A 229,158-nucleotide genomic window follows, 5' to 3' on the forward strand; every position below is an offset into this window, starting at 1 on the left:
AGCCGGTCAAGAATGATCGCCACGATGACGATGCAAAGACCCGCTTCAAAGCCCATGGCGATGTTGACCGTATTCAGCGCGCGAACCACCGGCACGCCGAGGCCGTTCGCGCCGACAAGTGCGGAGATCACCACCATGGAAAGCGATAGCATGATGGTCTGTGTCAGTCCCGCCATGATCTGCGGCATGGCAAAGGGCAGTTCTACCTTGCGCAGCACCTGGGAGGGCGTGGCGCCGAAGGCGACGGCGGCTTCCACCAGCGCCGGCGGCGTGGAAATGATGCCAAGTCGAGTGAGACGGATGGGAGCGGGGACGGAGAAGATCACTGTTGCGATCAGGCCCGGTACCATGCCGAGACCGAAGAGCACCAGTGCCGGGATCAGATAGACGAAGGTCGGGATCGTCTGCATCAAATCCAGAACGGGACGCATGAAGCTGTAGACCCATTTGCGCCGTGCCGCGAGAATGCCGAGCGGGACGCCGATCAGCATACAGACGGAGCTTGCCGCGATCACGAGCGCCAGCGTTTCGGTGGTCGCTTTCCAATATCCGAGATTGATGATGAGAAGCAGGCCAAGGGCTGTGAAGAGCGGCATTCCGATGGAGCGTCGCATCCAGGCGGAGAGCGCGGTCAAAAGCGCCACGATGATAAGAGGGTGGGGCGCCTGTAGCAGGTAGAGGATAGCGTCGATAACGCTTCCGAAAATAAAGGCTAACCAATCAAAAAAGAAAGAAAGATTTGTGGTCAGCCAGTCGACTGCCTCTTTGGCGTAACGACCGACCGGTAAACGATTTTGGGGTGCACTGAGCCATTCCACGGTAAGATTATGCCTTTCGTGAACGGGTTCATCTGTTCGGCTTCCGACGCTTGAAAGGTCGGAAGCCGGGCGTAGCAGGCGGGTAACCGGCCTTTACAGGCCGATATTCTTCTTGGCTGCAGCCAGCGCGTCGCCGCTGCCGTCCTTGGTCTTGACGCCCGCGAGCCATGGCTCGATGGCGCTCGGGTTCGCCTTCAGCCATGCGGTGGCTGCGGCTTCGCCTTCCATGCCGTCATTCAAGATTTTGCCCATGATCTCGTTTTCCATGGGAAGCGAGAATTGCAGGTTCTTGATGAAGGTGCCGACATTCGGGCATTCGTCCAGATAGCCTTTGCGCACGTTCGTGTAGATTGTTGCGCCGCCAAGGTTCGGACCGAAGACGTCGTCGCCGCCTGTCAGATAGGTCAGCTTGAAATTGGAGTTCATCGGGTGGGGTTCCCAACCGAGAAACACGATGGGCTCGCCAGCCTTATCGGCACGCGCCACCTGCGCCAGCATGCCCTGTTCGGAGGATTCCACCACCTGGAAGTCCTTCAGGCCGAAGGTGTCCTTTTCGACCATGCCGAGAATCAGGCGGTTGCCGTCATTGCCAGGCTCGATGCCGTAAATCTTGCCGCCAAGCTGGTCGCTGTGGGCTGCAATATCCTTAAAGTCCTTGATGCCGAGTTCGGCACCTTTGGCATTGGTGGCAAGCGTATATTTTGCACCCGTCAGGTTTTCGCGCACCGTCTCGACCGACTTGTCTTCGCGGTAAGGTTTGATATCGCCTTCCATCGTCGGCATCCAGTTGCCGAGGAAGACGTCGATGTCCTTGTTTTTCAACGACGTATAGGTCACCGGAACGGAGAGGATTTTCACGTCGGTGTCGTAGCCGAGGCTTTTCAGAATGACGGACGCTGTGGCGGTCGTCGCGGTGATATCGGTCCAGCCGACATCGGAGAAGCGGACGGTTCCGCAGCTTGCCGGTTCGGCAGCCTGGGCGCTGGTGGAAAAGACCGCGATTGCAGAAATTGCCGCGGCAAGAGCCAGACAGCGACGTTGATGTGCAAGCATTGCTTACTCCCTTTTTTTGTTCCTTTATCATTATCAATATCCGCCAATCACAATCAACTCATGCGCATTTGCGTGAGCGGCGGTGTTGTTTGCGACATTGTACACTATCAGCCGCGACGAACAGAACTCCTATTCGAATCGGGTTTTGACCCTAAAGCTGTGACTTTCGTTCGGACACCCTTCCTTCTGCGGGTCCTGCGGGGCAAAAGAGCCTGAAACCTGATTCTTTTGTTGTCGTTTGTCTTTTCGGGATAACCGGTTTTCCACTTATCCCTGACAGACTTTAGAGGGCATGATGGCCAAGCTCTATTTCAATTACTCCGCAATGAATGCCGGAAAATCCACCATGCTCCTGCAGGCGTCCTACAATTATCAGGAGCGCGGAATGCGTACCCTGATCTTCACCGCCGCCTTCGACAACCGGGCCGGTGTGGGAAAGGTGGCCTCGCGCATCGGCCTGTCGTCGGATGCGATGATCTTTGAAGACAGCACGGATATTTTTGCCGAGGTGGCGCGCCTGCATGGCGAGGAGCCGGTCGCCTGCGTCTTCATCGACGAGGCGAATTTTCTCTCCGAACACCATGTCTGGCAGCTCGCCATGATTGCCGACAGGCTGAACATTCCGGTGATGACCTATGGTCTGCGGACGGATTTTCAGGGCAAGCTTTTTCCCGCTTCCAAGGAGCTTCTTGCGATTGCCGACGAACTTCGGGAAATCCGCACCATCTGCCATTGCGGCCGCAAGGCAACGATGGTGGCGCGCTTCGATGAAAGCGGCAAGGTGGTGAAGGAGGGCGCGCAGATCGATGTGGGGGGCAATGAGAAATACGTGTCCTTCTGCCGGCGCCACTGGGTGGAGGCCGTTCAAGACACCTGAGCCGCGCGTTCTGCTCCGTTTGATTTTGGTCAAAGAAGGATGGTGCGTGGGGGAGTAGGACCTGGCGTGGAAAGACCGCATCCGGCGGTTCCACTTCAGGAGTAAGCGCAATGCAAAGTCACGTTCTTCGTCTTCTTACAGCCGCCGCCATTGCCGGCTTCTTCACCTTTCCGGCCGCTGCCGCCGAAATCGAGATCAAGATGCTGAACAAGGGCGCAGATGGGCAGGCGATGGTGTTCGAGCCCGCAGCCGTGAAAGCAAATGTGGGCGACGTCATCACCTTCGTTCCGGTCGATAAGGGTCACGATGCCGCTTCGATCAAGGAACTGGTGCCGGAGGGTGTGGCGGAAGCCAAGGGCAAGATGAACGAGACGCTGAAGGTGACGGTCGACAGGCAAGGCGCTTACGTCTTCAAATGCACCCCGCATTTCGGCATGGGCATGGTGGCGCTTGTGGTCGTTGGCGATCAGCCTGCAAACCTTGATGCGGTGAAGGCCGGCAAGATGCCGAAGAAGGCGCGTGAGAGACTGGATGCGGAACTGGCAAAGCTCAATCTGTAAGCGTCCCTTCCTGCAAGCTCTTGCATTGAGATGAGGCCGTTCGTGGATATATGAAACGAGCGGCCTTATGCGTGTCGCGATCTTTCGGATTTCCTCCCCGCGTCGGCTCTTGTTTTGTCGCATGTCGTTATCGCAAAACCGCTGCACAGTTTTGCGCGACATGCTTTAGTGCCCACTCGATTCGGGAGAGAGAGAACCTGCCATGGCGAAGACGCCGCCCCTTGAGAGCGAGATTGAAAAGGCCAAGGCGGCAATCAGCGACACGCGCGCTGCCGAGGTAAGCCTGCTCCAACAGTTCTCGACACTTCTTGGCGCAGATGACGCGGATGAGAAGGCGCAGGTCAGTCATGAGCGCGAGCGCCAAGCGCTCGATTCCCTCCTTGCACGCTATGATGAGGTTGAGAAGACTCTCGCCAATCTCACGCTCTACCTTTCCGGCGAGATCGAAAAATGTTTCGAGCGTTTTGACGCCGCCAGCGAACGGACGCGCTACGAGAATTTCGTCGCCTTCTTCTCGCGCAACAGGGCGACGAAGCTTCAGGCCGAACGGGTGAAGACGTTTGCGATCGCCGGGACCGTGAAGCGGCTGCTGTTTCTTTCGGATGATGTTGCCGTGCTTCTGACGAACGAGAAAGCTGCCGCTTCGGAGCTTTACGAGAGATGCGAAGCGCCGTTGCTTGCGATGATGGAAAAGCGCCGCCAGTCGGCAGCCGAGATCGAGGCTGGGCGTCAGCGGCTGAAGGAGATCAACGCGTCGCTCGCAACGGTGCAATGGAAGCTTGGCAGTGTGACGGATGACAAGCGCCGCGCTTCACTGGAAGCCGAACGGGAAAGCCTGTCGCTTGAACTGGAAGAGCAGGAAAAATCCTATCATGTTTTGAGAACCCGCCACCAGCGTCTGGAAGACCAGATCCAGCTGCAGGAATCGCTGTCGCAAAGCGCGACCCAGCGGCTCTCGGCACATGCCATGCTCTACAACATGCTGTCGCTCGCGATGGAGCGCGCCATCCAACTCTACGGCGCCGTGACCATGACGCTTGACGGGCTGATGCGGGACATTGAAAAAGACGCGTCGCCACATCCCCATCTTCTCGATCTTCTCAGGATCCACGCGCACAACGCCATCACGCTCGATCATATCGACAAGCGCAAGGCCCCTGTCAGCGAGGCCTTTGTCCGTCGCTACAGAATAGAACGATCCCGTATCGTGGCGATTGAGGGTGCTGCGCGGTAAAAAGATACCTTTGCTGCGTTGTATCCATCGCGCGCGCACCTATCTGAGAACGAAGCTGTACTCGCAGAGGAGTGGGCCGTTGACTGACAATCGAGAGAGGTGAGTATGCTTGATTCCGTTTCGGCGTTCTTCAGACGTGTTTTCAGCGCGCTTGGACGAGGCCTGTCGGTTCTTGGCGCCGCGCTGATCTGGCCGTTCCGCGCGCGGCAAGGATCTGCCGGCCCGCTGGCATGGATGGTACAGGCACCGCTTGCTGTTGGCCTCGTGCTCATCTTCGGTCTCTATGGCTACTTCATCTGGCAAACGCAGGTCTGGACGAACTTCAACCCGGATTACGTCAACGACTACAAGCTTTCGACCCGCACGGTCGGAGCAGGGCAGGAACTGCCTGCCACGCCTGCGACAGTGCCTCAGGCGCAAACAGAGGCGCCGCCCGCGACTGAGGGAGCCGCAACCGCGCCGGCCGCAGTTGCCGCAGCTCAGGCTGCCCGCAGTTGCCAGCCATCCGCCACCGTCGATGTTGCAGCAGGGCTTATCGACTTCAATGTCGATCAGAATGCCTGGATTTCCTCCATGCTGCTCTACAAGCTCGGCCTCTTCGGCGTCGATTGGGACAGTACGCCGTTTCTGGACAACAAGGCCTCCTTCCAGCGCGGCGTGAACCAGGCCGTTCGCCGTACCGCGGTGGAGCTTGTCGATACGCTCGGTCGTGTGCGCGGCACGTCCGGCATCAACAACGACCTGCAGAATGCCCGTGGCAATCTGCAATATGACGAGTATTCCTGGTATTTCGGTCTGAGCCCCTTTGGCCCGAAGACGCCGACGCCAAGCTACTACCGTTCGGCCGCAGACAGCCTGCGCAAGTTCAACACCAGTCTTGCTCAATGCGCCTCTGTCTTCGATACGCGTGCGGACAACCTCATCCAGTTCATCGATCGCATCGCCAACGATATTGGCGGTACCTCCGCAATCCTTCGCGAGCGTTCCGAAAATTATAATGGCGGCTGGTTCGATACGCGTGCCGACGATCGCTTCTGGTTCGCGTATGGTCAGCTTTACGGCTATTACGGCATTCTCTCAGCCGCTGGTGCGGACTTCCAGCAGGTCATTCGCGAGCGCAATGTGACCAGCTTGTGGAACGATACATTGGCGCAGACGCGGGCAGCCCTTCGCATTCAGCCCTTCATCATCTCCAATGGGGATGAAAGCGGGTGGATCATGCCATCGCATCTGGCGACCATGGGCTTCTATGTGCTGCGCGTGCGCTCCAACCTTGTGGAGTTGCGTTCCGTGCTGGACCGCTAAGCGCAGGAGCTTAGCCAGCGCTCCGACTGGATAGCGGAGCGCTTGAGCCGGCTGGCCCTAAAATTACTGAGTGGTTGTGCGGCTGGCACGCTCCGTCAAGCGGAGACGTAAAGCGTCAGGAGCGAGCCGCGACATCGCGCGGTGCTTCGATCATGATCAGCTGATCACTTTCAGACGGATCGCCTTGGCGACGAGCTGGGTCCGGTTGACGCAATCCAGCTTTTTGATCGCATTGTTCAAATAGGCGTTGATCGTGTGGTCGGACAGCGAAAGGATCTGTCCGATCTCGGAGGATGTCTTTCCGTGAGATGTCCAACGGATCACTTCGATCTCGCGCTTCGTCAGCGTTTTCGGCGCCACCAGTTCCGCCTTGCGAATACGATCGTAAACGTCGAAGGCATGGATGGCGACAATGCCAAGCTCATTGAGCACATTTTGACTGGGCTTTGGCGAATCTCCTTCGAAACGCAGAACGTATCGACGGCCGTTAAGACAGTTGATGGGCGTGATCACGCCACTGACGAGCCCGTATTGCACCATCAAATTCTTCAACTCCGCGCTATAGGGCGGCACGGGAATGTCGTCTTCGAAGCACCAATATTGCGGCATCGATGAGTTGGCAATTTTTGCCAGGATAGGGCAATCCGGCAGTTTGCGATGCTGATCGACGCTACGAATGAAGTTAACCGGGACAGTCGTTTCAAGCACCACGGGAGCCAGAAGGTCGTCGCCCTGGGTCGGCACCTTCATCAGCGTGGTGTGGGTGAAGCCGAATGTTTTGGTAAGACGGGAGACGGTCTGTAGCCACTCAGGACGACTTTGGGAGGCCACTATCTCCTGACTGAATACAGACTGCCGTTCCAGTGTTGTCATGGTGATTACATTCGATAAGGTTTATATGTTAACATCAAGAAATATACGAACGGCAACAAATTTCCACCCCTAATTTCCAATAGTCCCAACTTTGGTTAGTACGGCGTTTTTCTAATCGTTTGAATATCTTGATTATTGGAGCGATTGAGCTCACGACTTTCAAAGTCGCGGGGTTTGCTCCGCGACGGGGCCTCTCGCCTTGTGCCTGTCAAAGCGTGCCGCATGTCGCGCAAAACTGCTGCATACTTTTGCGCGAGATGCTTTGGATTGACGAGATCAAAGATCGAGATCGGCCTTGCCGGGCTTCGGTTTGTTCATCAGCTTTTCCAGGAAACCCAACATCACGGCAGAGATGACGAAGGCGAGGTGGATGATGGTGAACCACATCAGCTTGCTGTCGGAATACTGGTTGGCGTTCAAGAAGATCTGCAACAAATGGATCGAGGAGATGGCGACGATTGAGGAGGCGACCTTGATCTTGAGACTGCCGGCGTCCAGCTTTCCGAGGAACGACACCTCATCGTCGGCTTCATCAAAGCGGCTGACGAAGTTCTCATAGCCGGAGATCATCACCATCACGATCAGGCTCGCCACCAGCGCCGCGTCAATCAAGGCCAGCATGGCGAGAATCATGTCCGCATCCGTGTAGACGAAGACGTTCTGGGCGATCTTCAGAAACTTCAGTGCGAAGGAAAAAGCGTAGACGGCCAGTGCTGCCACGAGTCCGAAATAGAAGACGACGAGGATCCAGCGGCTCGAGAGAATGATTCGTTCGATAATGAGTTCAAGTGATTTCATGTCAGCGGGGCGCCCTTGGCTCGCGTTGAGATAATGTGCGTATTCGTAAAGCGGTGATTTAAGCGGAAAAGACCGATCTTCAAGACCATAGCATGCTGCACATTCTGTTTATCACGGGATGTTTTACGGTGGACCGAACATGAGGCCGCCGCACGTTCGGCGTCACAATTTTGCAACAATATGGTTCTCGCTAAATGATGACTGTTATAATCATATTTATTATGTTGACTCACATTATCATGTTTTCTAATTCTCCCCCAGCGGCTCAGCCGTCACATTTCAGCACATATCCGTCGAGCGAGCCTTGAGGCTGTAGCGCGCACCGTCGCGCTTGCCTCCTGCTGTTCGACATCAGGGGGTCATCATGCTTATCCGCGGTTCTCAATCCGCTTTGTTCGTCTGCACGGCGCTCGCGCTTGTGCTCAATAGCGTTGGCGCAGAGGCGCAGACCGTGTCTCCGCAGGACGGACAAGAGCCCACTGTGCTGAAACGGATTACCATCAAGGGCGCGCGCGTTGCGTCGGGTAACCCGGCGGCGAACGCAGCGTCCGATACGCCGCTCGCGAGCGTGACGACGGCGGACGAGATCCGCAAAAAGGACATCAGCAATCTGCGCGATCTCGGCAATACGACGGAGCCTGGGGTGGATTTCACCGAGAGCAAGCCAGGCAAGGTAGGCGGGCTTTTCATCCGCGGTCTCGGTGGTCCACGCATCGTCACGCTGCTGGACGGAATCCCGGTTTCCTCCTTCGGCAACCTCGTGCGTGCGGGTGCGTCATCGCCAACGACGGGATTGAGTGACGGCGCAAACACGTTCGACTTTGCAGCGCTCTCGACTGTCGATGTTGTCCGCGGCGCGGATTCGAGCCGCATCGGTCCAGGTGCCATGGGCGGCGCGCTGGTGCTAAGAACGCTTGAACCGGAAGACCTGATAGACCCAGAAAAGGGCTGGGGCGGCGTGGCGAAGCTTGGTTATGACAGCTCCGACAAGAGTCTCGGTGGATCGCTGGCGGTTGCGAAAAAGATCGAGAACACTTCGGTGTTGTTCCAAGGCGCTTACAAGAAGGGTCATGAGCGCGACAACCTCGGCAAGCAAGACATTGACGGCTTCCAGCGGACCGCGCCAAACCCTGCCGATTTCGATCAGAAGAATGTCATGGCCAAGGTCCGTCAGGATCTTGCTGGTGGGCATCGCATTGGCGTGACTGCAGAGCGCTATGATCTCGATACCGATTTCGACCTGAGAACAATGCAGAGCCCCACAGTCGTCATATCCGGCGGGCGTCCTGCTACGACCTATCTGCCCGGTCAGGGCTGGGGTGAGGAAAACACCCACCGCGACCGCGTATCTTTCGATTATAGCTACGAGGCGGAGAGCGAAGACTCCGTTATCGACGCGGCCAATGCAACGATCTTCTGGCAAAAGCTGACCAAAGAAGCTGGATCGGATGGCCTGCGCACCAGCGATTCCGCTCGGTACATGAGACACAACAGGGTGGAGGAAAACTCCTATGGTCTGACGGGCAACGCCATCTCGCTTTTCGATGCCGGCTCTCTCGACCACGAAATTCGCTTTGGCGGCACGCTGCAGTTTTTCCAGACCGAACAATATCTGGCCGGTCTGCCCGCAAGCGCTGCCGTCAACAAGCCAGATATGCCGGATGTGGATGGCAAGAAGCTTGGCATCTATCTTGATGATCGGATCGGTTTTGGCGATAGCGGTTTTGCTTTGACCCCGGGCGTACGCTTCGATTGGTATGATTACGATCCGCAAACGACGGCGGGTTACAACGGCGCATTGACACCGAAAAGCGGTACGCGCCTCTCGCCGAAAGTGTTGGCGACATATCAAGTCACGCCTGAAACCGAGCTTTTCGCGCAATGGTCGATGACATATCGGCCACCAACGATCGATGAGTATTACATCTACTTCCCCAATATCGGCTACGAGGTTCGCGGCAATCCGGACCTGAAACCAGAGACCGGGCAAGGGTTCGAAGTCGGTGCGAATTATGAGAGCGGCGATCTTTCTGGAAAAGTCACCGTATTCCATAACCGCTACTCGAACTTCATCGAGGACTACACCGTCTCACAGGCGCCGCTCGTCATGTCATGGCGCAATGTCGATAAGGCGCAGATTTCCGGTATCGAGCTAAAAACCCGCAAGGAGTTTGCAAACGGGCTTTTCCTCAACGGCTCTATTGCCTACGCCTATGGAAGAAACAGCACTGATAAATCCTATCTACGATCCGTTGCGCCGTTCAAGGCGGTGGCAGGCGTCGGCTATGATCAGGATATTTGGGGCGTCGAATTGTCCGGCATCTTCTCAGCACCAATGCCCAACGATAACAATCCCAACACGTTTGATGCGCCGGGCTACGGCATCGCCAACCTGACGGGCTGGTGGGAGCCGGAACAGTTGAACGGCCTTCGTATCCAGGCTGGCATCTACAATATTTTCGACAAGAAATATTGGAACGCCGTTGCCGTCCGCGAGGTCAACCCGACGTCACAATCCAGCGGCAATCAGCCGGTCGATTTCTACACAGAGGCGGGAAGGTCGTTTAAGGTCTCTCTGACCAAAACGTTCTGATCAGGGTCTTCTAGATCGATATGGTGGCGCGGAAGCGCCACCGTTTCAACTGAACTACGCCGCGGTTTTTACCGGCAATACAAATACCCACCCTTGCGCTCCAGCACATCCAGATGCAGATGGTCCTGATGGGTAGCGTCGCTTCCAGGCGACAGGACGGTGCGGAAGAACAGGCAGGCGGCGGTGGTGATGGTGCGTTGGAAGGCGCCTTCCATGGTGCCGTCTTCGGTGCGCGGTTTCATCACCAGGGGTTCGCCCTTGTCGAAGGTCATGGTCGCAATGTCGACGGCGTTGCCCTTGGCATGTTCCGACATCTTGCCTGTCGCCGCGCTGTTGCGGTTGCGGCAGATATAGGTGGAGGCGTTGCCAAAGGCCGTGACCTGACGGTCGGGCATGGCGATCTTGGCGGAGGGGATGACCACGTCCTTTGTCCAGCGGGAAAGCGCAAGGGCTGCCTCGCATCGCATCGTTCCCTTCGGCTCGAGCTTGATGCCCGGCAGAACCGCGAAGACCTCCAGCGGTGAAGCGATGCCGCAGCCGTCTTCTTCGCCCTTGATCGGCTCGATCTCCTTAAACTCGGCGCCGAGCTCTTTCAGTTGCGACAGGCAGGCCTTCAGCTCTTCCGGGTTCTCTTGCATCACCGGTTCGGGCGCGGGCTCATCGGCTTTCTTCTCTTCGCTGGGCTTTTCCTCGGTCGGCTTTGCATCGCCGGGCTTGCCTTGATCGGCTTTGTCGGCCTCCGGCTTTCCATCCTCGGACTTCTTCTCCTGCGGCTTGTTGCTTTCGACCGGGGGCGCGTCTTGAGGGGCTGGCGTCTGAGGTTTTTCCTGCGGCTTAGGCACCGTGTTCTCGGCTGGTGGCGAGACCTGCTCGGGAGCCTTCTCGTTCTTTTCCGGCGAGGTCGCCTGTTGCGGCGTTTCCTGCTGTGGCTTTGCTTCCGGAACGGGTACCTGTTTTGGCGGTTCGGATGCGGCAATCAGTAAGGATGCTGCTGCCAAAATGAAGAAACGATGAAGCATGTCGGTCTGTCGCCCCCTGTCGCGCAGATGGTTGCGCGAAAGCCAGAACGCGCCAATGGGCGATCCGGTTCAGGAACGGCCCGCAAATCCGCTTGCCAAGCGGGTTTATTGCCGCTAACAATTTCGCCCATGAACACAACATCGAAGAACATTGCGATCTGGTGGTGGGGCAGCTGAGGCGGCCTTGACCAGTCATGTTCACACGACACGTCCAAGCCGCCCGAAATTTCAGGCGGCTTTTTTGTTATTCTGCCGCCGGTCATCATCGGGTCTAAAAAACGGGAACTGCAGGTAAAATGGTTACAATCACTCAGGATGACGGTTCGGAAATTTACGAGACCAAGGGCGGCATCAAGGTCTCGCGCAAGCGTCGCGAAGCCGATTATGCCAGCGCGATCGACAGCTATGTCGATGGTCTCGACTCCCGTCGCGGCGCGGTCTTCTCGTCCAATTATGAATATCCTGGCCGTTATACGCGCTGGGATACCGCCATCATCGATCCGCCGCTCGGCATTTCCTCCTTCGGCCGCAAGATGTGGATCGAAGCCTATAATGGCCGCGGCGAGGTCCTGCTTTCCTTCATTGCGGAGAAGCTGAAAGCAACGCCGGATCTGACGCTCGGTGCATTGACCGCCCGCCGCCTCGATCTGACGGTCAACGAGCCGGACCGCGTCTTTACCGAGGAAGAGCGCTCCAAAATCCCGACCGTTTTCACGCCGCTTCGTGCCATTGTCGATCTGTTCTATTCCAGCGCGGACTCGGCCATCGGGCTTTTTGGTGCCTTCGGATACGATCTCGCTTTCCAGTTCGACGCCATCAAGTTGTCGCTGCAACGCCCGGAAGACCAGCGGGACATGGTCCTCTTCCTGCCGGATGAAATACTGGTGGTGGATCACTATTCCGCCAAGGCCTGGATCGACCGTTACGATTTCGAGAAGGATGGTTTGACCACGCAAGGCAAGTCGGAAGAGACCACGCCCGAGCCGTTCAAGACCACCGATACGATCCCCCCGCGCGGCGATCATCATCCTGGTGAATATTCCGAGCTGGTGATCAAGGCGAAAGAGAGCTTCCGTCGTGGTGACCTCTTCGAAGTGGTGCCAGGTCAAAAGTTCATGGAACGCTGCGACAGCAATCCATCGGCCATTTCCCGTCGTCTGAAGGCAATCAACCCGTCGCCTTACTCCTTCTTCATCAATCTTGGCCATCAGGAATATCTGGTCGGCGCGTCGCCGGAAATGTTCGTACGCGTCTCCGGCCGTCGTATCGAGACCTGCCCGATTTCCGGTACCATCAAGCGCGGCGACGATCCGATTGCCGATAGCGAGCAGATCCTCAAGCTGTTGAACTCCAAGAAGGACGAGTCCGAACTCACCATGTGCTCGGATGTGGACCGCAACGATAAGAGCCGTGTGTGCGAGCCGGGCTCCGTCAAGGTCATCGGCCGCCGTCAGATCGAGATGTATTCGCGTCTCATCCATACGGTTGACCACATTGAAGGCCGTCTGCGCGACGACATGGATGCGTTCGATGGCTTCCTGTCCCACGCCTGGGCTGTAACCGTCACCGGCGCGCCAAAGCTCTGGGCCATGCGCTTCATTGAAAACCATGAAAAGAGCCCGCGCGCATGGTATGGTGGCGCCATCGGCATGGTCGGCTTCAATGGCGACATGAATACGGGACTGACGCTGCGTACCATCCGCATCAAGGATGGTATCGCGGAAGTGCGGGCAGGCGCGACGCTGCTCAACGATTCCATTCCACAAGAAGAAGAAGCGGAAACCGAACTGAAGGCATCGGCCATGATTGCAGCCATTCGCGATGCAAAAGCGCAGAACTCCAATGCCGGCAAGCGTGATGCCGCGAAGGTTGGAACGGGCGTGAAGATCCTGCTGGTGGATCACGAAGACAGTTTCGTCCACACGCTGGCGAATTATTTCCGCCAGACGGGTGCAACAGTTTCTACCGTGCGTACCCCTGTGCCGGCAGAAATATTCGATCGTTTCCAGCCGGATCTCGTGGTTCTTTCTCCCGGACCCGGCAACCCCGGCGATTTCGATTGCAAGGCGACGATCAAGGCCGCACGTGCGCGCGAGTTGCCGATCTTCGGCGTCTGCCTTGGGCTTCAGGCGCTCGCCGAAGCCTATGGCGGTGAGCTTCGCCAACTGGCGATCCCGATGCATGGCAAGCCCTCGCGCATCCGCGTTCTGGAACCAGGCCTGGTGTTCTCCGGTCTCGGCAAGGAAGTCACCGTCGGTCGCTACCACTCGATCTTTGCCGATCCCGCCACGCTTCACCGCGATTTCATGATCACGGCCGAAAGCGAAGACGGCACGATCATGGGCATCGAGCACGTCAAGGAGCCGGTGGCCGCAGTGCAGTTTCACCCGGAATCGATCATGACGCTTGGCGGCGATGCCGGCATGCGGATGATCGAGAATGTGGTGACGCATCTGGTGCGCAAGGCAAAGACCAAAGCGGCTTGATCATTCGACATCTTTTGGCGGCGCCTTCGGTGCCGCCATTTCTCCTGATCGCGTGAGCGCTGGTGAAATTCCTAAAATATACTTTTATTGTTCTGGCTCTCGCCGTTACGAGCATCGCCCTTGGCGTCGCCGTGCCAAGGCAGCCGACCCTCTCTGACATCTCTTCGCCTGCGGACACACAGCATCGCATCTTAGTGCTCAGCAATCCCATTCACACCGACATTGCAGTGCCTGTTGATGCGGAACTGCTGGCACGCTTTGCCTTCCTGCGGGACGCTAACCTAGGGATCGATCACCCCGGCCTTCGCTACATCGTCTTCGGTTGGGGCGGTCGGGCATTCTACACCCAGACACCCACATGGGCCGATCTGCGGCCGATGCCGGTGTTTAAGAGCTTCACCATTGACGACTCGGTCATGCATGTGGCGCTTGCCGGCGAAATCCCGCTGTTCGATCCAGCCGTCATGCCGGTTGATCTGTCCACGCAGGGATATGCGAGATTGGTCGCTTTTATTACCGGAAGCTTTTCTCGATCGGCGGGTAGGGAAGTTCCGCTCATCGGCCAGTCCTACGGCAGGGACGACGCGTTCTTTGAAGCCGAAGGTTCGTTCAATGTGCTAGTGGGCTGTAACATCTGGACGGCTGCGGCACTTCGGCAGGCGGGTCTCAGCACGGGTTGGTGGACGCCTTTGCCTTGGCTTCTGACGGCATCGCTGCGCTTGCATAATGATGCCGGCGTTTTTTCAGAGACGCCGCTTTCGTCCGGCAGATAATGATGAGGGCATGACGAGAAATGCTGGTCTCACCCCGAATTGACACAGCCCCACCGCTCGGATGACATAGGGCAACAACACGTCAGTTTGAAGAAAGCCAAACCCATGCTCGACTTTCACCAATTGCTGCTCGTCTATATTGCCTACATCATCGCGACTGCGAGCCCGGGTCCAAGCAACATGACGATCATGGGGGTTGCCATGAGCCAGGGCAGGGCACCGGCTGTCATGCTGGCTCTTGGGGTCATGACCGGCTCTCTCACCTGGGCTGCGATTGCAGCCACCGGCCTTTCTGCGGTGCTGGCTTCTTTCGCCAATGCGCTGTTCGTCATCAAGATCGCCGGCGGGATTTATCTGCTGTATTTGGCGTACAAGTCCGCACGCTCCGCTTTCGCTAATGCGCCTCAGGCCGGGATCGGTGCCGCTGGTGGTGGTAGGGCGGATTATGGAAAGCTCTATCGCCGTGGCCTTCTGTTGCATCTCACCAATCCCAAGGCGGTTCTGGGATGGCTGGCCGTCATGTCGCTTGGCCTGAAACCCGGTGCTGGCCCTGCAACGCTCGCCGCCATCGTGGGTGGCTGTGCATTGCTCGGTCTGGTGATCTTCTGCGGCTATGCCTTGCTGTTCTCCACCGCACCCGCCATCCGTATTTACCAGAAGGCGAAGCGCTCTATCGAGGCGACGCTCGCCCTTTTCTTCGGCTTTGCGGGTATCAAACTTCTGATGAGCAGGGTTTAGCAGAATCGATGGACGAAACGCAGTTGCAGAGCATTTCGAGCTGGTCTGACGAAGGAGCCTTGTGATGGATGGAGCACGGCAACATTTGAAGATTAACGATGCCATGAGGACCGATATCTCAAATTCGGTCTTGTGCTGGCTGGCAACCGTCGATGCGGACGGGGCGCCCAATGTTACGCCAAAGGAAATCTTTTCGTCTTACGGGGATGACCGGATTATCGTTGCAGATATCGCTTCCAGCAATACGGTTCGAAATATCCGCTCCCATCCGTCGGTGTGCGTCAGCTTCATCGATGTCTTTCGCCAGCGCGGTTTCAAGGTGAATGGTCAGGCCTTCATCATCGGCTCCGATGATCCCGATTACTCTGTCGTCGGTGCCCAGGTGCTGAAAATGGCCGGTGAGGATTTTCCCATTCGCAACCTGATCTCGATCGGAATAGAGAAAGTGTCTCGCATCTTGGCTCCCAGTTATCGGCTTTTCCCAGACCGAACCGAGGAAGAGCGGATGGCAAGTGCTTATCAGACTTACGGGGTTTCGCCGAACTGATCCTGTCCAAGCGACGCGGTTTCGGCAGAAGGTCCGCTGGAATATTCAGTTTCTCAGAAGGTGAATTCGAGATGTCGAGCAAGATTGATACACTATCTTTCACCCGCGTCTGCCCCATCCTGCGTATCTTCGACGAAGCCAAGGCGCGTGAGTTCTATAGCGACTTCCTCGGCTTCTCGGTGGATTGGGAGCATCGCTTCGGCGAGAATTTTCCGCTCTACATGCAAATCTCGCGTGCAGGTCTTGTCCTTCATCTGAGCGGACATCACGGCGATGCGACGCCGGGCTCGAATGTCTTTGTCGAAACCGTCGGTGTGGAGGCCTACCAGCGCGAGCTTGCGGCGAAGGATTACATCTACATGAAGCCCGGCATCGAGCCGCTGCCCTGGGGACTGCAGATGGAGGTGACCGATCCTTTCGCCAACCGCATCCGCTTCTGCGAGCGGCAAGAGGCGAAAAGCGCTTGACCCTGCGGTCAGATTAAATCATAGAACGCGCCAACAGCGAACCGCCTGCACGAACCCTCGTGCGGGCGGTTCGTGCGTTTTAAGGGTCATTTCTGCAATTCGTTTGCATCTGCACGGGGTTTCGTCATGAATGCTGAAGGTAACGCTCTCGTCCGAAAGCTGGCTTTCTGGGGCATTCCGTTTTCGTTTCTCGTCCTCGGACTGAAACTTTCGGCATGGTGGGTGACCGGCTCGGTCGCGCTTTTGTCCGACGGTCTGGAGTCGACCGTCAATGTGGTTGCGGCCTTCATTGCCTACTTCGTCATCCGTTATGCGCAAAAGCCTGCCGATGACGATCACCAGTTCGGCCATCACAAGGCAGAATATATATCTGCCGTGGTCGAGGGCGTTTTGATCGTCGTGGCCGCTCTGTTGATCGTCAAGGAGGCCTGGGGTGGGTTGTTCGAGCCTCGCCTGCCGGAAGCGCCGGTGCTGGGTTTGGCGATCAATGCCTTTGCCGGCGGGCTGAATGCCGTTTGGGCAACGGTCCTCATCCGTGTCGGGCGCAAGCACGCTTCGCCTGCGCTGACGGCTGACGGCCATCACATCATGTCGGATGTCGTGACCTCGATAGGCGTTCTGATCGGCCTCGTGCTGGCGATTGTCACCGGCTATGCGATCCTCGATCCGCTGCTCGCCATTCTGGTTGCCATCAATATTCTCATCCAGGGCTCGAAGGTCATTCTCCATTCGCTGAGCGGACTGATGGACAAGGCGGTGGAGCCAGAGGAGGATGAGGCGATCAAGAAGGCGATTGCGGAGAATTCCGCTGGCGTCCTCAACGTGCATGACTTGAAGACGCGCCGTGCAGGCTCCGCCGCCTTCATCGATTTTCACGTCGTCGTTCCCGCCAGCATGTCGGTGGGTGCGGCACATGAGATTTGCGACCGCCTTGAAGATGCCATAAGGGGCGTGATACCCGGCGCCACGCTTGCAATTCACGTCGAGCCTGAAAGCGAACAGGCCCATGGCGTCCGCGTCAATGTTTTAGAACCAGGAGTGTGAACCATGTCAGTGACGGATGTTTCCGGCCTGTCCCAGCTGGGCGCGCAGGTCGCGGCCCCTGAAAATCCCGAAAGTGCTGTTCTGGAGCGTGTGCCGAATGGCAATGCCGGAACCGATTATGTCGTGCGCTTCACCGCGCCGGAATTTACCTCGCTCTGCCCGATGACGGGACAGCCGGATTTTGCCCATATCGTCATCGATTACATTCCGGGTGATTTCCTGGTGGAATCGAAGTCGCTGAAGCTCTTTCTGCATTCCTTCCGCAATCACGGCGCATTCCACGAGGATTGCTCGATCTACATCGCCAAGCGCCTTGTCGATCTGCTATCGCCCAAGTGGCTGCGGATTGGCGCCTACTGGTATCCGCGCGGCGGTATTCCAATCGATGTTTTCTGGCAGACCGGGCCAGCGCCCGAAGGCGTCTGGCTGCCGGATCAAGGTGTCGCGACCTATCGAGGTCGCGGCTGACAGCCTATCCAGGAATCTCCGTTGGTCGCCTGCAAATGGCAATGTCTGCGCTTCCGCTGCTCACACCAACGGAAGTTCCTGATCAAACTGATCGAGGCTCAGACGAAGGAGCTATCGTCGCCTGAGTCGTAGTCCATGTCATTGCTGCTGTCGTCATAGCTCGGGTCATTGTCATCAGGCGTGTAGTCGGCCTGCTGCACGTCGTTGCCGTTGTTATCGGCGTTGGCCTGCTGCTGGTCGTCGCCATAGTAGTTGTTGATGACCGTTTTCTCGACCGGCGCATTGCCAAGTGCATTGCCGCCGGAGAAGGGCGAACCCCAACCGGATGACGCCATGTGGTTGGAGAAGATGCCGCTTAGCGAATTGGCAAGCAGCATGCCGCCTGCGACACCCGCGGCGGTTCCAAGCGCACCTTGAAGGAAACTGCCACCACCGCCACCGGAACGTCCGAAGCCGGATGTCTGCTGGCTCCACGGCCCACTCGGCTGCTGTGGCTCGGGGCTTCTGCCCCAGGGTCCAGATGTCTGGCCGGACATATCGTTACGATAGATCGACTGCGGCTGTGGGGGCTGCGGGGTTGGGGCAGGCGCGGGCGCCTGCGGCGGGTTGGTGCCGAAAATGGAGCTGAGGAACCCGCCCTGGGTTCCGCGCTGTTGATCGCCCGCACCGGTTTCCAGCTGGTGGATGCGTTCTTCAAGCTGCTTGATGTGGGCGGCGGCCGCTTCCAATCCCTTCTCCTGCACGATGACGGCCTGTGCGAGGTAATAGGGTGCATGCGGCTGATCCCGGACCGACTGGTCGATCAGCGCTTCGGCTTCCGGGTCACGGGGGGTGGACGATGCGGTCCTGATCCTATCGAACAGGCCCTTGAGCAATTGGGTTTCTTCTGGTGACATCTCTTGCCTCCTTGGCATGCCGAGAAACGCATACCAAGGAAGTAGAGTTCAAATCGGATTTTTCAAAGCCCCGATTTCTTACATTTCTGTAATCCGATACCTCATCCGCCAAAGGCGAGCGAGAGACCAGCCAGCGCTGTCAGGCCACCGGCGATGCGGGCTGCGATGGGACCGAAGCGCGATACGCCTAGACCAAGGGCCACACCGGCGAGATGCAGAAGTGCCGTGGCGATCATAAAGCCGATGCCGAACTGCAGCGCGCCAGCCGTCCCAAGTTCCCCGCCATGGGCGTGCCCGTGGAAGAGTGCGAAAACGCCGACAATGCCGGCCGCGGCAACGGTCGGCAGCTTGGCAGCGATGGCGACCAGAAGGCCAAGGCCGATGACGGACGCAAGGATCGCAGGCTCGACGAAGGGCAGCTCGATGCCGTAGACGGCTATGAAGAAGCCTATCGCCATCGTGCCCACAAAGGCTGCCGGGACGGCCCACAATGCGTTTTTGCGGCCATCGGTCGTGGCGATCTGCGATGCCCAAAGGCCAACGGCCACCATGGCAAGGATATGGTCTGCACCAAACAGCGGGTGTGAAACGCCGGCCATGAAGGAGCCGTGCTCTTCCGGATTGAGATGGGCGAAAGCGGGCAGGGTGGTGGCGCCAAGGCCGGCTGCGGCAAGCATAAGTCTTTTAAACATCGTTCCCTCTTCGAATGTCTGGTCGGGTGCCTGCCGTTCTTGGGATAACGGCCACACCTTATCGCGGCCAACGATATGTCGATTCAGAAGAGCCTGTCCATGCGGCATTTGCCGGTAGTCCATGGATTGAGCGCTTTTATTAAGCAGTTCCGCGCCTTGTCTTTTTCGCTCATTGTTTTACGACACAAATCACACTATGTCCGATAGGCAATGAATTATGTTGGAGACCGTCCGTATGAACGAAGAAGAAGACGACAAGAGCAAGGAACTGCCGATCGGTAAAGAAACGGAAGCGAATCTTTTCAAGTCGCGTTCGATCTTCATTTATGGCGGTATTACCCAGGAACTGGCGCAGAAGGTCTGCACGCAGCTCGTCGCCCTTGCTGCTGCAAGCGATGACGACATTCGCGTCTACGTCAATTCGCCAGGCGGCCACGTCGAGTCCGGCGACAGCATCCACGACATGATCAAGTTCATCAAGCCGAAGGTCTATATCATCGGCACGGGCTGGGTCGCATCCGCCGGCGCGCTGATCTTCGTGTCGGTGCCGAAGGAACGTCGTCTTTGCCTGCCCAACACCCGCTTCCTGCTTCACCAACCCTCCGGTGGCACGCGCGGCATGGCATCCGATATCGAAATCCAGGCTCGCGAAATCATCAAGATGAACCAGCGCCTGATCAAGATCTTCTCCAAGGCCACCGGCCAGACGGAAGAAAAGATCGCCAAGGACATCGACCGCGACTACTGGCTCGGCGCAGACGATGCCGTGTCCTACGGTCTGGTCGGCAAGATCGTCGAGCACCAGTCGGAAGTCTGACAGTCTGTCCGATAATCGCCGTTGGTGGACTGCAAATGGCAATTTCTGCGCTTCCGGTGCTCACGTACCTTAAGTGCGCTGCGCTCCAGTTCTCGAAATCACCATTTTCGTCTCACCATCGACAATTCTTGAACAGACTGTGAGACGTTTCGATCTGAATTCAAAGCCCGTGCCGGTGAAAGCTGGGGCGGGCTTTTTGCTTTGGGTCTGAACCTCGGCCATCTCCCACCGCAACCTCACGCAATACGAGGTCTGCAAGGCAAGCGAAAGAGCAGGTCCGCACGCGGAATGGCTGTAATGGCCTTGCACGACTCTGTGTTTTTTGGTCAGCCTCTACTCGATCCATCATCAGAGTAGACCATGTTCAAAGATTTCTCCCTCCAGGCCCTGTTCATGGGCTGCCTCACGGCTTTCGTCGGCTTTGCCAGTTCCTTTGCCGTTGTGCTGCAAGGGTTGAAGGCGGTTGGCGCAACGGATTTCGAGGCGGCGTCCGGCTTGATGGCGCTGTCGGTTTCGATGGGGCTTTGCGCCATCGTGCTGTCGGTGACGACGAGACTGCCGGTCAGTATCGCATGGTCCACGCCCGGAGCAGCACTGCTGGCGACAACGGGCGTGATCGAGGGCGGGTTTCCGGCTGCTGTGGGCGCCTTCATCATCTGCGCCGCCTTCATCATCATTGCCGGGCTGTTCCGCCCGCTTGGGCGCGCGGTGGCCTCCATTCCGGCGCCGCTTGCCAATGCCATGCTTTCGGGCGTCATCATCGGGCTCTGCTTTGCGCCGATCAAGGCGATTGGTTTCAATCCGGCGCTCGGCCTGCCGATCATTCTGGCCTGGATCGTGGTTGGGGCCTTCAGGCGGCTGTTTGCCGTGCCTGCCGCACTCGCAGCTTTCGTGCTGGTGATGATCTTCGGTGTAGACATCCCGGCCGGCGCCTTCGATGCGCTGGCGCAATCTTTGACCCCGCCGATGGAATGGGTGACACCGAGTTTCAGCCTGCATGCGGTGGTTTCCATCGCATTGCCGCTCTTCATCGTCACCATGGCATCGCAGAATATTCCCGGCATCGCGGTGCTGAAGGTCAATCATTACGATCCGCAGCCCGGGCCACTCTTTGCAACGACCGGCTTCTTTTCGCTTCTTTCCGCACCCTTCGGCGGCCATGCGGTCAACCTCGCCGCCATCACCGCTGCCATGTGCGCTGGCGAGGACGCCCATCCCGATCCTAAGCGCCGCTACTGGGCCGCGATCATTGGCGGCGTCGGCTATATCATCTTCGGCCTGCTGGCCGGTGTCGTGACCGCCTTCGTTGCGCTGGCACCGCCCATTCTCATTCAAGCGGTGGCGGGTCTGGCGCTGGTCGGCGCCTTTTCAGGTTCGGCGGTTGCGGCCTTCAAGGAGCCGGAGACACGGGAAGCTGCGGCGATCATGTTTCTCGTCACGGCATCCGGGCTTTCCTTCGGTGGAATTTCCGGCGCATTCTGGGGTTTGCTCGGGGGAGGGCTGATGCTAGCGCTGCAGCGAGCGGTCATCGCCGTGCGAGCACGCTCGCTAAAATGACAAGTCACGGCAGAAGATTACTTGTCAGATCAAAAACCGCTGTTTATAGAAAAACCATGACCAGTTGCATCAGGACCTTTTCCGGCATGAGCGCGCAGATTTCTGCGAAGGCTTCGCCGTGTGGTGCACTCTCGCTTCTTAGCCTCGACCTTACACGCGGTTGCCGGGTCCAGTGAGGAGCGCCCGGCGGCCGAAAGCCCGCTGGTGCCAATGCTCCTCATCTCGAAATCTCATTTCATTCTGGATTTAGGCCCGACAACGGGTGAAGCATCCGCCAGCGGCTTTTCAAGCGCCTGGATGCTCAAGGAGCAAGACAATGGACGCGAAGACAAACAGCATTTCCAAGGGTATGCCGGAAGCAGGCGTAAAATATCGCCCCTATCCCGCCATCAACATTCCCGACCGCACATGGCCCGGCAAGACCATCGACAAGGCCCCGATCTGGTGTTCGGTGGACTTGCGTGACGGCAACCAGTCGCTGGTCAATCCGATGGGTCATGATCGCAAGGCCCGCATGTTCAAGCTGCTGTTGGACATGGGTTTCAAGGAAATCGAAATCGGTTTTCCATCCGCCTCGCAGACGGATTTCGACTTTGCCCGCTGGTGCGTGGAAGAAGGGAATGTGCCGGATGACGTATCGCTGCAGGTGCTGGTGCAGTGCCGCCCGGAACTGATCACCCGCACCTTCGAGGCGCTGGAAGGTGCCAAGAACCCCATCATCCATTTCTACAACTCCACCAGCGAATTGCAGCGCCGCGTGGTCTTCGGCAAGGACGTCCACGGCATCAAGCAGATTGCCGTCGACGCGGCGAAGATGATCACCGACATGGCGGCAAAGGCTGGCGGCGGTTATCGCTTCGAATATTCGCCGGAAAGCTTTACCGGCACGGAGCTGGAAGTGGCGCTGGACATCTGCAACGCCGTCATCGACGTGGTGAAGCCGACCGCCGACAACAAGCTGATCCTCAATCTGCCCTCCACCGTGGAAATGGCGACGCCCAACATCTATGCCGACCAGATCGAATGGATGTGCCGCAATATCGACAACCGCGAAAACGTCATCATCTCGCTGCACCCGCATAATGACCGCGGCACGGGCATTGCCGCCACCGAACTCGGCCTGATGGCCGGTGCCGACCGCGTCGAAGGCACGCTGTTTGGCAATGGCGAGCGTACCGGCAATGTGGATGTGGTGACGCTGGCACTGAACATGTACACACAGGGCGTGGACCCGGAACTGGATTGCACCGATATCGAGCGCATCAAGGCCGTCTACGAATATTCCAACGAAATGACGATCCCCGAGCGTCACCCCTATGTCGGCGAACTGGTCTATACCGCCTTTTCCGGCTCGCATCAGGATGCGATCAACAAGGGCTTGAAGGCGATCAAGGTCGCCAACCACCCGGTCTGGGAAGTGCCCTATCTGCCGATCGATCCTAAGGATGTCGGCCGATCCTACGAGGCGATCATCCGCATCAACTCGCAGTCCGGCAAGGGTGGCATCGCCTATATCCTGCAAGAAGATTACGGCCTGAACCTGCCACGCAATCTGCAGGTGGAGTTTCGCGAGGACATTCAGCGCATCACCGACGAGGAAGGCGTGGAACTGCCCGCCAAGCGGATCTATGAGCGCTTCATGGAGCGCTACGTGACGCAGTCCAATGCGCGTCTGAAATTCGTTGATCACCACACCTATCCGGCCGGCGACTTCAAGGGCGTGCGCGTCGTTGCTGCCGAGATCATGGACAAGGGCGAAGTGAAGCGGATCGAAGGCAAGGGTACCGGTCCGATCGACGGCTTCATCAATGCGCTGTCGACCTATCTCGGCATCGATCTGTCGGTGAATGACTATTCCGAACACTCGCTGCAGCACGGCTCCAACGCATCGGCCATCGCCTATGTCGAGATGGAGCATCCGGGCGGCAAGCTCTTCGGTGCGGGTATCAACACCAACATCGTTGCGGCTTCGCTGGAAGCGATCGTGTCTGCGGCCAACCGCGTGCTGGAAGAGCGGGCGAAGTAAGCGGAGAGTATCTGGTCAGCCCGAGTTTCGGGCTGACGTCCTCTTCGTTGCGCAGACGCGCAACGGCGGGATCCCTGTGACAAGCACAGGGATGAGGGGAGAATTGGGAGCGCTCAGAGAGATCATAAACCGTGCAGGTAGTGGGAGATGTCCTGCCAATCAGGATTCTCCGCCTCTATGAGGTTCAGCTTCCATTGACGCGGCCATTTCTTGATCGTTTTTTCACGCGTAATTGCCGTCGTCAGCAGATCGTACTCTTCAAACCAGACCAGGGTTTTGACGTTGTACCTGGATGTGAAACCCTGCGTTAGCTCGTTTTGATGTTCAAAAAGCCTGTTGGGCAAGTCCTTCGTCACACCGGTGTAAAGTGTACCGTTCCGCTTAGAGGCAAGGATGTAGACATAACCCTTCATGGTCTCATCGTGCCTAGAGAGAGATGACGATGCAAGATGCTTGCGTCCGGAGGCAGTTTAACCGAGGCCAGAAGGTATTTGAGTGGCAGGACGGATTACATACCCTCCCTCATCCCTGTGCTCGTCACAGGGATCCAGCGTGATCAAGTCTTTGATCACAATAAGACTCTTCTCTAAAACAGCGGTTACTCCTCCGGCGCCTGTTCCACCGGGTTGCTGAAGCCAAGCGGGCGGCCGTTGTGGTAGAAGACTCGGATGTCTTCGAGCTCTATCCCGGTTACTTTCTCGTTGAGGCTGAAGCGTTCACAGGTTACTTCCCATGTTCCCGGGCCGCCGGAAATGTTGAAGAGATTGTAGCCGGCGCGGGGTTTTTCACCGCCCGGTCCCTGGCTTGCCGAGGCGATGCCGACGACAGGGATGTGGTCCTGGCCGCGATGGGTGTTCAGCCAGTAGACGGTGTTGAGGTGGGTGTGGCCGTGAAGCACGAGTTCGGCGCCGCCGGTGCCGAGTGCTGCGGCAAATCGGCGAATGCCGATCATGCGTTTGTGGGTGGCGGCAGCGCCGCGCACGGGTGGGTGGTGGATCATCACCACGCGGAACAGGCCTTGTTCACCGGCCTTTTTCAGCAGATCCGCGGTCGCACGCGCCTGGCGGCGGCCGAAATATCCTGTAGCGGAGAAGGGCGGGGTGGCGATCGAGGTGGAGCAGCCGATCAGTGCGACCGGGCCGCGCACACGCATATAGGGGAATATCTTGCGGTCTTCGTTCCAGTCTTGCGCATCGCCATCGCCTCGAACGTAGGGATACCATGCCGCCATCGCCTTGTCGTGTGCGCCCGGCACATAGGCGTCGTGGTTGCCGGGCACGACGGACACCTTCAGCGGGTCGCCAACTTCCTCCAGCCAGTCGGCGGCGGCACGGATTTCGATGCCGGTTGCCAGATTGACGAGGTCGCCGGTGATCGCAATGTGATCCGGCGCCTTGGTTTCCATATCGTCCACCAAGCGTTCCAGCGTGTCGGTGAAAAGATGCTTGCGGCGGTTGAGCCGCCAGTTCACAAAGCCGGTGATGCGCTTGGACGCCAATTCGCGAAAGGTGAGCTTGGGCAATGGGCCGAGGTGAACGTCGGAAATATGGGCGAGCTTGAACATGGGGTCAGACATATCGTATCCGTGTTGAGGCGTCCAATGCGAAGCCTCGGCATTTCAAGGGGATAAGTGCTTCAATCGGGCAGAAACCCATCAGGTGACGGAGAGTTGAACGTTGGTTGAGAACCGCAAGCTCGGTGAAGGGTTCCGGCAACTCTTTCGGAATATTGCCAAAAGGATTGTTCACCGGTTCTTTTTCCTGCGGCGCGGCATGACGCTTGGGGTGCGGGCGGCGTGTTTCGATGATGAGGGCCACCTCTTTCTCGTGCGCCACACCTATGTCTCTGGCTGGCATATGCCGGGTGGCGGCGTTGAGCGACAGGAAACCGGATTGCAGGCGCTGCACAAGGAAATCCGCGAAGAGGGCAATCTCGTTGCGACGTCTGTGCCCCAACTCGTCCACGTCTATTTCAACAACCGCACGAGCGATCGCGACCATGTGCTGTTCTATCGCCTTAGCGTTAGACAGACCGCGGTGAAAGTGCCGGATCGCGAGATTGCCGAGAGCGGGTTTTTCCCGCTCGATGCTCTGCCCGACGGGACGACACCTGCGACGCGGCGTCGTCTCGCGGACCTCACGGGTGACGCTTTGCCGGACGATTACTGGTAGCCTCCCGCCAACCTTGCGCGATCATGGGCCTTTTCGAGTTCCAATTCCGGTCCGACCGGGACGATGCCCGTCGGGTTGATCGTCTTGTGGCTGAGGTAATAATGCTCCTTGATGTGGCGCATATCGACCGTCGCCGGCACGCCGGGCGTCTGGTAGAGATCGCGCAGATAGCCGGTGAGATTCTGGTAGTCGTGAATGCGGCGGATGTTGCATTTGAAGTGGCCGACATAGACCGGATCGAAACGGACCAGCGTGGTGAACAGCCGCCAGTCGGCCTCCGTCTGCTCAGCCCCTAGAAGAAAGCGCTGGTTTGCGAGGCGTTCTTCGAGGATGTTGAGTGTTTCGAACACCTTGATGGCACTTTCCTGATAGGCGTCCTGCGTGGTGGCAAAGCCCGCCTTGTAGACGCCGTTGTTGACGGTGTCGTAAATCAGGTCGTTGAGCTGGTCGATTTCACTGCGCCGCTGTTCCGGATAGAAGTCGAGTTCAGATCCGGTCAACGCATCGAAGGCGCTGTTGAACATGCGGATGATCTCCGCCGACTCATTGGAAACGATGGTGTTCTGCTGCTTGTCCCAAAGAACGGGCACGGTGACGCGGCCGGAATAGTGTGGATCGGCCTTGGTGTAGACCTGCCAGAGAAACGACGAACCGAAGAGATGATCCTCCGTCGCGCCCGGCGTGCGCTCCCCCTCAGGCTTGAACTCCCAGCCGTTTTCCAGCATCAGCGGATCGACGACGGAGACCGGAATATAGTCGTCGAGCTTCTTCAGCTTGCGGAAGATGAGGGTGCGGTGCGCCCAGGGGCAAGCGAGCGAGACGTAGAGGTGATAGCGATCCTTTTCCGCCTTGAAGCCGACCTTGCCGGGGGGGCCGGGCTCGCCATCGGCGGTGATCCAGTTGCGGAACTGCGAAGCGCTGCGCTTAAAATGGCCCTTGGTTTCCTTGGTGTCGTACCACACATCCTGCCAAACGCCTTCAACCAGCCTGCCCATCTGCATTCTCCCTTGTTTCTTCTCTCACCCTAAGTCGCGCAGCGGGCAAAGCGAACCCTCGCATCGATGAACAATGCGTTCTTCCTTCGTGAATGCAACCGAAGGGCCATTTGTTCTGGACCGTCTGATAATTTCCTGATATCTGCGATTTTCATAATCTTGAGGAAATTCTCCCCTATGACCGAACCACGGACGCTCCGACGACGCTGACGCTCTTCTTGCCCTGTCAGGCAATGTCAGGTGCACCGTCACATATCGTCATGTCCGTATTCAACGTTCCGGTCTTTCCATGTCCAAGCACGAACTGGTCTATCTTACCGAGGACGCGTCTCACGACGCCGTTATCGAACTCATCAATGCAGAAGCTTTCGGCCCAGGCCGGCACACACGCGCTGCCGCGCGGATCCGCGAGCAGGGGCCTCATGACCGCTCGCTCTCCTTTATCTGCGCCGATGATGGCGAGACCATCGCGTCGGTGCGGATGACGCCGGTTCGCGCAGGTGAGGTGAATGGCCATATGCTTGGGCCCCTGGCGGTTCGGCCCTCGCACAAGAACAGGGGCATCGGGCGTGAACTTATACGCATTGCGATTGCAGCTGCCAAGCGCAAGGGCTCCGACGCGGTAATCCTGATTGGCGATCCACCCTATTACATGCCGCTCGGCTTCGAGAAGGTCGCCTATGGCGCGCTCGATTTTCCAGGACCTGTCGACATGAACCGGGTGCTCGTCGTGCCCTTGGCGGATGATGTTCATGCTCGACTGAAAGGCACGATTGGCTGGCGGAATGACGAAGCCAAAGCGGTGGATGCGCAGGACGAGGTTGTGTTTAATCTGCCTCTTCGTGCCATGGGGTGACGCAACCGCAGCTATAACGCCTTGACAGTCTCTACCAGCGGACCGTAGCACTTTGCCCCAAGGTAACGACTCTGGTCGCAAGGGGGCGATGATGACGTCAATTACGATGAACGATGCGCTGGATCGCGCAGGAGCCGGTGCCTATCAGCGCCGGTTAATGGGTATCTTCGGACTGGTATGGGCCGCGGATGCCATGCAGGTTCTGGCGGTGGGCTTCACCGCCGCCTCGATTGCCGCGACATTCGGGCTTACCGTCCCGCAGGCACTGCAGACGGGGACCGCATTCTTCCTCGGCATGCTGCTTGGCGCCATCGGCTTTGGTCGGATGGCGGATCGTTATGGTCGCCGTCGGGTCTTGATCGTTACCGTAGCCTGCGATGCCGTCTTCGGCATTCTCTCTATATTTGCACCGGATTTCACCATTCTTCTGGTTCTGCGCTTCCTCACGGGTGCAGCTGTCGGCGGTACGCTGCCGGTGGATTATGCGATGATGGCGGAATTTCTGCCGGCAAAAAACCGCGGCCGCTGGCTTGTTCTGCTGGAAGGCTTCTGGGCCGTCGGAACGCTCGTGGTGGCAATCGCCGCATGGATTGCGAGCCTTTACCAACTCCAGGATGCGTGGCGCTACATCTTTGCCGTCACCGCGTTCCCTGCGCTGATCGGCATCGGCCTGCGTTTCCTCGTGCCGGAATCGCCGCTTTATCTGTTGAAGAGCGGTCGTTCGGAAGAAGCGAAAGTCGTGGTCAATGCCATGCTGAAGACCAATGGTCGCGCGCAACTGGATGCAGGCACCGGCATCGCCCAGTCCAAGGCTGTGAAGGGGCAGGGCCTGTTTTCGCCGGCTCTTCGTCAGCGCAGCATCATGATCCTTGCCATCTGGTTCCTGGTCTCGGTCTCTTATTATGGCGTTTTCACCTGGATGCCAGCTCGACTTGCGGGTGAAGGCTTCGGCTTCGTCCGCGGTTACGGCTTCCTGGTCCTCGTCGCACTCGCCCAGATCCCCGGCTATGCGCTTGCTGCCTACGGCGTGGAAAAATGGGGCCGCAAGCCAACGCTGATCGGCTTCTGCCTGCTTTCCGCGCTCGGCTGCCTGCTCTTCACACTCGCGACGACCGGTACGATCATCGCCGCATCTCTGCTCCTGATGAGCTTTGCGCTGCTCGGCACATGGGGTGCGCTCTATGCCTATACGCCGGAGCTCTACCCGACCGAATCACGCGCCACGGGCATGGGGGCAGCCGGCGCCATGGCCCGCCTCGGCGGGTTGCTGGCACCCTCGGTGCTTGGCTACGCCGTCGCTCAAGGGTTTGGGTTTGCAGTTGGCATATTCGCAGGTCTCCTGGTGCTGGCGGCAATCGCTGCAACGATGATCAATGCCGAGACGCGGCAGGTCAGCCTGTCTTAAAACTCGCGAGCCTATCATCCAGCCTGAGTGGGTATGCCTGCTCAGGCGTCAGACCAGCGACTTCTTCAAATAGGTCATGGCGTAATCCGGGCCGAACTCTGCGATCTGGCCGAAGATTTCGTAGCCGCATTTTTGGTAGAGCGTCAGCGCGTCAGCACTCATCGTGTCAATATAGGCGCCGGTGCAGCCGCGTTTGCGGGCTTCATCTTCCGCCATTTGAAGAAGTTTGGGGCCAAGACCTTGTCCGCGCAGGTCTTCGGGAATGAAGAGAAGGGCGATGTAAAGCCAGCCGCGGGCGGTGTGGCCGGAGAGGCCGCCGATGACTTTGCCGTCGTCGTTTTTCAGCGCGATGACCAACTCTTTCCAATCGGCAGGGCCGAAGCGATGGAGATTGTAGTCTTTCAGGCCGGCGAGAATGGCGGCCGTGGCGCTCTCATCCGCGCCATCGCTGAGTTCGATCTTGTCGTGCATCTTATCTGCCTTCGCGCCACCACAGAGCAGAGAAGGCCAGCAGCAGGGCGGCGAGGCCGGCGAAGCCTGCAAAGAGTGGCAGGGTGTTGACGCCCTTCAGCACGGTCTCATCCGTCATCCGGATCAGCATGCGGTCATTGTCTGCAACGCGGACCTCGCCGCGCACGGGGAGAATATCCGGCAGGACCACACGATTGGCATCGTCTACCACGCGATGGACGCTGCCTCTTGTCGCATCCGCCAGAGGCTTCAGCGTATCCGTGGTGGAGATCATCGCCTTGAATTCCGGCGCATCGACTGCGCCGACATGAACCAGCGTGGTGAAGTCACCATTGGAGACCTCGTAGAGACCCGTCTCGTTCATGCGGCGCTCGATCTTGTAGAGACCGGGGTCCGTTTGGGTGAAGTTCATGGTTTCGGTCTTGCCGGAGGGAAATTTGACCGTGGCGTCGCCCGGATTGTCGCCGATGGTCTGGCGGATGATCTCGAGCATGCGGCCATTGGCGCGCGCCGTCAGGGCCTCTTCCTCAAGTTCCGGCTCCTTCATCAGCCAGTGGGCGATGCGGCGATAGAGCGCCACATGCGGGCCGCCACCTTCAAAGCCGCGCGCCCAGAGCCAGCCCTGATCGGACAGCAGCATGGCGACGCGGCCTTCGCCCTGGCGGTTCAGCACCAGCAATGGGTCCTGGCCGGCGCCGAGCATGACTGTCTGGCCCTGGGGTTGTTCCACGCCGACAGTGCGGAACCAGCGACCCCAATGGGGTGGCTCGTCGCCAGAGCCTTCCAAGCCGCGTGTGACCGGGTGCTTCTTACCGGCTTCGGAAAGGCGCGGGAAGAAGGCGCCCTGATTGACCTGGCCGGTCGGCTGGGCAGGCAGCACCGATTCCAGCGGTGTCATCGCAATCGAATCCTGGCCCGCATGTTCAGGGCCTGCGGCAATCAGGAGCGCGCCGCCCTTTTCCACATATTGGGCGATGTAGTCATAATAAAGGATCGGCAGCACGCCGCGATGCTGGTAGCGGTCGAAGATGATCAGATCGAAATCGTTGATCTTCTCAACGAAGAGTTCACGCGTCGGGAAAGCGATCAGCGACAATTCGTTGATCGGCGTTCCATCCTGCTTTTCCGGTGGACGCAGAATGGTGAAGTGAACGAGGTCTACGGAGGTGTCCGACTTCAACAGGTTGCGCCAGGCGCGCTCACCGGCATGCGGCTCACCGGAGACGAGCAGCACACGCAGGTTCTGGCGAATACCCTCGATGACATGGACGGCGCGGTTGTTGGCGGTGGTGACTTCGCCCGGCAGCTCGGCGACAGAGAATTCCATCACATTGTTGCCGCCGCGCGGAACCTTGAAGGTGAAGGGAATGGGGCGTCCCGGCACGGCTTGCAGATTGCCGATTTCCTGACCGTTCATCTTGATGGTCACATTCGCCGTGCCGCTCTGGGTGCGGCCCTCGTCGAAGACGCGCAATGTGAGCTGCTGCTCCTCATTGACGATGCCGAAACGCGGAGCGCGAACGACCTCGATGCGGCGATCGAATTCGTCGGCGCGGCCGGTGATCAGGCCATGGATAGGCGCCTTGAAGCCAAGCGTCTGTTCGACATCCGGCGTAGCGTTAGGGATGTCGTGGATCTGACCGTCGCTGAGGAAGATCGCGCCGCCGACGCGGGAAGGCGAGACGTCCGAAACGGAGGCCGAGAGCGCCGAGAAAAGGTTCGTTGCGGGCGAGTCGCTGTTCTCGTCGTTGCGAACTTCAACGATGCGTGGCTCGATGCGGGGGAAGCGGGCAAGGCGCTCCCGAAGGTTTGCCAGCGCCTGATCGGTCTGCGCGGTGCGCTGCTGCACGTCCTGGCTCTGCGACCGGTCGACGATGACCGGCACGATGGTGGAGAGCGGTTCGCGCTCCTCATTGGTCAGCAGCGGATTGGCGATGGCGAGTAGAAGGGCTGCAAGCGCAAGTCCGCGCAGCCATGCGCCGCGCACGCCACGCAGCAGACCGGCGACAGCCAGAACGAGAGCGGCTGCGGCCAGAATGGCGATGACGGTCCAGGGAAGGAAGGGGGCGAATGAGAGCGTCATGCGTTACTGCCCCAGTCTCTGGAGAATATCGGGCACATGCACCTGATCGGCCTTATAGTTTCCGGTCAGCATATACATCATGATGTTGACGCCGGCGCGGTAGGCATATTCGCGCTGCATCTCGTCTGGCGGCACGGTTGGCAGCACCGGCGCGCCGTTGTCATCCACCGCCCAGGCACCGGCGAAATCGTTGCCGGTGATGATGATCGGCGACACGCCATCGCCCGAAGACGAAATGCCGGAGGTGGTTTTAGCCGCATCCTGGCGCGACTCGACCCACAGCGGGCTGCCGGTGTAGCGGCCTGGGAAATTCTTCAGCAGATAGAAGGAGCGTGTAACGACATGGTCCTGCGGCACGGGTTCCAGCGGCGGAATATCGACATTGGCGAGGATTTCCTGGAGCCGCTGGCCGTTGGCGCTGGTACCACTGTTCAACGACGAAAACTGGTCGCGCGTATCGAAGAGCACCGTGCCACCGGCGCGCATATAGGCATCGATGCGGGAAATGGCCGCCGTCGACGGCATGGGTGCTGTGGCGGAAATCGGCCAGTAGATGATCGGATAAAAGGAGAGCTCGTCCTTGGCGATATCGAGCCCGATCGGCGCACCCGGTTCCAGGGTCGTGCGCCACGTCATGAACTCGGTCAGCCCTTGCAATCCCTGTTGGGAAACCCGATCGACATCATCCTCGCCGGTTTTCACATAGGCAAGATGGGTAGTGTCGAGACGGTTGAGGATTTCTTCATCACCCGGCTTGGCGTCATTGGCATGAACCGGATTGGGCGTCAGCAGGGCGAAGGCGGAGAATGCTGCAATGAGGATCGCGGCTGCAGATGAGCGTGCGCGCGGCATCCTGGAAAATGCACCATTCATGAAAAGGATGATCAGGCTATCGGCAAAGAGCATGAGAAGAGCCGCGATGAAGAGAGCAGGGCGCAGCGACGTTGCCGCTTCGCCGACAAGACCTTCGGTAGCGACGGGCGTGCCGGCTAGTGACGTGTCGATCGGGCGAAGCGTCGCTCCAGGTGGCAGCAGGTTCAAGGCAACGAAGCCGGTTTCCGTGCCGTAGAGGCCGGGCGGATTGTCGAAACTAGCGCGCGGCGCTTGACCGGGGCGCGCTTCAAGCGGCCGGGCGGCGCCAATATCGGGTGAGAGCGATCCGGTAGCGGTCAACACGCGATAAGGCGGCAAGGCAGCGGCCGGCGCATTCGCAGACGCCGAAGAGCCGCCGACCTGCGACTGCTGAACGATCCGGCGCAGCATCTCGACGAAGTGGCCGGAGATGGGCAGGTCCGACCAGCTTGCTTCGGCGCTGACATGGAAGAGCACAATGCGGCCGGCATCGACCGTGCGCGTGGTCACCAGCGGCGTGCCATCGGCAAGGCTTGCCCAGGTGCGCTCCGCAAGATCGGGCGTCGGTTCGGCGAGAACCTGGCGATTGATGTGGACGCCTTCGGCGCGCGGCATGCCGGCAAAGGGACCAAAATTGGGGAAGTCCGCCAGCGGCTGCGGCTCGGCCCAGGACAAAGCGCCGCCGAGCGCGCGTTCGCCCTGGCGCAAGGTCACCGGCACCAGCGGATCGTCAGCCGGTGCGGCGGCAAGGCGTGGACCGGCGAAGCGGATCAGCGTGCCGCCACGCGAGAGCCAGCGTTCCAGCGGCGCATAGGTTTCCTGCGGCAAGCGGCCGATATCGGCCATGACGATGACGGAAGGGTTGGTCTGCAACAATTCGGGAATGGCGACGGCCAGATCGGGCTGCTGCTGCGGCACCAGATCCACATAGGGCTGCAGGGCGCGGCTGATATAATAGAGCGGCTGAAGGAGCGGCTGGAAATCATTGCCGGTCTCACCGGCGAGAAGCGCCACGCGACGGCGGCGGAAACCGTCATCCAGAAGATGGACCGCACCAGCGGTGGACAGCCGGTCGATAGAGAGACGGGCGAAAACATTGCGCAGCTCGAACGGCGCATTGATCTTCGCGGTGGTTTCAGCAGCACCGGGCGCAAAGCTTGCGCCGTCGCTGGCGAGAATACGTCCCTGAGAATCCTGCGCATTGATCGTGTAGTTGGCTGCCCCACTTGTGCTGAGGCGAGAGAGGGACACCGTCATGGTGTCGGCGCCGTTTTCCGCGCCGGTAATCGCGGCAACCTGCTGACCATCGCCTTCGATCACGCGGAACTCGGAGGCCTGCAGGCTGGCAAGGCTGCTTAGTGCCGCTCGGTCTTCCGGCGTGGCGACACCATCGGTGATATAGGCAAGCGTACCGGGCGCGGTGCCGTTCATCGCCTCGATGATGGACTCGGCCGCGCGAACACGGTCCGGCACTAGCGGTTGTGGCTTGGCGGCAGCGAGCTTTTCCAATGCGGCTGCCGTCGTGCCGGGCTCGGCATCATGCTCGCGGTCCGCGGTGAAGGTGATAGACACGGGGCGCTCGGCGCGCTCCGCATCGCCGATCAAGGCTTCTGCGGTTCTGACGCGGCGCTCCCAATCCGGGGCGGCAGCCCAGCTATTGTCGACGATCAGCACCAGCGGGCCGCTTCCCGCCAGCGTGTTGTTGCGCGGATTGATGACCGGATCGGCAAGCGCAAGGATGACGGCAGCGGCAAGCAGCATGCGCAACAGTGTCAGCCACCAGGGGCTTTTCGATGGTGTTTCCTCGCGCTTCAGAACCGTTGCGAGAATACGCAGGGGCGGAAAGACTTCCGCCTTCGGGCGCGGTGGCGTGAGGCGCAGCAACCACCAGATGGCGGGCAAAGCGAGCAGGCCGAAAAGAATATAGGGGCTGGTGAAGACGAAAGGGAGCGCGCTCATGGGCGGTCTCCGTTTCGCCCGCCAGCCGGTGAGCCGGAGAGATACATGTGCATGGCGACCAGCGCTTCGGATGCCAGATGGTCGGTGCGGTGGAAAATGAAGTTCCAGCCAAGCCGGCGCAGCGACGAGGAAAGCGCCTCGCGACGGGCGAAATAGGCGCGGGTGTAATCCTCGCGGATCGTTTCCGCCCGGCCGGACGTCAGCTTCTCACCCGTTTCGGGATCTGAAAATTCCGTGCGCCCGCTATAGGGAAACACCTCTTCCGCCGGATCGGCAATCTCCACCACGTGACCGCCAAGACCACGGCGTGCCAGCGGCGAGAGCCGCTCCATGATCGTGGTCGCATCATCGAGAAAATCGCCGATCAGGACGATGTCGCTGGCGCCACGGATCATGCTGGTATCGGGAAGGCCGGTGGTTGCGGGTGCGTGCATGATGGCATTGGCCAGCCGTTCTGCGGCGTTACGGGCGGAGACCGGTTCCATGATGCCGGGGCAGCCGATGCGCTCACCGGAACGGGCGAGGATCTCCGCCAGTGCCAGCAGCAGGACGAGCGCGCGGCTTTCCTTGGAGACGGTTCCCAGCGTCGATTTATACATCATGGAGGGCGACAGATCCGCCCAGAGCCAGATCGTGTGAGCGGCTTCCCATTCGCGATCGCGCACATAGGTATGATCGTCGCGGGCGGAGCGACGCCAATCGATGCGCGACAGGCTTTCACCATCGGCATAGGGGCGGAACTGCCAGAAGTTTTCGCCGATCCCGCGCTTGCGGCGGCCGTGCCAGCCGGCGGTCACGGTGTTGGCGATGCGCCGGGCTTCGACCATGCAATCCGGTACCAGAGCGGCGCGCTGGCGCGCACGGGCCAGCACGTCGCTGCCCGATGTCTGCTCTACGATCTGGCCGATGGATGCCACATGCGCTCCTGTCTGTTTCTAAAGACCGTCGTCTTCTTCGGTGACGGCTTAGTTCTTGGCGTGCTCTACGAGGCCGGCAATCACGTCACGTACCGACATTCCCTCGGCGCGTGCGGCAAAGGTCAGGGCCATGCGGTGTTCCAGTACGGGTTCTGCCAGCGCATAGATATCGTCGAGCGAGGGCGCCAAACGGCCTTCGTAGAGCGCGCGGGCGCGGGCCGTCAGCATCAGAGATTGTCCGGCACGCGGGCCTGGACCCCATGCGACATTCTTGTCGGTCAGCTTGTTGCCCTGGCCTGGGCGGGCAGAGCGGACGAGCGAGAGGATCGCATCCACCACCTTGTCGCTCACAGGCATCTGGCGGATCAGGGTCTGGATTTCGATCAGCCGCTCGGACTCGATCATGCGGCGTGCTTCGGCCGATGCCGTTCCGGTGGTGTCGAGAAGGATCTGGCGTTCGGCGGCAAGTTCCGGATAATCGACATCCACCTGCAGCAGGAAGCGGTCGAGCTGCGCTTCGGGAAGCGGATAGGTGCCTTCCTGTTCCAAGGGGTTCTGGGTTGCGAGCACATGGAAGGGCTTGGGCAGATCGTAACGCTGGCCGGCCACCGTGATGTGATACTCCTGCATGGACTGCAGCAGCGCCGATTGGGTGCGCGGGCTGGCACGGTTGATCTCGTCGGCCATCAGCAACTGGCCGAAGATCGGTCCCTTGATGAAGCGGAAGGAGCGACGGCCGCTCTCATCCTGATCCATGACTTCGGAGCCGAGAATATCGGAGGGCATCAGGTCGGGGGTGAACTGAATGCGGTTAGCATCAAGCCCCAGCACCGTGCCGAGCGTGGTGACGAGCTTGGTCTTTGCCAGACCCGGCACGCCGACGAGCAGCGCGTGGCCGCCGGAGAGAATGGCGAGAAGCGTGTTCTGCACCACTTTTTCCTGACCGAAAATGACCTTGGAAACTTCGCCGCGAATGGCGGCAATATCGGCCAGCGCCTTTTCCGCAGCGGCGACGATCGCCTTTTCGTCGAGGGTTTCGGTGGTGTTCATAACGCCCATATGGCTCTCCTCAAAACCCCGCCGCAGCGGTTCCTAGAATCGATTCTTTGTTGCCGTTTGTCTCTTCGGGATAACCGGTTTCCACTTATCCCTGACAAACTCTGACGTTCAACCTTCCTATTGGAATACAGGAGGGATTTGGCGCTGCCTATAGCTTATTGCCACGCAAACCGCTGACAAGCATCCTTTAAGTGACTATCTCGTTACCCATGTTCCTTTATTGCATAATTGGCAAAGCAGGGCTCGAATATGGCAGATGACAGGATTAATGCGGCAACGGATGCGGCAGGGCTTGCGGCATTGATTTCGCGTGCCAGCGAGCAGATGGGCGATAAGCCCCGGGGACCGGCCCCCGTGGAGAAATGGAACCCGCCTTTCTGTGGTGATCTCGACATGGAAATCCGCGCCGATGGGACATGGTTCTATATGGGGACGCCGATCGGCAGAGCCCCGCTTGTGCGTTTGTTTTCAACGGTTTTGCGCAAGGATGAGGATGGCAAGACCTACCTCGTCACGCCGGTGGAAAAGGTCGGCATCCGGGTCGTCGATGCGCCTTTCATTGCCGTCGAAATGAGTGTCGGCGAGAGGGACGGCGCCCCGCTTTTGACCTTCCGAACAAATGTTGGTGATGTGGTCGAAGCCGGGCTTGAGCATCCCCTTCGTTTCACCACGGACGGCGAGAATAATGAGCTGAAGCCCTATATCCTCGTGCGTGGGCGCCTCGAGGCTTTGGTGTCGCGTGCGGTGATGTATGATCTGGTGGAGCTTGGGGAGGCGATCGATATCGACGGTCGGGCGATGTTCTCCGTGCGCTCCGGCGGAGAGGTGTTTCCGATCATGCCTGCGGACGAGCTGGAAGCGCTTGCCCGATGAGAGCTGAACTGATGGCATTTTCCGCTGCCGACTTCCGGCGGCGGGTCCTGGAGGATGGCGAGGGTGTTGCCGAGCGGGAGGATCGCGACGCGCGGGATATCGGCGACCATATTCTCAATCCGAGTGTGCGACTTTCCGGCGATGGTATCCGGCTGAAGGATGCGGCGGTGCTGGTTCCGGTCATCGATGACGGCGACGAGGCGCGGGTGATCTTTACCCAGCGGACCAAGACGTTGCGCAATCATTCCGGCCAGATTTCCTTTCCCGGTGGCGGCATCGATGCGCAGGATCGCTCGCCGGAAGAGGCGGCATTGCGCGAGACTGAAGAAGAAATCGGCATGTCGCGCCGTTTCATCGAGACGGTCGGGCGCATGCCTGATTACATTTCCGGCACGGGGTTTCGCATCAAGCCGGTTCTGGCTGTGGTCAGGCCTGGATTTACACTGACGCCGAACCCTGCGGAGGTGGATGAGGTGTTCGAGGTGCCATTGTCGTTCCTGATGAACCCTGCCAACCACAGTCGTGGCAGCCGGATGTTTCAGGGGAGAGAGCGGTTTTTCTACGAAATGCCCTATGGCGAACGCTACATTTGGGGCATTACGGCGGGCATCGTGCGCAGCATTTACGAGAGGTTTTATTCATGAGCGGCATTGCCGGGCAGAGCTGGTTTTCCAAACCCGGCCTTCAGCGGATTTTTTCGCTTCTGAACGCCGATGGCGGCGAGGCGCGCGTGGTGGGTGGGGCTGTGCGCAACGCGCTGATGGGACTGCCGGTCGGCGATATCGACATGGCGACGACGCTGCCGCCGCAGGACGTGGTGGAACGGGCGAAAGACGCCGGTATCAAGGCGGTGCCGACGGGTATCGACCATGGCACGGTGACGCTGGTCGTGGATGGCGAGGGTTATGAGGTAACGACGCTTCGTCGCGATGTCACGACCGACGGACGTCACGCGGAAGTGGCTTTCGGTACAGACTGGAAAGAGGACGCCGAACGCCGCGACCTGACCATCAATGCGCTTTATGCCGATGCCTCCGGCGAGGTCATCGACCTGATCGGTGGACTTGCCGATATCGAAACCAAGACCGTTCGCTTCATCGGCGATGCGGCAACACGAATTGCCGAAGATCATCTGCGCATCCTGCGCTTCTTCCGCTTCTTTGCCTATTATGGCTCTGGTCGCCCGGATGCGGATGGCCTGCGGGCGAGCGCGCGCGCCAAGGACAAGCTTTCGACGCTGTCGGCCGAACGGGTCTGGAGCGAAATGAAGAAGCTGCTTGGCGCCGACGACCCATCGAGGGCACTGCTCTGGATGCGGCAAGCCGGCGTTTTGGCGCAAATCCTCCCCGAGACGGAGAAGTGGGGCATCGACTCGATCCACGGTCTGGTCGCAACCGAGCAGGCACTGGGCTGGAAGCCCGACCCAATACTACGGCTTGCCTCCATCATCCCGCCCGATGCAGAGCGGGTCGCGGCTCTTTCCAGCCGGTTGCGCATGTCCAAGAACGAAGCGGCGCGTCTCGATCAATGGGCGAAAGCCCCGGCGATCGATCCGTCTCTCGCGGAGACCGCACTCGATCGTCTCCTTTATCGACAAGGCGTCGAGGGCGTGAAGACGCGGCTAAAACTTGCTCTTTCCTCTGCAAGAGCGGACGTAGCTGCGGGGGAGGCCTCGATGCAGAAAATTGCCAAGCTTTCCACCTTGCTTACGCGCGCCGAAAAGTTCAACAGGCCTTCTTTCCCACTCAGCGGTGCGGATGTGTTGGCGGCCGGTCTTCCTCCCGGTCCGCAGGTGGGCGAGGTTCTGGGTGAACTCGAAGCGGCGTGGGTGGATGGCAACTTCGCAGCGGACCGTGAGACGTTGCTTGCACGCCTGGGGACGAAACTGCAGCAGCGCTCATAACGTCACCCCGGACAACGTCCGGGGTGCTGCGTAATTGGGCGCGTCGAAGCTCAGGCTTCGACCTGGTTTTGATCGCGAATACGGGCCTTGATGTTTTCGACCATGTTTTCGCGGATGATGGTTTCGCCATGGGCCTGGCGCATGTGCTCGACGCTGCGGCGTATGACCTCGGCGTCTTCATCGGCGCGGGTGTGCCATTCGCAACCGGGCACCAATGTTCCACATTCGAAAAGTCTCATAACAGCCTCCCTATATGGATTGTCGGCCAGGGTCACTGTTGCAACCGGCCTGACGTTCAAACGGTCGCGACAGGGTTATGTTCCTGGCGTTGTGCGTCCGATTGATCCCATGCTCAATCGGCTCAAGCGATCTGTCGTTCAGAGACCGCCAGCGTTTCCTCGATGGGGCGAGGTTTTCCAAGGAGGTAGCCTTGACCGATATCGCATCCGAGGTCCTGAAGCCGCCGGAGCTGTGATGCGTCCTCGATGCCCTCTGCGGTGATTTTAACCCCGAGCCCGATCCCAAGCGCAATGATTGCCCGAACGATTTTTTCCTGCCGGTCGCATTCTTCGAATGATGCCACAAAACTTCTGTCGATCTTGATTTTATTGAACTGATAGTTTGATAGCTGCGAAAGACTGGAATAGCCCGTCCCAAAGTCATCCAGAGCGATTTTGATGCCGGATTTGACAAGATCGTCAAGAACGTGGCGCGCCGTTTCGGCGTCGTTGATGAGAGCACTCTCAGTGACCTCAAGTTCCAGGCGATGCACAGGAAGGCCGACCTCGTCAAGCACCTTGAGAATACGCAGTCCAAGCAGTCTGTCGCTGAGCTGGACCGGAGAGATATTGAAGGACAGAACGGTGTGAGGGGGCCATGATAACGCATCCTGGCAGGCAATGCGGAATAACTGGTCGGTCAGCTCCACAATCAGTCCAGCGTTTTCCGCCAAAGGGATGAATTCGCACGGGGAGACGAATTTGCCAGGCTCTCTTTCCCAACGGGCAAGTGCCTCGTAGCCAACAACCTCTTGTGTCTTCAGATCAACCAGTGGCTGATAGTATGGGCGGATTTTCCCCAGCTTCATGGCAAGCTTCAGGTCCGCTTCCATCTGAATTTTCTTGATCAACTCTTCCTGCATTTCCGGCGCGAAGGCCTTGACGATGTTGCGGCCGATTTTCTTGGCCGCATACATCGCGCAATCGGAGTATTGGATGGCTTCTGCCGGGAAAGCGCTGTCTTCCGGGATACGAGCAAATCCAATGCTCGCACCAATCTCAACAGTCGCGCCATTGATGGCTATGGGTTTACTGATCGCAACAACCATGCGTTTTCCCAGGGCAGACAGATCCTGATTGCCCTTTCTCTCGACCACCACCACAAATTCATCGCCACCCAGCCGATAGACATTGTCTTCTGGGAACATCGAACAGAGCCGTTTTGCCACGACCTTCAGCACCTGGTCTCCATGCTCGTGGCCGAGAAGATCATTCACCTTTTTGAACCCGTCCAGGTCGAGACTGAAGATCGCACTTCGTTGCCTGTGAGATAGGGTTAGAAGCTTTAAGAGGGCGATCTCCAGCAACCTCCTGTTCGGCAGCTCCGTCAGCGGATCATGGCAGGCAATCCAGTCTACGTTTTTCTCAGCCGTTACGCGCAGTTGGATTTCCCTGGACATGTCCTTGATGCGAAGCACCGAGTAAATCAGACCGAGCCCGCCAGCTATATTGAGCGCAGTGAATATCTCGTCAAGATTGTAGTCCTCATAAGCGCGGAACAACGCGTCAAGAACTTCGTGGCCGTTGAAAAACATAGCAGCGCCATAGATGGTCGCAAATGCGAGAAGCCAGACGATCGCTTCCCATTCGGCACGGTTTGGATGCATGGACGGCATGACGTTTCTGCCTCGCGCTGAGAAATGGCATCATGCCGGTCGTATGGGAATGCATCTTCCCAATGTTTATGTATATTGCCGAATATGCGTTGCGGACGTGTTAAGGCATTCTGCCTGGGCACGTGCGGTGACGCGTCAAGCTGCCAGCGCATCACTCGATGCAAACATGGCGTGGAGATCGAGAAAACATATCATGCCCGATATGTGGGTAATGATGCCTGCGCACCAGGACCTATCGAAGGAGCTGGCGACGGACGGTGTCGGCTGCAATTGATCGGAGGTAACAGACAGCATGTCGGTCACCTGATCGACCACCAATCCTAAAGGCATGCCGCTCACCTCTACCACGACGATGGCGCTCCTTTCCGTTGTCTCGCCTGAGCGCATACCGAGTTTGCGCGACAGATCGATCGTCGGGATGACCGTGCCCCGGAGATTGATGATCCCGAGAACTTCCGGCGAGGCATGCGGTAGCGGTGTCGAGGAAGCCCATCCACGGATCTCGCGAACAGAGGTCGTTTCGATGCAGAAGGTCTGCTCCCCAAGCTGGAAGGCGATGATATCGAGTGTCGTCAGACCGTTCATGTTTTGCCTAAGGTTGGACATCAGAACTCCTCCCAACTTTCAGTCTTGATCGCGGCATTGCCTTGGAAAGCATTTGATATCTTTGCCACCATCTGCCGGGGCTGGGACGCCACGGGACGCGATGCGCCTGATACAGGCACTGGCATAGAACGGCGCGCGGGTGCGTTTGAGCCGATCTTGAACTGAGACAACAGCTGGAAGAGCGCTTCTGCCTCTTTTGCAAGGCTGTGGGCCGCAGCTGAAGTTTCTTCGACCATGGCAGCATTTTGCTGCGTACCCTGATCAATCGTGTTGACGGCGGTGTTGATTTCTTTCAGCCCTGTCGCCTGTTCCCTTGAGGCCTCGACAATAGCGACGACATTCGCATCGACGTGGACGACCTGCCCGACGATCTCCTCCAAGACCTTTCCTGTCTCGCCAACAAGAGCCACGCCGCTCTTGACGTGTCCATTCGAGGCGCTGATTAGACCTTTGATTTCCTTGGCGGCCTTCGCCGAGCGCTGCGCAAGTTCGCGAACTTCCTGCGCGACGACGGCAAAACCCTTGCCTGCGTCTCCGGCGCGTGCCGCTTCAACGCCGGCATTCAATGCCAGAAGGTTGGTTTGAAAGGCAATTTCATCGATGACGCCAATAATATTGGCAATTTCGGACGCAGAGGATTCAATCTTGCCCATTGCATCGACGGCCTGGCGAACCACAAGACCGGAACGCTCTGCATTGTCCTTCGTCTTGCGGACAAGCTGCCCTGCTTCCTGCGCGCGCTGGCTGGAATCCGAACCGGTCGTGGTTATTTCCTCAAGAGCCGCCGCCGTTTCTTCGACGGACGCGGCCTGCTGTTCCGTCCGGCGGGACAAATCGTCAGAGGCAGATCGGATTTCCTGGGACGCGGCCGCTATGGCGCTTGCGTTCTCCGACACCGCTTCCATTGCTGAGCAGAGCTTCGTGGCCGCAATGTTGAAATCCGTGCGGAGTTTCTCAAGCGCCGGCAGGAACGGTGTTGAAAGCTGCTGTGTCAGATCGCCTTCCGCGACGCTCTGTAGCGCCGCCGCAAGCAAGTCCACGTTGTCTACGCGAGCCGTGACATCGGTCGCGAACTTGACTACTTTGAAGACGTTACCGTTCATGTCCAAGATCGGATTATAGGACGCTTGGATATGAACCTTTCTGCCACCCTTGCCGATGCGCAGAAACTCGTCTGCGACAAATTCTCCTGCCGATAAGCGCGCCCAGAAATTCTGGTAGTCGTTGCTGCCGACATAGGCCTTGTCGCAGAACATGGAGTGGTGTTTGCCCTTAATCTCGGCCAGCTGATAGCCGAGCACCGTCAGGAAGTTCTGATTGGCTGTCAGAATTTCGCCTGTCGGTGTAAACTCGATCACGGCCTGCGAGCGGGAAAGAGCATCGAGCTTGCCTGCATCCTCGGCAGACTTCAATTTCTGCTCGGTGATGTCGGTTGCGAATTTGACCACCTTGTAGAATTTGCCGCCGCGCGACACCGGATTGTAGGATGCCTCGATCCAGACTTCCTTTCCGCCTTTGGCGATCCGTTTGTATTGGCGGCGATCGAACCTGCCGGCGGCGAGTTCGCTCCAGAATTGTCTGTAATCTGCGCTGGCGGCTTCAGCCGGATCGACGAAGATGCGGTGGTGTTGGCCAACGATTTCGCTCAGCTCATAGCCGAGCGCTTTACAAAAATTCTCATTCGCCGTCAGGATTTTGCCGGTCATATCGAATTCGATAATCGCTTGCGATTTACTCATTGCAGCCAAAACGGCTTTGGCGTCGTTCGAGAAACTCAAAGACATCATTCTCAAGACACTCCCTATCTGCCGGAGGCTCGGGTGCCTGATCCCTATCGATCTCGGTCAGTTTGGCCACGGCTGTTAAACGCAATACAGGCAGGGCGACCAATTGTTTTGAGAGCTACTTTCGTCCTGTCGCCCCCAGTTTTAGGGGTCAATTGTTGCCAAAGGCTTAATGCCAATATCCGCAATTGAGCTTTTGCTCATAAATTATGCGGTTTGCCCAATAAGTGGCTCATAGAGCGCCGTGCGCAGTATTGGATGCGCAAAGGAAACTCTATCTTCTTTGATCTACGCATGGTGCTTTCCGGAAATCGACTTCGGTGTTCGGGCCGCTGCTGTCGCTTGACGCAGAGACATAAAATAAGCGGCGCAGAATTGGCGGGGCGAAAACGCCGTCCGATCAAACAGGACTTAAGTCAGGGCGAGCGAGCCTGACAGATCGCGACCGGCCCTAATGGATCAGACCGCGGCGGATGGCTTCGGCAATTGCGTGAACACGATTGTCTGCGCCAAGCTTGCGGATAGCCGTCTTGATATAGCTGTTCACCGTATCGGGCGTATAGCCGCTCGATTTCGCGATATCATCCGTCGTCTTGCCAAGGCTGGCATATCGTAGACAGACGATTTCGCCCTCGCTCAGTTTCAGGGTCTGAGCCGAGAACTTTTCCATGATCGGACGCGTGATCACGCGGTGCGTCACTTCCGCCTGCTCCTTGAGGAAGCTGATTTCATCCTGATCGAACGGCGTCGCTCTCGAGAAGGTTATTGCGCCGAAGACAACGTCGCCCCGCCGTATCGGAAACAACGTCCGGTTCAGAACGCCGAAGGTGCGTGCAAGATAGATCAGCCGCTGCGGTGGAGCTGCCTGCTCGTAAACCTTCTCGTCGATGATGACATCTGTTGCCGTTACGGAGGCTTGAACGAATGGGTCGGCTTTCAGAAGATCGTCGCCGTAATAGGCATCAAGAAATGCCGGCGGCACGTCCGTGTCGATCGAGAACCCGCTACCGAAGCGATATCCGTCCAAATCGAGTCCCGCTACAGCAAAGAAGTCAAACGGCACGGCCTTGCGCAGTCTCTCCATGAAAGGATGTTGTGCCACATGACGCCGGGTCGGCACCGACCTCAGATCAACGGCCTCGTTTAACAACTCCTGCGGGGCAAGCGCGCGTGAATATGGCAAATCGCAACTCCTAGAAACAGAAATCCAGTTTCTGGGGTGCGGATGTTAATTTTCTATGAAATTTTAAGCTGAAACTATGAGGGGTGTTATCCTGACGCGCCGCACCTGCGAGCGAGGCGCGCCAGAAATATCGGTCATCTTCAACCCTGCTCGGGCAAAGCCCAGCAAGCAAAGACTGAGGACGTTGCAACGGCAGGGCCAGTCTTCTCATTCACCTTGTCGTCATTGGCGGCGTTTTCATTGGCCAGCTTGCGCTTCACCTGCTCGACATAGAACGACAGCGGCAGTTCGCGATCTCCCGTCTCGCGCATTTCCGTGGCCAGCCGGTCGATCAGTTCTGATGTGGGGATGATGCGCGGCTGTTTGCCGTCAACGTTAGAAATGGGCATGCTGTTCGAAGTAATCATGACGATAGCTCCTCCAGTCCATCTAGCCCTCAAAGACTATCACCGCCCGATTTTTGCGATAGGGTCAATTTTTCAAAAAACCGCCACTTCACGCGAAGGACGATCAAAATTTTCGTGATTGCTTGATTTTTTTTAAGGCCAGCGCACGACAGGCGGGAGAGACGACAGGATCGACTCGACATTGCCCCCGGTCTTCAGGCCGAAAATCGTGCCGCGATCGTGGAGAAGATTGAATTCCACGTAGCGACCACGGCGAATCAGCTGTTCGTCACGGTCTTCTTCGGTCCATGGCTGATTGAAATTGCCGCGTACGATCTTGGGGTAGGCAAGGTTGAACGCGCGGCCGACATCCTGAACGAAGGCGAAATTGGCATTCCAGCCGCCCTTGTCTTCATCCGGGTGCAGCCAGTCGAAGAAGATGCCGCCGATGCCGCGCGGCTCGTTGCGATGCTTGAGGAAGAAATATTCATCGCACCATTGCTTGTAGCGCGGATAGTCGGCGACCGCGTGTCGGTTGCAGGTGATCTCGAAGACGCGGTGAAAGAGCTGCGTATCCTGATCGTCCTGGGTGCGGCGACGGTTGAGGACCGGCGTCAGATCGGCGCCGCCACCGAACCAGTGGCTGGTCGTCACCACCATGCGTGTGTTCATGTGCACGGCTGGCACATTGGGATTGACCGGATGGGCGATCAGCGAAATGCCGGACGCCCAGAAGCTTGGGTCCTCGTCGGCGCCCGGCATCTGCTTGCGGAATTCCTCCGAGAATTCGCCATGAACGGTAGAGGTGTGGACGCCGACTTTCTCGAACACCCGGCCTTCCATCATCGACATGATGCCGCCGCCGCCTTGGCCTTCATCGCGCAGCCATTTCTTCTGAACGAAGCGTCCCGGCGGCTGATCGGAGAGCGGACCCTGAAGCTCATCCTCGATGGTCTCGAAGGAGGCGACGATCGTGTCTCGCAGGCTCTCGAACCAGGCTTTGGCGATCGCCTTCTTGTCCTCGATGTCGTCCGGCAGGCCCTTTGGCAAAACGGGGCGTTCCATATCCGGTCTCCTTCATGCGATTCGATTTTGTTCTGTCGATTTAGAGCATTTCCATCAGAAGTGTGTAGCGGTTTTGCGCACGGAAATGACGTCCCAACAAAAGGTGATCGCCATGGGTTGCGGATGCGATTTCGACTCGCCAAGCGGGCAGTCGCGCACTATCTTTTGAGGATCAGAGGTATTGGCATGACGAAATTTACCGGACCGCCACCGCTTGAAGGCTTGAAACGCAGGATCGCCGCGCACCGCCGCGACCGCGATGGCGGCGTACCCAAAAACCAGAAAAGCGGCATGTTCGTGCGCCAGACATTCTGCATGACGCGGGCCGAAGCCCGTGCCAAGGCGAAAGAATGGTTCGAGGAATATCCAAAGGCTGCTTACTGGACGGAAGTGGAAAGCTGGCGGCAGCTGGAAGGCGACCAGATCGAGTTCACCATGCGGCGTTTGCCCTCGGCGGACTGAGGGGCGGTCGCTGTTTTGCCGGGACTGTCCACACTCAGTGCCGTCATCCTCGGGCTTGACCCGAGGATTTACACCCTCATGAGATCGTTGGATAAAGATGGATCCTCGGGTCAAGCCCGAGGATGAAGGCGATGGGTGGCGCGGATGGCAGAGTCCGCCAAAAACCTTGCCGCCAAGCCCTTACGCCCGCGTCTCGGCGGTGCGAAGGCGGCTCTCGCCCAGAATGCCGCTTTCATCCAGAATGGGATGCGCGACCGAGACGATATGGGCGTTGATGCGTTTCAGGTCTCGCAGCATGTCGAGATGCAGCGAGCTGGTCTGCAGGCTCTCCATCAAGCCGTCGCGCAGGCGTTCCAGATGACGGCCTGAGGAGCGCTTTTCGAGGCGGCGGATATCGATCTTGATTTCCATCAGCCGCCGGGCAAGCGACAGGTCGCCGGTCACGAAGATGCTTTGGGCGGCGCGCAGGTTCTCGATGGTCATGTCGAAGAGCGTTTTCAATTCGTCATAGCCTTCATCGGAGAACTTGAAGCCGTTCAGGATCTTCTTGCGGATCTGCTCGCACAGGCCTTTCTCGATGATATCGCCCATATGTTCGAGATTGATGGCGTAGTCGATGACCGTGATCGAACGGCGGGCATCATTTTCGTCCAGTCCCTTGCGGCCAAGCTGCGAGAGGTAGATCTTCACCTCCTGCTGTAGCTGGTCCACCTTCTTTTCCAGCATTGCGATTTCGGCAAGCGGTGCCAGGTCGTTGTGCTTGAAGGCGTTTTCGGCGCGGATCAGCATGCGCTCGATCGTATCGCCGATGACCAGAACTTCGCGCGTGGCATTGGCCAGCGCGACGACCGGCGTATCGAGCGCATCCTTATCGAGAAAGCGCGGGCCATCATCGCTCTGCACATCGCTTGGCACGACCTTAGCCATGAAATCGGAGACGAAGCCTGAGAGCGGCCATGCAACGATCGTCAGCAGAATGTTGAAGATCAGATGGGCATCCACCGGCAGCATGCTTTCAGACAGCGGCAGTTGTTGCAGCGCGATCGCGCCATAGGAGGCAAGCGGCATGGCGATGGCGCAGCCGATGGCACGGATAACGAGATTGCCGAGCGTGATGCGCCGCGCGGCGGCAGGGCCGCTCATCGTGGCAATGACCGGCGGGATCGCCCCGCCGAGATTGGCGCCAAGAACGAGAACGATGATGAGCCCCGTGGACAGAATGCCGGCCGAAGCCAGCGACAGGATCAGCACGACCATCGCAAGGCTGGAAGAGGAGAAGAAGGCCATGGCTGCCGACAGAAGCAGTGCAACCGGCCAGGCATCGTCGAGCAGGCCGATGAAGGCGCCGAGTGCGGGTGATGCGCGCATCGGCTCGGTGGCGTTGCTTAAGAGATGCAGCGAAAGCAGCATCAGCCCGACACCGACGAGGGCCGTGCCGCCACCCTGACGGGCATTGGAGTTGCCCTTGCGCAGCACGATGCCGGACAGAATGAGGAGAGGCGACAGCCATGCCACACCGGTTGCGAAAATCCAGGCGGTGACGGCGGTGCCGACATTGGCGCCGAGGAGAACGATCTGCGCCATGCGCGGGCGGATCAGATCACGCTCGGCAAAGGAGGCGACGGTGAGTGCTGTGGCGGTCGAACTCTGGAGCGCGATGGTCGCGAAGAAGCCGGAGACGAAGGAGCGGGGCCCGTTGCGGGTGCTGGTGGCAAGGATGGTTCTAAGCTTCAGCCCGAAGGCTCGCGTGACGCCATCCTTGACCTGCGTCAGACCGAACAGCAGCAGCGCGACCGCTCCGAGCAAATTGACGATAACGATGGTGGATTCCATGAGCGGCCACTCCTTTCCGTCTATTCGGTCATGATCGAAGAATAGCCTTGCACGAGGTCTTCGTCGCCGAGCGCGTGCGGCGGGCAGGAAGAAATCGAGCGGGAAATCTTTCGTTGGCTAACCAACATAGGGACGAAAAGTTCAGTGGTACAGAGGTTTCTGAAACAATCTTTTCAGAATTTCCTGAAATTTATGGCCAAAATGTTTGACGAAGAACTTCGCCGGTGATCATTGCCGCCGACATGGCGACGTTGATCGAACGCTGGCCTTCCACCATCGGGATCAGAACCCGCTCATCCGCCTTGTCATGCACGTGGTCAGGCACCCCGGCGCTCTCCCGACCAAAGAGCAGGATATCGTCCTGTCGGTACTCCACCTTCGTATAGGGCAGGGCAGCCTTTGTGGACGCCAGGACCAGGCGCCGTCCGGTTGTGGCGCGCCACTCTTCGAACCGCTCCCAGTTGACATGGCGAACGAGTGCGGCCGAAGCGATATAATCCATGCCCGCGCGCTTCAGGTTGCGGTCGGAGATATCGAAGCCTGCGGGCTCGATGATGTCGACGCCGACGCCAAGACAGGCCGCAAGCCGCAGGATCGTGCCGGTATTGCCTGGAATATCCGGCTGATAAAGGGCGATCCTGATGTTGGACATGATGGCGTTCCTGTTTTCGACGAGGTGGAGGCGGTTAGCATGGAGGGCTCTCGATGGCCAGTCAAAGGGCTACCTTGATGTCACTCAAACACCACAACCTGGCGCGTGCACGACACAATCTTGGATGTGCAGCCGTTTACATCTGGTCAATGATTATATTTTGAGCTACAAGGCCTCATCTTCAACACCAGCCATAGGAGGTTCAGATGGATCAGCACAATCGATATCGCCTCCCGGGCTTTGTGGTGCCGTTTCAGGCCTAGGTGTGTCTTTGCGGGTCTCCCGCATTTTTCCGATTTAAAATTTCGTCATGTGGCTGTTACGGCCGCGTTCCATGTGTTTTCCCGTTCTGGCGGTGGCGCTTCATGTCCATTGCGCATGTTCTTTCGGGGTATTCTATTCGGAGCTTAGCCTCATGTTTGGCTGGTTTGAAAAACGACTCGATCCATTTCCTTCGTCCACGCCGTCGACACCGCCGAAGACGCTGATTGCCTTCATGTGGCACTACGTGAAACCGGCATGGCCATGGCTTCTTCTGCTTGGTCTGATGTCCATGGGCATCGCGATTGCCGAAGCCATGCTCTACAAGTTCCTTGGAAGCATCGTCGATTGGCTCTCCACCGCCAACCGCGAGACCTTCTTTGCGGATGAGGGCTGGCATCTTGTCGGGATGGGTGCGCTGGTTCTGATCGGCTTGCCATTGATGGGCTCGATCCACACCATGACCATGCATCAGACGCTGGCCGGCAATTTCGGCATGATCGCGCGCTGGCGGATGCACCGGTATCTGCTGCGCCACTCCATGACGTTCTTCGCCAACGAGTTTGCGGGGCGCGTATCGACAAAGGTCATGCAGACGGCGCTCGCCATCCGCGAAGTGGCATTGAAGATCATCGACGTTTTCGTCTACGCGATCAGCTTCGTCATTTCGATGCTGTTCATGGTGGCGGCCGCCGACTGGCGCCTGGTCATTCCCTTGCTCGCATGGCTCGGTATCTATCTGTGCATCCTGACCTATTTCGTGCCGAAGCTTGGCCGGTTGGCGCAGGAACAGGCGGATGCGCGTTCGATGATGACGGGCCGTATCGTGGATAGCTACACGAACATCTCCACCATCAAGCTGTTCTCGCATGCGGGGCGCGAGGAGGTTTATGCGCGGGAGGGCATGGACGTGTTCCTTGGAACCGTTCACCGCCAGATGCGCAAGATTTCCGGCTTCAACATGCTGATCGACATCAACAATGCGATCGTCATGTTCTCGACGGCGAGCCTTGGTCTTTACTTCTGGATGCAGGGCTCGGTGACCGCCGGTTCGGTCGCCATTGCCATCAGCCTTGCCATGCGCGTCAACGGCATGTCGCAGTGGATCATGTGGGAAGTGACCGCGCTGTTTGAAAACATCGGCACCGTCTATGACGGCATGTCGATGATGACCAAGCCGCACGATATCGTCGATGCTGCAAACGCACCAAGCTTAAGCGCACACAAGGGCGCAATCCTGTTCGACGACATCCGTTTCCACTACGGAAAGAACAAGGGTGTCATCGATGGGCTGACGCTGGATATCAAGGCGGGTGAAAAGGTCGGTCTCGTCGGGCGCTCCGGTGCCGGCAAGACGACGCTGATGAATCTTCTGTTGCGCTTCTACGATCTGGAGGGCGGCAGGATCACCATTGACGGGCAGGACATCTCGCACGTGTCGCAGGACAGCCTTCGCAGCCTGATCGGCGTGGTGACGCAGGATACCTCACTTTTGCACCGCTCCATTCGCGACAACATCGCCTATGGTCATCCGGGTGCAAGCGACGAGGAGATCATCGCTGCGGCCAAGCGTGCCAATGCCTGGGACTTCATCGAAACGCTGGTGGACATGCATGGCCGCCACGCGCTCGATGCGCAGGTTGGCGAGCGCGGCGTCAAGCTGTCCGGCGGTCAGCGTCAGCGTATCGCGATTGCGCGTGTGTTCTTGAAGAATGCGCCAATCCTCATTCTCGACGAGGCGACCTCGGCGCTGGACTCGGAAGTCGAGCAGGCCATCCAGGAAAACCTGTTTGCGCTGATGGAAGGCAAGACGGTGATTGCGATCGCGCATCGGCTTTCGACACTGACCGAGATGGATCGATTGATCATTCTCGACAAGGGCAAGATCGTCGAGGCCGGAACGCATTCCGAACTGGTGGCCCATGGCGGCATCTATGCCGATCTGTGGCAGCGCCAGTCCGGTGGCTTCATTGCCGACGAGGAGCCGGAGATGAAAGCAGCGGGCGAATAGGAAGTCTCTATAACCTGAGTCTGGCATAATCAGTATACCGAAGTATTGGGTCCCCGCATCATCATGTGGGGACCTTATTTTTTTGAAGTGTCTTCTCTTTTCTTGATATTTATCAATAACATTATCTTTAATAATCACTCGTAATAGTAGTTTGAATTGTTCGTTTTCGGATATCTATTCTACTATTGGGGGTGTCATGCGCTTGTTCAGAATGAAAATTAAACTTCTTTTGCCTGCACTCTTCACGCTGTTGATTGTCTTGGGAGCGATACAGGGCGGGCTGGCAATCTATTCCATGAGCATAATGAAAGAGGAGGGCACACAGCTGGCGAACCGGCTTGAGCGCACACTTCTTATTGGCGATATGGATCGAAGCTTCGGCGATGTGCGCCGGGAATATGCCGTTCTTCTCAGCGCCAAAACGCCGGACGATGTCCAAAAAGCATCCGTACCACTTCAGTCCGCGATCGCGGCGCGGCAGGCGGCCTTCGACGCTTATGGTTCGACAGTGGTCGTTCCCGAGATAAAGCACGTCTTCGAGGCGCTTTCAGCGGCTGTCGGCGATTACGAGAAGGCGGGCAGCGAGTTCGTCAGCCTCCTTGCTGCCTCCAAAGTGGATGAGGCGATGGCGCTCAGGACCGCGCGGATGAATCCTGCGGCGGATGCGTCGACCAAGGCCATCAATGCGCTGATTGCCGCGAACAAGGTTTTGACGGCTCAGTCCCATCAGCATCTGAAAGATGCCTCGGACTTTGCTCTGGAAGCCACGATGACGGCTCTCATTGCGGTGAGCATCATTGCGATTGGCGCGGCGCTTCTGTCGCTCTTCCGGATTGCGAGGCCGATCACCGACATTACCTGGGCGATGAATGCGCTTGCGGCGGGCGATACCGCAAGAGACATTCCCCATGGGCAGCGCAGCGACGAGATCGGTGAAATGGCTGCCGCCGTCTGCGTCTTCCGCGCCAATGCGCTGGAGCGTGAGCGACTTGAGCGGGAAGCGGAAGCCAATCGCAGTCTCAGCGAACAGGAGCGGGTGGCGCGCGAGAAGCAGAAGGCGAAGGAGGCTGCGGACGTGACGTTTGCGGTGGATGGTCTTGCCGATGGCCTGAAGCACCTTGCCGATGGCGACATGACCTTCCGGCTCGAGACGCCCTTCGTCAGCCAGTTGGATGGTGTGCGGCTGAATTTCAACGACTCGGTCGAAAAGCTGCAGGCAGCACTTCGCTCGGTGGGTGAAAATGCGAGAATGATCGATGCTGGCGCCAATGAGATCCGCTCGGCCACCGATGATCTCTCCAGACGCACCGAACAGCAGGCCGCATCGGTGGAGGAAACCGCTGCAGCGCTTGAGCAGGTGACGACGGCGGTGAAGGATTCCGCCGTCAAGGCGGGTGATGCCGGTGAACTGGTGGCGAAGACCAGGGCCGGTGCCGAACGATCCGGCGAGGTCGTGCGGAAAGCCGTGACCGCCATGACCGAAATCCAGAACTCTTCGAATGCGATCAGCAACATTATCGGCGTGATCGACGACATCGCTTTCCAGACCAATCTGCTGGCGCTCAACGCAGGCGTGGAGGCAGCCCGGGCCGGGGAAGCGGGCAAGGGCTTTGCCGTCGTTGCTCAGGAAGTGCGCGAGCTTGCCCAGCGTTCGGCAAGTGCGGCGAAGGAAATCAAGGTCTTGATCACAAGATCCGGCGAGCAGGTGCGTGACGGCGTGACGCTGGTTGGCGAAACAGGGCAGGCGCTTGAAGCGATCGTGGCGGAGGTTCAGGAGATCAACAGGAACGTGGCAGCCGTCGTTGCCTCTGCCCGCGAACAGTCCACCGGGCTTTCTGAAATCAACTCGGCCGTCAACCAGATGGACCAGGGCACGCAGCAGAATGCGTCCATGGTGGAGCAATCGAGCGCTGCGACCTATGGTCTTGCAACGCAAGCGGCTTCGCTGATGGCGCTTCTCTCCCAGTTCAAGCTGGAAGAGGGGGCTGTGGCCCGGCCCCTCTCCCAGCCGGTCCAGGCATCCAACCAGCCGGCACAACGATCGCCAGCCCGCGCGATGGGCCAGCGACTTGCTTCTGCCTTTGCAGGGCGGGGTTCTGCGGCGGTGGCGGTTGCTGAGGACAGCTGGACGGAATTCTGACCAGATTGCGGGCCGATCAATCCTAAGGGCGGGAACATCTCCCGCCTTTTTTCATTACAGATGGTCACTTCTGGCCCAACAACCGATCGATCTTGTGGGGCCGCATTACCGAAATATAATCTGCCCTGTTCTTTGCCCCTCTCAAGAATCCGCCTATACAATCAATATGATCATCACCCGTGTTTTCCACTATTTCGAAAACTGGATCGAGCCCTTCGCCCGCAAGGACGATCTGAGGCCCCCGGAAAGCACATTCGCTTTCATCTGGTTCTATCTCCGTCAGGCCAAGGCGCCGTTCTTTGCCATGCTGGTGCTCGGTGGATTGACGGCGGCGATCGAAGCGGCGCTCTTCTGGTTCGTCGGGCGGCTCGTCGATATTCTTTCGACCGTCAAGCCGGGCGATGGCTGGTCTGGCCTGCTGGCGAGCCACGGCTATGAACTGATCGGAATGCTGTTCCTGATCGCTGTGGTGCGCTTCGTCGTTACCATGCTGACGGCGCTCGTCGATCAGCAGATCATCACGCCGGGTTTCTACAACCTTGTGCGCTGGCAGTCCTATATGCATGTCGCGCGGCAATCGCTGAGCTTCTTCCAGAACGATTTCTCCGGTCGTATCGTCACCAAGGTCTGGTCGGGCGGGCAGGCGGCAGGGGACCTCGTTACGTCGCTGATGGAGAGCGTCTGGTTCGTCGGCATCTATTCGGTGTCAATGCTCTTCCTGATCGGCGGGCTGGACTGGCGGCTTGGACTGGTGGTGGTGCTTTGGGTCGGCATCTTCTCCATGCTGGCGCGCTATTTCGTGCCGCGCATTCGCTTCCATTCGCGCGAGACCGCGGAAGCCGCCTCCATGCTGAACGGGCGCATGGTAGATGCCTATAGCAACATCCAGACGCTGCGCCTCTTTGGCCGCGCTGATGCCAATGACCGCTATATGCGCCAGGGCTTCGATACCTTCCAGCGCACCACCATGACCTTTACCCGCTTCATCACGGGGGTCCGGGCGTCCATGGCGCTGCTATCGGGCATCATGATTACGTCGATGGCCGCCCTTTGCATCGATCTCTGGCTATCCGGCAAGATCAGCTCCGGTGCTGTGGCCTTCACGCTTGCCTTGGTGCTGCGGCTCAACTTCCTCCTCGGGCGGCTGATGACGCAGTTCAACGGCATCATGCGCAATTTCGGCACGGTGCAGAACGCCGCCGAACTGATCTCGCAGCCGATCGGCCTTGTCGATGCGGCGGACGCAAAGCCGCTCGAGGTGACGACGCCGAGCGTCCAGTTCGATGATGTCAGCTTCCACTATGGACGCGGCAAGGGTGTCATCGACCACCTCAACCTCACCATCGCGCCGGGCGAAAAGGTCGGTATCGTGGGGCGCTCGGGCGCCGGCAAGTCGACACTCGTCAATCTGCTTTTGCGCTTCTATGACGTGGAGCAGGGGCGCATCCTGATCGATGGGCAGGATATTGCCCATGTGACACAGGAGACGTTGCGCGCCCATATCGGCATGGTGACGCAGGATACCTCGCTTTTGCACCGCTCCATTCGCGACAACATCATGTTTGGCCGGACGGACGCGACCGATGAGGAGTTGCTGGAAGCCGCACGTCGGGCGCAGGCCGACGATTTCATCGCGCGGCTCGAAGACCAGCGAGGCCGCAAGGGCTTCGACGCCCATGTGGGCGAACGCGGCGTCAAGCTTTCCGGTGGTCAGCGTCAGCGCATCGCGATTGCCCGCGTCATGCTGAAGGACGCGCCGATCCTTATTCTGGACGAGGCGACGTCTGCGCTCGACTCCGAAGTGGAAGCGGCGATCCAGAGCAATCTCGACGCGTTGATGAAGGGCAAGACGGTGCTGGCAATCGCGCATCGTCTGTCAACGATCGCCGCGCTCGACAGGCTGGTGGTGATGGATGCCGGGCGGATCGTCGAGCAGGGTACCCATAGCGAACTGGTAGCGAGCGGCGGGCTTTACGCGGACCTCTGGGCGCGTCAGTCCGGTGGGTTTCTGGATGCTGAAGGAGAATAAGATCTTGAGCCCAGTCCCGGGCATCCGAGACGCGTCGGTTAGATGCGGCTCCGCTGCGTCATGACTTCCATTCTCATTTCAAGCTTTGCCACTATCGTATGAGCAAAAAAAGGGCGGTCGCTCGCAGAGCCCGCCCTGCTGCTCTGTTTTGCAGATATTAGAATTCTTCCCACTCTTTTGCTGCCGCATTGGACGCTGTGGCTCTGCCGCCGCCAAAGGCACTGGCGAGACGGTTGCCGAGTGCGCGGGCAGCGGAGGCGATGGGGGGATGTTCCGTTGCTGAGGCGGCGACCGGACGTGCTGCCTCGGAAACCTGAGTGTTCCCGATCCGAAACTGCGATATCAGCCGGGTCAGCTCATCTGCCTCGCTTGCGAGCGAGTGGCTCGCGGCGGTCTGTTCTTCCACCATTGCAGCATTCTTCTGCGTTGCCTGATCGATGTTATTGACCGCTTCGCTGACTTCTTTCAGGGCCGTCGACTGTTCGCGTGACGACAAGACGATCGCTGTCACGTTCCGGTCGATTTCCTGAACCTGATTGATGATCTGAAGCAGGGAATTGCCGGTCTCACCAACAAGTTCCACGCCCAATGTCACCTGGGTTCCTGATTTGGTAATCAGCGCCTTGATCTCTTTGGCGGCATTGGCAGAGCGCTGCGCCAGTTCGCGCACTTCCTGGGCAACGACGGCAAAGCCCTTGCCTGCTTCGCCAGCACGTGCGGCTTCCACACCTGCGTTCAACGCAAGAAGGTTCGTCTGGAAGGCGATTTCATCGATGACGCCGATGATGTTGGAAATTTCTCTAGATGAGGACTCGATGCCGGACATCGCGTCCACGGCACGCTGGACAACTGCTCCCGACGTCTCCGCACCGAGCCTTGTCTGCTCGACAAGCAAGCCTGCGTCTTCGGCGCGTTTGGTGGCATCCCGCAGTGTCGTGGAAATTTCCTCGAATGCTGCCGCAGTTTCCTCGACAGATGCCGCCTGCTGTTCCGTACGTTTGGCCAGATCGTCGGAGGCCGATCGAATTTCCGACGAACCGGCGCGGATCGCATTGGCGTTATCGCCAACCGAGCGCAGGGCGGCCTGGAGTTTCATCACTGCAGCGTTGAAATCATGGCGTAGCTGATCGAGGGAGCCTGCGAAGGCGGTATCGATCCTGTGGGTCATGTCACCTTCTGCGAGCTTGTTCAGGCCTTCGGCCAGCGCTTCGACGGCGGCACGCGTCTGACGCTCGCGCTCGGCAGCTTCTTCGGCGCGCTCGCGACGTTCTGCTTCGCTTATTGCGCGGTCACGTTCGGCCTCGGTCTCCAGGCGGGTCTTGGCGAGGGTCGCATCGCGCAGCACAGCCAGCGAACGGGCCATCTCGCCGATTTCATCCTTGTGAACTGATTGCGAGAGATCTACATCCGTTTTGCCGCGAGCGATTTCGCTGGTGGCTACGATAACTTTGTCCAGACGTTTGCGCATGCGCGTTGCCAGCAACCAGCCTACAACAACCATTAGCCCAGCGGCAGTCGCGATGATGATAATGGAGGTTATAGCAAGCGATGTGACCTCGGCAAAGACGACAGCTTTCGGAACGCTGACGACGGTAAACCATGTGGCGCCTTCAGCAAGTGGAACCGGGACCGCGACCGAGAGATAGGGCGTACCATCCTTGTCGGCGATCTCCAGCGGCTTTTCCGGATTGGCGATCAAAGCCTGCCAAGCCTGTGCATCGAGACCGGAATCCTTAAGCGCCTTGCCCAGCGTAGCCTTGTCTGGATGGCTGACTATATTGCCCTTCTGGCTCAGCAGTGCGACATAACCCTCTCCCAACGGCTTCAACTTAGCCATCTCGCTGGCCAGAGCGTCGAGCGCGCTATCGACGCCAACGACGCCAGCAAACTTGCCGTCAATCATCACCGGCGTCATGAAGGAGGTCATGTTGACCACCTTGTCACCGACCTTGTAGTCGTAAGGTTCGGTGAGCATGTCCTTGCCGTTCGACTTCGGCACCAGATAGTAGTCGCCATCGCCGGGCTTTTCGTAGTCGACCAGCGGCATGAGCGTGACCTTACCATCGACGCGCGCGACATAAGGAATGAAGCGACCCGTCGCGTCGTGACCCGGCTTGTTTACGTAATCTGCGTCCTTGCCGTCGAAGGCGTTGGGCTCCCAACCCGTGCTGAGGCCGAATGCAGTGTTGTCCGAAAGAAGACGTTCCATGAATGCCGTCATGCCATCGCGGTTCGGTGTGCCAGTCCGCTTCATTGCGTAAAGCGAGGACCGCATGTTCCAGGCGAGCGTCTTGATGCTGGCAAAATGGGTCTGCACTTTTTCGGCGCTGGAATGGGCATTGGCAACCATTTCCGAAACCGAACGCTCCTCGACCGTGCGATACGACATCCAAAGCAGAATGCTTGCCGTTGCTACGGTGGTTGCAACCCCGGTGGCGACAATAGCAAACATATTTCGGGCAATTGCAGTTTTTGGAACCAGCACAGAACTCTCCCAGGATGGGTAAACAATTTCTACATTCGTCTAAGCTGAACACATAGGCGCGAGACGATATTACGGAATATTTATTACTTATAATTTTTAAAAAAATAATTAATTGTATTGCGTATTGTTAAACGCAGGGTCGTCGTGCTTTGTTTTAGTGGGACGAGATGAGGAATTCACTTTCCTTGTTTGGGACGAAAAGTAAGACGGACATTGCCTGGATTTGTGCCGTTTTTCGAACGATCAGGCGGGGCAGCAAAAGTCAGCTGTGCCGATTCCCGAATAAGTAAATTTCGGGAAATACTTAGATTTCCTTCGATATACTTTGAATTTCGATGATTTTCGAATAGAGCGAGGTGTCAGTCGCTGTCGACTGTCTTGGCAGTAATCATGAAGTCGGCAATCAGCCCGTAATGGTTCGAGCCGAAATTGTCTGGCAGACGCTTGACGCTCATCAGCGTCGCTGGCTTGCGAGCGAAGATATGATCGATGGCGATGCCGAAGCGTCCGGCGCGGATCGGCCATGTTGCCGGTTCCCACGGCGCTTTCTGGAGGCGCGTTTGCGCCATGAACTCCCGCATATCGGGGACGATGCTGGCGGAGTTGAAATCACCACCGAGAATGAGTGGTCCCTCTATCTGGCCCAGTATGTCTGAAAGCTTGCTCAGTTCTTCGCTATGATATTTGTCGAAGTACGGTTTTGTCAGATGAACCTGCGCAAGCGTCAGCGTTATGCCCTCAAGGTCGATATGGGCAAGGCCTGCCCGTTCCTGGCTGACGTAGCTGAGGCTGCCGATCTTGCCATCGATGAGCGGTCTTTTCGACAGCATAAGAAGATCGCAGTCGCTGACAGCGATGCCGCAACCCAAACGATAGGGATAGATCTGGGAAAGCCGGGGGAGGACGCTTCGCAGGGCCGCTGCTTCCATGACGTAGACCACGTCCGCCTGCGAGGCGACGATGGCATCGGCAATTGATTCGGCGCTTCTGCGGTTTTCTCTCAGCACATTGAAGGACAACAGCCGGAACGGCTTGGCCGATGACGAATGAATCCCGTCTGTGGAGAAATCCTGTTGCATGATGACGCCATGCGCAGTGAGAACCAGCGACCAGGCCAGAAGGGCGACAAACAGCCGCGAGCGCAATGCCCAAAGGCAGATTGCCGAGGCAAACGACGCCAGAAGCGCTATATGAAGCTGGAAGCTGGTGACGAAAGCGAGCAGCCAGAAATCATAGATATATCTGAAGCTTATGGAAAAAAGCGCCGCAAGGATCGCAGTCGAGGCGATGCAGGTGAGCCGTGCTTTCACGCTTAAATTCCCGTCTTCTCGCGCTCCCGGATGTCGCTTAGCACGGCCCATGCCCGCACACAATGTTGCTGGATGGACAGCCGGCTGACAAAAACGGACGAAAAAGATGCGGCTCAAGGCGAAATTACGGCAGCTTTGTGTGCTTTCCTCTTGCCAAGGTCGGGCATATTTTGCGATCACACATATAAGCGCGATTTTATCTTCGCGCATGCATGACCAAGACGCTGGGGATGGAGTTTGTCTTGGATCAAATCGGAGCGGGAGGACTCATGCGATTTTCAACGAAATTAGCGCAGAGGATGGTGTAGCGGTGAGCGAGCACGTAAATGACCATGACGCGTCGGGTGAGCCCACCCGTCGCGATTTTCTTTACCTTGTGACGGGTATGGCCGGTGCCGTTGGCGCCGCCGCCGTTGCATGGCCTTTCATCGACCAGATGCGCCCTGATGCGTCCACGCTCGCACTCGCTTCCATCGAAGTTAATGTTGCCAGCGTCGAGCCTGGCATGTCGCTGACCGTCAAGTGGCGCGGCAAGCCGATCTTCATCCGCAACCGCACCGAGAAGGAAATTCAGGAGGCCAATGCCGTTCAACTGGCTCAGCTGAAGGATCCGGTTGCCCGCAACGCCAACCTTGCGCCCGATGCACAGGCCACCGACATTGACCGCTCGGCCGGTCAGGGCAAGGAAAACTGGATCGTCATGATCGGCTCCTGTACCCACCTCGGCTGCGTTCCGCTTGGTCAGGCGGGCGATTTCGGCGGATGGTTCTGTCCCTGCCATGGCTCGCACTACGATACGGCGGGCCGCATTCGCAAAGGTCCGGCGCCGGAAAACCTGCATATTCCGACCTTCGCATTCACATCCGATACCGTGATCAGAATCGGATAAGGGGACAGATGAAATGAGTGGTCATTCCAGTTACCAGCCATCGACCGGCATCGAGAGATGGGTCGATTCCCGCCTTCCGCTGCCGCGTATGATCTATGACAGCTTCGTGGCCTATCCGGTTCCGCGCAATCTGAACTACGCATACACCTTCGGTGCCATGCTCGCCGTCATGCTGATCGTGCAGATCCTGACGGGCGTGGTGCTTGCCATGCATTATGCTGCTGATACGACGGTCGCCTTCACCTCCGTCGAGAAGATCATGCGCGACGTGAACCATGGCTGGCTGTTGCGCTACATGCACGCCAATGGCGCGTCCTTCTTCTTCATCGCGGTCTATTTGCATATTGCCCGCGGTCTCTATTACGGTTCCTACAAGGCTCCACGTGAAATCCTCTGGATTCTCGGCTGCGTCATCTTTCTTCTGATGATGGCAACCGGCTTCATGGGTTACGTTCTGCCTTGGGGCCAGATGTCCTTCTGGGGTGCGACCGTTATCACCGGCTTCTTCACCGCCTTCCCGCTGGTGGGTGAGTGGATCCAGCAATTCCTGCTCGGTGGCTTCGCTGTCGATCAGCCGACGCTGAACCGCTTCTTTGCGCTGCACTACCTGCTGCCCTTCATGATTGCCGGCGTCGTCATCCTGCATATCTGGGCGCTGCACGTGACCGGCCAGACAAACCCCACGGGCGTCGAGGTCAAGAGCAAGACGGACACCGTTCCCTTCACGCCCTATGCGACGCTGAAGGATGCGCTTGGCGTGTCGATTTTCCTGATCGGCTATGCCTGGTTCGTCTTCTACATGCCGAACTTTCTGGGCCACCCCGACAACTACATCATGGCGGACGCGCTGAAGACGCCGGCCCACATCGTGCCGGAATGGTACTTCCTTCCCTTCTACGCCATGCTGCGCGCCATCACCTTCAATGTCGGCCCGATCGACTCCAAGCTCGGTGGCGTTCTGGTGATGTTCGGTGCGATCGTCGTGCTCTTCTTCCTGCCATGGCTTGATACATCCAAGGTTCGCTCTGCGGTCTATCGCCCCTGGTACAAGCTGTTCTTCTGGATCTTCGTCGCCAATGCCATCATGCTCGGCTGGCTCGGCTCGCGCCCCGCAGAAGGCCTTTATGTGACGATGTCGCAGTTGGGTACGCTCTACTACTTCGGCTTCTTCCTCCTCATCATGCCTCTTCTCGGCCTGTTCGAGACGCCAAGGCGAATCCCGAATTCGATCACCGAGGCCGTTCTTGAAAAGAACGCCAAGGCGACCACAGACGCGCCTGCCGGCGTGAAGATCTGAGTGCGGGAGAGAATGATGACAATGAAGAAGCTTGTAACGGGCATCGCGCTCATGGCCGCTCTCGGCGGGTTTACCGCCGCCGTGGCAGAAGAAGGCCATGACGATCTCGCGTCGAAGGCGACCCATGCGATTGCAGGCGGGCACTTCCCCATCCTGAAGCCGCATGAGGAGACGTGGTCCTTTGCCGGTCCCTTCGGCAAATATGACAAGGGTCAGTTGCAGCGCGGCCTGAAGATCTACAAGGAAGTCTGTTCCGCCTGCCACTCCATGAGCCTGGTTTCCTTCCGTACGCTTGAGGGCCTCGGTTACTCGGAAGATCAGGTCAAGGCTTTCGCTGCGGAATATGAAGTGCAGGACGGTCCGAATGCCGACGGTGAAATGTTCACCCGCAAGGCCGTGCCTTCCGACCACTTCCCGTCGCCATATCCGAACAAGGAAGCGGCGGCTGCCTCCAATGGCGGCGCTGCCCCTCCGGACATGTCGCTGCTTGCCAAGGCACGCGGTGTTGAACGCGGTTTCCCGCAGTTCATCATCGACATGATTCCGATCGTCGGCGGTTATCAGGAAGGTGGCCCGGATTACATCCACGCGCTACTGACGGGATATCAGGAGCCGCCGCCCGGCATCAAGAACCCGGATGGTACGGACTACAAGGTTCCGGAAGGCACGCACTTCAATCCGTATTTCGGCAGCGCTACATCGTTGAAAATGGCTCCGCCCATCAGCAACGATCAGGTGACCTACGATGATGGTACGCCCCAGACGCTGGAGCAATATTCCAGAGACATCTCGGCCTTCCTGATGTGGGCTGCCGAGCCCCATCTGGAACAGCGTAAGCGCACGGGCTTCATGGTGATGATATTCCTGTTCATCTTCACGGTGCTGATCTACCTCACGAAGAAGTCGGTTTATTCGCGAAAAGAGCACTGATAGCTTTCGCATGATCTGCGTAAGAGCCCCGCGGTCACCCGCGGGGCTTTTTTTGTGACGCGTGGGAGCGCTCGATGACGAGAATCCGAACCGGTGGATGTTTGTGTGGCTCGATCCGCTTTGAAACCAGGGCCGTGCCGCGCAATGCTCACACGTGCTCCTGCGAGATCTGCCAGCGGCACTCCGGTGCGACCAGCCTCACCTGGGTGGAGTTCAACGCGGACGATGTCTCTGGATCGGGTCCGGCGGTGCGCCATCGACCTATCGTTCCTCCGATTACTCCAGCCGTGCCTTTTGCGCCGCCTGCGGCAGCACGCTGGGCGCAATCGACGATGAGCCTGTCGTTGCGCTTGTCTGGGCAAGTTTTGACGATCGTGAGGATGAGGCGTTACGGCCTCACACCCATTCTTTCGAAGATGTCTGCCCGGTATGGGCCAAAATGCCGAGCATGACGACGGGCGAATAAGGGCCGTGCCTTTTTCGTTGGTTCGCCGACATCAACTTGATAAGGTACGGCAACTTTCCAATCTGCCACATCAACTGGACATATCATGACCGCTATTGCCTCGGAACTTGCTGACGCCATTCGCTCCATCAACGACTATCCGAAGCCCGGCATCATCTTTCGCGACATCACCACGCTTCTCGGCAATCCGCGTGCCTTCCGCCGCGCCGTGGATGAACTCGTCAATCCCTATGCGGGCACCAAGGTCGACAAGATCGCCGGCATCGAAGCGCGTGGCTTCATTCTGGGCGGCGCCATGGCGCACCAGCTTTCCACCGGCTTCGTGCCGATCCGCAAGAAGGGCAAGCTGCCGCACACAACGGTGCGTGTTGCCTATAGCCTCGAATATGGCGTCGACGAGATGGAAATGCATGTGGATGCGGTCCAGCCGGGCGAGAAAGTCATTCTGGTGGATGACCTAATTGCAACCGGCGGAACGGCCGAGGGTGCCGTGAAGCTATTGCGGCAGATGGGCGCCGAGATCGTCTCGGCATGCTTCGTCATCGACCTTCCCGATCTTGGCGGTCGCAAGAAGCTGGAAGAACTCGGCGTCGAGGTGCGGACGCTCGTGGAGTTCTCCGGGCACTGATCCTGAGGAGGCGACTGCTTAGGTTTTGGTATGGATTTTTTCAGGACGATCCAGGTCCAAGTAACACCTGAAGCTCGATTGCCTGCTTGAATCGAATCGGTTTCCAAGGCCCTGATTAGGCCAAGCCCTGCCTTCTCCGCCTGGGCGATGGCTTCGTCAGGACGGATTGGGTAGGATGGGCGTCCTGCCGGCGACGGACCATGCCGTAGAGACATAATCAGCAGCCCGCCTTCTTCCATCATGCGCGTCAGGACTTCCAAGGCGCGCTGGCGTTGTTCGATTTCGATATGGTGCCATACTCCGCACAGCGTGATGAGATTGAAGGGCGCGTAGGCGAGGGTTTTATTGAGAGCTGGCAAGCGGTCACTAAGCCATCTGATTCTCTCGGATGGATGCAGGCGCATGCCAGGCTCGCGCAGTTCACTGACAGGCTCCACCGCCAATACTTCGTGGCCTTGGCTCGCGAACCAGGCGGCATCGCGACCGGTTCCGGCACCGATATCAGCAATCCTGACAGGACGGATGGGCAGTAAATCCAAAACGGGCGCGTAGACCTCGCGGCAGTCCAAACTATCGAAGCGAGATATGAGTTCGGGGGTCGCTGCCTCTGCGTAGCCTTTCAGAACATCTGTCATCCGCCGGTGATCCTGCCTGCTGCGTTACCTTCACTCGAACTCCAGCACCTTGCTTTCAAACGTGACCACGAGCTCGCCATGCTGGTTGACGCCTTCGTTCAGCGTCGTGTTCAGCAGCAGGCCGGGCCGCGAGGCGAGGGGGCGGGTAGCGAGAAGGGTGGCGAAATAGGTTACGTCGTCGCCGGCATAGACCGGGTGCAACCATTTGAGGTTGGCGATGCCCGGGGAGGGACCGAGCTTCGGTGGTTCAATGCCTTCGCTCGTCAGCCGCTTCACTTCCCTCGTCCAGTAATTCAGGAAACACTTCATCCAAGATGCGCTTGTCTGCCAGCCGGAGGCACAAAGACCTTCGAAAACGGAGTTCTTTGCCCCTTCTTCACTCAGGTGGAATGGCTGCGGATCGAATTTTTCGGCATAGCGAATGATCGACTCGGCCGAGAAGTGGACCGTTCCGAGTTCGAGTTTGTGGCCCACGGGGTAAAGTTCGGTGAACTTCATGGCGTCGCCTCCGCCGATGTCGCCAGCATGGCATTCAATTCGACAATGCAGACCGTGTCGCCGTGCTGATTTTGCAGTTCATGACGGAGCTTGACGACGCCCCGGTCAGGCCTGGATTTCGACACGCGACGTTCGACAACCGTCGAGGAGCCCGTCAACGTGTCGCCCGCCAGAACCGGCTTCTTCCATTCGACAAAATCAACGCCAAGTCCGGCGTGGGCGCTCGATTGACCGATGTAGCTATCTACCGTCATGCGCATCAGCATGCCGCATGTGTGCCAACCGGAGGCGGCGAGGCCGCCCAGAATGCTGGCCTTGCCGGCTTCTTCCGAAAGATGCATGGGCTGCGGATCGAATTCCATTGCGAATTCAATGATCTCTTCCGCCGTCACCGTTTTTGGCCCAAGCGGAAAGCTGCGCCCGGGCGCAAAATCGTCGAAACTGTATTTCACGAGCTTACTCCTCCGTCCCGTGATGCTCAGAGCCGGTCTGGACACCCCGACAGGTCGATTTCGCGATGCATGTCGCGCACCTTTGCGTCAGGTTTCCAAACACGTTCCGACTGCAAGCTAACGCAAATGTTCCCTTTACGTAAAGGTCAGATCGGTTACGGGTTAATGAAAATCGATGATGGGTGAGAGGCGCTGAGGCGCCCCGCATGAGAAGCTGTAAATGATGCTTCCTCTCACGGGCAAGTGCGCTTCTGTCGAGCGCTACCCACACAAGCCTCGATTAAAGCGCGGGTGACGCAGAGGACGGCAGGAACTTTTGCGGCCGTCCGAGCGCCGCAGGTGTTTCGCCACCTGCGGCGAGACTCGATCAGGTGTTGAAGCGGAAGTGGATGACGTCGCCGTCCTGAACGACATACTCCTTGCCTTCATCGCGGCCCTTGCCAGCTTCCTTGGCGCCGACTTCGCCCTTATAGGCGACGTAGTCGTCATAGCCGATGGTGAAGGCGCGGATGAAGCCGCGCTCGAAATCGGTGTGGATGACGCCTGCGGCCTGCGGGGCCTTGGTGCCGCGAACGATGGTCCAGGCGCGGCATTCCTTCGGGCCTACGGTGAAGTAGGTGATGAGATCGAGGAGGTGGTAACCGGCGCGGATCAGCCGGTCGAGGCCAGCCTCTTCAAGGCCGAGTGCCGACAGGAATTCCTTGGATTCGTCTTCCGGCAGCTGTGCAACTTCGGATTCGATCGCTGCGGAAATGATGACGCATTCGGCACCTTGCGCCTTTGCCATTTCGGCAACGGCCTTGGTGTGTTCGTTGCCATCGACGGCATCGGCTTCCGCCACGTTGCAGACGTAGAGGACTGGATGCGAGGTCAGAAGGTTCAGGCCCTTGAGGACTTCGATCTCATCGGCTGCCAGCGTCTTCAGCAGAAGGCGGGCAGGCTTGCCTTCGTTGAGAAGCTTGATGACCGCTTCCATGACCGGCAATTGCGCGAGCGATTCCTTGTCCTTGGACGTGGCGCGCTTGCGGGTCTGTTCGACGCGGCGCTCCAGGCTTTCCAGATCGGCAAGCATCAGCTCGGTTTCGATCGTGTCGGCATCGCCGACCGGGTTGATGCGGCCTTCGACATGGGTAATGTCGTCATCTTCAAAGCAGCGCAGCACGTGAACGACGGCGTCCACTTCGCGGATGTTGGCCAGGAACTTGTTGCCGAGGCCTTCGCCCTTCGATGCGCCGCGCACGAGACCGGCGATATCGACGAATGAGATGCGGGTCGGGATGATTTCCTTCGAGCCGGCAATGTCGGCCAGAACGCGCATGCGGGCATCCGGCACGGCGACTTCACCGGTGTTCGGCTCGATGGTGCAGAAGGGATAGTTTGCCGCCTGTGCTGCTGCCGTTTTTGTCAGCGCGTTGAAGAGGGTAGACTTGCCGACATTCGGCAGGCCGACGATACCGCATTTGAAGCCCATGGCTTAAACCTGTCTTTGACTTTTGAATTTCCGATTGCGAGCCTTTTGCGGAAACGCCGGAGCAAGGTCAAGTCTTGTTGCAGCAAAGGGCGAGAAATCCGCCCTTTTGCGACTAGGCTTAAGGCTGTCCGAAGCCGAACCACGCGGATATCAGCGCCCAGCCACCATAGACGATGCCGATGGAGAAGAGCACCGAGACGACGGCCAGAACCAGTCCGCCGAGAAGCGCAAGGTCATCGCGTTGCGCCAGCGCCAGGGCGATGATCAGCACCGTGATGCCGGGGAGCGTATTGCCGAACGGGATCGGGAGTGCAATGATCACGGCCATCATAAAAATCACGATACCGATGAAGGCCGGTCCGGCAAAGCGTGCCAGCATGTGCCCGCGTGGTTTCAGCAGCGCTTCCAGCTTCTCCAGCCGGGGTGCTGCCTTGTCTGCCGTGAGTTCGATGATCGAGCGCGAGATGGAGAGACGACCCAGGACACCAGGCAGAACAAGCCTGCGTGCTCGAAACATCATCTGCAGCGACAGGATCGCCAATGCGGTGCCGAAGATCATGCCAGCCGGAATACCCGGCGTCGGAATGATCGCGGGAATGGCAAAGACCAGCAGCACGAAGGCGATCGCCTTGTCGCCCAGCCGGTCCAGCAGACAGTCGAGCGTGACACGTTCTGGGAGGTCGTGCGGCAGGCGCTTCAGCGCTGCCGCCATGCTTTGATGCGGCGCTTCCTTATCCATGGAGCGCCCAATTCGGGAAGATCACAATCAAATGGCCGATATTGGTCATGCGCAAAGAGATGGGGAGGTCGCGCCGTGTTTCAAGGCGCCATATCCCCAATCCTGCGTGGCCTGTCGTCTGATCAGGCTAAAGCCGGTGACGACTTTTGTTGTCAGTCCTTCTTGCCGAACATCCTCTTCAGCATCTCGGCCATGGGGCCAGTCTCCGGCAGCTTTTTCGGCTGGGCGTGGTTCCGCGCCTGATGGATGTGCGACTGCGCCGCCGGTTTTGCCGCTTGGATGGGCTTTTCGACTTCGGCCTTCGCGCCGGTCGCAAGCGCCAACTTATTCATAAGCTGGGAGTCTTCACCCTTCACCAGCATGGCGGCGTTGTCGGCGATGGCGTCGAGCAGCGGGTCGAGCCATGCCTTGTCGGCCTTGGCGAAATCGCCGAGCACATGACCATGCACGCGGTCCTTGTCTCCCGGGTGGCCGATGCCGAGGCGCAGGCGGCGATACTCCTTGCCGCAATGGGCGTCGAGTGATTTCAAACCGTTATGGCCACCATGTCCGCCACCGGTCTTGATGCGCGCGCGGCCGGCGGGCAGGTCCAGCTCATCGTGAATGGCGATGATGTCGCCAGGGGCCAGCTTGTAGAAGCGCATGGCTTCGCCGACCGATTCACCCGACAGGTTCATGAAGGTCAGCGGCTTCATCAGCAGGATCTTCTCACCGGCGATCTCACCTTCTGAGATTTCCGCCTTGAACTTTCTCGACCACGGCGTGAAGGAGGGCAGGCGTTGCAGGGCATCGACAGCCATGAAGCCAATGTTGTGACGGTTGCCCGCATATTGATTGCCGGGGTTGCCGAGGCCTGCAATGATGATCATGGACGAAATTCCGCTTCACTCAAAATCGATACACTTCACCAACGCGAAACGCCGCGGGTGTCAACTTTTTTGTGGGCGCGCTAACTGTTAGTCGCTGATGATCAGACCGTATTTTTCGTAAATGCGCCGCTGGGTACCATCGGCAATCAGATCGTCCAGCACCTTCTGCATCTTCTCGATCAGGCTGTCCGGCACACTTTTGTGGCAGGCCATACCAAGCCTCTGCCGGCTGAAGGTGATGACCTCCTCAAAGTCTTTCTGGGGGAGGTTCTTCAGCGCGCTTTCCGACATGGGCATCAGGTCGATGCGACCGGCGGCGAGCTTTGAGAGCGTATTGTTAAAATCGGCGCTGATGTCGATCCGTGGAAAATTCATCGAGCGGAGCAGGCCTTCGGTGTAGTCGTTGCGCTGTGTTCCGACGGTATATTCCTTGGCATCCTCGAGCGTCTTGATGTTCATGACGTGGCCCTGACGCGCAACCAGAACATTGCGATCCGTGTGGATGGGGGAAACCCATTTGAAGCGGGGCTCGCGCTCGGCGGTGCGGGCCGCGGCAAAGACGCAGTGCATGGGTGCGGTCTCGGCCAATTTGATGGCGCGCGCCCAAGGCATGACGGTCGCTTCATACTGCGTGCCGGTTCGTTCCAGAATGATCTTCAACTGATCCCAGTAGACGCCGCTTGGCTGTCCATCGGCGTCGCGCAGATTGTAAGGCGGATAATATTCCGTCGATAGAAACAGTTTTTCGGCACTGGCCGATGTCGCGGCCAGCAAGCAGGTCGACAGACCAATCGATAAGAGAATTGCTCGTAACACTGCTACCCCTCCCACAGCGTTTATTGCGCGGCTTTCAGCCTTTTTCCATCCTCCAGCGGAACCTGATAGGTTTCGATCAGAGACTGTATCGCGCGCGGTCTGGAAAACAAATAGCCCTGCCCGCAATCCACGCCGATCTCTTGCAGCATCGTCTTCTGCTCTTCCGTCTCGATCCCTTCGGCAATGACGAGGCAGTTCATCTTGTGGGAGATCGCGCTGATGCCTTCCACCAGCATCCGGCTTTTCTTGCTGATGTCGGGCGCATCCTTGCTGATGGAGCGCGTAAAGGACTGGTCGATCTTGACGATATCGACGGGGAAGCGGTTGAGGTAGCTCAGCGACGAATAGCCTGTGCCGAAATCGTCGAGCGCAATGCGGCATCCAAGCAGGCTGATGGCATTCAAGACGGCGCGCACCTGCGGGTCGTCATGCATCATCACGGCTTCGGTGATCTCCACCACAAGGCGCTGCGGAACGATGCCGTGGTGGTGCAGCAGGCCAGCGATGCGCGTCGGTAGACCGGCCTCAAACTGCTGGGCGGAGAAGTTGACGGCGACATAGGCCTTTTCGAGGCCGGGAACGGTTGAGATTTCCGCGAGGTTGCGGATGGAATGCTCGAGTACGCGGTTACCGAGGCGCTTGATGCTGCCATTTTCTTCCGCCACGCCGATGATCGGGCCGGGCGGCAGAATGCCCTTGCGCGGATGGTTCAAACGCATCAGGGCTTCGAAGCCGCAGGTCACGCCGGTCTGCAAGTTGAGAATGGGCTGGAAGTGTGCCTCAAGCCAGTCTTCCTCGATGGCCTGCTCGATTTCCTGCTCGATCTCTGCCCGCTGGCGCGCTTCGTTCATGATCGTGGCGTCGAAGATCTGGGCGCCATTCTTTCCGGCCCGCTTCTTGGTATACATGGCAAGATCGGAGTGTTGCAGCAGTTCCGAGGCGCTGCGGGCATGTTCCGGATAGATGGCAAGACCGATGCTGGCGCTGAGACGAATGCTTTGACCATGGAAAATGAAGGGGTCGTTGAACATCGCGCCGATCTTCTCGCAGATTTTCAGCGATCGCTCTTCCGCGTCCGACCCCGCAAGCAATAGGGCAAACTCATCGCCACCAAGCCGCGACGCGGAGTCGAGCGGATTGAGAACGCCTTTCAGGCGACCAACGAATTGTTTCAGAACCGCATCGCCTGCGGCATGGCCGAAATTGTCGTTGATGCCCTTGAAGCGATCGAGATCGATGAACAGGCAGGCAAGTTTCGTCTGAGCCGCATCGGCATGCAGTATCTTCTGGTCCAGCATGGCTTCGAAACCCTGGCGGTTCAAAAGCCCGGTCAGGTGGTCGGAAATGGCCTGGAGGCCGTTGCGCTGTTCCGACTGACGAAGCTCGGTGACGTCCGTCATCACGCTCAGTACATCTGCGCTGGTCTCCTCGATGCCGGTTTGCAGCGTCTTCTCGGCAATCAGCACATCCATCGAACGCCCATCGGCGCAGATGAAGCGGACGGTGAGCTCAGCCGCGTAGGATTCATCGGTATGGTCGGATGGGCGGTTTTGATGGCGCTGGCGGAAACTTTCGCGATCGTCCGGATGGAGGAAGGCTTCAAAGGCGCAGCCAAGGGAATCCTCGCGACTATAGCCGGTTGCCTTCACCCAATAATCGCTCACCGCTGCGACGCGATTTTCGGGATCGAGTGAAAACAGCATGGCCGGGGTGCGGTTGTAGATTTCCGTCGTGCGCCGATGGGCACGCTTGAGCTCGTGCTCTTCCCGTTCGAGCTGCGTCTGCATTTCGTTGAAGCTGAGAGCCAGCCGTCCCATTTCGTCGCGCGAGCGCCAGTCGACATGGTGGCGCGAGCCCAGCCTGCGAGTTGCCTCGATGGCGGCCGTCAGCCGCAGAAGCGGGCGCATGATCATCATCCGGTTGCCGACGATGGCGGCGCCAAACACCGTCAAGATCGCCAGAATGAAGATCGACAGGAAGGAAAGCTCGATGCCGTTCAGCGATGAGAAGACGCCGACATCACGGAAGATGATCTTGATCGTCCCGACCTTGGTTTCGCCGTCGAGGTTCTTGTAGTAGATGTCACGGCTAAGCGACGACATGTCGTCGCTTCTGGGGGCGCTTGATGTCTGAGTGACGTCGAGCTGGCCGAAACTGTCCTTGACCCGGACCATGTAGATCGCAGGATCGTTAATGAGCGTGCCGGTAATCTGGTTGATGCTTTCGTCATCCAGATCCCAAAGGGGGCGGCCGAGAGCCTGCGCGTTGGCGACGATGAGAATTTCGAGCCGGTCGGCCTGGCTGGAGATCGCGGCATTGTAGGACAGGCTGAGCAAAATCGTAAAAAGCGGCGCGACGATAGCCAGCAACGCGCCGGATATGATCACCAGAAATCGCCTTTCTACCGAATGGGTCATCTGCCCTCTCTTGATCCTCAAAAACTCCCGTCCATGCGGTAAAGGCCCAAGCGCCGTGAGGGCGTTTTCGATTGCTCGAGAGCCTTTTCCAGCTGCGGTTGTAGAACCAAAGCTTTGAGGTATCGTTTCGCAGAATGCTTAATCATTCTTGAATTGAGTGATGGCATTCGAAGCGCGTCAGATGGCGCGGGCAGCGTCGTCGTGCGGATGAACCAACATGCAAAAAGGCCCCGCATCTTTCGATACGGGGCCTCTTCAAGAAAAACCAAACAGGTCTTATTCGGACTTGTCTTCGCCTTCTGCTTCTTCAGCAGCAGGTGCTTCGTCTTCAACAACGTCGACAACCGGCGGAACGATCGTTGCAACGGTGAAGTCGCGATCGGTGATCGTCGGAACCACGCTCTTCGGCAGCTTGATCTGCGAGATGTGAACGCTGTCGCCGACCTTCAGACCTTCGAGGTCGACGGTGATGGCGTCAGGGATCTGGTCCGCAGGAACGTTGGCTTCGATGGTGTGGCGAACGATGTTCAGAACGCCGCCGGTCTTGATCTCGGACTTCTCTTCATTGATGAAGTGAACCGGGATTTCGACGGTTACGTTCGAGTTGGCCGAAACGCGCAGGAAGTCCACGTGCATCGTGAAGTCACGAACCGGGTCAAGCTGGTAGTCCTTCGGCAGAACCTTGTACTTCTGGCCGTTGACGTCGATCGTTGCGATCGTCGTCATGAAGCCGCCGCCGTGGATGCGCTTGGTGATTTCGTTGGTCGAAATCGCGATAGAAATCGGGGCCTGCTTGTCACCATAGATGACAGCGGGAATCAAACCGTTGCGGCGAAGTTCACGAGAGGACCCCTTACCAACTCGTTCGCGCGCCTCGGCCTTGAGCTCATAAGTTTCTTTGCTCATGGCATTTCCTTTTCGAGGTTATATGGAGAGTTCAAACCGGCTTGGCCGGACGAGAACTGGGGCGGCGCTTGCGCCAACCCGACCGCGTTGCCTCCAAGGGTGTCTACACGGATGCGCGCGCTATAGTATAAAGCGGCCTTGAACGCAAGACCGCGGGGGTTTTACGATGGGATCACACCTGGTCCACGCATCGCGACCTCATGTGGGGTCGCATGCGACTATTTTACCGTTGAAAGATCGCCACAACCGGCGCACGATAACAGAAGCTTTGGGAGGAGCCTATGTCGAACGATGCCGCACATGCCAATCATGTCTATGAGAGCGCCAACCGTTCATCGGCTGCCGCAAGTTCTCCGATCGTCGCATCCTGGCGACGCTGCATGACGATGCATCATCTGGCGCCGGAGGAAAATCGCAAGCCGATCTTCCTGTCCGAGGCGGAATTTCGCAGGGCGCGCGACGAGGCATCTGCTCTTCTGGCCGAAAGCACCGATGAAATCGACCGCATCTTTTCCACTGTTGGCAGGGCAGGGTGTTGCCTGCTGCTGACCGATGCCAAGGGCGTTGCCCTGGAACGACGCGGTGCTGCGGGCGATGATGACGATTTTCGAAAGGCGGGGCTCTGGTCCGGCGCGCTGTGGAGCGAGGCGAGTGTAGGCACCAATGGCATCGGCACCGCACTTGCCGACGAGCGGCCGGCGGTGGTCTATCGCGACCAGCATTTCTTCAGCTCCAACATCAATCTCTCCTGCACCACAGCGCCGATCCGCGACCACCGGGGGCAGGTGACGGGCGCGCTCGACATTTCCACCTGCCGGGACGACATCAACGAACTGACCTTTTCCATGGTGACGCAGACCGTGCGCGATGCCGCACAGCGCATCGAGGGCAATCTGTTCCGCCGCGCATTCCCAGGCGCCCGCATCCTGATCGTGCCGCCTGGCCAATCGACGATGCTGTCGCTGCTGGCCGTCGATCAGGACGATATCATCCTGGGGGCGACCCGCGCTGCACGGCTGGCGCTGCGGCTCGATGATGCGCGGATAGCGCAAGGGATCCCCGCATCGGACGCACTCAAAGAAGAGCGGCATGACAAAGGCAGCGACTTGATGGAAGCCGAGCGCGCTGCTTTAAGACGGGTCCTGGCGCGCACCAATGGCAACGTGACGCAGGCGTCCGAATTGCTGGGGATCAGCCGCGCGACGCTCCACCGCAAGATGAAGAAGCTCTCCGTGCATTGAAACGGAGGCGCAAGCCTTGATTGGCCTGGCCGTTGTCGCAGATGTGAAACACTGTGCACTGCGGAACGGCCTGCCGCCCCTTTGATTTGCCCGATTGTAGGCACAACCTCTCTCCACGCGATCAACCAATGATCGTTGTTCATCAGGGAGGATGAAAACATGAACATCCAGGTTCAGCACAAAGCGGGAGAAACCCCGTTCAAACTGAAATACGGCAACTATGTCGGCGGCCAATGGGTGGAGCCGAAGTCCGGCCGCTACATGGACAATATCTCCCCCGTTACCGGGCAGAAGATCTGTGAAGTGCCGCGATCCGATGCCAGCGATATCGAAGCAGCCCTCGATGCCGCGCATAAGGCGCGTGCAGCCTGGGGCCGCACCAGCGTCACCGAACGCTCCAATATTCTTCTCAAAATCGCTCAGCGTATCGAGGACAATCTCGATCTGATCGCCCGGGCAGAAACCTGGGATAATGGCAAGCCGCTTCGTGAAACCACCAATGCCGATATTCCGCTGACCATCGATCACTTCCGTTATTTCGCAGGCTGCATTCGCGCGCAGGAAGGGTCGATCGGCCAGATCGACAATGATACCGTCGCCTATCATTTCCATGAGCCGCTCGGTGTCGTCGGCCAGATCATTCCCTGGAATTTCCCGATCCTGATGGCTGCGTGGAAGCTTGCGCCGGCACTCGCCGCCGGCAACTGCGTGGTGCTGAAGCCGGCCGAGCAGACGCCCGCTTCCATCCTGCTTGTCATGGAATTGATCGAGGATCTTCTGCCGCCTGGCGTGCTCAACATCGTCAACGGGCTTGGCATGGAAGCCGGCAAGCCGCTGGCGCAGAGCAACCGCATCGCCAAGATCGCCTTTACCGGTTCGACCTCGGTCGGCAAGGAAATCATGCGCTATGCGGCGGATAACGTCACCAACATCACGCTGGAACTCGGCGGCAAGTCGCCGAACGTGTTCTTTGCCGATGTGATGAACGAGGATGATGCCTTCCTCGACAAGGCGCTCGAAGGCTTTGCCATGTTCGCGCTGAACCAGGGCGAAGTCTGCACATGCCCATCCCGCGCACTGGTGCATGAATCGATCTATGACCGCTTCATGGAAAAAGCCCTGAAGCGGGTCGAGGCGATCAGCCAGGACGATCCGCTGAATGCCTCCACCATGATCGGTGCACAGGCATCTCAGGAACAGTTCGACAAGATCATGAGCTACCTCGAGATCGGCAAGAAGGAAGGCGCGAAGGTGCTGACCGGCGGCGACAAGAAGTCGCTCTCCGGCAATCTGAAGGACGGCTTCTACATCCAGCCGACGGTGTTTGAAGGCAACAACAAGATGCGGGTCTTCCAGGAGGAGATCTTCGGCCCCGTCGTTTCCGTCACCACCTTCAAGACGGTGGAAGAGGCGATCGAAATCGCCAATGACACGGTCTATGGCCTGGGTGCAGGCGTCTGGAGCCGCGATACCAATCTGGCATATCGCGCAGGTCGTGGCATCGAAGCCGGTCGTGTATGGACCAACTGCTACCATGCCTATCCGGCAGGTGCTGCTTTCGGTGGTTACAAGCAGTCGGGTATTGGCCGCGAGACCCACAAGATGATGCTCGATCACTACCAGCAGACCAAAAACCTGCTGGTCTCTTACAGCCCGAACAAGCTGGGCTTCTTCTGATGTCGTGCGAACCCGGTGCCGGCGGTATTTCCGCCGGTGCCGACTCCGGCCATGGCTCGCATAAGGTCTTTTAAGTGCGCCGATGCCATTTGTATCAAGGCGATCTGAGTTGACGTAATAGTGTCATTAATCGGGCGCATATCCTCAACGATATTGTTGCGTGGATCGATATGCGCCCTTTCTTTTTTTATTTTTTTCATTCCGCTCGCGCCGCCCGTAGGTGCCAATCATGAGCGGTGTTGCCGGACAATTTCACGGCGCGGAACGTATCGGCGGGCTGGAAACGGAGCGTTCGCGCTGGCTTGCCATTGCTGTCTTCTCGGTGCTTGGCGTAACCCTGTTTCGCATCATCTGTCTTGCCTTCGACAGGACAGACCTCTTCGTCGATGAGGCGCAATACTGGCTTTGGAGCCGGGAGATGGCCTTCGGGGCCTATTCCAAACCGCCGCTGATTGGCTGGGTCATTCGCTTGACCACTTGGCTTATGGGCGGCGAGGGGACTTTCGACGTCCGTCTGGCGGCGCCCATCCTGCATGCGATGACCGCGGCTGCGATGTTCTATCTGGGGCGGATGATCTACGATGCACGGATCGGCGCGCTGGCGGCAATCATCTACATCACGCTGCCGGGTGTCTCGCTTTCCAGCCTGTTGATTTCCACCGATACGCCGATGCTGCTTTTCATCGTCGTCTCGCTGATCCTGTGGCGTAAACTTTCTGCCATAAGGACTGAAGGCGGGCCGCTGGCCTTGATGCTGGCGATCGGGCTTGGCTTTGCTGTCGGACTTGGATTTCTGTCGAAATACGCCATGGCCTTTCTGTTTCCCTTCGTGCCGCTGGCGGCCTATCTGGACAGGGATTGGCGGGTTCGGTGGTCGCATGCTCTGCTCGCGGGAGCGGTCGCCACACTCGTTGTCGCGCCCAATCTGTGGTGGAATTATGCGCATGACTTTGCCACTGCCCGTCACACGGTTTCGATCGCCCACTGGAATGCTGCCGGCCTGAATATCGGCTCGGCGCTGGGTTTCTTTGGGGCGCAGGCCGGTGTTGTCGGCCCCTTCGTTTTCATCGCCATGCTGATGGCCCTGCGTGACATGAGAACGCCGACAGTGCGGTCTCTGTGCGCACTCAGCATTCCACTTCTCCTATTGATGACAGCGCAGGCTCTGATCTCACGCGCTTTCGCCAACTGGGCCGTCGGCGCCTATGCGGCAGGCCTCCTGCTTGCAACGCCGTGGCTTGCGGCACGGCCGCATTGGCTGCGGGCGTCGCTCATTCTCAACACTGTCGTTGCCATCATCCTGCCGCTGCTGACCATCTTCGGTACGGAGTTGCGTCTTCCCAATGGTGATCTGGCGCTGAAGCGCTATCTCGGACGGTTCGCTCTGGTATCGACAGCGATTGCAGATGCGAGAAGGCTGGACGCTCACGTTCTCGTTGCGTCCGACCGGTCCTTCCTGGCGGAGATGTTCTATCAGTTGAGAGACGACCACCACATTGTGCCACGGGCATGGAACGAGGGTGCTGAGCCTCCCTCCAGTCATTATGCGCTGCTCTATCCGCTGCAGCCAGGCGAGACGGCGAACGCGCTTCTCCTATCGCGTGCCGACTCGCTTCCCGCCTGCATGAAGGATGAGCCGCCGCAGGCCGAGTGGGCGGCAACCGCCGGCTTCATGGAACGCGCCACGGTGGGTCTTTGGAAGATCCCAGCCTCCTGCCTTGAGGGGGCGAACCATGGACCATGACATCCTTCATATGCGGCTCACCATCTGGCTGACGATCGCAACGCTTTGCGCCGTCATCGTCTTTGCGGCTTTCCCCTTCCTGGACCTCAGAATTTCCTCCCTGTTCTTCAACGGGCAGGCTGGTGACTGGATGGGCCGCAGCCCGGACTTCATGTTCTGGAGAGATGTGCTGCGTCACGGCGGGGAGGCGTTTGCTGTCGTCACATTCCTCATCTTCCTGGGCAACATCCTGATCGGAACCACGCAACAGACCGGCTGGCGGGTCTGGGCGTTCATCTGGGGCAACACGCTGGCCTGCGCTGGGCTGCTGGTCAATGGTATCCTGAAGACATGGCTTGGCCGCGCCAGGCCTGACGGCGTGATCGAATTCGGCGGGGTCCAGACATTTACGCCGGCGTTTCAGCTGAGCAATCAGTGCTTCAAGAACTGTTCCTTTTCATCCGGCGAGGCGGCGCTGATTGCAAGCGTCGTCCTGCCGGTGTGCGTCTTGCTCTGGCCGCAGCTGTCACGCAGCGGCAAGGTCGTCTGCACGGTGATCGCTGCTTTCCTGGTCATCGCAACGGCCGCGATGCGCATGGCTGCGGGACGCCATTTCCTCAGCGACACAACGATGTCGATCCTTTTTGCCGCGCTGACGTCCCTTATCCTCTATCGTGTTCTCGCGATTGGGCAACATCGGCAAGTCTTCACAGTCCGCTCGGTGGTGGCGGACGTTTCAGTAATCATTTTGGATGCGCAAAACCGCGGACTTCGGTTGCTGACGACGGTGTTGCGGAACACTGTCAGGGCAGCTATTTATATGCAAACTTACGCAGCGAGAGAATGGACAAGGTTTTCACAGCATTTCTCGAGCATGGGCGCGAAGTAGCGGTGAGAGGTAGCCCTTACCATTACGTTGACTTGCGGTGCCACAACCGATCAATCTGCGGGATGATTTAAGGAGATTCGGGTGGGAAAATTACCGCGAGACGCTGATCTGATCTTTTTAGTAAAACATAACTTACTGTTCAAGCCTGTTGATTGGTTGCCCGCAATGTACGGCAATTTTATTAAGGCGCAAAAAAAGTATGGGCCGTCTTGCGTCCGCATTGGTCTTTCTGGGAAGGGGCACTCGCCAAATTATCGGATAGAACCTTTAAACGAACCGCCTAAGGCAACTCCAGAAGAATTCGAAAAAGCCCTTCTCTATGATGGCTCTCATCCACAGGTTGATAAGATGATCGCGAGAAACACCGCATTTAGTGGAAGAAGTCATAAACAGCCATCAACATTACAGGGAAGTCTTGATCAGGAAAATTGGAGCTCTGCTGTTAATACAGAGATCGAAATCAAGGACTTACTACAACAAGTAAGGAGAGCGCCGACGATATGAGGCGCGGTGCACACGAGATCGCCTCGTGGCTTCAAGGTCGAAGCGCACTGCTCGTCAATCAAACTTCATCTACACCTTTTGCGATGCGGCGTGCATGACCCATTGCTTGCTTGAGCGGCACGGCGCGTGTCGGATCTGATTTGTGAGCATCGTATGCCTCCACGACTTCATCCCGAAGCCAACGGTCCACTGCCGCGTCTTGCGCGGCGAGCGTTCTCAAACCATCGCGGATCACTTCGCTTTCGCTCGCATACTCACCAGACGCTACCTTGGCTTTGACCATTTCCGCCATGTCCAATGGTAGGGTAATGCTGAGGGACTGTGTTGTGCGCATGGTCATCACCTTCATATCGCCATCGGAGAATACACCAAGATAGGATTGAGTCCTACTCGTTTCCAACGGCGGATGTAGAAGGCGAAGGAGCAGCTAGATCAATCGAAGAGACCCGAAACCGACTGTTCCATCGCCGTGCGGTTGATCGCTTCGCCCAGCAGAGTGGCGGTGGTGATCACGCGGATGTTGTGCGCGGACTGGACGCCGGTGGTCGGCTGGATGCTGTCGGTGATGACGAGTTCGCGCAGCTTAGAGGATGCAACGCGGGCGACGGCGCCGCCGGAGAGAACGCCGTGGGTGATGTAGGCGGTGACGCTGGTTGCGCCGTTTTTCAGCAGCGCTTCGGCTGCGTTGCAGAGCGTACCACCGGAATCGACGATGTCGTCGATCAGAATGCAGTCTTTGCCGGAGACGTCACCAATGACGTTCATGACTTCCGACTCGCCTGGGCGATCGCGACGCTTGTCGACGATCGCGAGCAGACAGTCGAGACGCTTGGCAAGCGCGCGTGCGCGAACAACACCGCCGACGTCCGGCGAAACGACCATGACGTTGTTGGTGTCGTAGTGTTCCTTGACGTCGCGGGCCAGAATCGGTGCGGCGAAAAGGTTGTCCGTCGGGATATCGAAGAAGCCCTGGATCTGTCCGGCGTGAAGATCGAGCGTCAGGACGCGATCGGCGCCGGCTTCGGTAATGAGATTGGCAACGAGCTTTGCCGAGATCGGTGTTCTTGGACCGGCCTTGCGGTCCTGACGGGCGTAGCCGAAATAGGGGAGAACGGCGGTAATGCGCTTTGCCGAGGAGCGACGCATCGCGTCGATCATGATCAGCAGTTCCATCAGGTGGTCGTTGGCGGGAAAGGATGTGGACTGGACGAGGAAAACGTCCTCGCCGCGTACATTTTCACCGATTTCTACAAAGATTTCCTGGTCCGCAAACCGTTTTACTGTGGCATTTCCCAGGGGAACATTGAGATACTTGCAGATCGCTTCGGCCAGATGCCGGTTCGAATTGCCTGCGAAAACCTTCATGGGTGCCGCCTGTTTTCCATGCCATCGCTTGAGCCCGGGATTTTTAAAGTCTGTCCGCGGCCACTGCGTCGTTCAACGGGAAGGAATACCCGGCCCAGAAGGGCGCCGGACATGCCGTTTTGCCATGGGCGCCTTAATAGCGCTGTTGCCTGTGAATGCAATAGCCGGAACCGCGTTACCCATGATTTTCGTGAAAACTTTGTGACTCGGCTGTTTTCAATGTCGCTTCAATCGATTGGATCGGCGCAAGCGCTTTCGACCGACTGACTTATCCACGCCCGCTCTGCCGCCATACCTGGTAATCATCCAGCGTCTTGGCTGCGATCTTCTGCATCACGCCATCGGTGACGGCCGACCATGGGTCGCCTCCGCGCGAGGCCACTGATTCCTGCCCTTGGAGGCGATGAAGCCGCGCGCCATTGGCATCGAGAATATCCCAGACATAGACGATCGTAACCTTGCTGCCATCTTCGAAGGCGGACAGGTATCCCTTCAGGATGTTGTTGGCCGAGGTATCGGCGGAAGGCAGGATCGTCAGGCCCTTGGCGCGGGCTTCGGCGCCCAGTTGTCTGGAGAGCGGCGTGACGGCCTGTACCGGCGCGCCGATGATCGGCAGGAAGCGAATGCTGGCGCCACCCGACGGCGCAAGCGCTGCGGTCTGCTGCTGCGGTTGGGACGGTGGCTGCTGAGGCTGGCGGCTGACGGGCTGCCCATACTGACCGCCGCTCGTCATCGCCTGGGCTTGCGCCTGCAGCGTGTTCTGTGGCGCATAGGCCGGCACTTGCGAAGCGACGCCAGAGCCGGAGCGATCAGCGGCTGCCGCCATCTGGTCGAGATCTCCCTGATTGACGGGGGTCGATGGCGTCTGGTTGTGCCCGACATTGACTTGCGGGGTAAGCGCATCGCTGGTGTTGCATGCAGAAAGAGCCATCACGAGGCCGGGAACTGCAAGGACCGCACCGAGCCTCTTCATGCCTTGTATCTCTTCATCATTGGCTCCGTCCTCCCCAGGATTGCTGTGATTTAAGGGTGGTTTGGGTTCGGAGTCAAATCAGGCGGTCAGCATATCGAGGCTGTGACGGGACAGCGATTGTGGGGCGCCCTCGGTCGTTACATAGGTCTGACCCAGCGTCATGGCGATGCCGGCATCGCTATCCATGATGATCATATGCACGAAGAGTGTCATGTTCGGCAGGATTTCCTGGGTGTTGCCGGCGTAGAACATCTGATGCTCCATCCAGGAGGGAGAGAAGCGCGCGCCGAGCGAGTAGCCGCAGGCGTTGAGGCGATGGCGGGTCAAGCCGCGCTCATCCATGATCTTGGCGTGCACGTCGAACACATCGCCGAAGGTGTAGCCGGGACGAAGGACCTCTTCGATGGCGCGGATGTTTTCTGCACAGGCGTTGTAGAGTTCCTTGTGGCGAAACTCCGGTTCGCCGATGACGACGGTGCGCATCATAGCCGCGTGGTAATGGGCGCTCGCACCTGCCCATTCGAGCGTGATCTGGTCCTTGGCATCGAGCTTGCGGCGGCCGGCCTTGTAGCGGCACAAAAGCGCATCAGGGCCGGAGCCGATGATGAATTCGTTGGCGGGATAATCGCCGCCGCCGGAAAAGACCGCGCCCTGCATGGCGGCCAGAATGTCGGCTTCATCCGCGCCTGGCTTGATCAGGGCGATGGCCGCATCGAGCGCGTCATCGGCAAGCTCTCCGGCGCGTTTGGCATAGGCAATCTCGGCTGGGCTTTTTACCAGGCGAAGCGTGCTGACGAGGTAGGAGGCGTCGACGATCTGGCAGAAGCTTGCCAACTGGTTGTCCAGCAGGCGCGCCACGCGACCGGTCATGCCATGGGTGTCGAACTCGATGCCGACGCGGCAACCGAGCAGATCCATCTCGCTCATCAGGTTCTTGAGATCGAGCGTCGGATCGGCGTTGAGGCGATCCACCCAGATGACGATGTTCTCGATATTCGACGTATGACGGGCCTGACGCAGATCGGCGGAGCGCGTCAAAAGCGACACCGAGCCATCGGCCTTGACGATCAGCGTCTGAAAGAAGCAATAGCCGAAGGTGTCGTAGCCGGTCAGCCAGTACATGCTCTCCTGGGCGAAGAGCAGCACCGCATCCAGCTTTTCCTCTGCCATCTTCTCGATCAGGCGGGCACGACGGGCCTCGAATTCGGCGGGTTCGAAGTGTAGAGCCATCTTACGTCTCCAAAATTGCTATTGCTGAGATCTGCCGCCCGTAATCCGGCTCGGACAGATGCGTGGTCCTGCGGAAGGAAAAGAAACGCTTGTTATCCGGATAGGTGCAGAGATTGAGATTTTCGGCCCGGACGCCTGCTTTGGCGAGGCGATCCATGGTCAGTTGCTTGAGGTCGAAATAGGCATGGCCATCGTTCTTTGAGGGGGCGAAGTAGTGTTCGTAGTTGGGGTCGAGCCGCTTGAGGTCTTCGACACGCTCCGGGCCCACTTCGTAATTCTCCTGCGCGATGGAGGGGCCAAGTGCGGCAACGATGTTTTCGCGGCGTGCGCCAAGCGCGATCATGCTGTCGATGGTGTTTTCCAATACGCCATGAACCGCGCCCTTCCACCCCGCATGGGCCGCACCAACCACGCCAGCCTGGCTGTCGGCAAAAAGGATCGGCCCGCAATCGGCGCTCAATACGCCAATAATGACGCCGGGCGTCGCCGTCACCATGGCGTCGGCCTGGGGCCTGTTGCCATCATAGGCTTCATCGATCACGACCACGTTAGGGGAGTGGATCTGGTGGACGGTTGCAAGCCGCTCTACGGAAAGACCGAACCATTTGGCGACGCGGCTGCGATTTTCCAGCACCGACTGACGCTCGTCTTGCGAGCCGAGACCGACATTCAGACCGCGATAGATGCCCTTCGAAACGCCGCCTTCACGGGTGAAGAAACCATGGCGTATGCCGTTTTCAGATGCCGCCTCAAGCAATGTGCTCTGAACGGGAAGCGGCAGCGTGTCGTCCTGCATGGGGTGTTCAATCCTTTGCGGTGTCGCCGATTTTTCAGTGATGATTCTGAGCGAGTGTTTCCGATGGGCGCATCTCAAAAAGATGCCGTGCGGCAGATGTGCTCTGCTTCGAATTGACCCAATGTTGGCCCAAGCGGACGGCCTGTGTCAATCTCCTCTCAGGCGTCCGGCACGTTTCCACTCGTCAGCGGGCTCAATCCAGCGCGCGAAATGGCAGCAAATGAAGGGCAGGGCTGGAGACTGCAAGCACTTTGAAAAGCTCGCCCATCTTGCCTGCACCTTCGCCTGCGAGACGGTTGATGGCTTCGGCAATCGCGAGCGTCTGATCCGGCGTCGCGGTGGCCGCCAAAGCCTGTCCGCGTTCCTTGAGCCCGAGGCCATAGAGGAAATCGCCCTGGTGCAGGCAGCCGTTGACATGAACGCCATTTGCCGTTGCCGTCTTTACCAGGCTTTCGAAATCCACATGGCTGGTCAGATCGGCTTCGCCTGGATGGGCAAGCACGGGATCATATTCATGCATTCTAAGTGCCTGCATGGTGTCGCCATAGCCGGACACCATATGGCCGTAGTCGATGATCAGAGCCGTGCCGCTGTTGGCTTGCAGCCTCTCACAGAGTGCAGCCATGACGGCCTCGCGCGCAGGCGAATATTCGAAGATCGTGCCGAGCGCCTGGCGCTCCGGCTGTGGAGGAAGAAGGTCCGGATCGATGCCAGCGACACCTGCGGTGAAGATCAGTTCGTCATCCCCATCAAGGCTGACGACCCGTTCCCTGAAGCCCTGGGGCGTCTTGACGAACTGGCGGATGGGAATAGCATCGAAGAGTTCGTTGGCGGCAATCAGCAGGAAGCCCGCCGGCACGTCGTCGAAGCTCTCGTGCCAGCTGATCTTGCCCTCATGCGCGGCAAGCGTCTTCTGCTGCGTTTCGGTCAGAAGCGGGCTCGTTTCGATGAGATGCACGCTCATGGCGTCATAGAGCGGGGCGGCGATACGCTGGATGACCCGCAGCATATCTGCCATCATCGTGCCACGGCCAGGGCCGATCTCCACCAGCCGGACATTGGCGGGCAGGCCATGACGCTGCCAGGCATGGACCATGAAGACGCCGAGCATTTCACCGAAAAGCTGGCTGACTTCCGGTGCAGTGACGAAGTCGCCCGTCCGACCAAAAGGCTGGCGTGTCTTGTAATAGCCATGCTCGGGATCTGCCAGGCACAGCGAAAAGTAATCGGTGACGCTTAAGGGGCCGTTGAGCCGAATAAGAGACTTGATGCGACGGGCAAGGGGCGTTGGCATGTCACTTATCCGTTCTGGCGGGCACGGGCAGCAAAGCGTGCCCGCAGGATTGCCCAGACGCCGAGCGCGAACATGGGCGCGGAGAGAACCATTCCCATGGTCAGCCAGTTCCCTGCCAGATAGCCAATCTGCGCATCGGGTTCGCGGAAGAACTCCACGAAAATACGCGACAGCGCATATCCGGCAACGAAGGTGCCCGTCGCGGTGCCGGGTGTCTTCAGCGCCTTGAAGGCCCATATCAGTACGGAGAGAATGATCAGCAGCACGATGCCTTCCAGCCCGGCCTCGTAAAGCTGGCTTGGATGGCGGGCGAAAGGTCCGCCGGTCGGGAAGACGACGGCCCATGGAACATCCGTCAGACGGCCCCACAATTCGCCATTGATGAAGTTGGCAATGCGGCCAAAGAACAGGCCGACGGGTGCGACGGCCGCGATGATGTCGAACATGCTCCAGACGGGAATGGCGTTGCGACGGGCAAAGAGGATCATCGCGATCGTCGTACCCAGGAGGCCGCCATGGAAGGACATGCCGCCATTCCAGATTTCGAAGGCGCGGACGGGGTTCGCCATGACCGCAGGCAGATCATAAAAAAGCACGTAGCCGATACGCCCGCCCAGCACGATGCCGGCTGCCGCCCAGATGATGAAGTCATCCAGGTGGACCGGTGTCACGGGCGACTTGTCGCCCGGCCACAGTCGGTCCGTCATGCTCAGTTTACGTGCGTAGTACCAGCCCAGAAGAATGCCGACGACATAAGCGATGCCATACCAGTGAATCGAGATCGGGCCGATGGAAAAGGCGATCGGATCGATATTGGGAAACGGCATGATCGAAAGCGAGGCAAGCGGTGAAAACAAGTCGCGTATTCCATTCTCTTGTTGTTGTCGAAAACACCGGGTTTTCGCACGGCAGGCAGTATTGGCACGATCTTTCCCGCCGGGCGAAAATGGCGGGTGAAAAGGGAGCGGTCAAGGCGATTCTTTGGCGCTTTCACGACTGTCACAAGTAAGGTTACTGCCCGTCATAATCCCGTTTTTGCTTGCAACGCGCCGAGGGAGTGCCTACCTGAAATGCATGAGCCGGATAGAGCAATATGTTTCTCCGGATGAAGACGAGGACACCGCGCCATGAGCACAACCGGAACGAACCGCATTTTCGATGAATTCGCGAAGCTGATGACTGATGCCGCAGGGGCGGCGCAGGGTGTACGCAAGGAAGTGGAACAGGCGTTTCACGCGCAGGCCGATCGTTGGCTGAACAGCCTCGACGTGGTCAAGCGCGAGGAGTTCGATGCCGTGCGCGAAATGGCGATCAAGGCCCGCGATGAGAATGACGCTCTGCGTGCCAGGATCGAAGCGCTTGAGGCAAAGCTTTCCGGAAACGCTTCCTAAGCCAAATCCGATCTTCGATTTTGGACTTCTGTCAGACAGGCCGTGCCCTCAAAAAGGGCGCGGCCTTTTCAATTCGCGTGCTACCAACCGCCAACCTACGCGAGTGCGGATTCGTATCCAAAGAGCAAGCATTTTCATCAGCATTTTTTTTCACTCTGTGGACACATCCAAAAAGCGCAATCGGCAGAGTCGGTTATGACTCCCAACTGATCCGACGCGCCAAGAGATATCCACGGTTCTCCCCGGAAAATGGGACGACGGGGGGTGGCGCTCGGACTCGCTCGTTATAGACTGATTTTAAATGATGATTCGAAACGAACTCGGTAAGCTCCAGACAGGTTCACTGCGTTAATCTGGCGGCGTCGGGCAATCGTCCTAAACTGATGTACCGGCATTTGTATGTGCGTTTTTGTGCTTTCGTGTGCGAAACAGAACATTCATCTCCGGCTGAAAAGGTGCCGTATGAGCCTAATAGAATTCGAAGTTGAACGTCTCTCCAACCCGGTCGATATGATCGAGTTCGTGGCAGCCGCCAACGATTGGTCTTTCGAGCGCTCGGGCGAGGACGAAATTGCCATGACGGTGGAAGGCCGTTGGGCCGACTATCATATTTCGTTTTCCTGGATGGAACAGTTCGAAGCGCTGCATCTCGCCTGCGCCTTCGACATCCGGGTGCCCGACCATCGCGTCAATGAAGTGATCCGGCTTCTCTCGCATGTCAACGGCCAGACGCTCATGGGGCATTTTGACCTGTGGCGCCAGGAAGATGTCATCATCTTCCGCCAGTCGTTGCTTCTGGCAGGCGGTGCCGAGCCGACAAACCAGCAGGTCGAGGTTCTGCTGTCCAGTGCGCTTGAAGCCTGCGAGCAATATTACCAGGCTTTCCAGTTCGTCGTCTGGTCAGGAATGGATGCCAAGGCTGCGATGGATGCGGCCCTGTTCGAGACAGTGGGCGAGGCCTGATACGCGTGCTGTCCTTCGGTTCCAACCCTATCGTTCTCGTCGGCGCCGGCAATATGGGCGGCGCCATGCTTTCTGGCTGGCTGAAGAAGGGCGTTTCCGGCTCTTCGGTGATCGTCATCGATCCGCGTCCTTCCGACGCCATGTCCTCGACACTGAGCCAGGCTGGCGCTCGCCACTGCGAGAGCGCACCGGATAGCGTAACGGCCAGTATTCTGTTTCTGGCGGTCAAGCCACAATTGATGGATGCGGTTCTGCCGGGCCTGAAAGGTCTGGTCGGTGAAGAGACAGTCATCGTTTCGATCGCCGCGGGCAAGACACTGTCGTCCATCGAGAGCCATCTCGGTGAGGCGGCGACCGTGCGTGCCATGCCCAACACACCCGCCATGGTGGGGCGCGGCGTGACCGGTGCTTATGCCAATGAGCGCGTTTCGGCCGACCAGCGTCAGCTGGTGGAAGAGCTTCTGAAAGTCAGCGGCCCAGTGGAATGGGTTGCGACCGAAGGTGATATCGATGCCGTCACTGCCGTTTCCGGCAGTGGCCCCGCTTATGTTTTCTATCTCGTGGAATGCATGGCAGAGGCAGGTCGCAAAGCCGGTCTGCAGGCGGACCTTGCCATGCGTCTCGCGCGAGAAACCGTCGCGGGGGCTGGTGAGCTTCTTTACCAGTCCTCCGACGATGCATCCAAGCTGCGCCAGAATGTGACGTCTCCCGGCGGCACGACGGCAGCGGCACTTTCAGTGCTGATGGCCGAAGACGGCATGCAGCCCTTGTTCGACAAGGCGATTGCCGCAGCCAAGACGCGGGCAGAAGAACTGGCGAACTAAAGCATGTCGCGCAAAAGTGGTCACCGGTTTTGCGATAACGACATGCGACAAAACAAGGACTTAAAGCGTAAGGAGCGAATCTGAAAGATCGCGACACGCGTTAAAAGAGGGACGCGGATGAGCGCTGAGATCACCTATGCGGATTTCGAAAAGGTCGATATCCGTGTCGGCACCATTGTCGAAACGGAAGCCTTTCCCGAAGCGCGCAAGCCTGCCTTCAAGCTGAAGATCGATTTCGGTCCCGAGATCGGGATCAAGAAGTCGTCCGCCCAGATCACCGTTCACTACACGCTGGACAAGCTGATCGGTCGACAGGTGCTTGCCGTCGTCAACTTTCCGCCACGACAGATCGGGCCGTTTCGTTCGGAAGTTCTCACGCTCGGTTTTGCCGATGCCAATGGCGATATCGTGCTCGCTGCCGTCGAGCGCGATGTGCCGAACGGTGAGAAGATGTGCTGAGCGCGCAATGCCGCTAAGATCATTCTGACACGGTCAGGCGGGAATTTTCACGATCACCCGTAGCCCACCCAGCGGGCTGTCGTCCAGCGTCACATCGCCGCCATGGCTTCTGGCGATATCTCTCACGATCGAAAGACCAAGCCCGGTGCCGGATGCATTGAGGTTTCGCGCTTCATCGAGCCGGAAGAAGGGCTTGAAAACATCCTCTCGGGATTCCGGCGGAATGCCCGGGCCGTCATCATCGAAAACCAGGCTGACAGATCGGGGTGCGCGCCGCAGCTCGATGGACAGCGTGTTGGCGTAACGCTGGGCATTGGCGGACAGATTGCCGATCAGCCGCGAAAAGGCATTGGGGCGAACGGAAAGATGTGAGACGCCGTTGAGTTGAAACGTCATCGTCTTGCCGACCATGTGGAAATCACTCTGCAGTTTCTGCAGCAATGGCTCCACTTCCAGTGTGCCGACATCCTCTTCCGCATCATCGCGGGCAAAGGCGAGGTAGGCTTCCAGCATCGACTGCATGTCATCGACGTCCTTGTCGAGGCCTTCCAGATCCGGATTGTCGCTCGCAAGTGCGAGTTGAAGCTTGAAGCGGGTGAGGATGGTGCGCAGATCGTGGCTCACACCGTTCAGCATTGCGGTGCGCTGCTCCATCTGCCGCTCGATGCGTTCTCGCATGAGAATGAAGGCGAGGCCCGCGCGTCTGACTTCATCGGCACCCTTGGGCGAATAGGCGGTGATCTTCTGGCCGCGTCCGAAGCTTTCGGCGGCTTTGGCCAGCGCCAGGATCGGTCGGATCTGGCCGCGCAGGAAGAGGATGGAAATACCCAGCAGAACGAGCGATGCGCCGACCATCCACACAAGGAAAATATGGGTATTGGACGCATAGGTCTGGTTGCGGCGCGTGAAGATGCGCAGCGTCTTATCGTTCAACTGGATGCGGATTTCGACCAGCGATCCATTGCCATAGGTATCGATCCAGAAGGGCCTGCCGATCTGGGCTTTGATCTGATCGGCCAGGATGGAATCGAGGATGGAAAAGAAGGGTTGCGGCCGAGCAGGCGGCAGTTCCGTTTTCGGCTCGATATAGACGCTGAGATCCAGCTTTTCGCGAGCAATATTGATGACCCGCTGATAGTCGTCCTTTTCAGGATCCGTTTCGATCAGTTCGATGATGGCGGCAATATCGCGCGTAACCGCAGCAGACAGACGCTCCGTCACCAACTGCCAGTGTCTTTCCATGAAGACGGCCGCAACGACCGCCTGCAACAGAACCATGGGCAGAATGATGATCAGCAGCGAGCGTGTATAAAGCCCGGTGGGCAGCCAGTGCCGCAGCCACCGCACGAAGAAGCGCCACCCTCGTGCCGGGGCGCTGTTTCGGGCGAAACTCATGAAATCGAGGCTTGCCATAGATCACCTGTCCATCCGGCTCTTTTCCGGACGCGCCAGAAGGGTGTGGTTCAATCCACGCTCAGACGGTAGCCGATGCCGCGCACCGTCTGCAAATAGACCGGATTGGCCGGATCGTCCTCGATCTTGCGCCGCAGGCGGTTGATCTGCACGTCGATGGTGCGCTCCCCAACATCCGCGTCCGCATCCACGAGTTCATGTCTGGGAATGGTGTCGCCAGCGCGCAGCGCAAAGAGCATCATGATATCCAGTTCGCGGTCCGTCAGCCGGATCATCTCTGCACCGCGTCGAAGCTCCTTCTTGTGGAGGGAGAAGTTGAACGGCCCGAAGATGATCTGGTCGATTTTTGGCGTGTCCGGCGAGGTGTTGCGTCGCAGGATATTGTTGATGCGCAGCACGAGTTCGCGCGGATCGAAGGGCTTGGCGAGATAGTCGTCGGCGCCCGCCTCAAGTCCGGCAATCCGCGAATCCGCTTCGGAGCGTGCGGTCAGAAGAATGACCGGCACGGTCTTGTTTTCGTTAAGGGACTTCGTCAGCGACAGGCCGTTTTCGCCAGGCATCATCACGTCGAGGATAAGAAGATCGAACTGGATACCCTGCATCTTGCGGCGTGCTTCGGCGGCGTCTGCCGCAGCGGTAATGCGGTATCCCTTGTCGCTCAAGAAGCGCTGGAGAAGATCGCGGATACGCGCATCGTCATCGACGATGAGAAGATGGGGGGCGTCGTCATCCGCCGGCTGTTTTGGTGTGGCTGTGGCCATCGTCATTCTGCTCCCGTCGGTTCGGCGTCGCGCATTCTGGCGAGAAATTCAAGAACGCAGGTCCTTGCCTCCGTCGACATGCCCTCCAAGGCCCGCGCGATGCGGCGCGACTGCGGATCGCTCAAGGCAAGCGCCAGTTCGCGACCGGTCAATGTTGGGTAGAGCCTGCGCTGGCGACGGTCTTCGGGTCCCGCCATCTGGCGGATGTAGCCGTCGTCAATCAACTGCTTGAGGACCCGTGCGAGGCTCTGCTTGGTGATCTGCAGCGTATCGAGAAGATCGGCGACCGTCATTCCGGGGTTGCGGCAGACGAAATAGACCACACGATGGTGGGCGCGGCCATAGCCGAGCTTCTCCAGAATGGCGTCCGGATCGGAGACGAAGTCCCGGTAGGCGAAGAAGAAGGCCTCAATCGTGTCGAAGTCGATCTTTGCATCATCGACATGGGGCAGGGCCGGAGCCTGTTTGACGGCAGCCTTTTTCAGCGATTGGGCAGGCACTGTTCTTCCTTCACATTACCGAATGTGGACCATCATTATCACGAGATTGGCCCAAATGGTGTCCGACCCGGGCGTCACTCGATCATTTTCTGTTGCGTTCGATAATATGCCGCAGGTTGAACATCAATGCCGAAGCTCGGCCAAGGCATAGGCAATTGCATGCAAGCAAAAGAGCGCGGACGGGCCGCGCTCTTCGCTACTCATATACGGTGGTACTCTACGCGACTTTACTCGTACACGTACACCACGCGGCGCGTGCTTGGTTCAACCAGAACGCGGCGATCATTGACGCGGACGTAGCTGTACTCGTAGTCAGGAATGGCGACTAGTTCCGCGTTGGCAGGAACGGTCGTGCCGATGGCGACATCGCCCTCGACGCGCACGACGTTGCCCGGATGCTGATCGATATAGGTGATGACCTGCTCCGGCGGGTTCACCTCACCGACGCGACCGAGGTTCGGATCGCCTGGGTTCGGCTCTTCCTGCTGAACGCTGGCCGTCTTCTCGTAGGTCACGACCGGAACTTCGATGTCAGCGCGCCGCTCGTGCAGAATGACCGGCGAGCCTTCATACATGACATTCAGGTAATCGGCGTTGGCCCAGCCGCGAACGCCGTTGACTTCAATACGGCACCAGGCGCTGCCTTCGAGGCATCCGTCAAGAACCGCATTGCTGCCGCGCGTGGCAAGGCCCACTTCCGGGTAATCTTCGCCCGGGCCGGACCGCACGGAAATGTCAGATGCCGTGGTGGCAACCATGGCTGCATTGGCATAACCGGCGATCAAAGCGAAAGCGCCGCCAGCAATCATCAGTTTCAGCTTCTTGTCCATCTGTCTCTCTCCTTTGAAGACTGGGGCAAGAACGCAGCTTTTGCTTTTCCGTTCCCGGAATCGTGAACACTATGTTTGAAAAAGCACTATGCAGTCGGTTTTAAGATACTGATTTACTTACTCCTTTAACATTGTCGATAATGCTTTCGAAGCTTTGCTTTTTTTCACATTTCATTGTGCTGTCGCGCATGGGAGTCTATAGGGAGGGCGGTTTTTTGAAAGCAAGAGGTCATCATGGGAAAGTTGCAGGCAGGGATCATTCCGGTCACGCCATTCGAGCAGAACTGCACCATTCTCTTCGATGAAGACACGAAGGAAGGCGTCGTCGTCGATCCGGGCGGAGATGTGGATGTCATCGTTCAGACCGCTGCCGAAAACGGCATCACGCTGAAGGAGATCTGGCTGACCCATGGCCATCTGGATCACGCGGGTGGGGCCAAGGAGTTGAAGGAACGTCTGTCGCTGACGATCACTGGCCCGCATGAGGACGATCGTCCGCTGCTCGAGCGGATTGAAACCCAGGCGCAGAAATATGGGATGACCGGCTTACAGAACGTGCTTCCCGATCGCTGGCTGAAGGATGGGGATGTGGTGTCCTTCGGCGACCACAGTTTCGAAGTCTATCATTGCCCAGGCCATGCGCCGGGCCACGTCATCTACTACAATCGCGCGCAGAGCTTCGCCCATGTCGGCGACGTGCTGTTTAATGGTTCCGTCGGTCGTACGGACCTGCCCGGCGGAAACCACGAGCAGTTGCTCGCCTCCATCCGCGACAAGGTGCTGCCTCTTGGCGACGATGTAGGGTTCATCTGCGGCCATGGTCCGGGCGGGCGTTTCGGTGAAGAGCGGCGCTCGAACCCTTATTTGCAAAATCTCGGACCGATCGGGGCTGCGCCTGCGGCGCCAGGCGGGATTGAGAAAAGTAAAAACTGATAGAGGCGAGGGCACCGCTTCTCAATCAGATCCATAAAAAAACCCGGCATTCCTGCCGGGCTTCAACTAGAAGAGAAAGTCGTTATGGCTCAGCCAGCAATCTGAAGATTGACGGCCTTGGGGCCCTTGCCGCGACGATCCGGTTCCGTGTCGAAGCTCACTTTCTGGTTTTCTGAAAGACCGGACAGGCCGGAAGCCTGTACAGCAGAGATGTGAACAAAGATATCAGCGCCACCATTGTCTGGCTTGATGAAGCCGAAGCCCTTGTCGGTATTGAAGAATTTAACGGTGCCAGTCTCGGCCATGCATCAGGTCCTTTTCGCTCTGCCCGTGTTCAGCTCCAGGCAGCATTACAGTTTTGCCCGCTAGGGCGTACGGCAGGCAGTTCTTGATGTTTGAGAGATTGAACCATCGCCGTGGAAGTCTTGACGTTCTGATCAACGTTTTGTTGTTCCCACCGCTCGAAGTATTGTCTCCGATGCATCTATTTCTAGGTCTTCCCACGCTCGCAAATTGCCCGAACGGCGACAGAGTGATGTGTTTATTTAAAATTGGCAAGCAAAAGTTTTTAGGCGCCAACCGCGATCAATCGGGGGCGTTTTGACGCGTATAACGCGTGGCGCGGAATTTTTTCCCGTCAGGGCGTGGTTAAGAAAACAAAACCATCGTTAGCATTGGAATTTCCGGCAATTTTCGCTCACAGTGATGAAGACTTCATCAACATATGGCTGAGTTCAGGCCATTTCGCCAAGTTTTCGTTGGCGTCTTTTCGTAAGTTCCGGCACCAGTTCCACCAGCAAAATGGCGGCAAAGATGATGGCGCAGCCAACGTAACCCGCCGTCGGGATGATCTCTCCCAGAAACAGGGACGCAAAGAGGGCACCAAACAGAGCCTCGGAGGACAGGAAGATCGCCGCTTGTGGCGCGGTGGTATAGCGCTGGCCGATGACCTGGAGAACGAAGGCAAGACCGGACGAGACGAGCCCGACATAGAGGATCTCGCGGATCGATGCGGCAATCGCCTGGGTGTTGATCGGCTCGAAGAGAGCGCCGATGACCATGCTGAGAATGGCGCAGACGGAAAACTGGGCGCAGGAGAGGGCAAGCGGTCGATTGCTGGCCATAACGGCACGCCCGGCAAGTGTGATCTGCACAGCCCAGAAGAAGGCGCAGGTGATGCTGAGGAAATCCCCTGTCGTCAGACCGCTGAAGGCGCCTCCCGAGAGTAGGAAGATGCCGATCAGCATCATCGTGGCGCCTGGCCAGACGACCCAGTGCGGATAACGCCGATAGATCAGAACGGCGATGACCGGCACGAAGATGACGTAGAGCGCAGTCAGAAAACTGGAGTTGGTGACGGAGGTGGTCAGCAATCCCACCTGCTGTGTGGTTGCACCCATGAACAGTGCCAACCCGACCAGGCCGAAGGCGCGGTATTCCGCCTTGCTGGGTTTTGAGCCCATACGGCGCGTTTCCATGAGCGCGAAAGGCAGGACCGCAAGGGCCGCAACGGCGAAGCGCAAGCCGACGAACCAGAACGGACCGATGGAGTCCATGGCCGTGGACTGGGCGACGAAACCGCCGCCCCAGATCGCGGCAGCAAGAAGCAGTACGAGGTTTGCCTGAATGCGCGTCATTCTTCACCATCAAAGAAGCAACGGCCCGTTGCTTCATCGTCTTGTCGAAAAGGCGATCCGTTACCCCTGAGGCCCGACGAGCAGAGGTGCTCGGTAAAACCGGCGGGGTTGCATGAAGCAGCAGATCTTGACCCTGAAGATGGCGGAGATATCGCTACGTGTCGTAGCAGGTGCCTCGGACAGCCATTTCATCGGTGCTCTATCAGCAAGGGCGGAGTTCGGCAAGGCACGGGCAGGCGCGCTCAGTCACGGTTGCGGCGCAGACGGCTTTCGCGAATGCTGCTGAGCGTCAGGAGCACGCCGCCAACCGCCATGGTGCCGAAGCCGAGCACCACGAGGCCGGTGACGAAGATGCGATCCGATGCCTTTGAAATCGGTGCGCTGGCAATGGCGGATGTCGTCATGGGATCGACCGCTTCCGAAGCGTCGGAAGAGGTCGCAAGACCCGCTGCCATGGTGAGGATGACCATGATGGCCGCAAGCGCCATCCAAAGAGAGAACAGCATCTTTTGTATCTTCAGCCGATCTGCCAAATTCCGGTCATTCGTAAGCATCGCCGTGGTCCTTGTCTCTTCTGCCCGCGTGCCAAAAAGAGGCTTGGAAGTGGACCCCTTGGAGACCGAATTTCGTCAGTCCGGCGTATTTATTGTGGCGAAAAAAAGACACCAGTTAACGAGAGGTTAAGCCTGGTAAATCTGCCGATTTTTTTGGCGTCTGCCCGTTTGTGGCGTCATGACCGGGCTTGCGTCGACACGCTATCTTTCGGGCACGGCCGCGGTTTCATGTGGGCGGGGCCAATCGCCCATTCTGCAACAAAGTAAATACGACTCATCTTATCTTTTGATGGGTTTTGACCTTGAAAGACTTTCGGTCTTTCGACATACCACTTGCCGCAGAGGGCGGCGCTCCGCCTGCAACTTCTCTCGATGTCAACTTCAATAGGACCGATAAAAATGGCCTTCCTTGCCGACATTCTCTCCCGCGTAAAGCCATCCGCCACCATCGCCGTTTCGCAGAAAGCTCGCGAACTTCAGGCACAGGGTCGCGATGTGATTGGCCTTGGCGCCGGCGAGCCGGATTTCGATACGCCCGACAATATCAAGGAAGCAGCCATTGCCGCTATCAAAGCGGGCAAGACGAAATACACGCCTGTCTCCGGTATTCCGGAACTGCGCAAGGCGATTGCCGAGAAGTTCAAGCGCGAGAACGGTCTGGACTACAAGCCCGAGCAGACGATTGTCGGCACCGGTGGAAAGCAGATTCTTTTCAACGCCTTCATGGCAACCCTTAACCCGGGCGACGAAGTCGTTATTCCAGCACCTTACTGGGTGAGCTATCCGGAAATGGTGGCGATCTGCGGCGGCACGCCGGTTTTCGTCAACACCACGCTGGAAGACAACTTCAAACTGAAGCCGGAAGCGCTTGAAAAGGCGATCACGCCGAAGACCAAGTGGTTCATCTTCAACTCGCCATCCAACCCGTCGGGCGCGGCTTACAGCCACGACGAGCTGAAGGCGTTGACCGACGTTCTCGTCAAGCATCCGCATGTCTGGATCCTGACCGACGACATGTATGAGCACCTGACCTATGGCGACTTCAAGTTCGTGACGCCGGTGGAAGTGGAGCCTTCGCTCTATGACCGCACGCTGACGATGAACGGCGTTTCCAAGGCTTATGCCATGACTGGCTGGCGTATCGGCTATGCCGCCGGTCCGTTGCAGCTGATCAAGGCGATGGACATGATCCAGGGCCAGCAAACTTCGGGCGCCACGTCGATTGCCCAATGGGCAGCCGTCGAGGCTCTGAACGGTAACCAGGACTTCATCCCGGCCAACAAGAAAATCTTCGAAGGCCGTCGTGACCTCGTCGTCTCCATGCTGAACCAGGCCAAGGGCATCAATTGCCCGGTTCCGGAAGGCGCGTTCTACGTCTACCCGTCCTGCGCCGGTCTGATCGGCAAGACGGCGCCGTCCGGCAAGGTGATCGAGACCGACGAAGATTTCGTCACCGAGCTTCTGGAAACGGAAGGTGTCGCGGTCGTTCACGGCTCCGCCTTCGGTCTTGGTCCGAACTTCCGTATTTCCTACGCAACGTCGGAAAAGCTTCTGGAAGAGGCCTGCAACCGCATCCAGCGTTTCTGCGCCAATTGCCGCTAAGCCTTGATGGCATTGATGAACAGAAACCCGGCAGCGATGCCGGGTTTTTTATTGCTCGATGAGTTGGTCGATGTCGTCCCAGGCATAGACGATGTTGTCCGAGCGCCAGATCGGCCCGGGGTCGCGAAACTCTCCGATCTTGCGTGCATGGAGCGCTTCGTAAAATCTGCAGGCGGGCTCGTTGCCCTTGACGACGCTGAGGGCAATGGCACCGTAGCCCATCGCTTTGGCGTGAAGTGCCAGGTCCCTTAGAAGACGCTTGCCGATCCCCTGCCGTTGGAAGCTGGGCAGGATGTAGAGGTTCTTGATCTCTGCGCGGGATCCGAAGACCGGGTCCGAGGGTCGGCCGATCGCGCCGATGCCGACAACCTCGCCGCTCACCTCGGCCATCAGAACCAGTTGGTGCGGCTCTGCCTCGGACAGTTTCTTCGTCCAGTAGCGAAGCCGATGCTCCTCATTGAGCGCCGCAATGACGGAAGGGGAGGCCAACTCCCGCATCGTCTCACTCCAGACGTCGACATGGAGACGCGCGATGGTCTGCGCATTGCTCAACTGGGCCCTTCTGACGTCAAACAACCTACGTCCTCACAGCCCAAGAAACAGCAGCATGATGAAGGTGGCAAAGAGGATCAGATGCGTCATGCCTTCGATGGCATTGGTTTCCCCGTCATTGAGATTGATGGCAGCCACGATGAGGGTAATGAAGACCATGACCGTCTGGACCGGCGTCATCGCCATGATGAAGGGTTGGCCGGAATAGAGTGCGATAGCTTCCATGACCGGAACGGTGAGGATGACCGTTGAAAGCGAGGCGCCCATGGCAATGTTAACGACGGGCTGCATGCGGTTGCGCAAGGCGGCACGCATGGCGGTGAGGATTTCCGGTGCTGCCGAAATGGTGGCAACGACGACAGCCATCAGACCCTCCGGTGCGCCGCTTCCTTCCAGCCCATGGGTGAGGAAGGTGGCCATGAATTCCGCCAGAACGCCGATCAGCACCACGCCGACGAGAATGACGCCGATCGAATAGGCGGCCGAATTGTCCTCTTCACTCTCGGCATGTGCTTCACCTTCCGGGGCGGCCTTTTTACGATCTGCACGCGGGTAGCTGTAGCTGAAGAAATAGCTGTGCGGGCCAACCTGCATTTTCAGGAATAGGCCGTAGAGTGCGATCATCGCGACAATGGTGAAGGCGGAATAGAGGTGCCACTTTGCTTCTGGTACGAATTCCGGCACGATCATCGAAATGCCCATGGCCGTCAGGATCATCACGCCATAGGTGCGGCCCGAATCGTCATTGTAGGGCTGCTCGCCGTGACGAAGCCCGCCCAACAGTGCGGCCAGACCAAGGATGCCGTTGATGTCGATCATCACCGCCGAGTAGATCGTATCGCGCACCAGGGTAGGGGAACTCGACTCGCTCATGATGATAGCGAGGATCAGTACCTCGACCGCGACAGCGGACAGGGTAAGGATCATCGTGCCGTAGGGGTCTCCGACCTTTGCCGCGAGGATTTCGGCGTGATGGGCAACCCGCATGGACACCGCGACAATTACGGCAATCAGCGCCGCCGCAACGACGAAGGAGAGTGCCTTGCTTGCTTCCAGCACGCTATGTTCTGCCAGATAGGCGACAATCGCGACTGGAACGGCCAGCAACAGCATACGCTCCTGCTTCAAAGTGGTGGCGACGGACATCTTTCCTCCAGATCTCAGAGCCGTTCGGGCGAATACCGGCTCCGCTGCTGCAACTTTTCGGTCCTGCGCATTTTCACGCCCAACTGTGAGCAGGCGAAAATGCTTCGGGCCGATGATCTTTTCAGTGACAGGTCGAGAGGCGGGTTTGCACTCTTGGCCATTTGGTAGGATAGTGAGCGCGAGGACATGATAACGAAACCGCGATCTCAGTCCTGAAATGCCTGTTTGCGGTATTGGTTGTCAATCTTCTCCAAGCATAACAGGAGGACATGCGCATGACCAAGGTGTGTTATGAAATCGTCGAGCACGATGGCGGCTGGGCGTACCGAATGAACGGTGCCTACTCCGAAGCCTTCCCCACGCACTCCGACGCCGTCCAGGCCGCGAAGATCGCGGCTGCCGAACAGCAGGTTGGCGGTGAGGACGAGGAAATCAGCTATCAGGACGAACGTGGACGCTGGCACGAAGAGTTCAGTCAGGGCGGCGACAGGCCGGAAGCTGAGGTTGTCGATATCTATGCTCAACGACAGGCTGGCACCCCCGGTTGACTTCTCTCAGGGGTCTTAAAGCGTGTCGCGATCTTTCAGATTCGTTCCATAGGCTTCAAGTCCTTGTTTTGCCGCGTGTCGTTATCGCAAAACCGGTGACCACTTTTGCGAGGCCCATGCTTTAGCGCTTGGATGATGGCGCTTCGGGATCAGTCGCTTTTAGATGTGCTTTCAGCCCATCCACCAACGCAGTGAAGACCGCACGGCAGCGTGGCGAGGTTCGAAGATTTTCGTGCATGGCAACCCAGGTGTGGAGTGCCACTTCGAATTCCGGCAGGATGTGCTTTAGCCTCTCATCGCGTTTGGCCAGTCCGATCTGGCACATGCCGATACCCGCACCTGCGCGAACCAGCGCGAGTTGGGCCAGATTGCTATCGGCGCGCGTGGCGAAAGGAATTTGATCGGCGTCGGGGATCGCCGGATTTTCTTTCTTCATGTTCTGAAGGATGGCTCTAATAAAGGGCGTCTTGCGATCGAAGCCGACCAGCCGGTGCCCCTCCAGATCCTCCTTCTTTATCGGCGTTCCCATTTTTTGCAGGTAACTGCTTGTCGCGTGGAAGCCGACGCGAAAATTGCCGACATAGCGCATGACGATCGCATCCTGGACCGGCTCGGTCATGCGAATGGCGATGTCCGCCTCCCGCCGCAGCAGATCCTCGATGGTGTCGGAGAGCGAAAGCTCGATTTCGAGCTTTGGATAGGTGTCCTGCATCGCGGCGATGATGGGTGGCAGGACCTCCACCCCAATCACATCCGAGGCGCTGATGCGCACGGCACCTTCGATCTTGCCGACCTCGCCGGAGGCGGCACGCACAAGCGCCGCTGCGGTCGCAGACAGATTTTCCGCATAGGGCTTCAAGGCAATCGCCGCATCGGTGGGAACAAGGCCATGGGGCGAGCGGATGAAGAGCTGATAGCCGATCGCTTCCTCAAGAGCACCAATATGGCGGCCCACGGTTGGCTGTGTGATGCCGAGCTCTCTTGCCGCCGCTGACAGCGAGCCGTCACGCAGCACGCTGAGGAAGGTGCGGTAATAATCCCAACTGATTTCGCGATCGACTATCATAATTTTTGTATGGCCGGTAAACGTGTTTAGCTAATTCTGTATAGCAATCTTTTCGTCCATGCTCCAGTCCAGAACGATTGCTCAAAAGGATTGGAGTTCATCATGGCAGAGGAAAAAGAGCGCGAGCAGCAAACAGCATTGGTTCTTGGCGCCCGCGGTGGCATTGGCGGGCACATTACCGAAGCTCTGCTTGGACGAGGCTGGAAGGTACGGGCGCTCGTGAGGGATAAGGTGCCAAGCTCTCACCACCCGATGATCGAATGGTGCGTCGGTGACGTGATGATGGCGGAAGATGTAGTGCGGGCCGCGCAAGGCGTCTCGCTCATCGTTCATGCGGTCAACCCACCCGGTTATAGAAACTGGGAGACCCTTGTTCTCCCCATGCTCGATAGTGCCATCAATGCGGCGGAGACAGTCGGTGCGCGCATATTGCTGCCCGGCACCGTCTATAATTTCGGCCCCGATGCGTTTCCCTTGCTGAAGGAGGACAGCCCGCAGAGGCCGACGACGCGCAAGGGAAAGATCCGCGTGGAGATGGAAGACCGCTTGCGCGCGGCATCAACGCGCGGCGTGCCGGTGCTGATTGTTAGCGCCGGAGATTTCTTTGGACCGAAGGCGCGCAACAATTGGTTTAGCCAGGGTCTCATTCAGCCCGGAAAGCCTGTGCGCGCTATCTCCAATCCGGGAAGACCCGGGATCGGCCACCAATGGGCCTATCTTCCGGATGTGGCGGAAACAATGATGCGTCTGCTCGCGCGTGCCGATGAGCTACCACCCTTCGCCGTCTTTCACATGGAAGGCTTCTGGGATGCGAATGGGCGCCACTTGCCTGCCGCTATCGAGCGCGTCGTTGGGCACCACGTTAAGATGAAGCGCGTTCCATGGTGGTTGTTTCGCATCTGCGCACCCTTCGTCCCGCTGTTCAAGGAAGTCCTGGAGATGCGTTATCTCTGGCAACAGGAAGTGCGGATGAGCAACGAGAAGCTTGTGGCGTTTCTTGGCGACGAGCCGTGCACGCCGATCGATGCGGCCGTCTTTGCGACGCTCAAGGATTTGAATTGCCTTGAGCCATATCCTGCCGGCTCAGGGATGGACCTAGCCCGCAACGAAAGCCGCGCACCCGTTTGAGGTGCGCGGCGTTCAATCTATGATCAGGCAAGCGCCGGATAGTCGGTGTAGCCTTCAGCGCCGCCGCCGTAGAAGGTTTGCTGGTTCGGTTCGTTCAGCGGCGCATTATCCTTCAGGCGCTGAACGAGATCCGGATTGGCGATGAAGGCCTTGCCAAATGCGATGGCATCGGCCTTGCCGCTGTCTACGGCTTCGATGGCGGATGCACGGTCGTAGCCATTATTGGCGATCCACAGTCCCTTGCCGCCAGCTTCAACGTAAGCGGCTTTCAGGGCAGCGTAATCGAAAGGCTTGTCGCCCTGCTTGAAATCACGCGGGCCACCGGTTGCGCCTTCGATCACGTGGATGAAAGCAAGGCCTCGGGAGCCAAGCTCTTTCACGACGTAGTTGAAGAGTGGCTGCGGGTCGGTCTCGACAATGTCGTTGGCAGGCGTGACGGGAGACAGGCGAATGCCGGTGCGGCCCGCACCAATCTCCTTGGCAACGATGTCCACCACTTCCAGCAGGAAGCGTGCACGGTTCTCAATCGAGCCGCCATAGTTATCGGTGCGCTGGTTGGTGCCGGACTTCAGGAACTGGTCGATCAGGTAGCCATTGGCGGCATGGATCTCGACGCCGTCGAAACCTGCCTCGATGGCAGCGCGTGCGCCCTTGCGAAAATCTTCCAGGATGACCGGAATTTCAGCGGTGCCGAGTTCGCGCGGCTCGGATGTTTCGGCGAAGGACCCGGTGCCGTCATCGTTGATGATGTAGGTCTTGGACTTTGCCTTGATGGCAGACGGGGCGACGGGCTGGCCGCCATGCGGTTGCAGCGAGGTGTGCGAGATACGCCCGACATGCCAGATCTGCGCGACGATCTTGCCGCCCACTTTGTGAACGCCATCGGTGACCTTCTGCCAGCCTTCGATTGCTTCCTGCTTGTAGAGGCCCGGAACATCGGCATAGCCCTGGCCCTGCTGCGAGACGGGTGTGCCTTCGGTGATGATCAGGCCTGCGGTTGCCCGCTGCTCGTAATAGGTGGCGTTGAGGTTGTTCGGGATCGCACCCGGGGACCGATTGCGGGTAAGCGGCGCCATAACGACGCGGTTTGCCAGGGCGATATCGCCAGCCTGCGCGGGTTCGAACAGTTTGGTCATGGTGCTTTCTCTTCCTGTTGATAGGGAGCGCAGCGATTGCGCCAATACGTCAAAGGGTTTCGTTCAGATAGGCCAGAAACTTGGCGATGTTTTCTTCGTCACGTTCATAGAAATTCCACTGGCCAACCTTGCGCGAGCGGACGAGACCGGCCGCCTGCAAGGCTGCGAGATGGGACGAGACAGTGGACTGCGACAGACCACTGATTTCGAATTGATGTGCACATACGCCCATGCTGAAAGGGTGCGCCTGGTTGAAGTGGTTCTCAGGCTTTTTCAGCCAGTTGAGAAACTTCAGCCGCACCGGATGGGCGACGGCTTTCAATGCGTCTTCGGGGTTCATCTCATTCCTGCATATCTAAACATCATGATATTTATATCGAGAATTTTCGATATCAAGGAATGGTGGGAATTTATCTCAAAAAAAAGGCCGCTGGATTTCTCAGCGGCCGACAGTTTTGAAGGTAAAAACCTCCAGAGGGGAACAGCACCGGACAACTGGAAAGCGTCGGGTGCTGATCAAGATATGGAGGCGGAATACGCTGGAAACAAGGGCAATTTCCCTTAATAATGCATTCAAATCCAGAAAATTATTGCGGGTAAAAAAAGAGGGCCGCCGGATTGCTCCAGGGCCCTTGTAATTGTGAAGGTCAAAAAACCTCCAGAGGGGAACAGCTGATGCGGCGGAACTGGGAGGAAAAGCCGCCGTGTGCATCAGCTATGTGCGATATGATGCTTTTATGGGCAGGCTTCAACTCTTTTTTGTGCAAGACAGGCATGCGTGCTGTGCATTGCTTGCCTGTTTTGTCATATTTTCTTCGCAAGGCTGCCACTGCGCCGAGATGAAATTCGGCACTATGGTACCGCTCATCGCCTTGTATTGGTTCATCTTTCAGGCACTGAGTGACGCGTCAGAAGTTCCAGTTGCGGGCCTTTGCCACGATGAAGTCGCGGAAGGCTTTCAGCTTGGCGGCGTTCTTCATCTCGTCCGGGTAGCAGAAATAGGTATCGAAGGATGGAATATCGGCCGGAAGCGACAGCTGAATGAGACCTGGATCGCGTCCCACAATATAATCAGGAAGGCAGGCAATGCCGATTCCCAGCAGACAGGCGCGCTTGATCGAGGTCTGGCTGTTGATCTGCAGGTGGGCAAGCCGGGTGTTGTCGGATGAGCGCCCGGCATTTTCCAGCCAGTTCACGTCCAGCAGGTAGTTGGGTGCAGGCTCGCCAAACGAGATGATCTTGTGGTTGTCGAGATCCTCGATCGACTGCGGCTCTCCATATCGGTTGATATAGGAGGGCGCGGCATAGACGTGCATATGCACGGTGAAGAGCTTGCGCTGGATGAGATCCGACTGCTGTGGCTGGCGTAGGCGAATAGCGCAATCCGCATGGCGCATGTTCACGTCCAGCTCCTCATTGTCGAGGATGAGCTGGATCGCCATTTCCGGATAAAGCTGGAGAAACTCCTGCACCTTGTCCGTCAGCCAGCCCTGGCCGAGGCCGACGGTGGTGGTGACACGCAGTTTGCCGCTCGGCTTTTCGGTCGTCTCCGTAAGTTGCATCTTGACGGTTTCGAGCTTCAGCAGCACGTCATGCGCAGTTCGATAGAGCAACTCGCCCTGTTCGGTGAGGATCAGGCCGCGCGCGTGGCGGTGAAAGAGCTTGACGCCGACATCCTGCTCCAGCGCGCTGACCTGGCGGCTAATGGCGGACTGGGACAGATGCAGCTTGTCGGCTGCGTGGGTGAAGGATCCAGCTTCGGCAGCCGCATGAAATATGCGCAGTTTGTCCCAGTCCAATGGCATAGGCATGCGGTTTGGTGCCCTTCTTTATTCGGCTGCAACAGCCAGCGGCGCCTGTGCGGCGAGATAACGTTCGGCTTCAAGAGCCGCCATGCAGCCCATTCCGGCCGCGGTGATGGCCTGGCGATAGGTATCGTCGGTGACGTCGCCTGCGGCGAAAATGCCTTCGACATCCGTTGCCGTCGAATCCGGTGCCGTCCACATGTAGCCGTTTGGCTTCAGCTTCAGCTTGTCCTTGAACAGTTCGACCGCCGGTGCATGACCGATCGCCACAAAGACGCCGTGGATCGGCATTTCAGTGATCTCACCGCTCTTGGTGTTGCGCAGACGTGCACCAGTGACAGACGGTGGCATGGGTGGCTTGGCCGGCGTGCCGGTGATTTCGGCTACCTCGGTGTTCCACAGGATCTTCACATTCTCCTTGGCAAAGAGGCGCTCCTGCAAAATCTTTTCCGAGCGGAAGCTGTCGCGACGATGCACGACGGTGACTGACTTGGCGATATTGGCGAGATAAAGCGCTTCCTCCACGGCGGAGTTACCGCCGCCGACCACGATCACGTCCCTGTTGCGATAGAAGAAGCCATCGCAGGTGGCGCAGGCGGAAACGCCAAAGCCCTGAAAGTGCTGTTCGCTTTCGATGCCCAGCCACTTCGCCTTGGCGCCGGTGGAAATGATCAGCGTGTCGGCTGTCCAGACCGCGCCGGAGTCGGTCTTGACGGTGAAGGGGCGGACAGTCGTCTCGACCTCAGTGACCAGATCGTTGACGATCTCCGCACCGACGTGCTGCGCCTGCTTCAGCATCTGATCCATCAGGAACGGGCCCTGGATCGGGTCGGCATAGCCTGGGTAGTTTTCCACATCCGTGGTGATCATCAACTGGCCACCCTGTTCCATGCCGGCAATCAGCACAGGCTCCAGCATGGCGCGAGCAGCATAGATGGCGGCGGTATAACCGGCGGGGCCGGAGCCAATGATCAAAACCTTTGTATGGCGGGCGGACATGGGACGGTTCCTTTCAACAGGGTGCAGGCAGCCGGATTTGGAGGTTGCGCCAGGATAGATACCCTTCTTGCGCAGCATTTAAGGGTGTCCAGTGTCGATATTCAAGGGCAGCCTTGCATTACCAACAGGGCAGTTGCAACAGAACACGTAATTTTGTGTCCCGAGCACGACGGATTATTGCGAATCCCGCCGCGTGGAGTAGAAGGAAGCACACAACCGCTGACGAAGGAATGCATGCGTGGCCAGCGTCGAACTCGATGCCATCGATCTCAAAATCTTGCGTGAACTGCAGCGCGACGGCCGCATGACCAATGTCGAGCTCGCCGACCGCGTCGGCATTTCGGCACCGCCCTGCCTGCGCCGCGTGCGCAAGCTGGAAGAGGCCGGCATCATCGAAGGTTACCACGCGATGTTGAACGCCCCCAAGCTCGGCTTCGATCTCGTGGCCTTCTGCATGGTCGGCCTGAAGCGCCAGTCCGAAGCCAACCTCAAAGCCTTCGCCGCCGCCACCGACCGCTGGCCGCTGGTGCGCCAGGCCTGGATGGTTTCCGGCGACAGCGACTTCCTGCTTCACTGCGTGGCCGAAAACCTCACGCAGTTTCAGGATTTCGTCATCGAGGTGCTGACCGCCGACGAGCATGTGGAGACGGTGCGGACGATGTTGACCATCCGGCAGGTGAAACGGTTGGGATTGGTTGAGGTTTGAGGGGAGGCGGTCAGCCTTCCTTTTCCCAGTTGGAAACGCCATCGACATAAGTCTTGGTCAACTTCCGCTCATCGCGCCACTCGCGCCCGATATCGGTAATGAGAAAGCGCTTTTTCGCCCCAAGCATGTAGTTCTTGTAGGGACGCACGAAGTCCTCCATGGCCGGATTGATACCGTCATAGAACTGCTTTTCGGGATCGTAGCGATCATCCATGAGTGATGCCGCGGTTCTGGCAAAATCGGTTTTCAAGAAAGAGGGCGAGGTGGCGAATAGCGGGAATGGCTTGCCGACTTTGAAACGGATGCCGAGGATGGTCTTTCTGTCCCAGCGGCGATGGAAATGCCCGTATCTGAAATTCCAGTGCTTGTGGTAATGGTTCAAGGATAATTGGGCCACGTCTTTGTCAGAAAAGATGCGAAAGACTTCAGTTGGGTCGAGTTGCTCATCAAGCAGCCAATCATCCTCGAGGTGAAACAGGATTTCGGATTGCGCCTGCTGCCAGAGGTATTTCACCGCCTTGCAGAAGCCTGGTTGCTCTGGCGTATGGATGCGAGCGTTCGGGAAGAGGGAGCGAATGACCGCTATCGTCGCGGCCTCATCATCGGTATCACCAAAAATCGGATCGATATTAGCGTAGAAATTGGCGATTTCAAAACGATCGAACATCGAGGCCTTAAAGCTCTTCAGCGTTCTCTCAAGGAGCTCCGGCCTGCGGCCAGCGACAAGGCAGATATCGATTGGCGGCATTCGGCAAAGTCCTCAAAAAGGCTGCAGGCAATTGTTCAGGCGGTCTGAGGTTTAATGACTTCCGTATGTCGTTTCAACGACAGACTGGTCTCGAGGCATGCATGAGCCACTTCATGTCCGAAACAAAACCAACTCCTTTGCGATAGGTGGCAAGGAATATCCATTTTACCTCTGACCGCTATGTGTTAGGGGACGGAACCTTTGTTTCGGGACTGGACATGAAACAGCTTGATATCGTTGTGGTCAATTTGGCTCGCTCGCACCAGCGGCGCGATGCGATGACTGCTTTGTTGGATCCGCTGGGTCTGCCCTATAGCTTTTTCGAAGCGGTCGATGGGCGCTCAGGACCACATCCTCTTTTTGCCAGATTCGATCCGCGAATGGCTGAAATGCGCCGTGGCTACACTTTGACCGGTGGCGAACTGGGTTGCTACGCCAGCCACTATCTTCTTTGGGAACGCTGCATCTCAGAAGATAAGCCGCTGCTGATTTTTGAAGATGATGTGGCGCTCAATGAAAACTTCCTCACGGCGTATCAGGTGGCGGCTGATCGCATTGAGAAGTATGGCGTCATACGGTTTTCTCGACACAAGAGACCACCGTGGGCAGTCGTGGAGACGCCGGCGGAAGGGCTGGACATCGTCAGGTTGAAGATCGGTCCGCACGGCACATCATGCTACGCGGTTTCCCCGAGAGCTGCCAAAAAGTTGGTGGAGACGGCGAAGGTGTGGTTCGAGCCTGTGGACTGCCATCTCGACCGGTTCTGGTTGCACGGCGTCAACTGCTACAGTTTTTCTCCGTCGCCTGTGACCCATGCCGCAGAAACGGCAGCGGAATCGGAAATCTGGCAAGGTAAAGAACGTGAAAAGAAGTCGCGAAGATTCAGGCACCGGCGCGCGCTTTACCGGACAGCAGACAAGTTCGCCCGCTTTATATTCAATATTTGCTATGTCGGTCGCTGGCAACGCCACTCAAAATAGAGCAAGAATACCGCCTTTCGATCAAGTATGCAGTTGGGAAATATGGTGATTATTACTCGCATAGTAGGCGGACTCGGTAACCAGATGTTTCAGTATGCTGTCGGACGGGCGCTTTCCATTGAAAAGAATCAGACACTCAAACTCGATTTGACTGAGATGGATCGATATAAATTGCGGTCGTTCCAGCTTGATCAGTTTGGTATTCACTGTGACGTAGCAGACGAAAAAGAAATTCCTTTCCGCCTCCGCAAAAGCTTCTTCGGAAAAATCATTACCTCTTTCAAAAACGCGGGCCGTGTTGCTCAGGTGATCGAAAAGTCCATCTCTTTTGATCCCGCCATCCTGCAACTGCGTGGTTCAGTGCATCTATCCGGTTATTGGCAGAGCGAGAAATATTTTACAGTTCATGCGGACGCTATCAGGCAGGATTTTTCGCTAAAGCGACCTTTCAGCGGTGAAAGAGAAAGAAGCTTTAGTCAAATCCGAAACGCGGAAATCGCTGTGTCCGTCCACGTGCGTAGAGGAGATTATGTCACAAACCCCACTGCGAACTTAACCCATGGCACCTGCGAACCGGAATGGTATCGTGCGGCGATGGAGAGGATGGTTGAGCATACAGGCCCCGTCACATTCTTTGTTTTCTCCGATGACCCGCAGTGGGCGCGTAATAACCTTCCGAGTTTTGATCGAATGGTTTTCGTTGAACCGCAATCAGACGGTCGCGACGGGGAGGATATGCATCTTATGGCCAGGTGCCATTCCCATATTATTGCCAATAGTACCTTTAGCTGGTGGGGCGCCTGGCTCAATCCGCGCCAAGATAAACATGTGATCGCGCCCGCTCGATGGTTTCGTTCCGAAGCACACAACGCCAGCGACTTGGTTCCGGTGCAATGGGAGCGCGTATAAACCAGAGTTTCGCGCTAGCACGTCCAGCAAAAGTGCGTTGGCGATTTTGCGTCCGGTCTGCATCAAAACAAAAAGATTGAGCGTCTTAGACGATTCGATTTTAACAGGAAATGCTCTGGGCATCGGCATCAAGGGGATTTCTTCCCACCCCGCCGCAGCAATTTACTTTTGACGATCCAGTAGAAAACGACCACACGTCTCGTAAGTCCCTGAGCTCGCCTAAATCGGGTCTTGCGTTGGGGGCTATTCGAAGCGAGTGGGACGAAGTGGCTTTTTTCGATGCTAAACACCGGCTGGATTTTCGAGGTGTCGGATACTATGTCATCAACAATCTGCCTATAGCGGTCCACAATGTTCTTGTAATCAAAGCTCTTGGCATATGCGATGATCTCCTCTCGAGACTTGACTGCCTGAACGCGATTTTCAACAATTTTTTCGCGCAAATATTTAAGATCTTTAATCTTCTCTTCAGGAACTACGGTAATAAAAGATCTTGCGGTATCGAGGTTCGCCGACGATGCTTCGCTGACAACCACTCCTAAGCCTGATGAGAGTGCCTCCAAACATACCAAGGGATGGGCTTCTGCCTCACTTAGCAGTACCAAATTGCCGTAGTGCGTAAGCTCATTATAAACGTCTTCTCTCGTCCATTCCCCCAGATAACTTTCAGTTGTAGGGTTGAAACCGGCACGGTATGCCTTGGAGTAACTTCCTATACCGCCGACGAAATCGATATCGGCCCGAGCGCGCTGTGCCAAGCTCTGACGCTTCCTGACGCTGACCTGCGCCAGACATACGCTTTTGTGAGGCTTCGTCGGCGCGGGATCGTATTTGAAGAGACCCGTGTTGACGCCATTGGGAGTGATACGGATCCTCCTAGGATCAACGCCATCCCGAAGATACATTTGCGCAATTGAAGGAGACAGACAAAATAAATATAAATCCTCCTGAGAGACGGCGAAACTGTGCGTGCTGGCGATGTACTTGGGAAACAGGTGGGGGGTTTCCAGATACCCAAAATGAGACGTGAATGCCCTATTCTTGCAATTTATGCGAGTCATGATTCCAATATGATTGTCCGCGTGGCAATGTACAAAATGGGGATTATAACTATTCACTTTTTCGATAACTTCGTCTGCCGATTGTTGGTTGACGATCAGTACATCACATCCTTGCCTTTGAAGTTCGAGGCTATAGTCGTAAACCAGTGTCTCGACGGCTCCCCAACCTTGAGGTGGAACGCTGATCAGACCCGGAGCGATAAGTGCGATCTTCATTGAACTGTACCAAATGTGCGGTGAGTATTGCTATTCTACGTCTTTATGTGTCGCGAAATTTAGCGATTTTTGGCTGTAGCTATTGGGTATCCTCCCTGACAGATTGAGCAAGACAGACAGCAAAGCCTGATCCTGCCTGTGGTTCTGCCTGTTCGATCCAATCGGAGCAATTGCTTCTCTGATCGTCGCCAATCGTGCCCACTCAGGAACAATGCTTTTTGCCGTTGGGTGCTCCGAGTATACGGCTATGCATGCGCCATTGATGTTTCTTTTTCCTTTGGCCCATTCTATATCTTTGTTAAAATAGCTTAGGGTCGCCGGATGTGTCCATCTCGCCAAGTCTCCTGATGAGTCTTGAGAGAACAAGCCATATTTCAGAGCATGTGCTTGAAGTCTCCAGAGTTTGCCAAGGATCATATTTCCCGCGTCCATCCAGATGACGACGCCACCCTGTTCTTGAACAATGTCATTGATTATTATTGGCTTCCACGCGTACTCGCCAGCATTAACGCTCACGTCGAACCATGCGGGATATTTGCTGTAATTGAATCGTCTGATGTCCGATGGCAGGTCTATTTTTTGAAGTCTTTGGACGCTTTCGTCCGATAGACCAAGATCAATTATAACCATTTTATCTTTTTGATGATTTTTCTGTGCGCTCTTTAGAAATTGCTCTAAAGAACGGGCATGGGTTTCATCGGCTGCGGTTACCAAAGTTAGCTTTGGCCTTTTTAGGTGATACCTCAGTAAATCTAACAAGTGTCTCGATATCCTAATCATCATCTCCTCCCATATAAAATATATACCCTAGTTATTTTATGTTATTATTGTTATGAATAATATTACTCTGTCGCATTTTCTCTTTTGTTCCTCTGGGTTATTTACTTTAATATATCTGGTTCCCCATATTTAAATGTATTTAACGTAAAATTGCCGTCAAGAATTGCTTCGCGAACGATGTAGTTTAGCTGCGTGCCACAGCGCTTTCGCGCCGTTCCGGACCTGGCTATATCGCCTCTCGAAAGAGACTTCAGAAAACAATGTCTTACTCTTGGCGTACTTAGTGAGAGTGACGTTGTTGCATATTTTTGAAATCAGATTTATCACATTGTATTCACTCAGGACTTTTGTTCTCGCGGCGCGAATTGCGTCAACTGAGATTTCTGCTCGATCCGACTCCAAAGCCGTCTTGATGGATTTCAGTGATCCTTCCAGGTCTCTGGGGTTTATGGTGATGATTTGTTTGTCTGAAAAATACTCGCCGATGTTTGGGCAACCACAATATATAGGTAAGGTCATGGAAAGATATGTATCAGAAAGCTTTTCTGTCCAATAGTCAAAGTACGAGCTATTTTCGATGGCTATGTGATAGCGGTACTCAGGAATTACCTGCAGCTTATCACCGAAATTATTTCTGCCCCTGCCAAACAAATCGACCTCATCTCCAAAGTAATTTTTTATTTTCTCCGCAAACTCAATGCGTTGCCGATGCCCCGTAGTGTATGCTTTGTTGGACGTGATGATCGAAATGGACTTTTTTTTTGTCGGTTGAAATTGTTCAAAGTCAGAATAATCCCACATTTTTTTGAGTGGGACGCCCTGTTCATCCCATAATCCAATATGCCAGAGTGTTGGAACGTGGCCTACAATCAAGTTCTTGTGTCTGCTGCTTTGATCAACTCCATAAACCACGTCAAACTGAGATAGAAATCTCTCGTTATAGGTTTTAATGCTGGGTGGTTCGGATGCCAAAAAGATGCTAGTAGTTGCCTTGATCTTTCCGGATTGATCCTCTGGAATTTCGTTGAATGCGACAATGAGGTCGCAATCGTTCACATCGCCGGAAAGCTCAAATTCGATACCGTTCCAGTAGGGAGACCTGTCTGGAAAATATCGTAGCCAGAACTCAGGCGTACATGACGATATCAGGCCAACTTTGGGCATTTCCAGGTCCTTGTTATTTCGCCGTTGAATAGTGTTCAGACGTGGCAAAAGTCGAAGTTAGTGGCTGGCGAGAGCCTTCGCCTCATCGTTTTCATTTTCTCTTCGCTCATCGGCCTTAGTGTCTCGGTAAAGTTCGCCCAAATCGCGCTGGTCAAATGCCCAAACTCTTGCAGATAAGTTCATGGGTGTGAAGAACGAAGATACCTTTGCCGTTCCAGAGTTGTCGGTGATGATCTTTGAGTCGTTTCGCTATAGATCAGACTTGGTGGTGCACAGACCGGAAATGTCGGACTAAGTCGGCAGCATTCGTGTCATCGATTTGCATATGCATACTTTCAGTTGTTGTGCCACTTGACGTTTCAATTGCTTTACATCCGCCGGAAGAAATCTTCCTTTGCCGCCTTCGCAGCTATTTTTTTGATCAGAGGAGCTCTTGTAAGGTCGAGCGGACCGTCGACTCCGCGTAGGACGCGATCAATATTTTCGAATACATCAAAATATTTCGGCGGCGTTGCTAAATGAAACATATCGGAGTTCGTGACGCTCATTACATCAAGAATAACTTGATCGTTAACGCACAATCCAAGCTCCAGTAATTTCTTGTATGAAGACCGTGCCAAGCTGCAGTATTTAGAGACCAGTTCTGCTGGAACAAGCTGCATTCCTCCCGCGCAGGCGAACCTTCCTTCAACGACCCGCATTCTGAGCTCTTCAGGTTTGATGTCAGTTAATCTCTCGGTTTTCTTGGCGGACAAGACAATTTTTCTTCTGGCGCGCGGTGTCACCTGGGTGAGGGATGGAAGAAACGGTGCAGCGCCTCCGCGTCTTCCCAGCCCGTAATCCAGCCATAAATAGTGCGTGAAACTGCCACTTGTTCTTAAAAAGGCACGTTCGATAGCATCCCACTTCGCTAATCCTACGATGTTATACTCGGCATGATGATACTCTATTCTATCAACCTTTGCCTTTTTTGTTAACTCCGAGAAAGACGTAGAGGATAAAGTGCGCCGTGATTCCTGTAGATACTTATGAGCCTCAAGCTCACCGAAGCCAGCTATATCCTTGTGGTCAAATCCGTCGGAAATCGCTCCGAGCTCGTCGGTCAATATGTATTTCGGCGGCGACATTCTCTTAACATATTCTGTCGCGAACTTGATGTAGTCGTCTTTTGAACGAGGCGATATATCCCATTTGGCCCGGCCTAGATCGTAAAACGCCGTAACGATAAGTATCTTCAAGCCGCCCTCATTGAATACTTCGTTTAACTGGGTTGTTAAAACTCGCCATAAACGTGGTCAACATGCCTTTGATTCCGGCATTCAACCCAATGTGGGGCTCCCACCCCATTGCACGCAATTCTCCCGCACTCATCAACTTTCGCGGCGTGCCATCCGGTTTACTGAGATCGTGCTTGACCTCGCCCTTGAAGCCCACGATGTCGCAGATCAGTTGAGTGAGATCCAGGATGGAGATGTCTTCACCGCTACCAACGTTGATATGCGCATCTTCCGAGTAGTTCTTCATCAAAAAAACGAGCGCGTCCGCACAATCGTCCGAATGGAGAAACTCACGGCGTGGGGTGCCGGTGCCCCATATAACGATCTCTTTGTCGCCGCGTATTTTGGCCTCACAAGCTTTGCGAAGAAGAGCTGGCAGAACATGGCTGGAGTTCAGATCGAAGTTATCGCCCGGGCCATACAGATTTGTTGGCATCGCTGAGATGAAGTCACAGCCGTATTGCTTGCGATAGGCTTGCGTCAGCTTAATGCCGGCGATCTTGGCGATCGCGTACCATTCGTTTGTCGGTTCAAGCGAGCCGGTGAGGAGTGCTTCTTCCTTGATCGGTTGTTCCGCGAACTTCGGGTAGATGCAGGATGACCCAAGGAACAGCAGCTTTTCGACGCCAGCGCGGTAGGATGCGTCGATGATATTGCTTTCGATCATCAAGTTTTCGTAGAGGAATTCGGCCGGGCGTGTGTCGTTGGCGAGAATGCCGCCGACTTTTGCTGCCGCCAGAAAGACCGCTTGTGGACGGTTTTCCATTATCCATTCGCTCGTTTGCGCCTGGTTTGCGAGATCGACGGTATCGCGACCGACGGTCAGGATTTCGCAGCCTTCCTGTTCAAGCCGCCTGACGATGGCCGAGCCGACCATCCCGCGGTGGCCGGCCACCCAGACGCGTTTTCCTTGAAGGTTATAGATGCTCATGGCTATACGCCTTTTGCGATGGTGTCGGACTGCATGAGCCGCAAGTCCTCGACAACCATCTCTCTTGCCAGTTCCCGAACACTCGTCTCATGCTTCCAACCCAGCTTCTCATGTGCCTTCGTCGGGTCGCCGATCAGGAGATCGACTTCCGTTGGGCGGAAGTAGCGGGGGTCTACTTCCACCAGCACCTTGCCGGTTGCGGTGTCGATGCCCTTTTCGTTGACGCCTTCGCCTTCCCATTTCAGCGTGAAGCCGGCGTCGGCGAAGGCCCATTCCACGAAGGTGCGGACGGGGGTGGTTTCGCCGGTGGCGAGAACGTAGTCGTCTGGCTCGTCCTGCTGCATCATCATCCACATGCCGCGGACATATTCCTTCGCATGGCCCCAGTCGCGCTTGGCGTCGAGGTTGCCGAGGTAGAGCTTTTCCTGGCGGCCGAGCTTGATGGCGGCGGCGGCGCGGGTGATTTTGCGGGTGACGAAGGTCTCGCCGCGCAGCGGGCTTTCATGGTTGAATAGGATGCCGTTGGAGGCATGCAGGCCATAGGCCTCGCGGTAATTCACCACGATCCAGTAGGCGTAGAGCTTGGCTGCAGCGTATGGGCTGCGGGGATAGAAGGGCGTGGTTTCTCGCTGCGGCACTTCCTGTACGAGCCCGTAGAGCTCGGAGGTGGAGGCCTGGTAGAAGCGGGTCTTCTTTTCGAGACCGAGAATTCGGATCGCCTCCAGCAGGCGAAGCGTGCCTATGCCGTCGGCATTGGCGGTGTATTCCGGCGTTTCGAAGGAAACCTGAACGTGGCTCTGGGCGGCGAGATTGTAGATTTCGTCCGGCTGGGTTTCCTGAACGATGCGAATGAGGTTGGTTGCGTCCGTCATGTCGCCGTAATGCAGGATGAAGCGTGGGTTTTCCTCGTGCGGATCCTGATAGATGTTTTCAATGCGACCGGTGTTGAAGGACGAGGAACGGCGCTTGATGCCATGGACGATGTAGCCCTTGTCGAGCAGCAGTTGAGCCAAGTAAGCACCATCCTGGCCGGTGACGCCGGTAATGAGGGCTACTTTTGCTTTTTCGGACATCGGCTTGCTTTCATCTTTTCTTCGCGCTGGCGCGTCGAGCAGAAGCAGGCGCGCGTTCACGCTGCGATACCGCAAGTCGTCGGCAAAATAAACCGGGAAGTTGACGCCGATGTCTTGAGAGTATTGAGACCGGGCCTCGCTGGCGGCGCATCTTGTGCTGTGATCGTTGAAAAGCCTATAGAGTCGCTGAGCTGCGAAGGCCTTGTTGGGCTTCAAGAGTTGGAAGAGTGCGACATGAACCAGGCCATTCCCGTTTTCGTCATTAACCTTGCGCGCCGCGAGGACAGGCTGGAGCGCGTGTCGCATCATCTTCAAGAGCGTGGCGTGGCGTTTACCCGCGTCGATGCCTGCGATGCCACGAAGGTGGATGAAGCGGTTCTGGATGGCGTCATTACACCTGCGGGGCCACTCGGTGCGCTCGGCCTCGGCGATCGGTCCTGCACGGTGAGCCACACCTATGCATGGGAAGCCTTTTTGCAGACAGGCGCGCGGTTCGGTTTGATGCTTGAGGACGATGTGTTTCTCTCAGGCGATGTCTCCAATCTCTTGCGGTCTGACGACTGGATTCCCCCTCATGTCGATGTGATCAAGCTGGAGAAATTCGGCTCCGGTATCTCCAAGGTCCTCTTGGGGGATGCTGAGATCAAGGTCCCTGGCACGGAGCGCGCTCTGCACCGTATGTATTCACGGCATGTCGGGGGCGGGGCCTATATTCTGTCGCGCCGGGCCGCGCAGCTAGCGCTGTCCTATCGAGGACGGATGAGGGTTCCTGTCGATCATTTTCTTTTCAACGACACGGTGTCGCCGGTCTTCCGGCAGTTGAAGCCATTCATCGTCCAGCCGGCAATGGCGACGCAGCGGCACTATGAGTACAACTCCGATATTGCCAAGTTCGGGAAGGCCGCTCGCCCCACGGGCTGGCGGCTGAAACTGAGGAAGCTGCGTCGGGGTTGGAACGAGATCAGCCAGATTCACCGGCAGCTCGTGGTTTTCCTGACCAAGCGCGGCGCCATCAGAGAGATTTTCTGGAAAGATTCCGCGCCCTAACGGTCATTTGGTCTGCATAAGCTTCAGTTTCTGGCTACCTTTATTGTTCGCAAGGCCGCCAAGCACACTTTTGCCCTATAAGTCACGTGGACTATTATCGGACGCGGTTATATAGCGCTTAAGCGTTGGCCGGGTGCGGAGCGATAGTGGATGAGTGCCGAAAGAATTCTTCATATGCATTTCGGCAAGGAGGGCGGTGCCGAGCGCTTTTTCGTCAATCTGGCAACAGCGTTTGGCGATCGTGGGATCGAGCAGCGCTTTATCGTGCGTCCGGGTCGCATCTGGCGCGACGAGATTGCAGCCCTTGGTCCCACCATTGAAAGCGAATATCGCCGCATCTCGCCAAAGGCACTCTGGCTTCGCTGGCAGGTGAACAAAATCATGCGCGAATGGAAGCCGGATGTGGTCATGGCCTGGATGTCGCGCTCCTCGCGGCTTGTTCCAGCACATGGCAACAGCGTGCGGCTGACGCGGCTTGGCGATTATCCCCGTCATCTCAAGAATTTCCGTAACAACGATCTCATTGTCGCCAATGCGCCCGGCATTGCCGAGGCCTGCGTGCAATTGGGATGGACGAAGCCGGTCAAGGTCGTCTCCAATTTCGTTCGTGAAACCACCATCAAGCCGGTATCGCGTGCCAGCATGGGTACACCGGAGGATGCCTTCCTCGTTGTGGGTACCGGACGGTTCATCCGGCGCAAGGGGTTCGATGTTCTGATCAAGGCCGTGGCGCAGATTCCCGATGCCTGGCTGTGGCTGATCGGCGAAGGCGACAAGCGGGCCGAGATGGAGCAACTGGTGCAGGAACTGGGCATGGCAGACCGCACCCGCTTCACCGGCTGGGTCGAGGAGCCGATGGATTATGTTGCCGCGGGCTCGATCTTCGTTATGCCATCGCGCCATGAGCCGCTTGGCAATGTGGTGCTCGAAGCCTGGCAGGCGGATGTGCCGGTGGTCTCCACCCGTTCCGAAGGGCCTTCCTGGTTCATCCGGGATGGGGAAGATGCGCTCATGTGTGACATCGACGATGTGGATGGCACCCTTGCGGCGATCAATCGCATCCGCACAGATGATCAACTGGCGGCGAAATTGCGAGAGCAGGGCAGGGCGCGGCTTGACGCCGATTTCCGCAAGGATGCGGTGGTGGATGCCTATCTCGATCTGTTCAAGCAGATGAAACGGTAGGGCGTTTTGATGGTCTCCAACTCAAATGACATCCCGGCAAATGCCGATTTCTGCTGCTACGTCATCAATCTGGATGGCAGCACGGAGCGTTTCTCACAGGTGTCGGCGTCGCTTGAGAAAGCCGGCGTCGCATTCGAGCGTCTCTCGGCTTTCGATGGACGCAAGCTGTCCCTCGACACGGTCGCCGATTATGATGCCGCGGCTGCCAGACGCTATATGGGGCGCGAGTTGGTCGGTGGCGAAATCGGCTGTTATTACAGTCACTTGAATGCGGCGAAGGCGTTTCTTCGCACGGACCAATCCTACTGCCTAGTAATCGAAGATGACGCCGCACCGCATGAAGCTCTGCAGGCGATCGTGACGGAAACGATCGGTTTTCTCAATGCGCATGATCCCGACTGGCGGATCGTCAACATGGGCAATGAGAAGCTGAAGATCTTCCGTCCACTGAAGACCATGAGCTTCGGGAAAAATATATTTACTCTTTGCTCCGCCCACTATTTTCCGATGACGACAGGTGCCATCTTGTGGTCGAGGAAAGGTGCGCAGGAGTTCGTCGATGGACACCGTGTGATCTTCGCGCCGGTCGATAACTTCTTCCGCTACTGGATCACCCGCGTTGGCGGCGGCTATTCTTTCTTTCCAAGGCCCGTGTCCACCACCGATGCGGTCAGCGATATTGCGCATCCCGGAAAGATATCGAGAAGCCGTAATGCCCGCAGCTTCCTTTATGGTCTGCGCAAACAGCGGCGGCTTCTGGTGGACAAGCTGATCGCGACCAAGCGGAAGTATTTCTTGTGATCTCGCCCCGTTACAATCACCTTACAGTCCAAGCCCGAGAAAGTGCGTTACGATGAGCGTGAAGCGGATCTTTCATCTGCAGTTCGGCACGGATGGCGGCACCGAGCAATTCTTCCTGCGCCTCACCCGCGCTTTTCACGAGCGTGGCATAGAGCAGCAATTCGCCATCCGGCCGGGCGTAACGTGGCGTCACGAGCTTGACGATCGGGGGATGGTGCATGAGGGCTACTATCTTCGCCGCTGGCCCAACTGGTGGCTGCGCACACAGTTGCTGAAGCGCTCGATGAAGCGGTGGCCGGCCGATGTGGTGATGGGGTGGCGTGCGCCGACGGCGCGGCTGATGCCGGACGCCGGTCATGCCATACGCGTCGTGCGTCTTGGCGACTATCCTCATCACGTCCGCTATTTCGGCAACACCGATGCCATCGTCGGCAATGCACCGAATGTCATCGAACACTGCCGTACACTCGGCTGGCAGGGTAAGACGACGATTATATCCAATTTTCCGGGCGAGGTTGGCACTTCCCTCGTCAAGCGGTCGGATTTTTCGACGCCGGACGATGTTCCTCTGGTTTGCGGTCTTGGCCGCTTAGTGCCGACCAAGGGTTTCGATACCTTGCTGCGGGCGATCGCTGCGACGCCTCACCTGTGGCTCTGGCTGGTAGGCGATGGCCCCGATAGAGCCGATCTGGAGCGGTTGGTGCAAGAGCTTGGGATTGCCGATCGCGTCCGCTTCATCGGCTGGGTATCGGAGCCGGCGGCCTATATCAAGGCGGCGGATATGTTCTGCGTGCCGAGCCGACAGGAGCCGCTTGGCAACGTGCTACTCGAAGGCTGGAAGGCGGAAGTGGCTGTGGTGTCCACCAAAACCGAAGGGCCGTCCTGGGCAGCTGCGCATGATGAAAGCGCTCTCTTCACCGAGATCGACGATGTCGAGGGTATGGCGCAGGCGCTCTTGCGTCTGCAAGGGTCGCCCGAGCTTCGAGCGAAGCTGGTTCAAGGTGGGCGAGAGCAATTGGCCGCACGCTTTTCCGCAGAGCGGATCGTCGATCAATATCTCGAATTTTTCGAGGGGCTGAGACGAGGAACGTCGCTCGGTCCAAACGTTTAGAACGCGAAGGCTGTGGGAACGTCACTAAATAGAGCTGGTCCCCTATCCTAGGTAGGCAGTTTTTCTTAATGCTTAGACAGAAATACTATTCTGTCGCGAGCTACAGTATGAATTCAAAATTTAGCAAAGCCTTATTTCTTTACTACTCTATGGTCCTCCATTTCGTTAATGTAAGAATGAAGTTTAAAGGTAGACGTTCACATTACTCACGCGCGGAGCGCGAACCTTTTTTTAAAGTCGACGATGGTGAGCAATCGCTCATCTTCTGCAGAAGGATACGAGCGCCATTCTACAAGAATGGTATTGGGAGACGCCTGCAAATTTTGATGACGTCCTATAATCTCGACAAAATTCCCCAAGACGTTACCGGTGCGTTCATTGATTGCGGCGCGAATATTGGCGAACTGGGGTTGGTATCACGTGCGCGAGGCTGGCAATATCACGCCTTCGAGCCGGAGCAACTAGAGGCAGATTGCTGTGATATCAATGCGTTCCAAGGGCAGCCGAAATGCAATCGGTTGGCGCTTTGGTCAGAGGAAACCACTCTCACATTCTACTCGAAGCCCAACACGGCTGATTCATCAGTTTTTGAACAAACCGATATTGTGTCCAAAAAAGAAATCAAAACGACCACCATCGACAAGTACATTTCTGACGCAGCCATCACCGACATCGCGGTTCTGAAAATTGAGGCAGAGGGTGCGGAGCCTGAAGTTCTTCTCGGTGCTGAGGCAGCGCTCACTCGCGCAAAGTTCGTGACGGTCGATTGTGGTTTCGAACGTGGAATGGCACAGGAAAGCACGCTGGTGCCCGTTGCCAACTTTCTTTTAAAGAGAAATTACGAGTTAGTTGCCTGGGACCGGAACTGGTATCGCTTCCTTTTCATGAAAGTCTAAGACACCATTCAGAAATCCTCATTGGGGATTGCAAACGGCAACTTCTGTGCTTGTGGTGCTCACCTACATTCAAGACGCCGTGCTCCGGTTCCCGAAACCATCACTTTCGCCGGCAAACGGCAATTTTTGAACCACCTGCAAAGCATCTTCATTCGAAGGCGACGTCTTGGTAGCACTTTGACAAGGCGTCCACTTCCTGCCGCAAATCAAATTTGTTCGTCGCCAGGATTCTTGCTTCTGCGCTTGCTGCTCTCAGTAATTGCTCGTCGCTCAGGAACAGGTTCGCCGCATTAGTCATCGCATCGAGATTATCGCGGCCAATGACGGTGCCGGTTTCGCCTTCACGCACCAATTCCGGAAAGGCTCCGACATCCGTTGCGATCACAGGCACACCCGTCGACATGGCTTCCAGAGGGGTGAGGCCAAATCCCTCCCAGCGCTGGGGGGCGATGAAGAGGTCAAGCGCGCGGTACCATTCGTTGATGTTGGTATGCTCTCCGACGAAGAGAATGCGGTCGGCAAGACCTGCGGCGCGCACTCTTTCCTTCAAGCCATTCTCGAAATCCACATGCGGACCTGTCGCGCGTCCGGCAACGATGGCCGACCATTGCGGGTGGTCTGGCAGAACGCGGATCATCGTGTCAACGAAGAGATCCGTACCCTTCTGGTGCCGTATACGGCCGAAGCAGCCGGCATATTTGCGCTGAGGATCGAGGCCGCGTGCGACTTTTGCCTCAGGCTTATCGGCGGGCGGGGAGAAGCGATCGGTGTCGATGCCGTGCATGATGACCGTGCTCGGTACCTCCAGATAAGAAGCCGTCTGGCTATTGGTGGCAATCACGCCATCCATTCTGGAAATCAGAAACTTGGTCCAGCCAGTGTGCTTACGCTGCGAGGCGGAGGTGAAGACGATCTTCAGCTTCATGCGCAGAATATCGCGCATGATGATGGCCGGCAGCATTTCTATATTGCGGCGCGCGTGCCAGACGCGCGGTCTGCCTGCCGGACCGTTTTGCCAGAGCCGCCACAGATCGCGGAAACGCACATATGGCAGGCTTTCGGGCAGGCCGGGGCCGATGACGGCGATCTTCTGCCCGAGCCGGTTCTGCACCGGCACGAGCTGAATGATCGTGGATGTCACGCCCGAGAGCCTGCGCTTGAAGTTCGGCGCAAGGACGCGGACATCTCTCAGATCGACATGGGGCAAGTCTTGAAGTCTCGCAACAGGAGCGGGGGATTCAGTTCCAGTTGACGGACAGGATCTCGTAGCCGCGCGAGCCGCCAGGCGCATTCACTTCAATGCTGTCACCGACTTCCTTGCCGATCAGGGCGCGGGCAATGGGAGAGGAGATCGAAATGCGACCTTCCTTCACGTCGGCTTCCTGATCGCCAACGATCTGATAGGTCTTTTCTTCATCGGTGTCTTCATCGATGAGCTTGACGGTGGCGCCAAACTTGATCTTGGAACCGGACATCTTGGAGAGATCGATGATCTCGGCGCGCGCAGTCAGATCTTCGAGCTCGGAGATGCGGCCTTCATTGTGGCTCTGCGCTTCCTTGGCGGCGTGATACTCGGCATTTTCCGACAGGTCGCCATGGGCGCGCGCTTCGGCGATCGCCTCGATGATGCGCGGGCGCTCTTCCTGCTGACGCCAGCGAAGTTCTTCCTGCAACTTGACGTAACCACCCTGGGTCATCGGTACTTTTTCTACCATCTTTTTATTCCTTCACATTCGCACCGCGGTAGTCGCAGACACAAAAAGAAACAGGTTCCGGAGCAAAACTTCGGAACCATGTCAAAATCACAATTTGTCGGACTATATCAGAAGAGCATCCTGAAATGCCAGCAAATTAAAAGGCCCGTAAAAAACAAGCATTTTCAATGTGCTCCGCTTGTGATTTGACTTTCGTCATTGGAACATATAAAGAACATACTATGAAGAAGTCAATCAAAGAGCGGCTTGCAGTTCTCTCGGATGCAGCGAAGTATGACGCCTCCTGCGCGTCCAGCGGGACCTCGAAACGCAACTCGGCGCAAAGCGGCGGGCTGGGGTCGACGGAGGGTTCGGGCATCTGTCATGCCTATGCGCCGGATGGTCGTTGTATCTCGCTTTTAAAGATTCTTCTGACCAATTTCTGCATCTATGATTGTGCCTATTGCATCAACCGTTCGTCGAGCAATGTCGAACGCGCACGCTTTACCGTGGAAGAGGTCGTGTGGCTGACGCTGGAATTTTATCGGCGAAATTACATCGAGGGTCTGTTTCTTTCTTCCGGCATCATTCGCTCTTCCGACCACACGATGGAGGAACTGGTGCGCGTGGCAAAAGAATTGCGCGTCACCCATGGCTTCCGGGGTTATATCCACCTGAAGTCCATCCCTGAAGCATCGCCGCATCTGATTGAAGAAGCGGGGCTTTATGCCGATCGTCTCTCAATCAATATCGAACTCCCGACCGATAGCGGAATTGGCAAGTTCGCGCCGGAAAAGCAGCCCGGCAATATTCGTCGCTCCATGGCGGATATCCGTTTGAAGATCGAGGAGGCGGGCGAGCCGACCCTGAAGACGAAGCGGGTCAAGACCTTTGCGCCGGCGGGGCAGAGCACGCAGATGATTGTCGGTGCCGACGGCGCCGACGACGGCACGATTCTTTCGACCAGTGCGCGGCTTTACGGAAGCTATGGCCTGCGGCGTGTCTATTACTCCGCCTTCAGCCCCATTCCGGATTCGTCGAAGAACCTGCCGCTCATCAAGCCGCCCTTGATGCGCGAGCACAGGCTCTATCAAGCCGATTGGCTCTACCGGTTCTACGGCTTCGACATCGGCGAGATTACCTCGACGCAACAGAACGGAATGCTCGATCTCGATATCGATCCCAAGCTCGCCTGGGCGCTCGGCAACCGCCAGAAGTTTCCTGTCGATGTCAATTCGGGTGAGAGAGAGATGCTGCTGCGCGTGCCTGGGTTCGGCGTGAAGACGGTGAACTCCATCCTGTCTTCGCGCCGCTTTCGGAGACTGCGCTTGGAAGATCTGGCGCGCTTTGGCGTATCGCTGAAGAAGGTGAAGGCGTTTGTCGTCGCGGATGGCTGGACGCCGGGCAAGTTGACCGAGCGGCCCGACCTGCGCGCCATGTTTACACCGCCACCGGAACAGTTGTCGTTGCTGTGATGTATGCGGTCGAACTGGAGGGCAGGGGCAATTTTTGCGAATGGCGCGATGCCGCGCGTTCGCTTCTTGCGGCGAGTGTGGCACCGAGCGAGGTGGATTGGCGGCTGAAGAGCGACCGCGGCACGCGTCTTGATTTCGAGCAGCAGGCCTCTCTACCGGTGGCGAAGACGCCAGCGCAGATCACGGTTCCATCGGCCTTCCTGCCATTGGCGGAGGCGATCATCTGCCACAGCGATCCGGCGCGCTTTTCTTTGCTGTATCGTCTCCTGTGGCGGCTGCAGCAGGATCGGGCGCTATTGCAGATCAAGGCCGATCCCGATGTTCAAGCGGCCCGGCAAATGGAGAAATCCGTCCGTCGCGACAGCCACAAGATGACCGCCTTCGTCCGTTTCAAGGAAGTGCCGGGCGAGGGCGCGCAAGCACGGCGCTGCTTCATTGCGTGGTTTGAGCCGGATCATTTCATTGTCGAGCGAAAGGCGCCGTTCTTCCAGCGGCGCTTCAACGACATGGATTGGCTGATCGCGACTCCGAAAGGGTCTGCGCGGTGGAATGGTCAATTGCTTGAGACGTCGCGCGAACCAGCGGAGCGGCCGGATATTTCCGACGAGACGGATGAGTTATGGCGCACCTACTATGCCAATATCTTCAATCCGGCGCGGCTGAAGATCAAAGCCATGACGGCGGAAATGCCGAAGAAATACTGGAAGAACCTGCCAGAGGCTGATCTCATCCCGGAACTTGTCATCGGCGCGGAGGCGCGCGTGCTTGGCATGGCGGCCAAGGCTGCGACCGAGCCGCAGATGTTTCACCATCGCATCCAGGCGGCGGCCGCAGCCAAGCCGCAGGAAGTGCTGCCGGATGCAAACACGCTCGCTGGCGTGAAGCGTGAAGCTCAAAGCTGTCAGATGTGCCCGCTACATTGTGCCGCAACGCAAACCGTCTTCGGCGAGGGGCCTGAGAAGGCGCAGGTGATGGTCGTCGGTGAGCAGCCGGGAGATCATGAAGATCTTGCCGGGCGACCCTTTATCGGTCCGGCGGGTAGGGTGTTCGATCAGGTCCTGGGGGAAACGGGGATCGAGCGTCCATCGCTCTATGTGACGAACGCGGTCAAGCATTTCAAATATGAGGCGCGGGGCAAGAAACGCATTCACCAACGACCCAATGCCGGTGAGGTTGAGCGTTGCCGTTGGTGGTTGACGCGGGAGATCGATCTTGTTCAGCCCAAGCTGATCGTCGCGATGGGCGCAACGGCGGTTTACGCTTTGACGGGGACGAAAGAGACGCTTTCGAGCGTTCGCAGCCGGCCGATCCCCATGGAGAATTCACGCATCCTCTTTGCCACGGTCCATCCATCCTACCTGCTTAGAATTCCCGACCCGGCACGTCAGGCGCAGGAGAGGGCGCTCTTCGTCGAAGACTTGCGCGCCGTGCGGCGATTGTCCGAAGCGTGAGGTGAAGCGTCCCCGCGTCTGGTTCTTGCTGCCGCAGTAGAACAGTTCGCCCTTTTCGAAAATGCGCTGTTTCTAAACATTAAAAGCCGTTCATGAAGTAATTGTAATGCGACTACCTCCGTTTTTGGGAGTTTAATCAGCATCAACATCCAACGGTGGTTAGGATGTTGTATGTGGAAGTTATAAAAGGATTTGTATCATGTCTATTCGTAATAATCTTGCTGTTATTCTTGTTGCCGGTACTATGCTCGGCGGAATTGCTTACACTGCCGAAGCTGCATCGGCAACTGCAGCGCAGACGGAAACCAAGGGCGCTGTTGTTCCGAATAAGGCCATCGACAAGGATGTTGGACGTCTCTCCCAGGACGGCGCACAGGCCTTGGCCGACATTCAGGCAACACGCCTGGCAATCTTCAACGCGAAGCCGGATGAGGCCAAGACCTTCATCAACAAGGCGAAGGACGAGCTGCAGAAGGCCTCCAAGGACGAAGCAGTCTTCATGAAGGCTGAAGCGGATCTGACGAAGCCCACCAAGGCACCCGTCGCTGGTGATGCAAAGGCGGATGCGAAGCCCGCATCTGCAACACCCATCCAATGGCTGCCAGTCGACTCGCAGTTGACGCTCGGTGAAGACTTCAAGGCAACGCCTGAAAAGGTCGCGGCCATCACCGAAGCCAACAAGAGCCTGAAGACCTCCGATCGCCAGGGTGCGCTTGAAAAGCTTGCTGTCGCGGATGTCGATGTCGAGTTCATCACCGCCGCCCTACCGCTCAATCAGACAGTCACCGATGTTGGCAAGGCTGCCGACCTGATCAACCAGGGCAAGTTCTATGAAGCCAATGCGGTGCTGAAGGATGTGACGGATAACGCGATGCTCAACATCGTCGATATCTACGGTCAGCCTTACAAGGCAAAGGCAGAAAAGCCTGCCAATGCCGCAGCGGTTACGCCTTCGACAGACAAGACCGCTGCTCCAAAGGGCTAATTGCCCTTCCACATACTGCAATGAAAATGGCCTCCCCGGTTGGGGAGGCCTTTGTTTTGAACACTTTACCTTTCGAACGGAAACGGTGCCTTAGAAATAGCTCTGCAGCGGCTTCACTTCGAGATTGCCGGCCTTCAGCGCCTTGATGGCAAGGGCTGCGGCTTCGGCACCGGCCATGGTGGTGTAGTAGGGGACCTTCTGCATCAGCGTTGCGCGGCGCAGCGACTTGGAGTCGGAGATCGCCTTGTTGCTGTCGGTGGTGTTGATGACCAGCTGGACCTGACGGTTGCGGATGCCATCCTCAATGTGAGGGCGACCTTCCTGCACCTTGTTGATCTTCTCGGCTGCGATGCCTTGCTCCGCGAGGAAACGCTGCGTGCCGCCGGTTGCCAGAACCTTGAAGCCTGCTTCCACCAGAATGCGGATCGCTGGCAGAACGCCTTCTTTGTCCTGATCGCGGACCGAGACGAACACCGTGCCGGAGCGCGGCAGGTCGACACCAGCACCCAACTGCGACTTGGCGAATGCCAGCGCGAAATCGGTATCGAGACCGATGACTTCGCCGGTGGAACGCATTTCCGGTCCGAGCAGAATGTCTACGCCGGGGAAGCGGGCGAAGGGGAATACGGCTTCCTTGACGGCGATGTGCTTCAAGTTGCGTGGATCGGGCTTCTCGCCGTAAGCGGCGATCGCCGCATCGAGCTTTTCACCCGCCATGACGCGGGCTGCGATCTTGGCAATCGGCGCGCCGATGGTCTTGGCGACGAAGGGCACGGTACGCGACGCGCGCGGGTTGACTTCCAGAACGTAGATGGTGCCGTCCTTGATGGCGTATTGCACGTTCATCAGGCCGCCGACCTTCAGCGCCTTGGCAAGTGCTGCCGTCTGGCGTTCCAGCTCATCCAGCGTTTCGGGCGAGAGCGAGCGGGCAGGCAGCGAGCAGGCGGAGTCGCCCGAGTGAATGCCGGCTTCTTCGATATGCTCCATGATGCCGGAGACGAAGACGCTTTCGCCGTCGCACAGCGCATCCACGTCCACTTCGACAGCATTGGTCAGGTAGCTATCGAAAAGCAGCGGGTTCTTGCCGAGCAGCGTGTTGATCTGGCCGGTCTTGTCGTTCGGGTAGCGCTGCTTGATGTCTTCCGGCACGAGGCCCGGAACGGTATCGAGGAGATAGGTCTGCAGCTGGCCTTCCGAATGGATGATCTGCATGGCGCGGCCACCCAGAACGTAGGAGGGGCGAACGACCAATGGGAAGCCAATTTCGGAGGCGACGAGACGCGCCTGTTCGACCGAGTAGGCGATGCCGTTGTTCGGCTGCGCCAGATCGAGCTTCATCAGCAGCTTCTGGAAGCGGTCGCGGTCTTCGGCAAGGTCGATCATGTCCGGTGCGGTGCCGAGGATAGGAATGCCGTTCTTTTCCAGCGCTTCTGCTAGCTTCAGCGGCGTCTGACCACCGAACTGCACGATGACGCCGACCAGTTCGCCCTTTTCCTGTTCCGCGCGCATGATCTCGATCACGTCTTCAGCGGTCAGCGGCTCGAAATAGAGGCGGTCGGAGGTGTCGTAGTCGGTCGAAACCGTCTCCGGGTTGCAGTTGATCATGATCGCTTCGAAGCCCGCATCCTTCAGCGCGAAGGCGGCATGGCAGCAGCAATAGTCGAACTCGATGCCCTGGCCGATACGGTTCGGACCGCCGCCGAGAATCACGACCTTCTTGCGGTCGGAGACTTGTGCTTCGGAGCGCAGTGCGCCGACGAAAGGCATCTCATAGGTGGAGTACATGTAGGCGGTCGGAGAGGCGAACTCGGCAGCGCAGGTATCGATGCGCTTGAAGACGGGGCGCACATTCAGGCTGTTGCGCAGTTCGGCCACTTCCTTCGGGCGCTTGCCGGTCAGCGAGGCGAGGCGGGCGTCGGAGAAGCCCATGGCCTTCAGCATGCGCAGGTTTTCGGCGTCGGTCGGCAGGCCGTGTTCACGCACACGCGCTTCCATGTCGACGATCGCCTTGAACTGGGCGATGAACCATGGATCGATCTTGGAGTTCTCGTGCACTTCGGCTTCGGACATGCCCGTGCGCAGTGCCTGGGCAACCATGCGCAGGCGATCCGGCGTCGGCGTGCCAATGGCAGCACGGATGGCGTTCTTGGAGCCTTCGCCTTCTTCGTAACCCGGGATTTCGATCTCATCGAGACCGGTGAGGCCGGTTTCCATGCCGCGCAGCGCCTTCTGCAGCGATTCGGCAAAGGTACGGCCAATTGCCATCACTTCACCGACGGACTTCATGGCGGTGGTGAGGATCGGCGAAGCGCCGGGGAATTTTTCGAAGGCAAAGCGTGGGATTTTCGTCACGACATAGTCGATGGACGGTTCGAAGGAGGCAGGCGTCGCGCCTCCCGTGATGTCGTTGTCGAGTTCGTCCAGCGTGTAGCCGATGGCAAGCTTGGCCGCGACCTTGGCGATCGGGAAGCCGGTTGCCTTGGAGGCAAGCGCGGACGAGCGCGAGACGCGCGGGTTCATCTCGATGACGACGAGGCGACCATCCTTCGGGTTGACGGCGAACTGCACGTTCGAGCCGCCGGTTTCGACGCCGATCTCACGCAGAACCGCAATCGAGGCGTTGCGCATGATCTGGTATTCTTTGTCCGTCAGCGTCAGAGCCGGAGCAACGGTGATCGAGTCCCCGGTATGAACGCCCATCGGGTCGATGTTTTCGATGGAGCAGATGATGATGCAGTTGTCCGCCTTGTCGCGGACGACTTCCATTTCATATTCCTTCCAACCGAGAACCGATTCTTCGACCAGAACTTCCGTCGTTGGCGAGGCATCGAGACCGCCAGAGACGATATCGAAGAATTCCGAGCGGTTATAGGCAATGCCGCCGCCGGTGCCGCCAAGCGTAAAGGACGGGCGAATGATGGCTGGCAGGCCGACATGGTCGATCGCCTGGGCGGCAATTGCCATGGCATGCGCCATGTAGCGCTGCTTGCGGTCTGTCTCGCCGAGGTTCCACTGGTTTTCCAGCTCGTCCAGAGCCTTGTCGAGGTCGGCGCCGGAAAGCTTGCTCTTCACCTCTGCGCGGGCTGCCTCATGCTTCTTGCGGTCGGCGTCCTTGATCTCGGTGGCGTTTGCCAGCATCGAGCGTGGGGTTTCGAGGCCGATCTTCGCCATGGCTTCGCGGAAGAGGGCGCGGTCTTCGGCCTTGTCGATGGCTTCCGGCTTGGCGCCGATCATCTCGACATTGTAGCGGTCGAGGACGCCCATGCGCTTCAAGGAGAGCGCGGTGTTCAGCGCCGTCTGGCCGCCCATGGTGGGCAGCAGCGCATCGGGGCGTTCCTTGGCAATGATCTTGGCAACCACTTCCGGCGTGATCGGTTCGACGTAGGTCGCGTCCGCAAGGCCGGGGTCGGTCATGATGGTGGCGGGGTTGGAGTTGACCAGGATGACCCGGTAACCTTCTTCCTTCAGCGCCTTACAGGCCTGGGTGCCGGAATAGTCGAATTCGCATGCCTGACCGATGACGATCGGTCCCGCGCCAATGATGAGGATGGATTTGATATCTTGGCGCTTTGGCATGGCTCTCGTTCCGCTTTCGTGTTGCGCAAAAAACGGCCATGGTGAAACTTCACCGGCCGGGGCGCGCAATTCCAAATCTTTTCAGGCTAGAAGCGGCTTATAGGCAAATGTTTTGGCGAACGGAACCCCGAATCTTCGCTTTCCGACAGGAAAGTTCTCGCGCCGCAAAAGGATCATGCCGGGTGATCCTTCGCGCGTTGTCAAACGTAAGCTTCTTCAACCGCTTAAATCGTCGCCTCCAACCGGATGCAGGATAATCATGATCATCGTTCATTACCTGGAAAATTCCCGCGCGCACCGCATTCTCTGGCTGCTGGAGGAACTTGAGCTTCCCTATGAGGTGAAGACCTACAAACGCGGGTCGGACATGCGCGCGCCGAAGAGCCTCAAACAGGTCCATCCACTTGGCAAGTCTCCGGTGATCGAGGATCAGGGCACGGTCTATGCAGAGAGTGGCGCGATCATCGAATATCTGCTCGATACCTATGGAGAGGGCAGGTTCCGGCCGGAGCAAGGCACGGATGGCTATCGGCGCTATCTCTACTGGCTGCATTATGCCGAAGGATCGGCCATGCCGCTTCTATTGCTCAAGCTTCTCTTCTCGCGCCTGCCGAGCCAGATGCCGTTTTTCTTAAGACCCGTGGCGGGTATGATCTCCAAGGGGGTGGCGGCAAAGCTCATCGATCCGCAACTGATCGACCATGTGGCCTATTGGGAGGCCGAACTTTCCAGGGACGGCTATTTTGCCGCAGACACGTTGACCGGCGCGGATATTGCCATGAGCTTTCCGGTCGAGGCTGCCATCAGCCGCGCGGATGGCGTTGGCGAAACGAAAGCGATCAGGCGCTTTCTCGATACCATACGCGCACGGCCTGCTTACCAGCGCGCGCTTGAGAAAGGCGGAGCCTATATCTACGCGCGCAGCTGACACGAGTACTCCTCTTGCGGGAACGCTTTGCGGTAGTTAGCGTTTAGCGCAAGCATATTGAAGGGGAGATTGCCATGCAGTGGAGAGGACGCCGCCAGTCGGACAACATCGAAGATAGACGCGGCATGTCGACCGGCGGCATGGGCGGCGGCGGTGGCTTTCGCTTACCGACCGGCGGCCGCGGTGGCGGGATCGGTATCGGTGGTCTTGTCGTTATTTTGCTGATCAGCTGGGCACTTGGCATCAACCCGCTGACTTTGCTCTCCGGCGGTGACACATACTCCGATAGCGGCAGTCAGCAGCAACAGACCGGAACGCGCCCGCAAGGCCAATCCAGTGATGAGACGACGGCGTTCGTCCGCACCATTCTGGCGGAGACCGAAGATACCTGGGGCAAGATCTTCCAGGCCTCCGGCGAAACCTATCAGAAGCCGACGCTGGTTCTGTTCTCCGGCCAGGTTCGCTCGGCCTGCGGCAACGCGACGTCGGCATCCGGCCCGTTCTATTGCCCGGTGGATCGCAAGGTCTATCTGGACACCGACTTCTTCCGCGAGCTTTCGCAGCGTTTCGGCGCCTCTGGCGATTTTGCCCAGGCCTATGTGATTGCGCATGAGGTGGGCCATCACGTCCAAAACCTCACCGGCGTGCTTCCGGAATTCAACCAGCGTCGCCAGTCCATGAGTGAGAGCCAGGCCAACGCGCTGTCGGTGAAGGTGGAATTGCAGGCCGATTGCTATGCCGGCATCTGGGGCAAGTCCACGCAGCAAAAGGGCATCCTCGAAGCCGGCGATCTGGAAGAGGCACTGAACGCCGCCCACCAGATTGGCGACGATACGCTGCAGAAGAAAACGCAGGGCTATGTCGTTCCCGACAGCTTCAATCACGGCACTTCGGCGCAGCGCGTCGAATGGTTTCGCCGCGGGTTTGAGAGCGGGCGGGTTGAGGATTGCGATACATTCTCGGCTGATATTTAAGGGGCATCCCGAGTTCTCCTCGTCATCCTCGCCCTTGAGGCGAGGATCCATATCTTCCGGGGCAGTCAACGGCTTATGGATCCTCGGGTCGAGCCCGAGGATGACGGCAGTAGAGGTCTAGACCTCCCGCATTACGATGAACGCCGCGTTTCTTTTATGAGAAAACGCGGGCCCCGTTGAGGCGCCGCGGCGTCCCTTTGAGAAACCACAGCGCGTTGAACTTGGGGGAGCAACCAGATCGACGATTTAACTCGCCAGCCTCCGCGACGGAGCGTCCCTCTCTCCGCCGTCCATCTTCTCCCAAGTTCCACCGTTCCCGTAACGCCATGCAAGCTGGCCTTGATCGTCGATTGTGATGAGCGCGAGCCAGCCATTGTCAAACAGCGCGCTCACCTGCGGATGCCGACGCAGGATGTCGGTGATCGCCTCCTTCGGGGCCTCCACGGCGACTGTCAGCCGCAGCGGTTCGTGGACCAGTTCTTCACCATCATGCACCGACTGCCAGGGTAGCCCGGCGCGCAGGTTGCCGCCATTGCCTTCCACCACGCCGATGCCGCCGACGACATTGTGCAGCAGTTTGTTGCCCGCACCGAAGAGGGAGGGCGCAACCGCCGAGCCGAAATATTGCAGGCTGATCCAGCTTGCGACGACCACCGGTGCGGTCAGGATCAGTTCGAGGATTTTGAAGTCCTTGTCCTTTTGCCAGACATAGTCATGCAGGAAGGTCTGGCCCTCCAGCGATTTGCCTACCGTGCGTGACCGTGGAGCGGCGATGAAGGCGCGGCATCCGGCAAGGCCGAATTCCGGCCGGGTCTCCGACCAGTCGCGGTTGCGCGCATGCAGATTATCCGCTGTCGCCCGAGGGAGGTTGCGTGCACGCTCTGCTCTCGTCAGGCGGCCAGCATCCGCCAGCCATTTGCGCAGTTGCGCGAGATCTTTGGAGGCGATCTTGTAATCGAGATCATCTTCGAAGAGCGTGACGGCATCCGTCGTTGTGTCGTGCAGGCCGGCAAGGAAGATGGTGTCGTCCGGAATGGTGATGCCCTTTGCAGTGAGGGCCTCACGCACCGCCCGATCGTTGATGAGATCGGCCAGCAGCCGGGCATTGACGTCACCCGCATGGCCGCCGCAGGCGCCGCAATGCAGCGCGCTGGCGTAGGGGTTGTTAACGACATTGGCGCCGTGACCGCAGATCAGCACGAGGCGGCCGAAGCCCTCGGTCAGCGACATGGCTTTCAGCACCCTTTCCGCCATGGCTGCTTTCGTTTCCAGGTCGAGGTTTTGGACAAAGCGAGGCTTGGCCTTGTCGGGCTTCGCACCCTTGGTGAAACGCAATCCGTCCCGCAGAAGCTTGCCGGCATAGACCGGTCCCATCGCTTCGACGAAGGCGAAGGAGGAGACGGCGGTGAGTTTGAACCGGCCCCAGGCGCGGATGGCCCGCGCACCGAAGCGGGCCTTCTGGTCAGCCTTCTTATTGTCATCGACAGCACTGCAGGTGAAGACAGATGGCTTCAGCAGCACCGGCAGCCGATGTTCTGCGACGTCGGAGGCAAAGCCGTGATGGCTGGCGCCAAGGCCGAAGAAGCCGGCAAAGCCGATCGTGCGAATGGACGGGTCCATGCTTTCGAGCGACCGCCGGAAGACTTCGGAACGGACATCGATGCAGAAGGCTGCCTGCAGCATCGGCCGCTTGTCCACTGCCTGGGCGGTGGACGGCGTTGCGAGAGCGGCTGCGAGCTTCCTCTGTGCCGCGTTTTCGGAAGCAGACTGCAGAAGGCTGTCGATCCGAATGTCGCGATTGGCGACAACAGGCGCCACATGGTCGGTGTGGACCTTCCGCCACTCGGCCTCGATACCTGTCTTGTGCCGCAGGTATAGCGCTTCCTCGAACACCAGCCGGATTGCGAGAAGCTCAAGCGCTGTTGTGTCGACGCCGCCGTCGACTTCGGCCTTGAACTGGATGTGGCGGGCATATTGCGCCCAGCCACCAAGCGTCAGCAGCAGCTGGTGGAAATAGGTCCCGGGCTCTGCGCCAAGCCCAAGCGAAACGGCAGCCCGTTCGATGGCAGCATGCGGCGTTTCGGGGGTGTCCGACACATGGATGCCGAAGCCCTTGAGACCGAGGATTTCCGGGGTGAGGTCATGGGTGGCAAAGGCCCGCCAGGCGGCGTAGAGGCCGTTGCGTCTCGATGCCGCCCAAAGGGCCTGGCCCTGATCGAAGAAGCCCGCAGCGAACGTGCCGATCCGATCCGAGATCAGGCCCGGCCAATCCTGATCCGTCGCCTTTGCCGCAAGATCGGCAACGGTTGGCAGAGCCTGGATCGGTGACGCTTTCTTCGAGAGGGCAGCTTTGATCGCAGCCAGATCGATGCTCGGGTCTGCGGCGTTCGTGTTAATTGCTGCGAGGATGTCCTCGTCCGTCATTTCACCCGTGGCGATCTTCTCGGCAAAATGCCTCCGGGGCAAAGCAAGCCGTACGCCGCCGATGCGGGCAAGCAGTGCCGCGGTCTGATCAAAGGTCTCGTTTGCCTGGCCGAGGAAAGGGTTGACGGCAACGGTCGCCGTCAAGGGCCAGGCTGGTGGAATGGCCCGCACGGCCTGATCGGCAGCTTTTGCCAGAGCATCGCCGTGAAGCGTATCGACTGGGGTTATGGTGGTCATGAGACTTACTCCTTCACGGAAGCGGAGGTTGCGGAGGCGGGGAGTTTCCAGCCACCAAGCAGGCGATCGAAGAGGGCATTGACGTAAAGCCCGTTGGCGAGGTGGACGCGCAGACCCGCTGCTGCCGGATGGTAGGCCCAGAGGGGAAAGAGCGACTGGGCAACCGCGACGAGGCCGAAGGTAACGACGGCCAGCAGCATCAGCGTCCATTCCAGTGGGCCGGGCTGGGGCGGAGGTGGGAGCGTGCCATGCATCAGCCCGTCAGCGACCTTCTGCAGGGCGAAATAGGCAGTCGCTGCGAGGACGGCGTAAAGTGACGTCCGCCAGGTGAGCGCCCACGGAGCGGCATCCGCCAGACCCTGGGCGATCAGATAGGCCACGCCGAAGATCAGGATCGCGCCGAGTGCCAGTGCCTGCGGTGGTTTGTCGGCAAAGCCGAAGAGGAGGCCGATCACCGCATAGATGGCAAGAGCGAGCAGGAAGGCGCGACCGACGGCGTTGGCATTGGGGATGGTGATCGGGCCTGGGCGGCGGATCGAGGCAACGGTTTCAATGGCCGAGCCGGACGCCAGGAAGGAATGAGCCTTGTAGAGCGAATGCGCGACGATGTGCAGCAGGGCGATGGGGAAAAGTGCCAGGCCGCATTGCAGGATCATGAAGCCCATCTGCGCCACTGTCGACCAGGCGAGCGAGGTCTTGACCGCAGATTGGGTCAGCATCACCACACTGCCAAAGATCGCGGTGAAGCCGCCGACCATGACCAGAGCTGCAAGGACGATGGGAGCCTGTAGCATGACATCGGCGAAGCGGATGAGGAGGAAGCCGCCGGCATTGACGACGCCCGCATGGAGAAGTGCAGAAACCGGTGTTGGCGTCTCCATGACTTCCGTCAGCCATCCATGGGTGGGGAATTGTGCAGACTTCAACAGGGCAGCGACAGCCAGAAGTGCTGCGGCGGCGATCGTCAGCGGCAGGCCTTCTCCCTTTTGTGCTTCGAGAAGGATGGTGGCGATGTCACCGGTCCTGAAGGCGACGGCAAGCAGGACAACGGCGCCGATCAGGGCGATATCGCCAAGCCGCGAGACGAAGAACTTCTTACGCGCAGCGCGCCTTGCAGCAATCCGCTCCGGATAGAAGATCAGCAACTGGTGAAGCAGAAGACTTGCCGCACACCAGCCGATGACGAGTTGCAGCAACGTGCCGGATTGAACGAGCAGGAGAACCGCGGCAAGCGTTGCCGTCATCCAGCCGGTAAAGGGTCCTTGCCGGGCTTCTCCATCGAGAAAGGTCCCGGCATAGCGCAGCACGACCCAGCCGATGAAGGAGACGAGCAGAAGCATCACCAGGCTGACGAGGTCGAGCCTCGAGGCGAGCGCCACGTAGCTGTAGCCGATCATCGGGCTCGTGCCGGGTCCGTAGAGAGCGAGGACGAGGCTTGAGAGAAGAGCGACGAGAATGGACGCGAGGGCGGCAAGTTCTGCGAGGCGGATTGCCGCGCGCGGACGAAGACCCGGTGCCTTGAAGGCACTATACGAGGCATAGGCGAGAAGAAGCGGCGCGAGGAGCGGTAGAGCGTAGATCACGAGAGTTCTCCGGTCTGTGGGCTGCTTGGGGAGGATGAGCAGCGGCGTATGACAAACGGATTATCAGGAACCGAAGCCCTATAAAAATTCATTGTTTCTCTTGAAACGTTCTATAAAATAGAACGATGTCCGATCTTAATTATCACCATCTTCGCTATTTCCGTGCTGTGGCTCATGACGGCAATCTGACTCGCACGGCAGAACGGCTGAACCTGTCGCAGTCGGCATTATCCATTCAGATCAAGCAGTTGGAGGAGCGGCTCGGTCATGCGCTCTTCGAGCGGCGAGGGCGGCAGCTTTACCTGACCGAGGCCGGTCGCATTGCGCTTGACCGCGCCGACACGATCTTCGCCGCTGGTGAGGAGCTGATCGAGACTTTGAAAGAGACGGGACGAAGCCGCCGCGCCATCCGCATTGGCGCGCTCGCCACGCTGTCACGCAACTTCCAGATCGAGTTTCTGCGGCCGATCCTCGGGCGTTCGGATGTCGATATGATTCTGCGCTCGGGCAGTACGAGCGAGCTTTTGGGCGCGCTGGAAACGCTGAACCTCGATATCGTTCTCCTGAACCAGCCGCCGATGGCGGATTCCGTCACACCCTTCATTGCCCAACATATCTATCAGCAGCGGGTCAGCCTTGTCGGCAGGCCGTCCTTCGGCAAGCCGGGAGCGACGCTCGCGGATCTTTTGGCCGAACATCCGGTCATCCTGCCGACGCTCGAAAGCAGCGTGCGTACTCAGTTCGAGGCTCTGACCGCGCGGCTTGGCCTCAGTCCTCAGATCGCAGCCGAAGTCGATGACATGGCGATGATGCGTCTTCTGGCACGAGAGGGGGCAGGGCTTGCGGTTCTGCCGCCGATCGTCGTCAAAGGGGAGCTGGAGGCAGGCACACTAGTAGAGTTCGACGCGCTGCCGGGCATGGTCGAATCCTTCTACGCCGTGACGATCAAGCGCCGTTTCCCCAACCCGCTGTTAAAGCCGCTTCTGCAGGGTGAGAGTTAGGCAATCAGCAGCGCAGTGACAAACATGCCAAGCGCGAAAATCGTATGAGCAACGAGGTTGAGCGCGCGCACCTTGTTGGGGTTCGGCGTCTTGGAGGCAGCCCAGCCGATGCCGAGGCCGGGTTGGAGCAGGAACCAGCCGGCACCCACGGTAACGATGCCGATGATGAAGGGTAGCAGGAAGGTCGGGGCCATAAACCAGCCCGGTGGCACGATCAACGCAAGGATAATGCCGTAAAGAATGCCGACCGCATAATGGGCGATCCAGCCGATCGCGACCTCATTGGTGTGCGGTTCGGCCTTGGCAATACTGTCGTGGAAGACTTTGCCCCTGGGCAGGTGCCAGAACCAACGGCCGACCGGGCCCCAATTGGCGGCCGATTGGCCGAAGGCGCGGTGCAGGATGATCGCCCAGATATCCATGAAGAGCGTACCGCCAATCCCCATTGCCGTACCGCGCCAGAGAATCTCCCACATCCGTTATCCCTCCCGAATCGTGATGTGGAGAAGATGGCTCGCGCCTGAGGGTGAGGCAAGGGCAGGCAGGCGCGCCGTGGTCTGGCGTAAAAGAAAAAGGCCCGAAAACCGCTCGCGGTTCTCGGGCCTCGTTTGTCTGGTCTAGGCTGACGATCAGGCAGCCTGGCCGTAGCCTCTATGTCGGCTTTCGTTCTGTGAGAGTTTGAACTGAGCGAGCAGCGTTTTCAGGGCCGCAGCTTCCGACGCGAGGCCGTGGCTCGCGGCCGTCTGTTCTTCCACCATCGCGGCATTCTGCTGCGTTCCCTGGTCGATCGTGTTGATTGCGGTGTTGATCTCCTGCAGACCGGTCGACTGTTCGCGGGTAGCAAGCACGATGGCGTCGATGTGCTTGTTGATCTCCTGTACTTCCGCAACGATGGTTTCCAGCGCCTTGCCGGCATTGCCGACCAGCGTCACGCCGGATTCAACCTGCGTGGTAGACGTGCTGATCAAGGTCTTGATTTCCTTGGCGGCATTGGCAGAGCGCTGAGCGAGTTCGCGCACTTCCTGGGCAACGACAGCAAAGCCCTTGCCAGCTTCACCGGCACGGGCGGCTTCCACGCCCGCATTAAGGGCCAGCAGGTTGGTCTGGAAGGCAATCTCGTCGATGACGCCGATGATCTTGGAGATCTCGTTGGAGGAGTGCTCGATGCCCTCCATGGCCTTCACCGCATCGCCAACGACGACACCGGATTGTTCGGCGTTCTGACGCGCGCGCTCCACCAGGCGACCGACCTCTTCGGCCCGCTTGGCCGAATCCTTGACGGTGGTGGTGATTTCCTCAAGCGCTGCGGCGGTCTCTTCGACGGAGGCTGCCTGCTGCTCGGTGCGCTTGGAGAGATCGTCCGCCGAGTGACGGATTTCGCTCGCACCGGCATCGATGGCATTGGCATTGTGGCCGACATTGACGAGGGCCGCATTGAGCTTGGCGATGGAGGCGTTGAAGTCGGACCGCAGGCGATCGACGCGCGCGACGAAGGGCGTGTTGATGCGGTGGTTGAGGTTGCCATTGGAGAGATGGGTCAGGCCTTCGGCCAGCGCATCGACGGCGAACTGGATATCGGCGCTATCCTTGGCGGATTGGCGCTCGCGCTCGGCACGCTCCTGTTCCGTCATGGTGCGGTTGCGCTCGGCATCGCCCTCCAGACGCTGGCGCTCCAGCGCATTGGTACGGAAGACGGCAACGGCGCTGGCCATCGAGCCGATCTGGTCGGTGCGCTCCTGGCCGGGAATGGCGATGTTGAGGTTGCCGGCGGCAAGCTGCTCCATGGCGAACGTCATGCGCGTCACCGGCGTGATGACCACGCGGCTCAAAAGCAGAACCAGGCAGCCGATCATGCAGGCAACCGCGAGAGCCGTGGCGATGATCGCGGCAACACGGAAGGTCGAAACGGAGGCGAAAGCGGCCTTGCTGTCGACGACGAAGCCCAGGTGCCAGCTGACCGAGGGCAGACCCTGCACCGGAATGAAGCTGATGATCTTATCGGCACCGTTCAACTGCGTCTGGCTGAGCGCCGTGCTGATCTTCGGCGTGTCTGTCGGGAAGAGATCTGCAAGCGTCTTGGAGATCACGCCCGCATCCGGGTGGATCAGGATCGTCCCGTCATTATTGACGAGGAACGCGTAGCCATCCGGGCCGGCATCGATCTTCTTGATCATCTCGACAAGGCTCGTCAGCGTGAAGTCGCTTGCGGCGACGCCTGCGAGCTTGCCGTTGCGCTTCACCGGAATGGCGGCGCTGACGACCAGTTCGCTGGTGGAGGAATCGATATAGGGCTCTGTCAGGATCGGCGCGTTGACCGCAACAGCCGCCTGGTACCAGGGGCGCTTGCGTGGATCGTAACCTTCCGGCATCTTCTCGTTTGGCCAAGTGGTGAACACACCGGCCTCGTCGCCGAAATAGGTGGACTTGAATTCGCGCACCAGAACGTCGTTCTCGAGCGCCTTGTCGAGCGTGACCTGGTCGGCGCCCTTGCTCAGCGCCGAAGCAACCATCTCGGTCATGATGACGCGACCGTTCAGCCAGTTGGCAATGCTGAGTGCCGCTTCTTCACCGGTAGAGCTCACCTTGTCGGAGACAAAGCTGTTGGCGGCGCCGCGCTGGAGGCTATCGATATAGAGAGAGAAGCCGGCAAAGGCAGCGACGACAAGGCAGGATGCGGAAATGACGATCCGCGTCATCAAGTTCGATTTCGTGGACAAGATATGGTCCTCGGATGGCCCGGCATGAAGCCGGATTGACTGGAAACATGCCACTGGCAATTGCGGCGCGCGTCATGCACCCGAGAATTGATTTTCGTCAGTTAAGAAGCGTTAGAGTGAAAACTGTAAACATAAGCTTAAGCTGATGTTTTCCATGGGGCTTCGCGGATCGATCGACTTGATCTTCCGTAACGGCAACGGAAAGCTTGATTTTGAGGCAGTGCGCCTTTTTGTTGCGCAGTTCTGCCAAGTCTTTTATGCATGGCATCGACCGCTTCCAGCATACTCTGGAAGCGGTTTCAGTTTGAGGTGAGATCATGTCTTCGTCGGTAGCTGTCGGGAACGCGTCGCAGGGCGGCAGTTCATGGGCCGCGCATTTGCGCGCTACGCTTGCATTGGGTATTCCGCTCATCGGGGCGCAACTGGCGCAGCTCGGCATCCATACCACCGACATGATTATCGTCGGTCAGCTTGGTGCGGAAAAGCTTGCCGCCATGGTGCTGGCCGGTCAGTTCTTTTTCGTCGTTTTCATCTTCGGCTCCGGCTTTTCGGTCGCGGTCGTCCCCATGGTTGCCAATGCCTACGGGCAGGGGGATGCGATATCAGCCCGGCGCGCGCTTCGGATGGGCATGTGGGTCGCGATTGTCTATTGGCTGCTGGCGCTTGGCATTTTTCACAATGCGGAGCGCACTCTGGTGGCGCTTGGGCAAAATCCGAATGTGGCGAAGCTGACGGGCGATTATCTTGCCATTTCCAAGTTCGGCATGCTTCCGGGCCTGCTTTTCTATGTGATGCGCGGTTTGGTCAGCGCTATCGGGCGTGCGAGCATTGTTCTCTATGCGACGATCGCCATGCTGCTGATCAACGGCGTTCTGGCCTACGCCCTCGTTCTCGGCCATTTCGGCTTGCCCGCCATGGGCATGAATGGCGCTGCCGTGGTGGCCGTCATCGTCAATCTTTTCAGTCTCGTGTTCATCGTCGTCTATATTCAGACCCAGGAGGAAACACGCCAGTACGAGCTCTTCGTGCGCTTCTGGAAGCCGGACTGGAAGGCGCTTGGCGAAGTCTTGCGTCTCGGTCTTCCCATCAGCATTACCATTCTGGCGGAAGTTACGCTGTTTTCTGCCGCCTCCATTCTGATCGGCCAGATCGGCACGATCGAACTTGCGGCCCATGGTATTGCGCTGCAATTGGCATCGCTTGCCTTCATGATCCCGCTTGGGCTGTCGCAGGCCGCAACGGTGCGTGTTGGCGTTGCTCATGGCAGAGGCGATTACCCCAACCTGATCCGTGCGGCGATCACCGTCTATGCGGTTGCCTGCGTCATTGCGATTTGTGGCGGGATACTGTTCGCGGCGGTGCCTGAAAGGCTTGGCAGCCTGTTTCTCGATGAGCGGCTGCCAGAAGCGCCACAGGTGCTAGCCTATGCGTCAACGCTGATCATCATGGCAGGTCTGTTCCAGCTTGTGGACGGTATCCAGGCCGTCGCAGCCGGCCTGTTGCGCGGGTTGAAGGATGCACGCGTGCCAGCTCTTCTGGCTCTGATTTCCTATTGGCCGATCGGCTTTGGCCTTGCCTGGACCATGGCCTTTCCACTCGGCTTCGGGGGCGCGGGCGTCTGGTCCGGCTTTGTTGTGGGGCTGAGTGCTGCGGCGATCATGCTCACCACGCGCTTCTATCTGCTGGTGAAGCGGGAAATGAAAGCGGCAGGTAAAGCGTGAAACGAAAACGGCCCGCTTTGAGCGGGCCGAGCATTATCTGGAATAAAGCCGAGTCTTATCAGCGCTCTGCGAGGGCCGGTTCGCCCTTCTTCTCACGCAGCAGGTTGACGAAGCGGCGGAAGAGGTAGTGGCTGTCCTGCGGGCCGGGCGATGCTTCCGGGTGGTGCTGCACCGAGAAGACCGGCTTGCCAGTGATGCGCAGGCCGCAATTGGTGCCGTCGAACAGTGATGTATGAGTCTCTTCAACGCCTTCCGGCAGAGACTTCGCATCCACCGCAAAGCCGTGGTTCATGGACACGATTTCCACCTTGCCGGTGGTAAAGTCCTTGACCGGGTGGTTTGCGCCATGGTGGCCCTGATGCATCTTCTCGGTCTTGGCGCCAACGGCAAGGCCGAGCATCTGGTGGCCGAGGCAGATACCGAAGATCGGCAGGTCCGTCTTGATCAGGTTCTGGATGACCGGCACGGCATAGGTGCCGGTTGCAGCAGGGTCTCCCGGGCCGTTGGAGAGGAAGACGCCATCCGGCTTCAGCGCCATGATGTCTTCGGCAGAGGTCTGGGCCGGAACGACGGTGACCTTGCAATCCAGACCGGCGAAGAGACGCAGGATGTTGCGCTTCACGCCGAAGTCGACGCAGACGACATGGTACTTGGCATCCTGCTCACCGAGCGTGCCGTAACCTTCGCCCCAAACCCAAGGCGTTTCGCTCCAGACGGCGGACTGACCGGAGGTGGCTTCAATGGCGAGGTCGAGACCGACGAGACCGCTCCAGGCCTTTGCTTCAACCTTCAGCGCTTCGATGTCGAAAACGCCGTTCGGGTCATGGGCGATCACTGCGTTCGGAGCCCCGTTTTCGCGGATCCAGGCGGTGAGCGCGCGGGTGTCGATGCCGCACAGCCCGATGATGCCGCGGCTCTTCAGCCAGTCGTCGAGATGCTTGACGGCGCGGTAGTTGGACGGGTCGGTGATGTCGGCCTTGAAGATGACGCCAACCGCGCCGTGGCGTGCTGCCGGCGTCAGGTCTTCGATGTCTTCGTCATTGGTGCCGATATTGCCGATATGCGGGAAGGTGAAGGTAACGATCTGGCCAAGATAGGACGGGTCGGTCAGGATTTCTTCATAGCCCGTCAGCGCGGTATTGAAGCAGACTTCCGCCTGAACCTTGCCTGTCGCGCCGATGCCGGTTCCCTCGATCACGGTGCCATCTGCAAGAACGAGCATGGCGGTCGGTTTGCGTGTTGTCCAGGGAGCTGTCTCGGTCATCTCGTTTTCCGTTTCTGCCGGTCCGGCCCGCCTCTTGAAAGGCAGGACGAAAGCGGTCATGTTTTCTCGCGGAGCAAGGACGCGCGAAAGCCTTCGCGTCGTAACCTTCGTTAAATTCTCGTGCAGGTGCCGGAAAATAACGGAAGCGGTCCGTGCGGTCAACCGCGGGGCCGGCGAATTCGCAGGAATTAAAAGCAAGCGTCTTCAAAGACTTGAGCAAAGGGTTTGCCGATTGACGCCTGCTCGTTTATGTCACCCGCACAATTGTTAAGGAAAGTTTTGGGCTGGAAATATCTTCACGCCCGGCTTTCCAAGGAGAAACTGAGATGATCCGCGATACATTCGCAAGCGCCCTGAAAGAAGCCATGAAGGCCAAGGATGCCCTTCGCCTGTCGACGATCCGTCTGGTGCAGACGGCGATCAAGGATCGCGATATCGCCAATCGCGGCGTCGGCAAGGAGCCTGTTTCGGATGAGGAAATCCTGCAGATTCTCGCCAAGATGATCAAGCAGCGCGAAGAATCCTCTTCCATCTATGAGAAGGCAGGACGCGAAGAGCTTGCCAAGCAGGAGCGTGACGAAATCGCCATCATCAAGTCCTTCATGCCGGAAGAAATTCCAGAAGCGGAGGTTCGTGGAATCATCGAAGGTGTGATTGCCGAAACTGGCGCATCGGGCCTGCGGGACATGGGCAAGGTAATGGCTGTTCTGAAGGAGCGCTATCCGGGCCGTATCGATTTTGGCAAGGCATCGGGACAGATCAAGGATTTGCTGAAGTAAATCCAGCCACCGTTGTAAGACGATGAAAATAAGAAAGGCAGGGCCTATGTGGGAGCCCTGCCTTTCTTTTATCGGAAGGTGCGCCTGCGGACTGGCGACCTCTTATCGGGCGAGCGGTGGGGGGATTTCGCCCGGGCCTTCCGATGGTACTCATCACTCTCGACCTCATGTCGATGAATAGAGATTGCCACGCGTGCCGCTCCTCTTCAAATTACAAATAGGTAATTTGGGCGGTTGGTTTCTGCCGCAATTTCGCCCGAAGTTTCGATAGAGCCCCTGCTTTGCGTTCAATGACGGACACTGTGAATAACGTGTACGAGGACGCGTCAGGCTTGGTATTTGGCAGCCGACAGGCTTATATAGAAGATCGCCGGATGGCCGGCAGAGATTTCAGGTACAATGCGCTTTTCAGACTCCTTCCTCGAAGACATATGCGACCGGGTGAACATCTCCGATGTCATCGGCAAACGCGTGACGTGGGACAGGAAGAAGAGCAACGCTTCGAAGGGCGACTATTGGGCCTGCTGCCCCTTCCATGGCGAAAAGAGCCCGAGCTTCCACTGCGAGGATCGCAAGGGGCGTTACCATTGTTTCGGTTGCGGGGCTTCCGGTAATCATTTTCGGTTTCTGACAGACCTCGACGGTCTGACCTTTTCAGAAGCTGTGCAGCAGATTGCTGACATGGCGGGTGTTGCCCTGCCACAGCCGAGTGTGCAGGCTGAGCGGCGCGAGCGCGAGCGGACCTCGCTTGAGGGCGTCATGGAAATGGCGACTCTGTTTTTCCAGGATCAGTTGCAGACGTCGGCAGGGGCGAGAGCGCGTGCCTATCTGCGCGATCGTGGCTTGACCGGACGCACCATTGAGACCTTCCGCCTGGGCTATGCGCCGGAAAGCCGCAATGCGCTGAAAGAGCATCTTGCGGCCAAGGGGATCTCCAAGGAGCAGATGGAGGCCTGTGGCCTTGTCGTGCATGAGAACGTGCCGGTCTCCTATGACCGTTTTCGCGACCGCATCATGTTTCCGATCCTGTCGTCGCGCGAAAAGGTCATCGCCTTTGGCGGTCGTGCCATGGCGGCAGATGCGCTGGCGAAATATCTGAATTCGAACGAAACCGAACTCTTCCACAAGGGCAGCGTCCTTTACAATTTCGCCCGTGCGCGCCGCGCCACGCAATCCGCCGGCACGGTGATTGCGGTGGAAGGCTATATGGATGTGATCGCGCTTTATCAGGCGGGCGTCGAAAATGTCGTGGCGCCACTTGGTACGGCGCTGACCGAAAACCAGCTTGAGCTTTTATGGAAGATGGCGTCGCAGCCGGTACTCTGCTTCGATGGTGACGGCGCCGGTATTCGCGCCGCCAACCGTGCGGCGGATCTGGCGCTACCTTATATCAAGCCCGGACGCTCGGTCAGCTTCGCGCTGCTTCCCGACGGCAAGGACCCGGACGATCTCGTGCGCCACGAGGGCAGGGCGCCTTTCGACCGCGTGCTCTCCGAGGCAAAGCCGCTGGCTGCGATGATCTGGAGCCGTGAGACGAGCTCGACCGCTTTCGATACGCCGGAAAAACGCGCCGAGCTGGAAAACCGGCTCCGCCAGATCGTGTCGGTGATTGGTGACGAAAGCGTGCGCCGCTTCTACCAGCAGGATATGCGCGACCGGCTGAATGCGTTCTTCCAGCCGCAGTTTCAGCGCGGCGGCAACAACATGCCGAACCGCAACTTTGGTCGCGGTGCGCAGCCCAATGGCAGGAATGGACAACGAGGGCAGGGTGCAGCCTCTCCAGGCGGTGGCGGGCGGATTTCGGATCGGCTGAGCCAATCCGGTCTGGTCAAAGGCTATCTGACGGCGCCGGCGCTTCGCGAGAGCGTTTTGGCACTGACCATCGTCAATCATCCGCAGCTGCTGCTGGAGGAATATGACGAGATCGCCGCCATCGACTACGAGAACCGCGATCTTCAGCGGCTGTGGTCGCAGGTGCTGACCTATGCGGCGGAGAATGCGGCGGAGCTGTCTCGTACTGGCCTGATGGAGCGGTTGGAGGCACATGGTTTCGACGCGATGGTGAAGGCGATGAACCAGCAGGTGCGCAATGCACGGCTTTGGACCGCGACTGAGCAGGCAGCACCGGAGGATGCGCGCGAGTGTTACATTCAGGCGCTATCGCTGCACAAGCGTACCAAGGCTCTGCGCTGGCAGATGGTCGATCTCGAACGGGAAATTGCCGAGGCCATCGAGGCCGGAGATAGCGAACGCGTCACTTTGCTGATGCGGGCTCTTTCCGAGGTACAGCTTGAAATCGGCCGGATGGAAAACCAGGAGGCGATCATCGACGGCTTCGGTGTGATGTCGGGCAGGGTGAAGGGTCCCGCTTACGGGCATGGGTGAAGCGTGTTTCGATGGTGGAGATCGGTCGCTCAGGCGCTAGCGTCTTGGGTTGTTGCCCGTCCTTACCGCAAAATCGCGTGACGCATTCCTGCAGCGTGCATTCGTTGTTTCGACGCGCTCAGGCTTGCCTTTTGTAATTATTGCCCTAAATAGGGGATAAGTTGGTGAAGGCCCGCAAAATGTTGCCGCTATGACGGCTTTTTCGGTTTTTAACCCTAGGTCTGGCCGGAAAGGCTTGACGTAACGGGAAATAGCGGGAATCACCATTTCAGGAAAAGTAAGGTGGAATGGACCTTGGCGGATCGAAACTGCATGAGCATGTATTTCCGAATGCACTGTCTTAAGGTTCCTCCGGTAAGTGCCGCGTTTAATCGGCAGTTAAAGATCATTCCGTTAGGTGTTTGACGTGATTCGGGGCTGTCGCCGGAAACCTTTCCAAGGTGGACGGCGTTGGCCCAAGGCGGATGTGAGCGTCAGGGAAAGCGACGAGATAGATGGCAACCAAAGTCAAAGAAAACGAAGAAGCTGAAAACGAACGCGATGGCGCGACGGATGGGCCGCTTCTCGATCTTTCGGATGACGCGGTCAAGAAAATGATCAAGGCCGCCAAAAAGCGCGGCTATGTCACCATGGATGAACTCAACGAAGTTCTGCCATCCGATCAGGTCGATCCCGATCGCATCGAAGACATCATGGCGATGCTCAGCGAAATGGGCATCAACGTGGTCGAGGACGAAGACGCCGAGGAAGCTTCCCCCGAGGCTGACAGCGACGATTCCGACAGTGACGAGTCCGAAGGTGGCGAACTTGCGCCTTCGAGCGGCACGGCACTTGCGGCCGCCAAGAAGAAAGAGCCGACCGACCGCACCGACGACCCGGTGCGCATGTATCTGCGCGAAATGGGCTCGGTGGAGCTTCTGTCGCGCGAAGGCGAAATTGCGATCGCCAAGCGCATCGAGGCCGGCCGCGAGACGATGATCTCGGGCCTCTGCGAAAGCCCGCTGACCTTCCAGGCGCTGATCATCTGGCGCGACGAACTCAACGAAGGCACGACGCTGCTGCGCGAGATCATCGATCTCGAAACCACCTATTCCGGTCCCGAAGCCAAGGCTGCACCGCAGTTCCAGAGCCCCGAAAAGATCGAGGCCGACCGCAAGGCTGCCGAAGAAAAGGAAAAGACCCGCCGCGCCCGTAACCCGGGTGGCGATGACGACGTGACCAATGTCGGCGGCGAAGGCCTGCCACCGGAAGAGGAAGAAGAGGACGACGACGAGTCGAACCTGTCTCTTGCCGCCATGGAAGCGGAACTGCGTCCGCAGGTCATGGAAACGCTGGACACGATTGCCGATACCTACAAGAAGCTGCGCAAGCTTCAGGATCAGCAGGTCGAGGCGCGTCTTGCCTGCACGGGTACGCTGTCCACCGGCCAGGAGCGCCGCTACAAGGAACTGAAGGATCAGCTGATCACGGCGGTGAAGTCGCTGTCGCTGAACCAGAACCGTATCGACAGCCTTGTCGAGCAGCTCTACGACATTTCCAAGCGCCTGATGCAGAACGAAGGCCGCCTGTTGCGTCTTGCCGAATCCTACGGCGTGAAGCGCGACAGCTTCCTCGAGCAGTATCATGGTGCGGAGCTCGATCCGAACTGGATGAAGTCGATCGCCAACCTTGCAGCCAAGGGCTGGAAGGAATTCGCGCGCGAAGAGAACAACACGATCCGCGACATTCGTCAGGAAATTCAAAACCTGGCGCAGGAAACGGGTATCTCGATCGCTGAATTCCGTCGCATCGTTTCGATGGTGCAGAAGGGTGAGCGCGAGGCACGCATCGCCAAGAAGGAAATGGTGGAAGCCAACCTTCGTCTGGTGATCTCGATTGCCAAGAAGTACACGAACCGTGGCCTGCAGTTCCTCGATCTCATTCAGGAAGGCAATATCGGCCTGATGAAGGCGGTCGACAAGTTCGAATATCGTCGCGGCTACAAGTTCTCGACCTACGCCACATGGTGGATTCGTCAGGCGATCACCCGCTCGATTGCCGACCAGGCACGCACGATCCGTATTCCGGTGCACATGATCGAAACGATCAACAAGATCGTTCGGACATCTCGCCAGATGCTGCACGAAATCGGTCGCGAACCGACACCGGAAGAACTGGCTGAAAAGCTGGCGATGCCGCTCGAAAAGGTCCGCAAGGTTCTGAAGATCGCCAAGGAGCCGATCTCGCTTGAGACGCCCGTGGGTGACGAAGAAGATTCGCATCTCGGTGACTTCATCGAGGACAAGAACGCGCTTCTGCCGATCGACGCCGCCATCCAGGCGAACCTTCGCGAAACCACGACCCGCGTTCTCGCATCGCTAACGCCACGCGAAGAGCGTGTGCTGCGCATGCGCTTCGGTATCGGCATGAACACCGACCACACGCTGGAAGAAGTCGGCCAGCAGTTCTCGGTCACGCGCGAACGTATCCGCCAGATCGAGGCGAAGGCACTGCGCAAGCTGAAGCACCCGAGCCGCTCGCGCAAGCTGCGCTCGTTCCTCGACAGCTGATCGGCAGTCGCACAAGATTTAAAACCCGGTCAGACGATGGCCGGGTTTTTTGCTTTCATGCGGTCAAAGTTTTCACGCCGGGGCCGATTTTCGGTCGCTTGAGATGTCAACGCTTATGGAAACACCCCTGAAACAGAACATGCGGCGACCAAGAAACTGGATCATCCCAGCGTCTGTGCTGCTGCATGTTGTGCTCATCGGGGCACTGTATTTCTACGGCGACTATGAGGCTTCTATGCCCGTTGAGCCGGAGAGCGTGAGCGTGGAACTGGTGGACCCTCCGAAGGAGGAGCCGCCACCGCCATCAGAGGAGAAGAAGGCGGAAGAAGCGAAGAAGCCGGAACCACCGCCGCCGCCGCCGGATAATCAGCGCGCGGCCAGCCTTCCCAGCGTTGCCATTCGTCCCGACAAGACGCAGCTTGATGCGCGTGATGAGCCAGGGGAACAAACGGACCAAGGCGGGCAGGAACAGAGACAGCCGGGTCAAGGAGCGGTTCCAGAAGCGCAGAAAGACGAGATGGTTGCCAAGCAGGAGCCGCCGGCAACTCCGGTCGCACCTTCACCATCAACGCCAGTGTCTTCCGAAGCTTCTGCAATCCCTGCCAATGCCGCAAATGGTGAGATCGCGGCCTCTCAGAACCCGCCTGTTCAGGATCAGATTGCCACTGTGGTGCCTGTGCCAAGGCCAGATCCGAAAGAACTCAAGCCCTCGCAAGCGGATGCCCCGGCCTCCGGTGAGGGTAATCCAGAGCTGAAGCCCGCAAAAAAGATACTGGCAAGCGGTAAGCGCCCGAAACCGATGCTTAGACAAATCATGGGGAAGTTGCCTCCGCAAGAGCGCGTCGCGCAACTATGTATTGCGGAGACGATGGCTCAAATCAGAGTAAACAAGGGTAGTTTCATCGGATTGCAGCCGCATACGGGCAAAGACTATCCAATCGCTGGCAACCTCATGAACGCCAAGGGTGCGTTCAATGTCGGCAACAATACATGGTTCGCTGTCGACTACCGGTGCGAAGTGGACATCGACAAATACATTGTAACGGATTTCCGTTTTCACATCGGTGGCCAGTTTGCACCAGAAGACGTCAAGCGCCTCAAGCTTCCAGAGGGTTGATAGCGTGCAGAGTACTGGTCGGAAGATCGTCAGCGACCCCTGTGAATGGGACTTGAAGCGAGAATACCACCCTAAAAGTGCCCTATAGCACGGCCCGAAAATCGGCATCGATTTCCGGAAAAGTGCGATACGCAGATTTTAACAGTGGGGCGCGTCCTTCGTTCGTCCAATAGGACGCACGGCACTCTAGACGCCGCTCGGCGTTTTACGCGTCGACCTTTTTGCCAATGAGCTTGCCGATAGACGACAGCAAGGAATCCTCGTCATAGGGCTTGCGGATGATCGGCACATGCGCCAGTTCGCCCGGTACCATGATGCCGTCGGCGTAGCCGGTGGCGAACATGAAGGGGATTTCGCGTCTCAGCAACTCGTAGGCCACCGGGATTGAGGTATCGCTGCCGAGATTGATGTCGAGAATGGCTATGTCCGGCTTGGCCGTCTTCAGCTTTTCCAGCGCCATTGCGGAAGATGTCGCGGTTTCGATGTCGGTAATGCCATGCTGTTCCAGCATGTACTCCACGTCCATGGCGATCAGCATCTGATCTTCAACGAGAAATACGTTCAACTTTTCCTCCGGGGAATAGGATGCGAAATCGACTTTTCCGCCGATCTGCGTGTCGTTGGTCGTCTCCACGACACTGACCGAGGCATGGCGCGCGGGGATGAGAATTTGTGCTTCCAAGCCATGGGGCAGATAGTCGATGCGGCTTTTGCCACCGAGGTCATAGGGAACGCTGCGGCTGATGAGTGCCGTTCCGAAGCCGGTTTTTGCTGGCGGCGTTATTCTGGTGCGGGCCTTTTCCTGCCAATCGAGCACGACGTCACGCCGCTCGTTGAGGCGCCAAGAAACAGACAACTCCCCGCCGGCATGGGCAAGCGCGCCGTATTTGGCGGCATTGGTGGCCAGTTCATGCAGGACGAGTGCCATCACTGAAAAGGCGCGCGAATCCAGCACCACGGCCGGTCCATCTAGCGTAATCACGGTTTCCGGCGAGCGATGAGGAGAAAGCTCTGCCTCCAGCAGATCCTTCAACATGCCACCACCTTCGCCGCGCACCACCTGATCATGGGCGAAGGAGAGCGCCTGGATGCGTCCCTTGAGCGCCGTCACATATTCCTGCAGGGTGCGGCCTTCCTGGGTGGGGTTGCCCACCAGGGATTTGATAATGGCCAGCACGTTCTTGACGCGGTGGTTCAGCTCTTCGTTCAGCATGCGTTGGCGTACTTCTGCCTGCGCTCTCTCGTCCGCCATCAACTCGCTATGGCGGAATGCCACCTCCACCAGCGCAACGCGCGCCGCTTCCGCAATCTGCCGGTCTTCGTCCGTCCAGGGCTGGGCCTGTTTGTGAACGGTTTCCTTCCAGATGGCGAAGCTCTTGCGCGGTGTCAGACGGTCACCCATAGGGCCTGTCTGATAGGATTTTTCTGGATTGCCACCCCAGTTCAGCGTCTGGATCAACTCCTTGCGAAAGAACAGGAGATAATCGTTCTTCACCTGCGAGAGCGAAACGGCCATCAGGCCCGCCGTCACGCCGCTATACTCCTCGGCCTCGGGCAAGTGGTTGAAGAGCGCATGGGTTGCCCACACCTTGCCCTCTGCCACGGAGTGCAGAAGCCTGCCGATGTGCGGAATGGCGGTGTCCGGCGGCGTGCTGCCGACGCTATACCAATTGTCGTTCATCAACAGACCGACGCCATCGCAGGGCATCAGTGTTTTGAAGTCATGCAGGTTGTCCGCCAGCAGCTCTTCGATATTCGTCTGGTGGGTGGCAAGACGCAGGAATCGATCAAGTGCTGCGTGCGCGTCCTGCGCGGTCATCAGCTTTTTCTGCTGCTTGAGTGCCTGCAGGTGGAGGGAAAAAAACTCGCCGAACATTTCCGCCGCAATGCGCACCGGCATGGGCAGGATCCGCGGAGAATAATGGTGACAGGCAATCAGCCCCCACAGTTCCCCCTCGACAATGATGGAGATCGACATGGAGGCCGACACACCCATATTGCGAAGATATTCCAGGTGAATGGGCGAGACGCTGCGCAGATGGGCGTAGGAAAGATCCAGATGCTCTCCGGATGCGTCGAGACGCGGGATGACTGGGACCGTTTCACCCTCTGTGTTGGAAATGATGCGCAGCGTGTTCTTGAGATACAGCGCGCGCGCCTGCTGGGGAATGTCGCTTGCCGGAAAGTACTGGCCGAGGAAGCTCTCGAGCGCGGGCTGCTTTGCTTCCGATATGACCTTGCCGGCGCCATCCTGCTCGAAGCGGTAGATCATCACCCGGTCATAGCCGAGCATTGCCTTGATCAGACGGGATGTACGGGAAATCAGACTGTCGACATTGTCGGCTTCGCGAATGCGATCGATCATCAACTGGGCCGTGTGAAGAGGCTGCGCCTCATCGGTCGCCGTTTCCAGCTCGATGATCGTGACGGACTTATAGCGATGGATTGCAACATCATAGGCTCTGCCATTGCCCATGCGAACATTGGGCAGAAGGGCGGCGCGGTTGCTGTTTGCCGTCACCGTCAAGGCATTGCGCAGATCGTGCACGGCCGTATTGCCGAAGATCTCTTCGGTCTGGCGCCCGGTTAGGTCGCCTGCAATGCCAAGAAAGGCCTCGCAGTTCTCTGAATAGCGAAGGACGGTGCGCATTGCGTTATCGCACACGATCAAACATCCATGCGGCTGAATGCTGCCTGGAATGTGAATCGGTTCTCTATCGCAGTTTGTGAGATCGACCTTCTCGTCTAAAGGCATCATGGGTCAGTGTTCCAAGCGCAGTGTTATGCTGGACTGCAGGTGGGCCGCTCTTTGAAGGGAAGAGTTGGGCCAGTGGAAATCCCTTGTTATCTCTCTCCCTAAAGGAGAGGGTGCAAAGGTCCCAGAGCCGTTGTCTTGCATTTCGTCAAAAGTGCATATTCCAAGTTCTTCTGCGCTTGCAAGGCAATTCATAGATCGTCTCGTCCGTGGGGTGTGCGTCCAGTACGCACCGACTTTGCCCATAGTGAGCAATAACGGCCAGCTTTTACTTTGGTTCCAGCAATAGGAAAGAATAATTATGCCACAAAAGACGATTGAACTGAGCACTAGGGGACAGGGTCTTTACGAGTTTACCGATGAAGCTGCCGCGTTCGTCAGGAATGCCGGGATGGAGGAGGGGCTTTTGACGGTGTTCGTGCGGCACACCTCCTGCTCGCTGATCATTCAGGAGAATGCCGACCCGGATGTGCAGCGTGATCTCAAGACATTCTTCTCGCGCCTCGTGCCGCCGTCCAGCGATCCGACGATGCGCTGGGTCGTCCATACGATGGAAGGACCGGATGATATGCCGGCACACATCAAGGCGGCGCTGACGCAGGTCTCGATCGGCATTCCTGTGTCCGCGGGCCGGATGATGCTTGGCACGTGGCAGGGCATCTATCTTTTCGAGCATCGGGATCGTCCGCACCGGCGCAACGTGGTGCTGCATCTTTCCGTTTGAGAGTTTCTCTTGCCTGAACGATGGGTGAATGGCCGGTTCTGATCATGTTCAGCAGCCCTTGATTAGTGTCTGCTCAATCGGTCCGGCGCAAATGCCAGGCCACGGTTTTTAGAAACGGAGCAAGACCCATGATTGGCAACTTTGTAAAAGCAGGTTTGGCAGCCCTTATCGCACTTGGCGGTGTTTCCGCCACAGCCACCAGCGCCTCTGCCGACGGTTTCCGGTACGGCATGTATGTTCAGGATGGCTATCGCCATGGCGGCCACGGTGGTCCGGGTTGGGGCCGTCCGGATCGTGGTCGTGATCGCTGCTCGCCTTGGCTTGCAGAAGAGAAAGCAAGCCGCATGGGCATTCGTCGCGCTCGCGTTGTCGATGTTTCGCCGCGCCGCGTCGTTGTCGCCGGCTTCGATCGCTACGGCCGCGACCGCGTCGTGTTCGCCAATGTTCGTGGCTGCCCCGTCATCCGCCGCTAATTCCTGATCGCTAATCCGATCAGAACAATGCCCCCGTCATGAGAATGGCGGGGGCAATTTTGTTTTGGCCGATTTCAGCATCGAGCTTGGGGAAGGGCGCGCTTGGGAGGCGCGCCCTTTCTGATTTATTGCTCGATGGCGAATGTCACATTGACGTTGATGACATAGGTATTTTCGCCTGCGGCAATCGGCACGCTGTCTTCCTTTTGCATGGTGGCGCGCATCATCGGTGCGGGAACCGGCAGTGGCCGAGGGCTGTTCTCGCTGATCTCAAGAACGCGTCCGACCTTCACACCAGCGGCTTCGGCCAGCGTCTTTGCCTTGGCAACGGCGTTCTCCACCGCCTTCTTGCGTGCATCGGTGAAGACCGCTTCCGGATTGTCGTTAGTGAAGGCGATATCGCCACCCTGGTTGATGCCGAGCTTCACCGACGTATCGAGAATCGCGCCGAGCTTGGTCAGGTCCCGCACCCGCACTGTCAGCCCGTTCGTAACCTGATATCCGGTGATTTCCGGCGGAATATAGACACCATCCTTCGGTTCGAACTGCTTGTAGACGGGCTGCACCGAAAAATTGGAAGTCTGCAGATCGCGGTCGGCAATGCCGGCCTTCTTCAACGCTGCCAGAACTTCCGTCATCGCCTTGTTGTTTTCGCTCAAGGCCTCGGCGGCCGTCTGCGCCTGCTTCAGGACACTGAAGGAAAGAACGGCCATATCGGGAGCGGTAGAGGCGTTGCCTTCGCCCGAAACCGTAATCGTCGCTTCGCGCGGCTTGGCGTCTTGCGCAACGGCTGCGAATGGCGCGAGCGCGGCAAGCGTGACGGAGCCAATAGCGATCGAACGAGCCAGTCTGGATACCATGAAAAAGTCCTCTGTTGATGTCCCTCTACATCCTATGGCTTTAGATTATGAGACTATTACGGCATAGATTGTGTCCGCTGATTTTCAACGGCTTGTCGCACCGGAAAAATTGCGTTAGAGCGAGACCCACGCACCGGCTGGACCATTGCAGCCTTGCGCATCGACGCGTCTTGCATCGAAGGGCCTGTAGCTCAATGGTTAGAGCCGGCGGCTCATAACCGCTTGGTTGGGGGTTCGAGTCCCTCCGGGCCCACCATTTCTGTCTTCGGACGTTGTTTTTCCATCGTTTTTTCCTCGATTTGTCTCACCGGAATTCCGGTTCGATGAGAGTGGGACATTTTTGCGGGCCACATAGGTCTTCCGGCGTTCGAAACCGGCATCAATTATGCGCTTGGATTGAGCGGCTTTCGTGTAGTGCTGCGCCATCTTGGAATCAGACCAGCCGAAGATCGCCATCAACTGATGTTCGGTAGCGCCTGCCTCGGCGAGGATTGTTGCGGACGCCTTTCTCAGGCCGTGCGACGAGCATTCCGGCAAATCGGCGTCATTGCACCACTGGCGCATCTTGTTGCCGAACCCGTTCCCGCTGAACGCCTTGCCGTATTCGGTAACAAGGAAGGTCGGCTGATCATGCGTGATCGCGTCCAGCGCCTCGCGTAGCTCGTCTGTGACAGGCAGGCTGAGGGACTGTGCATATTTGCCTGAGCCCTTCTCCGGCATGAATTCGATACGGTCGCCGACCAGGTTCCGCCAGCCGAGCTTGACGAGATCGGAGCGCCTCACGCCCAGATTCAGCATCAGTTCCATTGCAAGCCGGGCTGTGGAGCCGAGCGGATAAGCAGCACGATAGCGCGCCAACTCCGCTTCGCTCCATGTGTGGAAGCCGGGAGACTTATGGATTTTGGTGACGCCGTTCGCGGGGTCGAAGGTCGCCAGTTCGGCGCTGATAGCCTAATTGAAAAGCGCCTTCAGATATTTCACCAGCTTGTCAGCCGCACCGGGCGTGCCGCTGCGCTTCATCTGGCTGGCTTCGATGTCGGATTTGCGAATCTTCTTTAACGGCAGTTCGCCCACATTGACGCAATAGCGATTGAGAACGCTCTTCTTGTCTTTCTGCGTGGCCGGAGACTGGCTTTGAAATGCCTTGGACCGATAATAGGTCTCGACTAGCCAGCGAACCGAGCCGGGCTCCAGTCTTGAAATCGGGACCGTCTTTTCACCACGATCGCCAGCGAGCACACGGTGATATTCCTCGGTAAATGCCTGGGTGACGCTGCCGGCCTCGTCCAGATAGGCGGACGTCATCCGGTACTTCGGCATACCTGGCAGGCGGAGATAAAACCGCTCGTTGCCGTGCCGATCGACATCCCGCGAGCAATATTTGAAGGGGACGCGCTGGCTACCCAACCGCGTAATCAAACGGGTTTTCGCCATCGTCTTCGTCTCCGCTCAAGCCCTGCTCTTTGATGTCGTACCAAGACGCCCGGATTTCCTCGGCATCCCAACGGCGCAACGCGCCGATCTTCACACCTTTCGGCATCAGGCCACGGCGAACCCAGTCTTCAAAGGTGCCCGTCGAGACGTCGAGAAGTTCCGCCGCACGGACGCGGCTAACCGCAACCTTGTAAATGGGCCGTGGGGCCAGCGCTTCAGCTTGCTGCTTCATGTGCCGCTCCTCACGCTTTGGAGGCGTTGTCAGCAAGTGCCAAAGCCTTCTGCTTGGGCTCGACCATATTCGCCGCAAGATACTCATCCACGGCGTTTTCCGGCAGAAACAGGCTACCGCCGATCCGGACATGACGGATCTCCTGCTTGGCGATCAGGTTCCGGATGCGAGCAACCGGCCATCCGGAACGATCTGCGAGTTGTTTGGGTGATAAAAGCTGAGAATGCATAACTGCCCAACTCCATAGAGATAATTCGACACAAGACAGAACGAATCATATAATCGCACTAACCGCAACAGTTTTATCGCATTCGAGATATTTTGATGCAAGACGGATTTATGGAGGCGATGGGGCAAAGGCTTGGGAAAATTCGAAAGGATTCCGGGTTGAAGCAAGTGCCCTTTGCCGAAGCGCTTGAGGTCTCGCAAAGCGCTTACAACACTTACGAGCGCGGAAATCGCGAGATGCCCGCGAAGCTTCTCCGCCTTTTGCATTTAAAATTCAATGTGAATCCCGCCTGGATGCTTACGGGAGAAGGAAGCCCCTACAATCGGGACAAGGTCGACTTGTATCACCAGGTGACGGGGGCGGTTAACGCTTTCATCGCGAGGGAAAACTGTCAGGTGGAACCGGATAAGCGCTTGAAGCTCATCCGGTTCCTGATCGACTACGCCGAACAGCACGGCGAATTCACAGAGGAAATCGCAGAAAAATATTTGAGGTCAGCGATATGAGTAAATCGAGCTTCGAAGAGCAGATAATGCAGGGCGCCTACGCCCTTTGTCGCCAGCGCGACCAACTGGCATCCGAAAAACGAAGGCTGGCAAGGCAGTTGCGCTATACTCAGCACTCGGTCCGACTCAAAAGCCTTTCAAAGCAATACGATTTCGGGATGGTCTTCTTCGCTGCAATGGGAGCCGTTTCGCTCATCTTGTTCGACGCAAACAGCGGCTCCGAAGCTTGGTTGACACCAGTGCTGAGCCTGTCGCTCATTCTGTTCGCGTGTGGCAATGCGCTGCGTGGCCGGAAGATGGTCAGCCGTATCAGAAGCTTTGATGACCGCTTCGGTAGCTGGCAGTTCTGAAGGCAATTATTCAACCCACTTTGATGGGTTGAATAATTTTAAAAAACGCATTATTTGAACCATTGAAAGGGGTCAATTAATGCGCTTAACGCTCCAAACCCATTTTGACGGTGAGTGGCATCACGCTGCGACATTGGAACTCAAGGACGACGCGGCCGGCTTCCAGGGCGCGTCGATCGTCGATTACGATCTCGACTATTTCGTCACCGTGGCATCGGCGGAGTTCTCTGCTGGAAAAACGGTTCGTGATCATCGCGCCTTATCCGTCCGCTATCCCGTCGATCTCGAAAATCGATATAGCCGCAGCTGGCCGCCCTTCCTCTTGGATCTTATGCCTCAGGGGCATGCACGGCGAAAGCTAGCCGAGCACCTCGGTCTTACAGAAGGCTCGCGCGCTTCTGATCTGCCACTGCTTCTCCGATCGGCGACAGGCGGCATCGGCAATATCCGCATCAAAGAAGCGGCGGACGCCGAAGCTGAACGGCTGTGCGGTGTCGAGCGCCAAGGTGTGACAGAGGCGGAAATCCTTGAGCGGTCGGATCGCTTTATGGAAGTCGCCGATCGCTTCGGAATGCTGGCCTCCGGCTCAAGCGGCTTGCAAGGCGAATGGCCGAAGGTCTCTATGACTCAGGCGAAGGATGGGCTCTACTATCCCGACAGCTTCGTGGCCGATGATGAGGCCATGCGCCACGTCATTGTCAAGCTGGTCCGCAGCAACGAGCCTGTGGATCGCCTTATCCTCGAAGGAGAAGCCCTCTATTCGCGGATCGCGCAAGAGATCGGTCTGAATGTCAGCGAACCTTCGACCTATGCCGAAGGCGTCCTTATCATTCCCCGTTTCGACCGGAAGAAGAGAGAAGGCGGCGGAACCGTCCGACTGGGGCAGGAAAGCCTGGTGTCCGCGATCGGCGTTGCCGATTTCGGCCATGTCGGCACGCATGAGGCCTATATCGACGTTCTACGCCGATATTCGGCCGATCCCTTCGCGGACATTGTGGAATACCTGAAGCGCGACATAGCCAACCTAGCCCTCGGCAATCCCGACAATCACGGCCGGAATTCCGCTCTCAGCAAGCACCAGGACGGCACGATCCGCCTGTCCCCGCTGTTTGATTTCGCTCCAATGCGGCTAGCCAAGGAGGGAATCGTTCGCTCCACCCGCTGGGCCATGATGCGTGACGGCGGTCGGGATCATCTTCCCGATTGGACGCGGATTTGCGCCGAACTGATGCCTGATCCTGCTGAGCACAGTGCGCTCGCAGCTACGCTTGCCATGTTTGCCGAACACCTGCGTCAGGCACCAATCATTGCGAAAGATTTGGGCGCGTCTCCGGACATTCTGGATCGTGCAATGGGGCGCTGTATCGCGATAGCGGACAGCGTTCTGGCCGCGTGTCAATGATGGCAAAGGACCGCTAAATGGCTCGATGGAAGAAGCCGGCGAAAGAGGAGATACTTGAAAACCGGCGAACACTTGCGGAGCGTGCGCGAAACGGAGACTTACGGCTACCTGAAGCGGTTGTCGAAATCCGCAAAGGGTTCGGCATGACGCAGGAAGAGTTTGCCAAGACCCTGTCGCTTACTAGGCGCCAAGTTGCGGAGATTGAAGCGGGTGCGGGAAATCCAACATTGGAGACGTTGGAGAAGATTGGGCGACTGTTCGGTTTTGGAGTGGGTTTTGTACCCAAAGGCGGTTGAAGTGATCACCCTTGCGAGCACGCCAGGCAGGCGGTCCCGGCACATCAGCAAAGGGAACCTAAAAATGCACACTGTAAACTAGGTCTTGGCATCCTGCAGCTCGCCGCCCAATCCCATTGCATCTGCAAGTCGAAGCTTCCGATACGCTTCAGAGGACAGCCAGCCGGTCACAACCTTCTGGAACGATTTATCATTCACAAACCGGGCAAAAATCTCCTCGTTTTGATCCATGCGCTCCACGAAAAGGGCTTCAAGCAAGTTCTTGAATACAAGCTCGAATTTGTCGGCTGGGTTCACCGCCGCGGCTTGCTTCAAAGCAGCATCTGAAACCGCAACCTCAACCAATTGATCGAAAAAGAACTGATCAGCTTGGTTGAAATCAGTGCCAAATCTTTCATTCACAACGTCGATAAGGCGAGACAGGGGAACAGCCTCTTCCCGCAGTATTCCACTGCCGACTTCGGATGGCCCCTCGAGCCGATTAGCCTGGCCATCGCTAAAGCTGATTGAGCCCTCACTAATCTTTTGAAGCCGATAATATTCCAGCCTCACTTCGTCATCGAATTGATAGGAGGGGCCCGCCCCCCGCTTTGGTAGTTTCGTTGCGAGGTGACGCAGGAACACATACAGTCTTTCCAGGTCCGTATCCTGATAAGGAATAATCTGGCTGAGGAAACCATAGAGGCTGCAGAAGGCCGACAGCTTTCCTCGCCATAGCTCAGCCTCCTCTGGCTTCTCATCTTGGAGCTCTTTGAAACGGGATGCTGGAGAATCGAGCGCGGCATTCATCAACTGGTGATCGTTCGGGCTCTGGCGCTGACGAGGCTCGAAATACACGGCGCTGAAGCGTTCAAGGTCGGCATTAACATAGATGCCAACGGCATCAAGTTCGCTCTTGATCTCGTACATTCGAGCAGGGTCGACGTCCTCACCAACTTCCGCGCCTTCATAATAGGTCTTGAAGGCCTGGCGAATTTCATCCCTCTCATTGACGAAATCAAGAACGAATGTGTCTTCCTTCAGCGGGTGAATGCGGTTGAGGCGGGACAGCGTTTGCACCGCCTGGATGCCGGCCAGTCGCCGGTCGACATACATCGTGTGCAACAAGGGTTGATCGAAGCCCGTCTGATACTTCTCGGCAACGAGCAGCACCTGATATTCCTGGGTGGCGAAGACTTCCGGCAGTTCCTTTTCACGGACGCCGAAATTCAATCTTTCCTCGGTGTAGTTAACATCCTTCAATTTGTCGTCCGTGACGACTCCGGAGAAGGCAACCAGCGACTTTATGGAGTAGCCCTTCTCCTTGATGTAGCGATCGAAGCTCTGCTTGTAGCGGACAGCTTCGAGGCGAGAGCCGGTGATAACCATCGCCTTGGCTCGGCCACCGATCTTGTGTTGAGTGGCCGCATGGAAGTGCTCGATCATAACCTCAGTCTTCTGACTGATATTGTGAGGATGCAGTTTCAGGAAGCGCGCCAGCGCACGGGCCGCCTTTTTCCGCTCGACGTTCGGATCATCCTCGCTTGCCTTTAGAAGCTGGAAATAGGTGGCGTAGGTCGTGTAATGTTTTAAAACGTCGAGAATGAAACCTTCCTCGATAGCCTGTCGCATCGTGTAGCGGTGCGCGGATTTATCGTTGCGTCCGAACACCTTGAATGTCTTGTGCTTTGGTGTAGCGGTAAAGGCGAAGAAGCTCAAATTTGCCTGTCGTCCGCGCTTCGCCATCGATCGATACAGCTCTTCGACATCCACTTCGTCGTTTTCAGCCATGTACTTCGCAGCTTCCTCGCGGAGACCTTGGCCGCCGAGTACCTCCTTTAAATCGGTCGCCGTTTCACCGCCCTGCGAACTGTGCGCCTCGTCGATGATCACGGCGCAGTGCCGAGACTTCAGCGTGCCGCCATCGGCTTCGCCGCGCTCTTCCGCTATCTTCGCGAGCTGGCGCGAGACGAATGGAAACTTCTGCAACGTTGTGATGATGATCGGCACAGCGCTTTCCAGCGCCTCGGCAAGCTGGCGCGAACTCTCGTCGATCTTCTGCACGACACCATGCTTGTGCTCGAACTGGTAGATCGTGTCTTGCAACTGCTTGTCCAGCACCACGCGGTCGGTGATCACAATGACGCTGTCAAAAACTCGGTTATTCTTGTCGTCATGCAGCGAAGCTAGCCGGTGCGTGAGCCAGCTAATGGTGTTGCTTTTGCCGCTGCCGGCTGAGTGCTCAATCAGATAATTATGTCCGACGCCTTCAAGTTGCGCCTGTTCCACCAACGAGCGTACCGCTTCAAGCTGGTGGTAGCGCGGAAAGATCATCGTCTCCTTCTTGACCTTTCGGCCCTGATCGTCTCGCTTTTCCTCCACTTGTAGATGGATGAACCGCGCTAGCAGATCGAGCAGGCTATCTCGCTGCAACACCTCTTCCCAGAGATATGCCGTGCGATAGCTGCGCCCCTTCGGATCGGGCGCATTACCCGCGCCACCATTGTTGCCCTTATTGAAAGGCAGGAAGTGTGTAGCTGATCCAGCAAGGCGGGTGGTCATGAACACGGTATCGGTGTCGGCAGCAAAGTGGACCAGCATACGCCGCTTGAATTCAAAGATAGGTTCGCGCGCGTCTCGATCATTCCGATATTGATGCAATGCTCGTTCTACAGTCTGCCCAGTCATGGCATTCTTCAACTCCACCGAGGCGATGGGAATACCATTCAGGCTAATGGCTACATCGATCGAGTTCGTTGAAACTTTTGAGTAGAAAAGCTGCCGGGTGAGGCCAACACGGTTTGCCGCGTAACGGGCTTCAAGCTCAGGGTTTAGGCCATGCGCGGCCTTGAAGAAGGCGACGCGGAGCGTCTTGCCGTAGCACTTGAAGCCGTGGCGCAGGGTGGCGAGCGAGCCTTCCCGATCCATCCACTTAGTCAAGTCGGTGAGGACCTGCGCGCCCGTCCTGTCCCCGTGCAACGCTTCCAGTGCCTTCCACTCCTTAGCCTGTGTGGCGCGGATGAAGTCGAGCACAGCCTCCGGAAACAGCGCCCGCTCGCGGTCGAACCCCACTGCCGGCTCTGACACATAACCATCGGCAAGCATCGTTGTCTCAATGACCGACTCAAAAGCAGCTTCCGAATGTCGGGCAATGTTCATGCCGCCGCGCCTCCGAGTTTCTGTCGTAGGAACCATATTGCCACAGGACTAAATGGCTGGTGCTCAGCCGCGTTCACGCGGTGGTCAATCTGATCTTGAACTTTTTGTCGAGCATCTCGGGTGGAATGCCACCACTGCAAAACCGAATCCAACGCCGCCTTGCGGTTGTTTTTTAAATGATGCAAGTTCAGGCCTAAAACATCGTTTAGTTGAACATTGAACTCCTCATCAGGACTTTGAATTGTTCCGTCGACAAGATAGCGCACCCTGGCTTCAATAGCGTGAGATTTTGTTGCGGGATTCCACTTCAGGTTGCGATTGCCCTTTTTGGTATCGCAATGTTGTTCCGCAGGAGATTTTTTCTCACCACCAAGGCATGCGCCGAGGAGATTTCCATAGGTTAGTTGGAGGTTCGGATATGCGTCTTGGCACTGCCAGTGCTCAATCTTCATCTTCAACGGATCATTATGCAATCGGCTCATACAATAGCTGCACAATCCTTTCTGTTCTGCGATGAGCGAGGCCCGAAGGTCATCTTTATACGCATAATTGTTGTAGTCGCTGTGTGCCTGTAACCGATGCTGCGTAAGACTATTCGGCTCGGTACCCTTAGTGATCATTCTCACGCGTCTCCCTCCAAGAAGTCGAGAAGGGTTTTCGCGCGCGTGATCTCCGGGTCGTCTTCTCCAATCTTGGCTGACAAAACTTTGATTGCCGCCCTTGCCTCGGTGGCCTTACCGTCAGCAATCAGTGTGGCGATACGGTTGATTTCTTTTTCCACTGTTGGATTTCGCGAATATGTATCCATCACCTCTTCGAGCACACGGCTCGAATCGACCCCGAAAGACCTGCTAGGAGAATAAATTCTCCCATCCGCAATTATCTGAATCTTCTCGTGGGGCACTTCCCCAATTACCTGTGGCGAGTGGGTAGTGGCAATGAACTGGCATCGCGGAAACGTTTTCTCAAGATTCCCAACAATCTTCCGCTGCCACTGCGGATGAAGATGAAGATCAATCTCATCAATGAGGACAACGGCCTCGGCGCTCGCCAGCGGGTCCTCAAGTCGCGGGTTGGCCTGCGCGAGGCGTTTAGCGATATCCAGAACAAGCGCCAATACGTTGCGCTCACCGTCCGACAGCTGGCGAACATCTAGGGTCGTACCTTTGATGTCGATTTCAACTCTCGACACGCTTTCGGTAGATGGTCGCAGGTTTGAATAGCCTGGCAGGAAGCGTTCGAGCGCAGCGTTGATCCCATCAATCAAATGTCGTGAGGCGGGCCGTTCAGAAGCAAGTTCGATTTGGGCACGCATCCAGTCAGCAAACTGCCGCAGACTGAGTGCGTTCGAATGTAGCGAGTTCACATAGGCAAGCTGGCTGGTCCCAGCGGCAGATTTCCGTTCGGCCTGTTCGTTCATGATCGATCGAGCCGTAGAGTAGTGGATCATCAACGGAGCGCTGCGCTCTTTGCTCACCCGAATCTTCAGGTCATCCTTTGACGGATAGAAGTACACGGGTTCGGCAGGTGACACGGTTTCCTGTAATTCGCGTAGCTGGTTACGCAGGCGGTCCCGTGGACGTGTGGTTTCCAAAATTTCACGGCGCAGGCGCTCAATGTTTTCTGGCGTCTCAGTGGCGACCTGTTCCCGCCATTCGCGTAGGCGTACAAAGGCGTCACCTTTGTCTCCGAAGTCGAGATATAGTGCTGCCTCACCAAGAGGCGCATCGCCATGAATGTCGTCGATGCCAAAACCAAAGGGCTTGAACGGCATTTTCTGAAGGTTTGACAAAAGATGTGAACCGCAAAAGCGGATCGCGTCCAATGCTGTACTCTTGCCAGCACCATTCACCCCAATGATCAGGTTGAAGCCCGGATTGAAATTTAACTCCGCCTCTTCGAAGGCTCGGACGTAATCGAGCGAAAGCCGTGTAATTTTCATGCTTCCTCCGAAAGGTCGATCTGGCCGGTAACGGCGGCAGTGATCAAAGCGCCGCGGCGTTCCTTTAATAGGTTAATGGAATGCTCGGCAGCAGCGCGTAAGCGGTCGATCCTGGCGGTTTCAGTAGCGATGTATCGAACGATATCGTATTGTTCTTCGAGAGGCGGGTATGGAAACCAAAGCGCCAAGAAGTTCTGCGAATAGAGCCTGAGAAATCCTTGCGAACCTGTGCCCAGACCGGTCGATTCCGAACGGAAAACGGCCTGCAACAGTGGGGTCTTGAACATCTCGACATAATAGTCTGTTGAAATTTCCGCAGACGGCCAAAATACAGCGTAGTCGGGACTCACGAGGCCATCTTGCGTCGTGATCGCGATCAGGCCCGTGGCAGCCCTCATGCGGTTTACGACCAATTGTCCAACCGACGTCTTTTTGTAGCCGATCAATTCCTCAGGGCGAGTCAGTTTCTCGGAGACGTCGTTGTGTGGCACCAACCCTTTTTCCATGCGCAATGACAACAGGACCTCAGAGCCGTCTGTGCTGCGCTCGTCGCGCTCTTCAAACAACCATTTGCTTCTCTTCAACTGCCAGTGCGCGGGAATGTCGCCGAGCCAATCGATGCCGGAGGGGCGCAAGCGTACGGCGGGGTTCAGTCCGCGCATGATCGCTTCGGCGACGATCACGCGTCGCTTCTCGGCGAGGAGATCGAGCACTCGCTGCTTGGCGAAAATAAGATTATCAATGTCGGATGTTTGTTTATCGAGGAAACGGACGATAACCTGTTGAACGGACTTAGGCGGAACGGGAAGCGCCATAGAGCCAATGGCGTTCTTTGGAACTCCATAACGAGTAATTCCGGTGGCAGCGAGTTCCAACTGAATCCGCAGCACCTTTGATTGCAGGCAGCGAAAAAGAAACTCGCCATCCAACTTCTCAGGGTCAGGTCGGATCATGGCTAGATGGTAGCCGCACACCAAGTCATCTGAGGTCTCAGTAACCAGAGCGGGAATAGCGATGTCTTCCCAGGATTCCGAGTCCTTTGTAATAACCACGTCATCAGCCAGCAGACGAAACTTGTTGATCTCAGCTTGAGTCGCCGTGCCCGCCATGAATTCTATGCCGAGGTGGATCGCCTCATTATTATAAACGTCCGTATAGTTGCAAAGACGAACGGGAAACTCTTCATCCGATGCAATTTTGTCAACGTTACTGACGGCGTACTCCGCAACGGAGCGGAGGGGCCGAACGGTCCAGTCGGGCGGCACCTCTCCTTGCCAACCGTCAATACTGTTCATTCAGTCACCTCCCGCAGTAGCCGAAGAATTTCATCTTCGGCCTTTTTTAGGTCTGCATCGATCTCAGCCAACTTGCGTGGCGGAGTGAATTTGTAGAAGTGGCGGTTAAAGTTGATTTCGTAGCCGACTTTATCTTTGCTGCGGTCCAACCATGCATCTGGCACATGCGGCAGCACCTCGCGCTTGAAATAGGCTTCGATATCCTCCTTCAGCGGCACGTTCTCGAAATCGCGCAGCTCTGCATCAGCCTCGAAGCCTACACCCTTCTTCACTGCGGCACCCTTCGCGTCCTTCGCGGTGAAGACCGTGCGAAAGAGCTTTTCCTCCGCCGCCTTCCAGCGCGAGCCGCGCTTCTTCAGGAGCTTCTCGACGCTGGCCCAGACCGCGTTCCAGTCGAACTGCGCTTCGCGGCCAAGCGACTGGTCGATGATTTGAATGTCGTCCAGTAGATGCGGCGCGGCATCAAGGAAACGCGCCTTATCCTCAACCGTCATCTGATAGCGTAGTTTCAGCGCCCGCTCGACCGTGACCCGAGTGTACCCGAAGTCTTGGTTGTTAAAGATCTTGGACTTTTCGTTCGCTTGGAAACGCCCGTAGAGACGCACAATGTCGGCGATCTGGTCGGGCTCATCTGCACGCTCGTCCCCGTCCCGCGCGGGTCCTTCGCCAATTTTGCGGCGCTTGTCGCCTTGGCTGCGACGCATCTGAATCCAAGTTTCACGCGCATCGACGAGTTGAATTTTGCCCTTGCGCTCCTTCGCCTTCCGGTTCGTCACGATCCAGATATAGGTGCCGATACCAGTGTTGTAAAACATCTGCTCTGGCAGAGCGACGATGGCTTCGAGCATGTCACGTTCGATGATCCAGCGACGGATTTCGCTTTCTCCGCCTCCCGCGCCGCCGGTAAAGAGGGGTGAGCCCGAAAATACGATGGCGGCACGTGAGCCGTATTTTTGCTTCTGCGGATCGACAACCTCAAACTTGGAAATCATATGCTGAAGGAAAAGCAGCGACCCATCATTGACCCGGGGAAGCCCCGCCCTCCAAGGGCTATCTTTCGAGGCTTTCTCATGACGCCTGATGATGTCTTTCTGCTGCTTCTTCCAGTCAACACCGAAAGGTGGATTAGCAATGAAGTAATCAAAAGTCTGGCCTGCAAACTTGTCGTCCAAAAAGCTGTCGCCGAATTGAACGTTTTCACCGCCCCCGTTGTGATCGACTTCCTTTATCAGCATATCTGAGGCTGCCGTAGCGAAGGCTCTTTTGTTGTAGTCCTGACCATAAACATAGAGTGTCGCGTCGGCATGATGATCGCGCATGTACTTCTGCGCTCCGGCAAGCATTCCGCCTGTGCCACAAGCTGGGTCAAGCATGCGCATTGCGATGCCTGGCTTGCTCAATAGATCATCCGCGTCTAGAAAGAGCAGATCAGTCATCAGCGTGATGACCTCACGTGGGGTGAAGTGATCACCGGCTGTTTCGTTCGCGAGCTCATTGAAACGACGGATCAGATTTTCGAAAACCAAGCCCATATCTTGGTTTGTGACTTTCAGTGGATGCAGATCGACATCACAAAATTCTTTAATGACCAAATAGAGAATATTGGCATCATGCATGCGCTCAATTTCGTTTTCAAATTCGAAGTATTCGAAGATCCGCTGAACGTTTCCAGAAAACCCCTTAATGTAGCTCACGAGGTGCTTGTTAAGATTGTCGGGGTCGCCCTTCAATCTCTGAAAGTCGAGCGCAGAGCGATTATGAAAACGGTGCCCTGCGGCCTTGTTCAATATCCGATCTAGAGCTTCATCCTGAAGCTTACCGTTTGCCCGGCGTTCATATTCTGCCAGCACTTTCTCTTTCGTATCGGCGAGTACGCAGTCGAAGCGACGCAACACCACGAGCGGCAACATCACGCGCTCGTACTGTGGCGGGCGATAGGGGCCACGCAGGAGGTCCGCGATTTGCCAGATTAAATTCGCGAGGTCGGAATGCGTTGCCATTCTAACGATGTCCTCGCGCTCGGGACTTGTAGGTATTCATATTGGTCATTCCACTTCTGGCGGACTTCTCAGCCCCGCGTTTTCCGGTGCGGTTGATATCGAGATCAGCCGCTCATACTCTTCCGAAGCTATGACGACGACCACCGGCCGCCCATATTTTTCAATCGCGACAGGTGCGGCCCGCGCGAGATCTATCAAGTTGCCAAAATGGTTCTTGGCGTCGCGTGCCGACATTCGTTGCATGAGTCGCCCCCCGAGATGGAGCTACTTTAGCCAGCTTTCTTTGGGCTGGACAAGCGAGGATTCGAGGAGAACCATGCCAAACGGTCGCGGCAGTAGACGGTTATTCTGCTTCGGAGCCCGATTTGTGCAGTCATCCAAGCCGATCTTGATTGCCCTGGCATGGTCGCGGTCAAGGATGCAGAAGCGCCAAACTTCTTGACTGAACTTTAAAGCAGCAAGAACCGCTCATTTGAGCCAAATTTCGTCGATCCGGCTTTTCGCTTCTGAGCTCAATTGCCCACTTTCTAACGTCTCGATCAAGCGGCCTGGAAAATGTGTCATGTACCACTGTTTCTTGCGGTCGCGATGCGCCGCGTAGCCCTCATCGGATAACATGCCCCAGTGCTCCCAGTAGTATTTTTCTCCCCCAACTCGGAGGGTAAAGTCAGGCAAGAAGAACGTTCCGTCTGCAGCGTAAAGGGGCTCCTCGTAGGTGAAAGGTACTCCAGCTTGGTGAAGCAGATTTGCGATGATAACCTCGGATTTCGAACGAACCATGTCGCCGCTCAACGCCTCATGAATCTTGCCGCTTTCATACCAATCACTTCTCGCCAATAGACGGTCATCAACTGTTCTAAAGTGCCCGAATAGCGAAGACGAAACCAGCAAGCTTTGCGCGTTTTCCTTCCTTCGCGCTTCGAGCAATGGAGAAAGATTGCCCTGTATATAGAGCTGACAATGCCCTTGCGCGCGCGTTAATGCTGTATAGAGCAACTCTGCTGAAAGCGGTCTACGCGAAGCCGGTAGTATCACGAATGTATGAGAAAACTCGCTTCCTTGCGATTTGTGTATCGAAATCGCGTATGCAAGTTCAAGGTTATTTTCGACGCTTTCTGAGGTGAACTTTCCCTTCGTAGAGGTAGGAATCTCGCGTCCATAATTAACGCAGACCTGATCTTTCCGCGCAAATTTCACCTGAAATCGCTTAAGTCGTTTTTTGCTGTAACCGGAAAAGACCTTCTTCAGATCGGCGCGATCAAAGTTGTGTGCCTCAACATACCCGATCTCCCCGTTAAACAGCTCAACTTGACGAGATTTTCCCAGAGCAAAATCGTAAGCCCAAATTCCCCGACGTGATGTCCTGTTCTGGATCTGAATCACCTTGTCGTTCAAGGTGATCCCATCAACAGCCCCCACTCTATTAATCAAGTCATTGGTGAGGATTGATTGCAGCTCGATGTTCAATGCGTCGACGCCGTGGAGCTCTCCGCGATGTGGCGTTAAAACCTGAAGTCTTTCTGGTTTATTTTGCATGACTTCATTTCGCCAAAGCTTGTATACTTGATCTTCGTCAGAATTCTCCGGAAGAACTGAGACGATATCAGCGACCAAACTCGCGACTAGTCCATCGGCTGAATTCCAATAAACCACGTCCAGGTCTTCATCGATCTTGCCGCCCTGATGCACTTTCTGAAGGAGTTGTTCAGCCGCGGGCGAAGTCTGTTCGCCGTAAACAGCAGAATCCACCAGGAATAACTCGGCGAGACCGAGTATACCCTGACCTTTTGCATCGAGCCGATTTTCCATCTGACGCATATTGGTTTGTAGTACCGCCAGGTTGGGTGCTCCGGCCTTGCGCAGCCATTCGATGATGTCGGAAAATACTCGTCCTCGACCGATGGGCGGGAGCTGATTATGGTCGCCTACGAGGATCAGTCGTTTTACATGCTGCCATTCGATAGACCGGAAAAAGGTAGCTGCGAGGGCCAGGTCGAGCATGGATGTCTCGTCGATAACAATCGTGCCTTCGAGATCAGCGCATTTTCCTCCCCATCGTTTGAATGTGAGGTTGTCGTTAAGCCATCCGTTTGATGCCAAGAATGAATGGATTGTTGAGACGTTGACGCCGCCAATGTTGAATCGCTCGAACACTGCGCGCACGCGATCAGTCGCCTTGCCGGTCGGTGTCATCACATTGATCGGTGCTCCGGTACCTTCTACCTGGCGAATGGCTTTAACGATGGCCCGGATAATGGTGGTCTTGCCGGTTCCTGCGCGGCCGGAAACGACTGATAGCGGCAACCTAAAGATTTGGGAGCATTGGCCGGCCTGAGCTTCCACTGCCAGCCGGTATTCGTCGCCGCCCTTTTTGGCCAATGAGGACTCATCGTCGGAAACGGCACGAAGCCAAAAACCCTCCGGAACCGGGCGTGGAAGCGTGATGGGCGGCCGATCAAAAAGCTCAGTCAACGTTTTGTCTACGGTCCTTTCGTCTTGGAAGACATGCTTCAAATAAAGATAAAGCCGATCTTCTTCCTTTCTCAGCACCAGCGCCTTTTCTAGAGGCTCCCGGTCAACGTCGAAATAGCGCAGACTGAAATTTTGCCGTTTCCATTCGGGCAACCGATCCATGCGCGCATTGATTTCTTTGAGGATGATGTCTGCCGGGCGAAAAGTTTGGTTCGGCTCGCGCTTCAATTGCTCAACACAGAGGGAGCGCAGTCTTCGAGGATCGTCATTGAGCATGTCGCAGAGGACCTCGCCGCCCAACTCCGGCGATGGGAAGACACCACGATCAATCGTGCTCCAAGGAATAACATCGTCAGGCCCATCGCCGATGAAAAATTCGCTCAACAAATACGGGTCTTCAACGATGGATGACAAGCTCTCCGGAATGCCATGCGCGGCGCGCTTCTGTCCGATGATGCTTTGCAATTGATCAAGGTAAAGGTCAATCCGAACTGCAATCGTTTTGAGAAAGGCCCGGACATCATCCTCAAGCAACTGCCAGGAGCGCGACACCCGCTTTAGAGCAAGGCCAGTGAGTTTCAGCTCGGGGCAGTCTTTTCCGGTTTCCAGGGCATTGAAAAATAGCTCATAGGCCTTCTTCTCCTCACCACGATCACAATACCACTTGCCGTTTTTGATAGAGCCGCCTGCCTCAAGGAGGTCCATCACGGTCAAAAGTCCCGGATACAGACCTCGACGCTTCCAGAGTTTGGCAATCTGCGCCTGCACCCATTTGGCGCGGGCATTCCAATCCTCATTAGTGTCGCCGATTTCATTCAGCCGCGCTATGACGTCTAGCATTTGCTCAAGCATGCCGATGGTTACATCGTCGGTAAGATGACGGGCCCCATATTTACAGCTGGCAGGATTTTCCGGCGTGACCAGAAGCCTGTCTAGAATTTCGGGCTGCTCACGGTAGGCGTGATAGGGAATGCGAAAACCCTCGTTTGGATAATGCGATGATACGTTTCGCGCCCATATCATGCCATCCGCATAATTCTGACGAACATAGTCAGAGGGATTGGAATAGAAGAGCGGCTTTCCGATCTGTTTCACGCGAGAAACGCCGACTATGACGTACTTCGGATCGTTTTCGTCGGTAAATGGGTTGGAATGGTTGGCGTAGTAAAAGATGAGGCTTTCATCCACCTCCAGCTCCGCAAAAAACTCGTCCACTCCCACTCGGCGCTTGTTATTGTCGAGGCGGCCATCGGTATATACCTCTTCACCATACATGGCTTCGTAAGGCCAAACGCAGACCGAAGATGGAGGAATATCCCATTCTTCGCGCTCAGCACCGCCGTAGAAAAAATCGGGCGGATTGGAATAGCCGCGAATGGCATCGGGCCCAAAGGCATTGATGCTATATATGCAGGGTGGTAAATCTTCGCTTTTTAACTTGCAGACGGCCTGCCCAGAACAGGCTTTTTCCCGTTCCAAATCACGCTCCCGATGGATCAAATCCCCGGGAAAGGATTTCATGCCCACGCAATAGGTGTTGTGTTCCGGTTCTGAACAGATCCGGCCATTCCATCCGTCATTGTGCCAGGCGATACGTGCGGTGAGATGAGTGGTCATTGACACTTCTATTTGTACAGGTACTGGAAATACAATTTTAGTTTGAAGTCGCGAACCGCGTCAATGGCGCTATCTATCTCCGCGACATCAATGCATCCTCGAGAGATTGAATGGCTTTGCCGTCATCTGCCACGTTCGCCAGGAGCTATGATATCGACGGAGCAGCCGAGCATTCGAAGAACCTGCAGGACTTTTCCAACTTGAGCTGTTGGCTTACCTGCTTCGAGATCCACAATGAACCGTACGCCAACGCCAGAGACGCCGGCAAGCTCGTCCTGCCGGAGGTTTTGCTCTTTACGTGTTGTTCTGACCAGAGCGCCAATATCGGCTGAAGTTCTGACTTGCGTTGCCATGATCGACCTCCCGCTCGGGAAAATATCAAACAATCTGGGGCGGTGTCGAGTATATATTTCCCAATAGGGAGATTTACTGGATTCCGACGGCGGTAGCCTGTACCACCGATTGGAAGTCAATTGCCCGCTGATTGGGAACGGTGGCAATTCTTGCATTGCCACGAAGCCCTAGTACGCGTTTTAAACCATCGGATTTCGATCCAACTTCCCTCGGAATGCCGGATGCCGGTGCGATACGATCGCGTCAACCAGCGCTGGCGGCTTCGAGCCCGTCAGCAGCAGCATTTTGCCGGTCTTCATTTCCAGGATCTGATCAGCGGTCATGAGCTTCTGGCGCTGCTCGGCGGTGGAAGTCTTGCGGCTCTCGCCGAACTTCGCGGACGATTGTTTGGTGCGGGTCAGCACCGTCTGATCGCCGAGCGCGTTCGCGGCCCAATTGGCGGTTTCAAACTCGGCGCGGCCAAGGCCGAAAATGCGGGTGTTGACGCAGGAGCCGAGAATGCTGGCGGTGTCGCCCTTGCCATAGACGCTTTCGATCTGGCCCTTGTCCGGGGTGATGAATAGCGCCTCGATGCCGCAGCCGGCGGCGACGTTGGCGATGTTGATCAGCTTTTCCATCCGGCCGAGGCGAACAAATTCGTCCAACACAAGCAGCACATTCTTTTTCGGCTTCTTCGCGCCTTCGAGGCGTACGGCCATGCCGAGAATGATGTTTGTCAGCAGCCGGAGAAAGACGGCTTGTGCGTCCACCTGGTCGAGCGGCACGACCATGAAGAGATCGGCGCGACCGTCGAACAGGTTTTCGAGTGAGCATGTGGAGGCGCTGAGGAAACTACGCAGTTCGTCGGAACGCGCCCAATCAAAGGCCTTCTTGATCGTCGTCTTGATTGCCCCGCGCTCGTTCTCGCCGGCTGCGAGGAAGGTCGCGGCAGCTGCGGCCGGACGGGTGCCGAATGTCTCCGGCGCACCGGCCCATTCCGTCAGTGCCTTTTCAAAGCCGGCGGAAAACAGCAGGTCCATGACGGTGATCAGGTTGCGATCGGGTTCCGCGCGCCTGGTCATGACGACCTCGATCACAGCTGCAATCATGGATTTCGCCATTTCGGCGAAATGCGAGCCGTTTCCACCTTCCGGTCGAACAAGCCCCTCGGCAATGACTTCGATGTCACGGACCAGATGCGCTTGCCGGATATAGTCGAGTGGGTTGAAACGATCCTTCGACGGCTCGATGACGCCGAAGGGATTGAGAACCACGACCTGGCGCCCGAGCGACTGCCGATATCGGCGCGTCACGGCGAAATTTTCGCCCTTGATGTCGAGGACCGCGACCGGTCCGTCATGGTCGATGATTGCGGGAATGACGACGGACACGCCTTTCCCGGCGCGCGTGCCTGCAATGGCGACGTGATGGCCGGCACGCCATCCGGTCTTCGGGTTGGGGCGGTAGCGCAGCATTGCGCCGCCGGAGAGACCGAGCGGCAAGCCCGTATCGTTGTGGCGGAGCTGGCGCAGCTCACTCCGGTTCATCCAGCGGGCGCGCCATGGACCTTGTTTTGAAATGCGGCTCGATGACGCCGGGGCGGCAATCGAGATTGCTCGCAGAATGAGGAACAGCGGCACAGGCAGGCCGATGGCGAGGCTGGTTTGCAGGCCAAGCTTTTGCGCCTCTGTGAAGCGGTCCCATGTCGAAACCATCCCCCGGATGCCCTCGATTCCGGAATAGCCGGCATTTCGCCAAGCCTTGAAGCTGTCGAGCAGGACGCCGGCCGCAATGGTCGGGTCGGTAAGGGCGAGAGCAGACGCGGCAAGGAGGGCAGCCCCCACAGCTAAGCCCGACGCGCTGCGGATGCGGCCCTGGGTGTCTCCCACCAAGGTCAGCAGCGCAAACCCGCAAAACATGACCCGGATCGCGGCGCGCGCGTTTTGGTAGATCGGTGGCCAGAACAACGGTGCGGTTTCCATCAGCAGGAAACCGGCGGCCACGATGGCAATGGAAAGGGCATAGCGGTAGGGCTGAATAATCAAATTCATGGATCGAAACTCTAAACCGAAATGAAGATCAGTTGCGGCCGCGACCGGGCGCGGGCGGTCGGGCTGTCACGTCGGCGGCGCGACCGTCTCCAGCATCGCTTCGGCTTGCTCCAGCAGAGCGAACGCTTCCGTCAGCTCGGTCGAGGTCGTGGCGCTGGAATGATTGCCGGAGGCGAGCCAGGCGTTCATGAAGGTAGCCTGTGACGCGAAGAGTGATTTCAGCGATCCTTCCAAAGCCGCTTGCCGGTTTTCGATCATGTCGGTCGAGCGTTTCTCCAGCGCCTCGAATTGCGCGGTTCCGCTCTGCAAGGTGTTCATCAACGTCTCGACGTAACCCAGCAATTCGCGCTCCAGCGGCGACAGGGTCTCGGTCATCGGTGGTCTGGTCGTTCCGGTCATCGGTCAATCTCCCTGGACGATCTTCAGGCATGGGGTTTTGCCGGTCCCTGCCTGACAGGTGATCAGCTGAAGGCGGTTGACGTCCCATGTCAGGACTTTGCCGTTGCCGGTCTGGTTGATCTGCAAGCCCATCTGCCAGAGGCTTGCACTCTGGGCGCGGTCGATCATCAGACCCGCCCAAAACCAGCTCGCGGTGAAACTCAGCAGGATGATCAGCAAGGCCACCGCGCCCACGGTCAGCAAGAACGGCTGCACCATCGACCGGAGCCGGTTCACGTCCGCCTCGGTCGTTGCCAGCGCCTCGCTCAAGTGCCGGCGGTTCGCGTCCGTGAAGCTGCGGATATCGGTCTCGATTGTAGCTTGCGCGCGCTTCAAGGCTTCGCTCCAGTCGGTCTCGAAGATCGTCCAGGGCGATGGCGTCGAGCCGGCCTCCGGAGCGGCTGGGCTCGCCAACTGATCTTTCAAGCGCTCGCTCAAGGGTATTCTCTCGGGTCCAGTCTTCACGGAAAAGGTCTCCTTTCAAACGCCAGCGCTCGTCCGTCTCCGGATCGCGCACTGTGATATAATCTTTGCCGGCGCGCGGCAGGTCGAAACCGGCCGCCGTCAAAGCCTCGGTCATGCTCGGACGGTCATGGATTTGGCCGGTCTCGATGCGCTGGACGATCCAGTCATGGATCAGCTCGCGGGCATCGCCGCGCCGGACGCTTTCGATGAGGCTAACGGTCTCGCGGGCGCGCTCCGGCGCCATTGGGTCATTCCAGCCATACTCCTTATTCAGAACATCGCGTAGGGCGTCGTAGTGCTTCTGGTAGCCGGGCGGCGCAATGTTGAGGCTGCGCCCGCTCGCAAGCTCCATGCGTGGCGTCACGAAATGCAGCTCGACGCGGCCCTCGTGGGTATGGCGGACCCAAAGCATATCGTGCTGGTCGGGTTCGAGGCCGGCAAAGGCAAGGCTCTCGAAGGCGTCCATCACCTGTCGTTGCTGGGCAGGGTTCGGCCCGTCTTCAGCCGTGAAGGCGATGACGCCGGCCCGATAGGTCCACTGGTGTGGACAGACGTCGATCAGCGCGCGCATGCGGTCGGCATCGCCACGCAGCACCTCCGGCAAAGGCTCGCGGGCAAACAGCATGACCTCGCCGCGCTCATCGCGGATCGCGTTGCGGTTCTGGTCGTAGGCGACGACGTCGCGCTCGACCAGATAGTTAACCGGTCCCGATCCGCCGCCCTGGCCGTTTCGGAAGAACTTGATCAGCACGGCGCGCCATCCTTGGCCGTGAACTGCTCAAAGGGTTTCCGATAGCGCCCGCTCGATGGCGACCAGGCGCGCGGCAACCGTGATTGCGTCGATGGCGGACTACTGGCCCTGTGCCTGGGTCGTGTTCAGCCATCGCGCAATCTGGTTGAGGTTGCCGCCGATCCGGGCGACGGCGCGCACCAGTTCCGGGTCCACCTTGGGAACCGGACGGCGACGCCGTGCCTCGGTGAGGCCAAGCGCTTCCCGCATCAGCGTGGCGAAGGGCAGACCGGCCCGCGCCGCGCGTGCGGTCAGCGCCTGCTTTTCCGAGGCCGTGCAGCGGAAAACCACGACGGCATTGAGTTCGCCTTTGGGCGATCGCGGCGTGCTCTTGGTGGGGTTTGAAGGGGAGGTCTGCCTCCCCTCATAAGGCTCCCGGTCAGAAGGCTCGCCGTATGACAGGGGTCGCCTTGCTCCCTTCAAATCGCCAGCCATCATGATGCCCTCCGAAGATCGGTTTGCCTCGCGGGTTCATCGGCGATGTGGTCACGGCGACGGCTGAAGAATGCGATCCAATCGAGGGCGCTGGGGCTTGCGTCATCAGGTGGCCAGTAGCCCGGCAAGGCATAACCCGGCTTCCTGGTTTTCACCGTTCGAACGCCCAAGGCGTCGATCGAAGGAAAGCCGTGACGACGTAGCCAATCGCGCCACTGCTCGACCTGATCCGCCTTGCTCTCGGCCACGAAAACGAGCGGGATGGCTCGCCGCGTCTCGATGCGCGGCGGGGCGTCCTCGCGCGGGTTAGGTTTATATATTTTTTTCTTTCTCTGGGTTTGGTGGACATATTTGTCCCCCTTCGCTGGACAGATCTGACCGCCTTGCCGGACGATTTTGACCGCCTTTGTCAGGGTAAAGGGTGACAACTTTGTCCGTCTTTTCGCGGGCGTCCGATGCGCGTAAAATCGACGCCGCTGAGGGACGATATTCTGTGTTGTGCCCGACGCCATTTCCGCGCTGGACCTCGAACCATCCTTTGACCTCAAGTTCACGGACGGCGCGCTGAATGGTCTTGACGCTCTTGCCGGTCGCGTCGGCAATCGTTTGATAGGACGGCCACGCCTTTTCGGTGTGGCCGTTCAAATGCGTGGTGATGATATAGAGCGCTACGGATCGCGCGCTGTCGCTCAAATCCTTGTCACAGCTCAACTGCTGAAGCCATTGCAGCTTCACGTCCCGAAATGGCCGCGCCCCGCTCATGCGCGCCTCCCTGGCCGCAATACGACCGGGAAAGAAGGGCCGAAAACGACCGGAAAAAGTGGGACGGCGGCTTTACTAAGCCATTGATTTCTATGAAGCGGTGTTTTCGTCCCACAAGGGGTTAAGCTGCTGATTTTCTTGGAATTCGGCAGGCCCTCCGGGCCCACCATTTTTCTTTTGCTTCAACTGGATAGCGCAAGCATCCTCTCACGGGATGAGAGCTTTGCCGTAGCCATTCTCGCAGCTTTACGGGTTGGGACCGCCTTGCTAAAGCTTGATCGGGGAAGCGGGGCATAGCAGCATGACGATCTGGTACTACACTGTTGGGCAGGAACGCGAAGGGCCTGTCAGCAAAGAGCAAGTCTGCGCGTTGATCGCAAGCGGCAAGATTGTCCGCGATGCCTATGTCTGGCGGGAGGGGATGGCGGACTGGGAGATTGTTGGGACGCATCCCGAGTTTGAAGACACGTTCGTGGCGCCGCTCTCGGTTAAACCACCACCTCTGCCCTTCGCATCCAAAGCGCTGGATGGTGAGCAGAACGCGATGCGTCCTTGGCGGCGCTTCTGGGCAAGACTTGTTGACATCATGCTTCTGGGGCCTTTGCTTGCCGCAGCGATCGCATTCACGCTGGCAGCATGGGCGCCATCCGTCTACATTTACATCTCCTCGATGGAAAGACCGATGCTGGACGTCCTGCTTATGGTCGCACTATTGCCGATTATAGCGGTGGCGCTGGCACTATGTATGACTCTCTTCGATACAACTCCAGGAAAGGCGCTTGCTGGCGTCCAGGGTCGTGTTCCGCAAGGGACGAACAGACTTTTCTTCTATCTCGCACGCGAGTTCAGAGTATGGTTTTCTGGCCTTGGAATGGGTATTCCCGTTTTCTTGCCAATCGCTCTTGTAGTTCAATACCGGAGATTGGTATCTTCTCGTGCAGCAAGTTATGATACGGCTTCTCAGCCGATTGCCGTCAATGCACGAATGTCTCTCGTTCCTGTAATCGCTCTTGCGGTCGTTCTTTTCGCCGGTCACGTTTTCCTTTGGAACGAAGGTGACCGTGCTGCCACTTACGTCATTGGAAAACAGGTTTGGGTCAATCCGATCAACGGTAACGAAACTCTGCTACCATCGTTCTGGAATTTCCAGCCGTTAAACTCCTCAAGCGAGACAGAGATACAATTCGCAACAGATGACTTGTTGGCAATGGACGCCTCGGCAAGAGCCCGAGGCACTAAACATGCGGATGATTTGAACGCGGACGTCGGAAGCAGGCTCGTTTTATCGGCTTTATTCGGCCATGATACGCTCGGTTGGGATGGTATTACTCCTGAAAAATATGCGAGTATCATTGATGGCATGGCAGGCAAACTTTGGACCCGCTCCTCCGACTGGCGCCCAGTGGAAATAGAGGGTTTCAAAGCGCTTCGCGCTACCGGCTATTCTCGGGATCGGTCCAGGGTCGATGTCGAAACCACCCTCATCGTTCAGGGTAGAGACGCTTGGCAGGTTTCAGTATCGACGTACGATAACAGCCCCGATCAATTGAGGGAGAGGGATCGGTTCCTAAGCGCGTTGCTCCAAACGATTAAGTGAGCAATCCGTTTGACCGACTTGAAACACACTCTGGAAGTGTTGCTCGCAGTCAACGGGCGACGGCCTGAAGGCTCGTTACTGGATCAGCTGAATGTGCCGTCCAAGCCCTCAAATTCGACCGAATCTTGGCAAAAACCGTCGATCCGAGTTCCGTCATACAAAATTATCGTCCTGCTATGGTCTGCTAAAACGCAGCCGGGAAAACGAGGCGTGAAACGGTATGGCTGACTGGTATTACACCATCGGGCCGAAGCGCGGAGGCCCCGTCGACGAGGAGATTATTCGCAGGCTGATCGAGACTGGTCATGTCACCCGCGACGACTACCTCTGGCACGAACAGATGACGGACTGGGAGAAGGCCGGTCTCAATCGCGTTTTTGCCGATAGTTTTGCATCACTGGCCCTCGGGTCTGAGGAACAGCGTGTCGCGCCGAAACCGTTCTTTTTGCCCGCGCGTCCTTGGCGCCGCCTATGGGCAAGGCTTTTCGATCTATTGATGATGTCACCTTTGTTCACGATCGTCGGACACGACATCTTGGTTGCTGCTTACCTCTATTTCCATGGGAACCGACCCGGTCTTCTCCTCGCTGCACTCGTCCTGTATCTAATGCTGATCTCTCTCGCAGCTATGATACCCGCAATATGCATGGCTTTATTTGGCACCACGCCAGGCAAGGCCATATTCGGCGTATGGGTGTTTGCGCCTCACGAGAGTTTTTGGCCACGTTTCAGATTTTATTTCGGTCGCGAGTACAGGGTGTGGTTTTGGGGGTGTGCGATGGGCATCCCGCCGTTGTTCATTCTCACATTCCTTTTTCAGTACAGGCGACTGAAGGTCGATCTGAACGCGAGCTATGACAGGGAACGCTCGAGTGTGTTGGTGCTTCGGCCAAGCCGCATCGCAGCCTTGATCATGGTGCCGGTTATGCTGCTTCTCATCGGTTGCGCTATTGTAAATGTGAGCGACTATCGCTCCGACGAAAGGATCACTGCGAGCCATGGCGCTCTTCCCGTGCCATCTTACGAAAGTGTCCCCTTCGATCGGATGGTCGTACCGAATTTGACACCGACCGACTCAACCAAAACATGGGTGAATCCCAGGTCGGGCAGGGGCGCCAGGATCAGCAAAATCTGGGAGCACCCTTATAATGACTCCTCTAAAGACAGCTTCGTCTTCCGGGCGCCGACGCTGGGGATGACAGCACTGGTTTCCCACGAGCTTATTGGGAATGACGGCGCCGATCCGACGGCTTATCTGAAGGATCTGGAAAGACGCGTCGACCATATTATGAAACCGACCTCCGATTGGGGGGCAGCCTATGTCAACGGAGTGCAGATCATGCGGGTATCCGGAATTGCCACGACTGCATCGGAAACACGCGCAGAACTCACGGTTTTCATGAGGGGTGGAAATGCCTGGCTGGCCTTGATAGTGACGCCAGGAAATTCCGAACTGCAGTCGATCGAAAGAAAGAATTTTTTGAGTGCGATCTTCGGAACAGTCAATTGACGGAAGGACATCCGTTCTCATTGGCCTCTGGTGGCCGGGCTATGTATGACAAAGGCTATCCGCCAGTTGTCGCGGATCGGGCACGTTGCGCCTTACCGTGGCGATCAAGAGCTTAATGGTCTTTTCGGTTCGGAGTGCTCTTGTCACGCCGACTTTACTGCGTCTGCCTGTGCGGCTTCGCGTTTAGGGCTATAAGGGAGCTTCGTATGCGTTTTGTCGACTGCCTTGGGAGAAAAAACACTGACTGACATCATGTCGTATATCGCGGAGCGTCGTTCATGATCGTCGGCATCGTTCTGACGGTCGCCTTGCTGTTGTTTCTGATGGCTTTCCCGCGACATCTGAAACCCGTTGTGGCAGCACTTGCCGTGGTGTGGGCCTGCCTCGGAGGCTGGGTTTTGTTTGACTGGGTCCGCTCTGGCGAAAGGCTGGAGAAGATCATTGCCACGGCGGCCTATGACCCAACCTGTCGGGATGAGAATGCGCCGATCCGGGTGAGCTTTCAGAATACCAATGATGTCGCGGTCGAGCGGTTGACCTATACGCTGGAAGGTTTTGAGCCCGCCTTCCGTGCGCCGATTTCGCTCGAGGCCTATCAGCCAAACGAAAGGCGGTTAGGGCCGCATGAGAGCTACGCTGCGTGCCGGCCATTTCGGTTGCGCAGCAATGAGCAGGCCGATCCCGCGCGGCTGGAATGGCGTGTGACGGTGAACTCAGCAGATTTCGAGTGAGCTTCCTGATGGCGCGGCGATACAGCATCGGCCCGAAAATCGGACTCGATTTTCGGAAAGCACGATGCGTAGATTCAAAAAAGTAAAGCGTCCTTTGTGCGTCCAATAGGACGCACGGCGCTTTTGGGTCTCTGCGCTTCGCCGTGCCATTTGTCATGCTTCAATCAGAAGCGCGCGCCTTTTTCGGCGATCATCTTCGTCAGGCTGCCATCCGCCGGGAAAAGCGGGATGAGGCAGGCTTGAAGGGCGTGGTAGATGTCTCCCTTGCCGGGGAAGAGGGTGTTGGCCGGAACGAGGTCTTCCGTCAGTTCCTCATGCCAACCACCGAACTGATGGTCGAGGAAGGTGTTGGCGATCGTGCTCCAGATGCGGCGATAGCTATCTTCGTAGAATTCGTCGGCGGGCAGATGCTCGTTGAGGAAGTGGGCCGCACCGGCGGCTTCGCACATCGGCCACCAGAGCTTTTCCGTCTTGGCAGGCGTGTTGTCCCAATCGAGCGTGTAGAAGAAACCGCCTTTTTCGCGGTCCCAGCCGAGCGCCATGGACTGGACGAAGAGTGACTTGGCGGCGGTCGGCATCCAGTCGTGCTTGCGCTCACCAAGGATCCAGAGCTGCAGGATAAGGCGAGACCATTCCAGCCAGTGACCCGGCGTTGAGCCTGAGGGGCGGAACATTTCGTTGCCGCGATAATCCTTGTCCAGCACCCAGTTCTCATCGAAATGCTCCGGCACGCGGAAGTCCAGCGCGCCAGCGGCGCGGCGGATGATGAGGTCGGCAATGCGTTCGGCCTTGATGAGGTAGGTCTTGTCGCCCGTGGCCTCGAAGGCGGCCATCAGGGCTTCGGTGAGGTGCATATTGGAATTCTGGCCGCGATAGTTTTCGATCGGCGACCAGTCTCGGTGGAATTCCTCATTGATGGCGCCGTGCTTCTCTTCCCAGAATCGGGTTTCGAGAACCTCGGTCACATCGGCCAGCATCGCATCGGCCAGCGGATGACCGACGACCTTGGCGGAGGAGGCGGCGAGCAGCACGAAGGCGTGGCCATAACCCTGCTTGGTGGCGTCGGCAGGACCGTTGTCATCCACCTGCCAGAAGTAGCCGCCATGCTCCTTGTCGCGGTGCTTGTCCCATAGATAGGTCATGCCATGGTCGACGATATCGCCGCAGCCGGGGCGACCGAGCAGGTGGCCGATGGAGAAGCAATGGACCATGCGGGCAGACGCGTGGATGCCGCGCACCGGATTGTCGGAGGAGAGGGGAGCGCCTTTCCGGTCGAGATCGAAGAAGCCGCCTTTGGGATTGACCGCGCGATACTGGAAGAAGTCGAAGAGGCCTTCCGCCTGCTTTACCAGCCATTGGCGATGCCAGGGCAGCGTGCTCCAATAGGCTTTCGTGCTTTCCGTCTCGGTCATCCGTTCCTCCTTTGATGCGCTGTTGGAGCATACCTATATCTTTGAGGCGCAAGGGTGTCATCCACGGTCGGAATTTCGTAGCTTCCTTTTTAGTCCAGAACCGCGAATGCCGGATGATATGTTGACATAAAGATATCTTTATGTGACTTGATATCTTGCTGATTTGCAAAGAATGAGGAGTGAGTGCCGATGTTGGACGATCTGTTTGGCCCCCTGGGCGGCAAACGCGACGGCGCGGAAATTCTGAAGGCGCTGAAACAGGCGGCTGAAGAGCGCATCCTCATTCTCGATGGCGCCATGGGCACGCAGATCCAGGGCCTTGGATTTGACGAGGACCACTTCCGCGGTGATCGTTTCATTGGTTGTGCCTGTCATCAGAAGGGCAATAACGACCTCCTGATCCTGACGCAGCCGGATGCAATCGAGGATATCCATTTCCGCTACGCCATGGCGGGGGCGGATATTCTGGAGACCAACACGTTTTCGTCCACGCGTATCGCGCAGGCCGACTACGAGATGGAAGGCGCGGTCTATGACCTCAACCGCGAGGGCGCCTTCATCGTGCGTCGCGCCGCTCAACGCGCCGAGCGCGAGGATGGCCGCCGCCGTTTCGTGGCAGGTGCCATCGGCCCGACCAACCGCACCGCGTCGATCTCGCCGGATGTGAACAATCCTGGCTACCGTGCTGTCAGCTTCGACGATTTGCGCGTTGCCTATGGTGAGCAGATCGACGGTCTGATCGACGGCGGTGCCGACCTCATCCTTATTGAAACCATCTTCGACACGCTGAACGCAAAGGCCGCGATTTTCGCCTGCGAGGAGCGCTTTGCTGCCAAGGGCATTCATCTGCCGGTGATGATTTCCGGCACGATCACCGACCTTTCCGGCCGCACGCTGTCGGGTCAGACGCCGTCGGCCTTCTGGAACTCGGTGCGTCACGCCAACCCGTTTACCATCGGTCTCAACTGTGCGCTCGGTGCCAACGCCATGCGTCCGCATTTGCAGGAACTGTCGGATGTGGCCGATACCTTCATCTGCGCCTATCCGAATGCCGGCCTGCCGAACGAGTTCGGCCAGTATGACGAAACGCCGGAGATGATGGCGGCACAGGTTGCCGAGTTTGCCCGTGAGGGACTGGTCAATGTGGTGGGCGGCTGCTGCGGCTCGACGCCGGAGCATATTCGCGCCATCGCCGACGCCGTGAAGGGTTTTGAGCCGCGCAAGGTGCCGGAACACAAGTCCCTCATGTCGCTGTCCGGCCTCGAGCCCTTCGTGCTGACCAAGGACATTCCCTTCGTCAATGTCGGCGAGCGCACGAACGTGACGGGCTCTGCCAAGTTCCGCAAGCTGATCACCGCTGGTGACTATACCGCTGCACTTGCCGTCGCCCGCGATCAGGTGGAGAACGGCGCGCAGATCATCGACATCAACATGGATGAGGGCCTGATCGACAGCCAGAAGGCCATGGTCGAGTTCCTCAATCTGATTGCCGCCGAGCCGGATATCGCCCGCGTGCCGGTGATGATCGACAGTTCCAAATGGGAGATCATCGAGGCTGGCCTGAAATGCGTTCAGGGCAAATCGATCGTCAACTCCATCTCGTTGAAGGAAGGCGAGGAGAAGTTTCTCGAGCAGGCGCGTCTGGTGCGCAATTACGGCGCTGCTGTCGTCGTCATGGCGTTTGACGAAGTGGGGCAGGCCGATACTTACGAGCGCAAGGTCGAGATCTGTACGCGCGCCTACAAGCTGCTGACGGAGAAGGCCGGGATTCTGCCCGAAGACATTATCTTCGACCCGAATGTGTTCGCCGTTGCGACCGGTATCGAAGAGCACAATAATTACGGCGTGGACTTCATCCAGGCCACCAAGACCATCCGCGAAACCATGCCGCTCGTGCATATTTCCGGCGGCGTCTCGAACCTGTCCTTCTCCTTCCGCGGCAACGAGCCGGTGCGCGAGGCGATGCATGCCGTGTTCCTGTATCATGCGATCCAGGTCGGCATGGATATGGGCATCGTCAATGCGGGCCAGCTTGCGGTCTATGAGAGCATCGATGCTGAACTGCGCGAGGCCTGCGAGGACGTGGTGCTGAACCGCAACCCCAACGCGACCGAACGGCTGCTTGAAATTGCCGAGCGTTACCGGGGTACAGGTGCCAAGGAAGGCAAGGTTCAGGATCTGTCGTGGCGCGAACTCCCCGTTGAGAAGCGGCTGGAACATGCGCTGGTCAATGGCATCACCGAATATATCGATGCGGATACGGAAGAGGCGCGCCAGCAGGCGGCCCGTCCGCTGCATGTCATCGAAGGTCCGCTGATGGCGGGCATGAATGTGGTCGGCGATCTCTTCGGTTCAGGCAAGATGTTCCTGCCGCAGGTGGTCAAATCCGCCCGTGTGATGAAGCAGGCTGTTGCCGTTCTTCTTCCCTATATGGAAGAGGAAAAGCGCCTGAACGGCGGCGATCAGCGCAAGTCGGCCGGCAAGGTGCTGATGGCGACGGTGAAGGGCGATGTCCACGATATCGGCAAGAACATCGTCGGCGTCGTTCTCGCCTGCAACAATTACGAGATCATCGATCTCGGCGTGATGGTGCCGACCACCAAGATTCTCGAAACGGCTGTTGCGGAGAAGGTCGATGTCATCGGTCTTTCCGGCCTCATCACGCCGTCGCTGGATGAAATGGTGCATGTGGCCTCCGAGATGGAGCGCATGGGGCTCGACCTGCCGCTTCTGATCGGTGGGGCGACGACGAGCCGTGTTCATACGGCGGTGAAGATCCATCCGCGTTACGAGAAGGGCCAGGCAATCTATGTGACGGACGCCTCGCGCGCGGTCGGCGTGGTGTCTGCACTTCTGTCGGAAGATCAGAAGCCAGCCTATATTGACGGCATTCGCGCCGAATATGCCAAGGTTGCCGATGCGCATGCGCGCAATGAACGCGAAAAGCAGCGCCTGCCGCTGTCGCGTGCGCGCGAAAACGCGCAGAAAGTGGATTGGAGAGGCTATCAGCCGGTCAAGCCGCAATTCATCGGTACCAAGACATTCGAGGGCTACGATCTCGAAGAGTTGTCGCGCTATATCGACTGGACGCCTTTCTTCCAGACCTGGGAATTGAAGGGTCGTTTCCCGGCCATTCTCGAGGATGAGAAGCAGGGTGAGGCAGCACGCCATCTTTATGCCGACGCGCAGGCCATGCTGAAGAAGATCATCGAGGAAAAGTGGTTCCGACCGCGCGCGGTGATCGGCTTCTGGCCGGCCAATGCGGTGGGGGACGATATTCGTCTGTTCACCGATGAAAGCCGCACCTCGGAGCTCGAAACCTTCTACACGCTGCGTCAGCAGCTTTCCAAGCGCGATGGACGGCCCAATGTCGCACTCTCGGATTTCGTCGCGCCGAAGGACAGCGGCATTGCCGACTATGTCGGCGGCTTCGTGGTGACGGCGGGTATCGAGGAAGTGGCCATTGCCGAACGTTTCGAACGGGCCAATGACGACTATTCATCCATTCTGGTGAAGGCGCTGGCCGACCGTTTCGCGGAAGCCTTTGCCGAGCGCATGCATGAACGGGTGCGCAAGGAGTTCTGGGGCTATGCGCCGGATGAGCGCTTCAGCAGTGAGGACCTTGTTGGAGAAGCATACGCCGGTATTCGCCCGGCGCCCGGCTATCCGGCCCAGCCCGATCATACGGAAAAGGACACGCTCTTCCGCCTTCTGGATGCGACAAACCAGACGGGTGTGGTGCTGACGGAGAGCTATGCCATGTGGCCTGGTTCGTCTGTTTCCGGTCTCTATATCGGCCATCCGGAGAGCTATTACTTTGGCGTTGCCAAGGTGGAGCGGGATCAGGTTGAGGATTATGCTCGGCGCAAAGGCATGCCCGTGAAGGATATTGAGCGCTGGCTTGGACCAGTGCTGAACTATGTGTCGGTGGATGCGGCGAAGGATGTTGAGACGGCGGCTTGATGGGTTGGGTTCGGGTCTTACGTAGAGGCTGAGGCGCGATACCCCCCTCTGTCCTGCCGGACATCTCCCCCTCAAGGGGGGAGATCGGATGCGGCCGCCACCCGGCCATCTCTAATGTCGCGAATGGATTGAGGAGCTGTCTTCTTTGCGATCTCCCCCCTTGAGGGGGAGATGTCCGGTAGGACAGAGGGGGTACCTTCCGCCATCTCTGCCGTCGAAAAGAAAGAGGGGCCTCGCAGCCCCTCCAAAACCTTCCAGCGCGGAAACCCTTAACCGGCCCCGCGCCAGCCATTCTTCACATCAATAGACGACGACGCCGCGGATGCTTTCGCCCTTGTGCATCAGGTCGAAACCCTTGTTGATGTCTTCAAGCGGCATGGTGTGGGTAATCATCGGGTCAATCTGGATCTTGCCTTCCATGTACCAGTCGACGATCTTCGGAACGTCGGTGCGGCCGCGAGCGCCGCCGAAGGCCGTGCCCATCCAGTTGCGGCCGGTGACCAGCTGGAAGGGGCGGGTGGAGATTTCCTGGCCGGCGCCTGCGACGCCGATGATGACCGATTTGCCCCAGCCGCGATGCGAGGCTTCGAGCGCCTGGCGCATGACCTTGGTGTTGCCGGTGCAGTCGAAGGTGTAATCGGCGCCGCCGATCAGGTCGCCATTGCGCTTCGTCATGTTGACGAGGTGGGGCACGATATCATCACCAACATCCTTCGGATTGACGAAGTGCGTCATGCCGAATTTTTCGCCCCAGGCCTTGCGGTCATTGTTGATATCGACGCCGATGATCATGTCCGCGCCGGCAAGACGTAGGCCCTGAAGCACGTTGAGGCCGATGCCGCCGAGACCGAAGACGATCGCCGTCGAGCCGATCTCGACCTTGGCCGTATTGATGACCGCGCCGATGCCGGTCGTCACGCCGCAGCCGATGTAGCAGACCTTGTCGAAGGGCGCGTCCGGGTTGATCTTGGCAACGGCAATTTCCGGCAAAACCGTGTAATTGGCGAAGGTGGAGCAGCCCATATAGTGATGGATCTTGTCCTTGCCGATGGAGAAGCGGCTGGTGCCGTCCGGCATCACGCCCTGGCCCTGGGTGGAGCGGATCGCGGTGCAGAGGTTGGTCTTGCGCGAGGTGCAGGAATAGCATTCGCGGCATTCCGGCGTGTAGAGCGGGATGACGTGGTCGCCCTTCTTGACCGAGGTGACGCCTGGGCCGACGTCGACGACGATACCGGCACCTTCATGGCCGAGGATCGCGGGAAAGAGACCTTCCGGATCGGCACCGGAGAGGGTGAAATCGTCCGTGTGGCAGATGCCGGTCGCCTTGACCTCGATCAGCACTTCACCGGCGCGCGGGCCTTCCAGCTGAACGGTCATAACTTCCAATGGCTTGCCTGCCTGAACGGCGACTGCGGCGCGAACGTCCATCGTCTCGTCTCCTTCGTATCTTTGTCATTCGTGGAAGCACTTTTTGCCCGACGCGGGCCTTATGAACAAGTGCAGTTGCGGCAATTCCTCAAACTTCCGCGACCTCTGTCATCTTGAGGCGGCGGGCGCTCAGCCTTTCGCGCCAGATGATGAAGAGGCCGGATGCCACAATGATGACGATGCCGAGCCATTTGGACGGCGTCGGGAAATCGGAAAACAGCAGGTATCCCAGAATAGTGGCGGAGATGATCTCAAAATACTGAAAGGGGGCAAGCAGCGACACCGGCGCAAGCCGAAAGGCCTTGACCACGAGAAGATGCATGTAGCCGGAAATCGAGCCGAGCAGGATCAGCAGAACGAGCCCATGATCCCAGCCGGGCAGGGACATCTCGAAATTGGCGTCTCCGAAACCGGTGCCGATCAACAGGGCGCCGCCCATGAAGATCGTTCCGGCAATGCCGGCCATCGTCTGCATCACCAACGGGCTGTCGCCATCGCCGATCGCGCGGTTGAGGAAGAGATAGAGAGTGAAGAGGAAAGCGCAGGCGACCGGCAGAAGCGAGGTGAGGCCAAAAAGCTCGAAGCTGGGCTGGATGACGATCATCGCGCCGATAAAACCCACGGCAATGGCGCTCCAGCGCATCCAGCCGACCCGCTCGCTCAGAAACAGCGCCGACATGATGGTGAGCAGGAAGGGCTCGACGAAGTAGATGGCGAAGACATCGGCCAGCGGCATGTATTTGACGGCGGCAAAAAATGTCAGGCTCGCGGCCGCATGCAGGACGCCACGCAGCAGGTTGAGCCAGGGGCGCTTGGCATGGATCAGCGACTTCGGCGACATGAAGAGCAGCAGCGGCAGGGTGCAGACCAGCTGAAAGAAGAAGCGATAGAAGGTGACCTGGCCAGGGGACATGCCGGCATGGGCCATATATTTCGCAATCGCATCCATCACCGGCAGCACGATCATGCAGGCCGCCATGATGAGCATGCCGCGGACCGGCTGGCTGATGCTGTGCGAAGAGGACATAGGAGATTTCCGCATTTCGGGATGAGGTGGTCGCGGCAGATTAGAGGATTCTTTGGCGGTGGAAAGCGCGTTCTCGCCTTTCACTTGCCTAACCACGCCAGCCATCACGTCGCTTTTCAAGCCGTCACGCAATTTCCATGGTGTCTTTATCGTCGAGCGGTTATAGCGGGCAAAAGACATCCGATGCTTGGAATGGAGATATCAGTGGAACGCACCTGTCTTGCCGTCATTCTCGCCGCCGGTGAAAGCACACGCATGAAATCCTCCATGTCGAAGGTTTTGCATCCGGTTGCTAGCCGTCCAATGATTGCGCATGTGATGCAGGCGGTTTCCGGTGCTGGCGTTTCCGCTGCTGCTCTCGTCGTAGGTCGTGATGCGGACAAGGTGGCGGATGCCGCGCGGGTGGCGGGTGTTTCTGTCGAGCCTTATCTGCAGAAGGAACGTCTTGGCACGGGCAACGCCGTGCTTGCGGCGCGCGAAGCCATCGAGAAGGGCTTCGACGATATTCTGATTGCCTATGGCGACGTACCGTTGCTGACCGCCGAGACGCTCAACCGGGCGCGCCAGGCGCTGACCGACAATGTCGATGTCGTCGTCATCGGGTTTCATACAGACAAACCAACGGGTTACGGGCGTCTTCTGGTGCAGGATGGTGAGCTGGTCGCCATACGCGAGGAGAAGGATGCGAGCGACGACGAGCGCAAGGTCACATGGTGCAATAGCGGCTTGATGGCGATCAATGGTCGCCGGGCGCTGGATCTGCTCGACCGCATCGGCAACAACAATGTCAAGGGCGAGTATTATCTGACCGACATCGTCGAGATCGCCCGCGCTCAGGGCGGCAGGGCTGTGGCTGTCGATGCCCCCGAGACGGAAATGACCGGCTGTAACAACCGCGCCGAACTTGCCATCATAGAAAGGCTCTGGCAGGAGCGGGCGCGTCATCAGTTGATGATCGACGGCGTTTCGATGATCGCGCCGGAAACCGTCTTCCTGTCCTGGGATACCAAGATCGGTCAGGACGCTCTGATCGAGCCGAATGTCGTCATAGGTCCCGGCGTCACCATCGAATCGGGTGCGATCATCCACGCCTTCTCGCATCTGGAAGGCGCGCATGTCAGCGCCGGGGCGACCGTTGGTCCCTATGCGCGGCTTCGTCCGGGCGCCAATCTGGCGGCGAAATCCAAGGTCGGCAATTTCTGTGAAATCAAGAAGGCCGAGATCGGCGAGGGTGCCAAGGTCAATCACCTGACCTATATCGGCGATGCGTTCGTCGGCGCGGGCAGCAATATCGGTGCGGGTACGATCACCTGCAATTATGACGGCATCAACAAGCATGAGACGCGGATCGGCAGAAACGCCTTTATCGGTTCCAACTCAGCGCTCGTGGCACCCGTGACCATTGGTGATGATGCTTACATCGCCTCCGGGAGTGTGATTACCGATGATGTTCCGGGCGATGCGCTGGCCTTCGGTCGGGCACGCCAGGAGGTCAAGGAAGGCCGTGCCAGTGTGCTTCGCGCCCGCGCCCAGGCGATCAAGGATGCCAAGAAGAAACCGGCGTAACCTTCTGACAAAGGTAACGAATAGACATTGAAAGTGACCGCGGTTGCGATTGCGGTTTTTGCGGAAATCGCTACGACTTCCGCCCATTGAAAAAGCATCCGTCAGAAGACCTGACTCGGTTTTCGGATCATCGGATGCTCACCAAAAAATCTTGGAGACCTGTATGTGCGGCATCGTCGGAATTGTTGGAACGCAACCGGTTGCGGAGCGCCTCGTGGATGCGCTGAAGCGGCTGGAATATCGGGGCTATGACTCCGCAGGCGTTGCGACGATCCATGATGGCGCAATGGACCGCCGCCGCGCCGAGGGCAAGCTCTTCAATCTGGAGAAGAAGCTCTTCGAAGAGCCGCTTCCCGGCATCACCGGCATTGCGCACACCCGTTGGGCAACGCATGGGGTTCCGAACGAAACCAATGCTCATCCGCATTTCGTCGATGGCGTCGCCGTCGTTCACAACGGCATCATCGAGAATTTCTCCGAGCTGCGTGAGGAGTTGAAGGCCGAGGGCGCGACCTTCACCACCCAGACCGATACGGAAGTGGTGGCGCAGCTGCTTGCCAAATTCACTCGTGAGGGACTGTCGCACCGCGATGCGATGCTGACGATGCTGAACCGCGTGACCGGCGCCTTTGCGTTGGTGGTGATGTTCCAGGATGAGCCCGGCACGCTGCTGTCCGCCCGCTCCGGTCCGCCGCTTGCCGTCGGCCATGGACGCGGTGAGATGTTCCTTGGGTCGGATGCGATCGCGCTTTCTCCTTTCACCAACGAGATCACCTATCTGGTGGATGGCGATTGCGCCATCATCACCGCAGCCGGTGCCGAGATTATCGATTTCGCCGGCAAGCCAGTGCAGCGCCAGCGGCAGATTTCCCAGGCGACGGCCTATGTGGTGGACAAGGGCAATCACCGCCACTTCATGGAAAAAGAGATCTACGAACAGCCGGAAGTCATTTCCCATGCGCTTAGCCATTATGTGGATTTTGCCGACAAGCGGGTGAAGGATGTCGACCCGGCGATCGACTTTTGCAAGCTCACCGGCCTGGCGATTTCCGCCTGCGGCACGGCCTATCTGTCCGGTCTGATCGGCAAATACTGGTTCGAGCGTTATGCGCGCCTGCCAGTGGAGATCGATGTTGCGTCCGAGTTTCGCTACCGCGAAATGCCGTTGTTGCCGACGCAGGCCGCGCTCTTCATCTCCCAATCGGGTGAGACGGCGGATACGCTCGCCTCTCTGCGCTACTGCAAGGAGAACGATCTGAAAATCGGCGCGGTCGTCAATGTGCGCGAATCGACCATTGCGCGTGAATCCGATGCGATCTTCCCGATCCTGGCTGGCCCTGAAATTGGCGTTGCCTCCACCAAGGCCTTCACCTGCCAGCTTGCCGTTCTGGCTTCGCTGGCGATCGCAGCCGGTAAGGCGCGTGGCACGCTGACGGCAGAGCAGGAAACCGAGCTTGTCCGTCATCTGATCGAGATGCCGCGGGTGATGAGCGAAGTGCTGAACGCCATCCAGCCGCAGATCGAAACCCTGTCGCGCGATCTCTCGCGCTTCAAGGACGTGCTTTATCTCGGCCGCGGCACATCCTTCCCGCTGGCGCTGGAAGGCGCGCTAAAGCTCAAGGAAATTTCCTATATCCACGCGGAAGGCTATGCCGCAGGCGAGTTGAAGCATGGGCCGATTGCGCTGATCGACGAGAACATGCCGGTCATCGTCATTGCACCGCATGACCGCTTCTTCGAGAAGACCGTATCGAACATGCAGGAGGTGGCAGCCCGCGGTGGGCGCATCATCTTCATCACCGATGCGAAGGGGGCCGCGGCCTCGTCGCTGGAAACCATGGCGACCATCGTGCTGCCGACCGTCGATGAACTCATTGCGCCGATGGTCTTCTCGCTGCCGATCCAGCTGCTGGCCTACCACACGGCCGTCTTCATGGGCACGGATGTGGACCAGCCGCGCAATCTGGCAAAGTCGGTTACGGTGGAATGATTGTCCGTCCGGAACAGGTCGGCGATCTCGACGCAATCGGCGTCGTGACGCAGGCGGCGTTCCGGGATGTTCCCTATAGTGACCATAACGAGCACCTCGTCATCGAACGCTTACGGCGGGCCGGTGCGCTCGCTGTTTCGCTTGTGGCGGAGGAGGGCGGGGCAATCATTGGCCATATCGGCTTTTCGCATGTCGGACTTCCTGAAAGCAGTGACATCTGGTTTGGCCTTGGTCCGCTTTCCGTGTTGCCGGAATGGCAGGGGCGGGGTGTCGGTTCTGCGCTCGTTCATCGCGGTCTCGACGCGTTGCGCCAGCTGAATGCCGGCGGGTGCGTCGTCATGGGCGATCCTGCCTATTACCGTCGCTTCGTTTTTCACCACGATGAGCGACTGAAGGCCGAGGGCATTGATGACGAATATTTCATGATCCTGCCCTTGCAGGGCGGAACGCCGTCCGGCATTGTCCGTTATCATCAGGCATTCTTCGGTGACATCGCCTAGAGCATTCCGGTGATAACGGGACCACCTTCAATGCTCTCGGTCTCTGTTTTACCGCATTGTCCGACGCCAAAGCGATCACGCTTCGGCTGGAGATGCTCCAACATTCAGTGAGTTGATGACGGATCACCCAATCAGAATTTCCTTCGCGACACGCCTGCGTAACAGCTTTCTGACCGGCGTTCTCATTCTGGCGCCCGTCACGATCACGATGTGGCTGGTCTGGACCTTCCTGCAATGGGCCGATAGCTGGGTGAAGCCGTATATTCCGACGCGTTACGACCCGGAAGAATATTTCAATGTCGCCATCCCCGGTTTCGGCCTGCTGATTGCCGTCATCGGCATCACGGTCATCGGCTTTCTCGGTAACAATCTGATCGGCAAATGGATCGTCGGTGTCGGCGAATCCATCCTAAACCGCATGCCGCTGGTGCGGCCGATCTACAAAAGCATCAAGCAGCTGTTTGAATCGGTGCTGAAGGAGCATTCCAATTCCTTCAAGCGCGTCGGCATGATCGAGTTTCCGTCGCCCGGCACCTGGGCCATGGTCTTCGTCGCATCCGAGGCCAAGGGCGAGCTTGCCTTCCGTTTCAATGAGTTAGGCCAGGAAATGGTGGCGGTGTTCCTGCCGCCAACGCCTGTTCCGACGGCGGGCTTTCTGCTGTTTGTGCCGAAGGACAAGATCATCATGCTCGACATGTCGCCGGAGGATGCCGCGAAGCTTTTGATTTCCGGCGGTCTGGTCGCCCCCGATTTCGAGCCGCCCAAGGCGCTTGCGCCCGTCTGAAACTGCCTGCATCCGTGGCTGGATCGAATCACGAATTTCCCTCAATGTTGCCTCGAACATTTGGGGGAAACATATGCGCTTTATTCGAAACGGGGTCATTCCGGTCTTCTCGACGATCATCTTCGCCTTCTTCGGTCTCCTGCTGACCGGGTTGCCGGGATACAATATCGTGACGACGCTCGACGGACGGCCTATCGCCGGTGCCCCGACACCTGCGCAGGTCGATGCCATGATTTCGCAAGGAAAGAGGATGGACAGCCACGTCGATTTCTATGGCGTCGTGCTGCCCGGCGAGCCCCTGTTCTGGACGATCGGGATCATTCTGGTGGCAGCGTTCATCGGCTACAAGCTCGGCTCGGCTTTGAAGATCCCGGCTGCCGCATGATTGGTGGGGAGGGGCGCCATGCGCGCCGCTTCCCGTTCTGTCGCGTTGTTACCGCCCCTCAAGCGTCGCCAGTTCTTCCACGCCCACATGGCTCTCCACGGCGCTGCCGCGAAGGTGAAGATAAAGCCCGATGAAGAAGGCAAGCACCGCGATGAAGACCAGGTACCAGGCATGCGCCATGGGGTTGATCGCAAGCGCTGAGCTGACCGCAATTGGCGTCAAGCCGCCGAAGACGGCGTAGGAGACGTTGTAGGCGAAGGAGAGGCCTGAGAAGCGGACCGACGCCGGGAAGGCGCGGACCATTACATAGGGCACCGCACCCGCCATACCGACGGAGAGACCCATCACCGCATAAAGCGCAAACATCGTGGTGAGCGACGTTCCGGCATAGCTGTAAAAGGTGAAGGTGGCGACGCCGAAGAAGATGCTGGCACCCATGAAGAAGATGCCGCTGCCGATGCGGTCGATCAGCGCGCCGGCGATGATCACGCCGAAGATCAGGAACAACGTGCCGAAGCTCGTGCCTGCCAGGGCTTGCGTCGGCGTGTAGCCGTAAAGCTTCTGCAGGAAGGTTGCCGTCATCAGCGTCGTGACGACGATGGCCGCGGACAGCACCCAGGTGAGCAGCGCCGAGACCACGACACCGCGCATATGGTTCTTCAGGACGAGGCTGAGCGGCAGCTTGTCTGAGAGCGATCTGGAGTTCTTCATCTGCGTGAAGATCGGCGTTTCTTCCAGCCAGCGGCGCAGATAGACGGCGATCAGGCCGAAGATACCGCCGATGAGGAAGGGGATGCGCCAGGCATAGCCAGACACGTCTTCCGGCGTGAAGATGGTGTTGATGGCAAAGGCGATGAGCGAGCCGAGCATGATGCCAAAAGACAGGCCGGAGGTCAGCAGACCACAGGCAAGGCCGACGTAGCGGAAGGGAACGTGCTCAGACACGAAGGTCCAGGCACCGGGAACCTCGCCGCCGATGGCCGCACCCTGAAGCATGCGAAGCACGATGAGCAGGATAGGGGCTGCAACGCCGATCGTCGCGTAGGTCGGCATCAGCGCCATGCCGAGCGTGGAGAGCGCCATCAGCAGGATCGAGAAGGCGAAGACGCGCTTGCGGCCATAACGGTCGCCATAATGCGCAAGAATGATGCCGCCGATGGGACGCACGAGATAGCCGGCAGCGAAGATGCCGAAGGTCTGGATCATCACCAGCCAGTCGGGCATATCCGGCGGGAAGAAGAGGTGGCCGATCACGGTCGCGAAGAAGACGAAGATGATGAAGTCGTAGAATTCCAGTGCGCCGCCAAGCGCGGAGAGGCCAAGCGTTCTGTAATCCTGCGCATTCAGCGCGCGGGCGGGAACCGGGGTCGTGGTGGGAGACATGAGCGGTTTCTTCTTTCAGGGATCGTTCCCTGTGCCATGCGGTATAGCCGCCGCTAATTCAAGTCTTTTGTCGGCAGATGTCACAGGCTCTTTTAACGCGTGTCGCAATCTTCAAGATTCGCTCCTTGCGCTTGAGTTGGTCCCTTTACCGCATGTCGTTATCGCAAAACCGCTGCACACTTTTGCGCGGACCATGCTTTAGTTGATCCTGCACAGGATGGCAGTCGTATCGTCCGATTGTTTAAGGCGCGGGTATTTCAGGCCTTCTGGATCGATCTCCCGCTCCAATTGGCGAAGCTCCTTGATCAAGCTCGGCAAACCCGCGGTGACGGCGCGGCGGATGAGGGAGCCCGGCGTGTACTGCCCGTAAAGGCTGACAAGGTCGGCCAGCCCATCGGAGCAGATAATGGCCGTAGCGCCGCCGGCGATGTCGATCGTCGCGGTGGCGATGTGGTCAGCCGTTTCAGGAACGAGGCTCAAGGACCAGACGGTGCCGTCTGCCGTGTTCTGTCGTTCGCGGTTTCGCCGAAGATCGGCGAGCGTCTTTGGATCGCTGGTTGCCATGCCCGCAGCACCGATGCCCCCCAGACGCGCGACATGGGCGCGGGCGGCGGCCTGCTCGCGCTCGAAGGCGTCGGGGAGCGCCATCAGACCTTCCTCGCGACCGTCATCGTGAAGAATGTAGACGACGCTATCGCCGAGGCCTGCAAATTGCAGTCCGTTTGGGATGAGGCGCAAGCCTGCGAGTGCCGCGACCGGCCAGGCATAGCGCGGCTGATCGCCGGCCAAGGCCTCGAAGCTGATCCTTGCATCGTGCGAGATGCGGCGGACGATCTCTGCGAAATCAGCCTCAGGCGTAACCTCGCTCATCAGGCGCTTGGCAGCGAATTCGGCAATCCATGCGGCGTCGGAGCCGAAACCCGTCATGAACTGCTGGTCGCCGAGGCCGGTTGCGCCATCGACGACGAATGCGCTGGAGGCATTCCACGCCAGACGATCTTCGTTGGCGCGCTCTGGCTTGCCGGGATCGCTGATGCTGTCGATGACGTCAATCTGCATGGGTCTCACTCGAAGCGGTTGATGATGCTGATGCCGCTGTCCTTGAAGCTGTCCATGGCGGGTAGCGCAGTGACGGCATCGGTCAGCGAAATATGTTTGCCGATAAGCTTTTGCGGCGAAAGCTTGCCGGTGCGGATCATTGCCAGCATATCGTCATAGCGCCAGGCCTGCATGCCGTGACTGCCATAGATTTCCAACTCATGGGCAATGACGCGTGCCATCGGGATCTGCGGCATGGAATGATCGGCCAGCATCAGGCCCACTTGAATGTGGCGACCGCGGCGGCGGAGATTGCTGATGGAGTTGCAGCAGGTTTGCGGGTGTCCGAGCGCATCGACGGAGACATGCGCGCCGCCGCCGGTCGCATCGCGCACCGCTTCGGTCACATCGGCAACATTGCGGCTGTTGATGGTGACGGTGGCGCCGAGTTCCTTGGCCAGCGCCAGCTTGTCATCGGCAATATCGATCGCGACGATCTGCGCGCCGAGACCGGCGCCGATCATGATGGCGGAAAGGCCCACACCGCCGCAGCCGTGAACCGCGAGCCACTCGCCACCCTTAAGGCGACCTTGATCGACAACGGCGCGGAAGGAGGTGGCAAAACGGCAGCCGAGGCTTGCCGCGGTATCGAAGCTCATCTCATCCGGCATATGGACGAGATTCTGATCGGCGTAATCGATCGCGACATATTCGGCGAAGGAGCCCCAGTGGGTAAAGCCCGGCTGGAACTGCGTTTCGCAAACCTGCTGGTTGCCCGAGCGGCACTCCTGGCAGTGGCCGCAGCCGGAGACGAAGGGAACGGTGACGCGGTCACCGACCTTGAAGCGCATGACATTCTTGCCGACGGCGGAAATCACGCCTGCGAATTCGTGACCCGGCACATGGGGCAGGTGGATGTCGCTGTCATGACCCATCCAGCCGTGCCAGTCGCTGCGGCACAGACCGGTGGCCTTGACTGAAATTACCACGCCGCCCGGCGTGGGTTCAGGGTCCGGCAGGCTCGCAATTTTCGGAGCTTCGCCAAACCGTTCGTAGAATAATGCGCGCATAGGTGCCTCCTGATCTGGCCCGGAGTTACCCGGTTTTTCGGCCCCGAAACAGTGCGCTACTCTGCTACAATCATCAAATCTTCTGATGCAAAGTGCAGCGTGATCCTCTCGCCAATGGCAGGTGGCGCCGTGCCGGGATCGTTGAACATGTCGAAGGAAAGCACGCTGCCGCCGACATCGAGACGGGTGCGAATGACCGAGCCGAGGAAGTGGCTTGAGGTAACGACGCCGGAAATGGCGACATCGCCCTTGGCGCTTTCTGCAAGTGATCCCGCTTCCGGACGAAGCGCAACGGTGACCTTCTCACCATTGGCTTTTGCAAGCGGTTTTTGCAGCGATACTTTCTGATCGCCGATCAGAATCGTGCTCGTCGTTGCATCGACAACAGTGGCATCGATCAGGTTCAGCGTGCCGACAAAGGAGGCGACGAAGCGAGTGGCAGGGTTGTTGTAGATCTCGAAGGGCGAGCCGATCTGGTCGGCGCGGCCGGCATTCATCACCACGATGCGGTCGGAAATTGACAGGGCTTCTTCCTGGTCATGGGTGACGAAGATGGTGGTGATGCCAAGTTTGCGCTGGATCTGACGGATTTCTTCGCGAAGCGACACGCGGATCTTGGCGTCGAGTGCGGAAAGCGGTTCGTCGAGAAGCAGGACTTCCGGCTTTGGCGCCAGTGCGCGGGCCAGCGCAACGCGCTGCTGCTGGCCGCCGGACATCTGGAAGGGATAACGGTCTGCCAGATGTTCAAGATGGATGAGCGCCAGCATTTCCTTGACGCGCGCATCGATTTCCGACCTTGGCTTGCCCGCGACCTTGAGGCCGAAGGCAACGTTTTCGCGGACATTCATGTTGGGAAACAGCGCATAGGCCTGGAACACCATGCCGATATTGCGCTGATTGGGTCGAAGTGTCGTCTGGTCCTTACCATTAATGACGATGGCGCCATCGCTTGGCGTCTCGAAGCCTGCGATCATGCGCAGGACCGTCGTCTTGCCGCAACCGGATGGGCCGAGGAAGGAAACGAATTCACCCTTCTCGATGGCCATGTTGAAGTCATGCACGACCTGCACCGGACCAAAGGACTTCTTAATGTGCGTGAGTGTCAAAAAGCTCATGTAAAATCCTCAGGCCTTGGGAGGCGCGCCCTTCTGGTAGCGGGAGACGAGTTGGATGAGACCGAGGCAACCCCAGGTGATGCCGAAGGAGATAACGGCAAGGGCAGCGGGCTCGTAGGCTCTATTTGCGCCGAGAAGCTGCATATAGGGGCCGAAGGCCGGTCGGTTCAAAAGCGCTGCCATGGTGAACTCACCGATGACGATCGCAAAGGTCAGGAAGGCGCCAGAAAGAACAGCCACCAGCACGTTCGGCAAAATGATCCGGGCAAGAATGGTGGTCCAGCCAGCGCCAAGGCTCTGCGCTGCTTCGGTGAGCGTGCCGATATCGATGGTGCGCAGGCCCGTGTCGACGGCGCGGTACATGTAAGGTAGCGCGAGCGTCGTGTAACCGAACATCAACAGCAGGTTGGTACCGGAGGTCGTACCCGTCAGAGGCAGCCAGCTGGAGGTGTTGTAAAGGCGGATATAGCCGAAGACGATGACGATGGCGGGGATGACGAGTGGCAACAGCGTGATGAATTCGATCACGGGGCGCAGCGTCGGCAGTTTCAGCCGCACCCAATAGGCGGTTGGTACCACCAGCAGCACGCCGAAGACGATGGTGACGAGCGCCATGATGACCGAGTAGGTGAAGGTCTCCTGAAAGCGTGGGTCGCTCAAGACCACGGCATAGGCGTCGAAGGAGTAGACGCCGCGCCGCATCTTCAGCGAGAAGTTCGTCATGCCGATCAGCGGCAGGGCAAAATAGAGGATGCCGAAGAGGAGGGCGCCCCAGGCAAAAATCCGCTTCATTTGAGCCACCTCTCACTGCGCGTGCGCATCCAGATGTAAAGCGTATTGGCGATACAGGTGACGATGATCATGCCGAAGGCCAGCGCATAGCCGAGATTGGGGTTGCCAAGAACGTCACCGCGAATCTGGGCGAAGAGCAGGATCGGGACGATGTTGAGCGAGGAGCCGGTGAGCGCAATCGCGGTTGCGACGGCGCCAAAGGCGTTGGCGAAGAGAAGCGAGAAGGTGCCGAGGATTGACGGCAGCAGGATGGGAAACGCCACCATGCGCCAATATTGCCAGCCGCTGGCGCCGAGAATTTCGGCCGCCTCGCGCCATTCGCGCTTCAGGCCGTCGAGCGCCGGCGTAATGATGAGGATCATCAGCGGGATCTGGAAGAACAGATAGGTGATCGTGAGGCCCCAGAAGGACAGAATATTGAAGCCCATCACGCGCAGGTCGATGCCGAGCTGGGTCTTGAGAAACAGCGTGACGAGGCCGACCGGGCCGAGTGTGGCAATGAAGGCGAAGGCGAGCGGCACGCCTGCAAATTGCGACGCGACACCGGAAAAGGTCAAAAGCGGCGCGCGGATTTTCTGCGGCAAGCCGCCCAGCACGACGGCGGAGGCCACGGCAAAACCAATCAGACAGCCAAGCGCCGCCGAGGCAACGCTGATCTTGATCGATATCCAGTAGGCCGCGAGAATGGAGGGCGTGAAGAGCCCGATGATGTTGTCAAAGGTGAAGCTGCCGTCCGGGCTCTGAAACGCGCCGATGACGATCTTCATCGTCGGCATGATCAAGAAAAGCAGGACAAAAATGGCAAAAGGCAAAATGCCGAGCCATTCGAGCTTCGGCCGATAGCGCCGTTTCACCGGCAGTGCTGTGCCAGTATCTGCTGATGACATGCTGTCCCCACTGCCGCGATCATCGCGGTCTCGTTCTTTATATGCAGCAGGCCGCCCCGGAGTTTTCATGCCGGGGCGGCCATTGGTCTTTACGTCTTACTTGACGTTCGCGCCGACAACCTTGTCCCAGCCGCCGGTAACCGCTGCCTTGTTGGCATCGACATCGTCCAGCGTCGGGAAGGTGGCCTTTTCATAGGCTGCCGGAGGCGGCAGGGCGTCGAGAAGGTCCTTCGGAATCTTGTTGGCCTTGGCAAGCGCGTTGAAGCGGATCGGATGGCAGAAGCCCTTGAGCCAGCCGAGCTGACCGTCGTCGGAGTAGAGGTGCTCCATCCACAGCTTCGCAGCATTCGGATGGGGTGCATAGGCGGAGATGCCCTGCACGTAGACGCCAGCCAGAACGCCCTTTTCAGGAACGACGACTTCGGTTGGCGGGTTGCCGTTCAGGGTCTTTGCCCAGCCGAGAGCGTTGTAGTCCCAGGCAATCACGATCGGGGTTGCGCCCTGAGCAAGCGTCCCGGCCTTGCCGATGACGGGAACGAAGTTGCCAGCCTTGTTGAGGTCTGCGAAGTACTTCAGACCGGCTTCGCCAGCTTCCTTGCCGTCCTTGGCGCCCGTGGAGAGGCCAGCGGCGAGAACGCCGAGGATCGCCTGGTTGGAGGCGCGTGGGTCGCCAGCAAGCGCAACCTGGCCGGCATATTCCGGCTTCAGAAGATCAGACCAGTCCTTCGGCGAATTGCTGACGAGGTCCTTGTTCACGAAGAAGGACATGACGCCGTAATAGTCGCCGTACCAGTAGCCTTCGGCATCCTTGACGTTGTCTGGAATTTCGTCCCAGGTGGAGACCTTGTAAGGCTGCAGAAGGCCTTCCTTCTTTGCCTGCGGACCGAAGGCCAGACCAACGTCGATCACGTCAGGCGCCTGCGGGCCCTTGTTGTCCTTGTTGGCCTTGATGGCTTCGATTTCGTCGGCCGAGCCCGCGTCTGGGTTCAGCTCGTTGACCTGAATTTCCGGGTACTTAGCCTTGAAAGACGCGATGACGTCGCCGTATCCACACCAGTCGTGCGGCAGGGCGATGGTCGTCAGCATGCCTTCTTTCTTGGCAGCTGCGATGAGTTCTTCGCTTGGTGCTGCCGTGGCGATTGCCGTGGTGGCAAGCACGATTGCGGTGGTAAGCGAAAGCAGTCGGCGGCTGTGCGAGATCACTTTAGTTCTCCTCTTCGTGTCTCATGCGTCGGCGGACGCTGTACGTGGCTTGCATGAATGTGATGTGACGGTTGTAAGGGTGCTCATCGCGGTCACGCTAGCCCCGTTTGGGCCTCCTCGCCATCATTACGTCACTTTTTTGTCATGTTGCGGTGTGTGCGACATTTGTCGTTCTGCTTGCGTCTTCTCCCTTTTGTCCCTCAGTCGGTTTCGATCGTCCGGCTTGTCACCCTCGATCGGGTTTTCTGAACAGGCGTGTCTGTTCGAAAAGGCCTTCAAGCGCGTTCATGCGCTGGCGAGTTTCGTCCCATCCATTGCTCTGCACCGCCTCGATCAACGCTTCGACGACGAAGAGGGTGACGACCGAGCTGTCCCATGCCGAAGGCGCTTCGATCTTCACCCGGAAGGTGTGTTTGGCAAAGCGGGAGACAGGCGATGTCCACTGGTCGGTGAACAGAAGAATGCTGACATCGTTGTCATGCGCCACCTGGGCGAGCGTCACCATATCCTGCTCGTAGCGACGGATGTCGAAGATCACCAACACGTCGCCGGCGCTCATGTTCAGCATATATTGCGGCCATGAGCTGGAGTTGGATGACATCAACGCCGTCTTCGGGCGAATGACCTGCATATGGGTGAAGAAATATTCCGCAATCGCGCCGGTGATGCGCCCACCGACGAAATAGATGCCGCGCTTCCGGTCCGAAAGCAATGCGGCCGCATTGTCGAAATCGGCCGTGTCCAGATCGCTCAGCGTGTCGCGCAGATTGTTGGTGATGGCAGCGGCGAAGCGATTGAGGATATGCAAGCCCGGCGCGTTGCTTGCCCATCTGTCATGCTTGGCAATCGGGTTGGAAATGGTGGCTTCGAGCTCCTGGTGAAGGCTTGCCTGAAACTCGGGGTAACCCTTGTAGCCAAGCTTTTGCACCATGCGGGCAACGGTCGGGGTGGAGACGCCAGCATTTTCCGCGACAGTTGTGATGCTGCCGAGGCCGGACACGGGGTAATTCGCGAGCAGGCTCTCCGCGAGCTGCCTTTCGGCGCGCGTCAAACCCTCATAGTGGGTCTGGATGACCTCCGACACCGTCGCAGACGACGTGTTGCTCAAATTCTTCCCCTTTTCCGGTTTTGTCACCGGGTTTTGCGCAAGATTAAGATACGCAGTCACGCCGAAGTCAATCGGAAAAATGAAGAGAAAATTTCAAAAATCCATTTGACACTTCGGGATATGTGAAGAATTCTCTTCGCGTCGTTGGGGAACGGCAAAACCAGATGGGGTACGACCATGACGGTTCGTTCGCAATTTTTCCACGCCGACGAAGGTGACGCAGTCGCGGTGGAAAACGAAATGGGGAAAAGCCGGGTGCTGCTCGTCTGCGAGCACGCCTCGAAAACGCTTCCCGCCCGTTATGGCGATCTCGGTCTTGCCGAGGATGTCTTGTCGAGCCACATTGCCTGGGACCCCGGCGCGCTCGCGGTGGCGCGTCTTTTATCTCAGAAGCTCGATGCAGCGCTCGTTTTCCAGCGGTTTTCGCGGCTGATCTATGACTGCAATCGTCCACCGGAATCGGCCTCCGCCATGCCGGTCGTAAGCGAGATCTATGACATTCCGGGCAACGCCGATCTGGATGAGGCCGAACGGTTTCTCCGAACTGCCGCCCTCTACGTCCCGTTCCATGAAGCCGTGTCCAGCCTCGTCGAAAAGAGGAAGATCCTCGGCATTGAGAGTGTCATCGTGACCATTCACAGTTTTACGCCGGTCTATCATGGGCGGGTGCGCGAGGTGGAAATCGGCATCCTGCATGACAGGGACTCGCGTCTGGCCGATGCGATGCTCGCCGACCGGGAAGGCGCCTCTTTCAAGGTTGAGCGCAATGAGCCCTACGGGCCGGAGGACGGCGTAACCCACACGCTTCGTCTGCACGCGCTGCCGGAAGGTCTGTTGAATGTGATGATCGAAGTTCGCAACGATCTCATCGCAGACGAGGCGGGACAGCGTGCCGCTGCCGACTATTTGGGGGAAAGCCTCGAAAGAGCGCTTGCCAGCATAGGAGACTAGACTTGGATGTCGGCAGGTTACCCTGCCGAAGAATAATGTGCCGTGTGGTCCAGAACGCCAAAAATGGCGCGCGCCAGACGGGATAGGGAACAGCAGATGCATGCGGCCGGTGGGAAGGTCCCGCCAGCCGAACTGGGGCAAAATCGGCCAATCCGGCTGACTGCCTGCTTTTTTCTTGATCAGGAGAGACAAGGCATGGACAGTTCATCATCCGGCGTCAGCTATAAAAAGGCGGACGCATCCTATTTCGAAAAGCGTGGACTATCGCGTTACGCGGGCGTCTGGTCGCTGTGGGCGCTCGGCGTCGGCGCCGTCATTTCCGGACATTTTTCCGGCTGGAATTTCGGCTTTGCGACCGGCGGCTGGGGCGGCATGCTGGTGGCGGGTATCATCATCGCCATCATGTATCTGGGCCTGACCTTTTCCATTGCGGAAATGAGCCCGGCGTTGCCGCACACCGGTGCGGCTTACTCTTTTGCGCGGACTGCGATGGGGCCTTGGGGCGGCTTCATTACCGGGCTTTGCGAAAATGTCGAATATGTTCTCACCCCCGCCGTCATCGTCACTTTCATCACGGCCTATGTGAATTCCATTTTAGGGCTCGATCCGGCCTATTCGCCGCTTCTGTGGGTGTTGTTTTACATCATCTTCCTGGCGCTCAACGTCTTCGGACTTGAGCTCTCCTTCAAGGTGACATTGGTCATCACGCTGATTTCGCTCGGCGTTCTGGTGTTTTTCTGGATCAGCGCCATTCCCAATATCGATTTCTCCCGCTGGGCGCTGAATATCGGCGTCGGGCCGGATGGCAAGGCGGTCGAATTGCCGGAGGGCAATGGCTCCTTCTTCCCGTTCGGCATTTCCGGCGTTCTGGCGACACTTCCATTTGCCGTCTGGCTGTTCCTGGCGATCGAACAGTTGCCGCTCGCAGCCGAAGAGTCGGTCGATCCCAAGCGCGACATGCCGAAGGGCATCATTCTCGGCATCATCACGTTGATGGTTTCCGCCTTCATGATCGTGCTGCTCAATCCATCGCTTCCCGGCGTCGGCGCATTCCACCTCAGTTCGGCGCTGGAGCCGCTGCTGGATGGCTTCAAGGCGGTCTATGGCGATAGCGGCGTGGTGTTGCTGGGTCTGGTGGCTTTGACCGGCCTCATCGCCAGCTTCCACACCATCCTTTATGCGCAGGGGCGGCAGATCTATTCGCTCTCTCGCGCTGGCTATTTCCCGACAGCATTGTCCATCACCCATGCCAAGTTCAAGACACCGCATGTCGCCATGCTAACGGGTGCGATCGTCGGATTGGGCGTCATGATGATCATCTGGTTCGCACTCGGTGCGGAGCAGGGCGGCAGCATCATCGGCAGCGTGTTGCTGAACATGGCCGTGTTCGGCGCGATGTTCTCCTACATCATGCAGGCGATCTCCTTCATTCTGCTGCGCAAGAACCTGCCGCATATCGAACGGCCATTCCGTTCGCCGCTTGGCGTTCCAGGTGCGGTGCTCACCATCATCATCGCCGTCGTGACACTGCTTTATCAGGTGCAGGACCCGAACTTCACCAAGGGTGTGTTGTGGGTGGCGATCTGGTTTGCCGTGGCGATCGCCTATTTCGCCATCATCGGTCGTCATCGCCTGATCCTCTCGCCGGAGGAAGAGTTTGCGATGGAGCACAAGCAGGCTGCACTCAAAGCTTCTGCCGCGAAAGCCTGAAGATCAAAAAGAGAAGGGCGGCGCTCTTAGGGCCGCCCTTTGACAAAAACCAACATAGGGAACAACGAGATCATGACGACCTACACATTCGACGAGTTGAAGAAGGATGTCGCCGAAGGGCGCATCGACACGGTTCTGGCGTGCCTCGTGGATATGCAGGGTCGCCTGATGGGCAAGCGGTTCCAAGGGCAGTTCTTTGTCGAGAGTGCGTATGATGAAACGCATTGCTGTAACTATCTGCTCGCCACCGACATGGAGATGGAGACCGTCCCCGGCTATAGAGCCACGAGTTGGGAGAAAGGCTACGGTGACTACACGCTGAAGCCGGACATGGCGACGCTGCGTCGGGTGCCTTGGCTGGAAGGAACAGCGCTGGTTATCTGCGATGCCTATGATCATCACACCCATGCCGAAGTCCCGCATTCGCCGCGTGCGATGCTGAAAAGCCAGGTGGCCCGGCTCGAGGCCATGGGGCTAAAAGCCTATATGGCAAGCGAGCTTGAGTTTTTCCTCTTCGACCAGAGTTTCGAGTCGGTACGTGCCAGCGGCTATCGCAACCTCAATCCGGCCAGCGCCTACAATGAGGATTACCACATCTTCCAGACCACCAAGGAAGAAGAGGTGATGCGCGCCATCCGCAACGGTCTGCAAGGGGCTGGCATTCCGGTGGAAAACACCAAGGGCGAAGCGTCCGCCGGTCAGGAAGAAATCAACGTGCGCTATGCCGACGCACTGACCATGGCCGACCGCCATGCCATCATCAAGAATGCCACCAAGGAGATCGCCTGGTCCAAGGGCAAGTCCGTGACTTTCCTTGCCAAGTGGAACTATAGCGCTGCTGGCAGCTCCTCGCACATTCACCAGTCTCTCTGGAGCCTGGATGGCAAGACATCGAAGTTCTTCGATAAGGATGCTGATCACGGCATGTCTGAGATGATGAAGCATTATGTGGCGGGGCTTCTGGCGCATGCCAGCGAGATCACCTATTTCCTTGCGCCGTATATCAACTCCTACAAGCGTTACATGGCCGGCACATTTGCGCCGACCAAGGCAGTCTGGAGCATGGACAACCGCACGGCCGGCTATCGTCTGTGCGGCGATGGCACCAAGGGCATTCGCATCGAGTGCCGTGTGGGTGGCTCCGATCTCAATCCGCATCTTGCCATGGCAGCACTGCTTGCGGCCGGCATTGACGGCATCGAGAAGAAGATGGAACTTGAGCCGCAATTCGTCGGCGACGCCTATGGTGGCAAGGAAGTTCGGGAGATACCGAAAACGCTTCGCGACGCCACGGATCACCTGAACGGTTCCGCCATGCTGCGCGGAGCTTTCGGGGACGACGTGATCGACCACTATGTGCGTGCTGCAAAGTGGGAACAGGAAGAATATGATCGCCGCGTGACCGACTGGGAAGTCGCGCGCGGTTTCGAAAGAGCATAACAGGCTAGGAACATATCATGGTCATGATCCAGAATATCTCGCCGATCGACGGCTCGGTCTATGCCGAACGGGAGGCGATGTCGCTGGATGCGGCGCGCGGCGCTGTGTTGAAGGCGCGGGCTGCGCAAAAAGCGTGGGCACGCCGCCCTTTGGAAGAACGCGTTCAACTGGTGTTGAAGGGCGTGGCGCGCCTCAACGAAATGGTGGATGAGGTGGTACCGGAACTGGCCCACATGATGGGCCGCCCGGTTCGCTATGGCGGGGAGTTCAAAGGCTTCAACGAACGCTCGAATTACGTCGCCTCGATTGCCGCCGACGCACTGGCGCCGCTTGTGATCGAGGAGAGTAGCAATTTCGAACGCCGCATCGAGCGCGAAGCGCATGGCGTGGTCTTCGTCATCGCGCCTTGGAACTACCCCTATATGACGGCGATCAACACGGTGGCGCCAGCGCTGATGGCCGGCAATACCGTCGTCATCAAACATGCGGCGCAGACGCTTCTTGTCGGCGAGCGCATGGTGCGCGCTTTTGTCGAGGCGGGTGTTCCCGATGATGTGTTTGTGAATGTCTTCCTCGATCACCAGACAACGTCTGCACTGATCTCAGAAGGGCTGTTCAACTTCGTCAATTTCACCGGATCGGTGGAAGGCGGGCGCGCCATCGAGCGCGCGGCGGCTGGCACCTTTACCGGTCTTGGACTGGAGCTTGGCGGCAAGGACCCAGGCTATGTCATGGAAGATGCCGACCTCGATGCGGCGGTCGATACGCTGATGGATGGTGCGACCTATAATTCCGGTCAGTGCTGCTGCGGCATCGAGCGTATCTATGTCAACGAAGCGCTCTACGAGGCCTTTGTCGAAAAGTCCGTTGCCTGGGTTTCGAACTACAAGCTTGGCAACCCGCTGGAGCAGGAAACGACACTTGGGCCGATGGCCAACAAGCGTTTCGCCAAGGTGGTGCGCCAGCAACTGGCCGACGCGGTTGCGAAGGGTGCCAAGGCGCTCGTCGATCCGAAGCTCTTCGCCGCTGATGACGGCGAGAGCGCCTATGTTGCGCCGCAAGTTCTGATCGATGTCGATCACTCCATGGAGTTCATGACGGAAGAGACCTTTGGCCCGGCTGTCGGCATCATGAAGGTGAAGAATGACGAGGAAGCCATCCGGCTGATGAACGACAGCAAATATGGCCTGACCGCCTCGCTCTGGACCCAGGATGCCGAACGGGCAGGGCGCATCGGCCGCGAGATCGAAACGGGCACCGTCTTCATGAACCGTGCGGATTATCTCGATCCGGCGCTTTGCTGGACAGGCGTCAAGGAAACCGGACGCGGCGGTTCGCTCTCCGTCATCGGCTTCCAGAACCTGACACGTCCAAAATCATACCATCTGAAGAAAGTCACGAAATGAACATCGTCGCAAACTGGAGCTATCCGACCCCCATCAAGCTCGGGCGTGGCCGCATCAAGGAACTGGCGGATGCCTGCAAGACGCTCGGCATCAAGAAGCCGCTTCTGGTCACGGATCGCGGTCTTGCCGGCATGGCGATCACCGGCCATGCGCTGGATATTCTTGACGAGAATGGACTTGGCCGCGCGATCTTCTCCGACGTCGATCCTAACCCGAACGAGATCAATCTCGAGGCGGGTGTGAAGGCCTTCAAGGATGGCGGTCACGATGGCGTCGTGGCCTTCGGCGGCGGGTCGGGCCTTGATCTCGGCAAGGCTGTCGCCTTCATGGCCGGGCAGACGCGGCCGGTCTGGGACTTTGAAGATGTCGGCGACTGGTGGACGCGTGCCAATTCCGATGGGATCGCACCGATCGTAGCGGTGCCGACGACGGCTGGAACGGGTTCGGAAGTGGGACGCGCGAGCGTCATTACCAACTCCAAGACCCATGTGAAGAAGATCATCTTCCATCCGAAATTCCTGCCGGGCGTCGTCATCTGCGACCCGGACCTGACCGTTGGCATGCCGAAGGTCATCACCGCGGGCACCGGTATGGACGCTTTTGCCCATTGCCTGGAAGCCTATTCCTCGCCCTTCTATCACCCGATGAGCCAGGGTATTGCCCTGGAAGGCTTGCGGCTGATCAAGGAGTTCCTGCCTCGGGCTTACAAGGACGGCACGGATATTGAAGCACGCACCAACATGATGACGGCAGCCGCCATGGGTGCGGTCTCCTTCCAGAAGGGTCTCGGCGCGATTCATTCGCTGTCGCATCCGATTGGCGCTGTCTACAATACCCATCACGGCATGACGAATGCTGTGGTGATGCCTGCCGTGCTGCGCTTCAACCGTCCGGCGATCGAAGACAAGATCGTGCGTGCGGCTGCATATCTCGGGATCGAAGGTGGGTTCGACGGCTTCTACGATTACGTGCTGGAGCTTCGCAAGGAACTTGGTGTGCCGGACAATCTCACGGCCATGGGCATCAAGCCGGATCGGATCGACGAGCTGACAGCTGAGGCGATCAAAGATCCGAGCTGCGGTGGCAACCCGGTCGAGATGACGCTGGAGAACACCAAGGCCTTGTTCGAGGCTTGTTTCTGATTGATGGAGGCGGGACGTCACGCGTCCCGCCTTGTCCATTTCCTGCCGGTACCAAAGTGCAGGCTCCATCCTCCAATATCGCCATATTCTCATAAACGCGCTACGATCCTTTCTTCCACGGGAGGAAGGATCATGAGCAAGAATACGGTCTGTATCTGGTACGACAAAGACGCCGAGGCTGCGGCACGGTTCTATGCCGAGACTTTTCCGGACAGTTCGGTTGGCGCAGTTACGCGTGCGCCGGGCGATTATCCGAGTGGCAGCCAAGGTGACGTTTTGGTGGTGGAATTCACCGTCGCAGGAATTCCCTGCATCGGCCTGAATGGTGGCCCGACCTTCAAACACAGCGAAGCTTTTTCTTTCCAGATCGCAACCGACGATCAGGAGGAGACCGACCGCTACTGGAACGCCATCGTTGGCAATGGCGGGCAGGAAAGTGAGTGCGGCTGGTGCAAGGACCGGTGGGGCATTTCCTGGCAGATCACGCCGCGCACGCTGCTCGAAGCGTTGGCTGCAGGCGGCCGGGAGGCCAAGCGCGCCTTCGCGGCGATGATGACGATGAAGAAAATCGATGTGGCAAGGATCGAGGCTGCGCGCCGCGGCGACTGACCCTTGTCACCGGTATCGGCCTAAGATGATGTGCTTCAGAGGTGTTTCCAATTTGTTAACCATATTGGTTAACACTCTCTCAAGCACCATGCTTCGGTGCATTCCAGAGCATCGCATTACAAAGGCTCTGACATCTCGGGGTCACCATGACAGTCATCACATTCGCCAACACAAAGGGTGGGGCCGGCAAGACCACTGCGGTTCTTCTGCTCGCAACGGAACTGGCCCGCACAGGCCACCGCGTCACCGTTCTCGATGCCGACCCGCAGCTTTGGATTTCGCACTGGTTTGAAATCTCCGGCTCGATCAACAATCTCAGCGTCATATCAAACGTGACGATGGCCTCGCTGGAAGGCCATATCCGTGAGAACCGGTCCAATACCGACTGTTTCATCATCGATCTGCCTGGCACCAAGAGCCCGCTCTTGACGATGGCGCTCGGCATTTCAGATCATGTACTGATCCCTGTGCAGGGTTCCGCCATGGACGCCCGTGGTGCAGCGGAGGTGCTTGACCATCTGGCATTTCTCGACGCGAAGATGGGCCGAAAGATCGATCATTCCGTCGTGCTGACGCGCGTCAACGCCATGGTCAGCACGCGTGCGCTGCTTCAGGTGAAGATGCTGCTCGAAAGCCGCAACGTGCGTGTGCTCAACACACCGATTGCCGAACGTGCTGCCTTCCGCGACATCTTCGACCACGGCGGCACGATTGCCGCGCTCGACTGTCAGAAGGTCAGCAATGTCGACAAGGCGCTGGAGAATGTGCGGCTCTTCGCTACCGAGGTGCTGGCTCTTCTCCCGGCACGTGTCGTTCGTTCTGGCCGGGATTTCAGGTTCGGCCGCAGGGCTGCATGATAGGCAACTGCGATGCAAGCTAGGGCGCTCACCGTCCTGGTTTGCCGTGCCCCTGTTATGATCGCTTCCACGACAACGGGGGTACTCTGACTTACGCCACGTCCCTTTGCTGGGCTGCGAGATGATAGGGCTTCACCAGACAATCTGCAGGAATGCCCCATTCCTTATGAAGCTTATAGATCATGTCTACGGTCAGGGCGCGCTTCTTGTTCAGCACTTCAGATGCGCGAGAGCGGGAGCCGAAAAGCGCGCCGAGATCCGACTGTGTCCGCCCGGTCATCTCCATATGCGACCTTATTAACTCCACCGGTTCAGGCGCATCGATCGGGTAGTACGTATCTTCATAGGCCTCTATGAGAGCCGCCAGAATATCGAAGCGTTCCCCTTCAGGCGTTCCCCGTTCCGGCGGATTATCGAAGTAGGGTGAGACCTCGGCAATGGCCCATGCGAGGTCATCATTGTTCCTGATGGCGCGAATGTTATCCATTACACTGTCTCCGGGTTGATTTTGTCATATTCCTTGTGGGTGCCGATGAATTTTATCAGGACCCGTTTATACGCATAAGCAACATGCACGATCAGTCGATATTTGTTTCCCGCGATGTCGAATATGATCCTGTTGTCCGAAACAAAATCGACCGTAGCGCCAAATGCGGCCTTTACATCCGAGGGGCCAGTCCAGTCCGCTTTGCTGACAATTGCATGCCACGTCCTCAGCGGAGTTTCAGCTTGGGAGTGTTGCTCCCAAAAGGCCTTCAACGTCGATTTGGCGATGATCTGCATGCATCACCATGTAACACAAAGGGCACGCTCGGGCAAGAAAATTCCCAAATCGGGAACGTTCTGTGGCGTTTTTGACAAGGGGAATTCTCTGTGAGGAGGCCGTTCCATGACGAAGGCTGAAAACTTTTGCTTGATTTGGAAACGATCATTTCCTATATCTCGATCCATGACAGAGATTGCCTCCTCGCCATTACCCAATCGCCAGCGCGGCCGACCGCGCGAGTTCGATGTCGATGCCGCTATCGACAGGGCGATTGGTGTGTTTTCCGAGCGTGGCTTCCATGCGACCTCGGTGGGCGATCTGACGGAGGCGATGGAACTGACGCAGGGTAGTCTCTACAAGGCGTTCAAGGACAAGAAGGATATCTATATCGCTGCGGTCGAGCGCTACAAGCTGGTGCAGACGAAGCGGTTCGAGGCCAAGGTGCAGGCCGGGGAAAACGGCCGCGAGAGGCTGAGGGCGGCGATGGAGTTTTATGCCGGCAACTCGGCGGGCTCGTCCGGTGAACAGGGCTGCCTGATCGTCGGGGCTGCCGCCGATCTGGCGTCGCTGGATGCCGATGTGGCGCGCGTGGTGAGGAGCGCCATCGAGGCGCGCGAGAAGATACTGGCCCGCCTTGTGCGGGAAGGGCAGGCGGATGGCTCTGTTACGGGTCGGGGCGATGCGGACGTTCTGGCCAAGACGGCACTCTGCTTGCTGTATGGAATGCGGGTTGTCGGCAAGACCGGCCCCTCACGGGAGGATATGTCGTCGGTCGTGGATGCCGCCATGCGGATTTTCGATTGATCTTTTGTTTAATTTGGAAATGGTTGTTTCCTAATTTGGAGTGACGTTATGGCTTTGAAAGCTGTCGACACGAATGAAACGGCGGCAGAGACGATGTCGTCCGCCATGATCTCCTTGCTGGCGAGCGCCTGTGGGCTCGTGGCAGCGAACATCTATTATGCGCAGCCCTTGGCGGGCGTGATCGGCCCTGAACTCGGCCTGTCAGCGGCAGCGACTGGATTGATCGTGACTCTGACCCAGATCGGCTATGGTCTTGGCCTTCTGTTCGTCGTGCCGCTCGGCGATCTGGTGGAAAATCGCAAGCTGATCGTCGGCACCGTTACGACTGCGGTTCTGGCTCTGATTGCCGCGGCGCTCGCGCCGCATGCCGGCCCCTTTCTGTTTGCAATGTTCCTCGTCGGCGTCAGTTCGGTGGCTGTACAGATGATCGTGCCCTTCGCTGCGCATATGACGCCGGCTGCGATCCGCGGACGGGTCGTCGGCAATGTCATGAGCGGCTTGATGGTCGGCATCATGCTGGCGCGCCCGGTCTCCAGTGTTCTCTCGCAGTTTGTTTCCTGGCGTGGCGTCTTCCTGGTCTCTGCTGTAGCGATGGGTATTCTGGCGATGGTGCTCTACCGGCAGCTGCCACGGCGCATGCCGGACGCGAAGCTGCCCTATCGCGCGCTTCTGGCATCCATGGCGGAGCTTGCGCGCACGACACCGATCCTGCAGCGGCGGTCTGCCTATCAGGCAGCGATGTTTGGCGCCTTCAGCCTGTTCTGGACGACCACGCCGCTTTATCTGAGCGGCCCGGCTTTCCAACTGACGCAGGGACAAATCGCGCTCTTTGCCTTGGCGGGTGCGGCCGGTGCGATTGCGGCTCCCATCGCTGGACGTGTCGCGGATCGCGGCTGGACATGGGGGGCAACGCTCTTTGCGCTCATCACGGCTGCGACGTCTTTCCTCGTCACCCATATCGCGCCGGAAGGATCCCGTCTGTCTCTGGCGCTGCTGGTCGTCGCCGCCATCATCCTGGACTTTGCCGTCACCACCAATCTGGTGCTGAGCCAGCGTGCCATCTTTGCGCTCGGCGCAGAGTTCCGCAGCCGCCTCAACGGCGTCTTCATGGCAACCTTCTTCATGGGCGGTGCGGTCGGATCGGCGCTTGGCGGCTGGGCCTATTCCCACGGACAGTGGACAGCGGCGTCCTGGCTGGGTTTCGCCTTGCCGGTCATGGCTCTCGGCTTCTTCCTGACAGAGCGGAGAAGTGAGCAGCGGGCAGTGAGAGTGGGCTGAGGCTTCGGCTGGTCTCGATCATCTGCTGAGTCAAACGAGCCGCTCAAACGAAAAATCCCCGGCCATGACCTAGCCGGGGATTTTTGCTGAGCGGAACCGGATACTACTCGGCAAATTCTACCACGACACCGGGGCGGACCATCTTGGCAAGCTCCGTGGCATCCCAGTTGGTCAGGCGGATACAGCCATGGCTGTTGGTCTTGCCGATCTTCGAAGGTTCCGGCGTCCCATGGATGCCGTAGGTAGGTTTGGAAAGCGCGATCCATACCGTCCCTACGGGGCCGTTCGGCCCTGGCGGGATCTGCAGGATCTGGGTGTTCTGGCCTTGCTGGAAGTTGATCTTCGGGTTGTAGGTATAGCCCGGATTGAGCGCGATACGCTCTACCGTATGGGTGCCGCTCGGGGACGGCGTGTCCGAAGACCCGATGGTCGCCGGATAGGCGGCGATCAGCGTGCCGCCCTCATCGTACGCGAAGACCTGCTTGATGCCCTTATGCGCCACGATGCGCGCGACCTGGCCCTTCTTTGGTTCACCCGGATTGGCAACCTTGATGATCGTGCCGGGAACGGTGAAATCAACGCCGGGGTTGAGTTCCTTCAGATAGGTCTCGTCCATGTGGAATCGCTCGGCTAGCGCTTCCGTGGTGGACGTGTAGGACATGGCGGGAAGCTCAGCCTTGGCGGCATAGTCATCCGGGATGGAAGCGACATAGGGGCCTGCCGCATCTGCTGCGGTGATCGTGTAGTCGACGATCGCCATGCCGCCGCTGTTACGAAGACGCTCGAGAATGTCGTCGGTGTTGTTCGGGTCCAGCCGCTCGCCGGTCATCTCCTGCCACGCGGAAATGGCCTTGTTGACGTTGTCACCCATCTTGCCGTCGATGACGCCGGGCGAAATGCCCTCGCGGTCGAGAAAGACTTGAAGAGCGACGATTTCCTGGCGTGAGCGGTTGACCGGTGCGGTGACCGGCTGGTTACGCTCGATCAGATGATCCGGCTGTGGCACGGCGGCTGTCGTGCTCTCGCCCGGCATCGGCTGGCTCAGAGGGCCGCTTTCGACATCGCCGCGCTGGGGCTCGACCGAGCCGGTATAGACATCGTCGCCGATGCCATCATTGCGAAACTCGCGGTAGTCGCGGTACTGGCCGTTACCCTGTTGAAGGCGCTGATTCTCCTGATAGCCATAACTGCGGCGCGGCTGTTCAGGCTCGCGGTATCCGCCGGGCGGCGGGGGATAATAGGTGTCGGGTTCGCTGTAGTAGGGATCTCGCTGCGCCTGGTAAGGGTCGCGCGGCGCCTGCCGCTGCTGTTGAGCGCCGCCCGGCATCTGCGTGCCGACGAGGTTGCCATAGCGGTCGTAATAGACGGTGCGGCCCATGCGGTCCCGGCTGATGACCACATCATTCGGGTTCGGCAGATAGTCGAGAACGGTGCCGTCTGGCGCGACCAGGACGCCCTGTTCCTGAGTGACATAGCGCTGCTGTGCGGAGGCGTGCGACGGTGCAAGCACCGGCGATGCTGCGACTGCCAGACAGAACACGGCGTTAAGAAAAAGTTTCACGTTCTTGCGATCCCTTGGGTTAGTCCCAATAAACACACGGTAATCTTGACCCTATTGTGAAAAAGGTGAATTCGCGGTTAATGCAATCTTAATTTCTGGCCCTTGCGATCGCTTTTGCGTGAACTTGCGTCAATAGCATCACAGATATTACGTATTCGCGCGGGACAAGCCTCATTCGAAGGCGTCATAGACATGCGTGGGAGAAGCCGCTGATGAAAGAGTTCAAAGCCGGAAAGTCGCCGTCGATTTTCCTTGACGAGACCTCCGTTCTCGATATCGGCCCCTGCATCGTCGATGGTGTGAACATCGCGCCCGAGCGCGCCATTCCAGACGATGGCGACCCGCGTATCGATCATTCGCTCGAAGGGTTTTTGTTCACCTGTGGTCCAGACCATATTCGTCATCCGCAGCTCATTCCGGGTGATGCGAGCGGGCGAAAGTTCCCCCTGCATGGCTCCTTCTCCTCTCATCCGGCCGAGATCACGCGCTGGTCCGTATCGGATGGTAATGCCGAAGCGGCGGCGCAGGTTCCTGTCTCGCTCGCAGAGGGCGGGACAGCGCTCCTGGAGCGGGTCTGGCGAATCGATGGTGCAAGCGGTGAGGTGAGCCTTGAGGACCGGGTGACCAACACCAGCGATCATGCTCGTCCGACATTCCTCATGTATCACATGAACGTTGCGGCGAAGCTGTTTGACGATGCGGTGCGGCTTGAGGGCGCGTCTTTTGACGGCGGTGGCTTCGGTTGGCGCTTCGGAGACGAGCCGGGCAGCGTCTTTTGTGTGCCGGCGCAGGGAGAAAATGGCTGGGCGACGCTAACACTTGGGCCGATGGCATCCATTGGTGGGCGGCGCCTGAAAGTCTCGTTTCGGACCGACACACTCCCCTATCTGCAGATGTGGCGAAACCAGAAGGCGCCGGCCAATGTGCTTGGCATAGAGCCGGTCTCACATCGCTGGGTGGACCGGGCCGAGTTGGAAAGAGCAGGCGAGTTCAATATGTTGCAGCCGGGTGAAAGCCGCAGCTATGGTTTGCGCTTTTCTATTCTCTCAACGGCTGTTTAATTGAAAAAGCCTGTCATTGACGCATCCGGCTCAACCCCTTACATCGGATACGGATTTTGCGAAATGGCGGGGCTTTGGGTCCCGCAATGCCGTCACCTTCGGAGGATAGAAGATGGATATCAGACGCATCGATGACGATTACTCCGTAACCGGCCAAATCAGCGTGGCCGATCTCGATGAGGTGAAGGCGCTCGGTTTCAAATCCATCGTTTGTCACCGTCCCGATGACGAGGAAGAAGGCCAGCCGCGTTTTGCCGATATCGCCGAACGGGCTGAAGAGCTCGGCCTGACGATCATGCATGTGCCGGTTGGTCGCTTCGGAGTCGATCCGGATGCGGTTAGCGGCATGGTGGATGCGCTGGACGAATTGCAGCGCCCGATGCTCGGCTATTGCCGTTCGGGTGCGCGCTCCACCGCTATTTACGAAAAGACCCATCATCTGCGCGGTTGATCCTGCGCCGTTTATCTAGAGCCTACCAAACAGGAGTATTTCCATGAGCATCAAGCGTATCGAACCCGGCAAGCGCATGAGCGGTGCCGTCGTTCACGGCAACACCGTCTACCTCGCAGGCCAGGTCGGCGAGGGCACCTCCGTGACCGAACAGAGCAAGTCTGCTTTGGCTGAAGTCGATCGCCTGCTGGCTCTGGCCGGCTCCGACAAGTCGAAGATCCTGCAGACGATCATCTACCTCTCTGATATGTCCACATTCGGTGAGATGAACGCCGTCTGGGAAGGCTGGATCGACCCGGCCAACCCACCGGCGCGCGCCACCAGCGAAGCAGCCCTTGCAACGCCGGACTATAAGGTCGAGTTCATCGTCACCGCCGCGATCTGATCATCAGCGATAGTGTTTTGAAAGCCGGTCCTTAGGGCCGGCTTTTTTGTTGGGTGAGAGCGTGGGAAACGAAAAAAACGTTTCATCCGAATCTCTTAGCTGTATCACTTCGCAGATTGAGTCAGTGCCTTGGCAAGTTGATTCAAGTCGGTGACCCGCTCGGCAAACCACAGTCTTGCCAGATCCTGTGACGAGGCCAGATTGACGCCGTCAGGATCGATCGAGGTGACCTTCCATGCCCCGGGCTTCCTACCGGCCATGACGGCGAGCCTTGAGGCTTCGCCCTTGATCGCGTTGATGTGGGCTATCTCGTGGTCGACCGCAGCGATCAAACTGTCTGCGCCGGTCAAATCCGTGCGCAGGTTGTCGGCGGTGATGTTGCTGGCGTTGCGCGCAGGGCCGCCATTGATTTGCACGCCGTCAATCCTCATCCGGTAAAGCTGGGTGTCCGGTAAACCGAGGTAGAGCTTGGCCTTTGGGTAGCGTGCGATATAGCGCGCCTTGGCAAGTGGTGTTTCCGCGTCGCTCATCAGTTCGGCCCGGCCGACCAATGTCAGACGAGGCAAGGTAAGGGCGTCGCCCTTGTTAAAGGGAGCAAGCACCAGCGAGATGCGGGGATCAGCCTCGATGTTTCGCGCATGAAGCGCCAGGCGCGCGGCGAAGAAGAACGGCGTTCCATCCGGCTCGACGGCGATGTTGGTGGCGGTATTGTAGGGGTAGCCGCTTGCGGGATCGAGAGTTGCCAGACCGCAGGTTCGGGATGTCAGCAGCACATCGCGTGCCACCCGGATGGCTTCGAAGGGAGCACCGGCCGAAGCTTCGATCTTGGCATTGCGGGGTGTGATGACCGGGATTTTGCTGTTGTGCATGGCAGTCCGTGACGTCCTGTGCTTGTGTCCTACGTTGGACCAGTCTTAAATTCTTATGCACTCTCTGCACAATTTGCATTCCCCGATCATACGCAAGAAGCGAAGCGAATGATAAGAGGCACTACCCGCAAAATGCGCAATACGTTCAAGTGGTGAAGGACATGCCAACCTGGGTTGCAACTCTCTTAGCTCTAAATGCACTTGCGGGTTTAATGCCGTTTTTCTACGCGCGGAAACTTGGTCGCAAAGAAGGTGCACCTGGTGAGGCTATGCCGAGGTGGTTCGGAGGGTTCCGTGGTTACCATCGGGTGGCCAGCATGCTGCGGAAGCATTCCCAAAACGGAGATCGGTGGGCGCTGACGGCCTACTGGATCTATTGCTGCAGCTTTGTCATTGTACCAGCTACGATCGCATTGCTTTTCATTCAGGACCAGTGGTCGCGCTGATCTTCTTGCAACGCGACCAATGTTTCGATCCCGACGAAAGATATTGTCCTCAGCTCTTGTTCCTGATCTGCGTCAGCGTGCGGGCAGGGGTAATGGCTTCTGCGTCGAGCTTGATCTCGATGATGGCCGCTTTGCCGCTGGCGCGTGCGCGTTCGAAGGCAGGACCAAAGTCTTCGGTCTTTTCCACCAACTCCCCATGTCCGCCGAAGGCTTGGGCATAGGCGACGAAGTCCGGGTTGACGAGATCGGTGGCGCTGACTCGGCCGGGATATTCCCGCTCCTGGTGCATACGGATCGTGCCATAGGTGCCGTTGTTGACGAGCACAGTGATGATCGGCAGGCCGTAGCGCACGGCGGTGATGAATTCCTGCCCATGCATCATGAAGCAGCCATCACCCGCAAAGCAGATGACTTCTCGTTCCGGGAAGAGGTGTTTTGCCGCAACGGCTGCGGGCAGGCCATAGCCCATGGAGCCGGAGGTGGGCGCGGCTTGCGTGTTGAAGCGGCGGAAGCGGTGGAAGCGGTGGACCCATGTGGCGTAGTTGCCGGCGCCATTGGTGAAGATCGCATCCTCCGGCACATTGGCCTCGATCCAGTCCATGATCGGCCCCATCTGCACGTTGCCGGGACCGGTCTTGGGGGGTGTGGACCATTTCAGATAGGCCTCGTGCATGGCAGAAGTGCGTTCTTCCCAGGCTGGGTTTGCATCCATTTTGAGCTCTGCCAGAGCTTCGACGAAGTCCTCCGGCGCGGCGCAGATGGCGAGATCCGGGCGATAGATGCGGCCAAGCTCCTCGGCCTCTGGGAAGACATGGACCAGCGTCTGCGACGGGTAGGGGATGTCCAGCATGGTGTAGCCGGAGGACGGCATTTCCGACATGCGGGCGCCGACAAGCACGATGAGATCGGACTCCTTGATCTCCTTCGACAGCGCCGGATTGATGCCGATGCCCACATCGCCCGCATAGGAGGCGCTCGTGTGATCGAAGAGCATCTGGCGGCGGAAGGAGCAGCCGACCGGCACCTTCAGGCCTTCGGCGAAGTGCTTGAATAAGGTGACGGCCTCTTCCGACCAACGCGTGCCGCCGAGGATGAACATCGGGCGCTTGGCGTTTGCGAGCAGTTCAGTGAACTTCTCCATCTGCTTGCGGCCGGGATGGTTTTCGACCGGCGTGTATGCTTTGGCTTCGGGCGCTTCGACCTCTTCCACCAGCATATCTTCGGGCAGTGTCAGCACGACTGGGCCGGGGCGGCCGGATGTTGCAACCGCAAAGGCGCGTGTGACGAATTCGGGGATACGGCGTGCATCGTCGATCTCGCCGACCCATTTGGCGAATTCGGTGAAGGCGCGGCGATATTCGACTTCCTGGAAGGCTTCGCGCTCGCGTGCGTCGCGCTGCACCTGGCCGACGAAGAGGATCATCGGGATCGAATCCTGTCTTGCGACGTGCAGGCCGGCGGACGCATTGGTGGCGCCTGGACCGCGTGTGACCATGCAGATGCCGGGTTCGCCGGTCAGGCGGCCCCAGGTGTCGGCCATCATCGCGGCGCCGCCTTCCTGGCGGCAGACGACGGTCTCGATGCCGCTTTCATAAAGCGCATCCAGAACCGCCAGATAGCTTTCGCCTGGCACGCAGGAGACGCGCGATACGCCATTGGCTTTCAGCGCCTCGACAATCAGCTGCCCGCCGGTTCTTTTTCCCAAAGTCGTCATTGCGCGATGTTCCTTTCGATATCGTCCAGTTCGGCCAGAACTTCGGCCTGATGTTCTCCAAGGCGCGGGCTTGGACGGGTGTAGCGCAGCGGCGTTTCCGAGAGCACGATCGGCGTGCGGACGCCGGGGATGACCGTGCCATCGGCGGCTTCCAGATCGATGCGAAGACCGCGTGCCTGAACCTGCGGATCGGCAAACATTTCCTCAATGGAGTTTATCGGGCCTGCCGGAACCGCATTGCTTTCGCAGGCGGTCAGAAGATCCCGCTTCATCCATTTCAGCGTCTCGGTGGAAACGATCTGCCGGACGTCCAGCTTGTGCGCCACGCGCGCTTTGTTGGTGGCGTAGCGCTCGTCATCGGCAATCGCCTCGATGCCGAGGATCTTGCAGAGGCGCTTGAACTGACCGTCATTGCCGACGGCAAGAATGAGGAAGCCATCGGCTGTCGGCACCACCTCATAGGGGGAGATGTTCGGGTGCGCATTGCCGAGCCTGACGGGCGGCTTGCTCGAGATCAGGTAGTTCATGTTCTGATTGGCGAGCACGGCGGACTGCACGTCCAGCAGCGCCATATCGATGTGCTGACCCTGGCCGGTTCTGAGGGTGTGGATCAGGGCTGCCTGAATGGCGGTGACGGAATAGATGCCGGTGAAGATATCGGCAACGGCCACGCCCGCCTTCATCGGCTGGCCGTCCGGTTCGCCAGTGATCGACATGAAGCCGGACATGCCCTGGACGATGTAATCGTAACCGGCAAAATCCGCATATGGTCCCGTCTGGCCGAAACCGGTAATGGAGCAGTAGATCAGCTTCGGGTTCAGTGCGCGAAGGCTCTGGTAATCCAGGCCATATTTCTCCAACCCGCCGCGTTTGAAGTTCTCGATCACTACGTCGGCGGTCTTGACCAGGCGCCGCACGATCTGGCGGCCTTCCTCGGTCTTGAGGTCTACAGTGATGGAGCGTTTGCCGCGATTGGTCGAGTGGTAATAGGCGGCCGAGAGGTTGTCGCCATCCTGGCTTTCGACGAAGGGCGGTCCCCAGGCGCGGGTATCGTCGCCACCATCCGGGCTTTCCACCTTGATGACATCGGCACCCATATCGGCAAGCATCTGGCCCGCCCATGGGCCTGCCAGAACGCGGGCAAGTTCGATGACACGAATGCCCTTTAGGGGCGGCTCTTTCGAGGATGACGGTTCGACCATGAGTTACCTTGCGCTTTCCCGAGCCTTATAGACGGGCGGGTTGAGGCGCGCATGTGAATTTATCTCATGGCCTTATTCCGTTTGGGAAACGACGCTGTTCTTGCCCGTGGTCACTCTTGCAGCCCAGGCCGCGAAATCCGCAGCAGGCTTTTCCCAGCCGATCTCATTCAGCGTCTCGTGGCGCATGCCCGTGTAGATCTTGTCTTCCACATCCGAGAAGCCGGCATTGCGGAATTTCTCCGCCAGCCAGCGGATTTCTCGGCCGTCATTGGTCGCGGCGTCCTGGTCACCACTGACGAGCAGGATCGGAAGCTGCTTGGACAAGCGCTGGATCAGTTTCGGGCCGCGGTAGGACATTTCGAAGACATCCTGCCACAGCGAAACACTGGCCTCGAACTGGCAGAGCGGATCGCCGACATAGGCATCGACGGCCGCCTTGTCGTGGCTCAGCCAGTCGGCTGTGGTGCGCTTTTCCGGCATGCGCGCATTCCAGATGCGGAAGGTGGCTTTTGGCAGAACGGCGGACGGCACGTCGGAGCCCTTCAGCATTTTTTCGATGCGCAGAACAGCTTGCGCGAGGCGCCCCATCACGCCGGTGTTGAGGTTGGAGTTCCAGATGGAGAGTGCGTCAAAACGATCCGGGTGGCTGACGGCGGTGTTGAGTGCGATCAGTCCGCCCATGGAGTGACCGAAGAGAATGACGGGGAGGCCTGGATGGCGTTGCTCGACCAGATCGCGCATGGCGATGACGTCCTCGACGACCTTGTAGAGTCCGTCCCTGGAAGCGAAGCGCCCGATCGGTGCGTCCGCCGAGCGCGTGCGGCCATGGCCGCGATGGTCATGCGCATAGACCTCGAAGCCGTGATCGGCCATGAAATCGGCGAAGTGGCGATAACGCCCGGCATGATCGACAAGCCCGTGGCAGATCATCAGAACACCTTGCGGTTCGCCTCTGGCAGGTTCATGGCGATAGGCGAGCGTGGCGCCGGATGAGCTTTCCAGCCGCTCGATTTTGCCGAACATCAGATCGTCGCCCATGCGCTCTTCCACTTGCTTATTATTGGCCAAGAGGTTGCTCCTCAGCCCCGTTTACCTTACATAGCGGCAAATTTCCCAATCCGAATTTTCACATCCGACGCGGAGCATTCGCTACAATGGCACGCCAATTCATCTATCACATGTCCGGGCTGAACAAGTCCTATGGCGCGAAGAAGATTCTCGAGAACGTGAACCTCTCCTTCTACCCGGATGCCAAGATCGGTATTCTCGGGCCCAACGGTGCCGGTAAGTCCACCGTTCTGCGCATCATTGCCGGTCAGGACAAGGAATTCACGGGCGAAGCGTGGCTGGCCGAAGGCGCGACTGTCGGCTATCTGGAACAGGAGCCGAAGCTCGATCCCAACAAGAACGCCTTCGAAAACGTCATGGAAGGCGTTGCCGACAAGCAGGCCGTGCTCGACCGCTACAACGAATTGATGATGAACTATTCCGACGAGACCGCCGATGAAGGCGCCAAGCTCCAGGACATCATCGACAGCCAGAACCTGTGGGACCTTGAACAGCAGGTCGAAATGGCGATGGAAGCGCTGCGCTGCCCGCCTAAGGATTCCGACGTGACTGTTCTTTCGGGTGGTGAGCGTCGTCGTATCGCCCTTTGCCGTCTGCTGCTGTCGCAGCCGGACCTGCTGCTGCTCGACGAACCGACCAACCACCTCGACGCTGAAACGATCGCCTGGCTCGAAAAGCATCTGCGCGACTATCCCGGCGCCGTCATGATGATCACCCACGATCGCTACTTCCTCGATAACGTCACGGGCTGGATCCTCGAGCTCGACCGTGGCCGCGGCATTCCTTACGAAGGCAACTACTCCGCATACCTGATGGCCAAGGCCAAGCGCATGCAGCAGGAAGCGCGTGAAGAAGCCGGTCGCCAGAAGTCGCTGTCGCGCGAACAGGAGTGGATTGCATCCAGCCCGAAGGCCCGTCAGGCGAAGTCCAAGGCGCGTATCAAGGCCTACGAACAGCTGGTCGATGCGGCCGAGAACATTCGTCCCGGCGATGCGCAGATCATCATTCCTGTTTCCGAACGTCTCGGTCAGGTCGTCGTCGAACTCGAAGGTGTCAAGAAGGGCTTCGAAGGCCGCACGCTGATCAACGATTTGTCGATCAAGCTGCCGCCAGGTGGCATCGTCGGCATCATCGGCCCGAACGGTGCCGGTAAGTCGACGCTCTTCAAGATGATCACCGGCCAGGAAAAGCCGGATGCCGGTTCGATCCGCATTGGTGAAACGGTTCATCTCGGCTATGTCGACCAGAGCCGCGATGCTCTCGATGCCGACAAGACCGTCTGGGAAGAAATTTCCGGCGGCGCGGAAATCATCAAGCTCGGCAAGTTCGACATGAACAGCAGAGCCTATTGCGGCGCCTTCAACTTCAAGGGCGGCGATCAGCAGCAGAAGGTCGGCAATCTCTCCGGTGGTCAGCGCAACCGCGTTCACCTTGCCAAGATGCTGAAGGCCGGCGGCAACGTTCTTCTCCTCGACGAACCGACCAACGACCTCGATACCGAAACGCTGGGTGCGCTGGAAAGCGCGCTGGAAGCGTTCGCCGGCTGCGCCATCATCATCAGCCACGATCGCATGTTCCTCGACCGTCTGGCCACGCACATCCTCGCTTTTGAAGGCGACGGTCATGTGGAGTGGTTCGAAGGCAACTTCGAAGATTACGAGCAGGACAAGGTCCGCCGTCTCGGTCCGGATGCGCTGAACCCCGGCAGCCAGGCGTACAAGCGCCTGACGCGTTAAGATCGGTTGCCGCTCAGCAATGAGGACGAGGCATCGGCGAAAGCCGGTGCCTTTTTTCTATTGATTTGCAACTCTTTGTTGCCGTCATCACGAAACTCGACCCGGGTTTACCAAATTTTATGCCGCACTCGCTTAGGTTGGGAAAGCACAGCATCAACCTTTCCCGCGCGGTCAAGATTTTCCAAATCGTGCGGCTCCGCTTTTTGAGGGACCCATGTTTTCTATCAGGAATATTCTTGTCGGTGCCTTTTTGCTTGTGAGCATTATGCTCTGCGGCATCGTCGGTTCTTTGACCTATTCGGCATACTCGCAATATAAGGTCAGCCAGTCGGTCAACGAGTTGGCAGACCTCGATCGCGCGCTATTCAACGTTCTGTTGAACTTTCGCAGCGAGCGCGGCGATAGTGCGACTGCTTTGACGATGTCGCGCGCCGCGGGCGCCACATCCTACGAATCCGTTCAGAAGGCGCGGGCTAAGGTCGATGCCGCGATCTCTCAAGCATTGGCTGGTAGCGAAACCGTGGCAACGCCAGAAATCGGTAGCGCCATGGCGACCACTCGCTCCATGTATGATAGGCTCGTTGCCCATCGAAAGAAGATTGACGAGGCCCTCACGCTTGAACTGGAGCAACGGGAAAAGGGCCTCGACAAGGTAACGCTCGATCTGGGTACGGAATTCCTCAATTCGCTTGAGGCGTCCTCGCTGGCAATCGAAGGTGAGATGCGCAATCTCGATCCAAGCTCGGTCGCGTTGATCCAGATCCGTGCCCAGGCGTGGGCCGCGCGTGCCCTGGGTGGTACCGGTACGGTGGTGATGAACGGCGCGATCGCTGCCAATCGTGGTTTGAACCCGGCCGAGGTAATCAGTGTCACATCGGCGGATGCAGGTGTCGATTTCGCCTGGAAGTCCGTTCGCGTCCTGATCAATCATCCCGATGTTGCTCAGACCTTGAAGGATGAGTTGGTCAAGGCCGACAATGGATATTTCAAGGGTGATTTTGCTGGCTGGCGTTCCGCAATCGTCAGCAAGCTGAAGGCCGGTGAGCCTGGCGGCGTCTCCATCGACGAATGGCGCCCGAAGGTCACGGCTGCGCTGGGCACGATTGCCTCGGTCGCTTCGCTTGCCATGGACGAACTGAACCGCGTCGCGATGGCGCATGAAGCAGCCTATCTGCAGTCCCTTATCTTCTACTTGGTGCTTCTCGTCGCTGCCGTGGCGATCGGCGTCGCTGGTATGGTCATCGTCGTCAACCGTGTGACGAAGCCAGTCTCTGCCCTGACCCGCAGCATGCGCCAGCTTGCTGACGGCGATCTTTCCGTTACGATCGACGGTGCGAGCCGCAACGACGAGATCGGCGGCATGGCGAGCTCCGTGGCGGTCTTCCGCGAAGCTGCGATCCGTAACAAGCAGTTGGAAGCAGAGGCCGAAGCCAATCGTGTTCGTTCGGAGAACGAGCGCGTGGCAATGCACCGGCAGGCGGAAGAAGAGGCCGAAGCACGACTGGTGCAGGCCACCGGCACCTTCGCTTCGGCCATGAAACGCCTTGCGGCGGGAGACATGCTTTGCGAAGTCAATGAGCCTCTCGCTGCACAGTTCGAGGGACTGCGCCACGATTTCAACACCTCGGTCCGCCAGTTGCGCGAAGCCCTGGTAAGCGTCGGGGGCTCTGTCGATACGGTCACCGGCGGCTCCAGGGAGATATCGGACGCGTCCGACGATCTTTCCAAGCGTACGGAACAACAGGCTGCTTCTCTAGAGGAGACGGCTGCTGCGCTCGAAGAGATCACGGCGAATGTGACGGCGACATCCAGACGCACGAATGAAGCCCGCGACGTGGTGCTCGAGGCCCGAAAGAAGGCCGATCATTCCGGTGAGGTCGTCGGCAACGCCGTTGCTGCGATGGAGCGGATCGAAGGGTCTTCGAAGCAGATCGGCCAGATCATCAGCGTCATCGACGAGATCGCGTTCCAGACGAACCTTCTGGCGTTGAACGCCGGTGTCGAAGCGGCACGCGCTGGCGAAGCGGGTAAGGGCTTTGCGGTCGTCGCGCAGGAAGTGCGCGAATTGGCGCAACGCTCCGCCAGTGCGGCCAAGGAGATCAAGCAGCTGATCAGCAACTCCGCCATCGCGGTCAGCGAAGGCGTTCGCCTCGTCAGCGATACCGGTTCGGGTCTTTCGCAAATTGCCGAGCTCGTACAGTCGGTCAATATCCACATGGACGCCATCGCCACTGCCGCGCAAGAGCAGTCTGTGGGGCTGGCCGAAGTCAATCACGCCGTCAACCACATGGATCAGGCTACCCAGCAGAACGCCGCGATGGTGGAGGAGATGAGTGCGTCTGGTGCCGCACTTGCGCAGGAAAGCATCAAGCTTAAGGAGCTTCTCTCGCAGTTCGAGCTTGGCCACGCCGCAAGCCAATTGCGCGGCATGGGCGAAACGATGCGTCACGCAGCATCTTCACGACCGGCGCCGCAGCCACAAGCTGCTCGCATGCGCTCGGCGCCGATGACGCATGGCAACGCAGCCGTCGCGGCAAATGAGTGGACCGAGTTCTGAAAGCGGCTCGCGTTCTAGGATAATGAGAGAGGCGGGAGATCATTCCGCCTCTCTTTTTTTGTGGAGCGGTCTCTGCTTTAGGATTGACCAGCAGCAATTTGCTTCCACTTGGAGAAGGTTAGCGTCCCGGGTATGTCTCTGCGAGGCTGATCTGGCAGGAGCGCGATATACTCCAGCGAGTGGCCATCGGGATCATCAAAGTAGACGCTGGCAGCCGGCATCCAGGGAAAGATGATGGGCTCTTCGATCTCCGATCCAGCACCGTCTCTTGGAGTGATGTCCTTGGAGCGCAGATAGTCGGAAGACTTCAGCAATTGCTCAAGGCTTGTTTGGAAAGCGATGTGCAGCCGGTTTCGCAGTGGAGAACTGTGTATGGACCATAGACCCAGCATAGAGGTCTCGCGGCCTGCAACCCAGAAGAACGCTACATTCCTTTCGGGTATGACATGCGCCAGCTCCAATCCGACGACATCGCGGTAGAAATCGATGGATCGATCAAGGTTTGAAACGGTGAAATGGGTTTCGTAGAGACCTTTGAGGGAAATCATGAGCGTACTCCTGGTTATGCGCCTGCTTCGAGGCTGCTTTTTGAGTTGCTCGCGTTGGTACGACCTCAACCATAGTTGAGGTCAAGGCATTCTTTGCAGATATTTCCAGTGGCGGAAAGCCGCTGATCTTGGTGGGAGAAATCCTTGGTGGCCGGCCAAGAGGTGTCCGGTCGTGGACGGAACATTTGGTGCTTGCTCTCCTCCACTGGTTTTCGAGTCTGGATGCAAGTCCAGTCTTGCATCTCTTTGCTAATCGTATAAAGATATCTTTATATGTTGATTGGATGAGGTTGCGGCTTTGGCGCTCGGGTTGGATAATCTGGTGGATCTGTTGAAGGCAGCGGGGGAGCCGACGCGCTTTCGCTTGCTGGCGCTGCTGTCTGCCGGTGACTTGACGGTGACCGACCTCACCGAAATTCTCGGTCAGTCGCAGCCGCGTATCTCGCGTCATCTCAAGCTTCTGGCCGAGGAAGATCTGATCGACCGCTATCAGGAAGGTGCCTGGGCTTACTTCCGCCTGAAGCAGGATGGCAAGTCTGCCGAACTCGTCAAGCAGTTGCTGTCGCTTGCGTCTTCTGCCGATGCCGTTTTGTCGCGGGACAATGAGCGACTTGCGGCCGTCAAGCGCGTGCGCGCAACGCGCGCGCAGGAATATTTCAGCCGTAACGCCTCTGCCTGGGACGAGCTTCGCCGCCTGCATGTCAGCGATGAGGCCGTCGATGCGGCACTTCTGAAGCTCATCGGTACGACACCGGTTGATTCGATGCTCGATCTCGGTACGGGCACTGGCCGTATCCTGCAGCTTCTCAGCGGCATTTATCGTCGCGCCATCGGCATCGATGCCAGCCGCGACATGCTGGCAGTTGCACGCTCCAATCTGGACAAGGTGGGTGTGGCACATGCCTCCGTGCGTCACGGCGATATTCTCAACCTGCCGCTCGAAGGCCAGGATTTCGATCTGGTCGTCGTCCACCAGGTTTTGCATTTTCTCGATCATCCGGAAATGGCGATTGCCGAGGCGGCGCGGATGCTGCGCCCCAATGGCCGTCTGGTGATCATTGATCTGGCGCCCCATTCGCTGGAATATCTGCGAGAAGAGCACGCGCATGTTCGCCTGGGCTTCTCAAACCAGACCATGGAAGAGTGGCTGAAGAAGGCCGGTCTCTCGCCGGAAAAGTCGGTGGACTTGCATTCCGGCAAGGCATCCGCCCAGTCGCTGGACGTCACCATCTGGGTTGCACGCGACCCGCGCCTGCTGATTGCCGGGGATCAATCCGCAGAGCCTCAATTCGTTTCCGCCGGGAGGGCATGACATGACCAAGACAGAGATCGACCGCAACCCTTCCAGCGACTTCAAGCTCTCCTTCGAGTTCTTCCCGCCGAAGAGCCCTGATATGGATGTGCAGCTTTGGGAAACGGTGGAAGACCTGTCGCGCTGGAACCCGGACTTCGTATCCGTGACCTATGGGGCAGGGGGCACCACAAAGGCGCCGACGCTGGAAGCAGTGCGCCGGATGATCTCGGTGGCAGGCTTGTCGACGGCATCGCACCTGACCTGCGTGGATGCCAGCAAGCGCGAGACACACGAGGTTGTGGAAGAGCTACGCAATGTGGGCGTCAAGCATTTCGTTGCGCTTCGCGGTGATCCTGCGACGGGAATCGGTACGGCCTACAAGCCGCACCCGGAAGGGTACGAGAACGCCGCTGCCCTTGTGCGCGGCTTGAAGGAACTGGGCGACTTCGAGATTTCGGTGTCCTCCTATCCGGAAAAGCATCCGGAGAGCGAAAGCAATGCCGTCGATATCGAGATGCTGAAGCTCAAGGCGGATAACGGTGCAACCCGGGCGCTGACGCAATTCTTCTTCGACAATGATATCTTCGAACGTTACATGGAGCGCGTCACCAAAGCCGGTATCAAAATACCGGTCGTGCCGGGCATCATGCCGATCCAGAACCTTACGCAGTTGAAGCGTTTTGCCGGTCGCTGCGGCACCAGCATTCCAGCTTTTCTCGACGAGCGCTTTGCCGGTTATGATGATGATCCGGTCGGTCGTGCCAAGGTTGCCGCCGATGTTGCTGCCGAGCAGATCTTTGATCTGCAGCGTCGCGGCGTTAACGAATTCCATCTCTACACGATGAACCGCGCACCACTGGTCAATGCCGTTCTAGAGAATGTCGGCTTCCGGCCAGCGCGCAAATCTGCCGCCTGATTGAGCCGCGATCAAATCAAAATAAAAAAAGCGCAGGTAGAAAAACCTGCGCTTTTTTAATGGCTTATGAGGATCAACTTGCGGCCGGGCGTCCTAAACCCCAACGCTTCGTCAGATGAAAAGCATCAATCCGACAAACGCAAACGCCACGCCGACTGCCAAGGCATTAAGAGAATTTGTAAGTCCCATGCTCTGCCTCCTGTTCGTTGACAGTAAGCATTATGACCCTTTTGTGTCTTTTGAAAAGCGCTTTTTATGATGCGCTGCACACCAAACAGGCCGCTTCTGGGTGAAATTGCGGCAGCAATCCATTGAAAAACAACTTATATTACACGGTGAAGATTTCGTTATTCCGACCGTAAAAAAAGTAAATGGCCGAGGTTTCCCCCGGCCATTTTCATCGAATCCGATCGTCTCAGATCATTAAAGCTTGTCGAGGAGCTCGCGGGTCGGCCAGCCATCGGCGGGGAGGCCCAGACGCTGCTGTTCGCGCTGAACGGCGATGCGAGTACCGGAGCCGAGAATGCCATCGATCTTGCCGACATCATGCGTCTTGGCATCCAGCTTCGTCTGCAGTTCCTTCATCTCGGCATCGTTGAGGCCGGGATCCGGGTTGCCTTTGTTGTAGACCGGAGCGCCCATCAGACGTGTGGCAAAATAGGCCGCAGAGGTCGTGTAGATAAACGACTGGTTCCACTCGAGATAGATGTTGAAGTTCGGGTAGGTGAGGAAGGTCGGTCCCTTGCGGCCCTGCGGCATGATGAGCGCTGCCTGGAGATTGGCGAACTTCTTGTCGCCGTCGCGCGGCGTAACGCCAAGGTTGAACCAGTCACCAGCGGTCATGGTGCCGCCAAGGCCGGATTTTTCCCACGGCAGGTTTTCCGGTACCGAAACCTCCTGGATCCAGGGCTCGCCCTTCTTAAAGCCGAGGTGCTGGATGAATTTCGCAGCCGTCAGGATCGCGTCCGGCGAGCTACCCTTGACGTTGACGTGGCCATCGCCATCACCATCGACGCCGAATGCAATAATGTCCTTCGGCAGCATCTGCACCTGGCCGATTTCGCCTGCCCATGCACCCGTGTTGGTCGCAGGGTCAAGATCGCCATGCTGGACCATTTCGGTGAGTGCGATCAGCTGCGGACGGAAGAGCTCCGGACGGCGGCAATCATGCGACAGTGTGACCAAGGCATTGCGGGTGTTGAAATCGCCCTGTACGGCGCCGAAATCGGTTTCCATCGCCCAGAAGGCGGCGATGACGCCAGCGGGCACACCGAACTCGTCCTCGGCGCGCTTGAAGGTGGAGGAATATTCCTGAAGCTTCTTGCGGCCCATGTCCAGACGGCCCTGGCTGACGGTGCGCTGCGAGAATTCGAGGAAGGTCTGGCGGAAGACGCCCTGAGCGCGGTCGCGCGAAAGAACCTTCTGGTCGATCTGGGCACCGGCGAGCGCCTTGTCGACAGCTTCTGCCGATACGCCCTTACCGATGGCTTCGTCCTTCACGCCCTTGAGGAAGGTCGGCAGATCGCCACCGCAGGGAACCTGCTTCGGGTCATCGGGGGAGACGGTTGGGGTCACGGCGAGCGCGGAACCGCAGGACAAGGCAAAAAGAGTGGCAGCAAGAACCAGGCTGCGTTGCGAGAAGCTGAACATCAGAATTCCTCAAATGTGCGATTGGCCCACTGGTTTCCTTCCCTTTGTGGCGGAAGCATGGGCAAGATCGTGAAAGACAATCGCAGAGGTTTTGTTTCGTCGCCCCTGCGATTATTTCGTCGCACATCTGCCTGTATTGGCTCAAAAAGCAAGTCCAAAGCAGGTCGCGCAGAAGTGGTATACGCTTTTGTGGCAACTGAACCCGCTATCCACGGCGGTCTGGCGTTTCGTTCGTCGTCAGCTGCGGGCGTTGGAGGCAGACGCGA

The 229,158-nt window shown here is 58.0% G+C and carries 204 protein-coding genes, 1 tRNA gene and 3 pseudogenes (2 of these 208 cut by a window edge); 96 read left to right on the top strand and 112 right to left on the bottom strand.

The window, feature by feature from the left end; all coding sequences use genetic code 11:
* On the bottom strand, positions 1-818 hold the 5' portion of the coding sequence (gene choW, locus PVA19_RS08325) for a choline ABC transporter permease subunit (RefSeq protein ID WP_062426336.1). 34 nt of this gene lie to the left of the window's left edge; the window shows 818 of its 852 coding nt (coding positions 1-818); the start codon lies at positions 816-818; its stop codon lies beyond the left edge, outside the window.
* A gap of 93 nt (positions 819-911) precedes the next feature.
* Positions 912-1,871 (bottom strand): choline ABC transporter substrate-binding protein, encoded by a 960-nt coding sequence (locus tag PVA19_RS08330; RefSeq protein WP_062426337.1) that lies wholly within the window; start codon positions 1,869-1,871, stop codon positions 912-914.
* A gap of 295 nt (positions 1,872-2,166) precedes the next feature.
* Here PVA19_RS08330 and PVA19_RS08335 point away from each other — a divergent pair, with 295 nt between their 5' ends.
* The 4 genes from PVA19_RS08335 (at position 2,167) to PVA19_RS08350 (ending at position 5,847) form a co-directional block, all read left to right on the top strand.
* Positions 2,167-2,748, top strand: coding sequence for a thymidine kinase (locus PVA19_RS08335; RefSeq protein WP_111850454.1), 582 nt, complete (start codon positions 2,167-2,169; stop codon positions 2,746-2,748).
* A 110-nt stretch (positions 2,749-2,858) separates the two neighbouring features.
* Positions 2,859-3,308, top strand: a complete 450-nt coding sequence (locus PVA19_RS08340; RefSeq protein ID WP_062426338.1) for a pseudoazurin — start codon at positions 2,859-2,861, stop codon at positions 3,306-3,308.
* Positions 3,309-3,510: 202 nt separating this feature from the next.
* Entirely contained in the window at positions 3,511-4,542 is a 1,032-nt protein-coding gene (locus PVA19_RS08345) for a hypothetical protein (RefSeq protein WP_274101979.1), read from the top strand.
* A 105-nt stretch (positions 4,543-4,647) separates the two neighbouring features.
* Positions 4,648-5,847, top strand: a complete 1,200-nt coding sequence (locus PVA19_RS08350; RefSeq protein WP_274101980.1) for a DUF2333 family protein — start codon at positions 4,648-4,650, stop codon at positions 5,845-5,847.
* 156 nt (positions 5,848-6,003) lie between these two features.
* On the opposite strand, the gene PVA19_RS08355 is transcribed toward PVA19_RS08350, so the two are convergent.
* Both PVA19_RS08355 and PVA19_RS08360 read right to left on the bottom strand, forming a co-directional pair.
* Positions 6,004-6,678 carry a helix-turn-helix transcriptional regulator gene (locus PVA19_RS08355; protein ID WP_274101981.1) on the bottom strand — a complete coding sequence of 225 codons (675 nt, stop codon included), beginning with the start codon at positions 6,676-6,678 and terminating at the stop codon, positions 6,004-6,006.
* Positions 6,679-6,996: 318 nt separating this feature from the next.
* Positions 6,997-7,518: a TIGR00645 family protein gene (locus PVA19_RS08360; RefSeq protein ID WP_062426342.1), complete on the bottom strand. Its 522-nt coding sequence runs from the start codon at positions 7,516-7,518 to the stop codon at positions 6,997-6,999.
* Positions 7,519-7,882: 364 nt separating this feature from the next.
* On the opposite strand from PVA19_RS08360, the gene PVA19_RS08365 reads away from it, so the two are divergent.
* The gene (locus PVA19_RS08365; protein WP_274101984.1) at positions 7,883-10,111 is read left to right on the top strand and encodes a TonB-dependent hemoglobin/transferrin/lactoferrin family receptor; all 2,229 of its coding nucleotides are present in this window, start codon (positions 7,883-7,885) and stop codon (positions 10,109-10,111) included.
* A gap of 68 nt (positions 10,112-10,179) precedes the next feature.
* On the opposite strand, the gene PVA19_RS08370 is transcribed toward PVA19_RS08365, so the two are convergent.
* Positions 10,180-11,130, bottom strand: coding sequence for an extensin family protein (locus PVA19_RS08370; protein WP_274101986.1), 951 nt, complete (start codon positions 11,128-11,130; stop codon positions 10,180-10,182).
* A 296-nt stretch (positions 11,131-11,426) separates the two neighbouring features.
* Here PVA19_RS08370 and PVA19_RS08375 point away from each other — a divergent pair, with 296 nt between their 5' ends.
* From PVA19_RS08375 to queF, 7 genes are all read left to right on the top strand, one after another.
* Positions 11,427-13,616, top strand: coding sequence for an anthranilate synthase (locus PVA19_RS08375; RefSeq protein WP_274101988.1), 2,190 nt, complete (start codon positions 11,427-11,429; stop codon positions 13,614-13,616).
* 62 nt (positions 13,617-13,678) lie between these two features.
* Positions 13,679-14,389 (top strand): TIGR02117 family protein, encoded by a 711-nt coding sequence (locus PVA19_RS08380; protein WP_337993147.1) that lies wholly within the window; start codon positions 13,679-13,681, stop codon positions 14,387-14,389.
* A gap of 105 nt (positions 14,390-14,494) precedes the next feature.
* Positions 14,495-15,127: a LysE family translocator gene (locus tag PVA19_RS08385; protein WP_274101990.1), complete on the top strand. Its 633-nt coding sequence runs from the start codon at positions 14,495-14,497 to the stop codon at positions 15,125-15,127.
* A 103-nt stretch (positions 15,128-15,230) separates the two neighbouring features.
* The gene (locus tag PVA19_RS08390) at positions 15,231-15,674 is read left to right on the top strand and encodes a pyridoxamine 5'-phosphate oxidase family protein (protein ID WP_274101992.1); all 444 of its coding nucleotides are present in this window, start codon (positions 15,231-15,233) and stop codon (positions 15,672-15,674) included.
* 71 nt (positions 15,675-15,745) lie between these two features.
* On the top strand, positions 15,746-16,141 hold the full coding sequence (locus tag PVA19_RS08395; RefSeq protein WP_274101994.1) for a glyoxalase superfamily protein: 396 nt from the start codon (positions 15,746-15,748) through the stop codon (positions 16,139-16,141).
* A 126-nt stretch (positions 16,142-16,267) separates the two neighbouring features.
* A complete protein-coding gene (locus PVA19_RS08400; protein ID WP_274101996.1) occupies positions 16,268-17,185 on the top strand; it encodes a cation diffusion facilitator family transporter in 918 nt (305 codons plus the stop codon).
* Between the two features lie 3 nt (positions 17,186-17,188).
* On the top strand, positions 17,189-17,653 hold the full coding sequence (queF, locus tag PVA19_RS08405) for a preQ(1) synthase (RefSeq protein ID WP_274101999.1): 465 nt from the start codon (positions 17,189-17,191) through the stop codon (positions 17,651-17,653).
* Positions 17,654-17,751: 98 nt separating this feature from the next.
* On the opposite strand, the gene PVA19_RS08410 is transcribed toward queF, so the two are convergent.
* Positions 17,752-18,549 carry a DUF2076 domain-containing protein gene (locus PVA19_RS08410; protein ID WP_274102001.1) on the bottom strand — a complete coding sequence of 266 codons (798 nt, stop codon included), beginning with the start codon at positions 18,547-18,549 and terminating at the stop codon, positions 17,752-17,754.
* A gap of 101 nt (positions 18,550-18,650) precedes the next feature.
* The gene (locus PVA19_RS08415) at positions 18,651-19,241 is read right to left on the bottom strand and encodes a HupE/UreJ family protein (protein WP_274102002.1); all 591 of its coding nucleotides are present in this window, start codon (positions 19,239-19,241) and stop codon (positions 18,651-18,653) included.
* Positions 19,242-19,476: 235 nt separating this feature from the next.
* Here PVA19_RS08415 and PVA19_RS08420 point away from each other — a divergent pair, with 235 nt between their 5' ends.
* The 3 genes from PVA19_RS08420 (at position 19,477) to leuA (ending at position 23,641) form a co-directional block, all read left to right on the top strand.
* The gene (locus tag PVA19_RS08420) at positions 19,477-20,058 is read left to right on the top strand and encodes an ATP-dependent Clp protease proteolytic subunit (protein ID WP_274102004.1); all 582 of its coding nucleotides are present in this window, start codon (positions 19,477-19,479) and stop codon (positions 20,056-20,058) included.
* Positions 20,059-20,418: 360 nt separating this feature from the next.
* Positions 20,419-21,615, top strand: coding sequence for a benzoate/H(+) symporter BenE family transporter (locus PVA19_RS08425; protein ID WP_274102005.1), 1,197 nt, complete (start codon positions 20,419-20,421; stop codon positions 21,613-21,615).
* Positions 21,616-21,931: 316 nt separating this feature from the next.
* On the top strand, positions 21,932-23,641 hold the full coding sequence (gene leuA / locus PVA19_RS08430; RefSeq protein WP_274102006.1) for a 2-isopropylmalate synthase: 1,710 nt from the start codon (positions 21,932-21,934) through the stop codon (positions 23,639-23,641).
* Positions 23,642-23,763: 122 nt separating this feature from the next.
* On the opposite strand, the gene PVA19_RS08435 is transcribed toward leuA, so the two are convergent.
* Both PVA19_RS08435 and PVA19_RS08440 read right to left on the bottom strand, forming a co-directional pair.
* On the bottom strand, positions 23,764-24,054 hold the full coding sequence (locus PVA19_RS08435; protein ID WP_274102007.1) for a GIY-YIG nuclease family protein: 291 nt from the start codon (positions 24,052-24,054) through the stop codon (positions 23,764-23,766).
* Between the two features lie 185 nt (positions 24,055-24,239).
* Positions 24,240-25,205: a metallophosphoesterase family protein gene (locus PVA19_RS08440; RefSeq protein WP_274102270.1), complete on the bottom strand. Its 966-nt coding sequence runs from the start codon at positions 25,203-25,205 to the stop codon at positions 24,240-24,242.
* A gap of 208 nt (positions 25,206-25,413) precedes the next feature.
* On the opposite strand from PVA19_RS08440, the gene PVA19_RS08445 reads away from it, so the two are divergent.
* The gene (locus tag PVA19_RS08445; RefSeq protein WP_274102271.1) at positions 25,414-25,812 is read left to right on the top strand and encodes an NUDIX domain-containing protein; all 399 of its coding nucleotides are present in this window, start codon (positions 25,414-25,416) and stop codon (positions 25,810-25,812) included.
* Here PVA19_RS08445 and PVA19_RS08450 read toward each other — a convergent pair.
* A complete protein-coding gene (locus PVA19_RS08450; protein WP_274102009.1) occupies positions 25,803-26,807 on the bottom strand; it encodes a glutathione S-transferase family protein in 1,005 nt (334 codons plus the stop codon). The genes PVA19_RS08445 and PVA19_RS08450 overlap by 10 nt on opposite strands.
* A gap of 289 nt (positions 26,808-27,096) precedes the next feature.
* Between PVA19_RS08450 and PVA19_RS08455 the strand changes: the two genes are divergently transcribed.
* Both PVA19_RS08455 and PVA19_RS08460 read left to right on the top strand, forming a co-directional pair.
* The gene (locus PVA19_RS08455) at positions 27,097-27,663 is read left to right on the top strand and encodes a GNAT family N-acetyltransferase (protein WP_274102010.1); all 567 of its coding nucleotides are present in this window, start codon (positions 27,097-27,099) and stop codon (positions 27,661-27,663) included.
* Positions 27,664-27,754: 91 nt separating this feature from the next.
* Positions 27,755-29,068 (top strand): MFS transporter, encoded by a 1,314-nt coding sequence (locus PVA19_RS08460; protein WP_113178067.1) that lies wholly within the window; start codon positions 27,755-27,757, stop codon positions 29,066-29,068.
* A 48-nt stretch (positions 29,069-29,116) separates the two neighbouring features.
* Here the strand turns inward: PVA19_RS08460 and PVA19_RS08465 are convergent, their stop codons facing one another.
* From PVA19_RS08465 to PVA19_RS08485, 5 genes are read right to left on the bottom strand one after another with little or no spacing between them, the layout of a single operon-like run.
* A complete protein-coding gene (locus PVA19_RS08465; protein ID WP_274102013.1) occupies positions 29,117-29,539 on the bottom strand; it encodes a GNAT family N-acetyltransferase in 423 nt (140 codons plus the stop codon).
* 1 nt (position 29,540) lies between these two features.
* Positions 29,541-31,622, bottom strand: a complete 2,082-nt coding sequence (locus tag PVA19_RS08470) for a hypothetical protein (RefSeq protein WP_274102014.1) — start codon at positions 31,620-31,622, stop codon at positions 29,541-29,543.
* 3 nt (positions 31,623-31,625) lie between these two features.
* Positions 31,626-34,433, bottom strand: a complete 2,808-nt coding sequence (locus tag PVA19_RS08475; RefSeq protein ID WP_274102016.1) for a DUF4159 domain-containing protein — start codon at positions 34,431-34,433, stop codon at positions 31,626-31,628.
* Positions 34,430-35,350: a DUF58 domain-containing protein gene (locus PVA19_RS08480; RefSeq protein WP_062440233.1), complete on the bottom strand. Its 921-nt coding sequence runs from the start codon at positions 35,348-35,350 to the stop codon at positions 34,430-34,432. The genes PVA19_RS08475 and PVA19_RS08480 overlap by 4 nt, the downstream gene beginning before the upstream one ends.
* Before the next feature lie 48 nt (positions 35,351-35,398).
* Positions 35,399-36,409 (bottom strand): AAA family ATPase, encoded by a 1,011-nt coding sequence (locus PVA19_RS08485; RefSeq protein ID WP_062426366.1) that lies wholly within the window; start codon positions 36,407-36,409, stop codon positions 35,399-35,401.
* Between the two features lie 249 nt (positions 36,410-36,658).
* Between PVA19_RS08485 and PVA19_RS08490 the strand changes: the two genes are divergently transcribed.
* The 3 genes from PVA19_RS08490 to PVA19_RS08500 are packed head-to-tail and all read left to right on the top strand — an operon-like array spanning position 36,659 to position 39,185.
* Positions 36,659-37,282 carry a DUF1285 domain-containing protein gene (locus PVA19_RS08490; protein WP_274102018.1) on the top strand — a complete coding sequence of 208 codons (624 nt, stop codon included), beginning with the start codon at positions 36,659-36,661 and terminating at the stop codon, positions 37,280-37,282.
* Complete coding sequence (locus PVA19_RS08495; RefSeq protein ID WP_113327816.1) at positions 37,279-37,926, top strand: NUDIX hydrolase; 648 nt, start codon at positions 37,279-37,281, stop codon at positions 37,924-37,926. Before PVA19_RS08490 ends, PVA19_RS08495 begins: the two co-directional genes overlap by 4 nt.
* Complete coding sequence (locus PVA19_RS08500) at positions 37,923-39,185, top strand: CCA tRNA nucleotidyltransferase (protein WP_274102020.1); 1,263 nt, start codon at positions 37,923-37,925, stop codon at positions 39,183-39,185. The genes PVA19_RS08495 and PVA19_RS08500 overlap by 4 nt, the downstream gene beginning before the upstream one ends.
* Before the next feature lie 50 nt (positions 39,186-39,235).
* On the opposite strand, the gene PVA19_RS08505 is transcribed toward PVA19_RS08500, so the two are convergent.
* The 7 genes from PVA19_RS08505 to hemF form a co-directional block, all read right to left on the bottom strand.
* Positions 39,236-39,424 carry a DUF1059 domain-containing protein gene (locus PVA19_RS08505; RefSeq protein ID WP_274102021.1) on the bottom strand — a complete coding sequence of 63 codons (189 nt, stop codon included), beginning with the start codon at positions 39,422-39,424 and terminating at the stop codon, positions 39,236-39,238.
* A 122-nt stretch (positions 39,425-39,546) separates the two neighbouring features.
* Positions 39,547-41,079, bottom strand: a complete 1,533-nt coding sequence (locus tag PVA19_RS08510; RefSeq protein WP_274102022.1) for a putative bifunctional diguanylate cyclase/phosphodiesterase — start codon at positions 41,077-41,079, stop codon at positions 39,547-39,549.
* Positions 41,080-41,214: 135 nt separating this feature from the next.
* Positions 41,215-41,685 (bottom strand): chemotaxis protein CheW, encoded by a 471-nt coding sequence (locus PVA19_RS08515; protein WP_274102023.1) that lies wholly within the window; start codon positions 41,683-41,685, stop codon positions 41,215-41,217.
* Entirely contained in the window at positions 41,685-43,472 is a 1,788-nt protein-coding gene (locus PVA19_RS08520; RefSeq protein ID WP_274102024.1) for a methyl-accepting chemotaxis protein, read from the bottom strand. The genes PVA19_RS08515 and PVA19_RS08520 overlap by 1 nt, the downstream gene beginning before the upstream one ends.
* A gap of 448 nt (positions 43,473-43,920) precedes the next feature.
* Positions 43,921-44,652, bottom strand: a complete 732-nt coding sequence (locus PVA19_RS08525; RefSeq protein WP_062598695.1) for a helix-turn-helix transcriptional regulator — start codon at positions 44,650-44,652, stop codon at positions 43,921-43,923.
* 140 nt (positions 44,653-44,792) lie between these two features.
* Complete coding sequence (locus PVA19_RS08530) at positions 44,793-45,059, bottom strand: hypothetical protein (protein ID WP_113225204.1); 267 nt, start codon at positions 45,057-45,059, stop codon at positions 44,793-44,795.
* A gap of 132 nt (positions 45,060-45,191) precedes the next feature.
* Positions 45,192-46,103, bottom strand: coding sequence for an oxygen-dependent coproporphyrinogen oxidase (hemF, locus tag PVA19_RS08535; RefSeq protein ID WP_062426376.1), 912 nt, complete (start codon positions 46,101-46,103; stop codon positions 45,192-45,194).
* Positions 46,104-46,289: 186 nt separating this feature from the next.
* Here hemF and PVA19_RS08540 point away from each other — a divergent pair, with 186 nt between their 5' ends.
* Positions 46,290-46,565 (top strand): hypothetical protein, encoded by a 276-nt coding sequence (locus tag PVA19_RS08540; RefSeq protein WP_062440259.1) that lies wholly within the window; start codon positions 46,290-46,292, stop codon positions 46,563-46,565.
* Positions 46,566-46,745: 180 nt separating this feature from the next.
* On the opposite strand, the gene PVA19_RS08545 is transcribed toward PVA19_RS08540, so the two are convergent.
* Both PVA19_RS08545 and PVA19_RS08550 read right to left on the bottom strand, forming a co-directional pair.
* Positions 46,746-48,398 (bottom strand): Na/Pi cotransporter family protein, encoded by a 1,653-nt coding sequence (locus PVA19_RS08545; RefSeq protein WP_113271439.1) that lies wholly within the window; start codon positions 48,396-48,398, stop codon positions 46,746-46,748.
* A gap of 190 nt (positions 48,399-48,588) precedes the next feature.
* Entirely contained in the window at positions 48,589-49,050 is a 462-nt protein-coding gene (locus PVA19_RS08550; RefSeq protein WP_274102025.1) for a tRNA (cytidine(34)-2'-O)-methyltransferase, read from the bottom strand.
* A 415-nt stretch (positions 49,051-49,465) separates the two neighbouring features.
* Here PVA19_RS08550 and PVA19_RS08555 point away from each other — a divergent pair, with 415 nt between their 5' ends.
* The 3 genes from PVA19_RS08555 to PVA19_RS08565 all read left to right on the top strand — a co-directional run bounded on the left by PVA19_RS08555 (position 49,466) and on the right by PVA19_RS08565 (position 55,491).
* Positions 49,466-51,322 (top strand): ABC transporter ATP-binding protein, encoded by a 1,857-nt coding sequence (locus tag PVA19_RS08555; RefSeq protein ID WP_062426380.1) that lies wholly within the window; start codon positions 49,466-49,468, stop codon positions 51,320-51,322.
* Positions 51,323-51,533: 211 nt separating this feature from the next.
* Positions 51,534-53,462, top strand: coding sequence for a methyl-accepting chemotaxis protein (locus tag PVA19_RS08560; protein WP_337993148.1), 1,929 nt, complete (start codon positions 51,534-51,536; stop codon positions 53,460-53,462).
* 166 nt (positions 53,463-53,628) lie between these two features.
* Positions 53,629-55,491, top strand: coding sequence for an ABC transporter ATP-binding protein (locus PVA19_RS08565; RefSeq protein ID WP_274102028.1), 1,863 nt, complete (start codon positions 53,629-53,631; stop codon positions 55,489-55,491).
* Between the two features lie 157 nt (positions 55,492-55,648).
* Here the strand turns inward: PVA19_RS08565 and PVA19_RS08570 are convergent, their stop codons facing one another.
* The gene (locus PVA19_RS08570; protein WP_274102272.1) at positions 55,649-57,973 is read right to left on the bottom strand and encodes a methyl-accepting chemotaxis protein; all 2,325 of its coding nucleotides are present in this window, start codon (positions 57,971-57,973) and stop codon (positions 55,649-55,651) included.
* 362 nt (positions 57,974-58,335) lie between these two features.
* A complete protein-coding gene (locus tag PVA19_RS08575; protein ID WP_274102029.1) occupies positions 58,336-59,286 on the bottom strand; it encodes an endonuclease/exonuclease/phosphatase family protein in 951 nt (316 codons plus the stop codon).
* A gap of 310 nt (positions 59,287-59,596) precedes the next feature.
* Here PVA19_RS08575 and petA point away from each other — a divergent pair, with 310 nt between their 5' ends.
* From petA to PVA19_RS08595, 5 genes and pseudogenes are all read left to right on the top strand, one after another.
* Positions 59,597-60,175: a ubiquinol-cytochrome c reductase iron-sulfur subunit gene (gene petA, locus PVA19_RS08580; RefSeq protein ID WP_062426384.1), complete on the top strand. Its 579-nt coding sequence runs from the start codon at positions 59,597-59,599 to the stop codon at positions 60,173-60,175.
* A gap of 13 nt (positions 60,176-60,188) precedes the next feature.
* On the top strand, positions 60,189-61,472 hold the full coding sequence (locus tag PVA19_RS08585) for a cytochrome b (protein ID WP_062598688.1): 1,284 nt from the start codon (positions 60,189-60,191) through the stop codon (positions 61,470-61,472).
* A 21-nt stretch (positions 61,473-61,493) separates the two neighbouring features.
* Positions 61,494-62,402, top strand: a complete 909-nt coding sequence (locus tag PVA19_RS08590; protein ID WP_274102273.1) for a cytochrome c1 — start codon at positions 61,494-61,496, stop codon at positions 62,400-62,402.
* A 74-nt stretch (positions 62,403-62,476) separates the two neighbouring features.
* Positions 62,477-62,868: pseudogene (locus tag PVA19_RS22395) on the top strand (GFA family protein).
* Between the two features lie 85 nt (positions 62,869-62,953).
* Positions 62,954-63,496: an adenine phosphoribosyltransferase gene (locus PVA19_RS08595; RefSeq protein WP_113225196.1), complete on the top strand. Its 543-nt coding sequence runs from the start codon at positions 62,954-62,956 to the stop codon at positions 63,494-63,496.
* Positions 63,497-63,762: 266 nt separating this feature from the next.
* On the opposite strand, the pseudogene PVA19_RS08600 reads toward PVA19_RS08595, so the two are convergent.
* From PVA19_RS08600 to PVA19_RS08640, 9 genes and pseudogenes are all read right to left on the bottom strand, one after another.
* Positions 63,763-64,131, bottom strand: a pseudogene (locus PVA19_RS08600) (class I SAM-dependent methyltransferase); the annotation flags it as partial.
* A gap of 30 nt (positions 64,132-64,161) precedes the next feature.
* A complete protein-coding gene (locus tag PVA19_RS08605; protein WP_113225195.1) occupies positions 64,162-64,629 on the bottom strand; it encodes a MaoC family dehydratase in 468 nt (155 codons plus the stop codon).
* Positions 64,626-65,081, bottom strand: coding sequence for a MaoC family dehydratase (locus PVA19_RS08610; protein WP_062426389.1), 456 nt, complete (start codon positions 65,079-65,081; stop codon positions 64,626-64,628). The genes PVA19_RS08605 and PVA19_RS08610 overlap by 4 nt, the downstream gene beginning before the upstream one ends.
* 367 nt (positions 65,082-65,448) lie before the next feature.
* Positions 65,449-66,552 carry a redox-regulated ATPase YchF gene (gene ychF, locus PVA19_RS08615; RefSeq protein ID WP_062426390.1) on the bottom strand — a complete coding sequence of 368 codons (1,104 nt, stop codon included), beginning with the start codon at positions 66,550-66,552 and terminating at the stop codon, positions 65,449-65,451.
* 118 nt (positions 66,553-66,670) lie between these two features.
* Positions 66,671-67,291 carry an exopolysaccharide biosynthesis protein gene (locus PVA19_RS08620; protein ID WP_274102030.1) on the bottom strand — a complete coding sequence of 207 codons (621 nt, stop codon included), beginning with the start codon at positions 67,289-67,291 and terminating at the stop codon, positions 66,671-66,673.
* A 152-nt stretch (positions 67,292-67,443) separates the two neighbouring features.
* Positions 67,444-68,160: an aminoacyl-tRNA hydrolase gene (gene pth, locus PVA19_RS08625; RefSeq protein ID WP_274102031.1), complete on the bottom strand. Its 717-nt coding sequence runs from the start codon at positions 68,158-68,160 to the stop codon at positions 67,444-67,446.
* A gap of 87 nt (positions 68,161-68,247) precedes the next feature.
* Entirely contained in the window at positions 68,248-68,976 is a 729-nt protein-coding gene (locus PVA19_RS08630) for a substrate-binding periplasmic protein (RefSeq protein ID WP_274102032.1), read from the bottom strand.
* 20 nt (positions 68,977-68,996) lie between these two features.
* Positions 68,997-71,393, bottom strand: a complete 2,397-nt coding sequence (locus tag PVA19_RS08635; protein WP_062440289.1) for a sensor domain-containing protein — start codon at positions 71,391-71,393, stop codon at positions 68,997-68,999.
* Positions 71,394-71,669: 276 nt separating this feature from the next.
* Positions 71,670-72,299, bottom strand: coding sequence for a 50S ribosomal protein L25/general stress protein Ctc (locus PVA19_RS08640; protein WP_062426395.1), 630 nt, complete (start codon positions 72,297-72,299; stop codon positions 71,670-71,672).
* A 281-nt stretch (positions 72,300-72,580) separates the two neighbouring features.
* On the opposite strand from PVA19_RS08640, the gene PVA19_RS08645 reads away from it, so the two are divergent.
* Positions 72,581-73,540 (top strand): helix-turn-helix domain-containing protein, encoded by a 960-nt coding sequence (locus tag PVA19_RS08645; RefSeq protein WP_062598679.1) that lies wholly within the window; start codon positions 72,581-72,583, stop codon positions 73,538-73,540.
* Positions 73,541-73,699: 159 nt separating this feature from the next.
* Complete coding sequence (gene exaC, locus PVA19_RS08650; protein ID WP_274102033.1) at positions 73,700-75,217, top strand: acetaldehyde dehydrogenase ExaC; 1,518 nt, start codon at positions 73,700-73,702, stop codon at positions 75,215-75,217.
* On the opposite strand, the gene PVA19_RS08655 is transcribed toward exaC, so the two are convergent.
* Positions 75,187-75,417, bottom strand: coding sequence for a hypothetical protein (locus tag PVA19_RS08655; protein WP_274102035.1), 231 nt, complete (start codon positions 75,415-75,417; stop codon positions 75,187-75,189). The two genes, exaC and PVA19_RS08655, sit on opposite strands and share 31 nt — an antisense overlap.
* 29 nt (positions 75,418-75,446) lie before the next feature.
* Here PVA19_RS08655 and PVA19_RS08660 point away from each other — a divergent pair, with 29 nt between their 5' ends.
* The 3 genes from PVA19_RS08660 (at position 75,447) to PVA19_RS08670 (ending at position 78,333) form a co-directional block, all read left to right on the top strand.
* Complete coding sequence (locus tag PVA19_RS08660; protein ID WP_274102036.1) at positions 75,447-76,961, top strand: ArnT family glycosyltransferase; 1,515 nt, start codon at positions 75,447-75,449, stop codon at positions 76,959-76,961.
* The gene (locus tag PVA19_RS08665; protein ID WP_274102037.1) at positions 76,951-77,829 is read left to right on the top strand and encodes a phosphatase PAP2 family protein; all 879 of its coding nucleotides are present in this window, start codon (positions 76,951-76,953) and stop codon (positions 77,827-77,829) included. The genes PVA19_RS08660 and PVA19_RS08665 overlap by 11 nt, the downstream gene beginning before the upstream one ends.
* Before the next feature lie 81 nt (positions 77,830-77,910).
* Complete coding sequence (locus tag PVA19_RS08670) at positions 77,911-78,333, top strand: hypothetical protein (RefSeq protein ID WP_274102038.1); 423 nt, start codon at positions 77,911-77,913, stop codon at positions 78,331-78,333.
* A 58-nt stretch (positions 78,334-78,391) separates the two neighbouring features.
* Here the strand turns inward: PVA19_RS08670 and PVA19_RS08675 are convergent, their stop codons facing one another.
* From PVA19_RS08675 to lgt, 7 genes are all read right to left on the bottom strand, one after another.
* The gene (locus PVA19_RS08675) at positions 78,392-78,667 is read right to left on the bottom strand and encodes a type II toxin-antitoxin system ParD family antitoxin (protein WP_274102274.1); all 276 of its coding nucleotides are present in this window, start codon (positions 78,665-78,667) and stop codon (positions 78,392-78,394) included.
* A 98-nt stretch (positions 78,668-78,765) separates the two neighbouring features.
* On the bottom strand, positions 78,766-79,698 hold the full coding sequence (locus PVA19_RS08680) for a ribose-phosphate pyrophosphokinase (RefSeq protein WP_062426401.1): 933 nt from the start codon (positions 79,696-79,698) through the stop codon (positions 78,766-78,768).
* 268 nt (positions 79,699-79,966) lie between these two features.
* Entirely contained in the window at positions 79,967-80,671 is a 705-nt protein-coding gene (locus tag PVA19_RS08685) for a hypothetical protein (RefSeq protein ID WP_274102040.1), read from the bottom strand.
* Between the two features lie 78 nt (positions 80,672-80,749).
* Positions 80,750-81,901, bottom strand: a complete 1,152-nt coding sequence (locus PVA19_RS08690; RefSeq protein ID WP_062598675.1) for a M24 family metallopeptidase — start codon at positions 81,899-81,901, stop codon at positions 80,750-80,752.
* Position 81,902: 1 nt separating this feature from the next.
* Entirely contained in the window at positions 81,903-82,697 is a 795-nt protein-coding gene (pgeF, locus tag PVA19_RS08695; protein ID WP_274102041.1) for a peptidoglycan editing factor PgeF, read from the bottom strand.
* Positions 82,698-82,890: 193 nt separating this feature from the next.
* A complete protein-coding gene (locus PVA19_RS08700; RefSeq protein WP_113261770.1) occupies positions 82,891-83,991 on the bottom strand; it encodes a class I SAM-dependent methyltransferase in 1,101 nt (366 codons plus the stop codon).
* A 5-nt stretch (positions 83,992-83,996) separates the two neighbouring features.
* A complete protein-coding gene (lgt, locus tag PVA19_RS08705) occupies positions 83,997-84,818 on the bottom strand; it encodes a prolipoprotein diacylglyceryl transferase (RefSeq protein ID WP_274102275.1) in 822 nt (273 codons plus the stop codon).
* Positions 84,819-85,118: 300 nt separating this feature from the next.
* Here lgt and PVA19_RS08710 point away from each other — a divergent pair, with 300 nt between their 5' ends.
* The 4 genes from PVA19_RS08710 to PVA19_RS08725 all read left to right on the top strand — a co-directional run bounded on the left by PVA19_RS08710 (position 85,119) and on the right by PVA19_RS08725 (position 87,628).
* A complete protein-coding gene (locus tag PVA19_RS08710) occupies positions 85,119-85,382 on the top strand; it encodes an accessory factor UbiK family protein (RefSeq protein ID WP_062426406.1) in 264 nt (87 codons plus the stop codon).
* Positions 85,383-85,844: 462 nt separating this feature from the next.
* Positions 85,845-86,345 carry a YbjN domain-containing protein gene (locus PVA19_RS08715; RefSeq protein ID WP_062440311.1) on the top strand — a complete coding sequence of 167 codons (501 nt, stop codon included), beginning with the start codon at positions 85,845-85,847 and terminating at the stop codon, positions 86,343-86,345.
* A gap of 8 nt (positions 86,346-86,353) precedes the next feature.
* A complete protein-coding gene (proC, locus tag PVA19_RS08720; protein ID WP_440598604.1) occupies positions 86,354-87,169 on the top strand; it encodes a pyrroline-5-carboxylate reductase in 816 nt (271 codons plus the stop codon).
* A 117-nt stretch (positions 87,170-87,286) separates the two neighbouring features.
* On the top strand, positions 87,287-87,628 hold the full coding sequence (locus tag PVA19_RS08725) for a tRNA-binding protein (RefSeq protein WP_274102043.1): 342 nt from the start codon (positions 87,287-87,289) through the stop codon (positions 87,626-87,628).
* A gap of 33 nt (positions 87,629-87,661) precedes the next feature.
* Here the strand turns inward: PVA19_RS08725 and PVA19_RS08730 are convergent, their stop codons facing one another.
* From PVA19_RS08730 to PVA19_RS08745, 4 genes are all read right to left on the bottom strand, one after another.
* The gene (locus PVA19_RS08730) at positions 87,662-89,041 is read right to left on the bottom strand and encodes an ATP-binding protein (RefSeq protein WP_062440317.1); all 1,380 of its coding nucleotides are present in this window, start codon (positions 89,039-89,041) and stop codon (positions 87,662-87,664) included.
* 50 nt (positions 89,042-89,091) lie between these two features.
* Positions 89,092-89,802 carry a response regulator gene (locus PVA19_RS08735; RefSeq protein WP_062426411.1) on the bottom strand — a complete coding sequence of 237 codons (711 nt, stop codon included), beginning with the start codon at positions 89,800-89,802 and terminating at the stop codon, positions 89,092-89,094.
* Positions 89,803-89,804: 2 nt separating this feature from the next.
* Positions 89,805-90,302: a MarR family winged helix-turn-helix transcriptional regulator gene (locus PVA19_RS08740; protein WP_113327837.1), complete on the bottom strand. Its 498-nt coding sequence runs from the start codon at positions 90,300-90,302 to the stop codon at positions 89,805-89,807.
* A 227-nt stretch (positions 90,303-90,529) separates the two neighbouring features.
* Entirely contained in the window at positions 90,530-91,132 is a 603-nt protein-coding gene (locus tag PVA19_RS08745; RefSeq protein ID WP_111846842.1) for a DUF1236 domain-containing protein, read from the bottom strand.
* Positions 91,133-91,366: 234 nt separating this feature from the next.
* Here PVA19_RS08745 and PVA19_RS08750 point away from each other — a divergent pair, with 234 nt between their 5' ends.
* The gene (locus PVA19_RS08750; RefSeq protein WP_274102044.1) at positions 91,367-92,065 is read left to right on the top strand and encodes an MBL fold metallo-hydrolase; all 699 of its coding nucleotides are present in this window, start codon (positions 91,367-91,369) and stop codon (positions 92,063-92,065) included.
* Positions 92,066-92,154: 89 nt separating this feature from the next.
* Here the strand turns inward: PVA19_RS08750 and PVA19_RS08755 are convergent, their stop codons facing one another.
* From PVA19_RS08755 to PVA19_RS08765, 3 genes are all read right to left on the bottom strand, one after another.
* The gene (locus tag PVA19_RS08755) at positions 92,155-92,370 is read right to left on the bottom strand and encodes a cold-shock protein (RefSeq protein ID WP_003494703.1); all 216 of its coding nucleotides are present in this window, start codon (positions 92,368-92,370) and stop codon (positions 92,155-92,157) included.
* Positions 92,371-92,799: 429 nt separating this feature from the next.
* Complete coding sequence (locus tag PVA19_RS08760) at positions 92,800-93,702, bottom strand: DMT family transporter (protein ID WP_274102077.1); 903 nt, start codon at positions 93,700-93,702, stop codon at positions 92,800-92,802.
* Between the two features lie 242 nt (positions 93,703-93,944).
* Positions 93,945-94,208, bottom strand: a complete 264-nt coding sequence (locus PVA19_RS08765; RefSeq protein ID WP_130979096.1) for a hypothetical protein — start codon at positions 94,206-94,208, stop codon at positions 93,945-93,947.
* A gap of 447 nt (positions 94,209-94,655) precedes the next feature.
* On the opposite strand from PVA19_RS08765, the gene PVA19_RS08770 reads away from it, so the two are divergent.
* Positions 94,656-95,858 (top strand): pyridoxal phosphate-dependent aminotransferase, encoded by a 1,203-nt coding sequence (locus PVA19_RS08770; protein ID WP_062598666.1) that lies wholly within the window; start codon positions 94,656-94,658, stop codon positions 95,856-95,858.
* A gap of 48 nt (positions 95,859-95,906) precedes the next feature.
* Here PVA19_RS08770 and PVA19_RS08775 read toward each other — a convergent pair whose 3' ends face one another.
* Both PVA19_RS08775 and PVA19_RS08780 read right to left on the bottom strand, forming a co-directional pair.
* On the bottom strand, positions 95,907-96,410 hold the full coding sequence (locus PVA19_RS08775; RefSeq protein ID WP_274102078.1) for a GNAT family N-acetyltransferase: 504 nt from the start codon (positions 96,408-96,410) through the stop codon (positions 95,907-95,909).
* Between the two features lie 33 nt (positions 96,411-96,443).
* On the bottom strand, positions 96,444-97,556 hold the full coding sequence (locus tag PVA19_RS08780; protein WP_274102079.1) for a calcium:proton antiporter: 1,113 nt from the start codon (positions 97,554-97,556) through the stop codon (positions 96,444-96,446).
* A gap of 275 nt (positions 97,557-97,831) precedes the next feature.
* Between PVA19_RS08780 and PVA19_RS08785 the strand changes: the two genes are divergently transcribed.
* Entirely contained in the window at positions 97,832-98,104 is a 273-nt protein-coding gene (locus tag PVA19_RS08785) for a DUF2188 domain-containing protein (protein ID WP_274102081.1), read from the top strand.
* A 121-nt stretch (positions 98,105-98,225) separates the two neighbouring features.
* Here the strand turns inward: PVA19_RS08785 and PVA19_RS08790 are convergent, their stop codons facing one another.
* Positions 98,226-99,170 (bottom strand): LysR family transcriptional regulator, encoded by a 945-nt coding sequence (locus PVA19_RS08790; RefSeq protein ID WP_274102082.1) that lies wholly within the window; start codon positions 99,168-99,170, stop codon positions 98,226-98,228.
* A gap of 102 nt (positions 99,171-99,272) precedes the next feature.
* Here PVA19_RS08790 and PVA19_RS08795 point away from each other — a divergent pair, with 102 nt between their 5' ends.
* Complete coding sequence (locus PVA19_RS08795) at positions 99,273-100,298, top strand: NAD(P)H-binding protein (protein ID WP_274102083.1); 1,026 nt, start codon at positions 99,273-99,275, stop codon at positions 100,296-100,298.
* 23 nt (positions 100,299-100,321) lie between these two features.
* On the opposite strand, the gene PVA19_RS08800 is transcribed toward PVA19_RS08795, so the two are convergent.
* From PVA19_RS08800 to trxB, 4 genes are all read right to left on the bottom strand, one after another.
* Complete coding sequence (locus PVA19_RS08800; RefSeq protein WP_111846848.1) at positions 100,322-101,434, bottom strand: alkene reductase; 1,113 nt, start codon at positions 101,432-101,434, stop codon at positions 100,322-100,324.
* Between the two features lie 49 nt (positions 101,435-101,483).
* A complete protein-coding gene (locus PVA19_RS08805; protein ID WP_274102084.1) occupies positions 101,484-101,774 on the bottom strand; it encodes an ArsR/SmtB family transcription factor in 291 nt (96 codons plus the stop codon).
* A 568-nt stretch (positions 101,775-102,342) separates the two neighbouring features.
* The gene (locus PVA19_RS08810; protein WP_062426425.1) at positions 102,343-103,239 is read right to left on the bottom strand and encodes a LysR family transcriptional regulator VtlR; all 897 of its coding nucleotides are present in this window, start codon (positions 103,237-103,239) and stop codon (positions 102,343-102,345) included.
* A gap of 24 nt (positions 103,240-103,263) precedes the next feature.
* On the bottom strand, positions 103,264-104,238 hold the full coding sequence (trxB, locus tag PVA19_RS08815; protein WP_113178051.1) for a thioredoxin-disulfide reductase: 975 nt from the start codon (positions 104,236-104,238) through the stop codon (positions 103,264-103,266).
* A gap of 238 nt (positions 104,239-104,476) precedes the next feature.
* Here trxB and PVA19_RS08820 point away from each other — a divergent pair, with 238 nt between their 5' ends.
* On the top strand, positions 104,477-104,944 hold the full coding sequence (locus PVA19_RS08820; RefSeq protein ID WP_062598662.1) for an Lrp/AsnC family transcriptional regulator: 468 nt from the start codon (positions 104,477-104,479) through the stop codon (positions 104,942-104,944).
* A gap of 10 nt (positions 104,945-104,954) precedes the next feature.
* Here PVA19_RS08820 and PVA19_RS08825 read toward each other — a convergent pair whose 3' ends face one another.
* A complete protein-coding gene (locus tag PVA19_RS08825) occupies positions 104,955-105,692 on the bottom strand; it encodes a glycosyltransferase family A protein (RefSeq protein WP_274102085.1) in 738 nt (245 codons plus the stop codon).
* A gap of 218 nt (positions 105,693-105,910) precedes the next feature.
* On the opposite strand from PVA19_RS08825, the gene PVA19_RS08830 reads away from it, so the two are divergent.
* Both PVA19_RS08830 and PVA19_RS08835 read left to right on the top strand, forming a co-directional pair.
* Positions 105,911-106,672, top strand: coding sequence for a glycosyltransferase family 25 protein (locus PVA19_RS08830; RefSeq protein ID WP_274102086.1), 762 nt, complete (start codon positions 105,911-105,913; stop codon positions 106,670-106,672).
* Between the two features lie 84 nt (positions 106,673-106,756).
* The gene (locus PVA19_RS08835) at positions 106,757-107,581 is read left to right on the top strand and encodes an alpha-1,2-fucosyltransferase (RefSeq protein WP_274102087.1); all 825 of its coding nucleotides are present in this window, start codon (positions 106,757-106,759) and stop codon (positions 107,579-107,581) included.
* Between the two features lie 128 nt (positions 107,582-107,709).
* Here the strand turns inward: PVA19_RS08835 and PVA19_RS08840 are convergent, their stop codons facing one another.
* The 6 genes from PVA19_RS08840 to gmd form a co-directional block, all read right to left on the bottom strand.
* Entirely contained in the window at positions 107,710-108,858 is a 1,149-nt protein-coding gene (locus tag PVA19_RS08840; protein WP_274102088.1) for a glycosyltransferase, read from the bottom strand.
* A gap of 30 nt (positions 108,859-108,888) precedes the next feature.
* On the bottom strand, positions 108,889-109,641 hold the full coding sequence (locus PVA19_RS08845; protein WP_337993149.1) for a DUF1647 domain-containing protein: 753 nt from the start codon (positions 109,639-109,641) through the stop codon (positions 108,889-108,891).
* A 153-nt stretch (positions 109,642-109,794) separates the two neighbouring features.
* Positions 109,795-110,802, bottom strand: coding sequence for a glycosyltransferase family 10 domain-containing protein (locus PVA19_RS08850; protein ID WP_274102090.1), 1,008 nt, complete (start codon positions 110,800-110,802; stop codon positions 109,795-109,797).
* Between the two features lie 368 nt (positions 110,803-111,170).
* The gene (locus PVA19_RS08855) at positions 111,171-112,040 is read right to left on the bottom strand and encodes a WlaTC/HtrL family glycosyltransferase (RefSeq protein WP_274102091.1); all 870 of its coding nucleotides are present in this window, start codon (positions 112,038-112,040) and stop codon (positions 111,171-111,173) included.
* Positions 112,041-112,047: 7 nt separating this feature from the next.
* Positions 112,048-113,004 carry a GDP-L-fucose synthase gene (gene fcl / locus PVA19_RS08860; RefSeq protein ID WP_274102276.1) on the bottom strand — a complete coding sequence of 319 codons (957 nt, stop codon included), beginning with the start codon at positions 113,002-113,004 and terminating at the stop codon, positions 112,048-112,050.
* An 8-nt stretch (positions 113,005-113,012) separates the two neighbouring features.
* The gene (gmd, locus tag PVA19_RS08865; protein WP_274102092.1) at positions 113,013-114,083 is read right to left on the bottom strand and encodes a GDP-mannose 4,6-dehydratase; all 1,071 of its coding nucleotides are present in this window, start codon (positions 114,081-114,083) and stop codon (positions 113,013-113,015) included.
* 234 nt (positions 114,084-114,317) lie between these two features.
* On the opposite strand from gmd, the gene PVA19_RS08870 reads away from it, so the two are divergent.
* The 5 genes from PVA19_RS08870 (at position 114,318) to PVA19_RS08890 (ending at position 119,123) form a co-directional block, all read left to right on the top strand.
* Positions 114,318-115,130, top strand: coding sequence for a glycosyltransferase family 25 protein (locus tag PVA19_RS08870; protein WP_274102093.1), 813 nt, complete (start codon positions 114,318-114,320; stop codon positions 115,128-115,130).
* A gap of 150 nt (positions 115,131-115,280) precedes the next feature.
* On the top strand, positions 115,281-116,315 hold the full coding sequence (locus tag PVA19_RS08875) for a glycosyltransferase (protein ID WP_112360277.1): 1,035 nt from the start codon (positions 115,281-115,283) through the stop codon (positions 116,313-116,315).
* A 9-nt stretch (positions 116,316-116,324) separates the two neighbouring features.
* Positions 116,325-117,116 carry a glycosyltransferase family 25 protein gene (locus tag PVA19_RS08880; RefSeq protein WP_274102095.1) on the top strand — a complete coding sequence of 264 codons (792 nt, stop codon included), beginning with the start codon at positions 116,325-116,327 and terminating at the stop codon, positions 117,114-117,116.
* A gap of 52 nt (positions 117,117-117,168) precedes the next feature.
* Entirely contained in the window at positions 117,169-118,227 is a 1,059-nt protein-coding gene (locus PVA19_RS08885; RefSeq protein ID WP_274102097.1) for a glycosyltransferase, read from the top strand.
* Positions 118,228-118,334: 107 nt separating this feature from the next.
* A complete protein-coding gene (locus tag PVA19_RS08890) occupies positions 118,335-119,123 on the top strand; it encodes an FkbM family methyltransferase (RefSeq protein ID WP_274102098.1) in 789 nt (262 codons plus the stop codon).
* A 148-nt stretch (positions 119,124-119,271) separates the two neighbouring features.
* Here the strand turns inward: PVA19_RS08890 and PVA19_RS08895 are convergent, their stop codons facing one another.
* Together PVA19_RS08895 and greA are read right to left on the bottom strand one after the other, a co-directional pair.
* Positions 119,272-120,330 (bottom strand): glycosyltransferase family 4 protein, encoded by a 1,059-nt coding sequence (locus PVA19_RS08895; protein WP_274102099.1) that lies wholly within the window; start codon positions 120,328-120,330, stop codon positions 119,272-119,274.
* A 31-nt stretch (positions 120,331-120,361) separates the two neighbouring features.
* The gene (greA, locus tag PVA19_RS08900) at positions 120,362-120,838 is read right to left on the bottom strand and encodes a transcription elongation factor GreA (RefSeq protein ID WP_062426441.1); all 477 of its coding nucleotides are present in this window, start codon (positions 120,836-120,838) and stop codon (positions 120,362-120,364) included.
* 221 nt (positions 120,839-121,059) lie between these two features.
* Between greA and PVA19_RS08905 the strand changes: the two genes are divergently transcribed.
* The 3 genes from PVA19_RS08905 to PVA19_RS08915 all read left to right on the top strand — a co-directional run bounded on the left by PVA19_RS08905 (position 121,060) and on the right by PVA19_RS08915 (position 124,728).
* Positions 121,060-122,292, top strand: coding sequence for a putative DNA modification/repair radical SAM protein (locus PVA19_RS08905; RefSeq protein ID WP_062440378.1), 1,233 nt, complete (start codon positions 121,060-121,062; stop codon positions 122,290-122,292).
* Entirely contained in the window at positions 122,292-123,743 is a 1,452-nt protein-coding gene (locus tag PVA19_RS08910) for a UdgX family uracil-DNA binding protein (RefSeq protein ID WP_274102101.1), read from the top strand. The genes PVA19_RS08905 and PVA19_RS08910 overlap by 1 nt, the downstream gene beginning before the upstream one ends.
* Before the next feature lie 199 nt (positions 123,744-123,942).
* On the top strand, positions 123,943-124,728 hold the full coding sequence (locus PVA19_RS08915; RefSeq protein WP_274102102.1) for a YfdX family protein: 786 nt from the start codon (positions 123,943-123,945) through the stop codon (positions 124,726-124,728).
* A 90-nt stretch (positions 124,729-124,818) separates the two neighbouring features.
* On the opposite strand, the gene carB is transcribed toward PVA19_RS08915, so the two are convergent.
* On the bottom strand, positions 124,819-128,304 hold the full coding sequence (gene carB / locus PVA19_RS08920) for a carbamoyl-phosphate synthase large subunit (protein ID WP_062440386.1): 3,486 nt from the start codon (positions 128,302-128,304) through the stop codon (positions 124,819-124,821).
* Positions 128,305-128,563: 259 nt separating this feature from the next.
* Between carB and PVA19_RS08925 the strand changes: the two genes are divergently transcribed.
* A complete protein-coding gene (locus PVA19_RS08925; RefSeq protein WP_274102103.1) occupies positions 128,564-129,232 on the top strand; it encodes a glutathione S-transferase in 669 nt (222 codons plus the stop codon).
* A 74-nt stretch (positions 129,233-129,306) separates the two neighbouring features.
* Positions 129,307-130,206, top strand: a complete 900-nt coding sequence (gene ypfJ / locus PVA19_RS08930; RefSeq protein ID WP_062426447.1) for a KPN_02809 family neutral zinc metallopeptidase — start codon at positions 129,307-129,309, stop codon at positions 130,204-130,206.
* Positions 130,207-130,452: 246 nt separating this feature from the next.
* Here the strand turns inward: ypfJ and PVA19_RS08935 are convergent, their stop codons facing one another.
* Together PVA19_RS08935 and PVA19_RS08940 are read right to left on the bottom strand one after the other, a co-directional pair.
* Positions 130,453-132,867 carry a YbcC family protein gene (locus tag PVA19_RS08935; protein WP_274102105.1) on the bottom strand — a complete coding sequence of 805 codons (2,415 nt, stop codon included), beginning with the start codon at positions 132,865-132,867 and terminating at the stop codon, positions 130,453-130,455.
* A 5-nt stretch (positions 132,868-132,872) separates the two neighbouring features.
* Positions 132,873-134,450 (bottom strand): proton-conducting transporter transmembrane domain-containing protein, encoded by a 1,578-nt coding sequence (locus PVA19_RS08940; RefSeq protein ID WP_274102107.1) that lies wholly within the window; start codon positions 134,448-134,450, stop codon positions 132,873-132,875.
* Positions 134,451-134,575: 125 nt separating this feature from the next.
* Here PVA19_RS08940 and PVA19_RS08945 point away from each other — a divergent pair, with 125 nt between their 5' ends.
* Positions 134,576-135,451, top strand: coding sequence for a LysR family transcriptional regulator (locus PVA19_RS08945; RefSeq protein WP_112956685.1), 876 nt, complete (start codon positions 134,576-134,578; stop codon positions 135,449-135,451).
* On the opposite strand, the gene PVA19_RS08950 is transcribed toward PVA19_RS08945, so the two are convergent.
* Both PVA19_RS08950 and mcpU read right to left on the bottom strand, forming a co-directional pair.
* Positions 135,448-135,927 (bottom strand): DUF2938 domain-containing protein, encoded by a 480-nt coding sequence (locus PVA19_RS08950; protein ID WP_274102108.1) that lies wholly within the window; start codon positions 135,925-135,927, stop codon positions 135,448-135,450. The two genes, PVA19_RS08945 and PVA19_RS08950, sit on opposite strands and share 4 nt — an antisense overlap.
* A 153-nt stretch (positions 135,928-136,080) precedes the next feature.
* Positions 136,081-138,168, bottom strand: coding sequence for a methyl-accepting chemotaxis protein McpU (gene mcpU, locus PVA19_RS08955; protein ID WP_274102109.1), 2,088 nt, complete (start codon positions 138,166-138,168; stop codon positions 136,081-136,083).
* Positions 138,169-138,485: 317 nt separating this feature from the next.
* Here mcpU and PVA19_RS08960 point away from each other — a divergent pair, with 317 nt between their 5' ends.
* Entirely contained in the window at positions 138,486-139,889 is a 1,404-nt protein-coding gene (locus PVA19_RS08960; RefSeq protein WP_274102111.1) for an MATE family efflux transporter, read from the top strand.
* Between the two features lie 58 nt (positions 139,890-139,947).
* On the opposite strand, the gene carA is transcribed toward PVA19_RS08960, so the two are convergent.
* A complete protein-coding gene (carA, locus tag PVA19_RS08965; protein ID WP_274102112.1) occupies positions 139,948-141,153 on the bottom strand; it encodes a glutamine-hydrolyzing carbamoyl-phosphate synthase small subunit in 1,206 nt (401 codons plus the stop codon).
* A gap of 326 nt (positions 141,154-141,479) precedes the next feature.
* Here carA and PVA19_RS08970 point away from each other — a divergent pair, with 326 nt between their 5' ends.
* From PVA19_RS08970 to PVA19_RS08985, 4 genes are all read left to right on the top strand, one after another.
* On the top strand, positions 141,480-141,932 hold the full coding sequence (locus PVA19_RS08970; protein ID WP_062440409.1) for a GatB/YqeY domain-containing protein: 453 nt from the start codon (positions 141,480-141,482) through the stop codon (positions 141,930-141,932).
* Positions 141,933-142,331: 399 nt separating this feature from the next.
* Positions 142,332-144,317 carry a DNA primase gene (dnaG, locus tag PVA19_RS08975; protein ID WP_274102113.1) on the top strand — a complete coding sequence of 662 codons (1,986 nt, stop codon included), beginning with the start codon at positions 142,332-142,334 and terminating at the stop codon, positions 144,315-144,317.
* Between the two features lie 494 nt (positions 144,318-144,811).
* A complete protein-coding gene (gene rpoD, locus PVA19_RS08980; RefSeq protein ID WP_111846872.1) occupies positions 144,812-146,866 on the top strand; it encodes an RNA polymerase sigma factor RpoD in 2,055 nt (684 codons plus the stop codon).
* A 139-nt stretch (positions 146,867-147,005) separates the two neighbouring features.
* Positions 147,006-147,983 (top strand): DUF930 domain-containing protein, encoded by a 978-nt coding sequence (locus tag PVA19_RS08985; protein ID WP_274102114.1) that lies wholly within the window; start codon positions 147,006-147,008, stop codon positions 147,981-147,983.
* A 205-nt stretch (positions 147,984-148,188) separates the two neighbouring features.
* Here PVA19_RS08985 and PVA19_RS08990 read toward each other — a convergent pair whose 3' ends face one another.
* Positions 148,189-150,741: an HWE histidine kinase domain-containing protein gene (locus tag PVA19_RS08990; protein WP_274102115.1), complete on the bottom strand. Its 2,553-nt coding sequence runs from the start codon at positions 150,739-150,741 to the stop codon at positions 148,189-148,191.
* Positions 150,742-151,039: 298 nt separating this feature from the next.
* On the opposite strand from PVA19_RS08990, the gene PVA19_RS08995 reads away from it, so the two are divergent.
* Positions 151,040-151,462: a secondary thiamine-phosphate synthase enzyme YjbQ gene (locus tag PVA19_RS08995; protein ID WP_274102116.1), complete on the top strand. Its 423-nt coding sequence runs from the start codon at positions 151,040-151,042 to the stop codon at positions 151,460-151,462.
* 128 nt (positions 151,463-151,590) lie between these two features.
* On the top strand, positions 151,591-151,935 hold the full coding sequence (locus tag PVA19_RS09000) for a hypothetical protein (RefSeq protein WP_062426460.1): 345 nt from the start codon (positions 151,591-151,593) through the stop codon (positions 151,933-151,935).
* Positions 151,936-152,060: 125 nt separating this feature from the next.
* Here the strand turns inward: PVA19_RS09000 and PVA19_RS09005 are convergent, their stop codons facing one another.
* Complete coding sequence (locus PVA19_RS09005; protein ID WP_274102117.1) at positions 152,061-152,795, bottom strand: SIMPL domain-containing protein; 735 nt, start codon at positions 152,793-152,795, stop codon at positions 152,061-152,063.
* Between the two features lie 180 nt (positions 152,796-152,975).
* Here PVA19_RS09005 and PVA19_RS09010 point away from each other — a divergent pair.
* Positions 152,976-153,051, top strand: a tRNA-Ile gene (locus tag PVA19_RS09010).
* Positions 153,052-153,251: 200 nt separating this feature from the next.
* On the opposite strand, the pseudogene PVA19_RS22400 reads toward PVA19_RS09010, so the two are convergent.
* From PVA19_RS22400 to PVA19_RS09030, 4 genes and pseudogenes are all read right to left on the bottom strand, one after another.
* Positions 153,252-153,602 (bottom strand): annotated as a pseudogene (locus PVA19_RS22400) (tyrosine-type recombinase/integrase); the annotation flags it as partial.
* Positions 153,603-153,746: 144 nt separating this feature from the next.
* Positions 153,747-154,229: a hypothetical protein gene (locus PVA19_RS09020; protein ID WP_274102119.1), complete on the bottom strand. Its 483-nt coding sequence runs from the start codon at positions 154,227-154,229 to the stop codon at positions 153,747-153,749.
* A complete protein-coding gene (locus PVA19_RS09025; RefSeq protein WP_274102120.1) occupies positions 154,195-154,461 on the bottom strand; it encodes a helix-turn-helix transcriptional regulator in 267 nt (88 codons plus the stop codon). The genes PVA19_RS09020 and PVA19_RS09025 overlap by 35 nt, the downstream gene beginning before the upstream one ends.
* Before the next feature lie 10 nt (positions 154,462-154,471).
* Positions 154,472-154,690 (bottom strand): helix-turn-helix domain-containing protein, encoded by a 219-nt coding sequence (locus PVA19_RS09030; protein ID WP_274102121.1) that lies wholly within the window; start codon positions 154,688-154,690, stop codon positions 154,472-154,474.
* A 95-nt stretch (positions 154,691-154,785) separates the two neighbouring features.
* Between PVA19_RS09030 and PVA19_RS09035 the strand changes: the two genes are divergently transcribed.
* The 4 genes from PVA19_RS09035 (at position 154,786) to PVA19_RS09050 (ending at position 157,244) form a co-directional block, all read left to right on the top strand.
* On the top strand, positions 154,786-155,196 hold the full coding sequence (locus tag PVA19_RS09035; protein ID WP_036585387.1) for a helix-turn-helix domain-containing protein: 411 nt from the start codon (positions 154,786-154,788) through the stop codon (positions 155,194-155,196).
* Positions 155,193-155,546: a hypothetical protein gene (locus PVA19_RS09040; protein ID WP_274102122.1), complete on the top strand. Its 354-nt coding sequence runs from the start codon at positions 155,193-155,195 to the stop codon at positions 155,544-155,546. The genes PVA19_RS09035 and PVA19_RS09040 overlap by 4 nt, the downstream gene beginning before the upstream one ends.
* A 79-nt stretch (positions 155,547-155,625) precedes the next feature.
* The gene (locus PVA19_RS09045) at positions 155,626-156,948 is read left to right on the top strand and encodes a type II toxin-antitoxin system HipA family toxin (protein WP_274102123.1); all 1,323 of its coding nucleotides are present in this window, start codon (positions 155,626-155,628) and stop codon (positions 156,946-156,948) included.
* 17 nt (positions 156,949-156,965) lie between these two features.
* Complete coding sequence (locus PVA19_RS09050; RefSeq protein WP_274102124.1) at positions 156,966-157,244, top strand: helix-turn-helix domain-containing protein; 279 nt, start codon at positions 156,966-156,968, stop codon at positions 157,242-157,244.
* 78 nt (positions 157,245-157,322) lie between these two features.
* Here the strand turns inward: PVA19_RS09050 and PVA19_RS09055 are convergent, their stop codons facing one another.
* From PVA19_RS09055 to PVA19_RS09105, 11 genes are all read right to left on the bottom strand, one after another.
* Positions 157,323-160,382 (bottom strand): type I restriction endonuclease subunit R, encoded by a 3,060-nt coding sequence (locus tag PVA19_RS09055; protein ID WP_274102125.1) that lies wholly within the window; start codon positions 160,380-160,382, stop codon positions 157,323-157,325.
* Positions 160,379-161,002, bottom strand: coding sequence for a retron system putative HNH endonuclease (locus tag PVA19_RS09060; protein ID WP_274102126.1), 624 nt, complete (start codon positions 161,000-161,002; stop codon positions 160,379-160,381). Before PVA19_RS09060 ends, PVA19_RS09055 begins: the two co-directional genes overlap by 4 nt.
* Positions 161,003-161,004: 2 nt before the next feature.
* Positions 161,005-162,324: an AAA family ATPase gene (locus tag PVA19_RS09065; protein WP_274102127.1), complete on the bottom strand. Its 1,320-nt coding sequence runs from the start codon at positions 162,322-162,324 to the stop codon at positions 161,005-161,007.
* Entirely contained in the window at positions 162,321-163,619 is a 1,299-nt protein-coding gene (locus tag PVA19_RS09070) for a restriction endonuclease subunit S (RefSeq protein WP_274102128.1), read from the bottom strand. The genes PVA19_RS09065 and PVA19_RS09070 overlap by 4 nt, the downstream gene beginning before the upstream one ends.
* Positions 163,616-165,619 (bottom strand): type I restriction-modification system subunit M, encoded by a 2,004-nt coding sequence (locus tag PVA19_RS09075; protein WP_274102129.1) that lies wholly within the window; start codon positions 165,617-165,619, stop codon positions 163,616-163,618. Before PVA19_RS09075 ends, PVA19_RS09070 begins: the two co-directional genes overlap by 4 nt.
* A gap of 45 nt (positions 165,620-165,664) precedes the next feature.
* Positions 165,665-165,862, bottom strand: coding sequence for a type II toxin-antitoxin system prevent-host-death family antitoxin (locus PVA19_RS09080; RefSeq protein WP_274102130.1), 198 nt, complete (start codon positions 165,860-165,862; stop codon positions 165,665-165,667).
* Between the two features lie 225 nt (positions 165,863-166,087).
* Positions 166,088-169,708, bottom strand: a complete 3,621-nt coding sequence (locus tag PVA19_RS09085) for an AAA family ATPase (protein WP_274102131.1) — start codon at positions 169,706-169,708, stop codon at positions 166,088-166,090.
* Positions 169,709-169,830: 122 nt separating this feature from the next.
* Positions 169,831-170,061: a type II toxin-antitoxin system Y4mF family antitoxin gene (locus tag PVA19_RS09090; protein WP_274102132.1), complete on the bottom strand. Its 231-nt coding sequence runs from the start codon at positions 170,059-170,061 to the stop codon at positions 169,831-169,833.
* 180 nt (positions 170,062-170,241) lie between these two features.
* Positions 170,242-172,092: a type IV secretory system conjugative DNA transfer family protein gene (locus PVA19_RS09095; RefSeq protein WP_274102133.1), complete on the bottom strand. Its 1,851-nt coding sequence runs from the start codon at positions 172,090-172,092 to the stop codon at positions 170,242-170,244.
* Positions 172,093-172,158: 66 nt separating this feature from the next.
* On the bottom strand, positions 172,159-172,491 hold the full coding sequence (locus tag PVA19_RS09100; RefSeq protein WP_274102286.1) for a hypothetical protein: 333 nt from the start codon (positions 172,489-172,491) through the stop codon (positions 172,159-172,161).
* A gap of 3 nt (positions 172,492-172,494) precedes the next feature.
* Entirely contained in the window at positions 172,495-172,995 is a 501-nt protein-coding gene (locus PVA19_RS09105; protein ID WP_274102287.1) for a hypothetical protein, read from the bottom strand.
* 127 nt (positions 172,996-173,122) lie between these two features.
* On the opposite strand from PVA19_RS09105, the gene PVA19_RS22405 reads away from it, so the two are divergent.
* Both PVA19_RS22405 and PVA19_RS22410 read left to right on the top strand, forming a co-directional pair.
* Positions 173,123-173,281: a hypothetical protein gene (locus PVA19_RS22405; protein WP_443111631.1), complete on the top strand. Its 159-nt coding sequence runs from the start codon at positions 173,123-173,125 to the stop codon at positions 173,279-173,281.
* 9 nt (positions 173,282-173,290) lie between these two features.
* Positions 173,291-173,791, top strand: a complete 501-nt coding sequence (locus tag PVA19_RS22410) for a hypothetical protein (protein ID WP_443111632.1) — start codon at positions 173,291-173,293, stop codon at positions 173,789-173,791.
* A gap of 54 nt (positions 173,792-173,845) precedes the next feature.
* Here the strand turns inward: PVA19_RS22410 and PVA19_RS09115 are convergent, their stop codons facing one another.
* Together PVA19_RS09115 and PVA19_RS09120 are read right to left on the bottom strand one after the other, a co-directional pair.
* Complete coding sequence (locus PVA19_RS09115; RefSeq protein ID WP_274102134.1) at positions 173,846-174,223, bottom strand: plasmid mobilization protein; 378 nt, start codon at positions 174,221-174,223, stop codon at positions 173,846-173,848.
* A 309-nt stretch (positions 174,224-174,532) separates the two neighbouring features.
* The gene (locus PVA19_RS09120) at positions 174,533-174,982 is read right to left on the bottom strand and encodes a helix-turn-helix domain-containing protein (protein WP_274102135.1); all 450 of its coding nucleotides are present in this window, start codon (positions 174,980-174,982) and stop codon (positions 174,533-174,535) included.
* Positions 174,983-175,283: 301 nt separating this feature from the next.
* On the opposite strand from PVA19_RS09120, the gene PVA19_RS09125 reads away from it, so the two are divergent.
* From PVA19_RS09125 to PVA19_RS09135, 3 genes are all read left to right on the top strand, one after another.
* Complete coding sequence (locus PVA19_RS09125) at positions 175,284-176,579, top strand: RDD family protein (RefSeq protein WP_274102136.1); 1,296 nt, start codon at positions 175,284-175,286, stop codon at positions 176,577-176,579.
* Between the two features lie 220 nt (positions 176,580-176,799).
* Positions 176,800-178,089 (top strand): RDD family protein, encoded by a 1,290-nt coding sequence (locus PVA19_RS09130; protein ID WP_113226312.1) that lies wholly within the window; start codon positions 176,800-176,802, stop codon positions 178,087-178,089.
* A gap of 278 nt (positions 178,090-178,367) precedes the next feature.
* Positions 178,368-178,820, top strand: coding sequence for a hypothetical protein (locus PVA19_RS09135; protein WP_062426464.1), 453 nt, complete (start codon positions 178,368-178,370; stop codon positions 178,818-178,820).
* Between the two features lie 164 nt (positions 178,821-178,984).
* On the opposite strand, the gene PVA19_RS09140 is transcribed toward PVA19_RS09135, so the two are convergent.
* Positions 178,985-180,232 (bottom strand): AGE family epimerase/isomerase, encoded by a 1,248-nt coding sequence (locus PVA19_RS09140; RefSeq protein ID WP_274102137.1) that lies wholly within the window; start codon positions 180,230-180,232, stop codon positions 178,985-178,987.
* Between the two features lie 189 nt (positions 180,233-180,421).
* On the opposite strand from PVA19_RS09140, the gene metH reads away from it, so the two are divergent.
* Positions 180,422-184,195, top strand: coding sequence for a methionine synthase (gene metH, locus PVA19_RS09145; protein ID WP_274102138.1), 3,774 nt, complete (start codon positions 180,422-180,424; stop codon positions 184,193-184,195).
* Between the two features lie 300 nt (positions 184,196-184,495).
* Here metH and PVA19_RS09150 read toward each other — a convergent pair whose 3' ends face one another.
* Together PVA19_RS09150 and PVA19_RS09155 are read right to left on the bottom strand one after the other, a co-directional pair.
* Complete coding sequence (locus tag PVA19_RS09150) at positions 184,496-185,623, bottom strand: S-(hydroxymethyl)glutathione dehydrogenase/class III alcohol dehydrogenase (protein ID WP_274102140.1); 1,128 nt, start codon at positions 185,621-185,623, stop codon at positions 184,496-184,498.
* 88 nt (positions 185,624-185,711) lie between these two features.
* Positions 185,712-186,650 (bottom strand): DMT family transporter, encoded by a 939-nt coding sequence (locus PVA19_RS09155; RefSeq protein WP_274102141.1) that lies wholly within the window; start codon positions 186,648-186,650, stop codon positions 185,712-185,714.
* Positions 186,651-186,854: 204 nt separating this feature from the next.
* On the opposite strand from PVA19_RS09155, the gene glmU reads away from it, so the two are divergent.
* The 5 genes from glmU to PVA19_RS09180 all read left to right on the top strand — a co-directional run bounded on the left by glmU (position 186,855) and on the right by PVA19_RS09180 (position 191,875).
* Positions 186,855-188,216, top strand: coding sequence for a bifunctional UDP-N-acetylglucosamine diphosphorylase/glucosamine-1-phosphate N-acetyltransferase GlmU (gene glmU, locus PVA19_RS09160; RefSeq protein WP_274102142.1), 1,362 nt, complete (start codon positions 186,855-186,857; stop codon positions 188,214-188,216).
* Between the two features lie 163 nt (positions 188,217-188,379).
* Complete coding sequence (gene glmS / locus PVA19_RS09165; RefSeq protein WP_274102144.1) at positions 188,380-190,206, top strand: glutamine--fructose-6-phosphate transaminase (isomerizing); 1,827 nt, start codon at positions 188,380-188,382, stop codon at positions 190,204-190,206.
* Entirely contained in the window at positions 190,203-190,706 is a 504-nt protein-coding gene (locus PVA19_RS09170; protein ID WP_274102145.1) for a GNAT family N-acetyltransferase, read from the top strand. The genes glmS and PVA19_RS09170 overlap by 4 nt, the downstream gene beginning before the upstream one ends.
* 115 nt (positions 190,707-190,821) lie before the next feature.
* Entirely contained in the window at positions 190,822-191,490 is a 669-nt protein-coding gene (locus PVA19_RS09175) for a DUF502 domain-containing protein (RefSeq protein WP_062426471.1), read from the top strand.
* A gap of 73 nt (positions 191,491-191,563) precedes the next feature.
* The gene (locus PVA19_RS09180; RefSeq protein WP_274102146.1) at positions 191,564-191,875 is read left to right on the top strand and encodes a hypothetical protein; all 312 of its coding nucleotides are present in this window, start codon (positions 191,564-191,566) and stop codon (positions 191,873-191,875) included.
* 48 nt (positions 191,876-191,923) lie between these two features.
* Here PVA19_RS09180 and PVA19_RS09185 read toward each other — a convergent pair whose 3' ends face one another.
* From PVA19_RS09185 to PVA19_RS09220, 8 genes are all read right to left on the bottom strand, one after another.
* A complete protein-coding gene (locus PVA19_RS09185) occupies positions 191,924-193,258 on the bottom strand; it encodes an MFS transporter (protein ID WP_274102147.1) in 1,335 nt (444 codons plus the stop codon).
* Between the two features lie 198 nt (positions 193,259-193,456).
* Positions 193,457-194,317: a hypothetical protein gene (locus PVA19_RS09190; protein ID WP_274102148.1), complete on the bottom strand. Its 861-nt coding sequence runs from the start codon at positions 194,315-194,317 to the stop codon at positions 193,457-193,459.
* Positions 194,318-194,322: 5 nt separating this feature from the next.
* Positions 194,323-195,366 (bottom strand): zinc-dependent alcohol dehydrogenase family protein, encoded by a 1,044-nt coding sequence (locus tag PVA19_RS09195; protein WP_274102149.1) that lies wholly within the window; start codon positions 195,364-195,366, stop codon positions 194,323-194,325.
* 56 nt (positions 195,367-195,422) lie between these two features.
* A complete protein-coding gene (locus PVA19_RS09200; protein WP_062440456.1) occupies positions 195,423-196,481 on the bottom strand; it encodes an ABC transporter ATP-binding protein in 1,059 nt (352 codons plus the stop codon).
* Between the two features lie 9 nt (positions 196,482-196,490).
* A complete protein-coding gene (locus PVA19_RS09205) occupies positions 196,491-197,273 on the bottom strand; it encodes an ABC transporter permease (protein ID WP_062426477.1) in 783 nt (260 codons plus the stop codon).
* A complete protein-coding gene (locus PVA19_RS09210; protein ID WP_062426478.1) occupies positions 197,270-198,160 on the bottom strand; it encodes an ABC transporter permease in 891 nt (296 codons plus the stop codon). The genes PVA19_RS09205 and PVA19_RS09210 overlap by 4 nt, the downstream gene beginning before the upstream one ends.
* Before the next feature lie 96 nt (positions 198,161-198,256).
* Positions 198,257-199,363 carry an ABC transporter substrate-binding protein gene (locus tag PVA19_RS09215; protein ID WP_062426479.1) on the bottom strand — a complete coding sequence of 369 codons (1,107 nt, stop codon included), beginning with the start codon at positions 199,361-199,363 and terminating at the stop codon, positions 198,257-198,259.
* A gap of 226 nt (positions 199,364-199,589) precedes the next feature.
* Positions 199,590-200,471: a MurR/RpiR family transcriptional regulator gene (locus PVA19_RS09220; protein ID WP_062426480.1), complete on the bottom strand. Its 882-nt coding sequence runs from the start codon at positions 200,469-200,471 to the stop codon at positions 199,590-199,592.
* Positions 200,472-200,648: 177 nt separating this feature from the next.
* Between PVA19_RS09220 and PVA19_RS09225 the strand changes: the two genes are divergently transcribed.
* The 7 genes from PVA19_RS09225 (at position 200,649) to PVA19_RS09255 (ending at position 208,586) form a co-directional block, all read left to right on the top strand.
* Positions 200,649-201,422, top strand: a complete 774-nt coding sequence (locus PVA19_RS09225) for an N-formylglutamate amidohydrolase (protein ID WP_274102150.1) — start codon at positions 200,649-200,651, stop codon at positions 201,420-201,422.
* Positions 201,423-201,617: 195 nt separating this feature from the next.
* Positions 201,618-203,132, top strand: coding sequence for an amino acid permease (locus PVA19_RS09230; protein WP_112956747.1), 1,515 nt, complete (start codon positions 201,618-201,620; stop codon positions 203,130-203,132).
* A gap of 72 nt (positions 203,133-203,204) precedes the next feature.
* Positions 203,205-204,572, top strand: a complete 1,368-nt coding sequence (locus PVA19_RS09235; protein WP_062426482.1) for a glutamine synthetase family protein — start codon at positions 203,205-203,207, stop codon at positions 204,570-204,572.
* Between the two features lie 17 nt (positions 204,573-204,589).
* Positions 204,590-205,978: an aldehyde dehydrogenase family protein gene (locus PVA19_RS09240; protein ID WP_274102152.1), complete on the top strand. Its 1,389-nt coding sequence runs from the start codon at positions 204,590-204,592 to the stop codon at positions 205,976-205,978.
* Positions 205,975-207,120 (top strand): iron-containing alcohol dehydrogenase, encoded by a 1,146-nt coding sequence (locus PVA19_RS09245; protein ID WP_274102153.1) that lies wholly within the window; start codon positions 205,975-205,977, stop codon positions 207,118-207,120. The genes PVA19_RS09240 and PVA19_RS09245 overlap by 4 nt, the downstream gene beginning before the upstream one ends.
* Before the next feature lie 132 nt (positions 207,121-207,252).
* Complete coding sequence (locus PVA19_RS09250; protein WP_274102155.1) at positions 207,253-207,729, top strand: VOC family protein; 477 nt, start codon at positions 207,253-207,255, stop codon at positions 207,727-207,729.
* Positions 207,730-207,875: 146 nt separating this feature from the next.
* Positions 207,876-208,586: a ParA family protein gene (locus tag PVA19_RS09255; RefSeq protein ID WP_062598612.1), complete on the top strand. Its 711-nt coding sequence runs from the start codon at positions 207,876-207,878 to the stop codon at positions 208,584-208,586.
* Between the two features lie 91 nt (positions 208,587-208,677).
* Here PVA19_RS09255 and PVA19_RS09260 read toward each other — a convergent pair whose 3' ends face one another.
* Together PVA19_RS09260 and PVA19_RS09265 are read right to left on the bottom strand one after the other, a co-directional pair.
* Positions 208,678-209,073, bottom strand: a complete 396-nt coding sequence (locus tag PVA19_RS09260) for a helix-turn-helix domain-containing protein (protein ID WP_274102157.1) — start codon at positions 209,071-209,073, stop codon at positions 208,678-208,680.
* Positions 209,073-209,369 carry a type II toxin-antitoxin system HigB family toxin gene (locus PVA19_RS09265; protein WP_062426487.1) on the bottom strand — a complete coding sequence of 99 codons (297 nt, stop codon included), beginning with the start codon at positions 209,367-209,369 and terminating at the stop codon, positions 209,073-209,075. Before PVA19_RS09265 ends, PVA19_RS09260 begins: the two co-directional genes overlap by 1 nt.
* 166 nt (positions 209,370-209,535) lie before the next feature.
* Here PVA19_RS09265 and PVA19_RS09270 point away from each other — a divergent pair, with 166 nt between their 5' ends.
* Positions 209,536-210,156: a TetR/AcrR family transcriptional regulator gene (locus tag PVA19_RS09270; protein ID WP_112521416.1), complete on the top strand. Its 621-nt coding sequence runs from the start codon at positions 209,536-209,538 to the stop codon at positions 210,154-210,156.
* A gap of 48 nt (positions 210,157-210,204) precedes the next feature.
* The gene (locus tag PVA19_RS09275; RefSeq protein WP_274102158.1) at positions 210,205-211,434 is read left to right on the top strand and encodes an MFS transporter; all 1,230 of its coding nucleotides are present in this window, start codon (positions 210,205-210,207) and stop codon (positions 211,432-211,434) included.
* A 103-nt stretch (positions 211,435-211,537) separates the two neighbouring features.
* Here the strand turns inward: PVA19_RS09275 and PVA19_RS09280 are convergent, their stop codons facing one another.
* Positions 211,538-212,995 (bottom strand): L,D-transpeptidase family protein, encoded by a 1,458-nt coding sequence (locus tag PVA19_RS09280; protein ID WP_274102159.1) that lies wholly within the window; start codon positions 212,993-212,995, stop codon positions 211,538-211,540.
* Between the two features lie 212 nt (positions 212,996-213,207).
* On the opposite strand from PVA19_RS09280, the gene PVA19_RS09285 reads away from it, so the two are divergent.
* The 3 genes from PVA19_RS09285 to PVA19_RS09295 all read left to right on the top strand — a co-directional run bounded on the left by PVA19_RS09285 (position 213,208) and on the right by PVA19_RS09295 (position 214,892).
* On the top strand, positions 213,208-214,056 hold the full coding sequence (locus tag PVA19_RS09285; RefSeq protein WP_274102160.1) for an aldose 1-epimerase family protein: 849 nt from the start codon (positions 213,208-213,210) through the stop codon (positions 214,054-214,056).
* A gap of 112 nt (positions 214,057-214,168) precedes the next feature.
* Complete coding sequence (locus PVA19_RS09290; RefSeq protein ID WP_062426491.1) at positions 214,169-214,507, top strand: TIGR01244 family sulfur transferase; 339 nt, start codon at positions 214,169-214,171, stop codon at positions 214,505-214,507.
* Between the two features lie 43 nt (positions 214,508-214,550).
* Positions 214,551-214,892 carry a RidA family protein gene (locus PVA19_RS09295; protein ID WP_062440491.1) on the top strand — a complete coding sequence of 114 codons (342 nt, stop codon included), beginning with the start codon at positions 214,551-214,553 and terminating at the stop codon, positions 214,890-214,892.
* Between the two features lie 104 nt (positions 214,893-214,996).
* Here PVA19_RS09295 and PVA19_RS09300 read toward each other — a convergent pair whose 3' ends face one another.
* The 4 genes from PVA19_RS09300 to PVA19_RS09315 form a co-directional block, all read right to left on the bottom strand.
* The gene (locus PVA19_RS09300) at positions 214,997-215,761 is read right to left on the bottom strand and encodes a HugZ family pyridoxamine 5'-phosphate oxidase (RefSeq protein WP_274102161.1); all 765 of its coding nucleotides are present in this window, start codon (positions 215,759-215,761) and stop codon (positions 214,997-214,999) included.
* A 495-nt stretch (positions 215,762-216,256) separates the two neighbouring features.
* A complete protein-coding gene (locus PVA19_RS09305; RefSeq protein WP_274102162.1) occupies positions 216,257-217,921 on the bottom strand; it encodes a thiamine pyrophosphate-binding protein in 1,665 nt (554 codons plus the stop codon).
* The gene (locus PVA19_RS09310; protein ID WP_116492201.1) at positions 217,918-219,123 is read right to left on the bottom strand and encodes a CaiB/BaiF CoA transferase family protein; all 1,206 of its coding nucleotides are present in this window, start codon (positions 219,121-219,123) and stop codon (positions 217,918-217,920) included. The genes PVA19_RS09305 and PVA19_RS09310 overlap by 4 nt, the downstream gene beginning before the upstream one ends.
* Positions 219,124-219,195: 72 nt before the next feature.
* Positions 219,196-220,161 carry an alpha/beta hydrolase gene (locus tag PVA19_RS09315; protein WP_274102277.1) on the bottom strand — a complete coding sequence of 322 codons (966 nt, stop codon included), beginning with the start codon at positions 220,159-220,161 and terminating at the stop codon, positions 219,196-219,198.
* A gap of 116 nt (positions 220,162-220,277) precedes the next feature.
* Here PVA19_RS09315 and ettA point away from each other — a divergent pair, with 116 nt between their 5' ends.
* Positions 220,278-221,927 (top strand): energy-dependent translational throttle protein EttA, encoded by a 1,650-nt coding sequence (ettA, locus tag PVA19_RS09320; protein ID WP_274102165.1) that lies wholly within the window; start codon positions 220,278-220,280, stop codon positions 221,925-221,927.
* A gap of 214 nt (positions 221,928-222,141) precedes the next feature.
* Positions 222,142-224,484 (top strand): methyl-accepting chemotaxis protein, encoded by a 2,343-nt coding sequence (locus PVA19_RS09325; protein ID WP_274102167.1) that lies wholly within the window; start codon positions 222,142-222,144, stop codon positions 224,482-224,484.
* Positions 224,485-224,561: 77 nt separating this feature from the next.
* Here PVA19_RS09325 and PVA19_RS09330 read toward each other — a convergent pair whose 3' ends face one another.
* On the bottom strand, positions 224,562-225,032 hold the full coding sequence (locus PVA19_RS09330) for a VOC family protein (RefSeq protein ID WP_274102168.1): 471 nt from the start codon (positions 225,030-225,032) through the stop codon (positions 224,562-224,564).
* A gap of 298 nt (positions 225,033-225,330) precedes the next feature.
* Between PVA19_RS09330 and PVA19_RS09335 the strand changes: the two genes are divergently transcribed.
* Positions 225,331-226,344 carry an ArsR/SmtB family transcription factor gene (locus PVA19_RS09335; RefSeq protein ID WP_274102169.1) on the top strand — a complete coding sequence of 338 codons (1,014 nt, stop codon included), beginning with the start codon at positions 225,331-225,333 and terminating at the stop codon, positions 226,342-226,344.
* A gap of 1 nt (position 226,345) precedes the next feature.
* The gene (gene metF / locus PVA19_RS09340; RefSeq protein ID WP_062426501.1) at positions 226,346-227,242 is read left to right on the top strand and encodes a methylenetetrahydrofolate reductase [NAD(P)H]; all 897 of its coding nucleotides are present in this window, start codon (positions 226,346-226,348) and stop codon (positions 227,240-227,242) included.
* A gap of 423 nt (positions 227,243-227,665) precedes the next feature.
* Here the strand turns inward: metF and PVA19_RS09345 are convergent, their stop codons facing one another.
* Positions 227,666-228,892: a lytic murein transglycosylase gene (locus PVA19_RS09345; protein ID WP_274102171.1), complete on the bottom strand. Its 1,227-nt coding sequence runs from the start codon at positions 228,890-228,892 to the stop codon at positions 227,666-227,668.
* A gap of 237 nt (positions 228,893-229,129) precedes the next feature.
* Positions 229,130-229,158: the end of a glycoside hydrolase family 25 protein gene (locus PVA19_RS09350; RefSeq protein WP_153311914.1), read on the bottom strand. Its footprint extends 763 nt past the window's final position; the window shows 29 of its 792 coding nt (coding positions 764-792); its start codon lies beyond the right edge, outside the window — the gene reads right to left on this strand; its stop codon occupies positions 229,130-229,132.

Source organism: Agrobacterium sp. CNPSo 3708, from assembly GCF_028674915.1.
GTDB classification, from domain to species: domain Bacteria; phylum Pseudomonadota; class Alphaproteobacteria; order Rhizobiales; family Rhizobiaceae; genus Agrobacterium; species Agrobacterium cavarae.

What these genes read in the sequence shown, in the direction of transcription:
- PVA19_RS08590 (WP_274102273.1), top strand. Translation starts at nt 61,494, where the DNA reads ATGAAGAAGCTTGTAACGGGCATCGCGCTCATGGCCGCTCTCGGCGGG.
- exaC (WP_274102033.1), top strand. Translation starts at nt 73,700, where the DNA reads ATGAACATCCAGGTTCAGCACAAAGCGGGAGAAACCCCGTTCAAACTG.
- metF (WP_062426501.1), top strand. Translation starts at nt 226,346, where the DNA reads ATGACCAAGACAGAGATCGACCGCAACCCTTCCAGCGACTTCAAGCTC.
- PVA19_RS08885 (WP_274102097.1), top strand. Translation starts at nt 117,169, where the DNA reads ATGAGCGTGAAGCGGATCTTTCATCTGCAGTTCGGCACGGATGGCGGC.
- lgt (WP_274102275.1), bottom strand. Translation starts at nt 84,818, where the DNA reads ATGCCGTTTCCCAATATCGATCCGATCGCCTTTTCCATCGGCCCGATC.
- PVA19_RS09000 (WP_062426460.1), top strand. Translation starts at nt 151,591, where the DNA reads ATGATTGGCAACTTTGTAAAAGCAGGTTTGGCAGCCCTTATCGCACTT.
- PVA19_RS08400 (WP_274101996.1), top strand. Translation starts at nt 16,268, where the DNA reads ATGAATGCTGAAGGTAACGCTCTCGTCCGAAAGCTGGCTTTCTGGGGC.
- PVA19_RS08465 (WP_274102013.1), bottom strand. Translation starts at nt 29,539, where the DNA reads ATGCACGACAAGATCGAACTCAGCGATGGCGCGGATGAGAGCGCCACG.
- PVA19_RS09115 (WP_274102134.1), bottom strand. Translation starts at nt 174,223, where the DNA reads ATGATGGCTGGCGATTTGAAGGGAGCAAGGCGACCCCTGTCATACGGC.
- PVA19_RS09070 (WP_274102128.1), bottom strand. Translation starts at nt 163,619, where the DNA reads ATGAACAGTATTGACGGTTGGCAAGGAGAGGTGCCGCCCGACTGGACC.
- hemF (WP_062426376.1), bottom strand. Translation starts at nt 46,103, where the DNA reads ATGGAACGCCCCGTTTTGCCAAAGGGCCTGCCGGACGACATCGAGGAC.
- PVA19_RS09065 (WP_274102127.1), bottom strand. Translation starts at nt 162,324, where the DNA reads ATGAAAATTACACGGCTTTCGCTCGATTACGTCCGAGCCTTCGAAGAG.
- PVA19_RS08915 (WP_274102102.1), top strand. Translation starts at nt 123,943, where the DNA reads ATGTCTATTCGTAATAATCTTGCTGTTATTCTTGTTGCCGGTACTATG.
- PVA19_RS08350 (WP_274101980.1), top strand. Translation starts at nt 4,648, where the DNA reads ATGCTTGATTCCGTTTCGGCGTTCTTCAGACGTGTTTTCAGCGCGCTT.
- PVA19_RS09265 (WP_062426487.1), bottom strand. Translation starts at nt 209,369, where the DNA reads ATGCAGATCATCGCCAAATCGACGTTGAAGGCCTTTTGGGAGCAACAC.
- PVA19_RS09270 (WP_112521416.1), top strand. Translation starts at nt 209,536, where the DNA reads ATGACAGAGATTGCCTCCTCGCCATTACCCAATCGCCAGCGCGGCCGA.
- PVA19_RS08470 (WP_274102014.1), bottom strand. Translation starts at nt 31,622, where the DNA reads ATGACGCTCTCATTCGCCCCCTTCCTTCCCTGGACCGTCATCGCCATT.
- PVA19_RS08870 (WP_274102093.1), top strand. Translation starts at nt 114,318, where the DNA reads ATGAACCAGGCCATTCCCGTTTTCGTCATTAACCTTGCGCGCCGCGAG.
- PVA19_RS08675 (WP_274102274.1), bottom strand. Translation starts at nt 78,667, where the DNA reads ATGCGCACAACACAGTCCCTCAGCATTACCCTACCATTGGACATGGCG.
- PVA19_RS08850 (WP_274102090.1), bottom strand. Translation starts at nt 110,802, where the DNA reads ATGCCCAAAGTTGGCCTGATATCGTCATGTACGCCTGAGTTCTGGCTA.
- PVA19_RS09140 (WP_274102137.1), bottom strand. Translation starts at nt 180,232, where the DNA reads ATGACCGAGACGGAAAGCACGAAAGCCTATTGGAGCACGCTGCCCTGG.
- PVA19_RS09125 (WP_274102136.1), top strand. Translation starts at nt 175,284, where the DNA reads ATGACGATCTGGTACTACACTGTTGGGCAGGAACGCGAAGGGCCTGTC.
- PVA19_RS09095 (WP_274102133.1), bottom strand. Translation starts at nt 172,092, where the DNA reads ATGAATTTGATTATTCAGCCCTACCGCTATGCCCTTTCCATTGCCATC.
- PVA19_RS08945 (WP_112956685.1), top strand. Translation starts at nt 134,576, where the DNA reads ATGTCCGATCTTAATTATCACCATCTTCGCTATTTCCGTGCTGTGGCT.
- PVA19_RS08995 (WP_274102116.1), top strand. Translation starts at nt 151,040, where the DNA reads ATGCCACAAAAGACGATTGAACTGAGCACTAGGGGACAGGGTCTTTAC.
- PVA19_RS08715 (WP_062440311.1), top strand. Translation starts at nt 85,845, where the DNA reads ATGAGCCTAATAGAATTCGAAGTTGAACGTCTCTCCAACCCGGTCGAT.
- pgeF (WP_274102041.1), bottom strand. Translation starts at nt 82,697, where the DNA reads ATGCAGGACGACACGCTGCCGCTTCCCGTTCAGAGCACATTGCTTGAG.
- PVA19_RS09150 (WP_274102140.1), bottom strand. Translation starts at nt 185,623, where the DNA reads ATGGACGTTCGCGCCGCAGTCGCCGTTCAGGCAGGCAAGCCATTGGAA.
- PVA19_RS08735 (WP_062426411.1), bottom strand. Translation starts at nt 89,802, where the DNA reads ATGGCCACAGCCACACCAAAACAGCCGGCGGATGACGACGCCCCCCAT.
- PVA19_RS08880 (WP_274102095.1), top strand. Translation starts at nt 116,325, where the DNA reads ATGGTCTCCAACTCAAATGACATCCCGGCAAATGCCGATTTCTGCTGC.
- PVA19_RS09330 (WP_274102168.1), bottom strand. Translation starts at nt 225,032, where the DNA reads ATGATTTCCCTCAAAGGTCTCTACGAAACCCATTTCACCGTTTCAAAC.
- PVA19_RS08330 (WP_062426337.1), bottom strand. Translation starts at nt 1,871, where the DNA reads ATGCTTGCACATCAACGTCGCTGTCTGGCTCTTGCCGCGGCAATTTCT.
- PVA19_RS09170 (WP_274102145.1), top strand. Translation starts at nt 190,203, where the DNA reads ATGATTGTCCGTCCGGAACAGGTCGGCGATCTCGACGCAATCGGCGTC.
- PVA19_RS08905 (WP_062440378.1), top strand. Translation starts at nt 121,060, where the DNA reads ATGAAGAAGTCAATCAAAGAGCGGCTTGCAGTTCTCTCGGATGCAGCG.
- PVA19_RS08390 (WP_274101992.1), top strand. Translation starts at nt 15,231, where the DNA reads ATGAGGACCGATATCTCAAATTCGGTCTTGTGCTGGCTGGCAACCGTC.
- PVA19_RS08550 (WP_274102025.1), bottom strand. Translation starts at nt 49,050, where the DNA reads ATGTCCAACATCAGGATCGCCCTTTATCAGCCGGATATTCCAGGCAAT.
- rpoD (WP_111846872.1), top strand. Translation starts at nt 144,812, where the DNA reads ATGGCAACCAAAGTCAAAGAAAACGAAGAAGCTGAAAACGAACGCGAT.
- PVA19_RS08835 (WP_274102087.1), top strand. Translation starts at nt 106,757, where the DNA reads ATGTTTCAGTATGCTGTCGGACGGGCGCTTTCCATTGAAAAGAATCAG.
- PVA19_RS08660 (WP_274102036.1), top strand. Translation starts at nt 75,447, where the DNA reads ATGAGCGGTGTTGCCGGACAATTTCACGGCGCGGAACGTATCGGCGGG.
- PVA19_RS08760 (WP_274102077.1), bottom strand. Translation starts at nt 93,702, where the DNA reads ATGACGCGCATTCAGGCAAACCTCGTACTGCTTCTTGCTGCCGCGATC.
- PVA19_RS08540 (WP_062440259.1), top strand. Translation starts at nt 46,290, where the DNA reads ATGACGAAATTTACCGGACCGCCACCGCTTGAAGGCTTGAAACGCAGG.
- PVA19_RS08605 (WP_113225195.1), bottom strand. Translation starts at nt 64,629, where the DNA reads ATGAAGTTCACCGAACTTTACCCCGTGGGCCACAAACTCGAACTCGGA.
- PVA19_RS08875 (WP_112360277.1), top strand. Translation starts at nt 115,281, where the DNA reads ATGAGTGCCGAAAGAATTCTTCATATGCATTTCGGCAAGGAGGGCGGT.
- PVA19_RS08435 (WP_274102007.1), bottom strand. Translation starts at nt 24,054, where the DNA reads ATGAAGGGTTATGTCTACATCCTTGCCTCTAAGCGGAACGGTACACTT.
- PVA19_RS09325 (WP_274102167.1), top strand. Translation starts at nt 222,142, where the DNA reads ATGTTTTCTATCAGGAATATTCTTGTCGGTGCCTTTTTGCTTGTGAGC.
- PVA19_RS09190 (WP_274102148.1), bottom strand. Translation starts at nt 194,317, where the DNA reads ATGCAGATTGACGTCATCGACAGCATCAGCGATCCCGGCAAGCCAGAG.
- PVA19_RS09225 (WP_274102150.1), top strand. Translation starts at nt 200,649, where the DNA reads ATGACGGTTCGTTCGCAATTTTTCCACGCCGACGAAGGTGACGCAGTC.
- PVA19_RS09185 (WP_274102147.1), bottom strand. Translation starts at nt 193,258, where the DNA reads ATGTCTCCCACCACGACCCCGGTTCCCGCCCGCGCGCTGAATGCGCAG.
- PVA19_RS09040 (WP_274102122.1), top strand. Translation starts at nt 155,193, where the DNA reads ATGAGTAAATCGAGCTTCGAAGAGCAGATAATGCAGGGCGCCTACGCC.
- PVA19_RS08935 (WP_274102105.1), bottom strand. Translation starts at nt 132,867, where the DNA reads ATGACCACCATAACCCCAGTCGATACGCTTCACGGCGATGCTCTGGCA.
- PVA19_RS09195 (WP_274102149.1), bottom strand. Translation starts at nt 195,366, where the DNA reads ATGCGCGCATTATTCTACGAACGGTTTGGCGAAGCTCCGAAAATTGCG.
- PVA19_RS08560 (WP_337993148.1), top strand. Translation starts at nt 51,534, where the DNA reads ATGAAAATTAAACTTCTTTTGCCTGCACTCTTCACGCTGTTGATTGTC.
- PVA19_RS09260 (WP_274102157.1), bottom strand. Translation starts at nt 209,073, where the DNA reads ATGGATAACATTCGCGCCATCAGGAACAATGATGACCTCGCATGGGCC.
- PVA19_RS08710 (WP_062426406.1), top strand. Translation starts at nt 85,119, where the DNA reads ATGAGCACAACCGGAACGAACCGCATTTTCGATGAATTCGCGAAGCTG.
- PVA19_RS09235 (WP_062426482.1), top strand. Translation starts at nt 203,205, where the DNA reads ATGACGACCTACACATTCGACGAGTTGAAGAAGGATGTCGCCGAAGGG.
- PVA19_RS08360 (WP_062426342.1), bottom strand. Translation starts at nt 7,518, where the DNA reads ATGAAATCACTTGAACTCATTATCGAACGAATCATTCTCTCGAGCCGC.
- PVA19_RS08475 (WP_274102016.1), bottom strand. Translation starts at nt 34,433, where the DNA reads ATGAGCGCGCTCCCTTTCGTCTTCACCAGCCCCTATATTCTTTTCGGC.
- PVA19_RS09075 (WP_274102129.1), bottom strand. Translation starts at nt 165,619, where the DNA reads ATGGCAACGCATTCCGACCTCGCGAATTTAATCTGGCAAATCGCGGAC.
- PVA19_RS08415 (WP_274102002.1), bottom strand. Translation starts at nt 19,241, where the DNA reads ATGTTTAAAAGACTTATGCTTGCCGCAGCCGGCCTTGGCGCCACCACC.
- PVA19_RS08655 (WP_274102035.1), bottom strand. Translation starts at nt 75,417, where the DNA reads ATGAAAAAAATAAAAAAAGAAAGGGCGCATATCGATCCACGCAACAAT.
- PVA19_RS09120 (WP_274102135.1), bottom strand. Translation starts at nt 174,982, where the DNA reads ATGAGCGGGGCGCGGCCATTTCGGGACGTGAAGCTGCAATGGCTTCAG.
- PVA19_RS08640 (WP_062426395.1), bottom strand. Translation starts at nt 72,299, where the DNA reads ATGAGCAAAGAAACTTATGAGCTCAAGGCCGAGGCGCGCGAACGAGTT.
- PVA19_RS08785 (WP_274102081.1), top strand. Translation starts at nt 97,832, where the DNA reads ATGACCAAGGTGTGTTATGAAATCGTCGAGCACGATGGCGGCTGGGCG.
- PVA19_RS08505 (WP_274102021.1), bottom strand. Translation starts at nt 39,424, where the DNA reads ATGAGACTTTTCGAATGTGGAACATTGGTGCCCGGTTGCGAATGGCAC.
- PVA19_RS08500 (WP_274102020.1), top strand. Translation starts at nt 37,923, where the DNA reads ATGAGCGGCATTGCCGGGCAGAGCTGGTTTTCCAAACCCGGCCTTCAG.
- PVA19_RS09180 (WP_274102146.1), top strand. Translation starts at nt 191,564, where the DNA reads ATGCGCTTTATTCGAAACGGGGTCATTCCGGTCTTCTCGACGATCATC.
- PVA19_RS08340 (WP_062426338.1), top strand. Translation starts at nt 2,859, where the DNA reads ATGCAAAGTCACGTTCTTCGTCTTCTTACAGCCGCCGCCATTGCCGGC.
- PVA19_RS09250 (WP_274102155.1), top strand. Translation starts at nt 207,253, where the DNA reads ATGAGCAAGAATACGGTCTGTATCTGGTACGACAAAGACGCCGAGGCT.
- PVA19_RS08825 (WP_274102085.1), bottom strand. Translation starts at nt 105,692, where the DNA reads ATGCCGCCAATCGATATCTGCCTTGTCGCTGGCCGCAGGCCGGAGCTC.
- pth (WP_274102031.1), bottom strand. Translation starts at nt 68,160, where the DNA reads ATGATCATCATTGCAGGCCTCGGCAACCCCGGCAATCAATATGCGGGC.
- PVA19_RS08810 (WP_062426425.1), bottom strand. Translation starts at nt 103,239, where the DNA reads ATGCCATTGGACTGGGACAAACTGCGCATATTTCATGCGGCTGCCGAA.
- glmS (WP_274102144.1), top strand. Translation starts at nt 188,380, where the DNA reads ATGTGCGGCATCGTCGGAATTGTTGGAACGCAACCGGTTGCGGAGCGC.
- PVA19_RS09080 (WP_274102130.1), bottom strand. Translation starts at nt 165,862, where the DNA reads ATGCAACGAATGTCGGCACGCGACGCCAAGAACCATTTTGGCAACTTG.
- PVA19_RS09205 (WP_062426477.1), bottom strand. Translation starts at nt 197,273, where the DNA reads ATGAAGCGGATTTTTGCCTGGGGCGCCCTCCTCTTCGGCATCCTCTAT.
- greA (WP_062426441.1), bottom strand. Translation starts at nt 120,838, where the DNA reads ATGGTAGAAAAAGTACCGATGACCCAGGGTGGTTACGTCAAGTTGCAG.
- PVA19_RS09100 (WP_274102286.1), bottom strand. Translation starts at nt 172,491, where the DNA reads ATGACCGGAACGACCAGACCACCGATGACCGAGACCCTGTCGCCGCTG.
- PVA19_RS08370 (WP_274101986.1), bottom strand. Translation starts at nt 11,130, where the DNA reads ATGCTTCATCGTTTCTTCATTTTGGCAGCAGCATCCTTACTGATTGCC.
- PVA19_RS08765 (WP_130979096.1), bottom strand. Translation starts at nt 94,208, where the DNA reads ATGCTGTTCTCTCTTTGGATGGCGCTTGCGGCCATCATGGTCATCCTC.
- PVA19_RS08620 (WP_274102030.1), bottom strand. Translation starts at nt 67,291, where the DNA reads ATGGATAAGGAAGCGCCGCATCAAAGCATGGCGGCAGCGCTGAAGCGC.
- PVA19_RS08910 (WP_274102101.1), top strand. Translation starts at nt 122,292, where the DNA reads ATGTATGCGGTCGAACTGGAGGGCAGGGGCAATTTTTGCGAATGGCGC.
- PVA19_RS08840 (WP_274102088.1), bottom strand. Translation starts at nt 108,858, where the DNA reads ATGAAGATCGCACTTATCGCTCCGGGTCTGATCAGCGTTCCACCTCAA.
- PVA19_RS08520 (WP_274102024.1), bottom strand. Translation starts at nt 43,472, where the DNA reads ATGATGTCTTTGAGTTTCTCGAACGACGCCAAAGCCGTTTTGGCTGCA.
- PVA19_RS08455 (WP_274102010.1), top strand. Translation starts at nt 27,097, where the DNA reads ATGTCCAAGCACGAACTGGTCTATCTTACCGAGGACGCGTCTCACGAC.
- PVA19_RS08770 (WP_062598666.1), top strand. Translation starts at nt 94,656, where the DNA reads ATGGCCTTCCTTGCCGACATTCTCTCCCGCGTAAAGCCATCCGCCACC.
- PVA19_RS09175 (WP_062426471.1), top strand. Translation starts at nt 190,822, where the DNA reads ATGACGGATCACCCAATCAGAATTTCCTTCGCGACACGCCTGCGTAAC.
- metH (WP_274102138.1), top strand. Translation starts at nt 180,422, where the DNA reads ATGTTGGACGATCTGTTTGGCCCCCTGGGCGGCAAACGCGACGGCGCG.
- dnaG (WP_274102113.1), top strand. Translation starts at nt 142,332, where the DNA reads ATGCGCTTTTCAGACTCCTTCCTCGAAGACATATGCGACCGGGTGAAC.
- PVA19_RS09230 (WP_112956747.1), top strand. Translation starts at nt 201,618, where the DNA reads ATGGACAGTTCATCATCCGGCGTCAGCTATAAAAAGGCGGACGCATCC.
- PVA19_RS09090 (WP_274102132.1), bottom strand. Translation starts at nt 170,061, where the DNA reads ATGGCAACGCAAGTCAGAACTTCAGCCGATATTGGCGCTCTGGTCAGA.
- PVA19_RS09345 (WP_274102171.1), bottom strand. Translation starts at nt 228,892, where the DNA reads ATGTTCAGCTTCTCGCAACGCAGCCTGGTTCTTGCTGCCACTCTTTTT.
- PVA19_RS09305 (WP_274102162.1), bottom strand. Translation starts at nt 217,921, where the DNA reads ATGACGACTTTGGGAAAAAGAACCGGCGGGCAGCTGATTGTCGAGGCG.
- PVA19_RS09275 (WP_274102158.1), top strand. Translation starts at nt 210,205, where the DNA reads ATGGCTTTGAAAGCTGTCGACACGAATGAAACGGCGGCAGAGACGATG.
- PVA19_RS08450 (WP_274102009.1), bottom strand. Translation starts at nt 26,807, where the DNA reads ATGGGCAGGCTGGTTGAAGGCGTTTGGCAGGATGTGTGGTACGACACC.
- ychF (WP_062426390.1), bottom strand. Translation starts at nt 66,552, where the DNA reads ATGGGCTTCAAATGCGGTATCGTCGGCCTGCCGAATGTCGGCAAGTCT.
- PVA19_RS08790 (WP_274102082.1), bottom strand. Translation starts at nt 99,170, where the DNA reads ATGATAGTCGATCGCGAAATCAGTTGGGATTATTACCGCACCTTCCTC.
- PVA19_RS08545 (WP_113271439.1), bottom strand. Translation starts at nt 48,398, where the DNA reads ATGGAATCCACCATCGTTATCGTCAATTTGCTCGGAGCGGTCGCGCTG.
- PVA19_RS08665 (WP_274102037.1), top strand. Translation starts at nt 76,951, where the DNA reads ATGGACCATGACATCCTTCATATGCGGCTCACCATCTGGCTGACGATC.
- PVA19_RS08530 (WP_113225204.1), bottom strand. Translation starts at nt 45,059, where the DNA reads ATGATTACTTCGAACAGCATGCCCATTTCTAACGTTGACGGCAAACAG.
- PVA19_RS09285 (WP_274102160.1), top strand. Translation starts at nt 213,208, where the DNA reads ATGAAAGAGTTCAAAGCCGGAAAGTCGCCGTCGATTTTCCTTGACGAG.
- PVA19_RS08680 (WP_062426401.1), bottom strand. Translation starts at nt 79,698, where the DNA reads ATGAAGGTTTTCGCAGGCAATTCGAACCGGCATCTGGCCGAAGCGATC.
- PVA19_RS08490 (WP_274102018.1), top strand. Translation starts at nt 36,659, where the DNA reads ATGGCAGATGACAGGATTAATGCGGCAACGGATGCGGCAGGGCTTGCG.
- PVA19_RS08555 (WP_062426380.1), top strand. Translation starts at nt 49,466, where the DNA reads ATGTTTGGCTGGTTTGAAAAACGACTCGATCCATTTCCTTCGTCCACG.
- PVA19_RS09005 (WP_274102117.1), bottom strand. Translation starts at nt 152,795, where the DNA reads ATGGTATCCAGACTGGCTCGTTCGATCGCTATTGGCTCCGTCACGCTT.
- PVA19_RS08950 (WP_274102108.1), bottom strand. Translation starts at nt 135,927, where the DNA reads ATGTGGGAGATTCTCTGGCGCGGTACGGCAATGGGGATTGGCGGTACG.
- PVA19_RS22405 (WP_443111631.1), top strand. Translation starts at nt 173,123, where the DNA reads ATGGATTTGGCCGGTCTCGATGCGCTGGACGATCCAGTCATGGATCAG.
- PVA19_RS09295 (WP_062440491.1), top strand. Translation starts at nt 214,551, where the DNA reads ATGAGCATCAAGCGTATCGAACCCGGCAAGCGCATGAGCGGTGCCGTC.
- PVA19_RS08690 (WP_062598675.1), bottom strand. Translation starts at nt 81,901, where the DNA reads ATGGCTCTACACTTCGAACCCGCCGAATTCGAGGCCCGTCGTGCCCGC.
- PVA19_RS09130 (WP_113226312.1), top strand. Translation starts at nt 176,800, where the DNA reads ATGGCTGACTGGTATTACACCATCGGGCCGAAGCGCGGAGGCCCCGTC.
- PVA19_RS09020 (WP_274102119.1), bottom strand. Translation starts at nt 154,229, where the DNA reads ATGGCGAAAACCCGTTTGATTACGCGGTTGGGTAGCCAGCGCGTCCCC.
- PVA19_RS08420 (WP_274102004.1), top strand. Translation starts at nt 19,477, where the DNA reads ATGAACGAAGAAGAAGACGACAAGAGCAAGGAACTGCCGATCGGTAAA.
- PVA19_RS08510 (WP_274102022.1), bottom strand. Translation starts at nt 41,079, where the DNA reads ATGCCGTCCATGCATCCAAACCGTGCCGAATGGGAAGCGATCGTCTGG.
- PVA19_RS08780 (WP_274102079.1), bottom strand. Translation starts at nt 97,556, where the DNA reads ATGTCCGTCGCCACCACTTTGAAGCAGGAGCGTATGCTGTTGCTGGCC.
- ettA (WP_274102165.1), top strand. Translation starts at nt 220,278, where the DNA reads ATGGCACGCCAATTCATCTATCACATGTCCGGGCTGAACAAGTCCTAT.
- PVA19_RS08635 (WP_062440289.1), bottom strand. Translation starts at nt 71,393, where the DNA reads ATGACCCATTCGGTAGAAAGGCGATTTCTGGTGATCATATCCGGCGCG.
- PVA19_RS08495 (WP_113327816.1), top strand. Translation starts at nt 37,279, where the DNA reads ATGAGAGCTGAACTGATGGCATTTTCCGCTGCCGACTTCCGGCGGCGG.
- PVA19_RS09050 (WP_274102124.1), top strand. Translation starts at nt 156,966, where the DNA reads ATGGCTCGATGGAAGAAGCCGGCGAAAGAGGAGATACTTGAAAACCGG.
- PVA19_RS08805 (WP_274102084.1), bottom strand. Translation starts at nt 101,774, where the DNA reads ATGAACCCCGAAGACGCATTGAAAGCCGTCGCCCATCCGGTGCGGCTG.
- PVA19_RS08745 (WP_111846842.1), bottom strand. Translation starts at nt 91,132, where the DNA reads ATGGACAAGAAGCTGAAACTGATGATTGCTGGCGGCGCTTTCGCTTTG.
- queF (WP_274101999.1), top strand. Translation starts at nt 17,189, where the DNA reads ATGTCAGTGACGGATGTTTCCGGCCTGTCCCAGCTGGGCGCGCAGGTC.
- PVA19_RS08970 (WP_062440409.1), top strand. Translation starts at nt 141,480, where the DNA reads ATGATCCGCGATACATTCGCAAGCGCCCTGAAAGAAGCCATGAAGGCC.
- PVA19_RS09135 (WP_062426464.1), top strand. Translation starts at nt 178,368, where the DNA reads ATGATCGTCGGCATCGTTCTGACGGTCGCCTTGCTGTTGTTTCTGATG.
- PVA19_RS09025 (WP_274102120.1), bottom strand. Translation starts at nt 154,461, where the DNA reads ATGAAGCAGCAAGCTGAAGCGCTGGCCCCACGGCCCATTTACAAGGTT.
- PVA19_RS08585 (WP_062598688.1), top strand. Translation starts at nt 60,189, where the DNA reads ATGAGTGGTCATTCCAGTTACCAGCCATCGACCGGCATCGAGAGATGG.
- PVA19_RS09085 (WP_274102131.1), bottom strand. Translation starts at nt 169,708, where the DNA reads ATGACCACTCATCTCACCGCACGTATCGCCTGGCACAATGACGGATGG.
- PVA19_RS08565 (WP_274102028.1), top strand. Translation starts at nt 53,629, where the DNA reads ATGATCATCACCCGTGTTTTCCACTATTTCGAAAACTGGATCGAGCCC.
- PVA19_RS08755 (WP_003494703.1), bottom strand. Translation starts at nt 92,370, where the DNA reads ATGGCCGAGACTGGCACCGTTAAATTCTTCAATACCGACAAGGGCTTC.
- PVA19_RS08685 (WP_274102040.1), bottom strand. Translation starts at nt 80,671, where the DNA reads ATGAAGAGGCTCGGTGCGGTCCTTGCAGTTCCCGGCCTCGTGATGGCT.
- PVA19_RS08830 (WP_274102086.1), top strand. Translation starts at nt 105,911, where the DNA reads ATGAAACAGCTTGATATCGTTGTGGTCAATTTGGCTCGCTCGCACCAG.
- PVA19_RS08385 (WP_274101990.1), top strand. Translation starts at nt 14,495, where the DNA reads ATGCTCGACTTTCACCAATTGCTGCTCGTCTATATTGCCTACATCATC.
- PVA19_RS08645 (WP_062598679.1), top strand. Translation starts at nt 72,581, where the DNA reads ATGTCGAACGATGCCGCACATGCCAATCATGTCTATGAGAGCGCCAAC.
- PVA19_RS08515 (WP_274102023.1), bottom strand. Translation starts at nt 41,685, where the DNA reads ATGTCCAACCTTAGGCAAAACATGAACGGTCTGACGACACTCGATATC.
- ypfJ (WP_062426447.1), top strand. Translation starts at nt 129,307, where the DNA reads ATGCAGTGGAGAGGACGCCGCCAGTCGGACAACATCGAAGATAGACGC.
- PVA19_RS08700 (WP_113261770.1), bottom strand. Translation starts at nt 83,991, where the DNA reads ATGCCAACGCCCCTTGCCCGTCGCATCAAGTCTCTTATTCGGCTCAAC.
- PVA19_RS08345 (WP_274101979.1), top strand. Translation starts at nt 3,511, where the DNA reads ATGGCGAAGACGCCGCCCCTTGAGAGCGAGATTGAAAAGGCCAAGGCG.
- PVA19_RS08445 (WP_274102271.1), top strand. Translation starts at nt 25,414, where the DNA reads ATGACGCTTGGGGTGCGGGCGGCGTGTTTCGATGATGAGGGCCACCTC.
- PVA19_RS09310 (WP_116492201.1), bottom strand. Translation starts at nt 219,123, where the DNA reads ATGGTCGAACCGTCATCCTCGAAAGAGCCGCCCCTAAAGGGCATTCGT.
- PVA19_RS08425 (WP_274102005.1), top strand. Translation starts at nt 20,419, where the DNA reads ATGTTCAAAGATTTCTCCCTCCAGGCCCTGTTCATGGGCTGCCTCACG.
- PVA19_RS08365 (WP_274101984.1), top strand. Translation starts at nt 7,883, where the DNA reads ATGCTTATCCGCGGTTCTCAATCCGCTTTGTTCGTCTGCACGGCGCTC.
- PVA19_RS08395 (WP_274101994.1), top strand. Translation starts at nt 15,746, where the DNA reads ATGTCGAGCAAGATTGATACACTATCTTTCACCCGCGTCTGCCCCATC.
- PVA19_RS08750 (WP_274102044.1), top strand. Translation starts at nt 91,367, where the DNA reads ATGGGAAAGTTGCAGGCAGGGATCATTCCGGTCACGCCATTCGAGCAG.
- PVA19_RS09045 (WP_274102123.1), top strand. Translation starts at nt 155,626, where the DNA reads ATGCGCTTAACGCTCCAAACCCATTTTGACGGTGAGTGGCATCACGCT.
- PVA19_RS08725 (WP_274102043.1), top strand. Translation starts at nt 87,287, where the DNA reads ATGAGCGCTGAGATCACCTATGCGGATTTCGAAAAGGTCGATATCCGT.
- PVA19_RS08410 (WP_274102001.1), bottom strand. Translation starts at nt 18,549, where the DNA reads ATGTCACCAGAAGAAACCCAATTGCTCAAGGGCCTGTTCGATAGGATC.
- carB (WP_062440386.1), bottom strand. Translation starts at nt 128,304, where the DNA reads ATGCCAAAGCGCCAAGATATCAAATCCATCCTCATCATTGGCGCGGGA.
- PVA19_RS08845 (WP_337993149.1), bottom strand. Translation starts at nt 109,641, where the DNA reads ATGATGATTAGGATATCGAGACACTTGTTAGATTTACTGAGGTATCAC.
- PVA19_RS09255 (WP_062598612.1), top strand. Translation starts at nt 207,876, where the DNA reads ATGACAGTCATCACATTCGCCAACACAAAGGGTGGGGCCGGCAAGACC.
- PVA19_RS09245 (WP_274102153.1), top strand. Translation starts at nt 205,975, where the DNA reads ATGAACATCGTCGCAAACTGGAGCTATCCGACCCCCATCAAGCTCGGG.
- PVA19_RS09200 (WP_062440456.1), bottom strand. Translation starts at nt 196,481, where the DNA reads ATGAGCTTTTTGACACTCACGCACATTAAGAAGTCCTTTGGTCCGGTG.
- PVA19_RS09030 (WP_274102121.1), bottom strand. Translation starts at nt 154,690, where the DNA reads ATGCATTCTCAGCTTTTATCACCCAAACAACTCGCAGATCGTTCCGGA.
- PVA19_RS08985 (WP_274102114.1), top strand. Translation starts at nt 147,006, where the DNA reads ATGCGGCGACCAAGAAACTGGATCATCCCAGCGTCTGTGCTGCTGCAT.
- PVA19_RS08595 (WP_113225196.1), top strand. Translation starts at nt 62,954, where the DNA reads ATGACCGCTATTGCCTCGGAACTTGCTGACGCCATTCGCTCCATCAAC.
- leuA (WP_274102006.1), top strand. Translation starts at nt 21,932, where the DNA reads ATGGACGCGAAGACAAACAGCATTTCCAAGGGTATGCCGGAAGCAGGC.
- PVA19_RS09060 (WP_274102126.1), bottom strand. Translation starts at nt 161,002, where the DNA reads ATGATCACTAAGGGTACCGAGCCGAATAGTCTTACGCAGCATCGGTTA.
- gmd (WP_274102092.1), bottom strand. Translation starts at nt 114,083, where the DNA reads ATGTCCGAAAAAGCAAAAGTAGCCCTCATTACCGGCGTCACCGGCCAG.
- PVA19_RS09035 (WP_036585387.1), top strand. Translation starts at nt 154,786, where the DNA reads ATGCAAGACGGATTTATGGAGGCGATGGGGCAAAGGCTTGGGAAAATT.
- PVA19_RS09210 (WP_062426478.1), bottom strand. Translation starts at nt 198,160, where the DNA reads ATGTCATCAGCAGATACTGGCACAGCACTGCCGGTGAAACGGCGCTAT.
- PVA19_RS08375 (WP_274101988.1), top strand. Translation starts at nt 11,427, where the DNA reads ATGGTTACAATCACTCAGGATGACGGTTCGGAAATTTACGAGACCAAG.
- PVA19_RS08960 (WP_274102111.1), top strand. Translation starts at nt 138,486, where the DNA reads ATGTCTTCGTCGGTAGCTGTCGGGAACGCGTCGCAGGGCGGCAGTTCA.
- trxB (WP_113178051.1), bottom strand. Translation starts at nt 104,238, where the DNA reads ATGTCCGCCCGCCATACAAAGGTTTTGATCATTGGCTCCGGCCCCGCC.
- carA (WP_274102112.1), bottom strand. Translation starts at nt 141,153, where the DNA reads ATGACCGAGACAGCTCCCTGGACAACACGCAAACCGACCGCCATGCTC.
- PVA19_RS08440 (WP_274102270.1), bottom strand. Translation starts at nt 25,205, where the DNA reads ATGTTCAAGCTCGCCCATATTTCCGACGTTCACCTCGGCCCATTGCCC.
- PVA19_RS08485 (WP_062426366.1), bottom strand. Translation starts at nt 36,409, where the DNA reads ATGGGCGTTATGAACACCACCGAAACCCTCGACGAAAAGGCGATCGTC.
- PVA19_RS08730 (WP_062440317.1), bottom strand. Translation starts at nt 89,041, where the DNA reads ATGGCAAGCCTCGATTTCATGAGTTTCGCCCGAAACAGCGCCCCGGCA.
- PVA19_RS08925 (WP_274102103.1), top strand. Translation starts at nt 128,564, where the DNA reads ATGATCATCGTTCATTACCTGGAAAATTCCCGCGCGCACCGCATTCTC.
- PVA19_RS08800 (WP_111846848.1), bottom strand. Translation starts at nt 101,434, where the DNA reads ATGACCAAACTGTTCGAACCCGCGCAGGCTGGCGATATCGCCCTGGCA.
- PVA19_RS08335 (WP_111850454.1), top strand. Translation starts at nt 2,167, where the DNA reads ATGGCCAAGCTCTATTTCAATTACTCCGCAATGAATGCCGGAAAATCC.
- PVA19_RS09300 (WP_274102161.1), bottom strand. Translation starts at nt 215,761, where the DNA reads ATGCACAACAGCAAAATCCCGGTCATCACACCCCGCAATGCCAAGATC.
- PVA19_RS08890 (WP_274102098.1), top strand. Translation starts at nt 118,335, where the DNA reads ATGAATTCAAAATTTAGCAAAGCCTTATTTCTTTACTACTCTATGGTC.
- PVA19_RS09315 (WP_274102277.1), bottom strand. Translation starts at nt 220,161, where the DNA reads ATGGGCGACGATCTGATGTTCGGCAAAATCGAGCGGCTGGAAAGCTCA.
- PVA19_RS09155 (WP_274102141.1), bottom strand. Translation starts at nt 186,650, where the DNA reads ATGTCCTCTTCGCACAGCATCAGCCAGCCGGTCCGCGGCATGCTCATC.
- PVA19_RS08990 (WP_274102115.1), bottom strand. Translation starts at nt 150,741, where the DNA reads ATGATGCCTTTAGACGAGAAGGTCGATCTCACAAACTGCGATAGAGAA.
- PVA19_RS08460 (WP_113178067.1), top strand. Translation starts at nt 27,755, where the DNA reads ATGACGTCAATTACGATGAACGATGCGCTGGATCGCGCAGGAGCCGGT.
- PVA19_RS09055 (WP_274102125.1), bottom strand. Translation starts at nt 160,382, where the DNA reads ATGAACATTGCCCGACATTCGGAAGCTGCTTTTGAGTCGGTCATTGAG.
- PVA19_RS08795 (WP_274102083.1), top strand. Translation starts at nt 99,273, where the DNA reads ATGGCAGAGGAAAAAGAGCGCGAGCAGCAAACAGCATTGGTTCTTGGC.
- PVA19_RS09290 (WP_062426491.1), top strand. Translation starts at nt 214,169, where the DNA reads ATGGATATCAGACGCATCGATGACGATTACTCCGTAACCGGCCAAATC.
- PVA19_RS09240 (WP_274102152.1), top strand. Translation starts at nt 204,590, where the DNA reads ATGGTCATGATCCAGAATATCTCGCCGATCGACGGCTCGGTCTATGCC.